This window comes from Rhodoferax sp. (assembly GCF_025354435.1).
GTDB lineage: Bacteria > Pseudomonadota > Gammaproteobacteria > Burkholderiales > Burkholderiaceae_C > Rhodoferax_B.
The window spans coordinates 1-171,666 of record NZ_JANXMU010000007.1 but is presented as its reverse complement, the minus strand read 5'-3'; the positions used below and the strand labels follow the sequence as shown (position 1 = coordinate 171,666).

General features: G+C 63.8%; 155 protein-coding genes and 2 pseudogenes. 71 read left to right on the top strand and 86 right to left on the bottom strand.

Annotation, left to right across the window (positions count from 1 at the left end):
• Positions 1-20: 20 nt before the first annotated feature.
• The 3 genes from Q0T48_RS01970 to Q0T48_RS01960 are packed head-to-tail and all read left to right on the top strand — an operon-like array spanning position 21 to position 2,545.
• Positions 21-947: a TIGR01777 family oxidoreductase gene (locus tag Q0T48_RS01970; protein WP_295951632.1), complete on the top strand. Its 927-nt coding sequence runs from the start codon at positions 21-23 to the stop codon at positions 945-947.
• Between the two features lie 6 nt (positions 948-953).
• Positions 954-1,622, top strand: coding sequence for a nucleoside/nucleotide kinase family protein (locus tag Q0T48_RS01965; RefSeq protein WP_295951630.1), 669 nt, complete (start codon positions 954-956; stop codon positions 1,620-1,622).
• Between the two features lie 8 nt (positions 1,623-1,630).
• Positions 1,631-2,545, top strand: coding sequence for a GGDEF domain-containing protein (locus Q0T48_RS01960; RefSeq protein WP_295951627.1), 915 nt, complete (start codon positions 1,631-1,633; stop codon positions 2,543-2,545).
• 9 nt (positions 2,546-2,554) lie between these two features.
• Here the strand turns inward: Q0T48_RS01960 and Q0T48_RS01955 are convergent, their stop codons facing one another.
• The gene (locus Q0T48_RS01955) at positions 2,555-3,205 is read right to left on the bottom strand and encodes a PEP-CTERM sorting domain-containing protein (RefSeq protein WP_295951625.1); all 651 of its coding nucleotides are present in this window, start codon (positions 3,203-3,205) and stop codon (positions 2,555-2,557) included.
• A 35-nt stretch (positions 3,206-3,240) separates the two neighbouring features.
• The gene (locus Q0T48_RS01950; protein WP_295951622.1) at positions 3,241-5,448 is read right to left on the bottom strand and encodes a phosphocholine-specific phospholipase C; all 2,208 of its coding nucleotides are present in this window, start codon (positions 5,446-5,448) and stop codon (positions 3,241-3,243) included.
• 259 nt (positions 5,449-5,707) lie between these two features.
• On the opposite strand from Q0T48_RS01950, the gene Q0T48_RS01945 reads away from it, so the two are divergent.
• Genes Q0T48_RS01945 through Q0T48_RS01935 form a run of 3 tightly spaced genes read left to right on the top strand, consistent with a single transcriptional unit; the run spans position 5,708 to position 9,528 of the window.
• Positions 5,708-7,141: a cobyric acid synthase gene (locus tag Q0T48_RS01945; RefSeq protein WP_295951655.1), complete on the top strand. Its 1,434-nt coding sequence runs from the start codon at positions 5,708-5,710 to the stop codon at positions 7,139-7,141.
• A gap of 35 nt (positions 7,142-7,176) precedes the next feature.
• On the top strand, positions 7,177-8,067 hold the full coding sequence (locus Q0T48_RS01940) for a hypothetical protein (protein WP_295951621.1): 891 nt from the start codon (positions 7,177-7,179) through the stop codon (positions 8,065-8,067).
• A gap of 15 nt (positions 8,068-8,082) precedes the next feature.
• A complete protein-coding gene (locus Q0T48_RS01935) occupies positions 8,083-9,528 on the top strand; it encodes an EAL domain-containing protein (protein ID WP_295951619.1) in 1,446 nt (481 codons plus the stop codon).
• 24 nt (positions 9,529-9,552) lie between these two features.
• Here the strand turns inward: Q0T48_RS01935 and Q0T48_RS01930 are convergent, their stop codons facing one another.
• The 12 genes from Q0T48_RS01930 to Q0T48_RS01875 all read right to left on the bottom strand — a co-directional run bounded on the left by Q0T48_RS01930 (position 9,553) and on the right by Q0T48_RS01875 (position 21,251).
• Positions 9,553-10,482: an aldose 1-epimerase gene (locus tag Q0T48_RS01930; RefSeq protein ID WP_295951616.1), complete on the bottom strand. Its 930-nt coding sequence runs from the start codon at positions 10,480-10,482 to the stop codon at positions 9,553-9,555.
• A gap of 3 nt (positions 10,483-10,485) precedes the next feature.
• Entirely contained in the window at positions 10,486-11,274 is a 789-nt protein-coding gene (locus tag Q0T48_RS01925) for a phytanoyl-CoA dioxygenase family protein (protein WP_295951614.1), read from the bottom strand.
• On the bottom strand, positions 11,274-12,218 hold the full coding sequence (locus Q0T48_RS01920; protein WP_295951612.1) for an ABC transporter permease: 945 nt from the start codon (positions 12,216-12,218) through the stop codon (positions 11,274-11,276). The genes Q0T48_RS01925 and Q0T48_RS01920 overlap by 1 nt, the downstream gene beginning before the upstream one ends.
• Complete coding sequence (locus Q0T48_RS01915) at positions 12,215-13,159, bottom strand: ABC transporter permease (protein ID WP_295951610.1); 945 nt, start codon at positions 13,157-13,159, stop codon at positions 12,215-12,217. The genes Q0T48_RS01920 and Q0T48_RS01915 overlap by 4 nt, the downstream gene beginning before the upstream one ends.
• A complete protein-coding gene (locus Q0T48_RS01910; RefSeq protein WP_295951652.1) occupies positions 13,152-14,669 on the bottom strand; it encodes a sugar ABC transporter ATP-binding protein in 1,518 nt (505 codons plus the stop codon). Before Q0T48_RS01910 ends, Q0T48_RS01915 begins: the two co-directional genes overlap by 8 nt.
• 112 nt (positions 14,670-14,781) lie before the next feature.
• Positions 14,782-15,750 (bottom strand): ABC transporter substrate-binding protein, encoded by a 969-nt coding sequence (locus tag Q0T48_RS01905; protein ID WP_295951609.1) that lies wholly within the window; start codon positions 15,748-15,750, stop codon positions 14,782-14,784.
• 131 nt (positions 15,751-15,881) lie between these two features.
• Positions 15,882-16,976: a LacI family DNA-binding transcriptional regulator gene (locus Q0T48_RS01900; protein ID WP_295951607.1), complete on the bottom strand. Its 1,095-nt coding sequence runs from the start codon at positions 16,974-16,976 to the stop codon at positions 15,882-15,884.
• 109 nt (positions 16,977-17,085) lie between these two features.
• Positions 17,086-17,862, bottom strand: a complete 777-nt coding sequence (locus tag Q0T48_RS01895) for an ATP-binding cassette domain-containing protein (protein WP_295951604.1) — start codon at positions 17,860-17,862, stop codon at positions 17,086-17,088.
• Positions 17,863-17,882: 20 nt separating this feature from the next.
• Positions 17,883-18,995 carry a succinylglutamate desuccinylase/aspartoacylase family protein gene (locus tag Q0T48_RS01890; protein ID WP_295951601.1) on the bottom strand — a complete coding sequence of 371 codons (1,113 nt, stop codon included), beginning with the start codon at positions 18,993-18,995 and terminating at the stop codon, positions 17,883-17,885.
• Positions 18,996-19,001: 6 nt separating this feature from the next.
• The gene (locus Q0T48_RS01885; RefSeq protein WP_295951599.1) at positions 19,002-19,715 is read right to left on the bottom strand and encodes an ABC transporter permease subunit; all 714 of its coding nucleotides are present in this window, start codon (positions 19,713-19,715) and stop codon (positions 19,002-19,004) included.
• A gap of 2 nt (positions 19,716-19,717) precedes the next feature.
• Entirely contained in the window at positions 19,718-20,404 is a 687-nt protein-coding gene (locus Q0T48_RS01880) for an ABC transporter permease subunit (RefSeq protein ID WP_295951596.1), read from the bottom strand.
• A gap of 76 nt (positions 20,405-20,480) precedes the next feature.
• A complete protein-coding gene (locus Q0T48_RS01875; protein ID WP_295951593.1) occupies positions 20,481-21,251 on the bottom strand; it encodes a transporter substrate-binding domain-containing protein in 771 nt (256 codons plus the stop codon).
• 217 nt (positions 21,252-21,468) lie between these two features.
• Here Q0T48_RS01875 and cobT point away from each other — a divergent pair, with 217 nt between their 5' ends.
• The 3 genes from cobT (at position 21,469) to Q0T48_RS01860 (ending at position 26,500) form a co-directional block, all read left to right on the top strand.
• The gene (gene cobT / locus Q0T48_RS01870; protein WP_295951590.1) at positions 21,469-22,497 is read left to right on the top strand and encodes a nicotinate-nucleotide--dimethylbenzimidazole phosphoribosyltransferase; all 1,029 of its coding nucleotides are present in this window, start codon (positions 21,469-21,471) and stop codon (positions 22,495-22,497) included.
• A 201-nt stretch (positions 22,498-22,698) separates the two neighbouring features.
• Complete coding sequence (locus Q0T48_RS01865) at positions 22,699-24,951, top strand: EAL domain-containing protein (RefSeq protein ID WP_295951587.1); 2,253 nt, start codon at positions 22,699-22,701, stop codon at positions 24,949-24,951.
• Entirely contained in the window at positions 24,881-26,500 is a 1,620-nt protein-coding gene (locus tag Q0T48_RS01860; protein ID WP_295951583.1) for a diguanylate cyclase, read from the top strand. The genes Q0T48_RS01865 and Q0T48_RS01860 overlap by 71 nt, the downstream gene beginning before the upstream one ends.
• Here the strand turns inward: Q0T48_RS01860 and nth are convergent.
• Together nth and Q0T48_RS01850 are read right to left on the bottom strand one after the other, a co-directional pair.
• Positions 26,470-27,114 (bottom strand): endonuclease III, encoded by a 645-nt coding sequence (gene nth / locus Q0T48_RS01855; RefSeq protein ID WP_295951580.1) that lies wholly within the window; start codon positions 27,112-27,114, stop codon positions 26,470-26,472. The two genes, Q0T48_RS01860 and nth, sit on opposite strands and share 31 nt — an antisense overlap.
• Positions 27,115-27,133: 19 nt before the next feature.
• Positions 27,134-27,934, bottom strand: a complete 801-nt coding sequence (locus tag Q0T48_RS01850) for an HDOD domain-containing protein (protein ID WP_295951578.1) — start codon at positions 27,932-27,934, stop codon at positions 27,134-27,136.
• A gap of 159 nt (positions 27,935-28,093) precedes the next feature.
• Between Q0T48_RS01850 and Q0T48_RS01845 the strand changes: the two genes are divergently transcribed.
• Entirely contained in the window at positions 28,094-29,287 is a 1,194-nt protein-coding gene (locus tag Q0T48_RS01845; RefSeq protein ID WP_295951575.1) for a PLP-dependent aminotransferase family protein, read from the top strand.
• Positions 29,288-29,387: 100 nt separating this feature from the next.
• Here the strand turns inward: Q0T48_RS01845 and Q0T48_RS01840 are convergent, their stop codons facing one another.
• Complete coding sequence (locus Q0T48_RS01840) at positions 29,388-30,668, bottom strand: NRAMP family divalent metal transporter (protein WP_295951572.1); 1,281 nt, start codon at positions 30,666-30,668, stop codon at positions 29,388-29,390.
• A 392-nt stretch (positions 30,669-31,060) separates the two neighbouring features.
• On the opposite strand from Q0T48_RS01840, the gene Q0T48_RS01835 reads away from it, so the two are divergent.
• Positions 31,061-32,731 (top strand): AbfB domain-containing protein, encoded by a 1,671-nt coding sequence (locus Q0T48_RS01835; protein WP_295951571.1) that lies wholly within the window; start codon positions 31,061-31,063, stop codon positions 32,729-32,731.
• 70 nt (positions 32,732-32,801) lie between these two features.
• Entirely contained in the window at positions 32,802-33,428 is a 627-nt protein-coding gene (locus Q0T48_RS01830; RefSeq protein WP_295951569.1) for a PEP-CTERM sorting domain-containing protein, read from the top strand.
• 64 nt (positions 33,429-33,492) lie between these two features.
• Here the strand turns inward: Q0T48_RS01830 and Q0T48_RS01825 are convergent, their stop codons facing one another.
• Together Q0T48_RS01825 and Q0T48_RS01820 are read right to left on the bottom strand one after the other, a co-directional pair.
• Complete coding sequence (locus Q0T48_RS01825; protein ID WP_295951567.1) at positions 33,493-34,677, bottom strand: low temperature requirement protein A; 1,185 nt, start codon at positions 34,675-34,677, stop codon at positions 33,493-33,495.
• A gap of 119 nt (positions 34,678-34,796) precedes the next feature.
• Positions 34,797-36,977: a methyl-accepting chemotaxis protein gene (locus tag Q0T48_RS01820; protein WP_295951565.1), complete on the bottom strand. Its 2,181-nt coding sequence runs from the start codon at positions 36,975-36,977 to the stop codon at positions 34,797-34,799.
• A gap of 171 nt (positions 36,978-37,148) precedes the next feature.
• Between Q0T48_RS01820 and Q0T48_RS01815 the strand changes: the two genes are divergently transcribed.
• Positions 37,149-37,862: a hypothetical protein gene (locus Q0T48_RS01815; protein ID WP_295951563.1), complete on the top strand. Its 714-nt coding sequence runs from the start codon at positions 37,149-37,151 to the stop codon at positions 37,860-37,862.
• On the opposite strand, the gene Q0T48_RS01810 is transcribed toward Q0T48_RS01815, so the two are convergent.
• The 4 genes from Q0T48_RS01810 to Q0T48_RS01795 form a co-directional block, all read right to left on the bottom strand.
• Positions 37,851-38,564, bottom strand: coding sequence for a tetratricopeptide repeat protein (locus Q0T48_RS01810; RefSeq protein ID WP_295951560.1), 714 nt, complete (start codon positions 38,562-38,564; stop codon positions 37,851-37,853). The genes Q0T48_RS01815 and Q0T48_RS01810 overlap by 12 nt on opposite strands.
• 115 nt (positions 38,565-38,679) lie before the next feature.
• A complete protein-coding gene (locus Q0T48_RS01805) occupies positions 38,680-39,960 on the bottom strand; it encodes an HDOD domain-containing protein (RefSeq protein WP_295951557.1) in 1,281 nt (426 codons plus the stop codon).
• Between the two features lie 116 nt (positions 39,961-40,076).
• Complete coding sequence (locus Q0T48_RS01800; RefSeq protein WP_295951554.1) at positions 40,077-41,327, bottom strand: HDOD domain-containing protein; 1,251 nt, start codon at positions 41,325-41,327, stop codon at positions 40,077-40,079.
• A 70-nt stretch (positions 41,328-41,397) separates the two neighbouring features.
• A complete protein-coding gene (locus Q0T48_RS01795; RefSeq protein ID WP_295951551.1) occupies positions 41,398-42,207 on the bottom strand; it encodes a ferritin-like domain-containing protein in 810 nt (269 codons plus the stop codon).
• 34 nt (positions 42,208-42,241) lie between these two features.
• Here Q0T48_RS01795 and Q0T48_RS01790 point away from each other — a divergent pair, with 34 nt between their 5' ends.
• Positions 42,242-42,766: a gamma carbonic anhydrase family protein gene (locus Q0T48_RS01790; protein WP_295951549.1), complete on the top strand. Its 525-nt coding sequence runs from the start codon at positions 42,242-42,244 to the stop codon at positions 42,764-42,766.
• 36 nt (positions 42,767-42,802) lie between these two features.
• On the top strand, positions 42,803-43,792 hold the full coding sequence (locus Q0T48_RS01785) for an Hsp33 family molecular chaperone HslO (protein WP_295951546.1): 990 nt from the start codon (positions 42,803-42,805) through the stop codon (positions 43,790-43,792).
• Here Q0T48_RS01785 and Q0T48_RS01780 read toward each other — a convergent pair.
• The 5 genes from Q0T48_RS01780 to Q0T48_RS01760 form a co-directional block, all read right to left on the bottom strand.
• Positions 43,778-44,422 carry an ATP-binding protein gene (locus Q0T48_RS01780; RefSeq protein ID WP_366887919.1) on the bottom strand — a complete coding sequence of 215 codons (645 nt, stop codon included), beginning with the start codon at positions 44,420-44,422 and terminating at the stop codon, positions 43,778-43,780. The genes Q0T48_RS01785 and Q0T48_RS01780 overlap by 15 nt on opposite strands.
• A gap of 16 nt (positions 44,423-44,438) precedes the next feature.
• Positions 44,439-44,717 (bottom strand): septum formation initiator family protein, encoded by a 279-nt coding sequence (locus Q0T48_RS01775; RefSeq protein ID WP_295951544.1) that lies wholly within the window; start codon positions 44,715-44,717, stop codon positions 44,439-44,441.
• A gap of 9 nt (positions 44,718-44,726) precedes the next feature.
• Positions 44,727-46,010 (bottom strand): phosphopyruvate hydratase, encoded by a 1,284-nt coding sequence (gene eno / locus Q0T48_RS01770; protein WP_295951542.1) that lies wholly within the window; start codon positions 46,008-46,010, stop codon positions 44,727-44,729.
• A gap of 138 nt (positions 46,011-46,148) precedes the next feature.
• A complete protein-coding gene (gene kdsA / locus Q0T48_RS01765; RefSeq protein WP_295951539.1) occupies positions 46,149-47,006 on the bottom strand; it encodes a 3-deoxy-8-phosphooctulonate synthase in 858 nt (285 codons plus the stop codon).
• Positions 47,003-48,655, bottom strand: a complete 1,653-nt coding sequence (locus tag Q0T48_RS01760) for a CTP synthase (protein WP_295951536.1) — start codon at positions 48,653-48,655, stop codon at positions 47,003-47,005. The genes kdsA and Q0T48_RS01760 overlap by 4 nt, the downstream gene beginning before the upstream one ends.
• A gap of 90 nt (positions 48,656-48,745) precedes the next feature.
• On the opposite strand from Q0T48_RS01760, the gene coaBC reads away from it, so the two are divergent.
• Together coaBC and dut are read left to right on the top strand one after the other, a co-directional pair.
• The gene (gene coaBC, locus Q0T48_RS01755) at positions 48,746-49,996 is read left to right on the top strand and encodes a bifunctional phosphopantothenoylcysteine decarboxylase/phosphopantothenate--cysteine ligase CoaBC (RefSeq protein ID WP_295951533.1); all 1,251 of its coding nucleotides are present in this window, start codon (positions 48,746-48,748) and stop codon (positions 49,994-49,996) included.
• 10 nt (positions 49,997-50,006) lie between these two features.
• Positions 50,007-50,453: a dUTP diphosphatase gene (gene dut, locus Q0T48_RS01750; RefSeq protein ID WP_295951531.1), complete on the top strand. Its 447-nt coding sequence runs from the start codon at positions 50,007-50,009 to the stop codon at positions 50,451-50,453.
• 75 nt (positions 50,454-50,528) lie between these two features.
• On the opposite strand, the gene Q0T48_RS01745 is transcribed toward dut, so the two are convergent.
• The 4 genes from Q0T48_RS01745 to bktB form a co-directional block, all read right to left on the bottom strand.
• Positions 50,529-51,227, bottom strand: a complete 699-nt coding sequence (locus Q0T48_RS01745) for an aspartate/glutamate racemase family protein (RefSeq protein ID WP_295951528.1) — start codon at positions 51,225-51,227, stop codon at positions 50,529-50,531.
• A gap of 27 nt (positions 51,228-51,254) precedes the next feature.
• Entirely contained in the window at positions 51,255-51,680 is a 426-nt protein-coding gene (locus Q0T48_RS01740; protein WP_295951525.1) for a BLUF domain-containing protein, read from the bottom strand.
• 112 nt (positions 51,681-51,792) lie between these two features.
• Entirely contained in the window at positions 51,793-52,347 is a 555-nt protein-coding gene (locus Q0T48_RS01735; RefSeq protein WP_295951522.1) for an MOSC domain-containing protein, read from the bottom strand.
• An 8-nt stretch (positions 52,348-52,355) separates the two neighbouring features.
• Complete coding sequence (gene bktB, locus Q0T48_RS01730) at positions 52,356-53,540, bottom strand: beta-ketothiolase BktB (protein ID WP_295951519.1); 1,185 nt, start codon at positions 53,538-53,540, stop codon at positions 52,356-52,358.
• Between the two features lie 137 nt (positions 53,541-53,677).
• On the opposite strand from bktB, the gene Q0T48_RS01725 reads away from it, so the two are divergent.
• A complete protein-coding gene (locus Q0T48_RS01725) occupies positions 53,678-55,585 on the top strand; it encodes a propionate--CoA ligase (protein ID WP_295951516.1) in 1,908 nt (635 codons plus the stop codon).
• A gap of 135 nt (positions 55,586-55,720) precedes the next feature.
• Positions 55,721-56,803: a PA0069 family radical SAM protein gene (locus Q0T48_RS01720; protein WP_295951514.1), complete on the top strand. Its 1,083-nt coding sequence runs from the start codon at positions 55,721-55,723 to the stop codon at positions 56,801-56,803.
• A 7-nt stretch (positions 56,804-56,810) separates the two neighbouring features.
• Here Q0T48_RS01720 and Q0T48_RS01715 read toward each other — a convergent pair whose 3' ends face one another.
• The 8 genes from Q0T48_RS01715 to Q0T48_RS01680 form a co-directional block, all read right to left on the bottom strand.
• The gene (locus Q0T48_RS01715) at positions 56,811-60,620 is read right to left on the bottom strand and encodes a response regulator (RefSeq protein WP_295951510.1); all 3,810 of its coding nucleotides are present in this window, start codon (positions 60,618-60,620) and stop codon (positions 56,811-56,813) included.
• 100 nt (positions 60,621-60,720) lie between these two features.
• A complete protein-coding gene (locus tag Q0T48_RS01710) occupies positions 60,721-61,833 on the bottom strand; it encodes a response regulator (protein WP_295951506.1) in 1,113 nt (370 codons plus the stop codon).
• A complete protein-coding gene (locus Q0T48_RS01705) occupies positions 61,718-63,328 on the bottom strand; it encodes an ATP-binding protein (protein ID WP_295951504.1) in 1,611 nt (536 codons plus the stop codon). Before Q0T48_RS01705 ends, Q0T48_RS01710 begins: the two co-directional genes overlap by 116 nt.
• Before the next feature lie 18 nt (positions 63,329-63,346).
• Positions 63,347-63,514, bottom strand: a complete 168-nt coding sequence (locus tag Q0T48_RS01700; protein ID WP_295951502.1) for a hypothetical protein — start codon at positions 63,512-63,514, stop codon at positions 63,347-63,349.
• The gene (locus tag Q0T48_RS01695; RefSeq protein WP_295951500.1) at positions 63,502-64,251 is read right to left on the bottom strand and encodes a SpoIIE family protein phosphatase; all 750 of its coding nucleotides are present in this window, start codon (positions 64,249-64,251) and stop codon (positions 63,502-63,504) included. Before Q0T48_RS01695 ends, Q0T48_RS01700 begins: the two co-directional genes overlap by 13 nt.
• 12 nt (positions 64,252-64,263) lie before the next feature.
• Positions 64,264-64,602, bottom strand: a complete 339-nt coding sequence (locus Q0T48_RS01690) for an ATP-binding protein (protein WP_295951499.1) — start codon at positions 64,600-64,602, stop codon at positions 64,264-64,266.
• A gap of 7 nt (positions 64,603-64,609) precedes the next feature.
• Positions 64,610-64,978, bottom strand: a complete 369-nt coding sequence (locus Q0T48_RS01685) for a hypothetical protein (protein ID WP_295951497.1) — start codon at positions 64,976-64,978, stop codon at positions 64,610-64,612.
• 16 nt (positions 64,979-64,994) lie between these two features.
• Complete coding sequence (locus Q0T48_RS01680; protein ID WP_295951646.1) at positions 64,995-65,849, bottom strand: protoglobin domain-containing protein; 855 nt, start codon at positions 65,847-65,849, stop codon at positions 64,995-64,997.
• Between the two features lie 442 nt (positions 65,850-66,291).
• On the opposite strand from Q0T48_RS01680, the gene Q0T48_RS01675 reads away from it, so the two are divergent.
• The 4 genes from Q0T48_RS01675 to Q0T48_RS01660 all read left to right on the top strand — a co-directional run bounded on the left by Q0T48_RS01675 (position 66,292) and on the right by Q0T48_RS01660 (position 69,400).
• A complete protein-coding gene (locus Q0T48_RS01675) occupies positions 66,292-66,690 on the top strand; it encodes a VOC family protein (RefSeq protein ID WP_295951494.1) in 399 nt (132 codons plus the stop codon).
• 84 nt (positions 66,691-66,774) lie between these two features.
• Positions 66,775-67,395 (top strand): tat (twin-arginine translocation) pathway signal sequence, encoded by a 621-nt coding sequence (locus Q0T48_RS01670; protein ID WP_295951493.1) that lies wholly within the window; start codon positions 66,775-66,777, stop codon positions 67,393-67,395.
• A 39-nt stretch (positions 67,396-67,434) separates the two neighbouring features.
• A complete protein-coding gene (locus Q0T48_RS01665) occupies positions 67,435-69,003 on the top strand; it encodes a GMC family oxidoreductase (protein ID WP_295951492.1) in 1,569 nt (522 codons plus the stop codon).
• A gap of 58 nt (positions 69,004-69,061) precedes the next feature.
• Complete coding sequence (locus tag Q0T48_RS01660; protein ID WP_295951489.1) at positions 69,062-69,400, top strand: ribbon-helix-helix domain-containing protein; 339 nt, start codon at positions 69,062-69,064, stop codon at positions 69,398-69,400.
• Between the two features lie 4 nt (positions 69,401-69,404).
• Here Q0T48_RS01660 and Q0T48_RS01655 read toward each other — a convergent pair whose 3' ends face one another.
• On the bottom strand, positions 69,405-70,040 hold the full coding sequence (locus Q0T48_RS01655; RefSeq protein ID WP_295951486.1) for a GntR family transcriptional regulator: 636 nt from the start codon (positions 70,038-70,040) through the stop codon (positions 69,405-69,407).
• Between the two features lie 110 nt (positions 70,041-70,150).
• Between Q0T48_RS01655 and scpA the strand changes: the two genes are divergently transcribed.
• From scpA to Q0T48_RS01620, 7 genes are read left to right on the top strand one after another with little or no spacing between them, the layout of a single operon-like run.
• Entirely contained in the window at positions 70,151-72,307 is a 2,157-nt protein-coding gene (gene scpA / locus Q0T48_RS01650) for a methylmalonyl-CoA mutase (protein WP_295951483.1), read from the top strand.
• Entirely contained in the window at positions 72,304-73,302 is a 999-nt protein-coding gene (gene meaB, locus Q0T48_RS01645) for a methylmalonyl Co-A mutase-associated GTPase MeaB (protein WP_295951480.1), read from the top strand. The genes scpA and meaB overlap by 4 nt, the downstream gene beginning before the upstream one ends.
• A 29-nt stretch (positions 73,303-73,331) precedes the next feature.
• Entirely contained in the window at positions 73,332-74,864 is a 1,533-nt protein-coding gene (locus Q0T48_RS01640) for an acyl-CoA carboxylase subunit beta (protein ID WP_295951477.1), read from the top strand.
• A 17-nt stretch (positions 74,865-74,881) separates the two neighbouring features.
• Positions 74,882-75,172 carry a helix-hairpin-helix domain-containing protein gene (locus Q0T48_RS01635; RefSeq protein ID WP_295951473.1) on the top strand — a complete coding sequence of 97 codons (291 nt, stop codon included), beginning with the start codon at positions 74,882-74,884 and terminating at the stop codon, positions 75,170-75,172.
• An 8-nt stretch (positions 75,173-75,180) separates the two neighbouring features.
• Positions 75,181-77,241: an acetyl/propionyl/methylcrotonyl-CoA carboxylase subunit alpha gene (locus Q0T48_RS01630; protein WP_295951471.1), complete on the top strand. Its 2,061-nt coding sequence runs from the start codon at positions 75,181-75,183 to the stop codon at positions 77,239-77,241.
• Between the two features lie 9 nt (positions 77,242-77,250).
• Positions 77,251-78,276 carry a biotin synthase BioB gene (gene bioB / locus Q0T48_RS01625; protein ID WP_295951468.1) on the top strand — a complete coding sequence of 342 codons (1,026 nt, stop codon included), beginning with the start codon at positions 77,251-77,253 and terminating at the stop codon, positions 78,274-78,276.
• The gene (locus tag Q0T48_RS01620) at positions 78,273-78,746 is read left to right on the top strand and encodes a VOC family protein (protein ID WP_295951465.1); all 474 of its coding nucleotides are present in this window, start codon (positions 78,273-78,275) and stop codon (positions 78,744-78,746) included. The genes bioB and Q0T48_RS01620 overlap by 4 nt, the downstream gene beginning before the upstream one ends.
• A gap of 67 nt (positions 78,747-78,813) precedes the next feature.
• Here the strand turns inward: Q0T48_RS01620 and Q0T48_RS01615 are convergent, their stop codons facing one another.
• The 5 genes from Q0T48_RS01615 to Q0T48_RS01595 all read right to left on the bottom strand — a co-directional run bounded on the left by Q0T48_RS01615 (position 78,814) and on the right by Q0T48_RS01595 (position 84,127).
• Positions 78,814-79,992 carry a two-component system response regulator gene (locus Q0T48_RS01615; protein WP_295951463.1) on the bottom strand — a complete coding sequence of 393 codons (1,179 nt, stop codon included), beginning with the start codon at positions 79,990-79,992 and terminating at the stop codon, positions 78,814-78,816.
• A gap of 66 nt (positions 79,993-80,058) precedes the next feature.
• The gene (locus Q0T48_RS01610; RefSeq protein WP_295951460.1) at positions 80,059-80,565 is read right to left on the bottom strand and encodes a molybdopterin-dependent oxidoreductase; all 507 of its coding nucleotides are present in this window, start codon (positions 80,563-80,565) and stop codon (positions 80,059-80,061) included.
• A 162-nt stretch (positions 80,566-80,727) separates the two neighbouring features.
• Positions 80,728-81,393 carry an RnfABCDGE type electron transport complex subunit B gene (locus Q0T48_RS01605; protein WP_295951457.1) on the bottom strand — a complete coding sequence of 222 codons (666 nt, stop codon included), beginning with the start codon at positions 81,391-81,393 and terminating at the stop codon, positions 80,728-80,730.
• Positions 81,394-81,398: 5 nt separating this feature from the next.
• Positions 81,399-82,811 (bottom strand): polyhydroxyalkanoate depolymerase, encoded by a 1,413-nt coding sequence (phaZ, locus tag Q0T48_RS01600; RefSeq protein ID WP_295951455.1) that lies wholly within the window; start codon positions 82,809-82,811, stop codon positions 81,399-81,401.
• 188 nt (positions 82,812-82,999) lie between these two features.
• A complete protein-coding gene (locus Q0T48_RS01595; protein WP_295951453.1) occupies positions 83,000-84,127 on the bottom strand; it encodes an enoyl-CoA hydratase/isomerase family protein in 1,128 nt (375 codons plus the stop codon).
• Positions 84,128-84,272: 145 nt separating this feature from the next.
• Between Q0T48_RS01595 and Q0T48_RS01590 the strand changes: the two genes are divergently transcribed.
• Both Q0T48_RS01590 and Q0T48_RS01585 read left to right on the top strand, forming a co-directional pair.
• Positions 84,273-85,271 (top strand): glycosyltransferase family 2 protein, encoded by a 999-nt coding sequence (locus Q0T48_RS01590; protein ID WP_295951452.1) that lies wholly within the window; start codon positions 84,273-84,275, stop codon positions 85,269-85,271.
• The gene (locus Q0T48_RS01585) at positions 85,271-86,086 is read left to right on the top strand and encodes a ChbG/HpnK family deacetylase (protein WP_295951450.1); all 816 of its coding nucleotides are present in this window, start codon (positions 85,271-85,273) and stop codon (positions 86,084-86,086) included. Before Q0T48_RS01590 ends, Q0T48_RS01585 begins: the two co-directional genes overlap by 1 nt.
• A 65-nt stretch (positions 86,087-86,151) precedes the next feature.
• On the opposite strand, the gene Q0T48_RS01580 is transcribed toward Q0T48_RS01585, so the two are convergent.
• Positions 86,152-87,642, bottom strand: coding sequence for a glycosyltransferase family 39 protein (locus Q0T48_RS01580; protein ID WP_295951448.1), 1,491 nt, complete (start codon positions 87,640-87,642; stop codon positions 86,152-86,154).
• Positions 87,643-87,644: 2 nt separating this feature from the next.
• Positions 87,645-88,319, bottom strand: a complete 675-nt coding sequence (locus Q0T48_RS01575; protein ID WP_295951445.1) for a DUF1345 domain-containing protein — start codon at positions 88,317-88,319, stop codon at positions 87,645-87,647.
• 149 nt (positions 88,320-88,468) lie between these two features.
• Between Q0T48_RS01575 and Q0T48_RS01570 the strand changes: the two genes are divergently transcribed.
• Complete coding sequence (locus tag Q0T48_RS01570) at positions 88,469-91,009, top strand: hypothetical protein (RefSeq protein WP_295951443.1); 2,541 nt, start codon at positions 88,469-88,471, stop codon at positions 91,007-91,009.
• Positions 91,010-91,053: 44 nt separating this feature from the next.
• Here Q0T48_RS01570 and mobA read toward each other — a convergent pair whose 3' ends face one another.
• From mobA to selD, 3 genes are read right to left on the bottom strand one after another with little or no spacing between them, the layout of a single operon-like run.
• Positions 91,054-91,650, bottom strand: coding sequence for a molybdenum cofactor guanylyltransferase MobA (gene mobA / locus Q0T48_RS01565; protein ID WP_295951439.1), 597 nt, complete (start codon positions 91,648-91,650; stop codon positions 91,054-91,056).
• Positions 91,643-92,743, bottom strand: a complete 1,101-nt coding sequence (moaA, locus tag Q0T48_RS01560) for a GTP 3',8-cyclase MoaA (protein ID WP_295951436.1) — start codon at positions 92,741-92,743, stop codon at positions 91,643-91,645. The genes mobA and moaA overlap by 8 nt, the downstream gene beginning before the upstream one ends.
• 4 nt (positions 92,744-92,747) lie before the next feature.
• Complete coding sequence (selD, locus tag Q0T48_RS01555; RefSeq protein ID WP_295951434.1) at positions 92,748-93,803, bottom strand: selenide, water dikinase SelD; 1,056 nt, start codon at positions 93,801-93,803, stop codon at positions 92,748-92,750.
• Between the two features lie 33 nt (positions 93,804-93,836).
• Here selD and mnmH point away from each other — a divergent pair, with 33 nt between their 5' ends.
• From mnmH to Q0T48_RS01535, 4 genes are all read left to right on the top strand, one after another.
• On the top strand, positions 93,837-94,880 hold the full coding sequence (gene mnmH, locus Q0T48_RS01550) for a tRNA 2-selenouridine(34) synthase MnmH (RefSeq protein WP_295951433.1): 1,044 nt from the start codon (positions 93,837-93,839) through the stop codon (positions 94,878-94,880).
• A 114-nt stretch (positions 94,881-94,994) separates the two neighbouring features.
• Positions 94,995-95,207, top strand: coding sequence for a hypothetical protein (locus Q0T48_RS01545; RefSeq protein ID WP_295951431.1), 213 nt, complete (start codon positions 94,995-94,997; stop codon positions 95,205-95,207).
• Position 95,208: 1 nt separating this feature from the next.
• The gene (locus Q0T48_RS01540) at positions 95,209-98,154 is read left to right on the top strand and encodes a response regulator (RefSeq protein ID WP_295951427.1); all 2,946 of its coding nucleotides are present in this window, start codon (positions 95,209-95,211) and stop codon (positions 98,152-98,154) included.
• Positions 98,155-98,374: 220 nt separating this feature from the next.
• Entirely contained in the window at positions 98,375-98,863 is a 489-nt protein-coding gene (locus Q0T48_RS01535) for an OmpA family protein (protein ID WP_295951425.1), read from the top strand.
• Positions 98,864-98,941: 78 nt separating this feature from the next.
• On the opposite strand, the gene Q0T48_RS01530 is transcribed toward Q0T48_RS01535, so the two are convergent.
• The 3 genes from Q0T48_RS01530 to Q0T48_RS01520 all read right to left on the bottom strand — a co-directional run bounded on the left by Q0T48_RS01530 (position 98,942) and on the right by Q0T48_RS01520 (position 102,572).
• Positions 98,942-99,484 carry a hypothetical protein gene (locus Q0T48_RS01530; RefSeq protein ID WP_295951424.1) on the bottom strand — a complete coding sequence of 181 codons (543 nt, stop codon included), beginning with the start codon at positions 99,482-99,484 and terminating at the stop codon, positions 98,942-98,944.
• Complete coding sequence (locus Q0T48_RS01525; RefSeq protein WP_295951406.1) at positions 99,436-99,972, bottom strand: hypothetical protein; 537 nt, start codon at positions 99,970-99,972, stop codon at positions 99,436-99,438. The genes Q0T48_RS01530 and Q0T48_RS01525 overlap by 49 nt, the downstream gene beginning before the upstream one ends.
• 155 nt (positions 99,973-100,127) lie before the next feature.
• Entirely contained in the window at positions 100,128-102,572 is a 2,445-nt protein-coding gene (locus Q0T48_RS01520) for a sodium-translocating pyrophosphatase (RefSeq protein WP_295951404.1), read from the bottom strand.
• Positions 102,573-102,844: 272 nt separating this feature from the next.
• Here Q0T48_RS01520 and ppa point away from each other — a divergent pair, with 272 nt between their 5' ends.
• Both ppa and Q0T48_RS01510 read left to right on the top strand, forming a co-directional pair.
• Positions 102,845-103,381 (top strand): inorganic diphosphatase, encoded by a 537-nt coding sequence (gene ppa / locus Q0T48_RS01515; RefSeq protein ID WP_295951400.1) that lies wholly within the window; start codon positions 102,845-102,847, stop codon positions 103,379-103,381.
• A 71-nt stretch (positions 103,382-103,452) separates the two neighbouring features.
• Positions 103,453-103,812, top strand: coding sequence for a translation initiation factor Sui1 (locus Q0T48_RS01510; RefSeq protein WP_295951396.1), 360 nt, complete (start codon positions 103,453-103,455; stop codon positions 103,810-103,812).
• On the opposite strand, the gene Q0T48_RS01505 is transcribed toward Q0T48_RS01510, so the two are convergent.
• The gene (locus tag Q0T48_RS01505) at positions 103,793-104,779 is read right to left on the bottom strand and encodes a Gfo/Idh/MocA family oxidoreductase (protein WP_295951394.1); all 987 of its coding nucleotides are present in this window, start codon (positions 104,777-104,779) and stop codon (positions 103,793-103,795) included. The two genes, Q0T48_RS01510 and Q0T48_RS01505, sit on opposite strands and share 20 nt — an antisense overlap.
• Before the next feature lie 23 nt (positions 104,780-104,802).
• Between Q0T48_RS01505 and Q0T48_RS01500 the strand changes: the two genes are divergently transcribed.
• Positions 104,803-105,018: a DUF3820 family protein gene (locus Q0T48_RS01500; protein ID WP_295951392.1), complete on the top strand. Its 216-nt coding sequence runs from the start codon at positions 104,803-104,805 to the stop codon at positions 105,016-105,018.
• Here the strand turns inward: Q0T48_RS01500 and Q0T48_RS01495 are convergent.
• From Q0T48_RS01495 to Q0T48_RS01475, 5 genes are all read right to left on the bottom strand, one after another.
• Entirely contained in the window at positions 105,008-106,006 is a 999-nt protein-coding gene (locus tag Q0T48_RS01495; protein ID WP_295951390.1) for an LLM class flavin-dependent oxidoreductase, read from the bottom strand. The genes Q0T48_RS01500 and Q0T48_RS01495 overlap by 11 nt on opposite strands.
• Before the next feature lie 145 nt (positions 106,007-106,151).
• Complete coding sequence (locus Q0T48_RS01490; RefSeq protein WP_295951387.1) at positions 106,152-106,736, bottom strand: hypothetical protein; 585 nt, start codon at positions 106,734-106,736, stop codon at positions 106,152-106,154.
• Positions 106,737-106,772: 36 nt separating this feature from the next.
• Entirely contained in the window at positions 106,773-107,186 is a 414-nt protein-coding gene (locus tag Q0T48_RS01485) for a S4 domain-containing protein (RefSeq protein ID WP_295951384.1), read from the bottom strand.
• 2 nt (positions 107,187-107,188) lie between these two features.
• Entirely contained in the window at positions 107,189-108,616 is a 1,428-nt protein-coding gene (locus tag Q0T48_RS01480; protein ID WP_295951382.1) for a sensor histidine kinase, read from the bottom strand.
• Positions 108,616-109,308, bottom strand: a complete 693-nt coding sequence (locus Q0T48_RS01475; protein ID WP_295951377.1) for a response regulator transcription factor — start codon at positions 109,306-109,308, stop codon at positions 108,616-108,618. Before Q0T48_RS01475 ends, Q0T48_RS01480 begins: the two co-directional genes overlap by 1 nt.
• A 96-nt stretch (positions 109,309-109,404) precedes the next feature.
• On the opposite strand from Q0T48_RS01475, the gene Q0T48_RS01470 reads away from it, so the two are divergent.
• The 3 genes and pseudogenes from Q0T48_RS01470 to Q0T48_RS01460 all read left to right on the top strand — a co-directional run bounded on the left by Q0T48_RS01470 (position 109,405) and on the right by Q0T48_RS01460 (position 112,372).
• Positions 109,405-110,364, top strand: coding sequence for a tripartite tricarboxylate transporter substrate-binding protein (locus Q0T48_RS01470; RefSeq protein ID WP_295951374.1), 960 nt, complete (start codon positions 109,405-109,407; stop codon positions 110,362-110,364).
• Positions 110,365-110,370: 6 nt separating this feature from the next.
• Positions 110,371-110,876 (top strand): annotated as a pseudogene (locus Q0T48_RS01465) (tripartite tricarboxylate transporter TctB family protein).
• Positions 110,876-112,372: a tripartite tricarboxylate transporter permease gene (locus Q0T48_RS01460; protein ID WP_295951371.1), complete on the top strand. Its 1,497-nt coding sequence runs from the start codon at positions 110,876-110,878 to the stop codon at positions 112,370-112,372. The pseudogene Q0T48_RS01465 and the gene Q0T48_RS01460 overlap by 1 nt, the downstream one beginning before the upstream one ends.
• Positions 112,373-112,486: 114 nt before the next feature.
• On the opposite strand, the gene Q0T48_RS01455 is transcribed toward Q0T48_RS01460, so the two are convergent.
• Positions 112,487-112,870 carry an SWIB/MDM2 domain-containing protein gene (locus Q0T48_RS01455; RefSeq protein ID WP_295951369.1) on the bottom strand — a complete coding sequence of 128 codons (384 nt, stop codon included), beginning with the start codon at positions 112,868-112,870 and terminating at the stop codon, positions 112,487-112,489.
• A 177-nt stretch (positions 112,871-113,047) separates the two neighbouring features.
• Positions 113,048-113,941 (bottom strand): drug/metabolite exporter YedA, encoded by an 894-nt coding sequence (gene yedA / locus Q0T48_RS01450; protein WP_295951641.1) that lies wholly within the window; start codon positions 113,939-113,941, stop codon positions 113,048-113,050.
• A gap of 104 nt (positions 113,942-114,045) precedes the next feature.
• Here yedA and Q0T48_RS01445 point away from each other — a divergent pair, with 104 nt between their 5' ends.
• From Q0T48_RS01445 to Q0T48_RS01425, 5 genes are all read left to right on the top strand, one after another.
• Complete coding sequence (locus Q0T48_RS01445) at positions 114,046-114,549, top strand: Lrp/AsnC family transcriptional regulator (RefSeq protein WP_295951366.1); 504 nt, start codon at positions 114,046-114,048, stop codon at positions 114,547-114,549.
• Positions 114,546-115,043: a ribonuclease E activity regulator RraA gene (gene rraA / locus Q0T48_RS01440; RefSeq protein ID WP_295951363.1), complete on the top strand. Its 498-nt coding sequence runs from the start codon at positions 114,546-114,548 to the stop codon at positions 115,041-115,043. Before Q0T48_RS01445 ends, rraA begins: the two co-directional genes overlap by 4 nt.
• Before the next feature lie 473 nt (positions 115,044-115,516).
• A complete protein-coding gene (locus tag Q0T48_RS01435) occupies positions 115,517-116,491 on the top strand; it encodes a PAS domain-containing methyl-accepting chemotaxis protein (RefSeq protein ID WP_295951360.1) in 975 nt (324 codons plus the stop codon).
• A 14-nt stretch (positions 116,492-116,505) separates the two neighbouring features.
• Complete coding sequence (locus tag Q0T48_RS01430) at positions 116,506-117,300, top strand: GAF domain-containing protein (RefSeq protein ID WP_295951357.1); 795 nt, start codon at positions 116,506-116,508, stop codon at positions 117,298-117,300.
• A complete protein-coding gene (locus Q0T48_RS01425; RefSeq protein ID WP_295951356.1) occupies positions 117,224-118,372 on the top strand; it encodes a GGDEF domain-containing phosphodiesterase in 1,149 nt (382 codons plus the stop codon). The genes Q0T48_RS01430 and Q0T48_RS01425 overlap by 77 nt, the downstream gene beginning before the upstream one ends.
• A gap of 121 nt (positions 118,373-118,493) precedes the next feature.
• Here the strand turns inward: Q0T48_RS01425 and Q0T48_RS01420 are convergent, their stop codons facing one another.
• Complete coding sequence (locus Q0T48_RS01420) at positions 118,494-119,396, bottom strand: LysR family transcriptional regulator (protein WP_295951353.1); 903 nt, start codon at positions 119,394-119,396, stop codon at positions 118,494-118,496.
• A 110-nt stretch (positions 119,397-119,506) separates the two neighbouring features.
• Here Q0T48_RS01420 and Q0T48_RS01415 point away from each other — a divergent pair, with 110 nt between their 5' ends.
• Together Q0T48_RS01415 and Q0T48_RS01410 are read left to right on the top strand one after the other, a co-directional pair.
• Positions 119,507-120,127 carry a glutathione S-transferase family protein gene (locus Q0T48_RS01415; protein ID WP_295951350.1) on the top strand — a complete coding sequence of 207 codons (621 nt, stop codon included), beginning with the start codon at positions 119,507-119,509 and terminating at the stop codon, positions 120,125-120,127.
• A complete protein-coding gene (locus Q0T48_RS01410; protein ID WP_295951348.1) occupies positions 120,124-121,083 on the top strand; it encodes a pyridoxamine 5'-phosphate oxidase family protein in 960 nt (319 codons plus the stop codon). The genes Q0T48_RS01415 and Q0T48_RS01410 overlap by 4 nt, the downstream gene beginning before the upstream one ends.
• On the opposite strand, the gene Q0T48_RS01405 is transcribed toward Q0T48_RS01410, so the two are convergent.
• A complete protein-coding gene (locus Q0T48_RS01405) occupies positions 121,068-121,799 on the bottom strand; it encodes an amino acid racemase (RefSeq protein WP_295951346.1) in 732 nt (243 codons plus the stop codon). The two genes, Q0T48_RS01410 and Q0T48_RS01405, sit on opposite strands and share 16 nt — an antisense overlap.
• Before the next feature lie 2 nt (positions 121,800-121,801).
• Complete coding sequence (locus Q0T48_RS01400) at positions 121,802-122,692, bottom strand: transporter substrate-binding domain-containing protein (protein ID WP_295951343.1); 891 nt, start codon at positions 122,690-122,692, stop codon at positions 121,802-121,804.
• Between the two features lie 221 nt (positions 122,693-122,913).
• On the opposite strand from Q0T48_RS01400, the gene Q0T48_RS01395 reads away from it, so the two are divergent.
• The gene (locus tag Q0T48_RS01395) at positions 122,914-124,227 is read left to right on the top strand and encodes a D-amino acid dehydrogenase (protein WP_295951341.1); all 1,314 of its coding nucleotides are present in this window, start codon (positions 122,914-122,916) and stop codon (positions 124,225-124,227) included.
• Here Q0T48_RS01395 and Q0T48_RS01390 read toward each other — a convergent pair.
• The 3 genes from Q0T48_RS01390 to Q0T48_RS01380 form a co-directional block, all read right to left on the bottom strand.
• A complete protein-coding gene (locus Q0T48_RS01390) occupies positions 124,133-124,993 on the bottom strand; it encodes a LysR substrate-binding domain-containing protein (RefSeq protein WP_295951339.1) in 861 nt (286 codons plus the stop codon). The two genes, Q0T48_RS01395 and Q0T48_RS01390, sit on opposite strands and share 95 nt — an antisense overlap.
• A gap of 13 nt (positions 124,994-125,006) precedes the next feature.
• A complete protein-coding gene (locus tag Q0T48_RS01385; RefSeq protein ID WP_295951336.1) occupies positions 125,007-125,921 on the bottom strand; it encodes a DMT family transporter in 915 nt (304 codons plus the stop codon).
• Between the two features lie 67 nt (positions 125,922-125,988).
• Positions 125,989-127,350, bottom strand: a complete 1,362-nt coding sequence (locus tag Q0T48_RS01380; RefSeq protein WP_295951333.1) for a transaminase — start codon at positions 127,348-127,350, stop codon at positions 125,989-125,991.
• A 103-nt stretch (positions 127,351-127,453) separates the two neighbouring features.
• Here Q0T48_RS01380 and Q0T48_RS01375 point away from each other — a divergent pair, with 103 nt between their 5' ends.
• The 16 genes from Q0T48_RS01375 to Q0T48_RS01300 all read left to right on the top strand — a co-directional run bounded on the left by Q0T48_RS01375 (position 127,454) and on the right by Q0T48_RS01300 (position 146,597).
• Entirely contained in the window at positions 127,454-128,620 is a 1,167-nt protein-coding gene (locus tag Q0T48_RS01375) for a branched-chain amino acid ABC transporter substrate-binding protein (RefSeq protein ID WP_295951329.1), read from the top strand.
• A 110-nt stretch (positions 128,621-128,730) separates the two neighbouring features.
• A complete protein-coding gene (locus tag Q0T48_RS01370; RefSeq protein ID WP_295951326.1) occupies positions 128,731-130,644 on the top strand; it encodes a M6 family metalloprotease domain-containing protein in 1,914 nt (637 codons plus the stop codon).
• 8 nt (positions 130,645-130,652) lie between these two features.
• The gene (locus tag Q0T48_RS01365; RefSeq protein WP_295951323.1) at positions 130,653-131,423 is read left to right on the top strand and encodes a hypothetical protein; all 771 of its coding nucleotides are present in this window, start codon (positions 130,653-130,655) and stop codon (positions 131,421-131,423) included.
• A complete protein-coding gene (locus Q0T48_RS01360) occupies positions 131,420-132,328 on the top strand; it encodes a hypothetical protein (protein WP_295951322.1) in 909 nt (302 codons plus the stop codon). The genes Q0T48_RS01365 and Q0T48_RS01360 overlap by 4 nt, the downstream gene beginning before the upstream one ends.
• 90 nt (positions 132,329-132,418) lie before the next feature.
• The gene (locus Q0T48_RS01355) at positions 132,419-133,702 is read left to right on the top strand and encodes a DUF445 domain-containing protein (RefSeq protein ID WP_295951319.1); all 1,284 of its coding nucleotides are present in this window, start codon (positions 132,419-132,421) and stop codon (positions 133,700-133,702) included.
• Between the two features lie 14 nt (positions 133,703-133,716).
• Complete coding sequence (locus Q0T48_RS01350) at positions 133,717-134,742, top strand: S1/P1 nuclease (RefSeq protein WP_295951316.1); 1,026 nt, start codon at positions 133,717-133,719, stop codon at positions 134,740-134,742.
• A gap of 157 nt (positions 134,743-134,899) precedes the next feature.
• On the top strand, positions 134,900-135,748 hold the full coding sequence (locus Q0T48_RS01345) for a gamma-glutamyl-gamma-aminobutyrate hydrolase family protein (protein WP_295951315.1): 849 nt from the start codon (positions 134,900-134,902) through the stop codon (positions 135,746-135,748).
• Positions 135,749-135,776: 28 nt separating this feature from the next.
• The gene (locus tag Q0T48_RS01340) at positions 135,777-137,150 is read left to right on the top strand and encodes a glutamine synthetase family protein (RefSeq protein ID WP_295951312.1); all 1,374 of its coding nucleotides are present in this window, start codon (positions 135,777-135,779) and stop codon (positions 137,148-137,150) included.
• Between the two features lie 22 nt (positions 137,151-137,172).
• On the top strand, positions 137,173-138,567 hold the full coding sequence (locus tag Q0T48_RS01335; RefSeq protein ID WP_295951309.1) for an aspartate aminotransferase family protein: 1,395 nt from the start codon (positions 137,173-137,175) through the stop codon (positions 138,565-138,567).
• Between the two features lie 71 nt (positions 138,568-138,638).
• On the top strand, positions 138,639-139,805 hold the full coding sequence (locus tag Q0T48_RS01330; RefSeq protein WP_295951305.1) for an extracellular solute-binding protein: 1,167 nt from the start codon (positions 138,639-138,641) through the stop codon (positions 139,803-139,805).
• 91 nt (positions 139,806-139,896) lie between these two features.
• Positions 139,897-141,003 carry a polyamine ABC transporter ATP-binding protein gene (gene potA / locus Q0T48_RS01325; protein ID WP_295951303.1) on the top strand — a complete coding sequence of 369 codons (1,107 nt, stop codon included), beginning with the start codon at positions 139,897-139,899 and terminating at the stop codon, positions 141,001-141,003.
• A gap of 12 nt (positions 141,004-141,015) precedes the next feature.
• Complete coding sequence (locus tag Q0T48_RS01320; protein WP_295951300.1) at positions 141,016-141,957, top strand: ABC transporter permease subunit; 942 nt, start codon at positions 141,016-141,018, stop codon at positions 141,955-141,957.
• A 1-nt stretch (position 141,958) separates the two neighbouring features.
• Positions 141,959-142,795: an ABC transporter permease subunit gene (locus Q0T48_RS01315; protein WP_295951298.1), complete on the top strand. Its 837-nt coding sequence runs from the start codon at positions 141,959-141,961 to the stop codon at positions 142,793-142,795.
• Positions 142,796-142,818: 23 nt separating this feature from the next.
• Positions 142,819-144,291, top strand: coding sequence for an aldehyde dehydrogenase (locus Q0T48_RS01310; RefSeq protein WP_295951295.1), 1,473 nt, complete (start codon positions 142,819-142,821; stop codon positions 144,289-144,291).
• A 167-nt stretch (positions 144,292-144,458) separates the two neighbouring features.
• Positions 144,459-145,490: an aldo/keto reductase gene (locus Q0T48_RS01305; protein WP_295951294.1), complete on the top strand. Its 1,032-nt coding sequence runs from the start codon at positions 144,459-144,461 to the stop codon at positions 145,488-145,490.
• A 177-nt stretch (positions 145,491-145,667) separates the two neighbouring features.
• Positions 145,668-146,597, top strand: a complete 930-nt coding sequence (locus Q0T48_RS01300) for an AraC family transcriptional regulator (RefSeq protein ID WP_295951292.1) — start codon at positions 145,668-145,670, stop codon at positions 146,595-146,597.
• A gap of 368 nt (positions 146,598-146,965) precedes the next feature.
• On the opposite strand, the gene Q0T48_RS01295 is transcribed toward Q0T48_RS01300, so the two are convergent.
• Entirely contained in the window at positions 146,966-147,451 is a 486-nt protein-coding gene (locus Q0T48_RS01295) for a DUF4844 domain-containing protein (RefSeq protein ID WP_295951290.1), read from the bottom strand.
• Between the two features lie 630 nt (positions 147,452-148,081).
• On the opposite strand from Q0T48_RS01295, the gene Q0T48_RS01290 reads away from it, so the two are divergent.
• Together Q0T48_RS01290 and Q0T48_RS01285 are read left to right on the top strand one after the other, a co-directional pair.
• Complete coding sequence (locus Q0T48_RS01290) at positions 148,082-148,462, top strand: VOC family protein (RefSeq protein WP_295951288.1); 381 nt, start codon at positions 148,082-148,084, stop codon at positions 148,460-148,462.
• Positions 148,463-148,596: 134 nt separating this feature from the next.
• Positions 148,597-148,998, top strand: coding sequence for an RNA-binding protein (locus Q0T48_RS01285; RefSeq protein WP_295951285.1), 402 nt, complete (start codon positions 148,597-148,599; stop codon positions 148,996-148,998).
• A 684-nt stretch (positions 148,999-149,682) separates the two neighbouring features.
• Here Q0T48_RS01285 and Q0T48_RS01280 read toward each other — a convergent pair.
• The 13 genes and pseudogenes from Q0T48_RS01280 to Q0T48_RS01220 all read right to left on the bottom strand — a co-directional run bounded on the left by Q0T48_RS01280 (position 149,683) and on the right by Q0T48_RS01220 (position 165,148).
• Positions 149,683-150,663, bottom strand: a complete 981-nt coding sequence (locus Q0T48_RS01280; RefSeq protein WP_295951638.1) for a carotenoid 1,2-hydratase — start codon at positions 150,661-150,663, stop codon at positions 149,683-149,685.
• Between the two features lie 74 nt (positions 150,664-150,737).
• Positions 150,738-153,263 carry an ABC transporter permease gene (locus tag Q0T48_RS01275; protein ID WP_295951283.1) on the bottom strand — a complete coding sequence of 842 codons (2,526 nt, stop codon included), beginning with the start codon at positions 153,261-153,263 and terminating at the stop codon, positions 150,738-150,740.
• Positions 153,264-153,338: 75 nt separating this feature from the next.
• On the bottom strand, positions 153,339-153,986 hold the full coding sequence (locus tag Q0T48_RS01270) for an ABC transporter ATP-binding protein (protein ID WP_295951281.1): 648 nt from the start codon (positions 153,984-153,986) through the stop codon (positions 153,339-153,341).
• Positions 153,983-154,930, bottom strand: a complete 948-nt coding sequence (miaA, locus tag Q0T48_RS01265; RefSeq protein WP_295951635.1) for a tRNA (adenosine(37)-N6)-dimethylallyltransferase MiaA — start codon at positions 154,928-154,930, stop codon at positions 153,983-153,985. The genes Q0T48_RS01270 and miaA overlap by 4 nt, the downstream gene beginning before the upstream one ends.
• A 2-nt stretch (positions 154,931-154,932) precedes the next feature.
• Positions 154,933-156,129 (bottom strand): GNAT family N-acetyltransferase, encoded by a 1,197-nt coding sequence (locus Q0T48_RS01260; protein ID WP_295951279.1) that lies wholly within the window; start codon positions 156,127-156,129, stop codon positions 154,933-154,935.
• 172 nt (positions 156,130-156,301) lie between these two features.
• Positions 156,302-157,279, bottom strand: a complete 978-nt coding sequence (locus Q0T48_RS01255; protein WP_295951276.1) for a CapA family protein — start codon at positions 157,277-157,279, stop codon at positions 156,302-156,304.
• Positions 157,276-157,668, bottom strand: coding sequence for a hypothetical protein (locus tag Q0T48_RS01250; RefSeq protein ID WP_295951273.1), 393 nt, complete (start codon positions 157,666-157,668; stop codon positions 157,276-157,278). Before Q0T48_RS01250 ends, Q0T48_RS01255 begins: the two co-directional genes overlap by 4 nt.
• 3 nt (positions 157,669-157,671) lie before the next feature.
• On the bottom strand, positions 157,672-159,549 hold the full coding sequence (gene mutL / locus Q0T48_RS01245; protein ID WP_295951270.1) for a DNA mismatch repair endonuclease MutL: 1,878 nt from the start codon (positions 159,547-159,549) through the stop codon (positions 157,672-157,674).
• Positions 159,550-159,602: 53 nt separating this feature from the next.
• Positions 159,603-160,913, bottom strand: a complete 1,311-nt coding sequence (dctA, locus tag Q0T48_RS01240) for a C4-dicarboxylate transporter DctA (RefSeq protein WP_295951268.1) — start codon at positions 160,911-160,913, stop codon at positions 159,603-159,605.
• Between the two features lie 21 nt (positions 160,914-160,934).
• Positions 160,935-162,281, bottom strand: a complete 1,347-nt coding sequence (gene pcaB, locus Q0T48_RS01235; RefSeq protein WP_295951265.1) for a 3-carboxy-cis,cis-muconate cycloisomerase — start codon at positions 162,279-162,281, stop codon at positions 160,935-160,937.
• 16 nt (positions 162,282-162,297) lie between these two features.
• Positions 162,298-163,098: a CoA ester lyase gene (locus Q0T48_RS01230; protein WP_295951263.1), complete on the bottom strand. Its 801-nt coding sequence runs from the start codon at positions 163,096-163,098 to the stop codon at positions 162,298-162,300.
• A gap of 3 nt (positions 163,099-163,101) precedes the next feature.
• Positions 163,102-164,283, bottom strand: a pseudogene (locus Q0T48_RS01225) (CaiB/BaiF CoA-transferase family protein).
• Positions 164,284-164,293: 10 nt separating this feature from the next.
• Positions 164,294-165,148: a MaoC family dehydratase N-terminal domain-containing protein gene (locus Q0T48_RS01220; RefSeq protein WP_295951260.1), complete on the bottom strand. Its 855-nt coding sequence runs from the start codon at positions 165,146-165,148 to the stop codon at positions 164,294-164,296.
• An 81-nt stretch (positions 165,149-165,229) separates the two neighbouring features.
• Between Q0T48_RS01220 and Q0T48_RS01215 the strand changes: the two genes are divergently transcribed.
• Positions 165,230-166,156, top strand: a complete 927-nt coding sequence (locus Q0T48_RS01215) for a LysR family transcriptional regulator (protein ID WP_295951257.1) — start codon at positions 165,230-165,232, stop codon at positions 166,154-166,156.
• 73 nt (positions 166,157-166,229) lie between these two features.
• Here Q0T48_RS01215 and Q0T48_RS01210 read toward each other — a convergent pair whose 3' ends face one another.
• Complete coding sequence (locus tag Q0T48_RS01210) at positions 166,230-167,024, bottom strand: SDR family oxidoreductase (protein ID WP_295951254.1); 795 nt, start codon at positions 167,022-167,024, stop codon at positions 166,230-166,232.
• 106 nt (positions 167,025-167,130) lie between these two features.
• Between Q0T48_RS01210 and Q0T48_RS01205 the strand changes: the two genes are divergently transcribed.
• On the top strand, positions 167,131-167,700 hold the full coding sequence (locus Q0T48_RS01205; RefSeq protein ID WP_295951252.1) for a TetR/AcrR family transcriptional regulator: 570 nt from the start codon (positions 167,131-167,133) through the stop codon (positions 167,698-167,700).
• Positions 167,701-167,766: 66 nt separating this feature from the next.
• On the opposite strand, the gene Q0T48_RS01200 is transcribed toward Q0T48_RS01205, so the two are convergent.
• The 3 genes from Q0T48_RS01200 to Q0T48_RS01190 all read right to left on the bottom strand — a co-directional run bounded on the left by Q0T48_RS01200 (position 167,767) and on the right by Q0T48_RS01190 (position 171,437).
• A complete protein-coding gene (locus tag Q0T48_RS01200; RefSeq protein ID WP_295951251.1) occupies positions 167,767-168,486 on the bottom strand; it encodes a FadR/GntR family transcriptional regulator in 720 nt (239 codons plus the stop codon).
• 34 nt (positions 168,487-168,520) lie between these two features.
• Complete coding sequence (locus tag Q0T48_RS01195) at positions 168,521-170,041, bottom strand: alpha-N-arabinofuranosidase (protein WP_295951249.1); 1,521 nt, start codon at positions 170,039-170,041, stop codon at positions 168,521-168,523.
• A 64-nt stretch (positions 170,042-170,105) separates the two neighbouring features.
• Positions 170,106-171,437 (bottom strand): extracellular solute-binding protein, encoded by a 1,332-nt coding sequence (locus Q0T48_RS01190; RefSeq protein ID WP_295951247.1) that lies wholly within the window; start codon positions 171,435-171,437, stop codon positions 170,106-170,108.
• Positions 171,438-171,666: the final 229 nt, after the last annotated feature.

The following is a 171,666-nucleotide window of genomic DNA, read 5'->3' as shown; positions in this document are numbered from 1 at the left end:
TTTTTAACACTGAACACCCTATGCCTTCCCTCCACATACTCGTTACCGGCGGCACCGGTTTTTTAGGCCAGGCGCTGTGCCGCATGCTGCTGGCGCAAGGCCATAGCCTCACGCTGTGGGTGCGCAATCTTGATAAGGGCCGCAAGATGTACGGCCAGGCGCTGCACTGCATCACCCGGCTGGCGGAGCTGCAAGATACCCCGGTGGATGCGATTTTGAATTTCTCGGGTGAGCCCGTGCTGGGCCCACGCTGGTCGCCCGCACGCCAGCAGGTGCTGCACGCCAGTCGCAGCGGGGTCACGCAGGCGCTGGTGGAATGGGTGGCCCAGCTGGCGCACAAGCCGCGCTGGCTGCTGTCGGCCTCGGCGATTGGGTTTTATGGTGTGCAGGCGGTGGACGACCCGGGGGCGCTGGGCGAGGGCGCACCGCCGCAGCCGATTTTCATGTCCGAGCTGTGCCAGCGCTGGGAACACACCGCCCAGGGCATGGCCGCCCATGGCGTGGCTGTGGCCACCGTGCGGCTGGGCGTGGTACTGGGCCAGCAGGGCGCGCTGCCGCAGATGCTGCAGCCGTTTCGCTTCGGGGTGGGCACGCAGATGGGCGCGGGCGACCAGGTGCTGAGCTGGGTGCATTTGGACGATGTGCTGGCGGCCGTGGCCTTTCTGTTGGCCAAGCTGGACAGCGTACCCGCCACCGGGGCCTACAACCTCACCGCGCCGCAGCCCGTGACCCAGCGGGAATTTACCCGCACGGCCTGCAAAGTGCTGCACCGCCCGCTGGCCGTGCCGGTGCCCGCGGTGGTGTTGAAATTGCTGCTGGGCGAACAGGCCACACTGCTCACCGACGGCCAGCGCGTGGTGCCCCAGCGCCTGCTGGCCGAGGGCTTCCGCTTCCGGTTCGACACCTTTGAAGCTGCGCTGCGGGACCTGGAGCTGCGGCGAAAATAAGTGCCCATGACCTCACCCACCATCACCCAACCCGCCGCCCAGCTTCTCGCTCTGCTGCAGGCCCACCCCCATCGCCGCATCCTCGTTGGCATCGTCGGCCTGCCGGGTTCCGGCAAAAGCACCATCGCCGCGCAGCTCGCTACAGAGGTCAACGCCCAGGCCGGGGCGGGCACGGTGCAGGCGCTGGGCATGGATGGCTTCCACCTGAGTCGTGCAGCCTTGGCGCAGATGCCCGACCCGGCGGCAGCCCTGGCCCGGCGCGGCGCGCCCTGGACTTTTGATCCCGCCTCGCTGGCCGCCCGCATCAGCGCACTGCGCCAGGCCTCTTTGCAACTCGGTGCCGCGCCGGTGCTGTGGCCCGAGTTCGAGCACAGCGTGGGCGACCCGCAGGAAGATGCTGTGGCCATCGGCCCGGCTACCCGGCTGGTGCTGGTCGAAGGCCTGTACCTGCTGCACCGCGACCACGGCTGGAACCTGGACGGCCTGCTGGATGCCTGCTGGTACCTGGACGTGCCCATGGAGGTGGCCATGCAGCGCCTGGTGGCCCGCCACCAGGCCGCCTGGGGCTTTACCGTGGCGCAGGCCGAGGCCCGGCTGGTCCTGAACGACCGCCTGAATGCCGACACTGTCGCTTTGACGCGAGGCCGCGCCGACGGTTTGTTGCCGAACGTATGATCCTTGGCATGCCTTTCACCACCGACCCGATCGCGTTGCAAATGTTGGCCTCGCAGCAGGACACGCCGCTGCTGGTCGCGCTGTTCGATGCAGGTGACCAGCTGCGCTTTGCCAACGCGGCATTTCGGCAAAGCTACGGACTGGGTCCCGACGAGGAGCCCACCTGGGCCGAGATGCTGCTGCGCAACCATGCCGAGGGCGTGGGCGCGCTGATAGAAACCACCGACATCGCCAGCTGGCTGGTGTCGGCCCGGTCGCGCCGCGGCAAGCTGCCGTTTCGGGCGTTCGAGGCCGACCTGTGCGATGGCCGCTGGGTCTGGATGACCGAAACCCTGCGCTCCGACGGCTGGATGCTGTGTGTGGCCAGCGATATTACCGAGCTGCGCAGCAGTGAACGGGTGCTGCGCCAGGCCCGCGATGTGGCCGTGCGGGCGGCGCAGACCGATGTGCTTACCGGCATCAGCAACCGGGCGCACATTCTGCAGCTGCTGGAGCAGTCCATTGCGCAGCTGAATCTGGACGGCACCTCGTGCGGCGTGGCGCTGGTCGACCTGGACCACTTCAAGCGTGTCAACGACACCTACGGTCACCCGGCGGGCGATACCGTGCTGAAGCATTTCGCGCACACCGTGCACGAGGTCTTGCGCCGCGACGACGGCCTGGGCCGGGTGGGCGGAGAGGAGTTTTTGATCCTGTTCCCCGGCATGTACGCCACCGGGCTGGAAAATATCGTCACGCGGATTCTGGATGTCGTACGCGCTTCGCATCCGCTGCCCGAGCAACCGCAGTTTGGTTACACCTGCTCGGCCGGCATCGGCATCTTGAAGCCCTATGAAACCCTGCGCTGCGCGTACAACCGGCTCGACGAAGCGCTGTACGCCGCCAAGGGTGCTGGGCGCGACCGCTGCGTCTGGGCTAGTTGATATTTCGCTTTAACGCTGGCTTGCGCTACGGCGGCGCACAAACACTACGGCGATCAGCCCCAGGGTCACCAGGGCCAGCGATCCGGGTTCGGGTACTTCTACGGCCATTTGGTAGGGGCCGAATCCGTCCAGCGCTGCACTGGCGTTGGGGCTCACCCCGAAGGCCGCGCTGTACGAGGATTCGCCCGCTACACCGGTAAACGACAGGTCGGACGCAAACGCCCACTGGATGGCGTTCACGTCCGCTGCCAGGATTTGCAACCAGTAGGTGGTGTTGGCCGCCAGGTCGAACGCCGATGTGGGCGCGAAGCTGTAGGCCTGGAAGCCGCTGGAAGCAATGTCCGCACTGGACAGGCTACCCAGCGACAGCAACGTGCTGCCTGGGGCCGCACCGTTGCTGGCCAGCAGGTTGACCTGGACGTTGCCCACCACATCGGGGCCCAGGTTCATCAACAGGGCCTGCACCCCTCTGAGCGTGCCGCCCTCGGCCCCGGTGGTGAAGGAATTGGCCAGCGGGCCGTAGCCATAAATCGGGTCGGAACCACTGGGGGCCGCGCCCAGGTTGTTGTAGACCAGCGCGGCCTGGGCGGTGGGAATAGCGGTAGCGATGAGCAGGCACAGGCTGGCCTGGCGCAGCAGGGTGGATAGTTTGGAAAGCATGGGGGTTCCTGGGTGAGATAAAGGGGATGAGACGTTCACAGCAACGGGTCGCTTACGCCGTGCTTGCCGGTTTCCACGTGGCCTGCGCACTGGCAGACGAAGCTGGCATCGGTGCTGGCGGTGACCAGCAGGTCGTACCAGCGTGCGCTGGTCTGCAGCGTCCAGTCAGAGCGGAAGCTGGCACCAGGGGCGACCGTTTGGTGCGAGCTGGTGTGCTGGTACTGGTCGGTCACGGTCACGGTGGTGGGCGCGGTGCCCACATTGGTCACCACCAGCGAGATGCCGCCGCTGACGGTGTCGTACAGGCTTTGGACGTTGAGCTTGGCCGCCGCTGCGTCCAGGCTGCCTGCAAACTTGCGCAGGAAGCCATTCGGCCCGTACACCGCCAGGTCGTAGGCGCTGGAGCCGGCAGGCGGGGTCCAGGTGTCAGACAGCGATTTGCCCGCCTCCACCGTGTAGCCCCAGGGGCCGGTGGACCCACCGGCCACCGTGCCGTTGGCGGTGCGCACATGGAACCAAGCGCCCACCGCGCCAGCGTTGCTGAAGCTGATGCCAATGCTCTGGTTGACCGCGTTCACCACGCTGGTGGCCTGCAGCTGGTAGGGCAGGGCGCGGGCCAGGCGAGTGCCGGGTTCCTGCACCGGCATGCTCTGGTTAGTGGGGGGCGTGACCGGCAGATTGGGGTAGGTTTTGCTGCTGGTGATGTCGGCCGCCGGTGGCACGTAGGCGGTGGTGCTGGGCAGTCGCGAAGCGCTGGCGCTGGCAATCGAGAAGTCCAGCGTCGAGCTCAAATCGCCGCAGACGGTACGCCGCCACGGGGTGATGTTGGGCTCGGTCACGCCAAAGCGTTTTTCGATGAACTGGACGATGGAGGTGTGGTCGAACACCTGCGAGTTGACCCAGCCGCCCTTGCTCCAGGGCGATACCACCAGCATGGGCACCCGCGCGCCCAGGCCGTAGGGACCGGCCGGGTAGGTGGTGCTGCCGTTGCCGGGGTAGATTTCATTGGTGGTGCTGACGGTAGATTGGCCCTGCGCCGCCGTCATCGGTGGGGTGGGCGGCACCACGTGGTCGAAGAAGCCGTCGTTTTCGTCGTAGCAGATGATCAGCACGGTGCTGGCCCAGACGGCCGGGTTGGCGGTCAGCGCGGCCAGCACGTTGTTGACGTACCAGGCACCGTAGTTGGTCGGCCAGTTGGGGTGCTCGGTATAGGCCTCGGGCGCGGCGATCCACGATACCTGGGGCAGGGTGTTGTTCAGCACGTCGCTGCGCAGCTGGTCGAACAGCGCGCCGTTGTTGAACGCGCCGTTGTTGTAGATGTTGGTGCCCACACGGGCGCGGTCATACAGCGGCTCCCCGGGCACGGCGTTCTGGTACTGCTTGAAGTACAGCAGCGAGTTGTCGCCGTAGTTGCCGATGTAGGGCTGGCCGGTCCAGCCCCAGGAGCCGGCGGCGGTCAGGCCCACGCCAATGTCCTGGTAGATCTTCCAGCTCACCCCGGCGCTTTGCAGCCGCTCGGGATAGGTGCGCCAGTTGTAGCCCGCTTCGGCATTGGTGACCACCGGGCCGTAGGGCGCGGCACCGTTGCCGTTGCTGCCCAGCACTACCTTGCCGGGGGTGCTGCCGGTGGCCGCGCCGTCGGCGCCCAGCGTGCCGTTCTGGCCGGACCAGCCGCTCCACAGGTAGTAGCGGTTGGGGTCGGTGGAGGCCATGATGGAGCAGTGGTAGGCATCGCACACGGTGAAGGCATCGGCCAGCGAGAAGTAGTAAGGGATGTCGCTGCGCTGCAGGTAGCCCATGGTTTTGCTGGTTTTGTTTTGTACCCATTTGTCGTACCGGCCGCCGTTCCAGGCCCCGTGTGCGTCCTTCCAGGAATGGGCCAGGTCGGCCAGAAACGCCAGGCCCAGGTCGGCACCGGCAGGGCGGAACGGCAGCACGGTGGGCGGGGATTGGGTTACGCCCGCGGCGTTCTGGTTGGGCTGCTCGAACACCGAATTGCCCGAGCCGTACAGGCGCACCGCGCGCGGGTCGCTGAAGCCGCGCACACCGCGCAGCGTGCCAAAGTAGTGGTCGAACGAGCGGTTCTCTTGCATCAATACAACGATGTGCTGCACGTCCTGGATGGTGCCGGTCACCGCGTTGGCGGGGATGGCCAGCGCCTTTTGGATGCTGTCGGGGAACACGGCGGTCAGCCCCACACCAGCGGCCCCCCGGAGAATGGAACGGCGGTCGATCGAGGTCATGGGAAAGTCCTTGTCTTGGATGTGGGATGAACTTGGGGTGAGAGAAAATTCTGTTCTTTAGTTGTGGCAAGCCTGTGTCAGCCTGTAAAAATCGTGCTTCAGCGTTGGGTGCCTGCCTGTACCATCGGCAGTTTTGCTATTGAATAAATAGCTACTGGCGTAGGTGCTGATTGCGCTAGAGCCATATTTTTTATAAATTTCAACCTTTTTCGGTAGCTTGTATGAACCACCCCTCGGCATGACCCTCGCTGCTTGCACCATGGTGCTGGGCACCACCAGTGGCGCTGGCAAAAGCTGGCTGACCACGGCACTGTGCCGCTATTACGCCCGCCAGGGCTTGAAGGTGGCACCCTTCAAAGCGCAGAACATGAGCAACAACGCCCGTGTGGTGGGCGGCGGCGAGATCGGCAGCGCCCAGTACTTCCAGGCGCTGGCGGCCGGTGCCGTGCCCGAGGTGCGCATGAACCCGCTGCTGCTCAAGCCCGAGCGCGACACGCACAGCCAGGTGGTGCTGTTGGGCGAAGTCAACGCGGAGCTGACCGGCATGGACTGGCGCAGCCGCAGCGCCAGGGTCTGGCCGGTGGTGGCCCAGTCGCTGGACGCGTTGCGTGCGGAATACGACGTGGTGGTGATCGAAGGCGCGGGTTCGCCTGCCGAAATCAACCTCAGCAGCAGTGACATCGTCAACATGCGCGTGGCCCGGCATGCCGATGCCCGCTGCCTGCTGGTCACCGACATCGACCGGGGCGGCGCATTTGCCCACCTCTACGGCACCTGGGCGCTGCTGCCTCCAGAGGAGCGGGCGCTGCTACACGGCTTTGTGCTGAACAAGTTCCGGGGCGATGCCCAATTGCTCGCACCGGCTCCGCAGATGCTGCAAGACCTGACCGGCGTGCCCACCGTGGCTACGCTGCCGATGTGGTGGCAGCATGGCCTGCCCGAAGAAGATGGGGTGTTCGACGACCGCAGCCGCAGCAGTGGCACGGTGACCCGCACCATCGCCGTCATCGCCTACCCGCGCATCAGCAACCTGGACGAGTTCCAGCCGCTCAAAAACGTGCCCGGCGTGCGCCTGGTCTGGGCGCGCAGCCCGGCGGATCTAGCCGGAGCCGACTGGGTCATCCTGCCCGGCTCCAAGCACACCAGCGGCGACCTGGCCTGGCTGCGCCAACAGGGACTGGACGCGGCCATCACGGCGCACGCGGCGCGCGGCGGCGCGGTGCTGGGCATCTGCGGCGGCCTGCAGATGCTGGGCGAGGCGCTGATCGACCTGCATGGCATCGATGGCAATGCGCCCGGCCTGGGCCTGTTGCCCCTGGTCACGCAGTTTGAAGTGCAAAAAACCGTGCGGCACCGGAAAACCCGTTTCGCAGAAGACATGACCGGCCCCTGGGCGGCGCTGGCCGGGGTGGCGGTGGCGGGCTATGAAATCCACCACGGCCAGACCCAGCAGCACGTGGCCATGGCCCAGGGCGGTGATGTGGCCCGGCCGGTGATGCCCGACGGCCTGGCCTGGCAGAACGCGGCGGGCAATGTGCTGGGCCTGTACCTGCACGGCCTGCTGGAAGATCCGGCCGCGCTGCAAGCCCTGTTCGGGGCCACGGTGCCCACGCTGGAGGCCGTATTCGACGGTCTGGCCGACTATGTGGGCACGCATTTCCAACCCGGGTTTTTAAATGCCTTGATTCGCTAGTAACTGTATACACTGGGTCATCATGATCCACGTCCATGGCTAGGTTTATGTTTGCCGACTGGCTGCTGGCCTGTTGGCGCGACCCTGTCGCCTCTACCGAGCAGGCGGCTATCTACCGTAGTCGGCAGTTCCATGCGGTGGTGCGGCAACTGCCCATGAGCAGCATCGGCAACCTGATCAGCGCAGTGGTGCTGGCCTGTGTGTTCTGGGGCCAGGTGGACTCTCTGGCGTTGGCGGGGTGGACGCTGCTGGTGTCGGCCATCGCGCTGGGCAATGCTTGGCTGTGGTGGGCGCGCCGGGTGGTGCCGCCATCGATGCCCGTGTCGCTGCGCACGGTGCGGCTGCTGGTGACGGGTATTGCGGCATCGGCGCTGGCGTTTGTGTCGATGTCGAGCTATTTGTACACCGCGGCCGATGGCGATGGCCGCCTGCTGCTCACCGCGGTACTGGCCGCTTTCATCGGCATGGGCAGCTGGATGTACAGCTGCCTGCCGCAGGCCGCCATGCTGTGGTCTTGCATCATGTGTGGCGTGCTGGCGATGCTGTTTTTCACCCGGACCGAAGTGGTCTACACCTACCTGACAGGCTTGCTGGCGTTTTACGCGCTGGTGGTCTGGACCACCACCTTGCTCACCTCGCGCATGTTCCTGAACGGTCTGAAGTTCGAGGCCGAGATCGAAAGCCAGAAGCAGCTCGTCGGCCTGCTGCTGAACGACTTCGAAGAGCACGCCAGCGACTGGCTGTGGGAGACCGATCACCTGGGTTGTCTGCGCCATGTGTCGCAGCGCCTGGCCCAGGCCATGGGCGTGCCCTCGGCCGACCTGCAGGGCCAGCCGCTGGTGCAACGGCTGGCGGCCCTGTCGCCACAGATGGTGCCCGCGCACGCAGCGATGTTCCGGGCGTTAGAGGCCTGCCTGGCGCAGTAGCAGCCGTTTCGCGGCGTGTTGGTACCCGCGCGGGTGGCCGGGCAGTTGCAGTGGTGGTCGCTGACCGCCAAGCCCTTGCACGACGGTGCGGGCCAGTGGCAAGGCTGGCGCGGCGTGGGCTCGGACATCACCGCCGCCCGCCAGCGCGAGCTGGAAATGGCCCGCCTGGCGCATATCGACACCCTGACCGGGCTGGCCAACCGCTACCAGTTTGGCAAACGGCTGGCAGGCTATTTCGCGCCCGCCGCTTCTGCGGGGCCGTGCACCTTGTTGCTGCTGGACCTGGACAACTTCAAAACCGTCAACGACTCGCTGGGCCAAGCCGTGGGCGACCAGCTGCTGCAAGAAGTCGCCCAGCGTTTGCAGTCGGTGCTGGACCCTTTGGCCTTGCTGGCCCGGCTGGGCGGCGACGAGTTTGCGCTGCTGCTGCCCGGCATGCTGGAGCGGCCCGAGGCCGAGCGGCTGGGCGCGCAGATGCAGGATGTACTGGCCCAGCCGTGGACGGCCAACGGCCACCGTATCGCGGTGCACGCCAGCATCGGCGTGGGCTTTGCGCCTGTCGATGCCGACACCGCCGAGCAGTTGCTGAAGGTGAGCGACATGGCCTTGTACGCCGCCAAGGCTGCCGGCCGCCACACGCTGCGGTTTTTTGACCCGGCTCTGGCCCTGCGTGCCCAGCAGCACCTGGCGGTGCTGAGCGACCTGGACCAGGCCTTGCAGCGCGGTGAATTTGTGCTGCACTACCAGCCGCAGGTCGATCTGGCCAGCGGCGCGCTGCTGGGCTTTGAGGCGCTGGTGCGCTGGCAGCATCCGCTGCGGGGGCTGGTGTCGCCGCTGGAATTCATCACGGTGGCCGAAGAAAGCGGGCTGATCGTGCCGCTGGGGGCTTGGGTGCTGCGCCAGGCTTGCGTGGATGCGGTGGGCTGGCCTGCGCATCTGCGCGTGGCGGTAAATCTATCGGCGGTGCAGTTTGGCAATGCCGACGTGCTGGCGGTGGTCGACAACGCCCTGCAGCACAGCGGCCTGCCCAGCGCCCGGCTGGAGCTGGAAATCACCGAGTCCACCCTGATGCACGACAGCCAAGCCGCGCTGGCGGTGCTGCATGCGCTGCGTGCGAAGGGCGTGCGGGTGGCGCTGGACGACTTTGGTACCGGCTATTCCAGCCTGGCCTACCTGCGTAGTTTTCCGCTGGACAAGCTCAAGATCGACCGCTCATTTGTCAGTATTCTGGATGCCGCCGATGGCGACAGCAGTGCCGCCGCGATTGTGCAAACCATCGTCCAATTGGCCCAGGCCCTGCATCTGGAGACCACCGCTGAAGGCGTGGAAACCGCCGCCCAGTTCGAACAGCTGCGCCGCATGGGCTGCGCCCAGGCCCAGGGTTACTGGATTGCCAAGCCGATGGATGCGGCGCATGCCCGCGCATTCATCATGGGCTGGTCGGATGCGGCCTTGGCCTGAGAAATAGTGCTCGGAGCGGGTGCTTTATCCAGGTGGGCCCAGATCCGTCCAGGCCAGGCGGAAACCGCAGGCCAGTGTGGCCCCGGCCTCCAGTGTGCTGCCACCCACTTCAGGCCCGCTGCCATGATTCAGCCAGTCGGTGCAGTTGCTGACCGGCTCGGCGCAAAAGTGGTCGGCCCCGCGCGGGCAAAACAGCACGAAGTAGTCCAGGGGCGCATCGGCCTCCAGCGTCAGCTGCCGGGCCTGGGCGGGCCAGGTGATGGCAAACCGGCGGTCCCAGCCGGTGAAGTTGTTGTCCAGGTCCAGCGCGTCCAGCGCCATGCCCTGGCGCAGTGCGGGCAAAAAATCGGGCTGGCCCAGGCGCAGCGGCAGTAGGTCGGCATCCGACTCCCACATGGCCTGTACGGTACAGCGCAGCCGGGTGCCGGGGCGGTGGGGAAAGTAGGGGTGGTGGCCCAGCGCGGCGGGCATGGGGGCCGTGCCGTCGTTGCGCAGCGATAGCGTGCAGTGCAGGCCTTGGGCCGTCAAATGGAACTGCTGCCGCGCCGTGAAGGCCCAGGGCCAGGCACCGCCAGGGTGGGTAAATTCCAGCGCCACGGTGCTGGCCGTGGCGTCCAGCACCGTCCACGCGGCCTGCCAGCCCAGGCCGTGCAGGGCGTGCTCCTTGCCGCCCGCGTTGGGCAGGGCCAGGCGGTGGCCCAGCGCCTGCGCCTGGCCATCGCGGATACGGTTGCACCAGGGCACCAGTGGAAAGCTGGCCATGCGCAGCGGGTCGCGGGCCTGCAGGGCCGCGGCGGTGGCCGGGCGCAGCCAGTGGAAGGCATCGGGCGGGTCCGTTAGCGGGCTGTGCTGGTCCAGCGTGTAGAGCGCCGCGATGGCACCGCCAATGGCCGGGGCCAGTGCCAGGTGGGTGTTGCCCGCGTGCAGCCACACCAGATCGGGGGTGTCGTGCATGGCTCAGTAGGCAAACTGGCGGTAGTTGTCCAGCGGTGCATCGCCGTCGGCCACGATGGGGTTGAAGCGCAGCAACTGCTGGCTGCGCGGGGGCAAGTGGTCCCAGGTGTGTTGCGGCACGCGGATATTTACCTCGGGCCGGTGCAGCCAGCGGCGGCTGTAGCCCAGCACCACCATGGGCCGGGGCTGGTCGGTGCGGTTGGGCGTGCCCCGGTGGATTTGGCGCACATCGCGGATCAGTACGTCGCCCAGTCCCATCACTACACTTTGTATAGCTGCTTGCGTAGACTCTATCTGGGCTAGAGCCTGATTTCTTTCTAATAAATGGGTGCCCAGCGTGGTTTCCAGCGGGCCGTTGTCGGGGGTTACTTCGCACAGGGCGAAGTTGACGGCCAGCTGGAAGGCCGGGGTTTCGCGTCCCCATTCCTCGAACAGCGGCGGGGTGTCGCGGTGCCAGGGTTGGTAGTCGGAGCCGCGCAGCGGCGTGTCGGTGGCCAGCTGGCAGAGCACCGGGTTGGCCCCGGCAACGCGCTCCACGATGGCCAGCACGTCCGGGTCGGCGTGGATGGCCGGGTCGGCAAACAGGCCGCTGAAGGGCAGGGTAACGTAGTGCCGGTGGCTGCCCCGGTTGGGCGCGTCTTTTTCCTTCTCGATATGCGCGGCCAGCAGGGGCGCAAATGCCGTGCGCCAGGCGGCCAGCACATCGGGGGCAAAGTGGCCGCGCAGCATGACCATGCCGTCGCGGTTGAAGGTTTCGACGTGGGTGTCGATTTCGGTGGGGGTCAAGCGCATCAGCGGCCTCTCTTTTTCAACACATGGGCCTGGATCAGCACCACGACCAACAAGAACACGCCGCGCACCACCGACTGCCAGTACGACGACAGGGTGAACTGGCCTAGCCCGTTCTCAAAATTCAGCAGGTTGAACACCAACCCCAGCAGCACCACGCCGACCATGGTGGCGGCAATGGAGCCCGCGCCGCCACTGAGCAACGTGCCGCCCACCACCACCGCCGAGATGGCAAACAGATCCCAGCCCATGCCCTCGTTGGGCTGGCCTGAGCCCTGGTCCGCCAGCAGCACGCCCGCCAGCCCGGCCAGCGTGCCCGACAGCGCGTAGACCAGCAGCAGGTTTTTGTGCACGTTCAGCCCCATCAACTTGGCGGCTTCTTCGCTGCCGCCGATGGCCAACGTGTGGCGGCCAAACGCGGTGTAGACATGCGCCACCCCGGCTAGCGCCAGCATCACCAGCAAAATCCACATGGGCACCGGCACGCCCAGCCGGTCGCCCTGGCCGACCTCGGTGAAGCTGGTGTCGTACGACGGGGACACCGCCTGGTTGTCCGCCAGCAGCAGCGCCAGGCCGTGGGCCGCCAGCGTCATGGCCAGGGTGGCAATGAAGGGCTGGATGCGCAGGCGCGACACCATCAGCCCGTTGATGCAGCCGCATAGCGTGCCTGCCAGCGTGCCGGCCAGCACCGCGCCTAGCGCGTTGTACGGCGACACCAGGGCCGACACCACCGAGGCCAGCGCGGCGACGGTGCCCACCGACAGGTCAATCCCACCAGCCATGATCACAAACGCCATGCCGATGGAGATCAGCGCGAACATGGTGTTGTAGCGGCCAAATTCCAGCAAGTTGTAGGCGCTGAAGAAGTTCTCGTAGCGCAGCGCGCCCAGCAGCATGAGCAGGATGACGGCGGTGGAGACACCTAAGAGTTCTTTGTTTTTTATCATTTCTTTTGCACCCATACGGCGACGACGATGATGGCGGCCTTGGCCAGCATGGCGGCTGCGTCGGGCACGCCGTGCGCCAGCAAGGTGTAGCGCATCAACTGGATGATCAGCGCGCCGACCAGCGTGCCAAAGATGTTGGCCCGCCCACCCGCCAGCAGCGTGCCGCCCACGGCGGTGGCGGCAATCGCATCCAGCTCCATGCCCAGGCCGTTCTGGTTGGCATCGGATGAGGCGTTGATCGACACCGTGATCAGCCCGGCCAGCCCCGCGAGCGCACCGCACAGGGCGTACACCGCCACCTTGATGCGCGCCGCCGGTATGCCGGACAGGTGCGCGGCCCGGGCATTCGCCCCGGTGGCGACGATGAAGCGGCCAAACACGGTGCACCGCAGCATCCAGGACGCGGCCAGCACGATGGCCAGCATCAGCAGCACCTGCACCGGCACGCCCAGCAGCTTGCCCTTGCCCAGCACAGCAAAACCGTCGTTGGCAAAGGCCAGCAAGTTGCCATTGGTTAGCACCTGCGCCACGCCGCGCCCAGCGATGAAAAGCACCAGGGTGGCCACAATGGGCTGGATGTTGAAACTGGTCACCAGCCAGCCATTGAAGCAGCCGCAGGCCGCCGCCACCAAGATCGGCACGGCGATGCCCAGCGCCAAACCCAGTGGGCCGGGCAGGGCCTGGAAGATCAACGGGGCCAGGGTGCCCGCAATTGCCATCAGCGCGCCGACCGACAGGTCGATGCCGCCGGTGGCGATCACCAGCGTCATGCCCACGCCAACGATCACGATGGTGGTGACCTGGGTGAGATTGACGTTCAGGGTTTGCAGTGAGAGAAAGCTCTCGGTGAACACCAGGTTGAATGCCACCAGCAGTGCCAGTGCCAGCAAGGCACCGCCGTTTTTCAGCCCGTGTTGAAGGCCGGTTTTGAGCTTATCCATGGGCGGCGGCCCCCAGGGTACTGCGGCCTTCGGCAATCGCGGCCATGATGGACTGCTCGCTCAGGGCATCGCCGCTGATCTCGGCAATGCTGCTGCCGTCGCGCAGCACCACCACGCGGTCGCCCATGCTGACCAGTTCTTCCAGCTCGCTGGCCGACATCAAAATGCCCATGCCCTTGGCGGCCAGTGCGTGGACCAGGTTGGCGATATCGGCCTTGGCCCCCACGTCAATGCCGCGCGTGGGCTCGTCCAGCAGTAGCAGCCGGGGCGACAGCGCCAGCCAGCGCGCCAGCAGCACTTTTTGCTGGTTGCCGCCGGAGAGTTCCTTGATGGGTTGCTCAGGCCCAGAGGTCTTGATGCCGAGCTGGGCGATGAAGCGGTCTACCACTTGCATCTGCGTCGCCCGGTTGACGATGCCCAGCTGGGCCAGTTGCGGCAGCAGCACCATGGTCATGTTTTCGCGCACCGACAGCTCAGGGAAGATGGCTTCGATCTTGCGGTCTTCCGACAGGTAGGCAATGCCCTGGGCGATGGCATCGGCCGGTGCGTGGAAAGCCACGGCCTGGCCGTTGAAGCGCAGCGTGCCGCCGTCGGGCTGGTCGGCACCGAACAGCAGGCGCATGGTTTCCGTGCGGCCCGAGCCCAGCAGCCCGGCCAGGCCGACGGTTTCGCCCGCCTGCACATCCAGCGAGATGCCACGCAGTTTGGGTGCGGCTTGCAGGGCCTGGGCTTGCAACAGCGGGGTCTGGTGGGCAATGGGTGTACGGGCAGCGCCAGAGCGGTGCGCGGCCGATAGTTCTTTGCCCAGCATGGTGGTCACCAGGTCCAGCTTGGAGATGGCGGCCATGGGGGACACGTGTACTGTCTGGCCGTCGCGCATCACGGTGACGCGGTCGCAAATGGCGTAGAGCTCGTCCAGCCGGTGGGATACAAACACGACGGTGCGGCCATCGGCCTTGAGTTGGCGGATCACGCCAAACAGCAGCTCGACTTCGCGGTCGTCCAGGCTGGAGGTGGACTCGTCCATGATGACCAGCTTGGCATCGACCGACACGGCACGCGCAATTGCCACCATTTGCTGGGCGGCGGTGGACAGGCTGGAGACCGGCTGGCGTACATCGACCGACAGGCCGACCGATGCCACGGCCTGCTGCGCCTCGCGGTGGATGCGTGGCCAGTCGATCAGGCCCAGGCGCCTGGGTTCGCGACCTAGAAAAATGTTTTCCGCCACCGAGGCAAAGGGCACCAGGTTGATCTCCTGGTAGATGGTGTTGATGCCGTTTTCGCGGGCTTGTTTGGGCGACTTGAAGTGGACGTCCCGGCCCTCAAACTGGATGCGGCCCGCGTCCTGCGGGCCGTCCAGGGTGTAGGCCCCCGTCATCACCTTGATCATGGTGGATTTGCCCGCGCCGTTCTGGCCGATCAGGGCGTGCACCTCACCGGCCTGCAGGCCCAGAGAGGCATCGCGTAAGGCCGGTACGCCCGCAAAATATTTGGAAATGCCCTGCATGGACAGCAGCGGCGCAGAGGCGATAGACACAGATTCAACTTCCTGGGTGAAGACAACTTCGCAGGGTGCGCGGTATTGCGCCGCGCACCCACTGGCTAGGAGCAAGGCGGGGTTAGAAGCCTTCGGCGATGTCTTTTGCGGCGTTGCTGATGTCGTAGATCTTGTCTTCTACCTTCACCCAGGCAGGGATCTTTTCACCCTTGGCCGAGGCCTGGGCAATCTTGCAACTGATGCCGCCAAAGTAGGGCGAGGATTGCACGGTGGCGACCATCTTGCCCGCGATGATGGCATCTAGGGCGTTGCGCTGGCCGTCGATGGAGACCACAAAAATATCCTTGCCAGGTACCTTGCCTGCGGCTTCGATGGCGGTGATGGCGCCCACGGCCATTTCGTCGTTGTGGCCGTAGACGGCGTTGGCTTCGGGGTGGGCTTGCAGCAGGGTTTGCGCCAGTTGGCGGCCCTTGTCGCGGTTGAAGTCGCCAGACTGCGAGGCCACGATCTTCATGCCGGGGTGCTTGGCGATTTCGGCGTCAAAACCCTTCTTGCGGTCGGTGGCGGCGGACGCGCCGGTGCTGCCTTCCAGCTCGATGATGTTGGCTTTGCCACCGGTGGCTTTCACCAGTGCATCGGCTGCGCGGCGGCCCTGGTCGATGAAGTCCGAGCCAATGAAAGTGATGTAGTCCACGCCGGGCTTGGCCAACTTGTGGTCCACATCGCGGTCGACCAGGATCACCGGGATGCCCGCCTTTTTTGCCTTCATCACGGCCGGGATCAGCGGCTTGTCTTCGCGCGGTGGGAACACCAGCAGATCGACCTTTTGGGCAATCAGCGAATCAATGTCAGCCACCTGCTTGGCGGCAGAACCTCCCGCGTCGGTAAAGATGACTTGCCAGCCGCAAGAGGCTGCCACGTCCTGGAAGCTCTTGGTTTCGGCCAGGCGCCAGGGGTTGTTGCTTTCGGTTTGGGCAAAGCCGACTTTGTAGGCGGCTTTCTGGGCTACCTTGGGTGCGTCTGCAGCGGCTGCGCCAGAGAAATAGGTGGCGGCCAGAGCCAGGGCCAGAAGGGTGAAGTTGGAGCGCATGGAGCCTCTTTTTTTGTGTGGTTAAACAGAGTCTCCAAACGGTCAATCGAATGAAGACAACGCATGGTATGAATGAACCTGCATTGTTTCATTGGTGTTATTACTAATATTAGTAATTATTTCCCAAGAAGTTATGACTTGGTGGGCGGCGGCCCGACCGTACCGCGTTCCACCAGTTGCGCTTCGACCTTGATGCGCCGTTTGCGGTGCGGCATGCCGTTGGCTTCGTCCAGCAGCAACTCCACCGCCAGGCGGCCCATCTCGTAGTTGGGCAAGACCAGGGTGGTCAGTGGCGGGTGGGTATGGCGGGCGATTTCCTGGTCGTCGTAGCCGATCACCGAGACATCGGCGGGTACGTTCAGGCCCAGGCAGTGCAAAGCCTCCAGGCAGCCCACGGCCATCAGGTCGTTGGCGCAGAAGATGGCGCTGGGGGGCTGGGCGTTTTGCATCAGCGACAGGGTGCAGTCAAAGCCGGTGGTGACCTGCCAGTCGCCTTCGCGCACCAGGGTTTCGTCAAAGGCAATGTCGGCGCTGGACAGAGCCCGGCAGTAGCCTTTGAGGCGCTCTTTGGCTGCGTCCATCCAGGGCTCGCCGTTGATGAAGCCAATGCGTTTGTGGCCCGCGTGCACCAGGTACTCGGTGGCCGTGGTGCCGCCCACGACTTCCGACGGCACGATCGAGGAGAAGTGTGGCTCGGTGCCCTCGGGGACATAGCAGTTCAGCAACACCGTGGGCACGCCCGAAAGGGCTGCAGGTGGCACGGTTTGGCGGGTGAAGATGGTGGAATACACCACGCCTGCCAGTAGTGGGTTGGCCAGCATGGCCGCCAGCACCGCCGACTCTATGTCGGCATTGGAGCGGGTGGCAAACACCGCCACCAGCGTGTCCTGGTTCCAGGCTTCATCTTTGGCGCCATCGACCGACACAACGGGGTGCGGGCTGGTGGATATTTCGTCCACCAGGTAGAGGATAAGGCGACGTGCGTCTTTGGGTGGCATGCTGGGCGAAGGGGCCGTGTCGGCCGCAGTGGCTTTGCGGCCCTCGGGTAACTGGTAGCCCAGTTCTTCGGCAATGCGCAGTACCCGTTGCCGGGTTTCCTTGGAGAGCTTGGTGCCCGTCATGGCGTTCAGCACCAGCGAGACGGTGGACTGCGACACCCCCGCCTGGGTGGCGATGTCGGTCATGGTGGCGCGCTTGCTGGACTTGCCCGGCTTGGAGGTCTTCATGTCACGCATTGGAGGTTATTATTTTTTATGACTAATAAAAATGGAATTTCACTTGATTTTTATTAAATCATAAGAAGCCGCTCCTGCAACCTCTGCGCAGGCAGCAAACTTACTTCAAACTGCCCGACAAGAACTGCTGCAAGCGTTCGCTCTTGGGCTGGGTCAGGACCTCGCGGGGCACGCCTTGCTCTTCGATGCAGCCCTTGTGCAAGAAGATCAGGTGGTTGGACACTTCGCGGGCAAAGCCCATTTCGTGGGTCACCACTACCATGGTGCGGCCTTCCTGGGCCAGGGTTTGCATGACCCGCAGCACTTCGGACACCAGCTCGGGGTCGAGTGCGCTGGTGGGCTCGTCAAACAGCATTACCTCGGGCTCAATCGCCAGCGAGCGGGCAATGGCCACGCGCTGCTGCTGGCCGCCGCTCATGTGGGCGGGGTAGGCGTCTTCTTTGCCTTGCAGATCGACCAGCTTGAGGTATTTGCGGGCACGGGCAATGGCTTCGTCCTTGGGCACGCCCAGCACATGGATGGGGGCTTCGATGATGTTTTGCAGCACCGTCATGTGGGCCCACAGGTTGAAATGCTGGAACACCATGGCCAGCTTGGTGCGCATGCGCTGCAACTGCTTGGCCTCTGCCGCGACCAGTTCACCGTTTTTGTCGGCCACCAGCTTGAGTTCTTCACCGGCCACGATGATGCGACCGGCGTTGGGCTTTTCCAGCAGGTTCATGCAGCGCAAGAACGTGCTCTTGCCAGACCCAGAGCTGCCGATGATGCTGATCACATCTCCCGCGCGGGCCTCCAGCGAAACGCCTTTGAGCACCTCATTGGAGCCAAACTTTTTGTGGATGTCGATGGCCTGGAGTTTGAGGGGCTGGGTGGTCATAGAACAGTCATTTCAAGAATTTAAGCGCCCAGCAGGTTGCCGGTGCGAAAGGGCACGCTGCCCGCAATATTGGCCAGGTCGTCACCAGGGGTGGCGTAGCGCTCGGTAGTGCGGGCATACACCACGCCGGGTACTTCGGCGCGCAGGGCGTGCACGGTGCCACTGATGGGGTCGATGATTTCGGCCACCAGGTCACCCAGGGCCAAGCGGTCGCCCGGTTTGGCGGCAAACACCAGCAGTCCGGGCACGGGCGACTTCACAAACTGCGCACCGGCCAGGGGGGTGGCGGCGCAGGCCAGTTCGGGCAGGGCAGGCGGCTCGCCCCCCACCGCACCCAGGTGCTGCAAATAACCAAATAAAGCGCTGGCATCGGCCTTGCCGAAGGTGTGGTTGACATCGCCTTCACCGCGCAACTCCACCGTGGTGCTGGCGCAAGCCTGGGGAATCGGGAAGGGCAGCTTTTCGGCCAGTTGCCACCAGGGGCCCGACATGCTTTCGTCAAACGACAGGCCGCCCGAATTTTTGGCCAGCAGTACGGCCCGGGCACCCAGCAGGCGGGCCAGCGGCTCCATGGCCGGCCAGCAGGGCGTCTCGGTGTACATGTGCATCACGGCTTCGCAGTCGCAGTGCAGGTCCAGCACCACGTCGGCATCAAAGGCCAGGCTGACCAACTGTTTGCGCTGGCTGGCCAGTTCGGTATCGGGTTGCCAGGCCTGCAGATGCGTGGCCATGGCTTGGCGGATGGAGGTGACGTTGGCCGTGCCGTCCGACCCCAACTTGCCCTCGATCAGCGGCAGCACGGCGGCGCACAGGTCGGGGAAGTGGCGGTTGAAGTTCTCGGAGGTGTTCAGGTCGAACCGGCCCATGGGTTTGTGGTCTACCCGCTGTGCCAACCCGATGGGGTTGGCCATGGGCACCAGGATGATTTCGCCCTGGATCTGGCCCTGCGCCTCGGCCTGTTCCAGCAGGCGGCGCAGGTGATAGGCAGTCAGCATGCCGGGCAGCTCTTCGGCATGCAGGCTGGCCTGGATGTAGACCTTGGGGCGGGCACCAGGGGTGCCGAAATGGAAGCTACTCAGGGTTTTCTGGCTGCCAATGCTTTGGCTGCGCAGTACATGGTCGGTACGGTGCATAAGTCGTCAGTGCTTGCGAGGGGCCAGGTAGGCAAGGAAGTGCTTTTCGGCCAGCCGGAACAGCGCAATCAGGGCAAAGGTGCCAATCAGGTACAGCGCGGCGGCAAACAGATAGGCTTCAAACGGCAGGTAGAAGTCAGAGTAGATCCGGCTGGCTGCGGCGGTGATGTCCAGCAGGCCAGGCACGGCACTGGCCAGGCTGGTGCTTTGCAGCATCATCACTACCTCGTTGCTGTAGGCGGGCAGGGTGCGGCGCATGGCGCTGGGCAGCACGACGCGCAGCAGAATCTTGAAGCGGCTCATGCCCAGCGACTGGGCGGCTTCGATCTCGCCCGCATTGGTTTCGCGGATAGATCCGGCCAGCATTTCGGCGGTGTAGCCTGCGGTGTTCAGCGCAAAGGCCAGCAACGCGCAGAAGAAGGCGTTCTTGAAGTACACCAGCGGCCACACGGTGTCCCAGCGGGCCTGGATCCACTCGAGTTGGGCCAGGCCGTAATAGATCAGGTACACCTGGATCAGCAGCGGCGTGCCGCGAATCACGAAGGTATAGGCCCCCACCAAGCGCACGAGCAGCTTGCTGTTGCTGGTCAGCGCCAGCGCAAAAATAACCGCCAACACGGCCCCAATGGCGACCGACGCAAACAGCAGGGATAGCGTGGTGACGATGCCTTCGCCGAACATGGCCAGGCTCTCGGCCCGGAATATGACTTCCCAGTTCATGGTTAAAAGGCGATCCGTTTGGTACCCAGGCTGTAGCGTGCGTTGAGCTTGCGCAGCACCGCCAACGAGACCCAGGTGAAGATGAGAAACAGCCCGCCCGCAAACAGCAGGTAGGCAAAGGGCGAACGGGTCGCGGCACTGGCCTGCTTGGCCAGATAGGTCATTTCCTGCAGGCCGATCAAACTGACCAGGGCGGTGGACTTGATCAGCACCAGCCAGTTGTTGGTAAAGCCGGGCAGGGCGTAGCGGACCATTTGCGGTGCGGTGATGCGCAAAAATGCTTGCCGTGGGCCCATGCCAAAGGCGGCTGCGGCTTCAAACTGACCGCGCGGAATCGCCATGATGGCACCGCGAAAGGTTTCAGTCATGTAAGCGCCGTAGATAAAGCCGAGTGTAAGCACGCCGGCAAAAAACGGGTTCAGGTCCAGGGTGGCTTCGCTGCCAGCCATTTCCAGCAGGGCATTTACCCCAATCGTGCCGCCGTAGAACACCAGCAGCATCAGCACCAGATCGGGAATGCCCCGGATGATGGTCGTGTAGAGCGTGGCCGGGATAACCAGCAGCGGTCGACCCGATAGTTTGGCCGCAGCCCCGATCAGGCCCAGTAATACCGACACCACCAGTGCCGCCAGGGACACCCCGACGGTCAGCACCGCACCGTGAAGAATGGACCAGTAGTAATCGTTCAAAAGGAGTGTCCTGGGAAGAAAAAAATACGCCGTGGCGGTTGCTGTGCAACCTGACCACGGCGACGCAGGCTAAAGCTTACTTCGTGCCGTACACGTCAAACTTGAAGTACTTGTCGTTCAAGGTTTTGTAGGTGCCGTTGGCGCGGATGGCAGCAATCGCCGTGTTCAACTCGTCTTTCAAAACCTTGTCGCCCTTGCGGATGGCCACGCCAGCACCGCCACCAAAGTATTTAGGGATGTACAGCTCTTCGCCAACAGCATGGTAGTCCTTGCCTTCGGGCTTGCTCAGGAAGCCACCGGTGACTTCGACGATATCGGCCACGGTGCCATCCAGGCGGCCTGATTTGATATCCAGGTAGACCTGGTCTTGCGCTTCGTAAGGGGTGACGATCACGCCAACCTTCTTCAGCTCACCATTGGCGTACTTTTCTTGGGTGCTGCCTTTGAGCACGCCGATTTTCTTGCCCTTGAGCGAAGCCAGATCGGTGAACTTGATGTCGTTCTTGACGACGATCTTGCTGGGGGTGTTGTAGTACTTGTTGGTGAAGTCCACCACTTTGAGGCGGTCTTCGGTGATGGACATTGAGCTGATGATGGCATCGTATTTCTTGGCTTGCAGGCCGGGGATCATGCTGTCCCACACCTGTTCGACAAACACGCACTTGCGTTTGATCTGCTCGCACAGGGCGCTGGCGATGTCCACATCAAAACCGGTGGGCTTGCCGTCGGCGGTTTTGAAGGTGAAGGGTTCGTAGGTGGGGTCAATGGCGACCTTGAGGTCTTTACCCTGGGCGAACGCGGTAGCAGCCAGTGCGGTCAATGCGAAGGTCAGAACGATTTTTTTCATCAATGTTTCCTGGTAATTCAGTTACGAAAAGTGGCGTTGGCCGTACTCGATAAGCGGCAAATTCTAGGTTCCAAAATGGTGCACTCTTGCTGGTGTTTGCCCTTAATAGCCCTTTGAGGGCGAACGCAATTCTCATACCAGCGGCGCTATTAGGCGGAGTAATACACGTTTTTTCATGTAACGTTCGGGATTTTTGTTCTGAACCACGAGCCCTTGTATGACCTTGTCCGATCTGTCCGATTCCGCCCTGCGCCAAGTCTTGCAAACCAAGCTGGACCAGAAAACCAAGCCTCTGGGCTCGCTCGGCGGGTTGGAGGCGCTGGCACTGCAACTGGGCGAAATTCTGGGTACCGATGCGCCCCAATTGGTGCAGCCCCAACTGGTGGTTTTTGCGGGCGACCATGGCCTGGCGGCACGTGGCGTGTCGGCCTATCCCAGCGATGTGACCTGGCAGATGGTAGAGAACTTTTTGGCCGGGGGAGCTTGTGTGAGCGTGCTGGCGCGCCAGCACGGCATCGCCCTGACGGTGGTGGACTGCGGCGTGCGCCACGACTTTGCGCCACGCGCTGGCTTCCTGGACTACAAGATTGCCTACGGTACCGCCGACTCCCTGAACGAAGCCGCCATGAGCGCGGCCGAATGCGAACGCGCCATCGCCCAGGGCCGCGCGATCGTTAAAAGCCTGCCGGGCAACGTGCTGCTGCTGGGCGAAATGGGCATTGGCAACACCTCGGCCGCGTCGCTGTTGATGGCGCGCCTGACCGGGTTGCCGATTGCCGACTGCACCGGTGTGGGCACCGGGCTGGACGATGCCGGTCTGCAACGCAAAGTAGCCGTGCTGATCCAGGTGCTGGAGCGCCATGCCGCTGTCCACGACCCGCTGCATGCCCTGGAGGTGTTTGGCGGTTTCGAAATGGCCACCATGCTGGGCGCGGTGCTGCAAGCTGCCGAGGAGCGGCGGGTGGTGGTGGTAGACGGTTTCATCACCACGGCAGTGGTAATGGTGGCGCACGCACTGCAGCCGCTGGTGTTGCAGCGCTGCGTGTTTGCCCACCGCTCGGGTGAGCATGGCCACAGCCTGATGCTGCACCATCTGGGTGCGCAGCCGCTGCTGGATGTGGGTCTGCGGTTGGGCGAGGGATCGGGCGCAGCGCTGGCCTGGCCGCTGCTGCAATCGGCCTGCCTAGTGCTGGCCGAGATGGCCAGTTTTGCGTCCGCTGGCGTGTCGAAAAGCGGTGCCGCATAAGACTGTTTGCTATTGAATAAATAGCTACTAGCGTAAGTGGAGTATGCGCTATAGGTCGATTTAATACCTAATTTTGATTGCGGTCAACGCTGGCAACCCACACTGCGCTACAAGGGTTTGTCTGGTTAACGGTGGCCTAAACTTGTCCACTATTTCGCATGCTGGTTGGTAAACTGGATTGAATACTTCCACAATGCAAACATGCAAACCTCCCGCCTGCTTGCTGTTGTTGATACGGAAGCCTCCCCGGTTGACGGCGGCCATAGCCGCTATAACGATGACCCCTTGCAGCAGCTGCTGGAGGTGGTGAACCAGAGCGACAACGCTTTCATCGTGGGCGGGCCAGACACCCGTATTACCTTTGCCAATGCAGGCTTTACCAGCATGTTTGGCTACACCCTGGACGAGGTGCTGGGCCGTACGGTCAGTGCCTGCCTGACAGGGCCGCACACCGATATGCAAGCGGTGGAGCGCATCAAGCGCGAGCTGCGCCAGACTGGCGGAGGCCGCGCCGATATCCTGCTCTACACCAAGGCCGGGCGGCCTCTGTGGGTGTCGGTGGTGGCCAACCCTTTGTTCGATGCCGACGGCGCATTCACCGGTGTGGTGGGGGTGCTGGCCGATATCACCCAGACCAAGATGCACGAGGTGCTGCAGTACAAGCTGCTGCACGCCATGGCCGAAGAGCTGCCTTTGCCGCAGCTGATGGACCTGGTTTGCCGCGAGGTGGAGCACATTGCACCGGAGGTGGCGGCCTCCATCCTGGCGGTGGATGCCCAGGGGCAGCTGCAAGCCCTGGCCGCGCCCAGCCTGCCGGTTGAGTTTTCTAACGCCATCACCGGTGTTTCCATCGGCGCGGGTGTGGGTTCGTGCGGCACGGCCGCCTGGCGTGGTGAGCCGGTCACCGTGACCGACATCGCCACCGACCCGCTGTGGGCTCCATACAAAGACTTGATCCTGCCGCATGGGCTGGTGGCCTGCTGGTCCAGCCCCATCATGGCCCACGATGGCCGGGTGCTGGGCACTTTTGCGTTTTACTACCGCACCCAGCGCGGCCCCGATGCCCTGCACCAGCGGCTGGTTGATGTCAGCTTGCACCTGTGTGCGCTGGCGATGGAGCGTGAGGAGTCGCGCGCCCACATCCACCACCTGGCTTTTTACGACGCACTGACCAGTCTGCCAAACCGCAAGTTGTTGCGCACCAAGGCTGAGCGGGCGGTCTCCGAGGCCCAGCGTGCCCAGGAACCGCTGGCCCTGCTGTTCATCAATATTGACCGATTCAAGCACGTCAATGAGGAACAAGGCCACGGCGCAGGCGATGTGCTGCTGAGCGAAATCGCCAACCGGCTCAGCCAAGAGGTCCGTGGCCGCGATCTGGTGGGCCGCCAGGCGGGCGACGAGTTTGTGGCGGTACTGACGGACTGCTCCACCGAACAGGCCGCGGCGGCCGCAGAGCGCCTGCTGGCCGCCATTGCCGCCCCGGTGGAATTGCCCTCGGGTGTGAGCGTGCACCCCAACGCCAGCGTGGGTGTGGCTATGTTCCCCGAGGACGGGCAAGACTTTGACACCCTGCTGCGCGAGGCAGATTTGGCCATGCGCCAGGCCAAGCACGACGGGCGTGGCTGCCTGCGCTTCTTCAACGATGCCATGAACCGCCGTACGCTGGAGCGGCTGTCACTGGAAGCGGCTCTGCGCGAGGCGCTGCGCCTGGGGCAACTGCACCTGCACTACCAGCCGCAGGTCAGCGGCTCGGCCGGTTCAGTGCTGTACGGCGTGGAGGCGCTGGCACGGTGGGAGCACCCACAGTTGGGGCCGGTATCACCGGACCAGTTCATTCCGCTGGCCGAAGAGTGCGGGCTGATCGACGAACTCACCCGCTGGGGCCTGGGCGAAGCCTGCCGCCAGATGGCCGACTGGCGCGCCCGCGGCGTGGCCGTGCCCCGGGTGGCGGTGAATGTGTCGGCGCGCAACTTCCAAAACCCGGGCCTGCCCGCTCTGGTGGCCGAACTGCTGCGTCAGCACGGCCTGCAGCCGCAAGACCTGACGCTGGAGATGACCGAAAGCGTGGTCATGGACACCACCGAAGGCGTGCCCGCCACCATCGAGGCCGTGCAGGCCCTGGGCGTGCATTTGTCGCTGGATGACTTTGGCACCGGCTACTCGTCGCTGGGCTACCTGCACCGCCTGCCGATCCACGAGCTCAAGCTGGACAAAAGCTTTGTGCAAGACCTGGCCGACAACGCCGCCGCCCGGGCACTGACCAACACCGTGCTACGCATCGGCGACGGTCTGGACCTGACGGTGGTGGCCGAAGGGGTCGAGACCCTGATGCAGGCCGAATTTCTGACCTCCCGCGGCTGCCGGGTGCTGCAGGGCTATTTGTATGCCCGCCCATTGCCCGCCGACGGCCTGGAGCAGTGGCTTGCCGCCCGGCATGCCGATGCCGGACCCTGAGGCCGTACAGACTATGGCCACCGTGACCCGTGACCCGTCGCCGGAGGCATTGCAGAACCATTTGGGGTTCGCCCGGCGCAGCTACTTATCCCGCATGGTCGGGCTGGCCCTGGGGTTTGTGATGACCGCTGCCGTATTCATCCAAAATGCCACGCCGGCGTGGATGTGGATAGGCCCAGCGTTGCATTGCTTTGTGGGCCCCCATGTGGCCTGGTGGCTGGCCCGCCGTGCCACCAACCCGCGCGAGGCCGAGCGCCGCAACCTGTTGGCCGACCATTTTCTGGGCGGCGTGTGGATGGCGCTGATGCAGTTAAACTTGCTACCCAGTGTGCTGGCGGTGAGCCTGTTGAGCATGGACACCATGGCCGGAGGCGGTGTGAGTCTGGTGGTGCGCGGGCTGGTCTTGCAGGCCCTGGGCATCGCCTTGGGCGTGGTCTTGTTTGGCCTGCATATTCAGCTGGATGCCGCCCGTTGGACGGTACTGGCCTGCCTGCCGCTGCTGGTCTGCCAGCCAATTTTGATCAGCCACATCGCGCGCAAGGCCATCCACCGCCTGAAGCAACAAAGCCTGGCGCTAGAGCACCAAAGCCAGCACGATGGTTTGTCGGGCCTGTACAACCGCAGCCACTGGGAGCAACTGGTGCGCGCCGAGTTTGCGCGGTTTCGCCGCCAGGGCCAGCCTGCTGTATTGGTGATGGCCGATTTGGACCACTTCAAACGCATCAACGACCTGCATGGCCATGCCGCAGGCGACCAGGCCATCTGCCGGTTTGCCGCGGCTCTGAACCGCGTGCTGCGGGAAACCGATGTCTGTGGCCGCTACGGCGGAGAAGAATTCGGCGTGCTCTTGCCCATGACCTCGGCCGATGCCGCCCGCGATGTTCTCGACCGGCTGCGCCGTGACCTGCACGCCCAGCAACTGCTGGATGGCGCGCTGGTCACCGCCAGTTTTGGCGTGGCCGAGCTGACCGCCGACGTGCCCAATGTAGAAGCCTGGCTGCGCCTGGCCGACCAAATGCTGTACCGCGCCAAACACCGGGGCCGTGACTGCGTGGTGGTGTTGGGCGAAGAGGGTGGTGCCACCCAGCCCGGGGCGCTGGTGCCCACATTTGCGCGCTCCAGCTACAGCACCCCGGCGCTACTGACCGACCCGTTGCGCGTCTCCCAGTTGCTGACAGGCCTGGATATTTCTGAAGCCCCGTTTGCGCTGTTTGACCCTTCTGACCGCTTGGCAACTGCCAATCCAGCCTTTCTCAAGCTCTTTGCTGTGCCGCCGGATGCGCTGAATTTTCGCGACATCATTCGTAACAGCTACCTGCACCAGGTCGGCCCGCGCATTGCCACCGACGACATCGAAGCTTGGCTGCGGGCGGCCGACGGCAAGCGGCGTAGCCAGCCCCAGCGCAATTTTTTGGTGGACATGGTTGATGGACGCTGGTTCCATCTGTTTGAAACCTCGTACAGCGACGGTTGGCTGATGCTGCTGCTGTTTGAAACCCATCCACCCGCCGCCAACGTTCAGCCTGTAGCCGCCACCGTCTTGGGCTGAAAGTCGCAAAACTGCGCTACGCCGCACTGCCAGCACAGCGGTTTGCGGGCCTGGCAGACGTAGCGACCATGCAGGATCAGCCAGTGGTGTGCATCCACCATGTAGGCGGGCGGAATGCGTTTGAGCAAGCCTTTTTCTACATCCAGCGGGGTTTTGCCCGGTGCTAGCCCGGTGCGGTTGCCCAGGCGAAAGATGTGCGTGTCCACCGCCATGGTGGGCTCGCCAAAGGCGACGTTTAGCACCACATTGGCGGTTTTGCGGCCCACGCCGGGCAGGGCCTCCAGCGCCTCGCGGGTGCGCGGCACGGTGCCGCCGTGCAGTTGCACCAGCATCTGACAGGTTTGCAGCAGGTGCTTGGCCTTGCTGTGGTACAGGCCGATGGTCTTGATATAGCCCTCCAGCCCGTCCAGCCCCAGGTCCAATATGGCCTGCGGTGTGTTGGCTACCGGGAACAGGCGGCGCGTGGCCTTGTTGACCCCCACGTCGGTGGCTTGGGCCGACAGCAACACAGCAGTGAGCAGCTCGAACACACTGGTGTACTCCAGCTCGGTCACCGGCATCGGGTTGGCGGCCTGGAGGGTGGCAAAAAATCCGGCAATAGCTTCGCGTTTCATGCCGGGATTACACCCCAGATCAATTAACTTGAATAAACGTGTCGGGCAGGGGGAACTTGGTGCGCATCCACTCGGGGTTGAGCTGCAGCTTCTTCACCACTTCCTCGGGCAGGCCGTCCAGCATTTCGGGGCCACCGGGCGGCATGTCGGCCAGCAGCATGGCCAGGTGGACGATACCGCCCAGCCGGTTGAAGGGCTTGGCTTCCATGGGGTCGGACGAGGTGTCCAGCGCCCGCACGATCTCGGCGGGGAAGTTCCAGCGGCGGGCCAGTTCGGCGGTAATCTGGCCTTCGCTAAAGCCAATCAGGCGTTGCTCACGTTCCCAGCGTCCACCGGGCTGGTGCGGCAGTTTTTCAATCTCGGCCAGGCTGGCGGGCTGTACCTGGGCAATCATCAGCTCGCCCAGCCGCACCATCATGCTGGCCAGCCAGGCCTCGCTGCCGTCCAGCCCCAGGTGGGCCGCCAGCCACTGCGCGTAACCCGCACTCACCATGCAACTGCGCCAGAACTCGGTGCGGCTCAGGCCATCCACCACCGGAAACGCATCGCCCATGGATGCCGCCAGGCCCAGCGTGCGCACGCGGCCTATGCCCACCAGGCTGATGGCATCGTCCAGTGAACTCACGCTGCGGCTCAGGCCAAAACTGGCGCTGTTGGCCAGCCGCAAAAGCTTGGCGGTGAGCGTCGAGTCCTTGGCGATGATGGCCGCCACCTGCGGGCCGGTCGCGTCGTCGTCGTTCAGCGTGCGGATCAGCGCATGCGCAACTTCGGACATGACGGGCAACTTGACCGTTTGAAAAAATACGGCGATGTCGGGCATGGGGCGTCCTGTGGTTGAGATTTGAATTAATTGGTTACATCCGACGCTATTCTGAACCATTTATGGGCCGCTTTTGGGTGTGTAAAGCCCGCATTGCACCGGTCCAGAACAGCCGTGCTCGGATTGGCGACAATGACCCCCGAAAGCGAGTACATCCCTATGCCATTGCCTGTTTCTTTACCGTTTGCCGACCGTCTCCAGAATGTCGAAACCTCGGCCATTCGCGAGCTCTTCAAGCTGCTGGGCACGCCCGGCATCATCAGCTTCGCGGGCGGTTTCCCCGACCCGGCGCTGTTCGATGTGGAAGGCATTGCTGCATCCACCGCCGCCGTGCTGGCCAACAACCCCGGCCCGGTGCTGCAGTACGGTGCCACCGAAGGCTTCAATCCGCTGCGTGAACAGCTCAGCCGCTTCATGGGCAACAAGGGCGCAACCGTCGCCCCGGACGGCCTGATCGTCACCACCGGCAGCCAGCAAGCGCTGGACCTGGTGGCCAAAACCATGATCAACCCCGGTGACACGGTGATCGTCGAAGCGCCCACCTTTTTGGCCACCATCCAGTGCTTCCGCCTGTACGGTGCCAAGCTTATCGGTGCGCCCATCGATGCAGATGGCGTGGACGTGGACGCGCTGGAAAAGCTCATCGACCAGCACAAGCCCAAACTGGTCTACCTGATCCCCACCTTTGGCAACCCCAGCGGGGCCACGCTGAGCCTGGAGCGGCGCAAGCGCATCCTCGAAATAGCGGTGCGCACCCAGACCCTGATCGTCGAAGACGACCCCTACGGAGAGCTGTACTTCGACCAGCCGCCACCCCCCAGCATGCTGGCCCTGAGCGACGGCGTGCCCGGCAGCCGCGAATGGCTGGTGCACTGCGGTTCGATGAGCAAAATTTTGAGCCCCGGCCTGCGCGTGGGCTGGATGATTGCCCCGCCCGCCATGCTGGCCGCCGCCACCATGTGCAAACAATTCAGCGATGCCCACACCAGCAACCTGACCCAGGCCACCGCCGCCCACTACCTCACGCTCAACCGTCTGGACGCTGCGCTGGCCGTGGTGCGCACCACCTACGCCGAGCGCGCCCGGGTGATGGCTGCATCGCTGCAGCGCGAACTGGGGAGCGCCATCACCTTCAACGCCCCGCAAGGTGGCATGTTCTTTTGGGCCCGCCTGACCGAGGGGCGCGATGCCAGTGCATTTGCCAAGCGCGCGATTGAGAAGCTGGTGGCCTTTGTACCTGGCGCGCCGTTCTTTGCGCACGATGCCGATGTCTCTACGCTGCGCCTGAGCTTTGCCACTGTGGGTGTGGAGAAGATCGAAGAGGGCATTGCGCGCCTGGCGCAGGCGCTGTAAGCCGCCCTGCAGCCGGTTTAAATTTATAGAAAATATGCCTCTAGCGTAGGTGGTATCTACGCTAGAAGCTATTTATTTAATAGCATTGAAGGTGCCAGGCCTACATGGTCAAAAACATGGCCAAAACGGCTAAGGCCATCATCAGCGTGGCCAGCCAACCCAGCAGCTTCAAGGGGGTTGAAATTACAAACTTCCCCATAATTTCCGGCCGCACAGCCATCAACATCATCACAAACATAATCGGGACGGAAATAACCCCGTTGATCACCGCGCTCCAGTACAGGGCCTTGATCGGGTCCATGGGCGTAAATCCAAGTGCGATGCCAATGACGGTGGATACCGCAATAATTGCGTAGAAGCGTTGGGCCTCCATTGGCGCACGTTCCAGGCTGTTTTTCCACTGGAATGCACCGGCCATGGCATAAGCGGAAGATCCGGCCAAAACGGGAATCGCCAGCAGCCCGGTGCCAATAATGCCTGCGCTGAATAGCAAGAAGGCGAAATCCCCGGCAATTGGGCGCAATGCGGTGGCGGCTTGTGCCGAGGTTTGGATATCGGTGATGCCATGCAGGTTCAAGGTGACGGCCGTGGTCAAGATAATAAAAAAAGCCACCAGATTCGAAAATCCCATACCCATGTACGTGTCTATTTTGATGCGTCTTAAATTGGCGGCCGCCTGCTCTGGCGCGCTAATCAATGGCCGGGCCTCGGGGTCGGCCAGTTGTTCTTCTACTTCCTGCGATGCCTGCCAAAAAAACAGATACGGGCTGATGGTGGTGCCAAACACCGCCACCACGGTGGTGACGTACTCGGGCTTCCACGACATTTGGGGAAACACGGCTTTGGCAAATACCTGCAACCAAGGGGTATGCACGGCAAATGCTGTGGCCACGTAGGCCAATAAAGCCAGTGTCAGCCATTTCAAAATACGCACATAACGCCGGTACGGGATAAACACCTGTAGCAGCAAAGAGATAATGCCAAACCCAATGGCGTATAGCTGTGCCGGCCCACCCACAATCAGCTTCAAGGCTTCGCCCATGGCGGAAACATCCGCGGCGATATTAATCGTATTGGCAATCAGCAATAGCCCCACCACGCTGTACAAAAGCCACGCAGGATAATGCCGCCGGATATTGGTGGCCAAGCCGTGGCCACTCACCCGGCCAATTCTGGCGCTGACGATTTGGATGCCCACCATCAAGGGATAGGTAAATAAAACCGTCCACAGCATATTGAAGCCAAATTGCGCACCCGCTTGCGAATAGGTGGCAATGCCACTGGGGTCGTCATCGGCTGCGCCCGTAATCAGGCCGGGCCCTAGTTTTTTCAACCAAGATTTTTCGGCTTTGGCTGCATTAACCCCTGTGGGTGGGTTCATTTGTGTAGATTTATCCATGAAAAATGGCCGCCCAATTTTGCAGCTGATCGCGGCGGCAGGGTGGAGAGATTCAAAAACTTTGCAGACTCCACCCGGGTTTGTATTAACAGGGTAAGTTCTTACAGGGTATACATCAATGCCAATTTGTATATCGAATATACCCCAATCTATATTAGATAAACATCATAAATTTACATACCATCCACTCCCCGTAGCCATATCTACCCCAGATCGGCGCGCCATAAAACTATGAGGAGACATTCGCCATGCAGCATTCAAGCAAGCACCCGCCGCGTGTGGGTTCGCGCCAGGGTCTATCCACTGGCTTTTAAAAAACCATTTTTGACCACAAGGACGTTTATTTATCCCCCATCAGAAAGAGCATATTCACCATGGCTTTATTGAAAAACCTGGCAAAAGCCAGTGCGATCGTGGTTGCCGCTGTGTCGCTTCTCTCCGCTTGTGGCGGAGGTGGATCGGACGGACTGGCCAGCACAACGACCTTGTTGACCGCCAAGGCGGGAGCCGGAGACATTCCACCCGACACCAGTCCCGACAACTCGGTGGCCTGGGTGATGAGCTACTTTGGTCCTAACCAGGACCTGGCGAACGATTCCCTGCACCTCGCTTTCAGCACCGATGGGCTGAACTGGAGCGGTTTGAACGCTGGCAAACCGGTGTACCAGGCCCCCACCACAGTCCAGGGGATCAACGGCTCCGGCCACATCCGCGACCCCTACATCCTGCGCAAGAACGACGGCAAGTTTGTCTACATCGCTACCGACTGGACGCTGGCGGTCAACGATTCCAACTACTGGAACCGGCCCAGTTCGCGCATCTTTGTGGCCGATTCGGACGATCTGATCACCTTCACCAACCCCCGGTTTTTGACCATGGCCAGCACGCTGGGGGCCAACACCCAGCCCCATGCCTGGGCGCCAGAGTCCTACTACGACCCCGACCGCCGCAAATACGCGATTGTCTGGTCGGGCAATGCCGACCGGGGCCGCACGTATGTCAGCTACACCAAGGATTTCAACAGCCTGGTCAACCCCACGCCCGAGGTCTTGTTTGACCCCGGCTACGACGAAATTGATGCGACCGTGGTGCCCTACAACGGACACAACTACCTGTTCTACAAAGACGAAACCGGTAGCGGCAAGGACATCCAGGTGGCCAAGTCGTCGGGTGCAGGCCTGGTGGCAGGCTCTTTCACCCGCATCTCGCCCAACTACCTGACGCGCGGTACCAACCAGGGCACGATGCAAGGTACCGAGGGGCCGCTGGTCATCAAGATTCCGGGGCAGCAGAAGTGGTACATCTACGCCGACTACTACGGCAACGGCGGTGTTTTCGGCTGCTGGACCACCACCAACCTCGACGCTGACCCCGCCACCTGGACCAAGCTGACCAATGGCGTTGACTTCAAGCTGCCAGAAGGTGTGCGCCACGCCAATACCGTGCGCGTGACCCAGGCGCAGCTGGATGCCTTGAAGGCCACCTACGGCGTGACGGTGCCGGTGGTCAGCACCCGCATCAAGACCACCTACTCCGAAGGCGGTGTGCCGTTCTACGCAGCCCATGCCTGGTTCCACGGCATGATCACCACGCTGAACGACACCAACAATGGGCAACTGCCCACCGACTTCAAATGGCGTGCTGCCCCCGGTCTGGCCGATCCTACCGACCCGAACCTGGTGTCTTTCGAGGCCACCGGCTTCCCCGGCCGCTACCTGCGCATCGACAGCGCCAACCCCACCCGTTGGCCCACGGGCGGCAGCCTGACCCAGGCGAACCGCAGCGTGGGTCTGGGCTGGATTGCCACGGCCGACAAACACCACCTGACCTGGGTGGACCCGCTGGAAGACACCACCACCTTCAAAAGTGACGCCACCTTCCGCAAAGTTCCGGCGCTGAATGGTGACGGCAACATGGTGTCGCTGCAGTGGTATGGCAACACTACGCTGTACCTGCGGCACATGGCCTACCAGCTCATGGGCCTGCCCAGCACGGCCAATGCGCAGCAAAAGGTAGACGCGTCCTTCACCCTGGAAACGCAATAAAGCCGCTCCGGCGGCATGCCGGTGCCCGTGCAAGCGCGGGCACCCCCTTTCAACCTGATTCCGTACTGATATGAAAAATACCCTTTCCCGCTTGATTGGCGCGGCCTGCCTGCTGGCGGGCGCGGCCAGCCTGCCCGCCGCCGCTACCCCGGTAACCTCGCTCGTGGGGGCCACCCAGCTGGCGATGCCGGTAAAGAATATTTTTGGCACCGGCCCGTTCAGCTTTGCACCCGGCATCACCTGGAGCAGCAACAGCGGCGACGCGGTGTTTGGCAGCACCGACGGCTATGGCTTTGATGCCAATGGCGACTGGGACTACCGCAAGACCCTGGTGGCTACCAACGACAGCACCTCCAGCATGACCTTCACCTTCGACATCACCGTGTCCGGCTTTGGTGGCTTTTTGAACTGGGCCCCGGGTTCGGGCAATGCCTCTATTGCCGTGTATGACGTGAACCACGTGTTGATTGAGTCTGTGGTGCTGGGCTTTCTGACCGATGGCAGCCTGAACTCCGGGGAATTCCATGGTTTCCAGGAAAGCGGCACCAGCATCAAATACTTCACTCTGACGGGGGCCTACATCGGCGGCGCCGACTTTGCAGTGAAGGCGGTGCCCGAGCCCGCGTCGATGGCGCTGAGCTTGCTCGGCCTGGGCCTGCTGGGTGCCATGTCGCGCCGCAAGCCGAAGCAGGGCTGAGCTGTTTTTGCTATAAATTAAATAGCTAATAGCGTAGGTGAGGTATACGCTAGAGGCCTATTTTTTATAATTTTTTACGCAGCGACCGGGATTCCCATATCGCCACCACCCACAGCACCACCGCTGTCGCTGCCGACAGCCCCATGGCGCTGAAGGTGTGCTGGCTGGCCGGAATGCACAGCAGCCCCAACAGCACCAGGCCCACGATGTGCGACAGCGGCGGCATGATGCGCTTTGCTGTGACCCACTTGAACAGCGCCGTGCCCAGCAGGTACAGCGCCGGGCCGCCCAGTATCACCACCAACGCGGCGTTGTCGGCATGGGCCGGGTGGGCCAGCACCAGCTCGTCGGCCACGGCGCAGACGATGATGCCGGCCACGATCAGCACGTGCATGTAGGTGTAGGCCATGCGCGCCTGGCGACCGGCTTGCTCGGAGTGGACGATGCTGTGGTGCCCCTGCTCGGCACCGATGGCAAAGTACAGCCACCACATGGCGACCGTGCCCGCAAAAGTGGTCACAAAGGCCATCAGGCTGGTGCTGTCCCAGGCGTGGGTGGCAAAGGTGGCACCGCTGACCAGCAGCGACTCGCCCAGCGCGATGATGACAAACAGAGCGCAGCGTTCGGCCAGGTGGCTGCCGTCTACATCCCAGTCTTGCAGGCTGGAACGGCCCAGTCCAGGTACCCAGAAGAACACCAATGGCCCGGCGGTGTCCAGCGCCAGGGCCAGTACCCACCAGGCTAGCCGGGCCGGGCCTTCGCTCCAGCCGCCCGCCAGCCAGCATGCACCGGCCAATAGCGTCCATACCAAAATGCGTTGGAAGTTGCGCACCATGCCCGCACGCTCCCCCCGCACCGCCCATAAAAAGAACAGTGTGCGGCCCACCTGCATGCCCACGTAGGCCAGCGCAAAGGCCCAGCCCTTGTCACCAAACGCCTCTGGAATAGAGGCCGACAGCAGCAGCCCGACCAGCATCAGCGCAAACAAGGCGGAGCGTACCGGCGGACGGTTCGGATCTAGCCAGTTGGTCACCCACGAGGTGTAAATCCACACCCACCACACGGCCAGCAGCAGCACGCCGATGCGCAGGGCGTTGTCCCAGCCCAGATCGGCCAGCAGCCCGTGCGAAAGTTGGGTGATGGCGAATACGAAGACGAGGTCGAAGAACAGTTCGACCATCTCGACCTTGCCGCCGTCGCTGCGGTTGCGCAGCAGGCTGCGGTGGGGGTGGTTTGAAGAGGAATGCATGGCCGTGGCCCCCAAGGCAGAGATTTATATAAAAAGTGCCGCTACCGTAATTTCCATCAGCGGTAGTAGCTATTCTTATAGTAGCAAAAAAGGACCCGCTGCCCGCCTGCGCAGATGTATTAAAAGGTTTCCCAGTCGCTCTCGTCAGCGGCTTTGCTGGCGGGGGCCTTGGCCGCTGGCGCGTCGATGCGCGACTGCGTGGGGGCGGGCTTGCGCAGCGCGCTGGCGTGCCGGATTGCCTGGGTCTTGGCCGGGGCGGGCAGGGGCCGGGCAGCGGGCTTGGCTGCCATGGGTCGGCTGGTGGGCATGCGCGGGGCCAAGGTGTGATCGTCTGCGCCCAGTTTGAACACGGCCACGGTTTGCACCAGTTCCTGCGCTTGCGACTTCAGGCCGCTGGCGGCGGCGGCCATTTCCTCCACCAGCGCGGCGTTTTGCTGGGTGGTCTGGTCCATTTGCCGCACCGCTTCACCCACCTGGGCCACGCCCAGGGCCTGGTCCTGGCTGGCGGCGCTGATCTCGCCCATGATGTCGGTCACCCGGCGGATGGAGCTGGCCACCTCGGTCATGGTGGTGCCGGCCTGGTCCACCAGGGCCGTACCTTGCTCGACCCGCTCCACACTGGCGTTGATCAGGATTTTGATTTCTTTGGCCGCCTCGGCCGAGCGGCCCGCCAGGTTGCGTACCTCGCTGGCCACCACGGCAAATCCGCGGCCTTGCTCGCCTGCGCGGGCGGCTTCCACGGCGGCGTTCAGCGCCAGGATGTTGGTCTGGAAGGCGATGCTGTCAATCACGCTGATGATGTCGGCGATCTTGCGCGACGAGTCATTGATGCCCTTCATGGTTTCCACCACCTGGGCTACCACCGCACCGCCCTGGACGGCCACGGAAGAGGCCGTCAGCGCCAACTGGTTGGCCTGCTTGGCGCTGTCGGCGTTTTGCCGCACGGTGGCGCTGAGCTCTTCCATCGAGGCGGCGGTTTGCTCCAGGGCGCTGGCCTGTTGCTCTGTGCGGGCTGACAGGTCGTTGTTGCCATGGGCAATTTCGGCGCTGGCACCGGCCACCCCATCGGCGCTGCTGCGCACCTGCTTGAGCACGGCGTGGATTTTGGCGACAAATTGGTTGAAGCCTGTGCCGATGGCGGCCAGCTCGTCATTGCCCTGCACCTCCAGCTTGACGCTCAGGTCGGCATCGGCGCTGGCCAGGCCCACCATGACCCGGCTCAGCGAGCGCAGAGGACGGGTCAGGCGGTAGACCACCGAAACCAGAATCAGGGCCATGGCAATGGCGCACACCAGGGCCACTATCAGCGTGTAGCCCAGCAGGTCGCGCGCCGCGGCCGTGGCCACGCTGCGGGGAAAGCTCATGCGCACGCTCCAGGGGGCGGTGTCGGGGGCGACCACCATGGGTTGCAGCAAATGCACGGTGTTTTGCGCATCGACGTACTCGTACGTCTGGCCCTGGTGGATGCGTTCCAGCCCAGCGGCGGGGATGTCGTCGGCTTTTTTGCCAATCCGCTGCGCATCGGGGTTGCTGGCATACAGGCCGCCGTTGGACACCAGGGACAGGCTGCTGCCCTCGATGGGCTTGAGCTCGGACAGGATCTGGCCAAAGCGGGTCAGCGTGAAATCGGCGCTGGCGGTGCCCTGGAACTTGCCCGCCACCATGATGGGCGCAACGAGCGAAGCCATCAGCACGTCTTTGCCATCAATCGAGTACACATAGGGTTCGGTGAAGAACAGCTTGCCGCTGGCCTTGGGGATGTCGTACCAGTCGTTGGCACCGGCTCCGGGGCCGAACACGATGGGTTCCACGTGCACGCTGCCGCCTGCCGCACGGGTCCAGTAGGGCATGTAGCGGCCGGTGTCGTCGTAACCAGGTTTTTTGCCTGCGTACTCGGCATCTTTGCCATCCAGCGCATTGGGCTCCCAAGTGACGGCCGAACCGATGAAGTCGCCAGAACTGAACAGTGCGGCCTGCACCATTTCATCGATTTGCTCACGCGCAATCGGCAGGTTGGCTTGGCGGGTGGCGCGCATCGAGGCGGCCAGATTAGCCACCGTGGCCATATTGGCGGCAATGCGGGTTTGCAGCGTGCCTGCGGCCTCGCGGGCCGAGGTGCGTGCCAGGTTCATCGTGGCAGCCTCGGCGCTGGCGCTGCTTTTGATACCGATCACGGCCGAAGTGATCCCCAAAGACAGCACCACCAGCGCGGTGGCGGCGACACAGATCTTGGTGTTCAGCGACATCTGCAAACGCAGGCGGGACGTGGCTTGGGAGGGGGGTGTGCTGACCTGGGTCATGGTGTATTTTGAGGTTGCGATCACGGCTTGGAGATGCGGCATATGCTGTTCAAAAAAGTTACAGAATGCAAGCATTAAATGCAATTTATACGCCAGCTTGGCAGCCCACCGGACCCCGGGCGGGCATTGGCTATGCTGTGCGGTGTCAAAAATCTGTCTGGCCCGTTCCCTATGCCCATCACTTTCCGTTGCGATCCCGCGCTGATCGACATCTTGCCGCGCCCGGTACCGGCCAAGCAGGCCTTGCCCGACTGGCTGCGGGCCATGCCGCCCAAGGCGTTTTCCGAGTTGCACGGGCGCGACATCCGTACTGTCAAGCAGTGTCCGCCGTTTGTCGATGTCATGGCCCATGGCTTCATGGTGCTGCTGCCCTGCGATGTGCGGGTGGAGGGTGGCCGCTTCAGTTGGGACTGGGACTTACCGCCCCTGGCGGTAGAAGCGCATCCGCGCGCGCCGCTGAGCTTTCACGTGGCGGCGCAATTGGCGGGCGCGCCGTTCCACGCTGGCCAGGCCTCGGCCTTGAAGTTCAATAGCTTCTGGACCATTGAACTGGAGCCGGGCTGGTCGCTGTTTGCCACCCACCCGGTGAACCGCGACGACCTGCCTTTTCGTCTGCTGACCGGCTTGGTGGATGCCGACCGGTTCAGCGATGCGGGCATCAACTTTCCCGCCATGTGGACCGCGCCAGATTTCAGCGGCGTACTGCCCAGGGGCACGCCCATCGCCCAGTGCTTTGCCGTGCCACGGGCCGCGCCCACGCTGGTGTTCGAGGCGTTTACGCCGGAGCGCACCGCCCGCTACGACGCGCTGGTGGGCGAGGTGCTGGCCACGCCCGGCATCTACCGCAAACGCTTTCGCGCCAAGCGCGGTGGCTCAGGCCAATAGCGCGCGCAGTTCGGCCAGATCCAGCCACAGGGCTCCGTGCGGGCTGGAGGTGAGCGCCTGGGCGATGCGGCCAAAGGTGTCGGGCCGCAAACGGTAGGCTTGGCGGTAGGCCTGCATCGCGTCGGGCAGTTGGTTCAGCTCTTGCAACGCGATACCCAGGTTGACGGCCGCCTCGGCATGGCTGGGCTGGTGCTGCAATGCCGCTTGAAAAGCCGCCACCGCCGCGGGCAGCGCACCCAGATCCTGCTGCACCACCCCCAGCTGGAACCAGGCCGCTGCATGCTGCGGATGCGCTTGCACCAGGGCTTGCAGCACCTGGGCGGCCAGGGCCTTGTGGCCTTGCTCCAGCAGGGTCAGCCCGTGCAGATACGCTGGTTCGGCGCTGGTGGGAGCGCGTTCGGCGGCTTGCGTGAAAAATTGCGCCGCTCCGGCCAGGTCGTTGCGTGCCCGGGCAATCTTGCCGGCCAGCAGCAAGGCGGGCGGGTAACCAGGGCGGGCTTGCAGGCTGTGCTGGATGTGCGTCTGGGCCTGTACCGGCTGGCCACTTTGCAGGTACAGCAGGGCCCGCAGTTGGTGGGCGGCGGGGTCGGCCGGGCGTTGCTGCAGGATGTCGACACAGATGGCCATGGCCGCGTCGGCCTGCCCGGCATTGCAGGCGGCAATGGCGGCACCCAGGGCCTGTTCGTAGGTGGGCTGCGGCATTTTGGGTGGTTTTAGGGCTTAAATTCAGGCATAAAAATAGCAGCTAGCGTAGGTTCTGTCTACGCTGGCTGCTATGGATATTGAACTGAAAAATGAGAGCTGTTAAGAAGGACGCTTATTGGCCCAGCGTCTCGGCCCAGGCCAGGGCTTGCAGATGCGCCCAATTGACTTGCTTGTTGGACAGATGCAGGGCTTCGGCGGTGCGGCCAAAGACTTCATCGTTGCCGCTCTCGCAGGCTTCGGTGAGCGCCAGGAATGGGGCCAGCACGCCGGTGCGGTGCAGCAGCGCATCCAACACAGGCTGGGGCAGGGCGACGGATTCCAGGGCTTTGGCCAGTGGCACGCCCAGCATCACGTCGAGCATCGAGAAAACGCCCACCACAAAGGCGTTGTCGCAGTCTTCGGGGGACAGCATTTCGGCGGCCAGCAGCTCCATCAGCTTGCCGCGTACCACGGCGGTCTGGCCGACCACCGGGCCAGGGCCATCTTTGTCGCTGCGCGAGGTGGTCATCAGCAGGGCGGCCCAGCGGAACAGCTTTTGCAGGCCCAGGATCATGACCGCGTGGCGGAACGAGGTGATTTCGCAGTTCAGCCCGAAGCCGGACGAGTTGATGAAGCGCAGCAGGTTGAACGACAGCGTGGGGTCTCGCTTGAGCAGCTCTTCGATTTCGGCGGTGGTGGCCTGTTTGCGCACCAGGTTGATCAGTTGCAGGATGGTGGCCTGCGAAGGGCGCACGGTTTGCGCCTTGACCAGCGCGGGTTTGGCAAACCAGTAGCCCTGGAACAGCTTGACGCCGTAGCTGGTGAGCAATTGGTGCTGCTCGGCAGTTTCAACCTTTTCGGCAATGATCTGGGCGGTGGTGTTGGCGGTGGCAAATTTGACAAACGGCAGCACTAGTTCGGGCTTGAGCGCCATCAGGTCCAGCTTCACAAACGAAGCCAGCGCGCGCCACGAGGCATAGCCGCGCGTCAGCACCGTGTGGTTGAAGGCAAACCGGAAGCCGCGTTTGCGCAGGTCTTCCAGCACCAGGGCGTGGCTGGCGATGTCGTCGGGCGTGTTGCCCGGCACGGGGGGCACTTCCAGCACCACTTTGTCGGGGTGGACCAGCTCCAGGTGGCCACCCGCCAGACTTTCCAGCGTGCAGTTGATGAAGACCAGCTTTTTGCCGACCAGGGTTTCGATGTCGGTGAAGGACAGCGCGTTGACCAGCAGGGCGGCATCGCTGTCGGCGGTGTAGCTTTGGCCGGGGCTGGAACGGTCAAACAGCTCGTAGCCAAATACGGCGCGGTTTTCGTCCACGATGGCCTGGCGGGCAATCAGTACTTGGCTATCGGGAGCGGCATCGGGTTCCAGAGGTTGCCTTAGGCTGTGAAGTTGGTCAGGTATGGTGGACATGGCGTTGTAAGTTCTACGGGCCACGGAGGCAGTTGATTTCCATTCTAGAGAAGAACTACCGTCAAAAGAGCGGATAGGGCAGGGTATTTACCAGATGTTGCTGCTTTAGCCTAAGCCTACATGCTCAGGGTGTCGGCCCACACCAGGGCCTCCATGTGGGCCATGTTGATGTGGTGGCTACTGAACTGCAAGGCATCGGCGGCGGTGCTGAAGGCGGTGTCGTCGTCGCTTTCGCAGGCTTTGGTCAGGGCCAGCATGGGGCCGTAGATGCCGGTGCCATGCTCCAGCGCTTCGGCCACTGCCGGGGGCAGGGACAGCAGAGCCAGCGCCTGGTCCAGCGGCATGCCCAGCATCACGTCTAGTAGCGAGAAAATGCCCACCACAAAGGCCCCGTCGCACTCTTCGGGGGTGAGGGTGCCGGTGGCCAGCAGCTCCATCATGCGCCCGCGCACCACGGCCATGGTGCCCACTGCGGCAGGTGTGCCATTGGCTTTGGACGAAGTCAGCAGCAGCGCGGCCCAGCGGAACAGCTTTTTCAGGCCCATCAGCATGACGGCCTGGCGGAACGAGGTGATCTCGCGGTCCAAGCCAAACCCAGCCGAGTTGATCAGCCGCATCAGGTTGAAGCCCAGCACTGCGTCCTTTTTCAGCACGCTTTCGATTTCGTCGGTGCTGGCCTGGTTGCGCACCAGGTTGATGAGCTGCAGCACATGGGCCTGGCCGGGGCTGATGACCTTGGTTTTGATGACGTCCGGGCGGGCAAACCAGTAGCCCTGGAACAGCGTGGCCCCATAGGACAGCAGGGCGCTGAACTGCTCGACGGTTTCTACCTTTTCGGCCACCACCTCGGCCGGTGTGCGGGCCTTGACGGCGGCCACAATCACCTGCAACTGCTCGGGTTTGAGGGCCATCAGGTCCAGCTTCACGTAGCTGGCCAGCGGTTGCCACGAGGCGTACACCGGGGCCAGCACCGTGTGGTTGAACGCCAGCCGAAAGCCACGCTGGTGCAGGTCCTGCAGAGTTTGCTGGCGTGCCGCGATGTCGGCGGGTGCGTGGCCGGGTACCGGGCCGACTTCCAGCACCACTTTTTCGGGCTGGATCAGGTCCAAGTGGCCGCCCGACAGGCTCTCGTGCGTACAGTTCACGAAGATGGTCAGCTTGCCCACCAGCGATTCACTGCCGGTGTGGGTCATGGCGTTGAACACCAGGGCCACATCGCTGGCCGCATTGTGCGACGCGGTGGAGCGGTCAAACAGCTCGTAGGCCACCACTTTGCGTTGGGCATCCATGATGGGCTGGCGGGCGATGACCACTGTGCCGGTGTCAGCGGGCACAGCGGGGTCGGAAGAGGGATCGGATGCGGGCATGGAAGGTGTCGAGTTGTTACGTATCGTAACTTGTAAGCGGCGAGATCGGCTGCGTTTGGGCTCTGTCCGACTATGCCAGCAAAATCGCCAGTTCCTCGTCGGTGAACCCGGCTTGCAAACGCGCTCGGGTATTGAACGGTGGCTTGGGCGTTGGCGCGTCATAGCGGTCGGCCAGCACCCGGTAGTGCGCCACCGGGTCCAGCCCATCGCGTTGGCATAGCCAGCGGTACCAGTGGTTGCCAATGGCCACGTGGCCGACCTCGTCGGTCAAAATAATCTCCAGAATCTCCACCGCCCGCAGTGCCTGCGGTGTGGCCACCCGGCGCAGTTTGGCCTGGATCAGCGGCGTGGCATCCAGGCCGCGGGCCTCCAGCGTGCGTGGTACCAGCGCCATGCGGGCCACCACGTCGCCGCTGGTGGCCGCACACACTGTCCACAGGCCGTCGTGGGCCGGAAAGTCGCCGTAGTCCCAACGCTGGTCCTTCTCGCCCACCAGGCTTTGCAGATGGGTGCGTAGCAGGCTGAAGTGGTAGGCCTCCTCGCTGGCTACGCGCACCCAGTCGAGGTAGAAGGCATCGGGCATGTCGTCAAAGCGCCAGGCGGCATCGAGGGCGAGGTTGATGGCGTTGAATTCGATGTGCGCCACGGTGTGCAGCAGCGTGGCCAGGCCGTCGGGGGTGAAGGGCGAGCGCTGTGGTTTGACCACCCGCTCCACCAGCACCGGCCGGGCCGGGCGACCGGGTGGATCACCAAAAGGTTCAAAATGAGACTTTGCTATTGAAAGCGGAGCTGCTTGCGCATGTAGTAATTGCGCTGAGGCCACTTTTTGTGCGGGTTCGGTGAGGCACAAGGTTTGTAAGGCGCGGGTTCGGAGTTCCATCCCTACAATTGTAAAAGTTGAAAAAAGGACACGCATGGCTCTGTTTGCATTAGATGGTGTGGCACCGCAGGTCGCGGCCACGGCCTGGGTGGCGGACAGCGCCGAAGTCATGGGCGATGTGGTGCTGGGCGAAGACAGCAGCGTCTGGTTTGGCGTGGTGGTGCGGGGCGACAACCACCGCATCACCATAGGCCGGGGCTCCAACGTGCAGGACTTGAGCGTGCTACATACTGATCACGGCGTGCCGCTGACGATTGGCGACAATGTGACCATCGGCCACCAGGTGATGCTGCACGGCTGCACTGTGGGCGACGGCTCGCTGATCGGTATCGGTGCGGTGGTGCTCAATGGGGCACGGATCGGCAAAAACTGCCTGGTCGGCGCGGGCGCGCTGGTCACCGAGGGCAAAGAGTTCCCAGATGGCAGCCTGGTCATCGGCAGCCCGGCCAAAGTGGCGCGCGCGCTGACCCCGGCCCAAATCGAAGGTTTGCAGCGCAGCGCCCAGGGCTATGTGGCGAATGCCCGGCGCTTTCGCAACGGCTTGCAAAAGCTGGCCTGAACCCCATATCGGCCTGTACCAAGTTAGGAATCCATTGTGTCTGAACTCCATAAATTTTTATTCGACGGCCTGCCCGTTCGCGGCTGCATCGTGCGCCTGACCGATGCCTGGCAAGAAATTCTGCACCGCCGCGCCTCCAACTCCACCACCGGGGCCTACCCCGCACCGGTGGCTGAGCTGCTGGGCGAAATGACCGCCGCGGGCGTGCTGATGCAGTCCAACATCAAATTCAATGGTGCAGTGGTGCTGCAGATTTTTGGCGACGGCCCGGTCAAGCTGGCCGTGGTCGAAGTGCAGCCCGACTTCAGTCTGCGCACCACCGCCAGCGTGATGGGTGAGGTGCCAGCGGATGCCACGCTGAGCCAGATGGTCAATGTGGACAACCAGGGCCGTTGCGCCATCACCCTGGACCCGAAGGACAAGTTTCCCGGCCAGCAGCCCTACCAGGGCGTGGTGCCGCTGTTTGGTGACAGCAAGGAAAAGCTGGAAAAACTCAGCGATGTGCTGCAGCACTACATGCTGCAAAGCGAGCAGCTCGACACCTTGCTGGTGCTGGCCGCCGACGAGAACGTGGCTGCCGGGCTGCTGATCCAGCGCCTGCCCATCCAGGGTGAAAAGAACCTGGCGGGCAGCGTGACCAGTGAAGCCAACGAGGACGAGATTGGCCTCAACGAGCACTACAACCGCATCGCCACCCTGGCCAGCACCCTGAAGCGCGAAGAGCTACTGACGCTGGACGTGGACACCATCCTGCGCCGCCTGTTCTGGGAAGAGCAGGTGCTGATGTTCAGCCCGCATATCGGCCCCACTGCACCGAAGTTTGCCTGTAGCTGCAGCCGCGAGCGTGTGGGTGCCATGATCCGCAGCCTGGGCACCGACGAGGTGGAAGGTATCCTGGCCGAGCGTAATGACGTGGAGGTGGCCTGCGAGTTTTGCGGCAAGCAGTACCGCTTTGACGCGGTCGATGCGGCCCAGCTCTTCACCACGCCGGATGCATCGTTGCCGGGGCCGTCAGCGGTTCAGTAATCCGCTGAACAGCTTGTGCTCGCACTCGGGGTCGCTGCATTTCTCGCAGTTCCAGACCCATGCCGCACTTTTTAAGGAAAATCGGCCTCTGGCGTATATTCTGTCTGCACTGGTAGCTATTGATTCAATAGCGTGCAGGGCATTGCGGGTGCGGGCGATATCTTTGCCGTAGACCACCTGGTAAGGCAGATGGCCCCGCGCCAACGCGACGCGCAGGGCGGCATCCACGGGCGCGCGGCTGTGCGGCCCGTCGCGCTGCGGGTCGGCGGCCCAGGGCAGGTCCAGCCCCATCACCAGCGTCACATCGAAACCCCGTTGCTGCTCCAGCGCCGAGGCGTACAAGCTGTCGTCGCCAAACAGCAGGTCGCTGTATACAGCGGTCATCAGCGCGGTGGTATCGGCGATCAAATACGTGGCGGGGAGGGCTTGGGCGATGCGTGCGGTGTGCGTTTGGGCAATCGCTAATTGTTCGTCGGCGCGCGGCGTGCGGCCTGCTTGGTCGCACCACTGGCGCAAAGTCTCAGAAATGGGGGAGACGCTGTGGCCTTGGCTGCGCAAGCTAGCGGTGATGGCCGCAGCCAGCTGGGTTTTGCCGGTGCTCTCGGCACCCAGCAAAGCAATCTTGATCAACTTATTTGGGCGAAATTTACTTCGGAGAGATGTGCACGAAGATTTCGTTGGACTTGACCATACCCAGCTCGAAGCGGGCACGCTCTTCGACCATTTCCAGGCCTTCTTTGAGGTCGCGGACCTCGGCGCTCAGTTGGTCGTTGGCGAGTTGTTCTTGCAGGTTGTGGACCCGTAGCGTCTCCAGCTTTTGCTGCAGGCGCGTCACCTCCGAGATGCTGCCGCGCCCAAACCACAGCTGCCCGTGCAGTATCGCCAGCAAAGCCAGCAAGACGATGGGGACTACACGGGAAGCCATGGGTGGCCCTTATTTCAGGTTGTAAAAGGCTTTACGACCGGGGTAGGTGGCCACGTCGCCCAGGTCTTCTTCGATGCGTAAGAGCTGGTTGTACTTGGCCATGCGGTCCGAGCGGCTGAGGGAGCCGGTTTTGATCTGGCCCGCATTGGTGCCCACGGCGATGTCGGCAATGGTCGAGTCTTCGGTTTCGCCCGAACGGTGGCTGATCACGGCGGTGTAACCGGCGCGCTTGGCCATTTCGATCGCGGCGAAGGTCTCGGTCAGGGTGCCGATCTGGTTGATCTTGATCAGGATCGAGTTGGCGATGCCCTTGTCGATGCCTTCTTGCAAAATCTTGGTGTTGGTGACGAACAGGTCATCGCCCACGATTTGCACGGTTTTGCCCAGGCGGTCGGTCAAGATCTTCCAGCCATCCCAGTCGCCTTCGGCCATACCGTCTTCGATGCTGATGATGGGGTATTTGTCGACCCAGGTGGCCATGATGTCGGTCCACTCCTGGCTGGTCAGCGACCAGCCTTCACCGGCCAGTTCGTACTTGCCGTTCTTGTAGAACTCGGAAGCTGCGCAGTCCAGGCCCAGGGCGATTTGCTCGCCGGGTACGTAGCCCGCATCGGTGATGGCTTGCAAAATCATCTGGATGGCAGCTTCGTGGCTGGGCACGTTGGGGGCAAAGCCGCCTTCATCGCCAACCGCAATGCTCATGCCCTTGTCGTGCAAGATTTTCTTCAGCGCGTGGAACACTTCGGCACCGTAGCGCAGCGCTTCCCGAAAGCTCGGCGCACCCACGGGGATGATCATCAGCTCTTGCAGGTCCAGGTTGTTGTTGGCGTGCGCGCCACCGTTGACCACGTTCATCATGGGCACGGGCATTTGCATGCCGCCCATGCCGCCGAAGTAGCGGTACAGGGGCAGACCGGATTCTTCGGCAGCGGCGCGGGCCACGGCCATCGACACGGCCAGCATGGCGTTAGCACCCAGGCGGGATTTGTTTTCGGTGCCGTCCAGGTCGATCAGGGTCTTGTCCAGAAAGGCTTGTTCGGAAGCGTCCAGGCCCAGAATGGCTTCGGAGATTTCGGTGTTGATGTGCTCGACGGCCTTCAGCACGCCCTTGCCCAGGTAGCGCTTCTTGTCGCCATCGCGCAGCTCAATGGCTTCGCGCGAGCCGGTGGACGCACCGGACGGCACGGCCGCACGGCCCATGGTGCCGGATTCCAGCAGCACATCGCATTCGACGGTGGGGTTGCCCCGGCTGTCCAGAATTTCGCGGGCGACGATGTCAACAATTGCACTCATTTTTTGTCTTCCTTGGATGGTTAAAAATTGGGCCGGCGGCAAGCCAGTTACGCAGCCCTGAATTCTTGCATGGCTTTGGTGTCGCGCACGCGTCAATGCACCGATTGTTCGCGGGTTGTAACTGTTGCAAATCCGTGGTTAAGCGGAAAAGCTGTTCTCTAGATAACCGTTCTTTTTGGTCACGCGGTCCAGCGCCACCAGGGTTTCCAGCAGGGCGCGCATGTGCTTCAGGGGCACGGCGTTGGGGCCGTCGCTCATGGCTTTGCTCGGGTCGGGGTGGGTTTCCATGAACACACCGGCCACGCCCACGGCCACGGCGGCACGGGCCAGCACGGGCACCATCTCGCGCATGCCTCCGCTGCTGGTGCCGTTGCCGCCGGGCAGTTGCACCGAGTGGGTGGCATCGAACACCACGGGCGCCAGGGTGTCGCGCATGATGGCCAGGCTGCGCATGTCGCTGACCAGGTTGTTGTAGCCAAAGCTGGCACCGCGTTCGCAGGCCATGAAGTTGTCGGTTTCCAGTCCGGCTTCCAGAGCGGCGGCGCGGGCTTTGTCGATCACGTTCTTCATGTCGCCCGGGGCCAGAAACTGGCCCTTTTTGATGTTCACCGGCTTGCCCGACTGGGCCACGGCGCGGATGAAGTCGGTTTGGCGGCACAGGAAGGCCGGGGTTTGCAGTACATCAACCACGCTGCAGACCTGGGCAATTTGCGATTCGTCATGGATGTCGGTCAGCACCGGCACGCCCAGTTCGCGCTTCACCTTGGCCAGAATTTCCAGGCCCTTGTCGATGCCGGGGCCGCGGAAGGTGTTGCCGCTGCTGCGGTTGGCCTTGTCGAAGCTGCTCTTGAAGATGAACGGAATGCCCAGGGCGGTGGTGATTTCCTTCAAGGTGCCCGCGGTGTCCATCTGCAACTGCTCTGACTCGATGACGCAGGGGCCTGCGATGAGGAAGAAGGGCTGGTTGAGGCCGATGTCAAATCCACACAACTTCATTTTTTTGCTCCTTGGTGCTGCTTCACCGCCGCCTTCACAAACGCATTGAACAACGGGTGGCCGTCCCAGGGCGTGGACTTGAATTCGGGGTGGAACTGCACGCCGACAAACCAGGGGTGGACGCTTTGCGGCAGCTCGACCATTTCGGTGAGTTGCTCACGTTGCGTCAGGGCCGAGATCACCAGCCCGGCATCGCGCAGGCGGTCCAGGTAGTGCACGTTGGCTTCGTAGCGGTGGCGGTGGCGTTCGGTGACCACATCGCCGTAGATGCCGTGCGCCACGGTGCCGGGGGCTACGTCGGAACTTTGCGCGCCCAGGCGCATGGTGCCACCCAGGTCGGAGTTTTCGTTGCGGGTCTTGATGGTGCCGTCGGTGTCTTTCCACTCGGTGATCAGCGCGATCACCGGGTGCGGGGTCAGTGGCTCGAATTCGGTGCTGTTGGCATCCGCCAGGCCCGCCACGTGGCGCGCAAATTCGATGGTGGCTACCTGCATGCCCAGGCAGATGCCCAGGTAGGGCACCTTGTGCTCGCGGGCAAATTGGGCGGCGCAGATCTTGCCCTCAATGCCGCGTTTGCCGAAGCCGCCGGGCACCAGAATGGCATCGAACGCCGCCAGCGTGTCCACGGTGTCGGGGACGATGGTTTCGGAATCGATATAGCTGATCTTCACCCGCACATGGTTCTTCATGCCGGCGTGGCGCAGGGCTTCGTTCAGCGATTTATAGCTGTCGCTCAGGTCCACGTACTTGCCGACCATGGCGATGTTGACGTCGCCGCGCGGGTTGGCGGTTTCATACACCAGATCGTCCCAGCGCTTGAGGTTGGCGGGCGGGGTGTTCAGGCGCAGCTTGTCGCAGATCAGGCCATCCAGGCCTTGCTCGTGTAGCATGCGCGGCACTTTGTAGATGGTGTCCACGTCCCACATGGAGATCACGCCCCACTCGGGCACGTTGGAAAACAGCGAGATCTTGGAGCGCTCTTCTTGCGGAATCGGGCGGTCGGCACGGCATAGCAGTACGTCGGCCTGGATGCCGATTTCGCGCAGCTGCTTGGCGGTGTGCTGGGTCGGCTTGGTCTTGAGCTCGCCTGCGGCGGCAATCCAGGGCACGTAGCTCAGGTGCACGAAGGCGGTGTTGTTCGGGCCCAGCTTCAGGCTCATCTGGCGCACAGCTTCCAGGAAGGGCAGCGATTCGATGTCACCCACGGTGCCGCCCACTTCGACCAGCGCCACGTCCACCGCGTCGGGCTCGCCAAAACGCGCACCTCGCTTGATGAACTCCTGGATTTCGTTGGTCACGTGCGGAATCACCTGCACGGTCTTGCCGAGGTAATCGCCACGGCGCTCTTTGTCGAGCACGCTTTTGTAGATTTGGCCGGTGGTGAAGTTGTTCGACTTGCGCATGCGCGTCTCAACAAAGCGCTCGTAGTGGCCGAGGTCGAGGTCGGTTTCTGCGCCGTCGTCGGTCACAAAGACTTCGCCGTGCTGCAGCGGCGACATGGTGCCGGGATCTACGTTGAGGTAGGGGTCCAGCTTGATCAGGGTGACCTTGAGGCCGCGCGATTCGAGGAGTGCTGCAAGAGAGGCTGAGGCGATTCCCTTGCCCAGGGAGGACACGACACCGCCGGTGACGAAGACAAATTTGGTCATCTCAAAGTCGGGAGCTGATCCCGGGGGAGGTGGTAAAACAAGATTATAAGGGCGCTAAATGGTCACTCTGGCTCTGCTACATTGCGGCGCATGAACCCCAACACCTCTCTCTTGGCCTCTTCTGCGGCAGACGGCGACCTGGCAGGTAAGCACATCGTGCTGGGCCTGACAGGGGGCATTGCCTGCTACAAATCGGCCGAGCTGTGCCGCTTGCTGGTCAAAGCCGGGGCCAGCGTGCAGGTAGTGATGACCGAGGCGGCTACGCAGTTCATCACCCCGGTGACCATGCAGGCGCTGAGCAACCGACCCGTCTACAGCTCGCAATGGGATGCGCGCGAGCCCAACAACATGCCGCACATCAACCTGAGCCGCGAGGCGGATCTGATTCTGATTGCCCCGTGCAGCGCCGACTTCATCGCCCGGCTGGTGCAAGGGCGCACCGACGAGCTGCTGAGCCTGCTGTGCCTGGCCCGCCCCATGACCAGCGTGCCGCTGCTGGTCGCCCCCGCCATGAACCGTGAGATGTGGGTGCACCCCGCTACCCAGCGCAATATGGCGCAGTTGCAGGCCGATGGCGCAGTGATTCTGGGCGTGGGCACGGGCGAGCAGGCCTGCGGCGAAACCGGCGACGGCCGCATGCTGGAGCCCGCCGAGCTGCTGGAGGACGTGGTTGCTTTCTTCCAGCCCAAAACCCTGGCCGGGCAGCGCGTGCTGGTCACCGCCGGACCCACTTACGAAGCGATCGACCCGGTGCGCGGCATCACCAACCTGAGCAGCGGCAAGATGGGTTTTGCCATTGCCCGCGCCGCCCGCGAGGCTGGGGCCGAGGTCACGCTGGTCGCCGGGCCGGTGGCTTTGGCGACCCCGCGCGGCGTTGCGCGTGTGGATGTGAAATCTGCACAGAATATGCTCTCTGCGGTGGTGCAGCATGCACAAGCAGCTACTATCTTTATAGCAACTGCCGCCGTGGCCGACTGGCGGCCCGCGCACGCTGCAGACCACAAGATCAAGAAAGACGGCTCGGGTGCCACGCCCCAGTTGCAGTTCGTCGAAAACACCGACATCCTGGCCACGGTGGCCCAATCGGCCCGTGCTTTTAGTGGTGCGCTGTTTTGCGTAGGTTTTGCGGCCGAGAGCCAAGACCTGCTGGCCAACGCCCAGGCCAAGCGCGCTCGCAAAGGCGTGCCGCTGCTGGTGGGTAACATCGGCCCGGCCACTTTTGGCCAAGACCACAACGCGCTGCTGCTGGTCGATGCGCACCACGCCATCGAACTGCCGCACGCCTCCAAATTGACCCTCGCGCGCCAACTGGTCGCCGACATCGCCAACCGTATTTCCTAGTTTTCCCACAATGATCATCGACCTCAAAATCATCGACCCGCGCATGGCAGACCAATTGCCCGCCTACGCCACCGCCGGCAGCGCCGGTCTGGACCTGCGCGCCTGCCTGGACGAACCCCTGGTGCTGGCCGCCAACGCCTGGCAACTGGTGCCCACCGGCATCGCCATCCATCTGGCCGACCCCGGCTTTGCCGCCATGATCCTGCCGCGCTCCGGCCTGGGCCACAAGCACGGCATCGTGCTGGGCAATCTGGTGGGGCTGATCGACAGCGACTACCAGGGCCAGCTGATGGTCAGCGCCTGGAACCGCAGCAGCGTGGCCTTTACCATCGAACCGATGGAGCGCCTGGCCCAACTGGTTATCGTGCCGGTGGTGCAGGCCCGGTTCAACGTGGTCACCGAATTCCCCGCCTCGGTGCGCGGCGAAGGCGGCTACGGGTCGACTGGCAAGTCTTAAGGGTTTGCTACTGTTTATATAGCTACTTGCGAAGGCGCTGTATGCGCTAGAGCCATTTTTTATCTAAAAATAGAATCAGGCTGCCTGCAAGGCCCACTCCGCCGCATTGACGGCATGGATGGCTGTGGTGTCAAACAGCGGCACGCTGCAGTCGCTGGCATCCACCAGCAAGCCAATCTCGGTACAGCCCAGGATGATGGCCTGCGCGCCCTGGGCCACCAGCTGGGCCAGGATGGCGCGGTAGGCATCGCGCGAAGTGGGCACAATTTTGCCCAGGCACAGCTCTTCGTAAATGATGCGGTGCACGGTGTCGCGGCCCGGCGCGTCGGGCACCAGCACCGTTAGGCCGTGGCGGGTTTGCAGCCGGGCGCGGTAGAAATCCTGCTCCATGGTGAAGCGCGTACCCAGTAGACCAATGGTGGTGAAGTCCGCGGCTTGAATAGCCGTGGCAGTGGGGTCGGCGATGTGCAGCAGCGGGATGCTGACGGCGGACTCAATGGCGGCGGCCACCTTGTGCATGGTGTTGGTGCACAGCACCACGCAGTCGGCCCCGGCCCGGGCCAGGGCGCGTGCGGCTTCGGCCAGCAAGGCCCCGGCGGCATCCCAGTCGCCCGCGTGCTGCAGGCGTTCAATCTCAAAAAAATCGACGCTGACCAGAATGACTTTGGCCGAGTGCAGGCCGCCCAGATGCTGTTTGACGGTTTCGTTGATCTGGCGGTAGTAAGGAATGGTCGATTCCCAGCTCATGCCGCCGATGAGGCCAATGGTTTTCATGCTGTGCCGAGGTGAATATGGTGTGGTTCAGCGTTTTGCAGCCTGCCAGAAACTGTGCAGCAACTGTACGCCCGGTGGTGCGTTGGCCTGGATGGTGGTATCAACGCCCATGCGCTTCCAGCGGGCGTTCGACAGGGCCAGCAGCTCGGAGGCGGTGGGCCGGGCAAAACCCATGGCCCAGGTGGTGAAGACGCGCTCAGTGATGGGCTCCAGCAGCAGTTCGATGAGGTTGCCGTGCAACGGGTCGGCGCGGATGCGCTGGTAGGTTTGCCGCAGCGCCGCGTCCGGGCCTTCCAGGTACTGCATGAAGTTGCCATCGTTGTAGAGCAGCACGCCGGTGACCGCATCTAGCTGGTTGCGGGCGCGCGACAGGCTAAGCAGTTGCTCCAGCTCGGGCTCGCGCAGGCGGGTGTGGGCGGTGCTGACATAGACCAGGCAGAGAAGGGGCGACATAGGGTGAAAGGTTTCCCCATTGGTTTAGCGGGTGGCGATTGCGGTGAGCGATGCTAACGCAAGGGCCTCTGGGGTTAGGCCGGCTTGGGACGCCGCGCAAATATGGGGCCTGCTAGCCTGCAAACGCCACCGCAATGGCCAGGCTTCTGCGGCCCGGCTCCAGCGTGAAGGCTTGGCCCGCGGCGATGCTGCCGGGCTGCACCACCGCCAGATAAAAACCGCAGGTGCCGCTGCGCAACATGTCGCGCGCAGCCCCGGCGTAGCCCATCACCGCGTTGAATTTGAAGCAGGGCTGGCGCGGTTCGGTGACGCGCAGGCTGCAGTCGGGGAAATGCAGGGTGTCGCCGACCCACACTTCGGCCTCCAGCAGGCCGTGCAGTGTCAGGTTCTCGCCCACAAAGCCGGGCGGCAGGTCTTCGTCAAACAGGCTTACCCCCTGTGCCTGCCGCTGTGCCCGCCAGAAGGCGTAATGCGCGGCGGGGTAGGCGTAGACGGCTTTGTTCAACCCGCCGTGCACGCTGAGGTCGGCCTGCTCGTCGCCCGCCAGCCCCAGGCGGCCTACGGCCACTGGTGCCGCCACGGCGTGCTTGCCAATGCCCGACAGCACGCGTCGCCCACCGGCCATCAGCGGGCGGGCGGTGCCGATGTTGACGCTGCCCAGATGCATCACATCGATCAGCAGCGCTCGAAAATCGCCGCAATCCCCTGGCCACCGCCGATGCACATGGTCACCAGTGCGTAGCGGCCCTGGATGCGTTGCAGCTCGTACAGAGCCTTGACGGTGATCAGCGCGCCGGTGGCACCAATCGGGTGGCCTAGCGAAATGCCCGAGCCGTTGGGGTTCACCTTGGCCGGGTCCAGGCCCAGGTCGCGGCTCACGGCGCAGGCCTGGGCGGCAAAGGCTTCGTTGGCCTCGATCACGTCCAGGTCTTGCACCGTCAGCCCGGCTTTTTGCAGCGCCAGGCGGGTGGCGGGCACCGGGCCGATGCCCATGTACTGCGGGTCCACCCCGGCGTGCGCGTAGGCCACCAGGCGGGCCAGCGGCTGCAGGCCACGGGCTTTGGCGGTGGCTGCGTCCATCAGCACCACCGCGGCGGCGGCATCGTTAATGCCCGAGGCGTTACCGGCGGTGACCGTGCCGTTTTCTTTGGCAAACGCGGGCTTGAGCTTGGCCATGTCGGCCAGGGTCACGCCCGTGCGGAAGTGTTCGTCGCTGGCAAACAGGGTGTCGCCTTTTTTGCTTTTCAGCACTACGGGCGTGATCTGGCTGGTGAAGTAACCGGCGGCAGTGGCGCGTTCGGCACGGTGGTGGCTTTCTACCGCCAGCGCGTCCTGGTCTTCGCGGCTGATGCCCCATTTTTTGGCAATGTTTTCGGCCGTGACACCCATGTGGATGTTGTGGAAGGGGTCGTGCAGCGCGCCAATCATCATGTCGGTCAGCTTGGCATCGCCCATGCGCTGGCCCCAGCGGGCGCTGAGGGCAGCGTAGGGGGCGCGGGTCATGTTCTCGGCCCCGCCGCCAATGGCGATGTCGGCATCGCCCAGCAAAATACTTTGGGCGGCGTTGACGATGGCCTGCAGGCCCGAGCCGCACAGGCGGTTTACGTTGTAGGCGGGCGTGCCCTCACCGCACCCACCTTGCACGGCCGCCACACGCGACAAATACATGTCGCGCGGCTCGGTGTTGACCACATGGCCAAACACCACATGGCCCACATCGGCCCCCTCGGTCTGGGCGCGCAGCAGCGACTCGCGCACCACCTGGGCGGCCAGGTCGATGGGCGTGACATCTTTCAGGCTGCCGCCAAAGGTTCCGATCGCGGTACGTACGGCGCTAACAACAACAACTTTGCGGGCCATGGAGATTCCTTGAGAAAAGTGAAAAAAAGGGAACGGAGGGGGCCGGGGTAGGGACGCTAAAAGTCAGTTTCCAGCCAGTTCCGTATTCATAATTATGAATGCAAATTTCATAACAACGAATGACACCGGAGATATCCATGGTCGCCCCCACCACTTACGCTGATTTTTACCAGCGCTCCCTTACCGAGCGCGATGCCTTTTGGGGCGAGCAGGCCAAGCTGATCGACTGGCACACGCGGCCCCAGCAGGTGTGCGACTACAGCCACCCGCCGTTTGCCAAATGGTTTGTCGGCGGCACCACCAACCTGTGCCACAACGCGGTAGACCGGCACCTCATAGACCGGGCCGACCAGCGGGCGCTGATTTTTGTGTCCACCGAGACGGGCGAAGAAACCGTTTATAGCTTTCGCCAGTTACACGCTGAAGTCCAGCGCATGGCCGCCGTGCTACTGGGTCTGGGTGTGGCCAAGGGCGACCGCGTGCTGGTCTACATGCCCATGGTGGCCGAGGCCGCGTTTGCCATGCTGGCCTGTGCCCGCATCGGGGCCATCCACTCGGTGGTGTTTGGCGGCTTTGCCTCGGGCGCGCTGGCCTCGCGCATCGAAGATGCCGAGCCGGTGGTGGTCATCAGCGCCGATGCCGGTTCGCGCGGCGGCAAAGCCGTGGCCTACAAGCCGCTGCTGGACGAAGCCATCCGCCTGTCCGCCCACAAACCCCGCGCCGTGCTGCTGGTGGATCGCGGCCTGGTTGCTATGGAGTTGGTAGCGGGTCGTGACCATCTGTGGGGCACAGAGCGGCTCAAACATATGGACGTGGTGGTGCCCTGCGCCTGGGTCGATGCCACGCACACCAGCTACACCCTGTACACCAGCGGCACCACCGGCAAACCCAAGGGCGTGCAGCGCGACACCGGCGGCTACGCCGTGGCGCTAGCCGCCAGCCTGCCGCACATCTACGGCGGCAAGCCCGGCGAAACCTTCTTTTGCACCAGCGACATCGGCTGGGTGGTGGGCCACAGCTACATCATCTACGGCCCGCTGATCGGCGGCATGGCCACCATCCTGTACGAGGGCCTGCCGACCCGGCCCGACGGCGGCATCTGGTGGAGCCTGGTGGAGAAGTACCAGGTGACGGTGATGTTCAGCGCGCCCACCGCCGTGCGGGTGCTCAAGAAGCAAGACCCGGCACTGATGGCGAAGTACGACCTGTCCAGCCTGCGCGCGTTGTTCCTGGCCGGGGAGCCGCTGGACGAGCCTACCGCCACCTGGATCCACCAGGCCCTGGGCAAGCCCATCATCGACAACTACTGGCAGACCGAAACCGGCTGGCCCATCCTGGCGCTGTGCAACGGCGTGGAGTCGGCCCCCACCAAGTTCGGCTCGCCGGGCAAGGCGGTATACGGCTACAACGTCAAGCTGCTGGACGATGCCACCGGCGAAGAACTCACCGGCCCCAACCAAAAGGGCGTGGTCGCAATCGTTGGCCCGCTGCCCCCCGGCTGCCTGCAAACTGTGTGGCGCGACGATGCGCGCTTTGTGCAAACCTACTGGTCCAGCGTGCCCGGCAGAACGGTCTACAGCACCTTCGACTGGGGCGTGCGTGATGCCGACGGCTATTTCTTCATCCTGGGCCGTACCGACGACGTGATCAACGTGGCCGGGCATCGCTTGGGCACCCGCGAGATCGAGGAGAGCATTGCGGCCCATCCGAATATTTCCGAGGTGGCCGTGGTGGGCGTGGCCGATGCGCTCAAAGGCCAGGTGGCCATGGCCTTTGCCGTGGTCAAAGATGCCAGCCTGCTGACCGATGAGGCCGCCCGCGCCCAGCTCGAAGCCGAGGTGATGCGCATGGTCGACAAAGACCTGGGTGCCGTGGCCCGGCCCGCCCGCGTGACCTTTGTGAACCTGTTGCCTAAAACCCGCAGCGGAAAACTGCTGCGCCGCGCCGTGCAAGCCGTGTGCGAAGGCCGCGACCCTGGCGACCTGACCACCATGGACGACCCGGCGGCCCTGCAGCAGATCAAGGAGCTGGTTGCGGGCAAGTAGGCACTGGAATATACTGTATATATATTCAGTTAATTATTCCATAAAATGCTATTGAAAATATAGCATGTAGCGTAGACGGAATATACGCTATAGGCCTATTTTGTTTAAATATTTTCCTATGTTCTGGGGGCAGGCGTGACAGACGCTGTGGTCCCCATCACCGCCATCAAAGGCCGGGGCACGGCCACGCACCTGGCGCACCGCTTCAGCAGCGAGGAGCGGGCCGCGTTCGACGACGGCTGGGGCACGCTGGAAGGCACCGAGCCGCGCCTGCCCCTGGCCACGCAGGTCATTTTTGAAGACGCGCACAGCGCCATCACCCGCAACGACTCGCCCGACATTTACTTCGACTACGGCCTGAACCCCTACCGCGGCTGCGAACACGGTTGCATCTATTGCTACGCCCGGCCCACGCACAGCTATTTGAATATGTCGCCGGGGTTGGACTTTGAAACCAAGATCATCGCCAAGCGCAACCTGGCCGAGGTGCTGGCCCGCGAACTCGCCGCCCGCAGCTATGTGCCACAGATGCTGGCCCTGGGCACGGTGACCGACGGCTACCAGCCCATCGAGCGCGAGCTGCGCCTGACCCGCAGCGCGATTGCCGTGGCCCATCGCTGCCACCACCCGCTGGCGCTGGTGACCAAGGGCAGCGGGGTGGAGCGCGACCTGGACCTGCTGGCCCCCATGGCCGCGCGGAATCTGGCGGTGGTGTACGTGACCATCACTACGCTGGATGCCGCCCTGGCCCGCACGCTGGAGCCACGCGCCGCCGCACCGTACCGTCGCCTGCGCACCGTGCGTGCCCTGGCCGATGCCGGTGTGCCGGTGGGCGTGAGCGTGGGGCCGCAGATTCCGTTCATCAACGATGACATGGAGCAGGTGCTGGCTGCCGCCTATGAGGCCGGTGCCCGCACCGCCTTCTACACCGTGCTGCGCCTGCCCTGGGAGGTGGCCCCGCTGTTTCGCCAGTGGCTGCAGCTGCACTACCCGCAGCGCGCCGACCGGGTGATGGCCCGCATCCAGGACATGCGCGGTGGCAAAGACTACAACGCCGACTTCGCCACCCGCATGAAGGGCAGCGGCCTGTGGGCCGACCTGCTGCGCCAGCGCTTCCACACAACCTGCGCCAAGCTGGGCCTGAACCGCGAACGGGTGGCGCTGGACGCGGGGCAGTTCCGGCCCGGCTTGTTGTCGGGCCAGGAGAGTTTGTTTTAGAGACGCGTCAGGCAGCGGCAGGCACGGCGGCATTGAGCGCCTTGAGCGCGGCTTCAAAGTCGTAATCGCCCATGGCGCTAGCCACTGCGGCGTGGGCGGGACCCAGTGCGGCCTGCAGCAGGCTGCCGTGCTGCTGGAAAAGCTCGGAGGCATCGGAATCGTCTTCGGCCAACAGGCTGCGCAGCTGGGCCAGCACCGGGGCCAGTTGCGCCTGGTCGATCTCGGCCAGCGCGGCGGGCGCGGGCAGGGCGGCTTGCAACGCGGCCACCAGCGCGGCCAGTTGGGTGTGCACGGGCTCCAGCAGCGCGTCGCAGGGCTGCTGGGTGTGCAGGGCGGCTTCCAGCAAACCGGCGGCGTGCTGCAGGCTGCTGGCACCGATGTTGCCCGCCACGCCCTTGAGGGTGTGGGCCAGGCGCTCGGCGGTGGCGCTGTCGGCGGCTTGCAGTGCTTCGGCGATGTGCTGGGTGGCCAGTGCCTGGCCGATGGCAAATTTGCGCAGCATGCTCAGATACAGCGACTGCTTGCCCATCACCCGCTTCAGGCCCAGCGCAGTGTCCAGCCCGGCAATGCCCTGTGGAATGTCGATGGTGTCCACCGGCGCAGGCGCTGTGGGCGGGAGGCTGGGTTCGCCCAGTCCGGCGCGGGGGCGGATCCACTGGGCCAGTGCGCGCCACAGGTCGTCGGGTTCTATGGGTTTGGCCACGAAGCTGTTCATGCCCGCGGCCAGGCAGCGGTCGCGGTCGCTTTGCATGGCGTTGGCGGTCATGGCGACGATGGGCAGGCCGGGGTACAGGCCGGTTTCGCGAATTTCTTTGGTGGCCGCTACGCCGTCCATCACCGGCATTTGCATGTCCATCAGTACCAAATCGTAGGTGGCCTGGCCGACCATGGCTACGGCGATCAGGCCGTTGTCGGCAATGTCCACGGTGAAGCCTGCGTCTTGCAGCAGCTCGGAGGCGACTTGCTGGTTCAGGTCGTTGTCTTCCACCAGCAGGATGTGTGCGCCGCGCACCGGGGCCAGAGCCGCCATGGCAGCGCTCACGCCGGGCGCGCGGGCGCGCCGGTCCTGGGTGCGGGCGTGGCCCAGTGCGTTGACCATGGTGTCGAACAGCAGCGATGCGCCCACGGGTTTGAGCAGCACGTCGGACACATCGGCGGCGTGGGCGTTTTGCAGCACTTCCTCGCGCCCATAGGCGGTGACCAGCACAGTGTGCGGTGCCGGCTGCAGTTGTAGTGCGCGCAGTTGGTGGATGGCCTCCAGCCCGTCCATGCCGGGCATTTGCCAGTCCATCATTACCACCTCGAAAGGTGTGGCGTTGGCGGCCTGGGCTTGCACGGCAGCAATTGCCTGGGCCCCGCTGGACACGGCCTCCACCGCGAAGCCCATTTCCTCCAGCATGTCGACCAGTACCGTGGCGGCGGAATCGTTGTCGTCCACCACCAGCACGCGCCGCCCACGCAGCGTGCCGCTGCCGGGCAACTGCGGCCGGGCGCGGCGCTCGCCCAGACCGAGTTGCGCGGTAAACCAGAAGGTGGAGCCCTCGCCCAGGGTGCTTTCCACGCCCACTTCGCCGCCCATCAGCGCGGCCAGGTTTTTGCTGATCGCCAGGCCCAGGCCCGTGCCGCCGTACTGGCGGGTGGTGGAGGTGTCGGCTTGGCTGAAGCTTTGGAACAGGCGGCCGATTTGCTCTTGCGTCAGGCCGATACCGGTGTCGCGCACGGCAAAGCGCAGCACCACTCCGCCCTCGGTTTGGGCTTGCAGGCGCACGGTGATGTGGATTTCGCCGTGCTCGGTGAACTTGATGGCGTTGGTGGTGTAGTTGATGAGGATCTGGCCCAGCCGCAACGGGTCGCCCACCAGCTGCAGGGGCACTTGGGCGGGCAGGTCGCATACCAGTTCCAGGTTTTTGGCCTGGGTTTTGTCGGCCACCACGTTGACTACGTTGGCCAACACCTCTTCCAGGTCAAATGCGGTGTGCTCGATCGCCAGCTTGCCCGCTTCGACCTTGGAGAAGTCCAGAATATCGTTCAGGATGCCCAGCAGGTGCTGGCCCGATTGGCGGATTTTGCTGACGTAGTCGCGCTGGCGGGGGTTGAGTTCGGTCTTCAGCGCCAGGTGCGACATGCCGATGATGGCATTCATGGGCGTGCGGATTTCGTGGCTCATGTTCGCCAGGAAGTCGCTTTTGGCCTTGCTGGCCTGTTCGGCGGCATCCTTGGCCTGGCGCAGTTCTTCGGCGTCGGCGCGTTGCTCGGAAATGTCTTCGTACACCCACACCACGCCCAGTCGCAGGTCATGCGCGTCAATCGCCCGGCCGTAGGTGTGCACCCACAGGGCGCTACCGTCCTTGCGGCACAGCTCAACGTCGCTAGAGAAGAAGCCGGATTCGCGCATGGCCGGATTGACCCTGTGCCCGATGGCGGCCAGGTCGGCGGCGTTGCGGAATAGTTCTTTGGTGCCGCGTCCCGCCAGGTCGCCCGGCGGATAGCCAAACATGCGTTCCATGGCCGAGTTACAGCGCTGGATGGTGTGGCCCACGGCAAACACAATCCCCAAGCTGACGGCTTCAAAAATCACCTGCTGCTCGCGCAGCGCCTGCGCCACCTGCTGCTCGCCCACCAGTTGCTCGGCGCGCGTTTGCTGCAGGCTGCGGTGCATGGCGTAGAGGGATTGCAGCAAGTGGCCGGTTTCGTTGCCCGAGTGGGTCAGTGCGCCCGCGGGCTTTTCCAGTTCGGCGGCCAGCGTGCCGTCGGCCACCTGGCGGGCAATGTCCACGGCCTGTAACAAGGGCCTGGTGATGGAGCGGGCCACTAACGATGCCAGCCCGACCAGAAACAGCGCCAGGGCCAGTATCCCGGCGGCCAGGGCGTGCTGGGTGCGGATCAGTGTGGCCAGGCGGGTGTCGAGCCGTTCTTGCAGCGCACGCAGTGCGGCATCGCTGAAAGCGGTTTGCGAGGCCAGGATGTCGTCCAGCACCTCCAGATCAGCGGCACTGACGCGTTCCTGCTGGATGCCGTGCAAGGTTTTCGGGTACAGGCGGGGGTGGATTTGCTGCCAGTGCACGCGGTTCAGCAATGGCTGGTTAAGCACGGCTTGTAGGGCGAGGTCGTCATGGGTGGCTTTGTCCAGGGTGTTTTGCAACTGGTCAAAGTCTTCGTTGATGCCACTGAGCAGGGTGGCCAGTTGGGTGTTTTCTTCGGGTGAGATCTGGGTTTGGGCTTGCAGCAGCAGAATTTTGTCGCGGACCTGCGAGAGCGATTCCAGCAGATCCAGAGATTCGACCAGGGCGGCCCGCCCGAGCAGGTAGGTAGGGGCCTGGGCATCGAGGCTGAAGCCAAAGTCGTCCACCAATTGGTAGCGTATTTTCAGCAGCAGCCCAATGGCGTTGCTGTGGGTGTCAAAAACCAGCGCTGGCTCGGCGGACTCGGTGTTCAGAATCAGCTGCAGGTAGCTCCATTGGGCCAGAGTTTTGTTCCAGAGCAGCTCGATCTGGCTGGTTTTGATGCTCTCCAGCAAAGCCTGGGTTTGGGCCAGTGCACCGTCGATTTGCGAGCGGGCCAGCAGCATGGAGACCGGGGTCTCGGTATCGCCACTATGCAGCCGCGCTGCTAACGTACGGTGCCGTTGCAGCAGGGTCACGGCCTCCAGCACCGTGCGTACCGGCTCCAGCCCCTTGTTCTCGCGTTCCAGGGCCTGGATTTTGGTGCTGGATTCGCGCACAAAAAGCCACACCGGTGGGGCCAGCATCAACAGACCTAACAGTCCGAGCAGGGCAAACTTGTGCCATAACTGCCAGCGGTTCAACCAGGTGCGCATGGGGTGGAGCGTGTGGGGGGCGGTTGAAAATTATCCAAGGGTACTATGCTGCATATTTTGTAGCGACCTGTGCATATGTACATTGCGGCTGAGTCACATTTCATTTAAATAAAGCGGGTGGCAAGGCGGTTTGCAGCAGTTGGATCGCCGCCTCGCAGTCGTAGCTACGGATGGCGCTGTCCACATCGCCATAGGCCGGGCCCAGCGCAATTTTGAATTCTGCCTGGTGTAGATCCAACAGCTTGAGCGAATCGGAGTCTGCGTCTTGCAGCAGAGCTTGCAACTGGCGGTAGGTGGACGCGAAGCCTGGGCCGATGGCGGTGGGGGCTTGTACCAACGGTACAAGGCTGTCGAGGGCGTTGTGCAGCGCTTCCAACAGCGCTGCCAACTGGCTGTGCAGCGGCAGCAGCAGGATATCGATGGTGGCCAGGCTGTCGCCCGTGCGCAGGGCCAGTTCGACCTCGGTGGCGGCCTGTTGTAACGCGCTGGCCCCAATGTTGCCTGCCACGCCGCGCAGTGTGTGGGCCAGCCGCTCGGCGGTGGCGGTATCGCCCTGGACGAGCAGCGCACGGATCTGCTGGGGGGTGCTGGCCTGGCCCGCGACAAACATGCGCAGCATGTCCAGGTAGAGTGATTCTTTGCCCATGACCCGCTGCAGGCCCAGCGCCAAGCCCAGCCCTGGTACGCCGTGCAGCAAGGTGGGCAAGTGCGGTGCCTGTGGGGCATTGGCCTGGGCGGCTGGGAGCACCCGTACAGGCCGGGTGCCCAGCCCGGCACGTGGGCGAATCCACTGGGCCAGGGCCTTCCACAGGGCATCGGGTTCGATGGGTTTGGAGACAAAGCCGTTCATGCCGGCCTCGGTGCAGCGGTTGCGGTCGATCTGCATGGCGTTGGCGGTCATGGCCAGGATGGGCATGGACTGGTAGAGCGGGTCCTGGCGCAGCAGGCGGGTGGCGGTCAGGCCGTCCATCACGGGCATTTGCATATCCATCAGCACCACATCAAAGGCCTGGTCTGCCGGGCGCGCGCGCACCATGTTCACCGCGATTTGGCCGTTGTCGGCCACCTCCACCAGGAAACCGGCATCCGCCAGTAGCTCACATGCCACCTGCTGGTTGATCGCGTTGTCTTCTACCAGCAGGATGTGCGCGCCGTGCAGGGGCACCAACGCGTCCAGTGCCGAGCTGCCGGATTCGCTGTACTGCCTGTGCATGTGGGGTGCAGCTTGCTGGCGCCAGCAGGCGCATCATGGTGTTGAACAGTACGGAGCCGTTGATGGGTTTGAGCAGCAGGTCTTCCACGCCTACGCGTTTGGCACCCTCTTGCACCTCTTCGCGGCCATAGGCTGTGACGATGACCCGCTTGGGCTGGCGCGAGAGCGGCAACTGGGCGATGCGGCGGGCCAGCTCCAACCCGTCCATGCCGGGCATTTGCCAGTCCAGCATGGCGATGTCGAAGCCATTGCCGGCCATGTCGGCGGCGGTAATAGCCTCTAGCGCGGCCTGGCCCGAGGAGACCGAGGCGACGTTGAAGCTCAGCGCAGCCAGCATTTCTACCAGCACGGTATTGGCGTTTTCGTTGTCGTCCACCACCAGCACCCGGCTGCCGCGCAGGTCGATGCTGGGCACCGGGCGGCGGTCGCGTTTTTCGCCCAGGCCGAGGCGGGCGGTGAACCAGAAGCGCGAGCCCTGGCCGGGCGTGCTATCTACTCCCACCTGGCCACCCATCAGCCCAGCCAGGCTTTTGCTGATCGCTAGTCCCAGGCCGGTGCCGCCGTACTGGCGGGTGGTGGAGGTGTCGGCCTGGCTGAAGCTTTGGAACAGGCGGCTGATTTGGTCGGGGCTGAGGCCGATGCCGGTGTCGCGTACCTCAAACCGCAGCAAGGTGTGGGTGGTTGGGTCGGCTTCGTTGGTGGGTTCGGCGATGCTCACCACCACACCGATTTCGCCACTTTCGGTGAACTTGATGGCGTTGTTGGCGTAGTTGATCAAGATCTGGCTCAGGCGCAGCGGGTCACCCAGCAGGCTTTGCGGCACATGGGCGGGCAGGTCAAACACCAGTTCCAGGTTTTTTGTCTGGGCTTTGTCCGCAATCACGTTGGCGACGTTCTCCAGTACCTGGTCCAGTTCGAACGGCGTGTGTTCAATGCTGAGCTTGCCCGCTTCGACCTTGGAGAAGTCCAGGATGTCGTTCAGGATGCCCAGCAGGTGCTGGCCCGATTGGCGGATTTTCAGCACGTAGTCGTGTTGGCGCGGGTTCAGCTCGGTCTTCAGTGCCAGGTGCGACATGCCGATGATGGCGTTCATCGGGGTGCGGATTTCGTGGCTCATATTGGCCAGAAAGTCGCCTTTGGCCTGGCTGGCGGCGTCGGCTGCGTCTTTGGCAATGCGCAATTGTTCAACCAGCAGACGCATATCGGCTGCGGCTTTTTGCGATTCGGCAAACAGTTCTTCGCGCGATTTCTCGACAAACAGGGCGCGTAGCGAGGCTACGTCAGACAGCTTTAAGTGGCGCCATAGCGCAAAGTGCAGGCGTAGGCCGTATTCGTGGGCCTGCGTAAAGGATGCAAGGGACTCAAAGAACTCACTGGTCTGTGCAAAGCCCAGCAGGCCGTGCGGTAGAGCGGGCAGCGGGGCGAGGGATACACAGCTGAGGGTGGCAAATGCACGGTGCCCATCGCGGTGGAACGACAGTTCTACTGCTGGCAAGTGGCCGTGTTGCAGCAGCTAGCGGCAGATGTCGGACACGCAGGACGCCATCGGTATGCAGCGCATCACATCGTTGTCTGCGCGGCCCTCCACCTCCAACAGCACCTGCAGCAACTTGCGCCGCACCTCCAGGCACGAGGAGGGGGTATGCAGTGCGAGGCGGCCGATCCAGGCTACGTCTTGCATTTGACAACGATGCAGCTGGCATCGTCCGTGGTTTTGCCGCCCACCCGCAGCACCGCCTCGGAAATCTGCCGGGCCGTACCCAGGTGCAGGCGGGGGCGTATCTCGTGGCTGATCGCTTCGCGGATGCCATCGGAAAACAGCAGCACCACATCGTCGGCTTGCAGGCTGAAATGCTGCACATCGGGTGTGGAAAAGCGTTCACCCAGTACGCCGTCGCGGCAAATGCCCACCCAGGGCGTTGCGCCGATGCAGCGGATGCGGATGTTGCCAATCTCGGCCAGGCTCAGCGTGTTGCGGGCCAGGTCCAGATAGGCCACGGCGATGGCCGCGCCGATGGTGCCAACGGCGCGCTGGTGCAGTTGGTGCAGCAGGCTGGCCAGGTCGTGGTGGGTTGTTGCACGCAGGTGGTCGGCCAGCAGCACCGACAACGCGTGGGCCCGCTTGCCGTGGCCGGATGCGTCGATGCAGGCCAGCAATATGCCGTCTTGCAGGGGGCGCACCACGGTGCTGTCACCCGAAACGTATTCGGGGTAGCACGGGCGGTTGATTTCGGCAATCTCAAACTGTAGGCTCTGCCCGGCGGCATCCTGGGCCTGGTGGGTACGGGTATGGGTGACCATTGCTACGGCCGGGCGCTCGCTGGCGGCATGGGCGGCGGGGGGCAGGGTCAGCCATTTGCGCACTCGGACTCGGCAGCCCTTGCCAGGGGCGGAGTCGATATGGAACTCCGACACCATGCGGCGCACGCCTTACAAGCCCAGGCCCAGCGTGCCCGACGAGCTGTAGTGCTCTTGCAAGGCCAGGTGCACGTCGGGAATGCCGGGGCCACTGTCTTCGGCTACCAACTCGACGGCGGTGCGGAAGTCTTCGCGGGTGGTTTGCACACGGATGTGGCCGCTGCCTGCGTATTTGAGGATGTTGCTACCCAGCTCGGACACCACGGTGGACAGCAGCGACAGGTCTACCGGGGAGAATCGGGCCAGACTGGGCATACGGGCCACGTCGGACACCGCTATACGCAGGTCCAGTGGTGAGTGCAGCCGGAAGAAGGCGGTTTCAATGCCCGAGGTTTGGCCTGCGATGGGCATACAGGGCCTAGGCGCTGGACGCCAGGAATGCAAAGGCGTCCTCCATATGCTGGCAAAACTGCAGGCCGTGGATGTCCATGTCGGCCTGTGCCAAAAACGCGGCAATGCCGGGTGCCAGCCCGACAAACACCACGGCGGCCCCCAAAAAACCGGCCACTTGGGACAGCTCGCGCAGGCGGCCGAATTCATGCTGGTCCAGCAGTTGCATGCCCGAGAGATTCAGTATTGCGCCCGGCAGGCCGTTGTCCACCAGCCGCTGCGAGAACTCCTGGTGCAGCGCGGTAAACGCCTCGTCGCTGACCTCGCTGTGCATGGTCACCACCAGGCAGCCCTGCACTTCGGTCATGGACGCGCCGCTGAGCGCATGGGTGGACATGGTCTGCGCCAGCAGCTTAGGTGCCTATGCGCGGTCGCATGGCGATGGTGCTGGCGGGTGGGACCATGTCCATCACGCCGATGGCCCGAAGCGCCAACTCGAACGCGTCGCGCAGGGTGGCGGTAGTGCGTACCTCGCCAATCGATACGCCCAGTTCGACCATGGTGCGGGCAATCGAGGGCGATACGCCGGAGATGATGGACTCGCAGCCCATCAACCGGGTGGCCTTGGTGATCTTGATGAGCTGGTTGGCCACGCTGGTGTCCACCGACGCTACGCCACTGATGTCCAGCACAAACACCTTGGAGCGGCTCTCGGCGATCTTGGTCAGCGTCTTGTTCATGATCTCGGCGGTGCGCGTGGTGTCGATGATGCCCACCAGCGGCAACAGCAGGATGCCTTCCCAGATGGGCGTGACGGGGGTAGACATTTCCATCATCGCCCGGCTGTGGTCGGCAATCCGCTCACGGGTAATGCGGGAGATGGTGTCCATCACCAAAAACGTATCCATCTTCAGCAGTTTGCTGATCGCCAAAGCCATGTCCAGCACATCGTTGACCGGCGTGTCGGTGTTGCGCAGCCGCTCCACAAACATCTGGTAGGACATGCTGACACCGGCAAAGTAAATATCGTTGGGCAGCTCGATATGGGCGTGCACCGCGCCTACGTGGGTGCGGCGGGTGACATAGAAGTCGTTGACTTCGGCCGCAAAAAACTCCTGCCAATGGCGGGTTTGCATTTTGCTGACGCGGCCCACGTTGTCGGTGTCGGGGAAAAACTGCAGGTATTCGGGCTGTTTGCGCAGCCACACGTACCACTCCTCCACAAAATCTTCGAGTTGAGGTACCAGGATCGTTCCAGCGCGGCGGATGAGGTCGACATCCTACGGGGTGATGCTGAACTTTTCCAGCAGTTCGACATAGGTCATGGTGTTCCTTTGGGGCAGCTTTGGCAGGAATGCGCAGGTGTTGCTGGAGCTTAGCTGAAAACAACATTCAGTAACCAATTCAATGCTGCTGAATCCCATCTACTTAGGGCACAACTAAGCGTTATTTTTATAAAAAATAGGCTTTAAGCGCATGTTAAACCTGGGCTATATGTTATAAAAATGATAGCAAATGCATGGCAGGTGGTTGAAAAATGTAGCTCAAGGACTTATCCGCCGAAGTTACATCTACAAGAACTTACTAGGGTTTCCGATGAGCATTTTCTGGGCTGGGAACGCCGGGGATTTAGCCGTTTATTACCTAGCCAAGTGGCCATAGGCCTAGAGTTAAAGCCTGTTCCACCAACGACCCACCGACAAGGCCCGCATGGCAAAAATCATCCACAGCATGGTGCGCGTACTGCACCTGGACGCATCCCTGAAGTTCTATGCCGACTGCTTCGGCCTGCAGCCTGCGCACCGACTGGACTTCCCCAGCTTCTCATTGGTGTACCTGCGCAACGCCGAGAACGATGCCGAGATCGAGCTGACCTGGAACCGCGACCGCACCGAGCCCTACACCCACGGCGACGGCTATGGCCACGTCGGCGTGTGCGTGCCTGATGCGGTAGCCGACCGGGCGCGGCTGCTGGAGCTGGGCTACAGCCCGCTGGACATCAAGGAATTCAAGGCCGACGACGGCACCCTGATCGCCCGCTACTTCTTTATCCAGGACCCGGATGGCTACAAAGTGGAGGTGCTCGAACGCCACGGTCATTACCAGTAGCGCGCAACCGATTTCCCCACAGAGAGTTAGTAAGTTAGAGAGCAAGTGAGTTAGCCAAAAAAATTCCCCCACAAGGAGACAACGATGAAAGTTATCCATATCACGTCCGTGGCAGAGAACTGCGGCGAAGACAGCGGTGAAGTGCCGCGCCAAAACATCCCGCTGACCCGGCGCAGCCTGTTGCGCGGCAGCGGCCTGCTGCTGGGCACGCTGGTGGCGGGTAGCACGCTGTCGCTGTTGGCGCCGTCCCACGCCTGGGCGGTGGAGCTGACCACCCTGACCAGCGCCGAAGGCGGTACCTTGATGAAGATGGGCCGCGTGCTGTACCCGCATGCCAAGCTGCCCGATGCGGTGTACGCGCTGCTGTCCAAAGACCTGGATGCCGGTGCCGCCAAAGACCCGGCCAAGCTGGAACTGCTGCGCAGCGGCATTGCCAGCCTGGACACGGCGGCGGGTGGCCACTTTGCCAAGGCCAGCGCCGCCAAGCAGCTGGAGATAGTGAAAGGGCTGGAGGACACGCCGTTTTTTGCCACCGTGCGCGGCCAGTGCGTGACCTCGCTGTACGACAACGACATGGCCTTTGCCGTGCTGGGCTACCCCGGCTCGTCGTGGGAGAAGGGCGGCTACATCACCCGCGGGTTCCAGGATTTGAAATGGTTGCCAGCGCCTAGCCTGGAAGACAGCCCGCCACCGTGGTTCGGTTGATTTTCTACGCCCTCAACTATTACATCTCAGGAAAACAAAATGGCAAAAATAGACTTCAATGACGACAGTGTCGTCGTCATCATCGGATCGGGCGCGGGCGGCGGCACGCTGGCCCATGAACTGTGCATCCAGGGCGTGAAAGTGGTGGTGCTGGAGGCGGGTGCGATGCAATCGCAGTCCAGCTACATCAACGACGAGTGGAAATCGTTCAGCCAGCTCGCCTGGCTGGACAAACGCACCACCTCGGGCAGTTGGCGCATCGCCAAAGACTTTGCGGGCCTGCCCAGCTGGATCTGCAAAACCGTGGGAGGCACCACCACCCACTGGGCTGGTGCCTCGTTGCGCCTGCAAGACCACGAGTTCCGCGCCAAAACCCACTACGGTGAGCTGGTAGGCGCGAACCTGCTGGACTGGCCCATCACCCTGCAAGAGCTGGAGCCGTTCTACGCCAAGGCCGAGTTCAAAATGGGTGTGACCCGTACCAACGGCATTCCTGGCCTGCCGGGCAACAACAACTTCAAGGTGCTCCATGCGGGCGCCACCAAGCTAGGCTACAAAGAGGTGCACACCGGCAGGATGGCCATCAACAGCCAGCCGCGTGATGGCCGGGGGCGCTGCATGCAGCTGGGCTTTTGCTTCCAGGGCTGCAAATCGGGTGCCAAGTGGTCTACCTTGTACGTGGAAATCCCCAAGGCCGAAGCCACCGGCAACCTGGACCTGCGGCCCCAGTCGCATGTCTCGCGCATCGAGCACAACGCCGAGGGCAAGGTCAGCGGGGTCATCTACTTTGACAAAGACGGCAAAGAGCAGCGGCAAAAAGCCCGCATCGTCTGCGTGGCGGGCAATTCGATCGAAACGCCACGTTTGCTGCTGCTGTCGGCTTCTACCCTGTACCCCAACGGGCTGGCTAACTCCTCCGGCCAAGTGGGCCGCAATTACATGCGCCACCTGACCGGCACGGTCTACGGGGCCTTCAAAAACCCGGTGCACATGTACCGCGGCACCACCATGGCGGGCATCGTGCGCGACGAAGCGGTGCACGACACCAAGCGCGGCTTTGTGGGCGGTTACGAGCTGGAAACCCTGTCGCTGGGCGTGCCCTTTATGGCGGCCTTTTTGAACCCGGGTGGCTGGGGCGCAGATTTCAGCTGGTGGATGGACCGCTACACCCACCTGGCGGGCATGTGGATCGTGGGCGAAGACATGCCCCGTGAAACCAACCGCGTGACGCTGAACATGGATGTCAAGGACCAGTGGGGCAACCCCGTGCCCAACGTGCATTTTGACGACCACGACAACGACATCGCCATGCGCAACCACGCTTTCACCCAGGGTGAGCGGGTCTACCAGGCTGCCGGGGCCATCCGCACCTTCCGCACGCCGCCGTACCCGTCCACGCACAACCTGGGCACCTGCCGCATGAGCGCCGATGCCCGCTACGGCGTGTGCAACAAATGGGGCCAGACGCACGACATCCCTAACCTGTTTATCTCGGACGGCAGCCAGTTCACCAGCGGCGGGGCGGAGAACCCCACGCTGACCATCGTGTCGCTGGCCATCCGGCAGGCGGGGTACATCACCCAGCAAATGACGCAGAAAGCGATTTAGTGCCATGCTGCGGGGCTGGTTGAAATACCGGCCCCGCTCAAAATAAAAGGAGACAAGTATGTGTTCTGTCTACGTCAGTGCCGACCCGATCCAGTACGAGGCCCGCACCCGCTCGCTGCGCATCCACAATGTGCTGACCACCATCCGGCTGGAAAACCTGTTCTGGGATGTGCTGGCCGAAATCGCCGGGCGCGAGGGTAAAACCACCAACCAGATGATCACCACCCTGCACGATGAGCTGACCGCCCTGCGCGAGGAGAACGGCAACTTCACCTCGTTCCTACGGGTGTGCTGCCTGCGCTACCTGTCGCAGCCGGGGCGGGAGTTTGCGGTGTCTGAGCACCCGGCATTGATGCCGACGGTGCTGCCTGCAGCGCCCAGCTTATTGCGCCACTGAACGTTTAAGCAGCGGCCGCCAGGCCGTTCTGGAAGTGCTCCAGCATGCGCTGGGTGGCCACCGGCGCGTCTTTGGCCTCTAGCGCCTCCATCAGCGTCCGGTGCTCACGCAGCGACTCCTGGATACGGCCCGACTTCAGCAGCGAGTTGTGGCGGTTCAGCTTCATCACCTTGCGCAGGTCGGCCACCATCTGGTCGCGCCAGCGGTTGTTGGCAATCGCCAGCAGCCGCATGTGGAAGCGCTCGTTGATGGCAAAAAACAGCTCGCGGTCGTCCACGGCGGCTTCCAGTTCGGTGTGGATAGTTTGCAAATCGGCCAACTGCTCGGGCGTGGCGCGCTGGGCCACCACCCCGGCGGCATCGGATTCCAATAGGCCCAGCAGGTGGTACACGTCGGCTAAGTCGGTTTCGGACACCTCGGTCACATAGGCACCGCGCCGCACCTTCATGGTGACCAGGCCTTCAGTGGACAGCACCTTTAAAGCTTCGCGCAGGGGCGTGCGGCTGATGCCGTATTCCTCGGCCAGCTTGAGCTCGTCGATCCAGCTGCCGGGGGCCAGCGTGCGGTCAAAAATGCGCTGGCGCAGCAGCTCGGCTACTTCTTCGTAGAGTGCGCGGGGGGTCAATGTAGTCACGGCCATATTCTAAATTCTACGCGACCTAAATAATTCTGAATTTATAATTATGGATGCATTAAACTCTGTTGCATTGCAGCAAAGCCCCGCCAAACTCTCACGTGACAGCACCCGATATGAGCCACACAGAACCTGAATTCAGCCCCGCCAGCCTGGCGCAATGGGCCAAGTCCGCTGCCAAATCGGCCCCTGGTGGCGATGTATCGGCGCTGGACTGGCACACACCCGACGGCATCACCGTCAAACCGATGTACACCGCCGAAGACACGGCAGGCTTGCCGCACACCAACACCTTGCCAGGTTTTGAGCCCTACATCCGCGGCCCGCAGGCCACCATGTACGCGGTGCGCCCCTGGACCATCCGCCAGTACGCGGGCTTTTCCACCGCCGAAGAATCCAACGCCTTCTACCGCAAAGCCCTGGCCGCAGGCGGGCAGGGCGTGAGCGTGGCCTTTGACCTGGCCACCCACCGCGGTTACGACAGCGACCATCCGCGCGTCACCGGCGACGTGGGCAAGGCGGGCGTGGCCATCGACAGCGTGGAGGACATGAAGATCCTGTTCGACCAGATCCCGCTGGACAAGGTCAGCGTGTCCATGACCATGAACGGCGCGGTGCTGCCGGTGTTGGCCGGCTACGTGGTGGCGGCCGAAGAGCAGGGCGTCACGCAAGACCTGCTCAGTGGCACCATCCAGAACGATGTGCTCAAAGAGTTCATGGTGCGCAACACCTACATCTACCCGCCCGCGCCCAGCATGCGCATCATTGGCGACATCATCGAGTACACGGCGCAGCACATGCCCAAGTTCAACTCGATTTCGATTTCGGGCTACCACATGCAGGAAGCCGGGGCCAACCAGGCGCTGGAGCTGGCCTTCACCCTGGCCGACGGCAAGGAATACGTCAAAACCGCGCTGGGCAAGGGCCTGGATGTGGATGCCTTCGCGGGCCGCCTGAGCTTCTTCTGGGCCGTGGGCATGAACTTCTACCTGGAAGTGGCCAAGATGCGCGCCGCGCGCCTGCTGTGGTGTCGCATCATGAAAGGCTTTGACGCCAAAAGCCCCAAGAGCCTGATGCTGCGCACCCACTGCCAGACCAGCGGCTGGAGCCTGACCGAGCAAGACCCGTACAACAACGTGGTGCGCACCACCATCGAGGCCATGGCGGCGGTGTTTGGCGGCACGCAAAGCCTGCACACCAACAGCTTCGACGAAGCCATCGCCCTGCCTACCGAGTTCAGCGCCCGCATCGCCCGCAACACCCAACTCATCATCCAGGAAGAAACCCACATCACCAGCGTGATTGACCCCTGGGCCGGCAGCTACATGATGGAAAAGCTCACCGCCGACATGGCCGATGCCGCCTGGAAGATCATCGAAGAAGTCGATGCCATGGGCGGCATGGTCAAGGCCGTGGACAGCGGCTGGGCCAAGCTGAAAATCGAAGCCGCCGCCGCCGACAAGCAGGCGCGCATCGACAGCGGCAAGGACGTGATCGTCGGGGTCAACAAGTACAAGCTGAAGACCGAAGACGCCATTGAAACCCGCGACATCGACAACGTGGCGGTGCGCGACGGGCAAATCGCCCGCCTGCAAAATATCAAGCAAAAACGCGATCCAGCCCAGGTAGAGTCTATGCTAGCAGCTATCACTTCTGCAGCAGAATCGAATACTGGCAATCTGCTGGCCCTGAGCATCAACGCCATCCGCGCCCGTGCCACCGTGGGTGAAGTCAGCGATGCTTTGGAAAAAGTCTATGGCCGCCACCGCGCCGACACCCAAATGGTCACCGGTGTCTACGCCGCCGCCTACGACAGCGCTGAAGGCTGGGAAGCTCTGAAAGGCGAGATAGCAGCCTTTGCCGAAGCGCAAGGCCGCCGCCCCCGCGTAATGGTCAGCAAACTCGGCCAGGACGGCCACGACCGCGGTGCCAAAGTAATCGCCACCGCCTACGCCGACCTGGGCTTCGACGTGGACATGGGTCCGCTGTTCCAAACCCCCGAAGAATGCGCCCGCCAGGCGATTGAAAACGACGTGCACGCCGTGGGTGTGAGCACCCTGGCCGCCGGCCACAAAACCCTGGTCCCCGCCATCATTGCCGAGCTCAAAAAGCAGGGCGCGGACGACATCATCGTGTTTGTCGGCGGCGTGATTCCCCGGCAGGATTACGACATGCTGTACGAAGCAGGTGTAAAGGGCATTTACGGCCCGGGCACGCCCATTCCAGCTTCGGCGAAGGATGTTCTGGAGCAGATCAAGAAGGCATGTAAGTGACCCCAGCCCAGTTGGTGCAGGCGGTGCGGACCGGCGAGGCCGCCGTGCAGCGCCGCGCCATCGCCAAGTCCATCACCCTGCTCGAATCCACCCGTGCCGACCACCGCGCGCAGGCGGATGCGCTGCTGACGGCCTTGCTGCCGCACACCGGGCAATCGTTTCGCCTGGGTATCAGTGGCGTGCCGGGCGTGGGTAAATCCACGTTTATCGAGGTGCTGGGCCTGTACCTGATCGGCCTGGGCCACCGCGTGGCAGTGCTGACCATCGACCCGTCCAGCACGGTGTCGGGCGGCTCCATTCTGGGCGACAAGACGCGCATGGAAATGCTGTCGGTGCACCCCCAGGCTTACATCCGCCCCAGCCCCAGCAGCGGTACGCTGGGCGGAGTAGCAGAGAAGACCCGCGAGGCCATGCTGGTCTGCGAGGCGGCGGGCTACGACATGGTGATCGTGGAAACCGTGGGCGTGGGCCAGTCCGAAACCGCCGTGGCGGGCATGACCGACATGTTTGTGCTGATGCAGCTGCCCAACGCGGGCGATGACCTGCAGGCCATCAAAAAAGGCGTGATGGAGATGGCCGATCTGGTGGTCATCAACAAGGCCGACATCGACCCCCTGGCCGCCCAGCGCGCCCAGTTGCAAATTACCGCCGCCATGCAGTTGCTGGGCCTGTTCACCGCCCATGACGATGCGCATTGGCGGCCCCAGGCCCTGCAGCTCAGCGCGCTGGCCGGTAAAGGCATCGATAGCTTCTGGGCCGCCGCCCTGCAATTCAAACACCTGCAGACCGGCAACGGCCTGTGGGGCATCCGCCGCCAGCAGCAGTCGCTGGCGTGGATGTGGGAGCGCGTGGACGCGGGCCTGAAGCTCGCCTTTCGCCAGCACCCGCGAGTGCAAGCCCTGTTGCCGCAGATGCTGCAAGAGGTGGCGGCGGGCCGGCTCGCAGCATCCACTGCTGCACGAAATCTGCTGCTTGCGCAGTATCCATCAGCATAAGTAGCTATCAATAACGGAGTAATCACCCCATGCAAGACATCCTCGAACAGCTAGAAGCCAAACGCCATCAAGCCCGCATGGGCGGTGGCCAAAAGCGCATTGACGCACAGCACAGCAAGGGCAAGCTCACCGCCCGCGAACGCATTGAGCTGCTGCTGGACGAGGGCACGTTTGAAGAGTGGGACATGTTTGTCGAGCACCGCTGCACCGACTTCGGCATGGCCGACAACAAAATCCCCGGCGACGGCGTGGTCACCGGCTACGGCATGATCAACGGCCGCCTGGTGTTCGTGTTTAGCCAGGATTTCACCGTGTTTGGCGGCGCGCTCAGCGAAGCCCATGCCGAGAAGATCTGCAAGATCATGGACCAGGCCATGAAGGTGGGCGCACCCGTCATTGGCCTGAACGATTCGGGCGGCGCGCGCATCCAGGAGGGCGTGGCCAGCCTGGGCGGCTATGCCGATGTGTTCCAGAAAAACGTGATGGCCAGCGGCGTGATCCCGCAGATCAGCATGGTGATGGGCCCCTGCGCCGGTGGCGCGGTGTACAGCCCGGCCATGACTGACTTCATCTTCATGGTCAAGGACAGCAGCTACATGTTTGTCACCGGCCCCGAGGTGGTCAAAACCGTGACCCACGAGGAAGTGACCGCCGAGCAACTGGGCGGAGCCATCACCCACACCACCCAGAGCGGCGTGGCCGACCTGGCGTTTGAAAACGACGTGGAAGCGCTGCTGATGCTGCGCCGCCTGTACAACTACCTGCCGCTGAACAACCGCGAAAAAGCCCCGGTGCGCAAGAGCGGCGACCGCGCCGACCGCATGGACTTCAGCCTGGACACCCTGGTGCCCGAGAACCCCAACAAGCCCTACGACATGAAGGAGCTGATCGCCAAAACCGTGGACGACGGCGACTTCTTCGAAATCCAGCCCGAGTACGCCAAGAACATCCTCATCGGCTTCGCCCGCATGGAAGGCCAGACCGTCGGCATCGTGGCGAACCAGCCGCTGGTGCTGGCCGGTTGCCTGGACATCAAGAGCTCCATCAAGGCGGCGCGCTTCATCCGCTTCTGCGATGCCTTTAACATCCCCGTCATCACCTTTGTCGACGTGCCCGGCTTCATGCCCGGCACAGCCCAAGAATACGGCGGCATCATCAAGCATGGTGCCAAGCTGCTCTACGCCTACGCCGAGTGCACCGTGCCCAAGGTCACCGTCATCACCCGCAAGGCCTACGGCGGTGCCTACGACGTGATGGCCTCCAAGCACCTGCGTGGCGATGTGAACTTTGCCTGGCCGAACGCCGAGATCGCGGTGATGGGGGCCAAGGGCGCGGTGGAAATCATCTTCCGCGAGGACAAGGGCGACCCGGCCAAGCTGGCGGCCAAAGAGGCGGAGTACAAAGCCCGCTTTGCGAATCCTTTTGTTGCCGGTGCGCGTGGGTTTATCGACGACGTGATCTTGCCGCATGAGACGCGCAAGCGGATTTGCCGCAGTCTGGTGATGCTGGCCAGCAAGAAGGTGGAGAACCCTTGGCGCAAGCACGGCAACATTCCGCTGTAATTTCGCTGTAATTTGCCATGCCCAAAGCCGATACCGCTGCCCAGGCCTGTGTGCTGACCGACATTCCGAATATCGGCGTGTCGATCGCAAACGACTTGCGCGGGCAGGGCATCGCCACTCCGGCGGACGTGGCAGCCATGGATTCGCTGGCGGTGTTTGAAGCCTTGCGCGGTCCCATGGGCCAGCGCCACGACCCCTGCGTGCTGGACACCTTCATGGCCGCCCATGCCTTTATGAACGGCGGCCCGCGCCAGCCCTGGTGGGCTTTTACCGCCGAGCGCAAAGCTTTACTGAATACAAAAAGATAGGACAACCCATGTTTACCAAAATCCTCATCGCCAACCGTGGCGAGATCGCCTGCCGCGTCATCCTCACCGCCCGCAAAATGGGCATCAAGACCGTGGCCGTGTACTCGGATGCCGACAAGGAAGCTCGCCACGTGGCGCTGGCCGACGAGGCGGTGCACATCGGCCCGGCACCCAGCCGCGACAGCTACCTGCAGGCCGACAAGATCATTGCCGCCTGCAAGGCCACCGGCGCGCAGGCGGTACATCCGGGCTACGGCTTCCTGAGCGAAAACGCCGGGTTTGCCAAACGGGTGGAAGAAGAGGGCATCGTCTTCATCGGCCCCAAGCACTATTCCATCGCCGCCATGGGTGACAAGATCGAATCCAAAAAGCTGGCCGGTGCCGCCGGTGTGAACTGCATCCCGGGTGTCAACGACGCGATTGAAACGGCCGAGCGCGCCGTCGAAATCGCCCAGGGTATTCGCTACCCGGTGATGATCAAGGCCAGCGCGGGCGGCGGCGGCAAGGGGCTGCGGGTGGCGTTCAACGACAAAGAGGCCTTTGAAGGCTTCACCAGCTGCCGCAATGAGGCGCGCAACAGCTTTGGCGACGACCGGGTGTTCATCGAAAAGTTTGTCGAAGAGCCTCGCCACATCGAAATCCAGCTGCTGGGCGACAGCCATGGCAATGTGATTTACCTGAATGAGCGCGAATGTTCCATCCAGCGACGCCACCAGAAGGTGATCGAAGAAGCGCCGTCGCCCTTCATCACCGATGCCACCCGCAAAGCCATGGGCGAGCAGGCGGTGCAGCTGGCCAAGGCCGTCAAGTACCAAAGCGCAGGCACGGTGGAGTTTGTGGTCGGCAAGGACCAGAGCTTTTACTTCCTGGAAATGAACACCCGCCTGCAGGTGGAGCACCCGGTCACCGAATGCATCACCGGGCTGGACCTGGTGGAGCTGATGATCCGCGTGGCCGCCGGCGAGGCGCTGCCGCTGACGCAGGCCGAGGTCAAGCGCAATGGCTGGGCCATCGAGTGCCGCATCAACGCCGAAGACCCGTTCCGCAACTTTTTGCCCTCCACCGGTCGCCTGGTGCGCTTTCAGCCGCCCAAGGAGACCATGTTTGCCTCTGACACCGACCACTGGCAAGGTGTGCGCGTGGACACCGGCGTGCAGGATGGTGGCGAGATTCCGATGTTTTACGACTCGATGATCGCCAAGCTGATCGTGCACGGCACGGACCGGCTGGACGCGATTGCCAAAATGCGCGAGGCGCTGAACGGCTTTGTGATCCGCGGCGTGAGCAGCAACATCCCGTTCCAGTCGGCACTGCTGGCGCACCCGAAGTTTGTGGCGGGCGACTTCAACACCGGCTTCATCGCCGAAAACTACGCGGCGGGCTTCCACGCGGAAGACGTGCTGCACGACGACCCCGACTTTCTGGTGGCGCTGGCCGCCTTTGTGCACCGCCGCTACCTGCAGCGGGCTAGCGGCATCAGCGGCCAGGTGGCAGGGCACGAGTTTGAAGTGGGCGAGGCCTTCACCGTAGTGTCCCTGGGCGCGGGCGGCAAGACGGCCCAAACCCCGGTGACCGTGGTCGATTTTCAAGAAAAAACAGGCTCTAGCGCAGTATCTATCAGCACGAGAAGCTATCAATTTTGTAGTGGCGCGCGCTTGGGCACGGCCCGCATCCACGGCACCTGCAACGGCACGCCGTTCACTGCCCAGGTGGAACGCGGCGGTGTGGGCGGGGCCAACAAGAACCCGCTGGCGCTGCGGGTCAACCACAACGGCCGCCAGCTTGATGCCCTGGTGCTGACGCCCCGCGCTGCCGAGCTCTACACCCTGATGCCGTTCAAGGCGGCCCCCGACATGAGCCGCTTTGTGCTGTCGCCCATGCCGGGTTTGCTGGTCGAAGTGGCGGTGGTGGCGGGCCAAAAAGTGCAGGCCGGGGAGCGGGTCGCGGTAATCGAGGCCATGAAGATGGAAAATGTGCTGTTCGCCATCAACGATGGCGTTGTAGATGCGGTGTTGGCCACCAAGGGAGAATCGCTCTCTGTAGACCAGCCGATTGTTCGTTTTCTTTGAGAAATTGCCATGAATACTTTGACCCAAGAGCGCCCCGTTACCCTGCACCGTCCCAAGGCCGCTCCCGTCTTGGCCCCTAGCGACGAGCGCTGGCCGCTGGCCGATGTCGAGGCGCTGTTTGACCTGCCGTTTCTGGACCTGATGCACCGCGCACAAACCGTGCACCGCGAAAACTTCCCCCAGGGCGACGTGCAACTGTCCACCTTGCTGTCCATCAAGACCGGGGGCTGCCCCGAAGACTGCGGCTACTGCCCGCAGTCGGTGCACTACGACACGGGCGTCAAGGCCACCAAGATGCTGGGTGTGGACGTGGTGGTGGCAGCCGCCAAAGCCGCCAAAGAGGCGGGCGCGACCCGCTTCTGCATGGGTGCGGCCTGGCGCAGCCCCAAAGACCGTGACGTGGACAACGTGGCCGAGCTGGTCAAGGCCGTGAAGGCCCTGGGCATGGAAACCTGCGCTACGCTGGGCATGCTGGAAGACGGCCACGCCGCCCAGCTCAAAGACGCAGGCCTCGACTACTACAACCACAACCTCGACACCGCGCCCGACTTCTACGGCGACATCATCGACACCCGCGTCTACCAGGACCGGCTGGACACGCTGGACCGCGTGCGCGGCGCGGGCGTGAAGGTCTGCAGTGGCGGCATCGTCGGCCTGGGCGAAACCCGGGAGCAGCGCGCCGGGCTGATCGCCCAACTGGCCAACCTGCAGCCCAGCTACCCTGAATCTGTGCCGGTGAACAACCTGGTGCGCGTGGAAGGCACGCCCCTGGCCGACACCCCACCGCTGGACCCGCTGGAATTTGTGCGTGTGATTGCGGTGGCCCGCATCACCATGCCCACCACCCGCGTGCGCCTGTCCGCCGGTCGCCAGCAAATGGGCGAAGCCGTGCAGGCCATGTGCTTCCTGGCCGGTGCCAATTCGATCTTTTACGGCGATAAGCTGTTGGTCACCGGCAACCCCGACGTGGAAGCCGACCGCAGTTTGCTGGCCAAGCTGGGCCTGCCCACCAGCGGTATGCTGGCTGCCGCATGACCCGCCCCTTCAAGGTGCTGGGCATCCAGCAAATCGCCATCGGCAGCCCCGACAAGCAGCGCCTGCGCACCCTGTGGGTGGACATGCTGGGGCTGGAGGTCACCGGCAACTTCGTCAGCGAACGCGAGAACGTGGACGAAGACATCTGCGCCATCGGCAGCGGCCCGTTCAAGGTCGAGGTCGACCTGATGCAGCCGCTGGACCCGGACAAAAAGCCGGCCGTCCACACCACGCCCCTGAACCACGTCGGCCTGTGGATCGACAAGCTGCCCGAGGCGGTGGAGTGGCTCACGGCCCAAGGCGTGCGCTTTGCCCCCGGCGGCATCCGCAAGGGCGCGGCGGGGTTCGACATCTGCTTCCTGCACCCCAAAGCCAGCGCAGAATTCCCGATTGCCGGGGAGGGCGTGCTGGTGGAAATGGTGCAGGCACCGCCCGAAGTGGTGGCGGCCTTTGCCAGGCTGGCGGGCTGATTTGCTAGTTATTTAATAGCTGCTAACGCTTGTTATATAAGCGCTAGCACCCTAAAAGACCAGGTTTTTAACCTGTGCTGCCTATCGGGTGGCGGTTGGTCAAGTCAATCGCCATGCGAAACACCTCTGAGGCGGCTTCGCCGTCGTCATCGGCAAATTCGATGGCAATGGTTTGGAATTGTGCGTCGATGGCAGTAAATGCGTCCACGATGTCAGGATCAAAGTGCGAGGCGCGCCCTTTGTGGATGATGTCGCTGGCTTCGGCATGCGTGAAGGCCCGTTTGTAGACGCGCTTGCTGATCAGCGCGTCGTACACGTCGGCCAGGGCCATCAACCGGGCCGAGATTGGAATTGCATCGCCCTTCAACCCTAGCGGATAGCCCGAGCCGTCCCACTTCTCTTGGTGGCACAGGGTGATTTCCTTGGCGTAGCGAAGGAACGGCATCTCGTGGCCTTCCTCTTCCTCGGCGTGCACCAGCGCGGCATGGCCCAGGGTGGTGTGGGTCTTCATGATCTCGTACTCTTCTTCGTCGAGCTTGCCGGGCTTGAGCAGGATGCGGTCGGGGATGCCGACCTTGCCGATGTCGTGCAACGGGGCCGATTTATACAGCGATTCAATCGCCTCATTGCTCAGCTCCGACGCAAAACGCGGGTGGAATTGCAGCTGGATGGCCAGCGCCTTGACGTATTTTTGGGTGCGGCGCAGGTGGTTGCCGGTTTCGTTATCGCGGGTTTCGGCCAGCAGGGCGATGGCGCGCACTGTGATGTCCTGGATGGCGACGATCTCACGGGTGCGTTTTTGCACCTCTTGCTCCAGGTAGCGGCTCTGGTTCTGCAGAAAATCACGGGCCAGCTTGAGTTCGATGTGGTTGCGCACCCGGGCCATCACCGTGGCCGGGCTGATGGGCTTGGTGATGTAGTCCACCGCGCCCATGTCGAGGCCGATTTTCTCGTCCTCGGTGGCGCTCATGGCGGTGAGGAAGATCACCGGAATGTCGGCCGTGTTCGGGTCGGCGCGCAGGCGGCGCAGCACCTCGTAGCCGTCCATGTCGGGCATCATGATGTCGAGCAGGATCAGGTCGGGCTTGCCGTCGGCGCTGGCGATTTTCAGGGCCCGCTCGCCGCTGGGGGCCAACTTGACGCGGTACTCGGTGCGCAGCAGGCTGCTCATCAGCGACAGGTTGTCCGGCGTGTCATCTACCACCAACACCGTGCGTTTTTCGCCCAGGTCTAATGGATTGCTCATGGTGTGTGGTCCTGCATCTTTGGGGGCCGGTGTGGGGCCGTGCGGGTGAATCCGGCGCGGGCCGGATTACTGCACTTTCAAGCTGTTGAGTTGCCAGGCCGACCGGTTGTAGTACACCTCGGCGCGCAGTTCGGGCGAGGCATCAAAGGGGTAGACGATGAACAAGGGGCCTTTTTCGCGGATCGACATGGGCTTGTTGTCCAGCAGGTGGGCCACGATGGGGTCAAACTTGATCGCGTCGTCGAAGGGAATATCGGTTTTGTAGTCGTTTAACGCGGTCGCCACAATCTTGTTGCCCTTGGCTCCGGCAGCGGCCAACACGTCGCGCAGCAGTGGGCCGGTAAAGGTCACCGGTTTGGGGTACCAGGGGGTTTGGACAGTGAAGGTCTTTTGCGGCAGCTTCTCCAGCATCTTCATGTCAAAGACGGCGTTGGCTCCGCTGTTGGCTTGGGCCACCGTGCCGCTGATGGTCAGCACCACGTTGCCGGTGGGTTTGTCCAGCGCCAGTACTGCAGCGCTCCAAAGTATGGCGCTGGCAAGCCCTATCCGTGCGGTACGCAGTGAAATTGGCATGGTGGTTTCCCCTGGTGATACGACATGTATGTCGCATTTTGTTACCAGCAACTATAGCAAGGGATGGTGCGCTAGTGTCGGAAACCCGCATATTTCCAAAATGCGCAAAAAGAGTGCAGAGAACGAATGGCCCGCAAGAGCTGCCGCAGGGGCCTGAGCCCGTCAGCCGGGTGGGGCGGCGCGTTGCGCCCGGGCACGGGCCAAGGCGGCGGCGATGGTGGCTTTTTTCGGGTCAATGGGGGGGCTTGCCTGCGCCGCGGCAACCGGTTCGGCCTCGATTTTTTCTTCGTGCTTTTTAGGGCTCTGGCGCACGTCCTGGCTTAGTCTATTGCTATGGTTAGCGTAGCGTAGGCGGGCGTGCTCGGCATCGGCGGTGGACCACGCGCTCCAGCCAGTGCGGCTGCCGCTGGCATTCAGCATTTGAATGCAGTCCACCGGGCAGGCCGGCAGGCAGAGTTCGCAGCTGGTGCAGTGTGCAGAGATCACGCTGTGCATGCGCTTGTTGCTGCCGAAAATCGCATCGGTTGGGCAGGCAGCGATGCACAGGGTGCAGCCTATGCACCAGGCCTCGTCGATCACGGCCATGGTTCGTACCGCTTCGATGCCAAAGTCAGGGTTCAGCGCCAGCGCGGGCTGGCCGGTAATCGCCGCCAGCCGGGCAATGCCCTCGGCTCCGCCGGGAGGGCACTGGTTGATGGGGGCGCTGTCCTCGGCAATCGCCTGGGCGTAGGCCGCGCAGTCCGGGTAGCCGCAGCGCGTGCACTGCGTTTGTGGCAGGGCGGCGTTGATCTGCGCGGCCAGCCCGGATGCGGTGGATGCCTGTGGCAAACGGATTAGGCCTTGCCGCGACCAGGTTTGGCCGACTTCTTCACTGGCAGCTTGGCCGAGGTGTGCGGGGCCTTGGTCACCGCTGCCGCCATGGCCACCGCAGGCACCGGTGCGTGTGCTGGGGCAGCAGGAGATGCGGCCATCGTCACGGTGCCGGTGTTATGCGCCTTGATGAAGGCCTTGACCTCGGGGTACACCACATCGCGCCAGCGGCGGCCACTGAAGATACCGTAGTGGCCTGCGCCCTGGGCTTCCATGTGGTGCTGCTGGTTGGCGGGGATGCTGCTACACAGGTCGTGGGCGGCCTTGGTCTGGCCGGAGCCGGAGATGTCGTCCAGCTCGCCTTCCACCGTCAGCAGGGCGGTGGTGGTGATGTCTTGGGGCTTGACCAGCTCGACCGTGCCGTCTACGCCGCGCACGTTCCAGGTACCGTTGACCAGTTTGAAGTCCTGGAACACGGTGGAAATGGTTTCCAGGTAGTAGTGCGCGTCCATGTCCAGCACGGCGTTGTATTCGTCGTAGAACTTGCGGTGCACTTCGGCACCGACATCATCGCCCTTGATCAGGTCTTTGAAGTAGTCGTAGTGGCTCTTGGCATGGTGCTGCGGGTTCATGGCCACGAAGCCGGTGTGCTGCAAAAAGCCGGGGTAGACCTTGCGGCCTGCGCCGGGGAAGCTGGCCGGGACCTTGTAGATCACATTGTTCTCGAACCACTCGTAGCCTTTGTTCATGGCCAGGTTGTTCACGGCGGTGGGCGATTTGCGCGCGTCGATGGGGCCGCCCATCATGGTCATGGTCAGCGGGGTCAACTCGCCGCGCGTGGCCATCAGCGACACGGCGGCCAGCACTGGCACGGTGGGCTGGCAGACGCTCATCACATGGCAGTTGCCGTAGATGCCCTGCAGGTGGCGGATGAATTCCTGCACGTAGTTGACGTAGTCGTCCAGGTGGAATTCGCCTTCGCTCAGAGGCACCAGGCGGGCATTCTTCCAGTCGGTGATGTAGACCTTGTGGTCTTTGAGCATGGTTTTGACGGTGTCGCGCAGCAGCGTGGCGTAGTGGCCAGACAGCGGCGCCACGATCAGCACGGCGGGCTGGCCTTTGAGCTGGGTCAAGGTGTCGATGTCGTCGGTAAAGCGCTTGAAGCGGCGCAGTTCGCAAAACGGCTTGTCGATCTCGACGCGCTCGTGGATGGCTACGTTGGTGCCGTCCACCTCGATGGTTTGCAGGCCAAAGGCGGGCTTTTCATAGTCTTTGCCCAGGCGGTACAGCAGGTTGTAACCGGCAGATACGCGCTGCGACATGGCGTTTTTGCCCAGTGGCGACAGCGGGTTGCTGTAGAGCTTGGAGGCGGCTTGCGCAAAATCAGCAAACGGCTCCATCAATGAGCGTTGGGATTCGTAGATTTGGTAGAGCATGGCGACCTAAAACGTAGGGGAAAGAAATGTTGCAATGCAATATAGCAGCGGATTGGGCCAATTAATTGGAGTAGTAACACCAATATGGAGCGCACAAATACCCGTTATGGGGATGAAACTGCACGGAAACAGGCGCTTTGTGAGATCCGCGTCAACGCGGTAACGTTTTGTAGAGTGCGGCTTTGGGCTTACACCAAACTGGCAAGCGGGTGCACTCCCTGGTGGCGAGGCTGGAAATGCGCGTTTACCCAGGCCGGGGTTACGTCTGCCAGCCGCGCGGGTACCCAGCGTGGATTGCGGTCTTTGTCCACCAACAGGGCGCGCACGCCCTCGGCAAAGTTGGGGTGCACGCAGCAGCCCAGCGACACCGTGTACTCCAGCCGCAACACTTCTGCCAGCGACAGGTGCAGGCAGCGCTGCCACAGCGCAAACGCCAGCGCTGCGCTGGTCGGGCAGCCCTGGGCGTAGGCGGCGGCCGCGCTGGCCAGCCAGGGGGCGTCGCTCTGTAGGCTGCGCAGCCGGGCGTCGATATCAAACAGGTCCTGGCCCGCCATCAGCTGCTGGATCTGGTCGAAATGCGTGCGCACCGGCGACGCAGGCAGGGGAGTCGCTGCGGCCTGTTGCGCCAACAGCCGAGACAAATTGGCGCGGTTATGCGGTGCATCGTGCGTCCAGGGTGCATGGGCCAGGGCTTGTAGCAGCGCGCCTTTGTCGGTATGCGGCAGGGCGTGGTCGGCCAGCCCGCAAAACAGCGCATCGGCGGCATTCAGCGGCGCACCTGTGAGCGCCAGAAACAGGCCCACCCGCCCCGGCATGCGGCGCAGAAACCAACTGCCGCCCACGTCGGGGTACAGACCGATGCTGACCTCGGGCATGGCCAGGCGGCTGCCGGGCGTGACCACCCGGTGCGATGCGCCCGCCATCAGGCCCAGACCACCGCCCATCACGATGCCGTGGCCCCAGCACAAAATCGGCTTGGGGTAGGTGTGGATGGTGTAGTCCAGCGCGTACTGGGTATTAAAAAAGCCCTGCACCGCGGCCACCGGGTCGCCGCTACCGCCCACCAGGGCCTGGTGCATGTGGCGCAAGTCGCCGCCCGCGCAAAAGGCCTTGTCGCCACTGGCCTGCAACAGTACCCCGGCTACCTGCAGGTCGTTGGCCCAGCGCGCCAGCTGCGCGGCCAGCGCTTCCACCATGGGCGGAGACAAGGCATTCAGCGCCGCCGGAGCGTTCAAGGTGGCCACGCCCCAGTGCGGGCCGCTGTGGGTCGGCAGGGTGTCAAAAAGGACGGCAGAGGTGGGTGTGGCGGTGTTCAAAGGGTTACTACTTATTTAATAGCTGCTAGCGCAGGTAGAGTCTGCGCTAGAGCCATTTTATTTATATAAAAATAGGCGGTGGAATACCGCTGCGGCTGCCCCTACACTTGGGGCGGTCGATCAGGCCCTTTAGATAATAGTGTGTATGAATAACCCTTCCGTTTTGGCCCCCGCCCCCGTACCAGCGCGCGCCTTGCGCCCCCGCATCAGCGTGGTGGTGCCCGCGTTCAACGAAGCCACCAACCTGCCCGCATTGCTGGCCGTGCTGACCGCCACGTTGCGTGACGTGACCGACCAGTGGGAGGTGCTGGTGGTGGATGACGGCAGCCGCGATGCCACCCCGGTGGCCATGCTGTCGTGGCTGGTGGAGCCGGGCGTGCGCTATGTGCGCCTGAGCCGCAACTTCGGCAAGGAATGTGCCCTTACCGCCGGTATCGAACACGCCCAGGGCGAAGTGGTGGTGTGCATGGATGCCGATCTGCAGCACCCGGTAGAGATGATCGCCCCCATGCTGGCGCGCTGGCGCGACGGGGTGGACATGGTCTGCGCCACCCGCGCCACCCGCGCCGATGAAAGCCTGGCTAAACGCGTGGGTACCTGGCTGTTTTACCGGTTGGTCAACACCAACCGCATGGTGCAGATTCCGGTGGATGCGGGCGACTTCAGGCTGATGGACCGCCGCGTGGTGGATGCGCTCAAATCCCTGCCCGAGCGCAACCGCTTCATGAAAGGCCTGTTTGCCTGGGTCGGCTTTCGCACCGAAATCTTGCCCTACACGCCGCATGAACGGGCCTCGGGCAAGAGCAGTTTTTCGATCCGTGGGCTGGCGCGGCTGGCGTTTACCGGGGTGACCTCATTCACCAACTTTCCGCTGCGTTTGTGGAGCGCCTTGGGCATCCTGATCGCCTTCGGGGCCATGCTGTTTGGGCTGTGGATTGTGTTTGAGCATTTCTTTGAAGCCCGGCCCGTGCCGGGTTGGGCCACGCTGGCCACCAGCATGCTGTTTTTCAGCGGCGTACAGCTGCTGTCTATCGGCATTCTGGGCGAGTACGTGGGGCGGATTTTTGACGAAGTCAAGCAGCGGCCGATCTACATCGTGGCCTCGGAGCTGGGGCGCAGCAACTTTGCGGACCCGGAGGCGTAGTGCCCAGGACTTTGGCCGTCTGCACTGACGATTTCGGCCTCACGCTGGGCATCTCGCAGGCGATTAGCGAACTGGCCCACGCCGGACGCATCACCATTGTCTCGTGCATGCCCCAGGCCCCCGCCTGGCGTGCCTCGCTGCCGCTGCTGGCCGACCTGCCTGCCCAGGTGCAGCGCGGCCTGCATTTCAATTTGACCGAAGGTGCACCGCTGAGCGCCGAGTTGCGCCGTGTGTGGCCGCAATTTCTGCCCTTGCCGCGCCTGATTCTGGCTGCGCACCTGCACCAGTTGCCCCTGGCCGCCCTGGCCGCCGAATGGGCAGCGCAGTGGCAGGCGTTTGCCGATGCCACCGGGGCCGCGCCGCAGTTTGTCGACGGCCACCAGCATGTGCACCACCTGCCCGGCGTGCGCGGGGTGGTGTTGGCGGCCATCTCAGTACTGCCCAGTGTGCCCGCCGTGCGCAATACCGGCCACCTCACCGGGCCGGGCTTTGGGGTGAAACGCTGGTTGATCGAGGGCACCGGCGGGTGGGCGCTGCAGCGGGCGCTGGTGCAGCGCGGCATCCGCCACAACTCCAGCCTGACCGGTGCCTACGACTTCATCGACCCCGATTACGGTGGCCAGATGCGCGGCTGGCTGGCGGCGCTGCCTGCCGCAGGCGGCTTGCTGTTTTGCCACCCTGGCTACCGTGAGGAGGTGCCCGCGGTAACCGACCCGATTGCTCCGGCGCGGGTGCGGGAGTTGGCCTACCTGGGCAGCGATGCGTTCTTGCAGGATCTGCAGGCTGCCGACGTGGCACTAGGCCTAGTGTGGTAGTTGCTATTGTTTAAGTAGCTACTAGCGTAGGTGATATCTGCGCTAAAGCCCGATTTTTTGTAAATTTACGGACAATCGGTTGCGCGGGCTACTTGGAGCAGTTGCGCGTTCGCACCCACGAAAACCGGGCTGACGCTACCCATTGCAGCGGGTGGCTGGTAGCCCTTGTCGGCCACCAGCCAGGTGCTGCCGGAGCCGCAGCGCAGGTCTTTGGCACGGTCCAGCGTCCACAGTATTTTTGCTGCGGCAGCAGGGTCGAAGCGGGCGGCATCGGCGAATTCCTTGCGCCAGTTGTCGCGCTGGGGGATGGTCGGGTCGTTCCAGTCGCTGAGCACGATGGCCGGCGTTTTCAGCTGGGCATAAAACGGCACGTCGTAGAACGCGCTGTTGATGAAGACCACGCGGTCGCCGGGCTGCTGCAGCGCGGCGAGGCGCTCGGCCACATCGCGGTGCGAGCCGGGGGCTTTCCAGGCCAGGCCTGCCACGATGGCCAGACAGGCCAGCGCGCTGGCGGGCAGCACCCAGCGCCAGGCCCGGCCCCGCGCCACCACCAAACCCAGCAGCGCACACCACGGGGCCAGGGCGGGCAGGATGTAGCCCACCAGCTTGCTACTGGGCAGGCTGAAGAAGCCCACCACCGCAATGCCCCACCAGACCAGCAGACTGGTCAGGCCGGGCAGGGCCGTGGCATCGGCTTCGGTTACGTTGGCCGCCGGGCGGCGCAGCCACAGTGGCCAGGGCAGGGTGAGCGCGGGCAGCACGGCGATGTAGAACCAGAACGGGTGCACGTTGTTGAAGCCCGCCTGGGCAAAGCGGCGGAAGTGCTGCTCGATAAAAAAGTAGTCGTTGAACTCTGCAAACTCGCGCTGCATCAGTACAAACCACGGCCCGGCTACCGCCACAAACACCAGCAACCCCAGCGGGTGCAGCATGCGCAAAATCTGCCGCCAGCGCCCCTGCGCCAGCAGCCAGGGGCCCAGAATCAGCATCGGCAGCACGATGCCGATCAGCCCCTTGGCCAGCACCGCTAGCGCGCAGGCCAGCCAGGCGGCCAGCAGCCAGCGCAGGTCTACTTTGCTGGGCGACTCCACAGCGCGCACAAAGCACAGCACGGTGGCCGTCAGCACCCCGGCCACCAACATGTCCAAGTTGGCGTACTGGCTGCCCACAAAGAAGAACGGGCAGGTGGCCAGCACCCCCAGCGTGGTGGTGGCGGGCCGCAGCCCAACCCAGCGGCGCAGTGCCAGAAACAGCGCCGCGCCCATCAGCCAGGCCCCCACGAACGCGCCAAACCGGGCGGCAAAGGCGTTGACGCCCAGCAGCTGCATGGCGGCCATGTCCAGCCAGTACATCAGCGGCGGCTTGTGGAAGAAGGGCAGGCCGTTCAGCGTGGGCACCAGGCCGTGGCCAAAGCCATTGCCCTGCAGCATTTCACGGGCGACGTTGCCGTAGCGGCCTTCGTCGGGCAGCAGCAGCGGGCGCGCACCCAGGGTGGCCAGCAGCCAGACGGCCAGCAGTGCCAGCACCCGGCGGGGTGATGCCAAAAAGGTGGACATACTCAAAACAGCCCCGAAGCGATGTTGATGGTCAGCGCCACCAGCGTGGTGTTAAAAAAGAAGGCCAGCACACAGTGCAGCACCCCGGTGCGGCGCATGGCCGAGGTGGTCAGGCTGACGTCGGCCGTCTGGCCCGAGGTACCGATGATGAAGGCGAAGTAGATGAAGTCGCCGTAGTCGGGTCTCTCGGTGCCAGGGAACTCCAGCCCGGCGGGTTGTTTTTTCGCCCGGTTGGAGTAGAAATCGTGGGCGTAGTGCAGCGCAAACATCACATGGGTAAAGGCCCAGGAAGTGGCGATGGTCAGCGTGGCCAGCGCGATGTGGGCGTAGCGCAGGGCACCATGCATATCTTTCACCACCGCCAGTTCGGCAAGGATGGCCCCCAGCGTGGCCAGCGCGGCCAACACCACCATGGCGAGCACGGTGCGCCGCCCTTCGTCCTGCTGCGGAGCACGCATGCGCATCTGATCGTGGTCAGCCTTCACCATCATGTGCACGGCCAGCACTAGGTACAGGCAGGCAAACACATTCCAACTGATCACCAGCCGGGTGACGGTTTGCAGCCCGGGCACGCCCGCCAGCAACAGCGCGGCGAGCAGGCCTACCAGCCCCGAGGCAAACAGGCGGGGCCGGGTGTGGACCTGGCGGAACATAAAAAAGCGGGGCAGGGGATTCATCGGTGCGATTCTAACGATGGCCCTTTTGGCGTTGAGCGGCTTTACGGGGTCTTTGCGGCGCGGTGAAAGTGCGGCAAATGCACACTGCTGCGCTACCATCCTGCAACTTAATTAACCAGGCGGCCCCCAGGATGGACAGCAGCAACAGAGTGAGATCCACCGAGAGCGCCTTGCACCCCAGCCGGTCGGGTTCGCGGTCGCATGCCAAGCCGCATGGGGCGGGCATCCGCTGGTCGGTGGGGCTGTGGGCGCTGGTGCTGGCCGCTCTGGGGGTGTTTTTGGTGCTGCACTACCCGGTCGCCCCCTGGGTGGCCAGCCTGGTGTTTGTGGCCTGCTGCGTGGCCTTTTTTGTCTGGCCCGATAGCTGGTTGATTGCCGTGCCGCTGCTGCTGCCGCTGATCGGCTTTGCGCCTTGGACCGGCTGGATCACTTTTGAAGAGCTGGATCTGCTGGTGTTGGCCGCTGCGGTGGGGGGCTATGCCCGGCTGGCCTGGCCGTCGGCCCAGGCCGTGCCGGTGGCGCGCCAGCCCCGTAGCTCGGCGGGCGCGTGGCTGCTGCTGCTGCTGTTTGCCGCCTCGACGCTGGTGGCCATGGCGCGCGGTTTTGCCGATGCAGGCGGCTTCAGCTTTGGTTGGTTCCAGGGTTACCACGAGCCGATGAACAGCCTGCGTCTGGCCAAAAGCTTCTTTCTGGCGCTGTTGGTGATGCCGCTGTGGCGGGCCGCCGTGGTGCGCCGTGGCGCGCAGGCCCCGACCTGGCTGGCCATGGGCCTGATGCTGGGGCTGGCGGGCGCGTCGCTGGCCACGGTGTGGGAGCGCATGGCTTTTGTGGGCCTGTTCAATTTTTCGACCGATTACCGCACCACCGGCCTGTTTTGGGAAATGCACGTGGGCGGCGCGGCGCTGGACGGGTTTTTGGCCCTGCTGATGCCGTTTGTGCTGCGCGAGCTGTTCGTGGCCCGCTCGCACCGACGCTGGGCCGCTGTGGTGGCCTGCCTGGGCTTGGCGGGCTACGCCTGCCTGACGACCTTTTCACGCGGGGTGTATCTGGCTGTGCCGGTGGGGCTGGCGGTGACGGTAGCACTGTGCCTGCTCAGCGCCCGCCGCCAGCTGCGCCGGGGCGGGCCAACCGCTGCTGCGGATGTTGCGGTTACTGCACCCAAGCTCAGCCTGGGAGCGGGTGCGGTGCTGCTGGTGCTGTTTGGCGGGGCGGTTCTGTGGACCTTTCCGTCCAGCGGCTACCGCGGCCTGTTGGCCTTGCTAGGGGCCGCTGCGGTGGCCATGCCGCTGGCCGGTGTGCTGCGCCGTTTCAAAGCGATGGACTGGATGGTGGGGCTGGTCGCCGGGGTCTTGCTTAGCCTGGCGCTGTGGGCCGGGGCCATGCTGGGCTCCAAGGCTTCGTACCTCGGCTATGGTGCCTGCCTGCTGTTGACGTTGGCCCTGCTGTTTGCCAGCCTCACGACTGCCGTGGCGGTGCCGGGCAAGCGGGTGCGCGTAGGCCTGGCGGCACAGCTGGCCCTGGCGGGCTTCATGGCCGTGCTGGTGGGTGCGGGCCTGGTGGCCGAACATTGGGGCTATGCGCGCGGTGGCGATGCGATGCTGCCGGTGCTGGTGGGCTTTATGTTGCTGACGCTGGTGGCCGGGGCATCGCCCAAAGCCGTGTGGCCTACCAGTACCCGCTGGCAGGCCACCAGCTGGGCGGGCATGGCCATGTTGGGCGGCATCGTGAGCATTTTTGGCGGCGGCGCGTACATGAGCGAGCGCTTTTCCACCACCAGCAGCGACATGGACACCCGCGTGTCCCATTGGACGCAGGGCTGGAACATGCTCTCGGCCCCGCTGGACCCGGTGCTGGGCAAGGGCATGGGGCGCTACCCCGCCAGTTACTACCTGACCGGTGCGTCCACCGAGCACCCGGGTGACTACCGGCTCAAAAGCCAGAATGGCAACACCTACCTAGTGCTGGGCGGCGGTAAGCAGCAGTACATGGGCTGGGGTGAAATTTTGCGCGTCTCACAGCGCATCCGCGCGCCCGAGGGCCCGGTCACCGTGGCCCTGCGGGTGCGTACCGCCAACGAACTGGGCCTGCACCTGGAGGTCTGCGAAAAGCATTTGCTTTACAACGGTGGCTGCATTCTGGCGAGCACCGTGGTCAAGCCCATGCCAGGCGTGTGGCAGGACATGCGGGTTCCCTTGGCGGGCAACGATCTGGGCGGTAGCAACTGGTTCGCGCCCCGGCTGGTGGCGTTTTCTATTGCCACCGATACCGCCTTGGGACTGCTGGATGTGGACAACATCCAACTGCTCGGCCCGGATGGCCGCCAGTTGCTGGACAACGGCGACTTTTCTGCGGACATGCAGCGTTGGTTTTTCTCCAGCGACCGCAACCACTTGCCCTGGCACATCAAGAACGTGTTTATGAACGTGCTGTTTGACCAGGGCGGCGTGGGCTTGCTCCTGTTCTCTGCCATGCTGCTGGCCGCCCTGTGGCGGGTGACGATGGGCTCCGCCAAGGACCACCCACTGGCCCCGGGCATTGGGGGTGGTTTGGTCGGCTTTGTGCTGGTCGGCCTGTTTGACAGCCTGGTGGATGTGCCGCGGCTGGCGTTTGTGTTTTATGTGGTGCTGTTGCTGGGGTTGACTGTGCGGCAGGCGACGGTTGCGCGGTCGGCTTCGTCTGGACGGCGATAGGGTGGCTACATTTTTAGTAGCATACTATGTATGTATAGTAAGCACTAGAGGTTGATTTTATGCTGAATTTCTGTCAATTCAGCTTGCGTGTTCGCATTGGCAAACGCCTGGGGCTCCGCGAACGCCACACGCACGCAGTGGTGCTGCGCCATCCACTGGCCGACCTTGCGGCCACCGGCGGCCAGAAACTGCGCCAGGCTGGCGTGCAGATCGGTGCGTAGCAGGCAGAAGACGGGTTGCAGGCGCTGCACGCCGCTGTCGTCGGCCGCAGTGGCCACCACGATGTCGGCGTCCACGGCGGCTAAACGCTGCACCAGGTCCAGCGGAAACAGCGGCGCGTCACAAGGCACGGTGGCCAAAAACGGCGTAGTGCAGTGGGTCAGCCCGGCCAGCATGCCGGCCAATGGCCCGGTAAATTCCGCATCGGCATCGGGCCACACCGGCACGCCGAAGGCTGCGTAATCGGCCAGATGGCGGTTGGCGTTGAGCATCAGCGTCGCCACCTGGGGCTGCAGCCGGTTCAGCGCGTGCAGCGCCAGCGGTTGGCCTTGGAAATCCTGCAAGCCCTTGTCCACGCCGCCCATGCGCGTGCCCCGGCCCCCGGCCAGCACCAAGCCGGTGATGTGGCGCACTTCAACCACCGATGTAGCTCATCTCCACCCGCCGCGCACCGGTACCGGTGTCGGCAGGCAGCGCGGCGCGCAGGGCCGAGTAGCGGTCGCTGCGGCCTTGCCAGATGTGCTGGATGGCGGCGGTCAGGTGTGCGTCGGTCGCTTCGCCACGCAGCAGATCCCGTAGGTCGTGGCCCTGGCTGGCAAACAGGCACAGGTACAGCTTGCCGTCGGTGGACAGGCGGGCGCGGCTGCAATCGGCGCAAAAGGCCTGGGTCACGCTGCTGATTACACCCACCTCGCCGCTGCCGTCGGCATAGGCCCAGCGCTGGGCGGTTTCGCCGGGCGTATGGGGGGCCAGCGGGCGCAACGCCCACTGGGTTTGCAGGGTCTGCAGCACTTCGCGGGAGGGGACGACCTGGTCCATGCGCCAGCCGTTGGTGGCCCCCACGTCCATGTATTCGATAAAGCGCAGGGTGCTGCCCGTGCCTTTGAAGTGCCGGGCCATGGGCAGGATCTCGTGGTCATTCGTGCCGCGCTGGACCACCATGTTGACCTTGATGTCGGCCAGCCCGGCCTTGTGCGCAGCTTCCAGCCCGTCTAGTACGTCGCGCACCGGGAAGTCCACGTCGTTCATTTTGCGGAAGATGGTGTCATCCAGCCCGTCCAGGCTGACGGTCAGGCGCTGCAGGCCTGCGTCTTTCAAGGCCTGGGCCTTGCGGGCCAGCAGCGCGCCGTTGGTGGTCAGGGTCAGGTCTAGCGGCTGGCCGTCCGGTGTGTGCAACTGGGCCAGTTGGGCGATCAACAACTCGATGTTTTTGCGCAGCAGCGGTTCTCCACCGGTGAGGCGGATCTTGCGTACCCCCTGGGCCACGGCCACGCGGGCTACGCGGGTGATTTCCTCGAAGCTCAGCAGCGCGCTGTGCGGCAGGTAGGGGTAGTCCTTATTGAACACCGCCTTGGGCATGCAGTAGCTACAGCGGAAGTTGCAGCGGTCGGTGACGCTGATGCGCAGGTCGTGCAGCGGTCGGTGGAGCTGGTCTAGCAGCGGACCATCCACCAAGGTAGCCGACCGCAGCGCGTGCGTGCGCTGGTCCAGCAGGGGGATGACGCGGTGGACCATGGCTTTAGAACGACAGCGCCACGGGCTGGCCGGGGGCCGGGGTGTGCATGCTGCCGATCTGCGCGGCCTGCGCAAATCCGGCATCGGCAAAGGCGGCCAGCACAGCGGGCGCTACCTCGGGGCTGCAACTGACCAGCAGGCCGCCGCTGGTTTGCGGGTCGGTGATGAGGGCCTTGAGCCAGTCGGCACCAGTCCACTGCACCTGGCCGCCGTAGCCTTCCCAGTTGCGGGCCGAGGCCCCGGTGGCAATGCCTTGCTGGGCGAAGGCCACGGCGCTGGCGATAAGCGGCAGGGCGTTGGCATCGACCTGGGCCGACAGGCCGGAGCCCCGGCACATCTCCAGCAGGTGCCCGGCCAGGCCGAAGCCGGTCACGTCGGTCATGGCGTGTAGTCCGTCAATCTGCGCCAGCGCAATGCCGACCTTGTTGAGCTGGGTGGTGTGGTGCAGCATCTCGGCGTAGCCGTCCGCGTCCAGCAGACCTTTTTTCAGGGCTGCCGACAAAATGCCCACGCCCAGCGGCTTGCCCAGCACCAGCACGTCGCCTGGCTGCGCATCGGCGTTGCGGCGCACCTTGTCGGGATGCACCAAGCCCAGGCCGACCAGGCCGTAGATGGGCTCCAGCACGTCGATGGAATGCCCGCCTGCTATGGGGATGCCTGCCTCGCGGCACACGGCAGCGCCACCGGCCAGCACTTGGCCGATCACTTCGGGCGGCAGCTTGGCAATCGGCATGCCCACCAGGGCCAGCGCCATGATCGGTGTGCCACCCATGGCGTAGATGTCGCTGAGCGCATTGGTGGCGGCGATGCGGCCAAAATCAAAAGCATCGTCGACGATGGGGGTGAAAAAATCGGTGGTGGCCACCAGCGCCTGGGTGGCGTTGAGGCGGTACACGGCGGCATCGTCGCTGGTCTCGGTGCCCACCAGCAGCTCGGGCGGCACCAGGCCTTGGGGTGCGCGTGCCAAAATCTCGGCCAACAAGCCGGGGGCAATCTTGCACCCGCAGCCGCCACCGTGCGAAAACTGGGTCAATGCAATGGGTTCTGAAATCTGGGTCATAGGTGTTCCGATTGTGCCAGCCGAGGTTTTTCTGTGAGAGCCCCTACTACGGTCAAGGACCGGCACGCCTTCCACACGCTGATCGACGCGCGTTCGCCCGCCGAGTTCGCCATCGACCACATCCCCGGGGCCATCAACTGCCCGGTGCTGGACGACGCACAGCGCGTGATCGTGGGTACGCTGTACAAGCAGCAGGGCGCTTTCGAGGCCCGCCGGGTGGGCGGGGCCATGGTGGCCGAAAACCTGGCCAAGCACCTGCGCGAGAAATTTGCCGACCAGCCTGCCAAATGGACTCCGCTGGTCTACTGCTGGCGCGGCGGGCTGCGCAGCGGTTCCATGGTGACCTGGATGCGCATGGTCGGCTGGGACGCGCAGCAACTGCAGGGCGGATACAAGTCCTGGCGGCGCTTTGTGATCGACGCGCTGGAAGCCCAATGCCCCACGCTGCCCTTGCGCGTGCTGGTGGGGGCCACCGGCAGCGCCAAGACCAGCGTGCTGCACGCCCTGGCCGCGCAGGGCCACCAGGTGCTGGACCTGGAAGGATTAGCGGTTCATAAGGGCTCCATCCTGGGCGCGGTGCCCGGCCAGGCCCAACCCTCGCAAACCGCGTTTGAAACCGGCCTGGCCCACGTGCTGGAAAAGCTCGATCCGACCCGTCCGCTGTACGTGGAAGGCGAGAGCCGCAAGATTGGCCGCCTGACCCTGCCCACGCCGCTGGTCATGCACCTGCGCGCCAGCCCCTGCATCGAGATCCGCGCCACACCCCAGGCGCGGCTGGACTACCTGCTGCGCGACTACGCCTACCTGGGCGACGCACCGCAGGCCCTGGCCGACAAGCTGGGCATGCTCAAAGATCTGCATGGCAAGCAAGTGATTGAGCGCTGGCAGGGCTGGGCGCTGGCGGGTGATCTGCAGGCGCTGTTTGCCGAGCTGATGTCCCTGCACTACGACCCGCATTACACGCGGTCGCAAAGCAATAACTTCAGCGCTTGGGCCACCCGCCAGACGCTGGAGACGGATGATTTGTCGCAGGCTGGCGTAGATGCGTTGGCCACAGCGGTGGCCAAGCTGCCGTAAGCCGGGAATTCCCCTACCTGCAGTCTGGGGCAAAGTTTTTAGTGGGCATTTGCTCACAAAACTGTAACATCAGAAACATATTGCATGGAGCCACGCCTGCGTGGTGAATCGCTTATGTTGTTACAGCCAAAGTCGGTGTTGCACCCCCGTTTGCGCCCCTCTCGCGCCTCTCGTGCCGCGCTGTGGGCGGTCTTGGCGGTGTGGGGTGGCTCCACTCTGGCGGCCATGTGGTGGCTGAACCCGGTCAGCCCCGCGAGCCTGTCGATCTGCACCAGTTCCAATTCCAGTTCCAATGCCGCCCCCTTCGCTACTTCTGTGGCCCGCTAGCATGGGCGCGGTGTCCGAACGCGAACTGGGCTACTACCGCTACGCGCACCGGCTGATGCTGGGTGTGGCCGGGGTGCATTTTCTGGTGTGCCTGGGCTTCGCCTTCGCCACCGACACCTGGGGCCTGCTGCTGTGGGTGGGGGTGCCTGCCGTACTGGTGCCCTGGTGGATCAGCTACAACTATTCTGCCGACCTGGTGTCGCGCATGGCCATGGCGCTGGGTTTCATGGCCTTGACCGGCTTGGTGATCCAGCAGTCGGGCGGCGACCTGGAGGCGCATTTCAGCTTTTTTGTCATGCTGGCGGCGCTGGTGGTGTACTGCGATTGGCGGCCGCTGGTATTGGCCACCGGGGCGATTTTGCTGCACCACATTGTATTTTTGCTGCTGCAGCCACTGGGTTGGGGGGTGGTGGTGTTCAACGATGGGCGCACGCTGCTGGGTGGGCGCTCGGTTTGGGGCCACGCCTTGATCGTCTGCGCCGAGACGGGGGTGGTGGCCTTTATCGCCATGCGCTTGAAGGCCATGCTGCTGGATTCTTACAAGGTGTCGGATGCCGTTTTACGGATTGCCGATGGCCAGCTTGACACTCTGCTGGACCCGGCCGAGGTGCGTAAATCCAGCATGCTGACGGCCTTTGACACCATGCAAAAGCGCCTGGTCCACATGGTGGCCGAGCTGCAACAGGCCCGCGCGCTGGCCGAGGGGGCGGTCGAAGCCAAGAGCATGTTTCTGGCCAATATGAGCCATGAAATACGCACCCCCATGAATGCCATCATCGGCCTGTCGCACCTGGCCAGCCGCACCGAACTGTCGCCGCGCCAGCGCGACTACATTGGCAAGATCGAACGCTCGGGCCAGCACCTGTTGGGCATCCTGAACGACATTCTGGATTTCTCTAAAGCCGAAGCGGGCAAGCTGGAGATCGAACACACGCCGTTCGAGCTGGATTCTGCGCTGCAAAACGTGGTCAACCTGATTGCCGAAAAGGCCAGCGCCAAGGGCCTGGAGCTGATTTGCGAGGTGGGCGCCAATGTGCCGCCGCACCTGCTGGGTGACCCGCTGCGGCTGGGGCAAATACTGATCAACTACGCCAACAACGCCATCAAGTTCACCGAGCAGGGCGAAATCCACATTGCCGTGCGCCGGATTGACCGCCTGGCCACCGACAGCGATGCGGATTTGATGCTGCGCTTTGAGGTGCGCGACACCGGCATCGGGCTCACGCCGGAGCAGGTCAACCGCCTGTTCCAGAGCTTCAGCCAGGCCGACAGCTCCACCACCCGCAAGTTTGGCGGCACGGGGCTGGGCCTGGCCATCAGCAAAAGCCTGGCCGAGCTGATGGGTGGCCAGGTGGGGGTAGAAAGCGTGCCCGGCCAGGGATCGGTGTTCTGGTTCACCGCCCGGCTGGGCTTTGGCCTGCAGCAGCGGCGCACCCTGGTGCCCAGCATTGATGTGCGCGGGCTGCGGGTGCTGGTGGTGGACGACAACCCCCACGCCTGCACGGTGCTGGTGGACATGCTTGACAGCATTGGCTTTGGCGTGCGGGCGGTGGATTCTGGGGCCCTGGCGATCCAGGCGGTGATGGAGGCGGCTACGGTCCAGCAAGACTTTGACGTGGTGATGATGGACTGGCAAATGCCGGGCATGGACGGGCTGGAGGCCGCCCGGCAGATCCACGCCCAGGGCCTGGCCCGGCCACCGCAGCAAATCATGGTGACTGCCTATGGTCGGGAGGACGTGCTGCGCGGAGCCGAAACTTCGGGCATGCAAGACGTGCTGCTCAAACCCGTGAATCCATCACTGCTGTTCGACACCATGATGCGGGTGGTGGGGGCCAGCCCTGGTGGGGCGCTGCCCCACAGCCTGTTGGCTGCCACCCCACCGCCGGACGAGGCCTACCTGGGCCTGCAGACCTTGCGCGGGGCCCGGGTGCTGCTGGTAGAAGACAACGCTTTGAACCAGCAGGTCGCCACCGAACTATTGGAGGACGCGGGTTTTGTGGTGGACGTGGCCGGTGACGGCCAGCAGGCGGTAGACCAGGTGCAGGCCCAGCGGTTTGACATCGTGCTGATGGACATGCAAATGCCGGTGATGGACGGCGTGACCGCCACCCAGCGCATCCGTGACGATGCCCGGCACCGCGACCTGCCCATCGTCGCCATGACGGCCAACGCCATGCAGGCCGACCGTGACCGCTGCCTGGCCGTGGGGATGAACGGCTTCATCACCAAACCCATAGAACCCCAGGCGCTGTGGCTGGCGCTGGCGCAGTGGATCGTTCCGCGCGAAGGCCTGGGCCAGGAGCCGTCGCGGGCACCGCGTACCGTGTTTGCATCCACCGATGCACCCACAGAGCCGTCCAAAGCCTTGCCCGCCCACATCGAAGGCGTGGACACCGTGGCGGGCCTGCGCCGCATGGGCGGTAAAACGCCGCTCTACCTCAGTATGTTGCGTAAATTCAAGGCCATCCAGCCGCCCGCCTGGGCGACGCTGCGCCAGGCCGTCGCCACCGAAGACCTGGCGCATGCCGAGCGCCTGGCCCATACCTTGAAAGGGCTGGCGGGCAATATCGGGGCCACCCCGCTGCAAGAGGCCGCCGGGGTGCTGGAAACCGCTTTGCGCGACCGTGCCCCGCACGCCACATTGGAGCCGCTGCTGTTGCAAACAGAGCAGCACCTGCAGCACCTGGTGGTGGTGCTTGGCCAAGCGCTGCCCGACCGGCGGGCCGAACCGCCTGCCGCGCCTGTGGACCAGGCCGAAGTGCGCACGTTGCTGCGCCAACTGGAGGCGTATCTGGAGGCCGACGATGCCGACGCGCTGGCCGTTTTGGCCCAGCATGGCCCGGCTTTGCGCGGGGTGCTGGGGGCCGACTACGCCGCTCTGGAGGCCGCCGTGGCCGATTTTTCTTTTGAAGAAGCCCGGGCCGTGCTGGCACGGATGCCCTAACTGGCCGAGGGATAGGTTTTCAAAAAGAATAGCTGCTAGCGTAGGTGGAATATAGGCTACATGCACTTTTTTTTACTATTTTGTGACCATGTCTACTGTGCTTACCCTCGGTTAAACAGGCTGGCTAGCCCTCTACAATCAGCCCCCGATACATTGTCCGCAGCGCCCCCCGTCGGGGCCCTGTACCTGTCCCTCTTATTTTTTCTGGAGTACCCCCAAAATGTTTTCTTCTGACGACGACACCGACCACGGCGTAGTGCTGGCTATTTTGTTTGGCGTGGTGGCGGCCATCATTGGCCTGGTGATCGGCCTGGGTATCTACAAAACCCATATGCCCAAGCCCGCCGCCATGGCGGATGTGGAGATCGTGGAGGTGGACGGCGCCAGCGTCAAGGTGGTGGACGGCATCGTCAAGTTCTACTTTGCCACCGCCAAGGCCGACATTGCCGCCGGTGCCAACGAAGCCCTGGTCGAAGTGGTCAAGCTGGGTGCGGCTGGCAAGTCGGTGCGCGTCAGCGGCTTCCATGACTCCACTGGCGACCTGGCCAAAAACCAAGAGTTGGCCAAGCAACGCGCCATTGCCGTGCGTGACACCCTGGTGGCCCTGGGCGTGGCCGCCGACAAGATCGAGCTGGTCAAGCCCGAAGCCATGACCGGCACCGGCAGCAACGCCGAAGCCCGCCGCGTGGAAGTGGTGGTAGTCCAGTAAACCGCACCATATTCCAAAAAACCGCAGCACCTGCAAAGGTGCTGCGGTTTTTTTATGGATAAATACCTGCGAGAGCCGCTACTGCAAGGCCCCCCAGCGCGGTACGGCGGGCTCGGCGGCGGCCCATTGCCAGCCGTTGAGCTGCAGGCAGATGCTGGTGGTGTACCAGGCGGCAGGTGGCTGGTCAGGCGGGGCACCGTCATGGGCCACCGAGAACGCCACGTCGCGGCATTGGGCCAGCGGTGTGTCGAGCAGCCGGGTCACTTGCAACTCGCCATGTTCGTTGCCGTAGGGAATGCTGCGCTGCATGCGCCAGGGGCGGGTTTCGCCCACGGGCAGATGGCCTGCGATGCTGGCAATCAGGTCTTGCTCTTCTTTCTGCAGCTTGAGCGTGACGTGCTTGATGCCCGCATCGGTGACGGCCTTGACGCTGATGCTGACGGCAATGCCCACCGCCGGGTTGGCCGTGGCCGCACCGGTGGTGATACCCGCCACCGCGCCCGCCAGCCCACCAACCGACGAGCAACCCGCCAGCGCCAGCGATGCCGCCAGGCAAGCCCAGCGCACAGCGGTCATTGCAAAGCCCCCCAGCGCCCGGTGGCCGGTTCGGCCGAGGCCCATTGCCAGGTCTGGCCGTTGCGGCAGATGGTGGCTACGTAGAAGGCGCGGGGAAATTCGGAGATATCGGTCATTTCCACCGAAAAGACGATCTCGCGGCAGTCCAGGCCCTTGCCGCCTTCGGTGCCTATGGTTCGGCTGACGGTGACCTCGCCTTGTTCGTCCGGTTCCAGCGGGATTTTGTGGGTCATCTTCCAGCGCGCCACTTCGCCCACTTTGAGCGCTCCGGCAATCTGGGCAATGTGGTTTTGTTCGTCCTGGTGGGCGTTGCGCTCGGCCATTTGCAGCCCGGCCTGGGCCACGGCCTGCACACCCACGCCGATGCCGGTGGCGACCGCCGCGTTGTGGGTAAGCGTGCTGGCCAGCGCCGCGCCACCGATACCGGCAGTGACCCCGGTGCCTTCACGCAGGAACGAGCCGCAACCGGTGAGAGCCAGGGTGGCGGCGCGAAGCAGGGCAGTGGGTAAGAGTGGGAGTAGATTGGGTCGCATGCCTAAATTACATATAAAAACAAGTGCTAGCGCATATTTAGTATGCACTGGTAGCTATTAAGTTTATAGCGATTCAGGCGGGTTTTAGGCTACCTTACATCCCCTCACAAAAAAGCCCGGCAGTGCCGGGCTGGAGGGGTGGGGCAGGGCGGAACCTACACCACGGTCACTTCAACCCGCCGGGCCTCGGCGGGTGGGCCGTCGGCCTGGGTTTGTGCGGGCTTTTGCAGCTCGATCTTGTCGTCGGCCACGCCCAGGGCAGCCAGGGCATCGCGTACGGCCAGGGCGCGCTGCTTGGCCAGTTCTTCGTTTTTGGCAGCATCGCCCGAGGCATCGTGGTAGCCGCTAACCACGGCTTTTTTGCCTTCGGCCACGGCTTTGGCGACATTGGCCAGCGCGGCGGCGGCACCGTCGGCCAGTTCGGCCTTGCCGGTGGCAAAGTAGAACTTGACCACGCCCTTGTCGACTGTGATGGACGCGCTGTCGCTCATCGCCGCCACCGGGGCCGAGGCGTGTACAGCGGGGGGGGCTGCTGCTGCCGCAGTGCCGCCACCGTGGATCTGCATCACCAGCGGCACGATCAGCAGGGCCACGATGTTGATGATCTTGATCAGCGGGTTGACGGCCGGGCCGGCGGTGTCCTTGTACGGGTCGCCCACGGTGTCGCCGGTGACGGCGGCCTTGTGCGTCTCGGAGCCCTTGCCGCCATGGTGGCCGTCTTCGATGTACTTTTTGGCGTTGTCCCAGGCACCGCCGCCGGTGCACATGCTGATGGCCACAAACAGGCCGGTCACGATGGTGCCCATCAGCAGCCCACCCAGCGCCGCCGGGCCTAGCAGCAGGCCCACCAGAATGGGTACCACCACCGGCAACAGGCTGGGTACCATCATTTCCTTGATGGCTGCCGTGGTCAGCATGTCTACCGCCTTGCCGTACTCGGGTTTGGCCGTGCCTTCCATGATGCCGGGGATCTCGCGGAACTGGCGGCGCACTTCCACCACCACGCTGCCCGCCGCGCGGCCCACAGCCTCCATGGCCATCGCGCCAAACAGGTAGGGAATCAGCCCGCCGATGAACAGGCCGATGATCACCATCGGGTTGCTCAAATCAAAGCTGACCACATGGCCGTAGGCTTCCAGTTTGTGGGTGTAGTCGGCAAACAGCACCAGCGCGGCCAGGCCCGCCGAGCCGATGGCGTAGCCCTTGGTGACGGCCTTGGTGGTGTTGCCCACGGCATCCAGCGGGTCGGTCACGTCGCGCACGCTTTTCGGCATTTCGGCCATTTCGGCGATGCCGCCCGCGTTGTCGGTGATGGGGCCGTAGGCATCCAGCGCCACCACGATGCCCGCCATGCTGAGCATGGAGGTGGCCGCAATCGCAATGCCGTACAAACCCGCCAGATGGAACGACACCCAGATGGCGATACACACAAAAATCACCGGCCAGGCGGTGGAGCGCATGGACACGCCCAGCCCGGCGATGATGTTGGTGCCGTGCCCGGTGGTCGATGCCTGGGCGATGTGCTGCACTGGCGCGTACTGGGTGCCGGTGTAGTACTCGGTGATCCACACCAGCGCGGCAGTGAGCACCAGGCCCACGGCGCAGGCGCCATACAGCTTCATGGCCGCACCCGTGCCGCCCAGCGCGTTGTCGGGCACCAGGGCCTGGGTGACGAAGTAGAAGGCGATCAGCGACAGCACGCCCGCCACCGCCAGCCCCTTGTACAGCGCGGGCATCACGTTCTTCATGCCCGGCGAAGCCACCACAAAGAAGCAGCCAATGATGCTGGCCACGATGGACACGGCACCCAGCGCCAACGGGTACACCACGGTGGCTGCGCCGCCACCCGAGGCCAGTAGCGCGCCCAGCACCATGGTAGCGATCAGCGTCACGGCATAGGTTTCAAACAGGTCAGCGGCCATACCGGCGCAATCGCCCACGTTGTCGCCCACGTTGTCGGCAATCACCGCCGGGTTGCGCGGGTCGTCTTCGGGGATACCGGCTTCCACCTTGCCCACTAGATCCGCGCCTACGTCTGCGCCCTTGGTGAAGATGCCGCCGCCCAGTCGCGCGAAGATGGAGATCAGCGACGAGCCAAAGGCAAAGCCGATCAGCGGGTTCAGCCGTGCCGCCGTGGGGGCACCATCGGGCACCAGAAACCAGTAAAAGCCGGTCACGCCCAGCAGGCCCAGCCCCACCACCAGCATGCCGGTGATGGCCCCGCCGCGAAACGCCACCGTGAGCGCCGGGCCAATGCCCTTGGTAGCGGCCTGCGCCGTGCGCACATTGGCCCGCACCGACACGTTCATGCCGATAAAGCCGCAGGCACCCGACAGCACCGCGCCCACTACAAAGCCCATGGCCGAGAGTCCGTCGAGAAACAGCCCGATCAGCACCGCCAGCACTACGCCGACGACGGTGATGGTGCGGTATTGCCGGGCTAGGTAAGCCGCTGCGCCGGTTTGGATGGCGGCGGCAATTTCTTGCATCCGCGCATTGCCTGCGTCTTGGGAAAGGATCCAGCTTCGGGCCCAAAAGCCGTAGGCCACCGCAATGAAGCCACAAATAAGCGCCAGTATGAGCGCCGTGTTACCTGCCATAGGATGAGTCTCCTGAGTCGTTGTCGCGAGGTGGGGGCGCAACGCTAGCGAGGCCCCCGCTGCGTTGCTTCCTCGCAACCCCGGCAGAGCAGGGAGACGATTGGCCAACCTCGGCAATATACGGTGCAATGCGGCACAAAGTTACACGGCTAGGGGTATGTCCTAGGCCGGTTTGGCGTGCTGTTGCTCTGTCAGGGTCGTGCCAGCGGGCTAGGGCAAAATATGCGCCTGTATAAAAGCCGATTCATCCACTCCAAGCGAAGAAGATAACCATGTCCCTGAACCTCGTCCCTCCCGGTAAAAACGCCCCCGATGCTTTTAACGTCGTCATCGAAATCCCGATGAACGCCGACCCGATCAAGTACGAAGTGGACAAAGAGTCCGGCGCGATTTTTGTCGACCGCTTCATGACCACGGCCATGCACTACCCGACCAACTACGGTTACGTGCCCCAGACCCTGAGCGGCGACGGCGACCCGGTCGACGTGCTGGTGATCACCCCCTACCCGCTGTTCCCCGGCGTGGTGGTGACCTGCCGCCCCATCGGCATCCTGATGATGGAAGACGAAGCCGGCGTGGACGGCAAAGTGCTGGCCGTGCCTACCGACAAAATTTTGCCCATCTACACCCACTGGCAAAAAATCGAAGACGTGAACCAGATGCGCCTCAAGGCCATCAGCCACTTCTTCGAACACTACAAAGACCTGGAAAAAGGCAAGTGGGTCAAGGTCATCGGCTGGGAAGGCATCGACGCCGCCAAGAAAGAAATCACAGACGGCATGGCCAACTACATCAAGTCCAAGGCTTGATTGTTTAAGCCAAATTGGCACCTCGCGTAGGTACTGCCTGCACTAGGTGCTATTTTTTTGATAGTACACATATGAAAAGCAAATCCAGCAGCGGCGGCCTGGTCTATTCCACCGACACCGGCCGCATGTGCCCGGTCTGCCGCCAGCCCATCGCCCAGTGCACCTGCGGCCAAAAGCCTGCGCCCAAAACCGACGGCATCGTCCGCGTGTCGCGCGAAACCAAAGGCCGGGCGGGCAAGGGCGTGACCCTGGTGAAGGGTGTGCCGCTGGACGCAACCGCTTTGACGGCCCTGGGCAAACAGCTCAAAGCCGCCTGCGGCAGCGGCGGCACGGTGAAAGACGGCGTGATCGAAGTGCAGGGCGACCACTGCGATACCGTCATCGGGCTGCTGCAGAAGCAGGGCTACACGGTCAAGCGGGCGGGCGGCTGATCTGCTCCATCAACCACGTCGCCCGCTGCGCCGTGTGCCCCATGGACGGGTGGGTGCGCAGCCCGTCCATGTGCTTTTGCATGTTTTCGATGTGGAAGAACTGGATGTTCTCGGGGTGGGCGATCTCGCGGCTTTGGGTGCCTGCCGCGTTGCGCAGTTGCACCGGCTGCTCGCCGAAGACCGAGAAGCGGATCTCGCCGGTGCTGCCATGGATGAGCACCTCGTCCAGCGCCTGCGCCGCGCCGAAGTTCCAGTAGCCTGAGCCTGTCGCACCGCTGGCGAACTGCCACACGCCGGTGACAGCATCGGCGGCGGCGTACAAGGCTTGCTGGTTGGTCCGGATGCCGTGGGCTGCCGTGATGTCGCCCAGCAAATGCAGCATCAAATCCAGGCCGTGGCTGGCCAAATCTTCAAAGTAGCCGCCGGGGGCGAAGGCGGGGTCGGTGCGCCAATTGGGCGTGTGGGCCAAGTCGGTGGCGTTGGGTGTACGGGCAAACGACCAGTGCACGTGGCGTACAGCGCCAATGTCGCCACCGTCCAGCCATTGCTTGACGTGCGCAAAGCGCGGCAGGGAGCGGCGGTAGTACGACACGAACAGCGGCAGCCCGGCGGCCTCAAACACGGCAGTCATCTCCAGGCATTCGCGGTGGCTGGGGGCCATGGGCTTTTCCACGCAGCAGATCTTGCCTGCGGCGGCGACCTTCAGGGCGTAGAAATGGTGGCTATCGGGCGGGGTGGCGATGTAGACGGCGTTGACCTCGGGGTCGTTGATCAGCGCATCGGCATCAACGTACCAGCGGGGCACGCCGTGGCGCTCGGCGTAGGACTGGGCCAGCGCGGCGTTGCGGCGCATGACGGCGACCAGACGGGAACCGGCTACCTTGTTGAAGGCCGGGCCACTTTTGAGCTCGGTGACCTTGCCGCAGCCGATGATGCCCCAGGCTAACGGGGTGGGAGTTTGGTGCATGGGGGCAGTGTAAAGTGACCGCCATGGACTCCGATCAACTGCAACGCCTCGTCACCGTGACCATGCCCTTTGGCAAACACCAGGGTACAGTCATCGCCGATTTACCCGGCAACTACCTCAACTGGTTCGCCCGCGAAGGCTTTCCCAAAACCGATATCGGCCGCCTGCTGGCGCTGATGCACGAGATCGACCACAACGGGCTGTCGGACCTGCTGAAGCCGCTGCGGGTCAGGCGGTAACTGCTTCTTCTCGCACTTCCGCGGCAATCTCGTACGAGCGCAGCCGAGCGGTGTGGTCGAAGATCTGCGAAGTCAGCATCAGCTCATTCGCCCCGGTTTTTTCGATGAAGGCTTGCAACGCCCGGCGCACGGTATCGGGTGAGCCGACCGCGCAGCAAGACAGGGCGCTGTCGATCATGGACCGGTCGCCGGGATGCAGGCGCTCGGCAAAGCCGTCTACCGGCGGCTGCAGCAGCGATGGACGGCCGCTGCGCAGGTTCACAAAGGCCTGCTGCAGCGAGCTGAACAGGAAGCGCCCGGCCTCGTCGGTGTCTGCCGCAAACACGTTGAAGCCCAGCATCACATACGGTTTGGCGAGCTGCTTGGACGGCTTGAAGCGGGCCCGGTAGATGGCAATCGCGTTCATCAGGTCGCCCGGCGCAAAATGCGAGGCGAAGGCGTAGGGCAGGCCCAGCTCGGCAGCCAGTTGCGCGCCAAAGGTGCTCGATCCCAAAATCCACAGCGGTACCTCCAGGCCCGCACCCGGTACGGCGCGCAGGGTCTGGCCGGGTTCTACGGGGGCGAAGTAGTGCTGCAGTTCGACCACGTCGTTGGGAAACTGCTGGGCATCGGTCTGCAGGTCGCGGCGCAGCGCGCGTGCCGTGGCTTGGTCCGAGCCGGGCGCGCGGCCCAGGCCCAGGTCAATGCGGCCCGGAAACAGCGACTCCAGCGTGCCGAACTGCTCGGCAATCACCAGCGGCGAATGGTTGGGCAGCATCACGCCCCCGGCCCCCACGCGGATGGTGCGCGTGCCGGCCGCCACATGCCCCATCACCACGGCAGTGGCCGCGCTGGCAATGCCACGCATGCCGTGGTGCTCGGCCAGCCAGTAACGCTGGTAGCCCAAGCGTTCCGCGTGCTGCGCCAGGTGCAAGCTGTTGCGAAACGAGTCGGCAGCGGTGCCGCCTTCGACGATGGGGGCGAGGTCAAGAACTGAAAAGGGAATCATGGGAAATATCTATAAAAAGTGGCTATAGCGCATACACCGCCTACGCTAGTAGCTATTAAAAATGAAGTATCGAGGTGGCGCGGTGCACCACCGTCATGGTTTGCAGTTGGGGGCGGTTTGGCCCTGCGCAACCGCTGCTTTTGCTTTATCCCGCGGGCAAGACCATCGCCACGCCGGGCTTGCCGTTGCCGACTTCGCCCATCTGCAGTTCGACCTGGGCCGTACCGCTGGGCACCACGAATTCCACCACACCGTCGGTCGAGCTGTTGCCCGCCACCACCTTGTTCAGGTTGCTGACAGGGGCTTGCAGCACGCCGTTGACGCGCAGGCGAAAGGATGCATCCCAGAAGTTGGCCTCGTACTGGTCGTCGCTGGTCATGCGGATGGTGAACCGCAGCGACAGCGTATCGGGCGTGGGATGGGCCACGCGGGCGGACAGGATTTGGTAAGACAACTTGCCGTAGCTGAAGGTGGTCTGGGCGGGCAAGGCGATGCTGCCGGGCGTAGCGGGGGCTGCTGGCGTGGGGTTAGGTGGCGGTGTAGATGTGGGCGTGGAGGCCACCGCCGTGCCGGTTGCCGTGGACAGGCTGGTGGGAGCCTTGGCACCGATCCAGCCGGTCTGGTGCAGGGTGGAGACCAGCGCGGTGACGGCGGCAATCACCGCTGCGACCGCGGTGAGCACGCCGGGCAGGGTGTTCCACCAGCTTTTGGATTTAGGGTCTTCGTCCATCCAAAAATTATGGCCCAACTCGCCGGGCTGCGGGGGCTAATCGTCTACCGAGGCACTCCAGCGGTCACCCCATCCGTGGCCTGCCTGGTCCAGGTCGCGCCGCTGGCGTTTGGTGGGGCGGCCATGGTCCAGGCTGTGGGCGGGTTCGGGGGCCAGGCGGCGCTGCTCGGCGGCGGCGGTGCGGGCCTGCAGGCTGTCGGCGGTTTCGGTGTACAGGGCCTGGGCCACCGGGGCTGGGCCCCGGGCCTGGCTGATACCCACTACCTCGATGGTGCGGAGCACCGGGCCCTGGCGCAGGGTGAGCAGGTCGCCGGGCTTGACCTCGCGCGCGGGCTTCACGTCCTGCCCGCCGATCTGCACCCGGCCTTTGTTGACTTCTTCGGTAGCCAGGCTGCGGGTTTTATAGAAGCGTGCGGCCCAGAGCCATTTGTCGATGCGGAGTTTGTCCATAGCTAGGCATTTTGGACCAAAGGCAGGCGGACTGTGGCATCCAGGCCTTGGTGCTCACCTTGCTGCACCCGGTTCACCAGCGCGATGCTGCCGCCCAGGGCCTGCACGATTTCATGGCAGATGGCCAAGCCCATGCCGGAGCCGTGCTGTACGTCCCCGGCCGAAAACGGCTGGTACAGGCGTTGGGCCAGATCGGGGCTGATGCCGGGGCCGCTGTCGGCGATGCGCAGGTGGGCCTGCGCTCCGTCGGCCACCAGCGCCACATCCAGCGCGCTGCCTGCCGGGGTTTGCTTGATGGCGTTGTGCAGCAGGTTGCGGGCCAGTTCGCGCAGCATCCAGTCGTGGGCACGCACCGGGGTGGGGGTGGTGTGGATGGCGAAGTCGATATCTTTGTCGGCCAGCAGGGGCGACAGGTCGATGGCCACCGCGCGCAGCACGGCCGACCAGTCCAGCACCTCGGCGTTGGCCTGCTGGCGCAGTTGCTCCACCTTGGCCAGGGCCAGCATCTGGTTGGCCAGCACGGCGGCACGGTCTACGGTGGCGTTGATTTCCAGCAGCGCCTGGCGTGGCTCCACATCGTTGCGCAGGGCCGACTGGACCTGGGTTTTCAACACCGCCAGCGGCGTGCGCAGCTGGTGGGCGGTGTCGCGCACAAAGCGTTTTTGGTGGTCCAGCAGGTGCTGCAAGCGGCGCATGACGTGGTTGGTGGCATCGACCAGCGGCAGCAGTTCGCGCGGTGCATCCAGGGCACTGAGGGGGGTGAGGTCGTTTTCCTGGCGGGCCTGCAGGGTTTGGCTTAAGCGGCGCACCGGGCGGGTGGCGCGCTGTACCACCAGCACTACCACCAGCGCGATGAAGGCCACCAGCCCGGCCTGCCGCCACAGGGTGTCGAGCAGAATCTGCCGCGCCAGGGTGTGGCGCAGCTCCAGGGTTTCGGCCACCTGGATGACCGCCATGCCGCGCCCGTCGCCGGTGGCCACCGGCTGCAGCAGCACGGCCACGCGCACCGGGTCGCCGTTGACGTGGTCGTCGTAAAAATCGACCAGGGCGGCGTAGGCCGGTTTGGCTGGAATGCTGCCGCGCCAGAACGGCAGCACATCGTAGCCCGACACCATCTCGCCGCGCAGGCTGGACACGCGGTAGTAGATATTGCTTTTGTTGTCGGCCTCGAAGGCTTCCAGGGCGGAATACGGCACGGTGGCGTGCAGCACGGCCGCGTCGTCGTAGCCGTCCACGTCCAACTGTTCGCCGATGGATTTGGCCGAGGCCAGCAGGGTGCGGTCGTAGGCGGTGGTGACGGCGGCCAGCGCCTGCTGGTACAGGCTGACGGTGTTGATGCCGACTACGGCGATGACCGGCAGCAGGATGCCGAGCAGCAGGGTGCGGCGCAGCGAGCGGACGGGGTGGATGGGTTGGAGGGAGTGGGCCATCATCCTTCTGCCTTCAGCAGGTAACCCAGGCCGCGCAGCGTCATCAGCCGCACGCCGGTGGTGGCGAGCTTTTTGCGCAACCGGTAGGCGATGACTTCGATGGCTTCAAACTGCACCTCTTGCGCGCCGGGGAAGACCAGTTCAAACAGCCGCTCTTTGGTGACCGCGTGGCCGGGCTGGGCCAGCAGCGGGCGCAGCAGGGCCAGCTCGCGGGGGCTGAGGTCCATGGCCTGGTCGCGGTGGTAGACCGCGCCACTCTCTTTTTCATAGCGCAAGGTGCCCACATTGATTGCGCTGGGGGCCGATTTATCTTCAAAGTCACCTGCTGTGTCTGCACTGCGCCGGGCCAGGGCGCGCAGCCGGGCTTCCAGCTCTTCCAGGTCAAAAGGTTTGGGCAGGTAGTCGTCGGCCCCGGCGTTCAGGCCCAGCACCTTGTCGCCTACCGTGCCGCGCGCGGTGAGGATCAGCACGGGGGTGCGCATGCCCGCTTTGCGGGCGGCGGCCAGCACCTGCAGGCCGTCCATGCCGGGCAGGCTCAGGTCGAGCAGCACCACGTCGGGCGGCGACTCCAGCCACAGGGCCAGGGCCTCGCGGCCATCGCCGCAGGCCTGGATGCGCATATGGCGACGGCCCAGGGCGCGGACCAGGGTGGTTTGCATGGCGGTATCGTCTTCGACAAGGAGTAAGCGCATAGGCCGCAGCCTAGCATTTCCCCTAGTACCTTTCGACAGCGAACTGACAGGCAGGCCTTGCATCATCACAATGTTAAAAATTACCAGGAGACTGCGATGCGCCGTGCTGAATTCTTGAAGTCGTTGGCCGTGCTGGCCGCTGCCGGAACCTTGCCTTTGGCCGCCCGTGCCGGGGCCAACATCAAGATGATGATCCCCGCCAACCCTGGCGGCGGCTGGGACACCACGGGCCGGGCGCTGGGCAAGGCCATCACCGACTCGCAGGCGGCAGACACCGTCAGCTTCGACAACAAGGGCGGTGCCGCCGGTGCGCTGGGGCTGGCCCAGTTTGTCAACGGCAGCAAGGGCGACCCAAATGCGCTGATGGTGATGGGCGCGGTCATGCTGGGCGGCATCATCACCGGCAAGCCGCCTGTCAGCCTGGGCCAGGCCACGCCGCTGGCGCGCCTGACCAACGAGTACAACGTGTTCGTGCTGCCGACCAACTCGCCGTTCAAAACCATGAAGGACGTGGTCGAGCAGCTCAAGAAAGACCCCGGCAGCGTGAAGTGGGGCGGTGGCTCGCGCGGCTCCACCGAGCACATTGCGGCGGCCATGATCGCCCGCGAAGTCGGGGTCGATCCGGCCAAGATCAACTATGTGGCCTTTCGGGGCGGCGGCGAGGCCACGGCGGCCATTTTGGGCGGCAATGTCACGGTGGGCGGCAGCGGCCTGAGCGAGTTTTCCGAGTACATCAAGACCGGCAAGATGCGGGCGATTGCCATGACCTCGGGCACGCGCATGAAGGGCGTGGACGTGCCCACCCTGAAAGAGCAGGGCATCAATGTCGAAATCGGCAACTGGCGTGGCGTGTACGGCGCGGGCGGCATCACCCCCGAGCAGCGCAAGGCTTTGACGGAGATCGTGCTCAAGGCCGTCAAGTCCAAGTCCTGGGCCGATGCGGTCGAGAAAAACGGCTGGACCCCATCGGTCATCTCGGGTGCCGAGTTCGAGAAGTTTGTCGATGACGACTTCGCCAGCCTGCGCGCCACCATGGTCAAGTCGGGCATGGTGTAAGCCACCATGGCATTGGCAGTCAAAAATCCCCAGACCTGGATCGGTCTGGGCACGCTGGCCGTGGGCGCGGCCATGGCCTGGGGGCCACTGGCATCAGCTCCGATGCGGGCTATGCGGGTGTGGGCCCGAACTTTCTACCCTGGGTGGTGTCGCTGGCGCTGGCGCTGTTTGGCATCTGGCTGGTGTGGGAGGCTGGCAGCGGCGGCTTTCGCTCCATGGAAGAGCCCTCGGGGGCTGCGCGGGCCGACTGGTCGGCTTTTGTCTGGGTGTCGGTGGGCATTTTGGCCAACGCCGCGCTCATCACCACCATTGGCTTTATTTTGAGCTGCACCCTGTGCTTTGTACTGGCGGTGCGCGGCTTCAAGTCGGCCGAGGGGCGCAGGGACGCATCGCTGGGCAGCTGGGTCAAGGACGCTCTGGTGGGCGCGGCCATCGCCGCCCCGGTGTACTGGATGTTTAGCAAATTGTTGGCCATTAACTTGCCGGGCCTGACACAAACGGGGTGGTTGTGATGGATGTCTGGAACCTGCTTTTACAAGGCTTTGCCACGGCGGGAACGCCGGTCAATCTGCTCTGGGCCCTGCTGGGCTGCACCCTGGGCACGGCCATCGGCGTGCTGCCCGGCATCGGCCCGGCTACGGCCGTAGCGATGCTGCTGCCCATCACCGTCAAGGTGGAGGCTACGGCCTCGATGATTTTCTTTGCGGGCATCTACTACGGCGCGATGTACGGCGGATCGACCACTTCGATTTTGCTCAACACGCCGGGCGAATCCGGCTCCATGGTCACCGCCATGGAAGGCAACAAGATGGCCAAAAACGGCCGTGCCGGTGCGGCGCTGGCGACTGCCGCCATCGGCTCGTTTGTGGCCGGCACCATTGCCACCGTGCTGGTCACGCTGTTTGCGCCGCTGGTGGCCACCTACGCCGTGCGGCTGGGCCCGCCGGAATATTTCATGCTGATGCTGTTGGCCTTTACCACCGTCAGCGCGGTGTTGGGCAAGAGCACGCTGCGCGGCCTGACCTCGCTGTTCATCGGCTTGGCTATGGGCTTGGTGGGGCTGGACCAGATCACCAGCGCGGCGCGCTACACCGGCGGGGTGTCCGAACTGATGGACGGCCTAGAAGTGGTGCTGATCGCCGTGGGCCTGTTTGCCGTGAGCGAGGCTTTGTACAACGTGATGTACGAGGGCAAAACTGTGGAAACCGCCAACCCCATGAGCAAGGTGCACATGACGGCCAGCGAATGGAAGCGCTCCTGGCCCGCCTGGCTGCGCGCTACCTTCATTGGCTTTCCGTTCGGCACCATTCCGGCCGGCGGCAGCGAGATCCCGACCTTTCTGAGCTACGCGGTGGAGAAAAAAATCTCTAAGCACAAGTCCGAATTTGGTACTACCGGCGCGATTGAAGGCGTGGCCGGGCCCGAGGCGGCCAACAACGCGGCCATCACCGCCACGCTGATTCCGCTGCTGACGCTGGGCATTCCGACCTCCAACACGGCGGCGATTTTGCTGGGCGCGTTCCAGAACTACGGCATCCAGCCCGGCCCGCAGCTGTTTGATACCAACGCCAACCTGGTCTGGGCGCTGATTGCCTCGCTCTACATTGGTAACGTGATGCTGTTGATCTTGAACCTGCCGCTGGTGGGTCTGTGGGTCAAGCTGCTGAAGATTCCCAAGCCCCAGCTGTACGCGGGCATCCTGATCTTCGCCACGGTGGGTGTCTACGGCATGCGCCAGAGCGCGTTCGATCTGGTGCTGCTGTACGGCATTGGCCTGTTGGGGGTGGTGATGCGGCGCTACGACTTCCCCACCGCTCCCGTGGTGGTCGGCATGATCCTGGGCCCGCTGGCCGAAGCGCAGATGCGCAACGCGCTGTCGATCGGCGAAGGCAAGTGGACGGTCTTCCTGGAGCGGCCCATGTCGCTGACCTTGCTGGTGGTGGTGCTGTCGGTGCTGCTGCTGCCCCGGGTGCTGAAGATGCTGGGGGCCAAGAAGGCGTTGGCCTAGAACCCGTTTACTATAAAAATAGTAGCTGCTAGCGCAGGGTGTATATGCGCTAGCGGTCTATTTCATGCATAAAAAAGCCGCATTGCTGCGGCTTTTTTTATGTATGCTGAAGGTTTACTTCAGGTGCTTGCCGATCAGGCCAGCCATTTCGAACATCGTGACTTCGTCTTTGCCGAACACGGCCTTGAGCTTGGCATCGGACTTGATGTTGCGCTTGTTGGCGGGGTTTTGCAGGTTGTGCTTCTTGATGTAGACCCACAGCTGCTTGACCACTTCGGTACGGGGCAGGGGGGTAGCGCCGACCACAGCAGCCAGTTCTTTGCTGGGGGTCAGAGCCTTCATGAAAGCTGCGTTGACGGCGCGCGCTGGAGCAGCAGCAACCTTCTTGGCGGGGGCGGTCTTGGCCGCTACTTTGGTGGCCGGAGCCGCTTTGGCTGCAGGAGCAGCTTTCTTTGCAGGAGCAGCAGATTTTGCTGGGGCTTTTTTTGCAGTTGCCATGATGGTCAGTCCTTGTTGGAGTTAGGTTCACACCAGCGAAAAACATCGTCTCCACCGGCAGACCATGATGCTAATGGAGAAAAAACCGGTTTCCCATGGGCGAAGCAACTTTTTCGCATGCGAGGGCCGTCTTTTCGCTGGTAAAGCGCTTTAAAACCGGTCCACGGACACCGGTTTTCAGTGCTTGCGAGATTTTTGCCCCGCCACCAGGATGCAAACCACCCCCAGCAGGATCACCGCGCAGGCCCGCCATTCGCGTGCTGTCACCACTTCTCCGGCCAGCACCACCCCCAAAAACAGCGCAATCAAGGGGTTCACAAACGCGTAGCTGGTAGCCAGCGCGGGCGTGGCGTGGGCCAGCAGATACAGATAGGCGCTGAAAGCCACCAGCGAGCCGGCCACCACCAGGTACACCCAGGCCGCTGTGGCCACCGCCGTGGGGGGCCAACCAGGTTGCTCGCCCAAGGCCAGGGACAGCAGCAGCAGCGCCGCGCCGCCGCACAGCATCTCGCTGGCAAAGCCTACCGGCCCCTTGGCGAGTGGCAGCCGGGTGGTGGACAGTACCGAGCCCAGCGACCAGGCCAGCGTGGCCCCGGTGATACACAGCAGCCCCACGGGCGCGGCCGCAAAGCTGGCCCCCTGCACCAGCAGGCCCACCCCCACCAGCCCGGTGGCCATGCCCAGTAGCTCCAGCCGGGTAGGGCGTTTGCCAAACAGCAGGCCCCAACCACAGGTCAGCATCGGCACCACGGCGATGAAGGTGGCGATCAGCCCCGAGCCGATGTGCAGCGATGCCTGCGCCGTCAGCCCCATGCCGCCGCCCAGCATCAGCACGCCAATCACCAGCGCGTTACGCCATTCCAGGCCACTGGGCAGGGCCTGACCGCGCGCCAGCAGCCAGGCCATCAGCAGCCCGCCCGCCGCCAGAAAGCGCGTGCCCATCTGGAAAAACGGCGGAAAACTCGGCAACGCCAGATGGATGGCCAGGTAGGTCGAGCCCCAAATCAGGTAGCAGGCCAGCAGGCCAGCAGGGCGGGCAGCAGCAGGGCGTTGGGGCGGTTGGGTAAGGATGCGGTGTGCGACATGGCCGTTATCTTAGGTAGACATGGGTGCCCACACCATGCAATATTGCTGTAAAAATCCAGGCTTGGCCTTTACTTTTAAATTGAATCAGCATGTTGACCGAAGTTACCGAATTTGATGCCTGCGATGACCGCATCCTGGGCGAGCTGCAGCGCGATGCGCGCATCACCATGGCCGAACTGGGGCGGCGCGTACACCTGAGCCAACCCGCAGTGACCGAGCGGGTGCGCAAGCTGGAGACCAGCGGGGTCATCAAGGGCTACCGCGCCGAGGTGGACCTGACGCGGCTGGGCTACGGCATCCGCGCCATCATCCGCGTGGCCCGGGCCGAGTACGCCCGGGTCGTCAAGCTGATCGAACAAACCCCCGAGGTGCTCAATGCCTACAACGTTACCGGTGAAGACAGCTGGGTGCTGGAAATTGCCGTGATCGACGTGCGGCATCTCGACGTGGTGGTCAGTAAATTTTGTATCCTTAGCCCCACCTCGACCTCCATCGTGCTGAACGCCCCGCGTGAGAACGCGCTGGTGCTGCCAGCCCGGCGGGAACCCCCACCACTGTCATCCTCATCCACTACCAAGGCGACCCCCAAATGACCGCTACTTTTTCCACCTGCGACCTGTGCGACGCACACAAAAACGACCTGACCGGCGCGTTCCGCGTGCTGGCCCCGGCGTTCCGCGATTTCGGTGCCGTCAAGAAATTCAGCGGCCAGGTGTTCAACGTGCAGTGTTTTGAAGACAACTCCCTCGTCAAGGCCGCGCTGGACACCCCCGGCAAGGGCCGGGTGCTGGTGGTGGGCGGTGGCGGTTCGCTGCGCCGGGCCTTGCTGGGCGGCAACCTGGGTGCGGCCGCCGTGGCCAATGGCTGGGCCGGTGTGGTGATCGATGGCTGCGTGCGCGACGTGGCCGAGCTGGCCGAGCTGCAGGTCGGCATCCGCGCCCTGGCCGCCCTGCCCATGCCCACCGAGAAGCGCAACCAGGGCCAAAGCAATGTGGCCGTGCACATCCAGGGCACCTGGGTGATGCCGGGCGAATGGCTGTACGCCGACGAAGACGGCATCGTGGTGGGAGCCAAAGCGCTGGTCTAGGTGCGTGCTATTTAAAATGTAGCTTCTGGCGTAGGTTCTATATACGCTAGAAGCCTATTGCTTATAAATTTTCTCGCGGGCCGAAAGTTCTTTCAAGGGCTTTGCGTGGAAGTCGGGAGCCGGTGGTCGATGCTCGTGGATCCGTATCGACCGCCGATGCTTAGGTTTTGCCAATCACCGCGATAAACCTTCCTCTGCGCTTTTTGTTGAAAAAGTCACAGCCCCTGCTGGATTGTTGGATAAAAATAGACTCCTCAGTCACGTTATGACTTCGGAGAATTAATTTCCAAATTAAATAGCGAACAATTTAATTGTTGGCTATTTTTTATGGGCATTCGACGGAGCCATGCGCCAGCGGACCACGCAGCTTTTAAGTCACTTTTATGCACAACACGTCTTCATTTTTTTCGCGTCTTTTCGGTACACGGGCTTCCGCACGGCGCCAGCTTGAGGCGTTGTACCGGAACCAGGCGGTGATCGAATTCACGGTGGATGGCCACATCCTGGCGGCCAACGGCCAGTTTCTGCAACTCATGGGTTATTCCCTGGCCGATGTGCGGGGCAAGCACCACCGTCTTTTTGTGGATCCCGCCGAGCACCAGACGGTTGCGTACGCGGAATTCTGGGAGCGTCTGCGCCGGGGCGAGGCCTTTGTCGGGCGCTGCCGCCGGATTGCCGGTGGCGGCGGCGATGTCTGGCTGCAGGCCAATTACAGCCCGATTCTTGATGCCTTCGGCCGGGTGGAGCGGGTGGTCAAATATGCCACCGACATCACGGCGCGGTTCGAGGCTACGCGGATAGTGCAAGGGGCGTTCGAACAACTCCAGCGCTTGGTCAAAGAAAGTGTCAGCCAGGCCCATGACGCGCACAGCCACACGCGCCAAGTGACATCGACGGCCCGTGAGGGTGCACATGCGTCAGAAGAAGCCATGGTCACCATGCAGCAGATCCAGGAGGACTCCAAGCGCATCTCTGAGATTGTTGGGCTCATCGACGGCATTGCGTTTCAGACGAATCTGCTGGCGCTCAATGCGGCCGTCGAGGCTGCCCGTGCCGGCGAACAAGGCCGTGGTTTTGCCGTCGTGGCCGGGGAGGTGCGCAATCTGGCCCAGCGCAGTGCCAATGCGGCGCGCGAGATCAAGAGCCTGATTTCCAGTTCGGCGGAACGTGTGCAGCTCGGCAATGCCAAGGTGCAGGAGTCCGGGCGGGTGATGCAAGAGGTGCAGGAGTTCGCCAGCCGAGCCACCGACATCATGGAAAAGATCGTCAAGGATTCGCGCGCGCAGGAATCCCGCCTGGGTGCCGTCCACCAGGCGGTGGCCCAGCTGGAAGCGGCGGATAGTTCGCCGCGCGTGCGTTCAGCAAGCGCCCAGGCCCCGGTTCAGGCCGCACTGCGTACCGGGCTCAGACCCCACACCCCAGGGCAGCGGCGATTGGAGGCATTTTGAGCCCCCCGTTTTCTATGGACCGGGAGGATCGCAGCCCTTACCACGTGGCTGATATGGCCTGCATGGCCGCGTGTGAAGAGGCCGATCGGTTATTCGCCCTGCAGGCTACGCGGCTGGTGAACTCGGCCGAGAGCGAGGACTTTGACCGCATCACGCGGCTGGCGGCAGAGTTCTTCGGTATGCCGACGGCCCTGGTATCGCTGGTCACTGCAGACACGCAGTGGTTCAAGTCGCGTGTGGGCATGGAGCCCAGGCACACCGAGAGAGCCGCGGCCTTTTGCGACTTCACTATCCAGACACCCGCGGTGCTGGTGGTGGAAGATGCCAGCCAGGACGACAGATTCATTCGCAACCGGCTGGTGACGGCGGCTCCAGGCATCCGTTTTTATGCCGGTGCACCGCTCATCAACGCCACCGGCCAGGCCTTGGGCAGTTTGTGCGTGATCGATTACAAACCGCGGACCTTTTCCCCCGCACAAAGACGGCAGTTGGCTGATATGGCCAAACTGGTGATGGCACAAATTGATCTTTTCCAATCGGCCGGGCGGGTCCACGACGTAACCCGGCTGCCGAACCGGGCGCAGTGGGCTGCCGACATGGACGAGCTTGTGGCGGTCGGTGATGCCGGTTCGCACACGCTGGTGCTGGTCGACATCATGGGCCACGCCCGCCTGCAGAGTGCCTTGCTGGCGGTGGGCATCACCGCGGTGGAGGTGGGCGATCGCGACACGCTTGCTGGAGATCCTGCATGGCCGTTCACCGCTGTACCACGTAAGCGATACCCGGTTCGCGTTCGTCCTTCGGGGTGACGATGCGGCTGCCCATGCAGTGGCGATTAAGCAGATCCTCAGCGATCTGAGCCAGCCCATTTCCACCGGCGGCATGTCTGTCGAACTGGACCTTGAATGTGGCGTGGTGGTGTTTGAATCCAGCTGCGCCGATGCCAGTGATGTACTGCGCAAGGCCACCTCGGCCATGTACCAGGCCGAACTCCGACAGCTGCCTTTCCTGGTGTACAACGCCAGCTTTGACGAAACCCATCGGCGCGTGTACGCGATGCTGCGGGCGATTCCGACGGCCCTGGCCCATGGTGAGTTTCGCCTGGTGTACCAGCCGAAACTCGATGTGGCTTTGGGACGCTTTACGGCAGTCGAGGCACTGATCCGCTGGCGCAGCCCCAAGTGGGGCGTGGTGTCGCCCGCAGAGTTCATTCCCGCCATCGAGAACACCGCCACCATCCATTTGCTGACCGAATGGGTGCTGCATACCGCGCTGGCGCAGACGGCTGCCTGGCAGGCCCAGGGGCTGTACACCTCCGTGGCGGTCAACGTCTCTGCCAGAAACCTGGAGCACCCGCATTTCGTGAAGATCGTCCGCAATGCCTGCCGGACCCACGGTGTCGATCCACGGCATCTGGATATCGAATGCACCGAGAACGCAGTGCTGACCGGTGAGCGCAGCCTGGGCGTGCTGGCAGAGCTGCGGGACCTGGGCGTTCAGGCGTCTTTGGACGACTTTGGCGTGGGCTATTCCAACCTGGCTTGCCTGCAGAGTTTGCCGGTCGGTTTGCTGAAGATTGACCAGTCGCTGGTGAAGCCAATCGCCGACAACTACCGGGCCTGGACGCTGCTGCAGTCCCTGATTTCGCTGGGCCACACCCTGGGTTACCGTGTGCTGGCGGAAGGTGTTGAGACCGCCGACATCTATGCCCTGCTGGCAGACGCAGGGTGTGATGCCATGCAAGGCTACTTTCTGTCGAAACCCGTGGAAGCGGGCGAGGTGCTGGCCTTCATGCGGGACCAAAGGACGGCCCTGGTCGCGCTCCCGCGGCGTGAGCTGGGCTCGACTTTTGCCGCTTTGGCCGCCTGCAAAGCAGCTTGACGGCACGCGGGATCTGCACACCTGGGAGGTGCCGCCGGTAGCATGCGGTTGATTTGCTATGTATTTAATAGCATATGGTGTATATGGAATATGCGCTAGCGGCCTATTTTTTATAAAAATCTTAGGGCTGACGAAACCCCTGCAGCGCCTTGCACATCCAGTCGATGAAGACCCGGGTGCGGGTGGGCAGCAGCCGGGCGTGCGGCAGCACCAGGCTCAAGGGGCGGGGTGGCGACTCATAGTCTTCCAGCAAGATCTGCAGCCGCTGGTCGGCCAGGTAGGGTGCCACTTGGTACGACAAAAACATGCCCACGCCCATGCCGGCCACGCAGGCTTCCACGGCGGGCGCGATCTGGTTGAAGTCCAGGTTGCCGCTGACGCTGATGCTGAACGGGCGGCCTTTGTCCTTTTTGTCGATAAACGGCCCCCAACTGGGGTTATTGCCGGTGCGGCGCACGCAGTTGGCCCTTAGCAGGTCTTTGGGGTGCCGGGGCACCCCGGCGCGCGCCAGGTAGTCGGAGCTGGCCACCACCACCCGGCGGATGTGGCCCAGGGTGTGCGCCACCAGCGACGAATCCTCCAGCGGCCCGATGCGGATGCCCACGTCAATGCCTTCTTCCAGCAGGTTCACCACCCGGTCGTACAGCAGCACGCTGCAGCGCATCTGCGGATAGCGCTGCACAAAGCGCGTCACCGCCGGGGCCACGTGCATCTGGCCAAACTGCACCGGTGCGGTGATGGTGAGTTGGCCTGCGGGTTCGCGGGCATCGGCCTTCAACGCCGCCTCGGCATCGTGCAAGCTGGCCAGTACCTGGCGGCAACTGTCCAGGTGGCGGCGGCCCTCTTCGGTGAGCGCGATGCGCCGGGTGGTGCGCTGGAACAGGCGCACGCCCAAGTCCGCCTCCAGCGCCGCCAGCGCGCGCACCACGGCGGGCAGGGACGTATCCAGCGCCAGCGCGGCGGCGGTCAGGCTGCCCTGGTCGGCAATCTGCACAAAGGTCTGCATGGCTTTGAGTTTGTCCATGCGGCGCATATTAATCCGTTATGTGGAGTAGTTAAATGCATTCCAGACCATTTATCTCTTCGAGTGGAGTAAACACAATGGACCTCTCTGCAAGCCCTAGAAAGAATCCCATGCCCATCCAGCTCTACCGCCATGCCGTTTCTGGCCACTCCCACCGCGTGCAACTCATGCTGTCGCTGCTGAACCTGCCCTGCGAACTGGTCGACGTTGACCTGCTGGCCGGGGCCCACAAAGCCCCGGCGTTTCTGGCCCTGAACGCCTTTGGCCAGGTGCCGGTGCTGCAGGACGGCGATGTCACCCTGGCCGATTCCAACGCCATCCTGGTCTACCTGGCCAGCCGCTACGCCCAGCCCGGCACCTGGCTGCCCACCGAGCCGGTGGCCGCTGCACAGGTGCAGCACTGGCTGTCGGTGGCGGCCGGGCCGCTGGCCTTTGGCCCGGCGGTGGCGCGGGTGATCCAGCTGTTCCAGCGGCCCACCGATCCGGCCGATGCCATGGCCCGCGCCACGCAACTGTTTGGGGTGATGGAGGCGCATCTGCAGCAGTCCGACTACCTGGTGGGCAGTACACCCACCATTGCCGACATCGCCAACTACAGCTACACCGCCCACGCGCCCGAAGGCAATGTCTCGCTGGAGCCGTATCCGCAGATCCGCGTCTGGCTGGCCCGCATCGAGGCCTTGCCAGGCTTTGTGCCGATGGTGCGCAGCCGTATCGGGTTGCTGGTATGACAGCCGCCTTCCACGCGGGAGAAGTCGCCCTGCAGCAGCGCGCAGGCGAGGCCCAGCGCATGGCCGAGGTGGGGCCGCGCGTCATCCGCAGCTACATGCCCGACCAGCACCGCGACTTCTTCGCCCAGTTGCCCTTTGTGGTGCTGGGCAGCGTGGACGCGCAGAGCCAGCCCTGGGCCTCGGTGGTGGCTGCGCCCCCCGGCTTCATCCGTTCGCCCGATGCCAGTCGGCTGCGGGTGGACGCCTTGCCTGCCGCATCCGACCCGCTGGCGCGCCATCTGGCCGAGGGTGCGTCCATCGGCATGCTGGGCATCGAGCCCCACACCCGGCGGCGCAACCGCGTGAATGGCCGTGTCACGGCGCTAGACGGCAGCGGATTCGGCCTGGCGGTGGAGCAAAGCTTTGGCAATTGCCCCAAATACATCCAGGCCCGCGAGCCGGTCTACGCCGAGCCGGTGAACGAAGGCGCTGCCATCGTGGGCACGCAGCTGGATGCCGTCGCCCTGCGCCTGGTGCAAGGTGCCGACACCTTTTTCATCGCCAGCGCCCACCCCGGCGCATCGCAAGAAGGGGAGCACGGCGTAGACGTGTCGCACCGCGGCGGCAAGCCCGGCTTTGTGCGGGTGGACCAGGATGCCGCGGGCCAGCAGTGGCTGACCGTGCCCGATCTGGTGGGCAACTACTTTTTCAACACCCTGGGCAACCTGCTGCTGCAGCCGCAGGCGGGCCTGCTGTTCATCGACTTTGAAACCGGCGACCTGCTGCACCTGGCCGTGCGTGCCGAGATCGTCTGGGACGGCCCGGAGCTGGCCCGCTACCCCGGTGCCCAGCGGCTGCTGCGCATGCAGGTACAGCAGGTGCTGCGGCGACCGGCGGCGCTGGCGCTGCGTTGGGGTGCGGCAAGCCTGTCGCCTGCGCTGGACGGCACGGGCGGCTGGGCTCAGGCTGGCGCGTAGGCCCGCTGTGCCAAAGCCCGTGCCAGCACCTGTGCCGGGTTGAACAACGGCAGATCGGCGGTTTGGGCCAGGCCGTCCAGGGCCAGCGGAATCTCGGTGCAACCCAGCACCAGCGCGGCACCGCCATGGCGTTGCGCCAAGGCCTGGGCCACTTCGCTCAAGCAGCGCTGCGCCAGCGGCATATTGCCCGCTTTCACGCCGTCGTAAATGCCATGCATGATGCGCGCGCGCTCGGTGGCCGTGGGCAGGTGGCAGTGCACGCCGACGCGGGCCAGGGCCTGCCCATACACGCCGCTGCGGTAGGTACCCTCGGTGGCCATCAGCGCCGCGGCGGGCACCTGGCGGGCGGCCAGCGTGCGCGCCATTTCGTCGGCGATGTGCAGCACATCCAGCTGCGGAAACCGGTCTTGCAAACGGCTGTGCCAGGCATGGGCCGTGTTGCAGGGCATGGCCACGCAGCGTGCACCCAGGGCGGCCAGGCGGCCCAGGGCCTGCAGCATCGGCTCCAGCGGCTGCTGCGCGCCGAACGCATCGGCTTCCAGCGCCCGTGTGCGGTCGGGCACCGGCACCTGGGCCAGCCAGTGCTCGGGGAAGCTCTGGTCGCTCACCGCCAGGCCCTGGCCCTGCAGATGTTCCACGCAAGACTGCACGAACAGGCGCACAAAGTCCGCCCCGGCGGCGGGCCCCATGCCGCCCAGAATGCCTACGACTTGCATGGTCAGACGGTCGGTTTGTCGCTGAGGGCCTTGAGGTTGTCGCGCAGCTCTTTGCTCATCGGCAGGTTCAGGTTCTGGCCCCTGGGCGGAATCGGCGATATGAACCACTTGGTGTAGAGCTTTTCGAACTGGCCGGACTTCACCATGCCGCCGATCACACCGTTGACCAGCTGCTGGAACTGCGGGTCGTCCTTGCGCAGCATGCAGGCGTAGGGCTCGACCTGCAGCGAATCACCCACCACCTCCCATTCGGCCGGATTCTTGGCGTTAGCGATCAGGCCGAACAGCAGGATGTCGTCCATGGCAAAAGCTACGGCCCGGCCACTGTCGACCAGCAGCATGGCATCGTCATGGTCTTTGCCGAGCTGGATATCCATGCCCAGGTTCTTTTCCAGGTTGTACTTGCGGATCACCTGGGCGTTGGTGGTACCCGTGGTGCTGGCCACGTTCTTCTTGGCCAGATCGGCGTAGTTTTTGATGCCCGAGGCCTTCTTTACCAGCAACCGGGTGCCGGTGTAGAAATGGTTGATGGCGAACTGCACATCTTTGCCGCGCACCGTGTTGTTGGTGGTGGAGCCGCACTCCAGGTCGATGGTGCCGTTTTGCAGCAGTGGAATGCGGTTTTGCGAGGTTACGGCCTGCAGCGCGACTTTCAGGTCGGGTTTTTTCAGCTGTTTTTTCACCGCGTCCGCCACGGCGTTGGCGATGTCCACTGAAAACCCTTCGGGTGTGCTGCCTGCGGCTAGGTAGCTGAACGGCACCGACGACTCGCGGTAGGCCAGAGTGATCTGGCCCGATTCGGCAATTTTCTGCAGCGTGTCGGCACCGGCCGGTAGGGCTGCTGCCAGGCTGGCGGTCAAAACCAATGTGGACAAAAGAGAAGTTGCTTGCATGGGGGCCCTTGGAATAGAGGTGGTTGGGGGAAGCTGGGGGCAGTTTAGGAGCGGCGGCCCGCCTGGGACAGTGCCGTTTTCGGGGCAGGGTATGACCGAAAGTTATGGGTGTGTAGGCGGCTTGGGCATAACTTTTGCTGATAGACACCAGGGCGTTTGGCATTGGCCGGATCCGGTGCGTTTGCCTACAGTCGATGCAAGATCAACCAGGGTGAACGCAGATGCATGTATGTGTTTTAGGGGCCGGTATCGTTGGGCTGGCCACGGCCTATGTGCTGCGCCAGCAGGGGCTGGAGGTGACGGTGGTAGACCGCGCCACGCCCGGTGCCGGTGCCAGCGGCGGCAATGGGGCCCAGCTCAGCTACAGCTATGTGCAGCCGCTGGCCGACCCCGGCATCTGGCGGCAACTGCCCAAGCTCTTGCTGTCTGCCGACTCGCCCTTGAAGCTGCAGCCGCAGTGGGACCCGCAGCAGTGGCGCTGGGGCCTGGCCTTTCTGCGCGCCTGCAATGCCCGCACCTCGGCCCGCAGCACGGCGCAGCTGCTGCAGCTGGCGGCCCGCAGCCGGGTGGGCTTTGAGGCCATGCTGCAGGACCTGGCGCTGGACTGCGACTTCAGCCGCACCGGCAAGCTGGTGGTGTACCGCAGCACAGCGGCCCTGGCGGCGGCGGGCCAGCAGGTGGCGCTGCAGCAGCGCCTGGGCAGCCTGCAGGAGGTCGTATCGCCGCAGCGCTGCGTGGAACTGGAGCCGGCGCTGCAGCATGACCAGGCCCGCATGGTGGGCGCGGTCTACACCCCGGATGAATGCGCCACCGATTGCCTGAAGGTCTGCGTGGGCCTGCATACCGCGCTGCAGCAGCGCGGGGTGCGGTTTGTGCTGGGTGCCGAGGTGCTGGGCGTGGTACGCCAGGGGGCCCGCATCCGCAGCGTGCAGACCACGGCGGGCGCGGTACAGGCCGACCAATTTGTGCTGGCCCTGGGCAGCGCCAGCCCGGCCCTGGCCCGCCAGGTGGGCCTGCAGGTGCCGGTGTATCCGCTCAAGGGCTACAGCATCACCCTGGACATTGGCGATGCGCCGCACTCTGCCCCACGGGTCAGCGTGACCGACGCGGCGCGCAAGGTGGTGTTTGCCCGCATCGGCCACCGCCTGCGCGTGGCGGGCATGGCCGAGCTGGTGGGGCAAGACCGCCGCATCCCAGCCGCGCGCATCCAAAGCCTGCTGGACAGCACGCGTGCGCTGTTCCCCGACTGCGTGCCCGGTGCGGATGTGCAGCCCTGGACCGGCATGCGCCCGGCCACGCCCACCGGTCTGCCGCTGGTGGGGCGGCAGGCGCAGGGGCCGGAGAACCTGCTGCTCAACACCGGGCACGGGGCCCTGGGCTTGACGCTGGCGTTTGGCACGGCCCAGGTGCTGGCCGATGGCTTGTTGGGCCGGGATGCCGTCAGCGCAAGGCCGTTTCGACCACCTGCTGCACACACTGCGTCATCGCGCTGGCCAACAGGGAGCTTGGGCGGTTCACCGCACGCAAGGCCTTGATGGGCACCACGATCTGCGGCTCCAGCACCAGCACGTCGACCTTGGTGCTATCGGCCGACAAGGCGGTGCAACTGTCCACCAGGGCCACGGCCAGGGCCGCGTGGTAGGTTTGCACCGTGACGGCCGATACCAGGCCGACACCGGCCTCGCGGCAGGCGTGGCTGAGGGTTGAGCCCACCGGGTCGCGCACATCGATATTCACCACCGGCGTGTGGGCCAGGTCGGTCAGGTGCACCACGCCTTGCTGGACCTGCTGGGCGCTGAACACGCCCTTGGGGGCCACGCAGACCATGCGGCCATCGGCCAGGTGCCGCTGCTCCAGCGATGGGTGGGCGATGGCACTGAAGACAAAGCCCACATCGGCCTCCTGCAGCACCAGCGACGAGATGATCTGCGGCGAGTGCAGCGCGTCCATGGTCACCACCACGTTCGGATGCTGCTGGCGGAACAACTGCAGCGCCAGCGGCAGCACCGTCAGGATGTGCAGTTCGCCGTCCTGGTGGCCGCGCTTAAGGCTATTGGCCAGGCGCTGCACATCGTCCAGCTGGGCAAACAGGCGCTCGATGTGCGGGTACAGGGTCTGCGCCTCGTTGGTCGGGGTGAGTCGTCCCTTGGTGCGCTGGAACAGCGGAAAGCCCAGCTGCAGCTCGGCATGCGCCAGCACCCGGCTGACGGCGGGTTGGGTCACGTTGATCAGCCGCGCCGCCGCGCTGACGCTGCCCGTCAGCATGATGGCGTTGAAGACTTCGATGTGGCGCAGACGCATGGGAACTCCTGGTTCAAGGCAATGTAGCCAGCACCACGCCCAGCAGTGCCACGCCAAAGGCCAGCAGTTGCAGGGCACCCAGGGTTTCGCCCAGCACCAGCACGCCGGTCAGCGCGGTGAAGATGGGCAGCAGCACGCTGTACACGCCTGCTTGCGCTGCGGGCACCACGCGCAGGCCGGTCATCCACAGCCAGACGGTGCCGATGCTGGCGGCCATGGCGTAGAACACCAGCAGCAACCAAATGCCGGGGTGCACGCTGGCAAACGGGAACGACAGCGCTAAATAAAGGCCCATGGGAGTCATCAGCACCAGGCCCCAGAGGTTGATGAGCGCGCTGATGCGTTTGGCCCCCAGGCTGCCGGTGAGCTTTTTGCCGATCACCGCGTAGGCCGCCTCGCACAGCACCGCGCCAAACACCAGCAGATTGCCCCACAGTTGGTTTTTTGCAGCCAAATCGGCCTCTGGCGTAGGTAACACCTGCACGAAGTGCTCTGATTTCGATAGTGCCAGTAACGCAATGCCCAGCACGCCGCAGGCGATGGCGGCCCAGGTGCGCACCGTGATGCGTTCGCCCAGCAGCAGCCAGCTCAGCAGCGCTACCGAAGCCGGAATCGCCGCCAGAATCACCCCGGCCGATACCGCGCTGGTCAGGCCCATGCCGTACAGCATGCAGATCGAAAACAGGAAGTTGCCCAAAAACGATTCCAGAAACACCAGCCAGCGGGTGTGGGCGGACATAGGGCCCTCGGAGGCGGGCTTTTTCAGCCAGGGCAGCATGGCGATGGCCGCAATACCAAAGCGCAGCCAGGCCAGCAAGAACACCGGTAGGGCCGCTACCAGCGGTTTGCTCAGCGCCACGTACACGCCGACCAGAGCCATGCCCGCGGCCAGACACAGGCGGGCGGTGAGGGGGGAGGGGTGGTACATGGTGTTATTGTTTTGATAGCGTCTAGCGTAGACTGTATTTACGCTAGAGGCCTAAAAGGCTTAAAAATCAGGCAGCCAGAAAGGCTGAGAACCCGTCCAGCAGGCGCTGCACATCCGCCTGCGTGGTGGCAGGCGACACCAGCAGCATGGTGTGGAAGGGGGTAAGCAGCACGCCGCGGTTCAGCAGGTACAGGTGCAGCAGGGCATCCAGCGCGGGCTGGCTGCTGGCATGCACTTCGGCGGCGTTGCGCGGGGGCTCGGCGGTGTACTGCAGCTCCATGCGGGCACCTAGCTGGGTAACGGTCCAGCCCAGGCCGTGGGCGGCAATCACGGCGCGCAAGCCTGCCGCCAGCGTGTCGGCCAGCGCCAGCATGGGGGCGTAGGTGGCGGGGGTGTGCAGGTGGGTCAGGGCGGCGTGCAGGGCGGCGATGGTCAGTGCGTTGCCCGCCAGCGTGGTGCCGATGCCGCTGTGGCCTTCGGGCGCGGCTTGTTTGGCATCCCGCATGCGCTGGGCCAGTGCGTCGGTAAATCCGTACACCGCACAGGGCAGGCCGCCCGCCACAGCCTTGCCGATGACCAGCAGGTCGGGGGTCAGGCCGTGCACTTTGGCGTAGCCGCCGCAGCCGGTGGACAGGGTGTGGGTTTCGTCCAGCGCCAGCAGCGTGCCGTATCGCTGGCACAGGGCCTGGGCGGATTGCCAGAAACCCGGGTCGGGCAGTACCAGGCCGCAGTTGGTCAGCGCGGGCTCGGCCAGCAGGCAGGCCACCTGGCGGTCGGCCAGCGCGGCTTCCAGCGCGGCCAGGTCGTTGAAGGGGACGATACGGGTGAAGGCCGCGTGGTTGTGCACGTTGCCCAGCACCGAGGGACGGGGCACGGTAGTTCTGCCGTCTTGGCCTTCCATATCGACCAGGGTGTCGTCCACCGCACCGTGGTAGCAGCCGTCAAACACCAGCAACTGGGGCCGTTGCGTGACGGCGCGCGCCCAGCGCAGCACAAAGCGGTTAGCATCGCTGGCGGTCAGGGCCATTTGCCACTGTGGCAGGCCAAAGGTGGCGGCCAGCAGCGCGCCGACTTCGGCGGTCTGTACAGAGGGCAGCATGCTGGTCAGCCCGCGCGCCGCCTGCTGGGCAATCGCCTGCGCGACCGGCTCCGGGCTGTGGCCGAACATGGCGCCGGTATCGCCCAGGCAAAAGTCGCTATAGACCAGCCCGTCGGCACAGCTGAGGTGCGCGCCCTGGGCCTGCTGCACGCACAGGCTGGCCGGGCTGGGCCAGTCGCGCATCCAGTGCAGGGGCACGCCAAACAAAAAGTGCTGTGCCGCCTGGGCGGCCAGGGCCATGGAACGCGGGTGGGTGGAGGTGAAGCGCTGGGTTTCGGTGGCGAAGCGCGTGGCCAGCGTGGACGGGGTCAGGGCAAGGTGGGTCGTCATGGCCCCTATTGTTGCAGCGCCGGGGGCGTGGGGAGACCTGGCGTAAAGCGTGCTTGTGTTACGTTCAGATGCAATTTAACCCTAGATGACTGGAGTTTTCCCCATGCGAGAGCGAATATTTGGTGCAGAGCTGCCGGGCTTGGCTGCCTGGGTCGGCATCGCCTGTGCCCTGCTGCTGCAAGGCTGCGACAGCCCGCCTGCGACGATCAAGATTGGTGTGGCCCAGCCGCTGACCGGCAACCTGGCCCCGCTGGGGCAGGATCTGCTCAACGGGGTCACGCTGGCGGTGGAAGAGATCAACAAAGACGGCTTCAAGGTCAACGGCCATCCGGTCACGCTGGAGATCGTGGCGGTGGACGACCGGGCCAATGCCGACACCGGCAAAGAGGTGGCCCAGCAGCTGGTGGACGCAGGCGTGGTGGCCGTGATTGGCGACCTGAATTCGGGCGTGAGCATTGCCGCTGCGCTCATTTACGCGGCCAAAAACATTGCGCAGATGGCGATTTCCACCAACCCCAAGTTCACCGCGCTGGGCCTGCCCACCACGTTCCGGCTGGTGGCCAACGACACCATGCAGGCCAAGGCGATTGGCAGCTATTCCGCGTCCCAGTTCAAAGGCAGCAAATACGCCTTGCTGGACGACGGCACGCCCTACGGCAAAGATCTGGCGGCCGGTGCCGCGGCCCAGCTGCTGGCCGCCAAGAAAGAGATTGTGCTGACGCAGTCGTTTGACGACAAAACTACCGCTTTCGATGAACTGGCCGCCAAGCTCAAGGCTGCCGGGGCGGAAACCGTGGTCTCCGCGCTCAACGATTTTCAGATGCTGGCGCTGCTGGAGTCGCTGAAGAAAATCAGTTACACCCAGATCGCCTTGCTGGGCAGCGACACCAGCAAAACCACGCTGATGCTCAAGGGCGGTGGTGCGGGGGCGGAGCAAGGCCTGTTCACCACCTCGCCGATCCAGGAGGCGCGTGAGTTCTCGGCCGGCCCGGCCTTTCTGGACAAGTACCGCGCCAAGTTCAAGATAGAACCGGCCTACGCTGGCCACTACACCTACGACGCTACGTATGTGCTGGCGGCCGCCATCCGCCGCACCAAGTCGGGCAAGCCGGCGGATATCGTGGAACAGCTGCGCAAGATCGACGGCTACGCCCCGGTCACCGGCTCCATGAAATGGGATGCCAAAGGCGAGTTGCGCTATGGCGTGATCGGTGTCTACCGGGCGCGCGGCGGGGCCTGGGAGCTGCAAATGCGATCGGATGTTTGGTAGGGTTCCAGCCTAGGGTTTTTCCCCCAAATGGGGGATGACCAAGGTGACGATGCCCCGGGCTGCGTCTACCGTACGTTGATACTCATTCCAGAGCAACGCAAGGAGATGCCATGCCCACATACCAAAGCCACTGTGGCTGCGATGCCCCTGCAGCGGGTGGCGTGCGCGCCCGGTGGAGCGACTTTTGCGCCGTCGCCCCCAGCCCGGAACTCAAGGCCAAGCTGAAGGCCGAGTTGGCCAAAGCGCGCGGCAGTGTCAGTTCCGAACTGGCTAGCGCGCTGACGCTGGCGCGCAGCCCCACGCGCTTGGGTTTCAACGATGGCGTGATCTTTCCGCCCGACCAGTTCCCCGAGGGCACGCCCAAATCGGCCATCCGCAATGCCGCGGCCGACCGGGCCCCCCTGCGCGGCCCGTTGCGGGTCATCGTGGTACTGGCCCAGTTCAGCGACAAGGCCATGGCGCAGACGGCGCAGCAAACCGCGACACATTTTCGCGACCTGTTTTTCTCCAGCGGCGTGCTGCCCCATGGCAGCGTGAAAGAGTATTACCAGGAAGTGACCGGCGGGCTGGTGGACATCGTAGGCGAGGTGGTGGGCCCCTACACCCTGCCGCAAACCCTGGCCTGGTACGCCAACAACAACTTCGGCATCAGCCGCGGCGGCGGCGCTTTCCGGGCCAACATCATGGCCAAGGATGCAGCGGTGGCGGCCAACCCGGCAGTCAACTTTGGCCTGTACGACAACGATGGCAACGGCTTTGTCGATGCCTTCATCGTGGTGCACGCCGGGCGCGGCGGCGAGCAGACCGGCCAGGCGGGCGACATCTGGTCGCATAAGCACGTGCTGCCCGCGGCCATGCCCGCCGACGGCAAGCAGATCTACGCCTACCTCACCGTGCCCGAAGACGCCAAACTCGGCGTGTGCGCGCACGAGCTGGGGCATTTGCTGTTTGGCTTTCCCGACCTGTACGACACCGACGGCACCTCCGAGGGCATTGGCGACTGGTGCCTGATGTCGGGCGGCTCGTGGAATGGCGGCGGCGACATTCCGGCCCACCCGTCCGCCTGGTGCAAGGTTAACCAGGGCTGGGTGGGCACCACCAACGTCACCAGCAGCGGTAAGGTGTCGTTGCCCGATGTCAAAACCAGCCACACCGTGCACCGCCTGTGGAAGAACGGCACGGGCGGTAGCGAGTATTTTTTGCTCGAAAACCGGCAGCGCAGCGGCTATGACGCGCAGCTGCCCGGTGCTGGCTTGCTGGTCTGGCACATCGACGAAACCCAGCCCGGCAACAGCGACGAGAGCCACTACAAGGTAGCTTTGGTGCAGGCCGACGGCCTGCGCGAGCTGGATGCCACCCATCCCGCAGGCAGCTTTGGCGACCAGGGCGACAGCGGTGACCCGTTTCCCGGTGCCGCGGCCAAAACCGCCTTCAGTGCCACCACCACGCCCAATTCCAAGTCGTACGCGGGGGTGAACACTTGCGTGTCGGTCACCGCTATTTCCGCCTCGGGCCCCACCATGACAGCCACGCTGGGCGTGCGCTGCAACGTCAAGTCGCTGGTGAAAGAGCGCAAAGACCTGCGCAAGGAAGGCAAAGAGCTGACCAAGGAAGCCACCAAAGAGGGGAAGGAAATCCAAAAAGAGATTGCCAAGGAAATCCGCAAGGAAACCACCAAAGAGGTGGCCAAGGAAATCGTCAAAGACCGCAAGGACATGCTGGAGCACCGCATCGTCCGCGCTGCCCCGGTGGCCGACCCTGGCCACCTGGACGTGGTGCTGTCGGACCTGGAGGCCCGGCTGCAGATGCTGGAGGCCACGGTGGGTGCCCGTACTTTTGCCGGTATGGGCGGCCACGCTGAGGGTGCAGGAGCCCGGGGTATGGCCCAGCCGTTCATCGACGCCAGCCTGCGCCCTGACCTGGATGGCGGCCCGGTTTACGACGACAGCACGGCATTGCAGCAGCGCATGGAAGGCGGTGACCGCGATGCCAAACGGACGTTTGACACGCCACTACCCCGATGAAAATTCCGATGACAGTGCTATCAGAGCGCCCTGGCGCAGGGGGCGCACCCGGTGTGGTTTTGGTGCTGGCGCATGCCAGCGATGCCGGTGCGGCCTCGGTGGCGGCCTCGGTGCGCAATCTGCTGCTGGGGGCAGGGATTGAGGTCTGGACCGTGCGCCCCGAAAGCCTGGGCCTGGCCGCCTGGTCGCACACCGTGGACCCGCACGGCTGCGCCCACACCCGCCTGGTGTTGCCGGGCCGCCCGGCGCTGCACAGCACCCAGATCCGCGCCGTGTTGAACCGCATCCAGTACCTGCCCGTGCCGCAGTTCAGCCAGGCCCACCCCAAAGACCGCGACTACGCTGCCATGGAGTTGCAGGCCCTGGTGCTGAGCTGGCTGGCGGCCTGTGGCGACTGCGTGGTCCAGCCGCTGCGGGGCCAGCCCTGGCTGGTTCCGCAGCTACCGCTGCTGCACTGGGCCAGCGCCGCCGCCCGTTGCGGCCTGCCGGTAGCGGTACGCGATGCCGACACCGTGGCCGAACCCTGGGATGCCACCGTGCTGGTGGCGGGCACCCTGACCACCGGCATCCTGGCCGGGCGACTGGGCGTGGCCTGCGTGGCCACGGCGCAAAACCTGGGTTTCATGCTGCTGGAGTTCCGATTCCAGCGAGGGGCTGGCGGTGCGGTACTGGTCGATGTCAGCCCCCACCCCGCGCTGAGCGACCTGGAGGACATTGACGCGGTGGCCCGCTGCCTTGCCGACCTGGCCGAGCGCATCCTGGTTGAAGAACCTGCATGATCCTTGTCTACGGCCACGGCGATGACCCTCCCATCGAGCGCCTGGTGGCCGCATTGCACACTGCGGGCGCACACTTCCAACTCCTCGACATTGCAGCCCTGGCCCAGGCCACGCTGCACCTGCAGGTAGGCCCGCAAGGCATGGCCGGCGAGCTGGTGGTGGTGGGCGGCGTGTGCACCGCGCTGGCCGACATCCGCGCCGTCTACGCCCGCCCGCTGGAGCCCGCCGTGGCCGACCTGGCTGAGCCCGCCAAGAAGCACGCCCTGGCCCTGCACCGCCAACTGGTGGAGTGGCTGGACGTGACCCCGGCGCGCGTGGTCAGCCGTCCGGCGGCCATGCAGGCCAATGCGTCCAAGCCGCTGCAGGCCCAGTGGATTGGCGAAGCCGGGTTTTTGGTGCCGTCCACGCTGGTTACGTCCGACGAGGCCGAAGTCCGCGCGTTTCGCCGCACCCATGGCCGGGTGGTATTCAAGTCGATCAGCGGTATCCGTTCTATCGTTACCGAGCTGGACGACACCTGGCTATCACGCATGCACCGCCTGGCCCAGCTGCCTACCCAGTTCCAGGCCCATGTGCCGGGCGTGGATGTGCGCGTGCATGTGGTTGGCCAGCAAGCTCTGGCCGCCCAAATCACCAGCACCGCCACCGACTACCGCTACGCCCACCGCAGCGGCACCGCCCCCCAGGTGGTCGCCACCACGCTCCCCCCCGCCGTGGCCGCCCAGTGCGTCGCCATGTCCCAGGCCATGGGCCTGCCCCTGAGCGGTATCGACCTGCGCCTGCGGCCCGATGGCCAGTACGTGTGTTTCGAGGTGAACCCCATGCCGGCCTTCAGCTACTTTGAGGCAGAGAGCGGGTTGCCGATTGCGGCGGCGCTGGCGGGCTTGTTGATGGGTTCTGTATAAAAAAGGCTTCTGGCGCATACGCTACCTTCGCAAGCAGCTATCAAATTTAAACTGAAGTGTTGGCCTGCTCGAACGGGCTATGCTCCGGCCATGCCTTACCGACCCGACCCTCGCCGCCAGTCTTTACGCCGCATGCAGTGGTTCGCCATCGGGCTGTTGCTGGCTTCGCTGTGCGGTTTGCTGCTCAGCCACGGCATGGGCGGGCAGGGGGCTTGGGGCTGGCTGCGGGCATTTTGCGAGGCCTCGGCCGTCGGTGCGCTGGCGGATTGGTTTGCGGTGGTGGCGCTGTTTCGGCATCCGCTGGGCATTCCGCTGCCGCACACGGCCATCATTCCGCAGAGCAAGGACCGCATTGCCGACAGCCTGGCCGACTTTGTGCGCGACCATTTTCTGGACCCGGCCACGCTGCTGGCCAAGCTGGCGGTGTTGGACCCGGCGCAGCGCCTGGGCGAGTGGCTGCGCGACCCGGCGCGGGTGGGCTTTTGGGTGAAAGAGGCCCAGGGCATGGCGCTGGGCCTGCTGAATGTGTTTGACGACGCGCGCATGCAGCGCGCCACATTGGAGCTGGTGGTGGCGCAGGCGCGGCGCTGGGATGCGGCGGCTACGGCGGGCGAGGTGCTGGGCCTGCTGACGCAGGACGGGCGGCACAACGAACTGCTGGATGCCGGGCTGGTCAAGGTGGGGGAGTATTTGGCGCAGGACGAGGTGAAGGCGGCGGTGTCGCAACTGCTGCAGAAGCATGTGCGTAAGGAATGGCCCAAGGTGGTGGGCATGGTGGACGCGGTGGCTTCTACCTCCAAACTGGCCGACAGCATGGCCGAAAAGCTCAGCGCTTCGGCCCTGGACGAGTTGCGCGAGGTGCTGGCCCAGCCCGCGCACCCTGCGCGTCTGCGCTACCAGGCCTGGCTGGCCGCGTACATCACCCGCCTGCGCGACGACCCGGCCTTGCGCCAGGCCTGCGACGACCTGAAAGAGCGGGCCCTGACCGACCCGGCGGTGCGCCAGTTTGTGGCCTCGCTGTGGACCGACATCAAACAGCTGCTGCAGGACGATCTGGCCGATCCGCAATCCACCATTGCCCGCAACATGGAGGCGGCACTGGGCGCGGTGGGCGAGCGGCTGGCCAGCGACACCAGCCTGCGTGAAGCCCTCAACGAACATGTGATGGCCGCCGCGGGCCAACTGGCGCTGAGCCTGCGCGCGGGCGTGACTACGCATATTTCGCAGACCATCAAGGGCTGGGACGACCGCCAACTGGTGCAGGAGTTGGAGCTGAGCGTGGGGCGGGACTTGCAATTCATCCGCATTAGCGGCACGCTGGTGGGCGGCTTGGCCGGGCTGGCCATTCACGCGGTGGTCACCTGGGTGGGCTGACAAAGGAGCTACATATGTTTGCCAAAAAATGCATTGCCGCGCTGTGTGCGGCGGCCAGCTTGCTGCCATTGCCAGCCCTGGCCTGGGGTCACCAGGGCCATATGTTGGTGGGTGCCATTGCCGACCAGCTACTGACCCCGCAGGCCCAGGCCGGGCTGCAGCGCGATATGGGTTTGACGCTGGCGCAGGCGGCACCCTGGGCGGATTGCGCCAAAGGCGTGGGCCTGGGCACGCGGGGTTTTGAGTACGCAGCGGACGAGCGCTGGCCGTCGCCCGCTTGCACCCGCTTTGAGACCGCCGAGGGCGTGAAGGCCATGCAAAGCTACGCTTCCCGCAACTGGAACACCTGCGGCCAGACGCGCGATTGCCATAAAACTTACCACTACGCCGACGTGGCTTATGCGCATGGCCGCTACAAAATGGGCTACGTGGGCACCAACGACCACGACCTGGTGCATGCCATCAACGCCGCCATCGCCGAGTTGCAAGGCCAGCCGGTGCCGCCGCCATTCAGCATCACCAGCCGGGGCGAGGCCTTGCGGATGCTGGCGCACTTCATCGGTGACCTGCACCAGCCGCTGCACGTGGGGGCGCTGTATCTGGACGCGGCGGGCAACACGGTGGACCCCGATGCGCCCGGCAGCACCGAGGTACTGGAAACCCGTGGCGGCAACAGCATCGACACCGGCCACGGCAACAACCTGCACGCGCTGTGGGACGACATACCCGACGGCCTGCGTGCCGATGCCGTGCCTGCCAGCATGCTGCAGGCCGCACGGGCGCTGCGCAAGAGCCGGGCGGGCGTGGGCCGCCTGGCGCAGACCTGGGCCAGCGACACCGTGGCGGTGTCGGGTGCGGCGTTTGCGGGGCTGTCGCTAGGCCCGGCCAACATGGACAAGGGCAGCCGGGTGTGGCCTGCCACGTTTGTGGACCCGGCGGACTACCGCGCCCGGCAAAATGCCCTGCAAAGAGCCCAGCTCACCAAGGCTGGGGCGCGACTGGCGCAGCTGGTGAATGCCCTTTACGCCGTGCCCCGCTAAATCTACAGTTTTAGGCGTGAAATAGGCTTCTAGCGCATATTCCAGTTGCACAACTAGCTACAAAAAATATAGTGTGGACTGCGTCTGGGGTGTAAAGCGTGGGTTACAGTGAAGGTGATCACGGATAGCCCACACTTTCTTCTGGACCTTGGTTGGCATGACCTCCACCTCAGACGCAATCACCGCTGAATCTCCCGTAACGCAAAGCCCTTTGGTATGGCTGCCGATGGACCAACGACAGCGCGGTGGCGACGACTCTTCGCTGCCCTACCTGTATCTGGGTGACAAATACGCCCGCGCCGTGCGCGACGGGGCGCTGGCCCAGCCCGTCAGCTTTCCGCTGGCCGGTGTGGCCGACATCCCTGCGCTGCTGGCCCTGGTGGACGGAGTCATGCTGACCGGTTCGCCCTCCAACGTACATCCCTCCCATTTTGATGAACCCGTGGCCGACCCCAGCCTGCCACTGGACCCGGCGCGCGACACCCTGACCTTTGCCTTGGTGCGCCACTGCATCGCCTTGGGCGTGCCACTGTTGGGCGTGTGCCGGGGCTTCCAGGAAATCAACGTGGCCCTGGGCGGCAGCCTGCACCAGGCCGTGCACGCCGTGCCCGGCATGCTGGACCACCGCGAAGACGAGACCGCCCCCCTGGCCACCCAATACGGCCTGCGCCACGACCTGCTGATCACCCCCGATTCCGCCATGGCCCAGTGGGCCGGCGGCGTGCGGACCCAGGTGAATTCATTGCACGGCCAAGGCATCGCGCGGCTGGCGCCGGGCTTGCGCGCCATCGGCCATGCACCCGATGGGCTGGTCGAAGCCTTCGAGATCAGCGCCGCACCGGCGTTTGCCTACGCGGTGCAGTGGCACCCCGAGTGGCGCTGGTCCGAGAACACCTTTTACACCGCGATATTTGCGGCCTTTGGGGCCGCGTGCAGATCACGCCAACGTGAAAAAACGGCTTACGCAGCGCTCGATCCCTCTGGGCGGGCGCTCCGTAAGTCATAGAAAACCAACCTAACTGGAGTAGTTGCCTATGGCCGATGTCAAAAAAGAACACATGACCTTCAACGACCTGGAGAACTGGCTCAACCAGCGCCGGGTCACTGAGGTGGAATGCCTGGTGCCCGACCTGACCGGCGTGGCGCGCGGCAAAATTCTGCCCCGCGCCAAGTTCACCGAAGACCGCGGCATGCGCATCCCCGAGGCCGTGGTGGCCATGGGCGTGACCGGCGAGCTGCCGTCGCAGGGCCCGTACTACGACGTGGTCAACCCCACCGACCGCGACATGCAACTGCGCCCCGACGCATCCACCGTGCGCATCGTCCCCTGGGCCACCGACCCCACGGCGCAGGTGATCCACGATTGCTACGACCGCGAAGGCAAGCTGGTGCCATTTGCTCCCCGTAGCGTGCTGCGCCGGGTTTGCGACCTGTACGCCGAGATGGGCCTGGAGCCGGTGGTCGCGCCCGAGCTGGAGTTTTACCTGGTAGCCCGCAACACCGACCCCAACACCGTGCTGCGCCCCCCCATTGGCCGCAGTGGCCGGGCCGAAACCTCGCGCCAGTCCTACAGCATCGACGCGGTGAATGAATTTGACCCGCTGTTTGAAGAGCTCTACGACTTCTGTGAAAAGATGGAGCTGAACGTGGACACGCTGATCCACGAAGCCGGGGCAGGGCAGATGGAGATCAACTTCTTCCACGCCCACCCGCTGGGGCTGGCCGACGAGGTGTTTTTCTTCAAGCGCACGGTGCGTGAGGTGGCGCTGCGCCACGACATGTACGCCACCTTCATGGCCAAGCCTATCGAAGGCGAGCCCGGCAGTGCCATGCACGTGCACCAAAGCCTGGTCAGCAAAGCGACGGGCAAAAACATCTTCAGTAACGACGACGGCACACCGTCCGAGGCTTTCTTCCACTACATTGGCGGCCTGCAGCGCTACCAGCCTGCGGCCATGGCCCTGGTGGCCCCGTACGTCAACAGCTACCGCCGCCTGTCGCGCAACACCGCTGCGCCCATCAACACCGAATGGGGCTACGACAACCGCACCGTGGGCATCCGTTCGCCCATCTCCAGCCCGCAGGCGCGGCGCATCGAAAACCGCGTCATCGGCGTAGATGCCAACCCCTACGTGGCCATGGCCATGACCCTGGCCTGCGGCTACCTGGGCATGCAAAAGAAGATCAAGCCCAAGGCCGAGATGAAGGGCGATGCCTACTTGGCGCCGTTTTCGCTGCCGCGCAGCCTGGGCGAGGCGCTGGATTTGCTGCGCAACGAAACTGACCTGCACGACATCCTGGGCAAGGAATTCATCACCGTCTACACCGAGATCAAGGAGCTGGAGTTTGAAGAGTTCATGAAGGTGATTTCGCCTTGGGAGCGTGAGCACCTTCTGCTGCACGTCTGATCTTCAACTTCAGAAAATGCCTATGCCAAATACCGTCAATACCGCAGAAATCCAGGCGCTGGACAGCGCCCACTTTCTCCACCCTTTCACCGACTTCCAGGACCTGAACGCACGCGGCGCCAAGGTCATCACCCGCGCCGACGGCATCTACATCTGGGATTCGGAAGGCAACCGCCTGCTGGACGCGATGAGTGGCCTGTGGTGCGTCAGCGTGGGCTATGGCCGCAAAGAACTGGCCGATGCCGCCTACCAGCAAATGCTGACGCTGCCCTACTACAACAGCTTCTTCCAGACCACCAATGTGCCCGCCGCCACCCTGGCCGCCAAGCTGGCCAGCCTGGCCCCCAAAGTGGACGGGCGCGGCTTCGAGCACGTGTTTTACTCCTGTAGCGGCAGCGAAAGCAACGACTCGAATGTGCGCATGGTGCGCCGCTACTGGGACCTGCTGGGCCAGCCGCAGCGCAAGGTCATCATCAGCCGCCACAACGGCTACCATGGCAGCACCATGGCGGCGGCCTCGCTCAGCGGCATGTCGGGCATGCACGCCCAGGGCGATCTGCCGATTCCCAACATCACCCACATCGAGCAGCCCTACGGCGTAAAGAACGCCCTGCCGGGCGAAAGCGCCGACGCGTTCGGCCTGCGCGCGGCGGGCTGGCTTGAGGCCAAGATTCTGGAGGTCGGGCCCGACAAGGTGGCCGCCTTCATTGGCGAGCCGGTGCAGGGCGCGGGCGGGGTGATCATTCCCCCCGCCACCTACTGGCCGGAAATTCAGCGCATCGTGGACAAGTACGGCATCTTGTTGATCAGCGACGAGGTGATCTGCGCGTTTGGTCGCCTGGGCCACTGGTTTGCCTACGAAAAGTTTGGCTACAAGCCCGACCTGGTGACTTTCGCCAAGGGCGTGACCAGTGGCTACATTCCGCTGGGCGGCGTGCTGGTGGGCGACCGCGTGGCCAAAGTGCTGATTGAAAAGGGTGGTGAGTTCAACCACGGCTACACCTATAGCGGCCACCCGGTGGCCTGTGCGGTGGCGCTGGCCAACATCGCCATCATGGAGCGCGAAAACCTGGTCGAGCGGGTGCGTACCGATATTGGCCCCTACTTGGCGGAAAAATACAGCGCGCTCAACGAACACCCGCTGGTGGCGCACGCCGAAACCTGCGGTTTTGTGGCCGGGCTGGTGCTGGTGAAAAACAAGCAGACCGGCGAGGTTTTTGACGAGAACCTGTCGGTCGGCATGCTGTGCCGCAAGCACTGCTTTGCCAACGGCCTGGTGATGCGCGCCGTGGGCGACCGCATGATCATTGCCCCGCCGCTGGTGATGACGCACGCCCAAATTGACAAGATGGTGGCGCTGATCTTGCTATGTCTAGACCTGACGTGGCAAGAGTTGAAGGCCGCCGGGCATGTCTAGTACGGTTCAGTAGGCTTCAGCAAGCCCCCTACAATCTTTTTTCGTTTCCCCATTTTTTGGAGTTTTGACACATGAAACAGCAAGCTTTGGTTATTGCACTGTCCGCCTTGATGCTGGGCGCCTGCGGTAAAAAAGAAGAGGCCCCGGCAGCCGCAGCACCCGCGCCCGCCCCGGTGGCATCGGCCCCGGCAGCACCGCCTGCCAACACCGAAGAAAAGGTGTTGAACGTGTACAACTGGCCCGACTACATTGCGGCCGACATGGTGGCCAACTTCGAAAAAGAAACCGGCATCAAGGTCAACTACCAGACCTTCGAAAACAACGAAGCCCTGCAGGCCAAGCTGGTGGCGGGCAACAGCGGTTTTGACATCGTGGTGCCCGGCGCGGTGTTCGCCAAGTCGCAGATCGACGGCGGCCTGCTGATGAAGCTCGACAAGAGCAAGATACCCAACCTGGCCAACCTCGACCCCATCATCATGGGTAAGGTGGCCGGTGTGGATGCGGGCAACGACCACCTGGTGCCGTGGGCCTGGAGCTACACCACTGTGGCCATCAACAAGGGCAAGGTAGCCAAGGCCCTGGGCTCTACGCCGCTCCCAGACAACGTCTGGGACCTGGTGTTCAACCCCACCTACACCTCCAAGCTCAAGTCCTGCGGCATTGCTTACCTGGATTCGCCTACCGAGGTGATCCCGCCCGCGCTGCATTACCTGGAAAAGAACCCGTACTCGGCCGATGTCGCCGACCACAAGGCCGCTGGTGCCATGTTGGCCAAGGTGCGTAAGGACATCCGCTTGTTCTCCAGCACCATGATCGACGACATGGCCGGTGGCAAGGCCTGCGTGGGCCTGGGCTGGGCGGGCGACCTGAACATCGCCAAGGCACGTGCCATCGAGAACAAGAACGGCAACGACATCGAAGTGCTGCTGCCCAAAAACGGCGGCTTGATCTTCTTTGACAACCTGGCCATTCCCGCCGATGCCAAGCACCCGAACAACGCCATGGCCTTCATGGACTACTTCCTGCGCCCTGAAGTGTCGGCCTCGCTGACCAACGAGCTGAGCTACCCCACGGCCAACAAGGCCAGCATCGACAAGGTCAAGCCTGAAATCGCCAGCGACAAGACTACCTTCGTTGATGCCGACAACATGGCCAAGATGGTTTCGCCCACCAGCCTGAGCAACGAAACCCGCGAGTCCATGAGCAACGTCTACACGCTGTTTAAAAAGAGCAAATAAGCCTTTGTAGGACTGGACCGATAAGCCGCGCACCGTCTTTTGTTGGAGGTGCGCGGTTTTTTTATGTTGAAGATTGCAGGAAATCCCGCTTATGAACTTGCCGAAACCCCGCCCTGAAGGCTTCTTGCGCACCGAAAACCTGGTCAAGCGTTTCGACGGCGTGGCCGCTGTGGACAACGTGACGCTTTCGATCCAGAAGGGCGAGATCTTTGCGCTGCTGGGCAGTTCGGGTTGCGGCAAATCTACCTTGCTGCGGATGCTGGCCGGGTTTGAAACGCCAACCACCGGTGCGGTCATGCTCAACGGCGTGGACATCGCCAAGATGCCACCGTACGAGCGGCCGATCAACATGATGTTCCAGTCGTACGCGCTGTTTCCGCACCTCAACATCTGGGAGAACATCGCCTTTGGCCTCAAGCGCGAAGGCATGCCCAGCGCGCAGATCAAAACCCGTGTGGACGAGATGCTGAATCTGGTGCAATTGACCGACTTTGCCAAGCGCAAGCCGCACCAGCTCTCGGGCGGGCAGCAGCAGCGCGTGGCCCTTGCCCGCAGCCTGGCCAAGAAACCCCAGCTGTTACTGCTGGACGAACCCCTTGGTGCGCTGGACAAAAAACTGCGCGAACGCACCCAGTTCGAGCTGGTCAACATTATCGAATCGGTGGGTGTGACCGTGGTGATGGTGACCCACGACCAGGAAGAAGCCATGACCATGGCTTCGCGCATCGCCGTGATGAGCAAAGGCAAAGTGCTGCAGGTGGGCACGCCCAAAGAAATTTACGAACACCCCACGAACCGCTTCGTGGCGGACTTCATCGGCAACATCAACCTGTTTGACGGCCATCTCAGCGTGGACGAGCCCGACCGCTGCGAGGTCACCACCGAGCAGGGTGTAGTGCGCGTGGGCCACGGCATCAGCGGCACGCTGGGCATGCCGCTGGCGGTGGCGGTGCGGCCCGAGAAAATCTCCATCTCCAAGGAGCGGCCTGCGGATGTGGGCTACAACCTGTTTAGCGGCACGGTGCGCGAAATCGCCTACTTTGGCAGCTACAGCAGCTACATCGTGGAAATGCCCGGTGGCCGCCGCGTCAAGGTGACCGAGGCCAACCAGAGCCGCCACGACAACAGCGACATCACCTGGGACGACAAAGTCTTCTTCTGGTGGGACGACGTAGCCCCTGTCACGCTCACCCAGTAAGGAGAGTTTGCTATGCAATTCTTGAAATGGGCCCGGTTGATCCCCGGCGCGCGCTTCGTCATCGGCGTGCCTTACCTGTGGCTGGTGTTGTTCTTTGTGGCACCGTTTTTGATTCTGGTGCGCATCAGCGTGACCGACATGGGCAACGGCGTAGACCCGTTTGCCCCGCTGATGACGGCGGTAGATGGCGTGTGGCACATCCTGCTGAAGTACCACAACTACCTGTCCATCGTAGGCGAGCCGGGCGATGACGGCGTGATGGTGTGGGGCCAGACCATCTACATCGAGGCCTACATCACCTCGGTGAAATACGCGTTCTGGACCATGGTGCTGTGCCTGTTCATCGGCTACCCGTTTGCCTATTTCATCGCCCGCGCCAAGCCCAGCCGCCAGCCCGCGTTGCTGATGATGGTGATGCTGCCGTTTTGGACCTCGTTTCTACTACGCGTCTACGCCTGGAAGGGCATCCTGGCCGACCAAGGCGTGTTGAACAACCTGCTAATGTGGATCGGCATTACCCACGAACCCATCCAGATGCTCTACACCGACGTGTCCATGTTGGTCGGCATGACCTATGTGTACTGCCCGTTCATGATCCTGCCGCTGTACGCGAATCTGGTGAAGATGGACTTTCGCCTGCTGGAGGCCGCGCACGACCTGGGGGCGTCGCCCTGGCACGCCTTCTGGCTGATCACCGTGCCGCTGAGCAAGGCGGGCATCATCGCCGGGTCGATGCTGGTGTTCATCCCCAGTGTGGGTGAATTTGTGATCCCGTCCCTGCTAGGCGGGGCCGAGAACCTGATGATCGGCCGGGTGGTGTGGGATGAAATGTTCAGCAGCAACAACTGGCCACGGGCCTCGGCGCTGGCGATCGTGATGATCCTGTTTATCCTGATTCCCATGGCCATCTACAACCGGTATAGCGGCGCTGCCAATGCGCCTAAGGAAGCCTGACATGAAGCGTTTCATCCAGCAATACTTCGGCCGCTTCTGGCTCGCAGCGATATACCTGTTTTTGTACTTTCCCTTGTTTTTCTTGGTCATCTTTTCGTTCAACAGTACGCGGCAAGACGGCGTGTTTACTGGCTTTTCGTTGCGGTGGTATTCCGCGCTGATGGGCGATTCGCGGCTGGTAGAGGGCTTCTTCTTGTCGCTCAGGGTGGCCGTAATCACCGGCACGTTGTCCACCATCCTGGGCGCGTTTGCGGCCTTTGTGCTGGTGCGTTATGTGCGTTTCAAGGGACGCACCATGTTCGCCGGACTGGTCAGTGCGCCGCTGGTGATGCCCGAGGTGATCATCGGCCTGTCGCTGCTGCTGCTGATGGTGGCGGTGCAGCGTGCGCTGGGCTGGCCCGACCGCGGTGCGATCACGATTGTGCTGGGGCACACCTTGCTGGGCATGGCCTACGCCACGGTGGTCATCACCGGCCGCCTGCGCGAGATGGACCGCTCCATCGAAGAAGCCGCCATGGACCTGGGCTGCCGCCCGTTCCAGGTGTTCTTTCTGGTCACGCTGCCCAACATCGCGCCCTCGCTGGTGGCGGCGTGGATGCTGACCTTTACCCTGTCGTTCGACGACGTGGTGATCTCGGAGTTTTTGTCCGGCCCCGGCGTAACCACATTGCCGCAGGTGATTTTTGGCTACGCCCGGCGCGGCGTGAACCCGTCAATCTATGCTGCGGCTGCCATTTTGATCACTGTGGTCAGCATCGGCATCATTGCCTACAGCGTCCTCATGGCCCGTCAGCAAACCCGCCGGGCGCGCGAGATGCAAGCGGCTGCGGCTGCATAAGAGCGTTCTAAGGAAACACCTGCATGTTCAATATCTCTGATCTCAAACTCGACGGCCGCGCCCTCATCAACGGTAAACGTGTGCAGGGCGGGGCGGTTTTCACCAAAACCTCGCCCGTCGATGGCCGCGTGCTGGCCGAAGTCACCCGCGGCGGCGAGGCCGAGATCGACCTGGCCGTACAGGCCGCCCGCGCCGCGTTTGACGATGCCCGCTGGCGCGGCCTGCCCCCGGCGCAGCGCAAGCGGGTGATGGTGAAGTTTGCCGACCAGCTACTGGCCCACGCCGACGAGCTGGCGCTGACCGAAACCCTGGATATGGGCAAACCTGTACGCTACGCCCGCGCCGTGGACGTGAATAGCGCAGCCAACTGCATCCGCTGGTACGGCGAAGCGGTGGACAAAATTTATGACGAAATAGCGCCCACCGGCAGCCAGTCGCTGGCGCTGATCACCCGCGAACCGGTGGGGGTGGTGGGGGTCATCGTGCCCTGGAACTACCCGATGATCATGGCCGCCTGGAAGATCGCCCCGGCCCTGGCCGCAGGCAATTCCATCGTCTTGAAACCCAGCGAAAAATCGCCGCTTACCGCCCTGCGCCTGGCCGAACTGGCGCTGGAAGCCGGCATTCCCCCCGGCGTGTTCAATGTGGTGCCTGGCTTTGGCCTGGAAGCCGGTGAACCGCTGGCCTTGCACATGGATGTGGATTGCATTGCCTTCACCGGCTCAACCAAGGTCGGCAAGCGCATCCACGTGATGGCGGGCCTGAGCAACCTCAAGCGCGCCTGGACCGAGCTGGGCGGCAAGTCGCCCAACATCGTGTTTGCCGACTGCCCGGATCTGGACCGGGCTGTGGAGGCGGCCATGGGTAGCGTGTTCTTCAACCAGGGCGAGAGCTGCAATGCCCCTTCGCGCCTGCTGGTCGAGGCCTCGATCAAAGACGCGTTCCTGGAAAAAGCCCTGGCCCTGGTGCCGCGCTACGCCCCCGCCAACCCGCTGCTGCCCGACACCATCATGGGCGCGCTGGTCGACAAAACCCAGATGGATACCGTGCTGGGCTACATTGCGGCAGGCCAACAAGACGGTGCAAAATTGATAGCTGGTGGTGCTCAGGTGATGGGCGATAGCGGCGGTTTTTATGTACAACCCACGATCTTCGACGGCGTAACCAACCGCATGCGGATCGCCCAGGAGGAAATCTTCGGTCCGGTGCTGTCGGTGCTGTCGTTCACCGATGCCGCCGAGGCAGTGCGCATCGCCAACGACAGCATCTACGGCCTGCAAGCGGCGGTCTGGACCCGCGACATCAATAAGGCCCACGGCGTGGCCCGCGCCCTCAAAGCCGGTACGGTGCACGTCAACCAATACGACGAAGACGACATCACCGTGCCCTTCGGCGGCGTGAAGCAAAGCGGCGTGGGGCGCGACAAGTCGCTGCACGCTTTCGACAAGTACACTGAACTCAAGACCACCTGGATTCGGATCGATAGCCCGCTCTAGCCGTACGGCTGCACGCTCTGGGGCCCGGGCGTTTGCAGGCGGTAGATCGGGGTATTCCTGGGTTTTCGACTACAAACGCGTACCGGCATCGCGCATTTCCGTACCAGACGCGGCGGCGTTTGTGTTTATCGTTGCACCACTGAACACACCACTCCAGGATGCAACCCATGACAAACGCTATTCCCCAACGCCAGGTCGGCACCACCGACGTACACATCACCACCCTCGGCTTCGGTGGCAACGTGCTTGGCAACCTGTATGCCGCCGTGCCCGACGAGGTCGCCAAAGACACCGTGCTGGCCGCCCAGCAGTCGGGCGTGAACTACTTCGACACCGCCCCGCTGTACGGCCACGGCCTGTCGGAGCGCCGTCTGGGCGACGCACTGCGCGCGCTGCCACGTGAGTCGTTTGTGCTGTCCACCAAGGTCGGCCGCCTGCTCAAGCCCCATGGCCGCGTGCCGCCGCCCAAGCTCAAACCGTCGGAAGGCGGCATTTTTGTGGACGAGCTGCCGTTCTCGCCGCACTTCGATTTCTCGTACAGCGCCACCATGCGCTCGTTTGAGGATTCGCTGCAACGCCTGGGCCTGAACCGCATCGACCTGCTGCTGATCCACGACTGCGACGAATGGTCGCAGGGTGCCAACTACCGTACCGCCCTGAAAACCGTGGAAACCGGCGCGCTCAAAGCCCTGCAAGAGCTCAAAAGCGCGGGCCTGATCGGTGGCTATGGTGCCGGTGTCAACCAGTTTGAGGCTTGCGAGGACCTGATGGACCTGGGCCCGTTCGACTGCTTTTTGCTAGCCGGGCGCTACACCTTGCTGGAGCAGGGCGCGCTCGACACCTTCCTGCCGCGCTGCGTAAGGGAGGGCGTGTCCGTCATCCTGGGCGCGCCGTTCAACTCGGGCATTTTGGTTACCGGTGCCACGCCCGATGCCCGTTATAACTACCTGCCCGCTACGGATGAGGTCAAGGCCAAGGTAGCCCACATCGAGCAGGTCTGCGCCGCCCACCAAGTGCCGCTGGCGGCTGCCGCGCTGCAGTTCGTGCTGGGCCACGCCTCGGTGGCCACCGTCATCCCCGGTGCCAAGTCAAGGGCCGAGGCCGAGCAGAATGCGCGCTGGACGACGCTGCCCATCCCCGCAGCGTTTTGGGAGGAGCTGAAAGCCGCAGGTCTGGTACGCAGCGACGCACCCACATAACTTACTCACCCCCAGGCTGCAGTGCTTCGCATTTTTCGCCAACCCCTTTGCTGGGGGTAACACCAGCAGCCTGGCAAAGTCAGCTCTGCGGTGGTTGTGGATGGCGAGCGTTCTGTCTGCACGAGAGGTGTGCGGAGTGACATCCGCGACGTATAAAAGCACAACCTTTTCACACCCATGCCACAAGCACCCACCCAGCGCCGCAACATCGCCCCCGAGATCGAGCACGACCTGGTGCGCGATCCGCGCCTGGGCTACGAGGCCCCGGTAGACCAGGAATTCGTGCGTTGCGTCGAGCATGGCAGCCCGACGCCCCTGGAACGTTGGCACTGCCACGACGAGTATGAGTTGCAGCTCATCGTGGGCGCGCATGGCCGCGCTTTTGTGGGCGACTACGTGGGCTTTTTCGAGCCCGGCCACCTGGTGCTGACCGGCCCGCGTCTGCCGCATAACTGGGTCAGTACCGACCTGCCGCCTGACGGCCTGGCTGTGCGCAGCCTAGTGGTCCAGTTCCGCGAAGGGCCGCTGCGCGACGGCATGCGCGTGATCCGTGAGCTGGAAGAAACCCTACCGCTGCTGGAGCGCGCCCGCCACGGCATCGAATTCTTTGGCCTCAGCGACACTGTGCGCGAGCGCTTTTACCGCATCAAACAAAGCCACGGCCTGGAGCGCTTTGCCGAATTCGCCCAGCTGCTGTGCCTACTGGGCCGTTGCACCGACTACCGTTTGCTGTCTAGCGACTACCTGCCGGTGAATGGCCCCGACCTCACCCTGTCCGCCATCAACAAGGTCGTTGCCCATGTCAACACCCACTACGCTGAAGCCTTGCCCCTGGGCGAGATGGGCGGGCTGGTCGGCATGGGCGAGAGCGCGTTCTCCCGCTTCTTCAGCAAGAGCACCGGCTTGACCTTCACCACCTACGTCAACCGCCTGCGCGTAAACCGCGCCTGCCAGCTGCTAATGGAGCGCGACAGCTACGTGTCTAGCGTATGCTACGCGGTGGGGTTCAACAACGTGGCGAACTTCAACCGGCGGTTTTTGGAGGTGAAGGGAATGACGCCGACGCAGTTTAGAAAGCAGGCGGCAGGGCGGTTTGCGGAGGGGTAGGGGGTGGCGAGGGGTGTTATTTCCAAACTGCGAGTGGCTTCTACGTAGACGCTGCCCGGTGCGCAGCAAACGCCGCAAAGCGACACTCTTTGGTTACGCGTCCGTGCCGAGCAACATGTTAAACCGCATGAGCTTGTAGCCAAGCGCCTATCAAAAATGCCGGGATCGGCAACAAGACAGAGGTAACCTTCGACCAGAACGGAATGGGCAAGTAGTAAGGTACGAGGTTGGCATGCCCATGCACTTGCATATGGCCTCTGGCGTGTACGCGGATGTTTGCATATGACGGCTAACGTTGGCGTTGTCCGGCGAGCAGCACGGGCCGCTCAGCGGCCTTACACCGCTGCGAGTCCGTGACGAACAACGTGTTAGGCACGTTGTATCCAGCCATAAGGAAAACCGTAGCGCCACACATTGAAGAGTTCCCCTGAGTTGTCAATACCGGTTGCGCGAAGAATTCGTTCAAAGTACCTTAGCAATTGCTCGCGTTCCTCAGAATCAGTCGGCTGAAAAGTAGTCAATGCTGCTTTCATTTTCGCCAACACGAAAGACCGGCGTTGGTTCCGAAGAAGTTCGGCTGTCAAGTCGTCCAACAATCCATCAACAGCCAGCTGCGCGATCACGCGGATGGCTTCGTTTGGGGTGCCCGGATAGTGATTGGGCATATCTTCGACAAACTTTTGTTCATTCCGCAACTCTCTTAAGCTAGCCAACGACACCGGAGTGATGTTTAGGGAGTTATCTCCCAGACCTGTCGGCCAGACAACAAAAAGCAGACCTGTGACACCAGCGATGAAGACAAGTGCCAACACCGCGAGCAGGGCCAGGAAGATCTTTAAGGCAATTGCGGTCAAGTGAGCTGCCTAACGTGATGTACACCGCAAACCCTGAGGTTTAAATCGGCTGCTGAGGTTTAAATCATCCATCAAAATCTTCTGGAAACGGCTTGTAGACTGGTTTTTCAAGCGGGCAATAAATTTTTATACAGGTATAAAAATCCAGACAAACCCCGCATTCCAGACGATCAATCACTATAGCCTGCCAAAGCCTTGCAGTAGAGATTGCGCCGCTGGGGGCATATCTCAGCCAGGGACTCGGACACCCACCTAAGGCTCACCAATCCGCCAAAGGGGTCGGAGCACGAATGCGGGCAAGCAGACGACACGACAACAGGCAATTCAGCGCGCAATTGTGATTCGACCCCTTTGGCTACCGCCCGTGCAGTCGGCACAGATTGCTTCCCTTTTGATAGTCAAAAATAGGAGCTGCTCGTGCTCGTCTGGTAAGCACAGGCAGCCATTTTGGTATCTAAAAATTGACCCGAAAACCTGGCATGGCCGAACGCAGCAGGTTCCGTGCACCCCAGACCCATCCCGCCCGATTGGCGCTTTGCCACTTTACCGCCTATGCTTAATTCCCGGTACCGGGGAAAAGGCCTGGATGCCCTTGCACCCGTGCCGCCGGATAGTGCGAAAGGACTGCATATGCTGGCCCATGCTGCTGTGACGACCATGCTGCCCGTGGTGGATATGGCGCGGGCGCGCGCGTTTTACGAACACTGCCTGGGCTTGGTGCCCAGTGGCTTTCGGCCCGACGGCAAGTTCATCTACCAGGTGGGTGGCAGCACGCTGGCGCTGTTCCCCAAGCCGGAGGGGACCAAGGCCGAGCACACCGCCATCAGCTTCCAGGTGCCCGACATCGGCACCAGCGTGGCCGCGTTGAAGCAGTCGGGCGTGGTGTTCGAGGATTACGACCTGCCAGGGTTCAAGACGGTGGACCACGTGTGCGTGCTGGGCGCGGAGAAGGCGGCCTGGTTCAAGGACCCCGAGGGCAACTACCTGTGTATCCACCAGGACATCGGCTAAACCTTGGCCCACCCCATGGGCGCAGAACCCGTCGTGCCGATGTCCTACGCCACTCCCACGCCCCGACCGACAGACGGTGCACTAACCTGGCCGGTCAATGGGCTGACACATGCACCAACCGCAAGAGGCCCCAAATGCAAAACTTTGAACTCACCAGCAGCATGCTCACCATGGGTGGCGCGTTCTACCCCACGGGCTATGTTTTCGCCATGTTTGCGCGCCAGGAAGATGCACAGCAGGTGGTCGCGCTATTGGCCAATGACAATCCAGAAAAGCCAACCCTGCTGCTGTCGCCACAGTCCGTGCTGGACAACCTGCCCCACACCATCGCCGCCGCCGACACGCCCTTGCCTTCGGTGGGTGCCGAGGCTACCAGCGTCAGAGAATACGTCGAGCTGGCTCACCAGGGCCATTGCGCGCTCATGGTGTACGCGTCCAAAGCCAAAGAGTCCGAAGCCGTGATGGATGCCATCCGCAGCGTGCCGTTTTCCTGCGCCAAGAAATACCGCACGCTGGTGATTGAAGACCTGAGCTGACACGGCGGCAGATGGGTGCAGTCGGTATGGATTGCTTCTGTTTTTATAGTCAGAAATAGGAGCGGCTTGTGCTCGTCTGGTAAGCACAAGAAGCCAATTTTGCATCTGAAAATGGCCTGAAAAACTGAAATTGGTGTGAAGGCCAGCCAGGAGCCAAACGCCCTCCAGTTCGCGACCGGCGCGATGCCCGGCGCAGCCGGGCGGATCCCGCTCCCCGGGGTCCCCATCTGTGTGCGCCGAGGAGCGCAGCTTCAAGTGGACCAGGGCCCGCGATTGTTTGAGCCGCAGGCGAGTTCGAGCGGGACCCCACTTGGAGCGAGCACCGCAGGTTCCCGTAGCGCTAGCGGAGGGCGCAGACAGTTGGGGTGGCCTTTTCTTTAGTGCCTTTCTTTTGGCCATGCAAAAGAAAGGTACTGCGCCGCCGGGCGCAACTCCCGGCCAGGGATGCGCATGACACCCACAAAACGTCAACGCCAACCCGCCAATCGGGGTCAGAGCACGCACGCGACTGGGCGGGAGGGTTGGCATCCACTTTTGGCGCGCGTGGATGATCTGACCCCCATTGGCTACCACCCGTACAGCCGTACAGATTGCTTCTCTTTTGATAGTAAAAAATAGGAGCCTCTCGCGCTTGTCAGATAAGCACAGGCGGCCGATTTAGCATCTGAAAATAGGTTCGAAAACCTACATCCGCAACGCCCCCGCATACCCCGTCATCTCCAGATACCCGTGCCCGATCAAAAGCCCCTGCGCATCCAGCAGGCGGCTGAGTCCTTCCCAGTACACGGCACCGGTGGAGCCCCGACTGTCCAGCTCCTGGTTGTCCAATACCGCCTGCACGCTGAACCGCCCCATCGGCGTATCCAGCGCCCATTCCACCGGATAGCGCGCCTGGTTCGCCGGGCTGGTCCAGACGCGGCCGGGGGTGAAGCGGGTTGCGCCGGGCTGAAAGATGGTGAGCGCACCTTGGGCTGTGCGGTGCGAGCCGCCGTCCCACAGGGTGCTGCCGTCTTGGCGGCGGATGCGGAAGGCCATCAGGGCGCTGCCGTCTTGCAGGTTCATGCCTAGCCAGTCCCAGCCTACGGCTTCGGGGTGCAGGTAGGCGTTGCTCCATTCGTGGTCCAGCCAGGCGCGGCTGGTGTCGGGCGTGATCTCGAAGCGCTGGCCTTGCAGTTGCAGGTGGCCGCTGACGGCCAGTTGCGGCTGGCTGACGTAGTAGCTGGCCTGGTCGATTTGGGGGCCTTTGCGCGACAGGCCTTGGCTGCCTTGCAGCACTAGCGCCTGGGTGGGTGCGAGCTGCAGGTGCAGGCCGAAGTCGCGGGCGGGCAGGTCTGCGGTATAGGTGGTGCCGGTGCGCACCAGCGCCCAGTCGCGCAGGCGCACCGCGGTGTCGGCCTCGCTGGCCTGGGCCACGCCAAAACCGGCGCGGGCAATGCGCTGGTCGTGCCAGAGTTTTTTGCCCTGCACGTCGGTGAGGGCGGCATGGGCGAACAGCAGTTGCTTGGCGGCGAAGCGGGAGGCCATGCTCTGGGTGGCGGCCACGCGGCTGCGGAAAAAGGTGAGCTGGAAGCCGAATTCGCGGCTGCCGGAGAGGGCCCGCCCGGTGACGTACCACCACTCGGTGCCAAAGTCCGGGTGGCTGCCCAGGTCGCGCGGGAAGTACATGTCGGCGGGGGGCAGGGCGAATGCACCCCCGCCCAGGCTGGCCAGGGCTAGGATTAAGTAGTTACGCCGATGTATCACCAATCCTCCTTCACCGCCAACACCGCGTCTTGCCCGGCCGCCGCCCGCCCGGCCAGCCAGGCTGTGACCGTGCCGGCCAGCACCACGGCGGCGCACAGCAGCAGCAGGCGGGGCCAGGGCAGGTGCAGGTCCATAGTCCAGTGGAAGCTTTGCGGGTTCACCACAAACACCAGCACCATGGACACGGCCAGGCCCAGCGCCAGCCCGGCCACCGAGCCGATCAGCGTCCAGGCCGCACCTTCACCGGCCACCACGGTCAAAATCTGCCGCCGCGTCAGGCCCAGGTGGGCCAGCAGTCCGAATTCCTTGCGCCGCGCCAGCACCTGGGCACTGAAGCTGGCCGCCACGCCAAACAGGCCGATGGCAATAGCGATGGCCTGCAGCCAGTAGGTTACGGCGAAGCTGCGGTCAAAAATCTTCAAAGAGATGGCGCGGATCTGGCCCACCGACGAGAACTCCAGCGGCGCATCGCTGAGGGCGCGGACCGCCGCTTGCACCTGGGCTTCTTGCGCGCCGTCTTGCAGCCATAGCGCCATGTCGTTCACCTGCTCGTCGCCGGTCAGGCGCACAAAATCGGCCTGCTCCATGCTGATGGCACCAAACTGCCGGGCGTAGTCGCGCCATACGCCTGCTACATAAAAAATAGCTGGTGGCGTAGGTGCTGTCTGCGCTAGAGGCATAAAAGCCTTAAAAAGTGGTGCAAACGTGGTGCCGGGCCGGGCACCGTACAAATCCACCATCGGCTCGCTCACGTAGATGCCGATCTGCTCCTTGGGTACCGGCAGCGCGTTGCCCACCAGCGGCAGGCTGCGGGCCGGGTCACCGATCTGCCGGGCGATCAGCGCCACGCTGGGTTTGCCGGGGTCGAGCAGCAGGGCGCGGCTGCGCTGGGTGGCGACGCGCTGCACGCCGGGGATCTGGGCAACCGCTTGGACGAATGTGGGCGGCAGCGTCAACGCGTCGTTGCCCGCGCTGGCGGTGGGGCTGCGCACATAGAGGTCGGCAGGCAGCACCACGTCCAGCCACTGCACCATGGAATCCCGAAAGCTGGCCACCATCACCGTCAGCGCCACTGCCAGGCTCAGCGAGGCCACCACGCCGCTGACGGCCACGGCCGCACTTTGCCGCACCCGGCGCGCCCGCTCTATTGCCAGCATGGGCAGCAGCCGGTGCGCCAGCAGCGGGGCCAGCCGGTCGTACAACGCGGCAATCAGCCATGGCAGGGCAGTGATGCCACCCACCAGCAGCAAGGCTACCGACAGGTACGCGCCCAGCGGAATGCCGAATACCGGCGGGGCCAGCGCCAGCAGCAGGCCCAGCGCGATCAAAACCCAACTCATCCAGCTTGCCGAGGCACGGCCCAAATCTGCGCCCAGGCCTTTGAGCGTTTGCGCCGCAGGCAAACGCTGCGCCGCCCGCGCGGGCCACCAGCCGCCCACCGCTGCCGCCGCCACGCCCAGCGCGCCGTACACCAGGGCGGCGGTCGCGTCCCACTGCAGGCGCGGAGCCACTCCAGCAAAGTAGCCGCCGCCCAAATCCCCGCCCAGCACGCGCAGAGCCAGTGCCGCCAGCGCTGTGCCCAGCGCAATGCCCGCCAGGCTGCCGATGCCGCCCAGCACCAGCGATTCCGCCAGTACCAGTTGCAGCCGCTCGCGCCCGGTCAGGCCCAGCACGCCCAGCAGCGCAAACTGCTGCGCCCGCTTGGCCACGCTGAGCGACAGCACCGAGAACACCAAAAATGCCCCGGTGAACAGCGCCACCAGCGCCAGCACCGTCAGGTTGACCCGGTAGGCGCGTGACAGGTTACTGACCCGCTGGGCCGCATCGCCCGGCTCGGCGGCGGTAATGCCGGACGGCAGGGCCAGCGCCTGCACAAATGCCGCGTGGTCCACCCCGGCACGCAGCCGCAGGTCGATGCGCGAGAGCTGGCCCAGCGCGTTGAATGCGTCTTGCGCTGCGCCAATGTCCATCACCGCCAGCGCCGGGCCGGTGGCGGCCACCGAGCCTGCGGTCTGCAGGGTTGGCCCGTTTTGCAAATGCACCGGTTGGGCCAGCGCCTGCTGGGCTGCGGGGTTCAAGAACACCGCGTCGGGCGCAAACAGGGCCAGACGGTTGGCATCTTTGTTGGGCACCGGCATCACACCGGGGGCCACTGCCGCCACCACCAAGGCATCCACGCCAAGCACCTTCAGCGGCACACGTTGCCCGGCGGTGTCCAGCGCAAAGGTCGCCACCTCCAGCACCGGACTGGCCACGGCCACGTCGGGATGGGTGGCCACGCGCGCATACACCGCCTCGTCAAACCGCCCCTGCGTGGCCCGTAGCTCCAGGTCCGGCTGCCCACCTACGGCGCTGACGGCGCTGGAGAACTCGCTCAGCGCCGACGCGTTGATGAGCTGCACCGAAAACGCCAGCGCCACCCCCAGCATCACCGCCACCACGGCGGCTGCGTTGCGCCAGGGGTGGTGTTTGAGTTCTTGCCAGGAGTAGGTGCGCAGCAGGGCACGCAGGGGGGAGGGCATGCGGATTGCGTTAGCGCCAAAAACTATCAAAACGATAGCTGCCAGCGTAGGTTTTATATGCGCTAGCGGTCGGTTTCATGCCTGAATTCCGTCCACCCGCAGCTGCAGCACCCGGTCGGCCCGCGCCGCGGCGGCTTGCGAATGGGTGACCAGCACCAGGGCGGCACCCTGGGCGCGGGTTTGGGCCAGCAATGCGTCCATCACCTTGGCGGCGGTGGTGGGGTCGAGGTTGCCCGTGGGCTCGTCGGCCAGCAGCAGGGCCGGGCGGTGTACCAGGGCACGGGCGATGGCGACGCGCTGGAGCTGGCCGCCGCTGAGTTGCTGGGGCAGGCGCGCACCCAGACCTTCCAGCCCCACCGCAGCCAACAGGCTTTGCACGCGGGCATCGTCTTGTTGGCCCAGCAGCATCAGCGGCAAGGCCACGTTTTGGATTACGTCCAGGTGCGGCAAGACGTGGAAGGCCTGGAACACGAAGCCCACTTGTTTGCGCCGCAGCAGGGCACGCTGGTCGTCGCTGAGGCCGCCCAAATCGACGCCACCGATGTGTACGCTGCCGCTGTCCCAGCTGTCCAGTCCGGCCATGCAGTTGAGCAGGGTGGATTTGCCTACGCCGGATTCGCCGACGATGGCGACGAACTCGCCGGGCTGCACCTGCAGCGAGACGTTGGCGAACACGGTGCTGTCGCCGTAGCGTTTGCTTAAACCTTCAATGCGCAGACTCATACCGATTGCTCTACCAGGGCCAGCACCTGCTGCAGCGCATCTGGCGCATCGCAGGCGACGATGTGGCGCTGCGGCATGGAGCGCAGCCAGGTGACTTGGCGTTTGGCCAGCTGGCGGGTGGCGAAGATGCCGCGGTCGCGTAGCTCGTCCATGGGCAAAGTGCCTTCCAACGCCTCCCAGGCCTGGCGGTAGCCGACGCAGCGCATACTGGGCAGGTCGGCGTACAGGTCGCCGCGGGCACGCAGGGTCACCACTTCGTCCAGAAAGCCTGCGGCCAGCATCTGGTCAAAGCGCAGGGCGATGCGTTCGTGCAGCCAGGCGCGATCGTCAGGTTCCAAGGAAATAAGGGTTGTAGCGCATATTCTGTCTGCGCGAGCAGCTACGTCTTTTGTAGCGTGGAAGCTGGACAAAGGCTGGCCGGAGGCACGCCACACTTCCAGTGCCCGCTGGATGCGTTGGGTGTCCATGGGTTGCAGGCGGGCGGCGGTGACCGGGTCTACCAGCGCCAACTGGGCGTGCATGGCGGGCCAGCCGTGTTCGGCGGCCTCGGCTTCGATGGTGGCACGCAGGGCCGGGTGGGTACCTGGCATGGGGTCGATGCCGTCAAACAAGGCCTTGAAGTACAGCATGGTGCCGCCCACCAGCAGCGGCAGGCGGCCGCGGGCGTGGATGGCATGCAGTAATTCTTCGGCATCGCGCACGAATTCGGCAGCGCTGTAGGCCTGCAGCGGGTCGCGGATGTTGATGAGGTGGTGCGGCACCTGGGCCAGTTCGGTGGCGCTGGGTTTGGCCGTGCCAATGTCCATGCCCCGGTAGACCAGGGCCGAATCGACGCTGATGATCTCGACATCCCAACGTTGGGCAATGGCCAGTGCGGCGGCGGTTTTACCCGAAGCGGTGGGGCCTGCGAGGGCGATGCAGCGGGGGAGCGGGTGGGTTGGCAGCACTATAGAAACGTCAGGCAAAGGGCGACGGGCAGCGGCGCTTTGTGCTGCATTTGCCCCAATACAGGTTGTAGGCGAGACACCAGCCTCTTCACCCCGTTGACCAGGGTGGAATACGCGGAATAGGTCGAAAACATGAGGAGGTTAGACCAGGTCCTTTGGTACAGAAAAACATGGCCGCGCAGTTTGGGCACATTCGATGACTGGTAGGAATGCTCGGGGCTGCCGTAGCCGTAGTCAATAAGCGATATTTTCAAATTATCAATCAGGTCTTCAATCGCCAAATGCAATACCGATGTGCCCGGAGAGTATTCGGCCTTGTCTTGGTCGTACAGAATATTATGGATATGGTAAGTGCCCTCGGCCTTGATGCCGATAATAATGGCGTGGGCAATTCCATTGCATTTAAGAATATAGCTGAGTTTTATTTTCTTCTGGGCTAAATTGGTAAATTGCTCTTCATTTAAAAAGCTTTTGAGAGTCTGCACTGGAAGCAATTTTTTAATCGCTTCTGTCAGCTCTGGAATGTGCTCGGGGGCATCTATGCGTACCAACTGCAGCAGGCCTGCATTTTTCTCCAAGAGCTTGATTTGGCCATTCAGATTGTAGCGTTTTTTGGCTTTGAAATGGCCCAAGTAAGACGCATAGGTGTCAGGTAAAGGTGTGGTGTGGCAGGCACGCCAGCCGTCTTTGACAAAAATGCCGTACTTTTTCCGGATGCTTTTAGAGCTTCGCAGTTGCTGGTAAAAATCACTGTCTTTGGGCAGTGATTGCATGGCGATAGTATTTTTTTCTGGGAAATTCTGAAATATTGAATCTATCAACGCTTCGCGTAGCGATAAATTATCGGTCGTCAGTGGAATACTGCCCAGTAATGCAATGGCGCGCAGCCTCAAATGCAGCACAGTGTAGTTGCCAATATTAAGGCACAGAGTGCGCCGCCCGGCACGCAAGGGTAAAACGGCTATTATTTCTTGGCTTAGTGCGTCTTTGGCTACCAGCAGTTCCTGGCTGTTTCCTTTGTTGGGAATTTGGGATATGAACGCAAAATATTCGGGCGTCTGGAATACTTTTTCAGGGCTTTTGCTGTGCGCTAATAGTGTTTGCCAAGCCTGTTGCAGAGCGGGTTCTAAGGGGCCGGCGGTTAAAAGCTCGGTGCTGAAAGGGATGTCTGCCTTTGGATCGTGCAAAGTGAGCATACGGTTTAAGCGATCACAGCACAGATCCGCGCAGCACCATGTTGCCCAGCAAAGCCACAAGTAGCGTGGCGCAGGGGCACCAAGACCGAGGAGTTGTACGTGTAAGTGCTAGCCATAGGGTCCTCGGTAATAAAGTGCCTGCACTGAGAGCGGGGCAAGTTTGAGTTTGCAGTCACTTTACGTTCAAACACGCATCTTGTTTGGCTTTTCCCCGGCTACCGCACGGTGTACGGGTGCCGGGGTCGGGCGTGGGGGTGCCGTCGGCATCCATGCGCACGGCTACTGTATTCCAGCTCTGTACGCCATGCTTGTCCACGGCCATGCGCAGTAGCCAGCCCAGCTTGGCGGCGGGTAGTTCAAAACCGTCAAACACCAAATTACCCAGGCTCCAGATCACCGGCTTGCCCAGCACCATGTCGGTACCCTGGGTGACGTGCGGGTGACTGCCCACCACGGCGTCGGCCCCGGCCTGCACCATCAACTTGGCCAAGTCGCGCTGGCGCTGACTGGGCTCGGGTTCGCGCTCCCAGCCCCAGTGCATGAAAGGGATCACCACGTCGGCCCCGGCGGCTTTGGCGGCGCGGATGTCGGCCACCACTTCGCTGTCTTCGCTCCAGGCCACACCGGGCCAGTCGGCCCCGGCCTCGAAGGAGCGTGGTTTGAATTCGTCGTAGCCCAGCAGGGCGATGCGGATGCCATTTTTGGCAATCCAGTAGGGCATGTGGGCCGCGCGCAGGTTGGCCCCGCCGCCAAAGGCCGCAATGTCCACGCTGCGCAGGTGCGCCAGGGTTTCCATGAAGGCATCGCGGCCGAAGTCACCGCTGTGGTTGTTGGCCACCGACATGGCGGCGAACCGGCCTTTGAGCACGTTGACAGTGTTGGGCGCGGCGCGGAAAGTGTAGATTTTGTTGTCCAGCGGCGTACCTGTGGTGGTGCTGGCAATCGAGGTTTCCAGGTTGGCGATGGCCACGTCGGCCGCCTGCAGCAACGGGGCGATGGGGGCCAGCGGGTCGCCACCGGCGGCAATCAGGCGGCCCGGGCCGTCGTCAAGCATCACGTCACCGCCGAAGATCAGTTGGACGGTGGGCGCAGCGGCGTGGCACCAGAGGGGCAGGCAGGCCAGTACAGCAAGGAGGGCCGGTTTGTTCATTTTGTGAGTTCGCACCAGTAATATAGCTCGCCATCGCGGATGGGTTCGTAGACACGTTGCAGGCCGGTGAAGCCGTATTGGCCGTTGCGCTTGTTCACGGGCGGCGGCGGGTACAGGTAGTCGGCCTGGTGCAGCAGTACCGCGCCTTGCGGCGGGTCGCGGTCGGCGTAGGTATAGAGCTTGATGGCGGCCAGGCCGGGCGGCTGGCGTTCGAACACCAGGCGGAACATAAAGTACGAGCCGATGGAGGTCGGCGCGACGGTGTAAGGCGTGGTGGCGGGCTGGGCGCGGATGACCTGGGTTTCGCCGCCGTAGCTGACGTGGCAGGCCACGGTTTCGGCCTGGGCGATGCCACAGGTCAACGCGGCCAGGAGCAGCAGGTTTTTCATCGGTCAGCGTCCGCGCATGAAGAGGGCATCCAGTTCTTTGATGGTGATCTGCCGCCACGTCGGTCGGCCGTGGTTGCATTGGTCCGAGCGGTCGGTGGTTTCCATTTGGCGCAGCAGTCCGTTCATTTCATCGACCGTGAGGCGGCGGTTGGCGCGCACCGCACCGTGGCAGGCCATGGTGCCGAGCAGTTCGTTCTGGGCGCGTTGGATCACGGTGCTGGCCTCGTGTTGTGCCAGTTCGGCAAGCACGCTGCGTGCCAGTTCGGTTGCGTCGCCCTGCACCAGGGTGGTGGGTACGGCCCGTACGGCCAGGGTTTTGGGCGAGAACGGGGTGATCTCTAGGCCCAGCGTGGCCAGCGTCTCGGTATGGGCTTCGGCGGTAGCCACCTCTTGCGGCGTGGCGGCGAAGGTCACCGGGATCAGCAGCGGCTGGCTGGTGATGCGCGCATCCACCAGCTGGGTTTTGAGGCGCTCGTAGACGATGCGCTCGTGTGCGGCATGCATGTCCACGATGACCAGGCCCTGGGCGTTTTCGGCCAGAATATAGATGCCTTGCAGCTGGGCGATGGCGCGGCCCAAGGGCCACACCTCCGTAGATGCGGCCGCGGGCAAGGGCTGGGCGGGCGTGGTTGCTGGCGGGCGCACGGCAGCGGTGGGCTGGATCGGCCAGAGCGCTTCCATGTCCGACACACGGTGTGTTGTCGACGTGATGGGTGCTACAAACTGCATAGCTACTTGTGTAGGCAGTACCTGGGCTAGCGGCCTATTTTCTTTAAAAAAGTCGGGTGCTGCTACATTGGCACTGACTGGTACCGCCAGGGCTGCAGCCGCCGCACGCGGGGCCGCCAGGGCCGCATCCACCGCGCGGCGCACGGCCTGGTGCACTTCGCGGCTGTCGCGAAAGCGCACTTCGATCTTGGTGGGGTGCACGTTCACGTCTACCCGGGTCGGATCGATTTCCACATACAGCGCGTAGATCGGCTGGCGCTGGCCGTGCAGCACGTCTTCGTAGGCGCTGCGGGCGGCGTGGGTGATGACTTTGTCGCGCACGAAGCGGCCGTTCACGTAGGCAAACTGCTGGTCGGGCCGGGCGCGGGCGGCATCGGGAATGCCGACCCGGCCCCAGACGCGCACGGCCTGACCGCCGTGATCGCGCATGCTGCTCAGGTGGTCTACCGCCACCGAGCGGTCGGCAAAGTCGTCGCCCAGCACGTCACGCAGACGGGCGCTGATGGCATCGATGTTGTTTGGGGCCGAACAGGCGCGCCATTGCTCGACCAGTTTGCCCTCGTGCCAGATGGCAAAGCCCACGTCGGGCCGGGCCAGTGCGTGGCGGCGCACGGCTTCCACGCAGTGGGACAGTTCGGTGGCATCGGTTTTCAAGAATTTGCGCCGCGCCGGGGTGCTGAAGAACAGTTCTTTCACCTCCACCGTGGTGCCGGTGCTGCGGGCCACGGGTTTCAACTCGCCACTGCGGCCATCCAATAAAAAAGCATTCGATTGGCCGCTGGCGCGCGACAAGATTGCCATGTCAGCTATGGAGTTGATAGCGGCCAGGGCTTCGCCGCGAAACCCCATGGTGCCCACCGATTCCAGGTCCTGCAGGTTGCTGATCTTGCTGGTGGCGTGGCGTTTCAGGGCAATGGGCAGCTCTTCCATGGGGATGCCGCCACCGTCGTCTTCCACCGCAATCAGACGCACGCCCCCGGCCAGCAGGCGCAGGGTGATCTGGGTGGCGCCCGCGTCCAGCGCGTTGTCGACCAGTTCGCGCACCACCGAGGCAGGGCGCTCCACCACTTCGCCTGCGGCAATCTGGCTGATGAGTTCGTCGGGTAGCTCGCGGATAGTGCGGCGGGGAGGGGTGGGGATGGGTGCATTCACCGCTTGATTTTAGGGGCCGGGCGCAGCCGGTAGCGCCACGGCCCCCGATAGACCTACACCGGCTGGTGCTGGCCGTGGGAGCCCTGGGGGCGGGGGTTGTCCAGCGTCAGTTCGGGCTCCACGTACCCGGCATCCAGCTCGCGGTCGCAGGCCTTCTCCCAGATCGACACCACCACGCAGGCCACGGCGTTGCTGATGGTGCTGGTCAGGGCGCGTGCTTCGGACATGAAACGGTCCACACCGACGATCAGCGCCAAACCGGCCACCGGCAGGTCGGGCATCACGGTCAGCGTGGCCACCAGGGCAACAAAGCCGCTGCCGGTCACGCCCGCCGCGCCCTTGGAGGTCAGCAGCATCAGCCCCAGCATGGCACCGATCTGGCCCCAGCTGAGTGTGATGTCGCAGGCCTGGGCGATGAACAGCGAGGCCAGCGTCAGGTAAATGGCCGTGCCGTCCAGGTTGAAGGAATAGCCGGTGGGCAGCACCAGGCCGACGATGCCTTTCTTGCAGCCCAGGCGCTCCAGCTTCATCAGCAGGCGTGGCAGCACCGGTTCGCTGGACGAGGTGCCCAGCACCACCAGCAGCTCTTCGCGGATGTAGCGCATCAATTTCCACAGCTGAAAGCCATGCATCCGGGCCAGCAGGCCCAGCACCACCACCACGAAGAAGATGCAGGCGGTGTAGAAGGTGCCGATCAAAAAGCCCAGCGAGCCGATGGATTTGATGCCGTAGCGCCCCACGGTAAAGGCCATGGCCCCAAACGCCCCCACCGGGGCCAGCCGCATCAGCAGGCCAAACACCGAAAACAGCATTTCCGAGAAAGCTTCAATCGCCTCCAGCACCGGCTGCCCGGCACGGCCAATACGGCTCAGGCCAAAGCCGCACAGCACGGCCAGTAGCAGCACCGGCAGCACCTCGCCCTCGGCAAACGCACCAAAGAAGGAGTGCGGAATGATGTGCATCATGAAGTCCACAAAGCCCTTGGGCGGCTCCTTGCCGCCAAACTTGGCGGCCACGCCGGGGTCGAGCAGCTTGGGGTCGATGTGCATGCCCGCGCCGGGTTGCAGCAGCAGCACCGCCGCCAGCCCGGTGAGCAGTGCCAGGATGGTCAGCACGTAGAACAGGCCCATGGACTTGAGCAGGGTTTTGCCGATTTCCTTGGAGTCGTTGAGCGAGGTGATGCCGCTGACAATGGTGCAAAACACCACCGGCGCAATCATCATCTTGACCAGCTGGACGAAGCCGTCGCCCAGGGGCTTGAGGCTGGCGCCAAATTCGGGCCAGTAGTGGCCCACGGTGATGCCCAAGGCCAGGCCGATCAAGACCTGGACATAGAGCAGTTTGAGTAATTTTTTGACTTGCATGTTTGTCTCCTGGTATTGGTTTTAGTCGCGCAGGTTGGCCAGCACCTGGTCCACCATCACCCCGGCCTGGCCCAGGTAGTTGGCGGGGTCGCAGAAGGCATCGAGCTGCGCACGTGACACATGGGCGTTGATCTCGGGGTGGGCGGCCAGAATCTCGACCAGCGGACGCTGCTGTTTCAGGGCTTTGCGGCACAGCTCGTAGACTAGGTCGTGGGCGTATTCGCGGCCAATGAAGGGGCCCAGGCCCATCATCACGGCCTCGGACATCACCAGGCCATGGGTCATGTCGATGTTGCGGCGCATTTGCACGGTGTCTACCTTCAGCCCGGCCAGTACAAACTTGGTCTGTTTGAGCGCACCCGACATCAGGCAGAAGATTTCGGGCAGCGACACCCATTCGATCTCCCAGGGGCCGGTGGAACGCTCGTGGTCGGCCACCATCGCGTCCATCAGCGCGGCGGCGTGCTGGCGCGCCACCGAGATGTTGGCGTGGATGTACAGGCAGGAGATGGGGTTGCGTTTTTGCGGCATGGTGCTGGACGAGCCGCGGCCCGGGGCGTAGGGCTCGAACACCTCGGCCACTTCGGTTTGCATCATCAGCTTCACGTCCATGGCAATCTTGCCCAGTGAGCCGCCGACCAGGGCCAGGAAGGCCCCCACTTCGGCGATGGTGTCGCGCACGGTGTGCCAGGCGATGGGCGGGCAGGCCAGGCCCAGCTCGGCCATCAATCCGGCTTGGGTTTCCATCGCGCCTTTTTCCAGCGAGGCCAGCGTGCCCGCCGCGCCGCCAAACTCGCCCATGAACACGCGCGGCTTGAGCTGCTCCAGCCGCTCGCGGTGGCGCTCGATACCGGCCAAGATGCTGGCCATCTTGAAGCCGAAGGTGATGGGAATCGCCTGCTGCAGATTGCTGCGGCCGATGATGGGCGTGTCGCGGTAGGTGCGCGACAGGTGGGCCAGAGAATCCGAGATGGCTTTCAGATCTGCCTCCACCAGCGCCAGGCCTTCGCGCATTTGCAGCACGGTGGCGGTGTCGGTGATGTCCTGGGTGGTGGCCCCCCAGTGGCAGTACTCGCCCAGCTTGTCGCGGCAGTTGGCGTTGATCTGGTTGACCACGGCGATGGTGGGGTAGCCGATCTGCTCGGTCTTGGCCTTGAGCTGGGCCCAGTCGATCATCTTTATATTGCAGTTCTGGACGATCTCGTCCGCCGCCTCTTGCGGAATGATGCCGAGTTGCCCCTGCACCTTGGCCAGGGCGCGCTCAATGTCCAGGTACTTGGCGGTGCGGTTCTCGTCGGACCAGACGGCGCGCATTTTTGCGTCGCTGAAGATGTCGCCAAAGATGCGCGAGTCGATGATGGATGCCATGGGGTTGTCTCCTTGATTAATAAGTAAGGGAAGTGGTTGCCAGCAGGCGCTGGGCTTTGAGCAGCACGGGGCGGTCGATCATTTTTCCGTCCAATTGCAGCGCGCCCGAGGGGTTGGCGCTGTAGGCCGCTTGCACACGGGCGGCCCAGGCCAGGTCGACGGCGCTGGGGGCCAGGGCGGCGCGCACGGCGGGGACCTGGCTGGGGTGGATGCACAGCTTGGCGCTGAAGCCCAGACGCTGGGCGTGGGCCATGTCTGCCGCCACCACAGCGGCATCCAGCGCCACCGTGACCCCGGCCACCGGGGCGGGCAGGTTGGCGGCGCGGCTGGCCAGGGCGAGGTGCACGGCGGCCATGTCCAGCGCCGGGCTGTCGCTGGGCAGGTCCAGATCCAGTGCGTAGTCGATGCTGCTGAATGCCAGACGGGCCACGCCGGGTGCGGCTGCAATCGCCTCCGCCCCCAGCAAGCCGCGTGCGGATTCAACCAGCGCCAGCACCGTGCCGCTGTGGGCGGTTTTGACATCCGCTATTTGCGCAGGCGACTCGGTCTTGGCCAGCATCACGCAGGGCAGGGCGCAGGCGTATAGCAGGGCGATATCGTCGGCGTAAAACGGGCTGTGGGCATCGTTGATGCGCAGCAGCACGCGCGATGTGTCTGCCGTGGCATGCCATTCGGCAAAGGCGCGGCGGGCTTGCGGCTTGTCGGCGGGCAGCACGGCATCTTCCAGGTCCACGATGATGCGGTCGGCCCCGCTGGCCAGGGCCTTGGCAAAGCGCTCCGGGCGGTTGCCGGGCACAAAAAGGTAGGTCTGGGTCATGGCTTACACCGTGCCTACGCTGCGCAACGCCGCGACCTGCTCGGCGCTGTAGCCTTGGCCTGCCAGAATCGCCGCCGTGTGCTGGCCCAGCGCGGGCACGGCATCCATGCGCGGCGCGGCGGTGTGCCAGGAGCCGGGCGGCAGCAGGGCGGGGACGCGGCCCTGGGGCGTGTCCACCGCGGTCCAGCGGTTTCTTGCCTGCAGTTGTGGATGGGCCCAGACCTCGGCCATGCTGTTCACCTAGGCGTTGGCGATGCTGGCCTGCTCCAGCCGCTTGACGACTTGCGCGGCGGTCAGGGTGGAAAAGGCTTGCACTATCAGTTCTGAGAGCTCAGCGCGGGCCGCGCTGCGTTTGGAATTGCTGGTGAAGCGTTCGTCCGCGGCCAGCGCCGGCTGCAGCAGCACCTGCTCGCAAAAGCCTTTCCATTCGCGCTCGTTCTGCAGGCCCAGCATCACGGTTTTGCCGTCGCCCGCCGGGAACGGGCCGTAGGGGTAGATGGTGGCGTGGCTGGCCCCCGATCGAGGTGGTGGGGCGGCCCCGTCGAACGCGTAGTACAGCGGGTAGCCCATCCATTCGGTCAGCGACTCCAGCATGGACACGTCGATGTGCTGGCCTTGGCCGGTTTGCTGGCGCTGCATCAGCGCGGCCAGGATGTTGGTGTAGGCGTACATGCCCGCCGAGATGTCGGCAATCGACGGCCCGGCTTTGGAGGGCGTGTCTGGCGTGCCAGTGACGGACACAAACCCGGCTTCGCTCTGGATTAGCAGGTCGTAGGCCTTTTTGTCGCGGTAGGGGCCGTCTGCACCGTAGCCGGAGATGTCGCAGACGATGATGTTGGGGCGCACTTTGCACAGCGCCTCATACGACAGGCCCAGTCGGGCGGCCGCGCCGGGGGCCAGGTTTTGCACCACCACGTCGGCTTCTTCGGCGATCAGGCGCAGCAGGATTTTTTGCGCTTCGGGGTCTTTCACGTCCAGCGTCAGGCTTTCTTTGGAGCGATTGGTCCAGACGAAGTGCGAGGCCAGGCCGCGCACCCTTTCGTCGTAGCCACGGACAAAGTCGCCCACGCCGGGGCGCTCGATCTTGATGACGCGGGCCCCCAGGTCGGCCAGTTGCCGGGTGGCAAAGGGCGCGGCGATGGCGTGCTCCAAGGTGACGACGGTGATGTCTTTTAACGGTTGCATGCTGTTCTTCTTATTCGAGAGTTGCGGTGGCATCCATGGTCAGGAAGCCCTGGTGGTCACGGCCCCACAGATGGATGGTTTTGCCGTCGGCCGACGGCGCGCCGTGAACCGAAAACGGGTGGATGTCGAAGGTGGGCCGCACCGCCTTGAAGGTGAACTGCAGTACCCGCGCCTGCGGCATTTGGCGGCGCAGCAGGTCCATCAGCAGGGTGGCGATCAGCGGGCCGTGCACCACCAGGCCGGGGTAGCCCTCGACGGTGGTGACGTATTGGCGGTCGTAGTGGATGCGGTGGCCGTTGAAGGTCAGGGCCGAGTAGCGGAACAGCAGCACGTCGTCGGGCACGATGGCGCGGCTCCAGCGTGCCGTGGCCGGGGCCAGAGCGGGGGGCGGTATCACGTCGTCTGGCGAGGCAGCGGCGCGGTAGACGATGTTGTGGTGCTCGGTTAAAGCGACTTCGCTGCTGCCGTTGCGCCGTACTTCGTGGCGCACCTTGACGAAGACCAGGCTGCCGGTGCGCCCCGTTTTCTCTTGCACGTCGGCGATAGTGGAGGTGCGCTCCAGCGTGTCGCCCACCAAAATGGGCTGGTGGAACACAAAGTCGCTGCCCGCCCACATGCGCCGGGGCAGCGGCACCGGGGGCATGAAGCCGCCGCGTTGGGCGTGGCCGTCGGGACCGATGTCCGACTGGCGGTGCAGGGGCAAAAAGTACAGCCAGTGCCACAGGCTGGGCAGGGGTGTGCCGGGCGCGGGCCGGTCGGCGGGCCAGTCCAGCGTGGCGGACAAAGCGGCGTAGGGCGTGGGGGTGGCGGTGTCGGCCACCGTCTCGCTGCGGCCTATCCAGTCGGCTAAGTTGTGTGTCTCCACTGCGCATCCTTTTGAGTGAATGCCGCAATGATCCGCACCGGGGGACTATCCGCCAAGTGCAACTTTTAATACCATTCCTGCATGGCACGCATCAATTTTGATTTACAGCAGCTGCAGGCCTTTGTGGCCGTGGCCGAGCGCGGCAGCTTCCGCGCGGCCGCCGACCAGATCCACCTGTCGCCCCCGGCGCTGAGCCGCCGCATCGACAAGCTGGAGACCATCCTGGGCCACCGTCTGTTCCACCGCACCACCCGCGAGGTGGAGCTGACCAGCCTGGGCCGCGTGTTTCTGGAGCGCGCCCGTTCGGCGCTGGACGACCTGGAATCGGCCTTGCTGGGCATCACCGACCTGGCCCCCAGCCGGGGCGGGCGGGTCACGGTGGCCTGTGTGCCGTCGGCAGCGCTGTATTTTTTGCCGGTGGCGCTGCGCAGCTTTTTGGAGCAGTACCCGGCCATCCGCATCCGCGTGGTAGACGAGAGCGTGAACCAGATGCTGTCGAGCGTGATTTCGGGCGAGGCCGACTTTGGCATCGGTTTCATGAGCACCCAGGTGCCCGAAGTGGCGTTTGAGCCCATCCACGACGACCCGTTTGTGCTGGCCATGCCGCGCAGCCACGCGCTGGCCGACCGCAAGGCCATCCGCTGGGCCGAGCTGGGTGCAGAGCGGCTGATTTCGGTGGCCCGCAGCAGCGGCAACCGCCAGTTGCAAGACGACGCATTGGCCAAGGCCGGCGTAAACCCCAGCTTTGCGTTTGAAGTGAGCCATGTCGCCACCCTGCTGGGCATGGTCGAGGCGGGCCTGGGCCTGGCCGCCGTGCCCCGCATGGCCTTGCCGCGCCAGCACCCCAGCCTGGTCGGCGTGGCCCTGCGCGACCCGCCCATCGTGCGCAAGCTGGGGCTATTGACGCGGCATGGTGCCAGCCTGCGGCCCGCGGCAGAGGCGTTTCACCGGCATTTGCGCGATGCGCTCATGCGCAGAAAGCCAGTGGATGTGCTCCCGAATCCATAGCAACAAGCCTAACCAATAATTGCGCTAGGGCCGTATTTGGTAATACATGCCCAGATGGCCCCAGCGAGATTGTTTACGCCAAGTAGCGCGGTGCGGGCTGGCTCAGCGACAGATTCGGCCCCAGCTTGGCGCGGGCCGCACCCAGGGCCGCCCAGTCGGCGGCATCGGGCAGGGACGGGATGGTGATCAGCTCGTGGCGGTCCAGCCCAACCAGCGCGGCATCCACCAGTGCACCGGCTTCCATCACCATCCCGGCCGGAAAGTGGGCCAGGTCCATGCCGGCACGCTCCCAGATTTCGGTGCGCGTGGCACCGGGCAACACGGCCTGCACCTGCACGCCGTGGGGGCTGGCTTCGGCGTGCAGGCTTTGCCTCAGGCTGAGCACATAGGCCTTGCTGGCGCTGTAGCTGGCGTTGAAGGTCTCGGGGGCCAGGGCCACCACCGAGGCGATGTTGACCAAGGTGCCCCTGCCACGCGGCACAAAACTGGCCAGCGCTGCTGCCGACAGCCGGGTCAGGGTGACCACGTTGAGCTGCACCATGGTGTCTACGCTGTCGATGTCCGATTCCGCCAGGGTGCCGTTGCTGGCGACACCCGCGTTGTTCACCAGCAGGGTGATGGCGTCGTCGCTGCGCAGGCGCTGCTCGATGCGGGCCACGTCGGCTTTGGCGGTCAGGTCGGCGGGCAGCACTTCGACCTGCACGCCGTGGACGCTGCGCAGCCGGGCAGCCAGGGCTTCGAGCCGGGCCACGTCGCGGGCGACCAGCAGCAGGTGGTAGCCGCGCTGGGCCAGGCGGTCGGCGTAGACCGCGCCGATGCCGGTGGATGCGCCGGTGATGAGGGCGGTGCCGAGAGAAGAGTGGGTCATAGTGTGCTTTCAGAAGTGGATTTTATATGACGGTCGTCATGATTAAATTATATGTTGATCGTCATTTAAAATGTCAAGCATTCTTATTTTTTCTGAGAGGACGACCATGAAAGTCAGCCGCGAACAAGCCGTTGAGAACCGTGAACGCGTGCTGGGCGTGGCCGCGCAGCTGTTCCGCGAGCGGGGTTTTGACGGGGTGGGCCTGGCCGACATCATGAAAACCGCCGGGCTGACCCACGGCGGCTTTTATGGCCAGTTCAGCTCCAAAGACGATTTGCTGGCCCAGGCCAGCACCCGGGCGTTCGAGGGCGGCACGGCCTGGTGGCAGCAGATGGCAGCCGATGCGCCGGACCAGCCGCTGCAGGCCGTTAGCGCGGCCTATTTGTCCACGGCCCACCGCGACCAGCCCGGCCAGGGCTGCTGGGTGGCGGCCTTGGGCTCCGAGGTGGCGCGCCAGTCGGCCCCGGTGCGCCGCGCGGTGACCGAAGGCATCCAGGTCATGGCCGCTATGCTGGCGCAGTGGATGCCGGGCCGCTCCAAAGCCGCCCAACGCGAGAAGGCGCTGGCGACCTATGCCGCCATGGTGGGCGCGCTGGTGCTGGCACGGGCGGTGGACGATGCGGCCCTGTCGGAAGAGATTTTGCAGGCCGTGGCGCGTACCACCTCAAAAATGTAGTGTGCTATATAAAAAGTAGCTTCTCATGCTGGTTGGATAAGCACCGGAGGCCTTTTTTATAGGTAGTCAAGGTTTGACGGTGTAGGGCAACAGCCGGGCTTGCGATGCGGTCAGCAAATCCGTCATCGCCTTGGCCGCAGCATCGGGTTCGTGCGCCAGGATGTGGCGGTGCACGGCGGCGTGCAGGTCCAGGTCTTCGCTGGGGCGGGTGGCGTGGCGCAGCAGCATTTCGGACGACACCCGCAGGGCCGCCTTGATGCCGTTGCCGATGGTGATGAACATGCCGTTGCGCGACACCTCGATGATGGTCATGTGGAAGGCCAGGTCGGCCTCGGCGGCGGCGCGTACCTCGTTGGTGGTGTAGGCGGCGGCCAGCGCGTGGTAGCGGCTATCCAGCAGTTGCATGTCGGCGGCGTTGCCTGCCTGGGCGGCCAGAAAGCAGGCGCGCGGCTCGAAGCACAGGCGCATCTCGTAGATGTCTTCGATGATCTTGGTGTCGAACTGGGCGTGCAGCCGCCAAGCTAGCACGTCGCGGTCCAGCAGGTTCCAGTCGGCAAACGGCAGCACCCGCGTGCCGATTTTGGGCGACACGTCGATCAGCCGCTTGCTCGATAGCTGTTTGATGGCCTCGCGCACGGTGGTGCGGCTGACGCCGTAGGCGCTGCACAGGTCGCTTTCTACCGGCAGCACGTCGCCCGGCAAAAATTCACCGCCCACGACGCGCATGCCGATGATTTTGGCCACCTGGGCGGTCATGGTGCCGACCAGCGGTTCACGTTCAAACATGCGGTTTCCTTTTGGGGCATCGCGTGCCCCCTTTTTATTTGCGGCCTGTTGCCGTCGTCACGATCACGTTCCACGATCCGGGCTTGAGTTCTGCCAAGATGGTTTCGCCGTCTACCTGCACGTGGGGGTTATTTTCGGGCACAACGGTGTTGGGCGCGTCCTTGGTGTTGGTGGCCTTCATATTGCTGTGGTGCAGGGCCAGCGCGTGGTCCAGCGTGCGCGTGGTGCCGAGGCCGCGCAGCTCGATGCGCAGCTGCATGCTCTCGGTGAGGTGGCGGTTTAGCGCAAACACCGTGGTGGTGCCGGTGGCTTCGTCGTCCACCACGCAAGCGCAGAGGTAGGGGATTTCGGGGTGGCTTTTGGCCTCGTAGCTGGGCGAGTCGATCACCGGACGTAGCACCTTGCCGTGGGCAAAGCGGGTGGCCTGGGCAAACGGGTAGAAGATGGTTTGGCGCCAGGCTGGGCCACCGGGCTCGGTCATGATGGGGCCGATCACGTTGACCAGTTGCGCCAGGCAGGCGACCTTGACGCGGTCGGCGTTGTTCATCATCACGATGAGCGCGCCGCCCACCACCAAAGCATCTTCGGTGTTGTAGATTTCTTCCAGCAGGCGCGGCGCTTGCGGCCAGCCGGGCTGGCGCAGGTCGTTGATGGAGCGGGCCTTGTACCAGACGTTCCACTCGTCAAACGACAGCATGATGCGCTTGGCCGAGTGCTTGCGCGCCGCCACGCCATCGGCCACGGCGACGATTTCCTTGATCGACTGGTCCATCTGCTCGATGCAGCCAAAAAACTCGGGCGTAGAGTCGCCGCGGTTCTCGAAATAGGTGTGCAGCGAGATGAAGTCCACGTCGTCGAAGCAGTGCTCCAGCACCGTGTCTTCCCACTGGCCGTAGGTGGGCATGTTGTGCGCCGACGAGCCGCAGGCGGCGAGCTGGATGGTCGGGTCCACCAGGCGCATGAGCTTGGCGGTTTCGTGGGCGATGCGGCCGTATTCGTCGGCGGTTTTGGAGTAGATCTGCCAAGGGCCGTCCATCTCGTTACCCAGGCACCAGAACTTGATGCCGTGCGGGGCCGCCACGCCGTGCGACTTGCGCAGGTCGGACAGGGCGGTGCCGCCGGGGTGGTTGCAGTATTCGATGAATTCACGGGCTTCATTGGGGCCCCGCGTGCCCAGGTTCACGGCCCACATGGGTTCGATGTCGGTGGCGGCGCACCACTCCATGAATTCATTGGTGCCGAACTGGTTGGTCTCGGTGGAGGCCCAGGCCAGGTCCAGGCGCACCGGGCGGTCTGCGGCGGGGCCGACACCGTCTTCCCAGTCGTAGCCCGATACAAAGTTGCCGCCGGGGTAGCGCACGATGGTGGGGCCGAGTTCGCGGGTCAGCTCCATCACGTCGCCGCGAAAGCCGCGTGCGTCGGCCGTGGGGTGGCCGGGTTCATAGATGCCGGTGTAGACCGCGCGGCCCAGGTGTTCGACAAAGGTGCCGAAGATGCGCCGGTCAAGTTCGGAGACGGCGAAGTCGCGGTCTACGACCAGGCGGGTGGAGATCATGGTGTGCTTCCTGTGAAAAAAAGGGGTTGGGGCCGCCATCGCGGCCCCGGGGCGGTGGATGGGCTTAGCGGACGGTAGACAGTAGCTTGTTGACCCGTTCTTCGGCCGACTTTTGCACTGCGTCGATGGGCTTCTTGGTCAGCAGCATGTTGACCATTTCTTCGCCGACGATGGCTTCGATAGCGCGCTGGCGCGGCACGTTGTTGGGCACGGACACGCCGATGCTGCTGATCTCCAGGATGTTGCTGCGGAAAGGCAGCTTCTTGAAGTCGTCGCGGGCGGTGGCGGTGGTGTTGGCGGGCAGGTGGCCGGTACGGGCCCACTCGTAGTCACGGTCCCACAGGAACTTCATGAAGGTCAGCGCGGCTTGGCGGGTCTTTTCGTCTTTGGCGCCGCCCTTGAGCATCACCCAGCTGTGGCCGTCGGCAAACGCGGCTTTCTTGGCGTAGATCTTGGCGAATGGCACGACCGAGTAGCCACCATGCAGGGGCGAATCGGCTTTTTCGGCGGCATCGACAAAGTCGCCAATCGTCCAGGTGCCGACGATGTGCACACCCACGTCACCGTTGACAAAGGCCTGGTTGCCTGCGCCGTAGTCCAGATTGGGTTTGATCAGGCCTTCGGAGTAGAGCGTGTTGGCCAGTTCCAGGGCATTGCGCACGGGCTTGGAGTGCATGTCGATCTGCTTGCCATTGGCGGCGAACAGCGTGCCGTTTTGCTGCGCCACCAAGGTGACCAGGCTGCGGAAGTTGCCAGCCACGTCGGCAGCAGGCCAGCTCATGTAAGGCTTGCCGGTGGCGGCTTTGAACTTGCGGGCCTGGGCCAGCAGCTCTTCGGGGCTTTGCGGCAGGATGACCGAGCCGTCGGCCTTGGTCAGCCCGGCCTTCTTCATCAGGTTGCCGTTGATGTGCCACAGCCAGGACCAGGTGTCGAAGGGCAGGGCGTAGGTTTTGCCGCCGATTTGCGTGCCCTTTTTGGCCTGTTCGCTGAACTGGTCGGTACTGATGCCGACCGACTTGAAGCCTTCGTCCAGCGGCTCCACCAGCTTGCGGGCCACGTAGTCGCCGAGTACGGACTCGTGCATCACGGTGATGGTGGGCACGTCTTTGGCCACGATGCGGGCGCTGAGCTGGTCGTAGTATGGATTCCACTCGGCAATTTGCGGTTTGACCACAATGCCGTCTTTGTTGGTGGCGTTGAATTCATTGATCAGCGTGGTGATGATGCCGCACTCGCCATGCGCCTTGCTGGCATCCACGGCTTTGCCGTAGTCGGCATCGCAGGCACCAAAGAAGCGGGCCACGGTGATCTCGGTCTTGGCCTGCGCCGCGCACAGGGCGCTGCCGGTGGCCAGGGTGATTGCCACCAGGCTGGCGGCAATGGTTTTCAGTCTCATGCTTGTCTCCTCTTTGTCAGGCCGAAGCCATTTTTTGGATGTGCAGCGGATCGGCGCTGCCCCGTTGAAACCTTTGGAACGTGCTTTAGGGCAATGCTGAACAAGGCCATTCAAAATGGCTCTTCCGGGGTACTGATAACAAGAATGCGCCGAATCCGGCCAAAACGAGTCGTTTTCTAACCCCTTGGGGCTAGGTTCGCGGGCCTTTGGGCCCACTTTGCGCCCCTAC

Coding starts and splice junctions, on each gene's coding strand:
- Q0T48_RS01670 (WP_295951493.1), top strand. CDS start 66,775: ATGAAAGTTATCCATATCACGTCCGTGGCAGAGAACTGCGGCGAAGAC.
- Q0T48_RS01380 (WP_295951333.1), bottom strand. CDS start 127,350: ATGACGACCCACCTTGCCCTGACCCCGTCCACGCTGGCCACGCGCTTC.
- Q0T48_RS01660 (WP_295951489.1), top strand. CDS start 69,062: ATGTGTTCTGTCTACGTCAGTGCCGACCCGATCCAGTACGAGGCCCGC.
- Q0T48_RS01510 (WP_295951396.1), top strand. CDS start 103,453: ATGAAAAGCAAATCCAGCAGCGGCGGCCTGGTCTATTCCACCGACACC.
- Q0T48_RS01485 (WP_295951384.1), bottom strand. CDS start 107,186: ATGGACAAACTCCGCATCGACAAATGGCTCTGGGCCGCACGCTTCTAT.
- Q0T48_RS01315 (WP_295951298.1), top strand. CDS start 141,959: ATGAAGCGTTTCATCCAGCAATACTTCGGCCGCTTCTGGCTCGCAGCG.
- Q0T48_RS01630 (WP_295951471.1), top strand. CDS start 75,181: ATGTTTACCAAAATCCTCATCGCCAACCGTGGCGAGATCGCCTGCCGC.
- Q0T48_RS01340 (WP_295951312.1), top strand. CDS start 135,777: ATGGCCGATGTCAAAAAAGAACACATGACCTTCAACGACCTGGAGAAC.
- Q0T48_RS01700 (WP_295951502.1), bottom strand. CDS start 63,514: ATGCAAGACGTAGCCTGGATCGGCCGCCTCGCACTGCATACCCCCTCC.
- Q0T48_RS01290 (WP_295951288.1), top strand. CDS start 148,082: ATGCTGGCCCATGCTGCTGTGACGACCATGCTGCCCGTGGTGGATATG.
- selD (WP_295951434.1), bottom strand. CDS start 93,803: ATGACCCAGATTTCAGAACCCATTGCATTGACCCAGTTTTCGCACGGT.
- Q0T48_RS01260 (WP_295951279.1), bottom strand. CDS start 156,129: ATGCTCACTTTGCACGATCCAAAGGCAGACATCCCTTTCAGCACCGAG.
- Q0T48_RS01710 (WP_295951506.1), bottom strand. CDS start 61,833: ATGCACAGGCAGTACAGCGAATCCGGCAGCTCGGCACTGGACGCGTTG.
- Q0T48_RS01230 (WP_295951263.1), bottom strand. CDS start 163,098: ATGACCCAGACCTACCTTTTTGTGCCCGGCAACCGCCCGGAGCGCTTT.
- Q0T48_RS01695 (WP_295951500.1), bottom strand. CDS start 64,251: ATGGTGTCGGAGTTCCATATCGACTCCGCCCCTGGCAAGGGCTGCCGA.
- Q0T48_RS01805 (WP_295951557.1), bottom strand. CDS start 39,960: ATGTCCACCATACCTGACCAACTTCACAGCCTAAGGCAACCTCTGGAA.
- Q0T48_RS01860 (WP_295951583.1), top strand. CDS start 24,881: ATGCCCGCCCATTGCCCGCCGACGGCCTGGAGCAGTGGCTTGCCGCCC.
- Q0T48_RS01490 (WP_295951387.1), bottom strand. CDS start 106,736: ATGGACGAAGACCCTAAATCCAAAAGCTGGTGGAACACCCTGCCCGGC.
- Q0T48_RS01300 (WP_295951292.1), top strand. CDS start 145,668: ATGCCACAAGCACCCACCCAGCGCCGCAACATCGCCCCCGAGATCGAG.
- Q0T48_RS01410 (WP_295951348.1), top strand. CDS start 120,124: ATGACAGCCGCCTTCCACGCGGGAGAAGTCGCCCTGCAGCAGCGCGCA.
- Q0T48_RS01960 (WP_295951627.1), top strand. CDS start 1,631: ATGCCTTTCACCACCGACCCGATCGCGTTGCAAATGTTGGCCTCGCAG.
- Q0T48_RS01365 (WP_295951323.1), top strand. CDS start 130,653: ATGACAGTGCTATCAGAGCGCCCTGGCGCAGGGGGCGCACCCGGTGTG.
- Q0T48_RS01545 (WP_295951431.1), top strand. CDS start 94,995: ATGTTGTTACAGCCAAAGTCGGTGTTGCACCCCCGTTTGCGCCCCTCT.
- Q0T48_RS01500 (WP_295951392.1), top strand. CDS start 104,803: ATGGACTCCGATCAACTGCAACGCCTCGTCACCGTGACCATGCCCTTT.
- Q0T48_RS01845 (WP_295951575.1), top strand. CDS start 28,094: ATGCCATTGCCTGTTTCTTTACCGTTTGCCGACCGTCTCCAGAATGTC.
- Q0T48_RS01395 (WP_295951341.1), top strand. CDS start 122,914: ATGCATGTATGTGTTTTAGGGGCCGGTATCGTTGGGCTGGCCACGGCC.
- Q0T48_RS01920 (WP_295951612.1), bottom strand. CDS start 12,218: ATGATAAAAAACAAAGAACTCTTAGGTGTCTCCACCGCCGTCATCCTG.
- cobT (WP_295951590.1), top strand. CDS start 21,469: ATGACCTTGTCCGATCTGTCCGATTCCGCCCTGCGCCAAGTCTTGCAA.
- Q0T48_RS01215 (WP_295951257.1), top strand. CDS start 165,230: ATGGCACGCATCAATTTTGATTTACAGCAGCTGCAGGCCTTTGTGGCC.
- Q0T48_RS01925 (WP_295951614.1), bottom strand. CDS start 11,274: ATGCGCTTGACCCCCACCGAAATCGACACCCACGTCGAAACCTTCAAC.
- Q0T48_RS01940 (WP_295951621.1), top strand. CDS start 7,177: ATGGCTAGGTTTATGTTTGCCGACTGGCTGCTGGCCTGTTGGCGCGAC.
- Q0T48_RS01305 (WP_295951294.1), top strand. CDS start 144,459: ATGACAAACGCTATTCCCCAACGCCAGGTCGGCACCACCGACGTACAC.
- Q0T48_RS01760 (WP_295951536.1), bottom strand. CDS start 48,655: ATGACCAAATTTGTCTTCGTCACCGGCGGTGTCGTGTCCTCCCTGGGC.
- Q0T48_RS01840 (WP_295951572.1), bottom strand. CDS start 30,668: ATGAACCCACCCACAGGGGTTAATGCAGCCAAAGCCGAAAAATCTTGG.
- Q0T48_RS01945 (WP_295951655.1), top strand. CDS start 5,708: ATGGTGCTGGGCACCACCAGTGGCGCTGGCAAAAGCTGGCTGACCACG.
- potA (WP_295951303.1), top strand. CDS start 139,897: ATGAACTTGCCGAAACCCCGCCCTGAAGGCTTCTTGCGCACCGAAAAC.
- Q0T48_RS01885 (WP_295951599.1), bottom strand. CDS start 19,715: ATGAACTGGGAAGTCATATTCCGGGCCGAGAGCCTGGCCATGTTCGGC.
- Q0T48_RS01915 (WP_295951610.1), bottom strand. CDS start 13,159: ATGGATAAGCTCAAAACCGGCCTTCAACACGGGCTGAAAAACGGCGGT.
- Q0T48_RS01355 (WP_295951319.1), top strand. CDS start 132,419: ATGCCTTACCGACCCGACCCTCGCCGCCAGTCTTTACGCCGCATGCAG.
- nth (WP_295951580.1), bottom strand. CDS start 27,114: ATGAAACGCGAAGCTATTGCCGGATTTTTTGCCACCCTCCAGGCCGCC.
- phaZ (WP_295951455.1), bottom strand. CDS start 82,811: ATGCTCTACCAAATCTACGAATCCCAACGCTCATTGATGGAGCCGTTT.
- Q0T48_RS01445 (WP_295951366.1), top strand. CDS start 114,046: ATGTTGACCGAAGTTACCGAATTTGATGCCTGCGATGACCGCATCCTG.
- Q0T48_RS01775 (WP_295951544.1), bottom strand. CDS start 44,717: ATGGCTTCCCGTGTAGTCCCCATCGTCTTGCTGGCTTTGCTGGCGATA.
- Q0T48_RS01285 (WP_295951285.1), top strand. CDS start 148,597: ATGCAAAACTTTGAACTCACCAGCAGCATGCTCACCATGGGTGGCGCG.
- Q0T48_RS01205 (WP_295951252.1), top strand. CDS start 167,131: ATGAAAGTCAGCCGCGAACAAGCCGTTGAGAACCGTGAACGCGTGCTG.
- Q0T48_RS01815 (WP_295951563.1), top strand. CDS start 37,149: ATGCCCATCACTTTCCGTTGCGATCCCGCGCTGATCGACATCTTGCCG.
- Q0T48_RS01350 (WP_295951316.1), top strand. CDS start 133,717: ATGTTTGCCAAAAAATGCATTGCCGCGCTGTGTGCGGCGGCCAGCTTG.
- Q0T48_RS01200 (WP_295951251.1), bottom strand. CDS start 168,486: ATGTTTGAACGTGAACCGCTGGTCGGCACCATGACCGCCCAGGTGGCC.
- Q0T48_RS01790 (WP_295951549.1), top strand. CDS start 42,242: ATGGCTCTGTTTGCATTAGATGGTGTGGCACCGCAGGTCGCGGCCACG.
- Q0T48_RS01955 (WP_295951625.1), bottom strand. CDS start 3,205: ATGCTTTCCAAACTATCCACCCTGCTGCGCCAGGCCAGCCTGTGCCTG.
- bktB (WP_295951519.1), bottom strand. CDS start 53,540: ATGGCCCGCAAAGTTGTTGTTGTTAGCGCCGTACGTACCGCGATCGGA.
- Q0T48_RS01530 (WP_295951424.1), bottom strand. CDS start 99,484: ATGGGCCTCGGCCGAACCGGCCACCGGGCGCTGGGGGGCTTTGCAATG.
- Q0T48_RS01825 (WP_295951567.1), bottom strand. CDS start 34,677: ATGCATTCCTCTTCAAACCACCCCCACCGCAGCCTGCTGCGCAACCGC.
- Q0T48_RS01535 (WP_295951425.1), top strand. CDS start 98,375: ATGTTTTCTTCTGACGACGACACCGACCACGGCGTAGTGCTGGCTATT.
- ppa (WP_295951400.1), top strand. CDS start 102,845: ATGTCCCTGAACCTCGTCCCTCCCGGTAAAAACGCCCCCGATGCTTTT.
- Q0T48_RS01615 (WP_295951463.1), bottom strand. CDS start 79,992: ATGAGCAATCCATTAGACCTGGGCGAAAAACGCACGGTGTTGGTGGTA.
- dctA (WP_295951268.1), bottom strand. CDS start 160,913: ATGCAAGTCAAAAAATTACTCAAACTGCTCTATGTCCAGGTCTTGATC.
- kdsA (WP_295951539.1), bottom strand. CDS start 47,006: ATGAAGTTGTGTGGATTTGACATCGGCCTCAACCAGCCCTTCTTCCTC.
- Q0T48_RS01210 (WP_295951254.1), bottom strand. CDS start 167,024: ATGACCCACTCTTCTCTCGGCACCGCCCTCATCACCGGCGCATCCACC.
- Q0T48_RS01655 (WP_295951486.1), bottom strand. CDS start 70,040: ATGGCCGTGACTACATTGACCCCCCGCGCACTCTACGAAGAAGTAGCC.
- Q0T48_RS01405 (WP_295951346.1), bottom strand. CDS start 121,799: ATGCAAGTCGTAGGCATTCTGGGCGGCATGGGGCCCGCCGCCGGGGCG.
- Q0T48_RS01335 (WP_295951309.1), top strand. CDS start 137,173: ATGCCAAATACCGTCAATACCGCAGAAATCCAGGCGCTGGACAGCGCC.
- Q0T48_RS01665 (WP_295951492.1), top strand. CDS start 67,435: ATGGCAAAAATAGACTTCAATGACGACAGTGTCGTCGTCATCATCGGA.
- Q0T48_RS01195 (WP_295951249.1), bottom strand. CDS start 170,041: ATGATCTCCACCCGCCTGGTCGTAGACCGCGACTTCGCCGTCTCCGAA.
- rraA (WP_295951363.1), top strand. CDS start 114,546: ATGACCGCTACTTTTTCCACCTGCGACCTGTGCGACGCACACAAAAAC.
- Q0T48_RS01745 (WP_295951528.1), bottom strand. CDS start 51,227: ATGAAAACCATTGGCCTCATCGGCGGCATGAGCTGGGAATCGACCATT.
- Q0T48_RS01320 (WP_295951300.1), top strand. CDS start 141,016: ATGCAATTCTTGAAATGGGCCCGGTTGATCCCCGGCGCGCGCTTCGTC.
- Q0T48_RS01830 (WP_295951569.1), top strand. CDS start 32,802: ATGAAAAATACCCTTTCCCGCTTGATTGGCGCGGCCTGCCTGCTGGCG.
- Q0T48_RS01715 (WP_295951510.1), bottom strand. CDS start 60,620: ATGCGCACCTGGTTGAACCGCTGGCAGTTATGGCACAAGTTTGCCCTG.
- Q0T48_RS01735 (WP_295951522.1), bottom strand. CDS start 52,347: ATGCATCTGGGCAGCGTCAACATCGGCACCGCCCGCCCGCTGATGGCC.
- Q0T48_RS01640 (WP_295951477.1), top strand. CDS start 73,332: ATGCAAGACATCCTCGAACAGCTAGAAGCCAAACGCCATCAAGCCCGC.
- Q0T48_RS01890 (WP_295951601.1), bottom strand. CDS start 18,995: ATGCACCGTACCGACCATGTACTGCGCAGCCAAAGCATTGGCAGCCAG.
- Q0T48_RS01525 (WP_295951406.1), bottom strand. CDS start 99,972: ATGCGACCCAATCTACTCCCACTCTTACCCACTGCCCTGCTTCGCGCC.
- Q0T48_RS01400 (WP_295951343.1), bottom strand. CDS start 122,692: ATGCAAGCAACTTCTCTTTTGTCCACATTGGTTTTGACCGCCAGCCTG.
- Q0T48_RS01970 (WP_295951632.1), top strand. CDS start 21: ATGCCTTCCCTCCACATACTCGTTACCGGCGGCACCGGTTTTTTAGGC.
- dut (WP_295951531.1), top strand. CDS start 50,007: ATGATCATCGACCTCAAAATCATCGACCCGCGCATGGCAGACCAATTG.
- Q0T48_RS01950 (WP_295951622.1), bottom strand. CDS start 5,448: ATGACCTCGATCGACCGCCGTTCCATTCTCCGGGGGGCCGCTGGTGTG.
- Q0T48_RS01275 (WP_295951283.1), bottom strand. CDS start 153,263: ATGCCCTCCCCCCTGCGTGCCCTGCTGCGCACCTACTCCTGGCAAGAA.
- Q0T48_RS01810 (WP_295951560.1), bottom strand. CDS start 38,564: ATGCCGCAGCCCACCTACGAACAGGCCCTGGGTGCCGCCATTGCCGCC.
- Q0T48_RS01385 (WP_295951336.1), bottom strand. CDS start 125,921: ATGTACCACCCCTCCCCCCTCACCGCCCGCCTGTGTCTGGCCGCGGGC.
- Q0T48_RS01675 (WP_295951494.1), top strand. CDS start 66,292: ATGGCAAAAATCATCCACAGCATGGTGCGCGTACTGCACCTGGACGCA.
- Q0T48_RS01495 (WP_295951390.1), bottom strand. CDS start 106,006: ATGATTCCCTTTTCAGTTCTTGACCTCGCCCCCATCGTCGAAGGCGGC.
- Q0T48_RS01910 (WP_295951652.1), bottom strand. CDS start 14,669: ATGCAGGGCATTTCCAAATATTTTGCGGGCGTACCGGCCTTACGCGAT.
- Q0T48_RS01420 (WP_295951353.1), bottom strand. CDS start 119,396: ATGGACAAACTCAAAGCCATGCAGACCTTTGTGCAGATTGCCGACCAG.
- Q0T48_RS01725 (WP_295951516.1), top strand. CDS start 53,678: ATGGTCGCCCCCACCACTTACGCTGATTTTTACCAGCGCTCCCTTACC.
- Q0T48_RS01800 (WP_295951554.1), bottom strand. CDS start 41,327: ATGCCCGCATCCGATCCCTCTTCCGACCCCGCTGTGCCCGCTGACACC.
- Q0T48_RS01835 (WP_295951571.1), top strand. CDS start 31,061: ATGGCTTTATTGAAAAACCTGGCAAAAGCCAGTGCGATCGTGGTTGCC.
- Q0T48_RS01905 (WP_295951609.1), bottom strand. CDS start 15,750: ATGCGCTCCAACTTCACCCTTCTGGCCCTGGCTCTGGCCGCCACCTAT.
- Q0T48_RS01375 (WP_295951329.1), top strand. CDS start 127,454: ATGCGAGAGCGAATATTTGGTGCAGAGCTGCCGGGCTTGGCTGCCTGG.
- Q0T48_RS01475 (WP_295951377.1), bottom strand. CDS start 109,308: ATGCGCTTACTCCTTGTCGAAGACGATACCGCCATGCAAACCACCCTG.
- Q0T48_RS01255 (WP_295951276.1), bottom strand. CDS start 157,279: ATGAACAAACCGGCCCTCCTTGCTGTACTGGCCTGCCTGCCCCTCTGG.
- pcaB (WP_295951265.1), bottom strand. CDS start 162,281: ATGGCATCCATCATCGACTCGCGCATCTTTGGCGACATCTTCAGCGAC.
- Q0T48_RS01430 (WP_295951357.1), top strand. CDS start 116,506: ATGGACCGGGAGGATCGCAGCCCTTACCACGTGGCTGATATGGCCTGC.
- moaA (WP_295951436.1), bottom strand. CDS start 92,743: ATGGTCCACCGCGTCATCCCCCTGCTGGACCAGCGCACGCACGCGCTG.
- Q0T48_RS01740 (WP_295951525.1), bottom strand. CDS start 51,680: ATGTCGCCCCTTCTCTGCCTGGTCTATGTCAGCACCGCCCACACCCGC.
- Q0T48_RS01520 (WP_295951404.1), bottom strand. CDS start 102,572: ATGGCAGGTAACACGGCGCTCATACTGGCGCTTATTTGTGGCTTCATT.
- Q0T48_RS01330 (WP_295951305.1), top strand. CDS start 138,639: ATGAAACAGCAAGCTTTGGTTATTGCACTGTCCGCCTTGATGCTGGGC.
- Q0T48_RS01540 (WP_295951427.1), top strand. CDS start 95,209: ATGGGCGCGGTGTCCGAACGCGAACTGGGCTACTACCGCTACGCGCAC.
- Q0T48_RS01470 (WP_295951374.1), top strand. CDS start 109,405: ATGCGCCGTGCTGAATTCTTGAAGTCGTTGGCCGTGCTGGCCGCTGCC.
- bioB (WP_295951468.1), top strand. CDS start 77,251: ATGAATACTTTGACCCAAGAGCGCCCCGTTACCCTGCACCGTCCCAAG.
- Q0T48_RS01610 (WP_295951460.1), bottom strand. CDS start 80,565: ATGCCAATTTCACTGCGTACCGCACGGATAGGGCTTGCCAGCGCCATA.
- Q0T48_RS01270 (WP_295951281.1), bottom strand. CDS start 153,986: ATGAGTCTGCGCATTGAAGGTTTAAGCAAACGCTACGGCGACAGCACC.
- Q0T48_RS01190 (WP_295951247.1), bottom strand. CDS start 171,437: ATGAGACTGAAAACCATTGCCGCCAGCCTGGTGGCAATCACCCTGGCC.
- Q0T48_RS01900 (WP_295951607.1), bottom strand. CDS start 16,976: ATGAAGACCTCCAAGCCGGGCAAGTCCAGCAAGCGCGCCACCATGACC.
- Q0T48_RS01635 (WP_295951473.1), top strand. CDS start 74,882: ATGCCCAAAGCCGATACCGCTGCCCAGGCCTGTGTGCTGACCGACATT.
- Q0T48_RS01895 (WP_295951604.1), bottom strand. CDS start 17,862: ATGACCACCCAGCCCCTCAAACTCCAGGCCATCGACATCCACAAAAAG.
- Q0T48_RS01505 (WP_295951394.1), bottom strand. CDS start 104,779: ATGCACCAAACTCCCACCCCGTTAGCCTGGGGCATCATCGGCTGCGGC.
- Q0T48_RS01820 (WP_295951565.1), bottom strand. CDS start 36,977: ATGACCCAGGTCAGCACACCCCCCTCCCAAGCCACGTCCCGCCTGCGT.
- Q0T48_RS01250 (WP_295951273.1), bottom strand. CDS start 157,668: ATGAAAAACCTGCTGCTCCTGGCCGCGTTGACCTGTGGCATCGCCCAG.
- Q0T48_RS01310 (WP_295951295.1), top strand. CDS start 142,819: ATGTTCAATATCTCTGATCTCAAACTCGACGGCCGCGCCCTCATCAAC.
- Q0T48_RS01370 (WP_295951326.1), top strand. CDS start 128,731: ATGCCCACATACCAAAGCCACTGTGGCTGCGATGCCCCTGCAGCGGGT.
- Q0T48_RS01620 (WP_295951465.1), top strand. CDS start 78,273: ATGACCCGCCCCTTCAAGGTGCTGGGCATCCAGCAAATCGCCATCGGC.
- Q0T48_RS01690 (WP_295951499.1), bottom strand. CDS start 64,602: ATGCCCATCGCAGGCCAAACCTCGGGCATTGAAACCGCCTTCTTCCGG.
- Q0T48_RS01345 (WP_295951315.1), top strand. CDS start 134,900: ATGACCTCCACCTCAGACGCAATCACCGCTGAATCTCCCGTAACGCAA.
- Q0T48_RS01875 (WP_295951593.1), bottom strand. CDS start 21,251: ATGAAAAAAATCGTTCTGACCTTCGCATTGACCGCACTGGCTGCTACC.
- scpA (WP_295951483.1), top strand. CDS start 70,151: ATGAGCCACACAGAACCTGAATTCAGCCCCGCCAGCCTGGCGCAATGG.
- Q0T48_RS01390 (WP_295951339.1), bottom strand. CDS start 124,993: ATGCGTCTGCGCCACATCGAAGTCTTCAACGCCATCATGCTGACGGGC.
- Q0T48_RS01480 (WP_295951382.1), bottom strand. CDS start 108,616: ATGGCCCACTCCCTCCAACCCATCCACCCCGTCCGCTCGCTGCGCCGC.
- Q0T48_RS01850 (WP_295951578.1), bottom strand. CDS start 27,934: ATGCCCGACATCGCCGTATTTTTTCAAACGGTCAAGTTGCCCGTCATG.
- Q0T48_RS01930 (WP_295951616.1), bottom strand. CDS start 10,482: ATGCACGACACCCCCGATCTGGTGTGGCTGCACGCGGGCAACACCCAC.
- Q0T48_RS01795 (WP_295951551.1), bottom strand. CDS start 42,207: ATGGAACTCCGAACCCGCGCCTTACAAACCTTGTGCCTCACCGAACCC.
- Q0T48_RS01965 (WP_295951630.1), top strand. CDS start 954: ATGACCTCACCCACCATCACCCAACCCGCCGCCCAGCTTCTCGCTCTG.
- Q0T48_RS01590 (WP_295951452.1), top strand. CDS start 84,273: ATGAATAACCCTTCCGTTTTGGCCCCCGCCCCCGTACCAGCGCGCGCC.
- coaBC (WP_295951533.1), top strand. CDS start 48,746: ATGAACCCCAACACCTCTCTCTTGGCCTCTTCTGCGGCAGACGGCGAC.
- Q0T48_RS01575 (WP_295951445.1), bottom strand. CDS start 88,319: ATGAATCCCCTGCCCCGCTTTTTTATGTTCCGCCAGGTCCACACCCGG.
- Q0T48_RS01360 (WP_295951322.1), top strand. CDS start 131,420: ATGATCCTTGTCTACGGCCACGGCGATGACCCTCCCATCGAGCGCCTG.
- Q0T48_RS01580 (WP_295951448.1), bottom strand. CDS start 87,642: ATGTCCACCTTTTTGGCATCACCCCGCCGGGTGCTGGCACTGCTGGCC.
- Q0T48_RS01415 (WP_295951350.1), top strand. CDS start 119,507: ATGCCCATCCAGCTCTACCGCCATGCCGTTTCTGGCCACTCCCACCGC.
- Q0T48_RS01460 (WP_295951371.1), top strand. CDS start 110,876: ATGGATGTCTGGAACCTGCTTTTACAAGGCTTTGCCACGGCGGGAACG.
- Q0T48_RS01865 (WP_295951587.1), top strand. CDS start 22,699: ATGCAAACCTCCCGCCTGCTTGCTGTTGTTGATACGGAAGCCTCCCCG.
- Q0T48_RS01685 (WP_295951497.1), bottom strand. CDS start 64,978: ATGTCCACCCATGCGCTCAGCGGCGCGTCCATGACCGAAGTGCAGGGC.
- Q0T48_RS01280 (WP_295951638.1), bottom strand. CDS start 150,663: ATGTACTTCCCGCGCGACCTGGGCAGCCACCCGGACTTTGGCACCGAG.
- Q0T48_RS01455 (WP_295951369.1), bottom strand. CDS start 112,870: ATGGCAACTGCAAAAAAAGCCCCAGCAAAATCTGCTGCTCCTGCAAAG.
- eno (WP_295951542.1), bottom strand. CDS start 46,010: ATGAGTGCAATTGTTGACATCGTCGCCCGCGAAATTCTGGACAGCCGG.